Source organism: Streptomyces marincola (assembly GCF_020410765.1).
GTDB classification, from domain to species: Bacteria; Actinomycetota; Actinomycetes; order Streptomycetales; family Streptomycetaceae; genus Streptomyces; species Streptomyces marincola.
This window is the reverse complement of record NZ_CP084541.1, coordinates 5,625,344-5,852,616: the sequence shown is the minus strand read 5'-3', so window position 1 is coordinate 5,852,616 and position 227,273 is coordinate 5,625,344. Positions and strand designations below refer to the sequence as shown.

The following is a 227,273-nucleotide window of genomic DNA, read 5'->3' as shown; positions in this document are numbered from 1 at the left end:
GGAAGCCCCGCGACGACGGGGTGGGCGGCCCGTTCCGGGACGATGTCCACGGTGTGCCGCACGAACTCGGGCGGGTGCATCACGAACTGGCCGCCGGTGAGCCACTGGTAGGCGGGGTCGGCGCGGAACGCGTCGCATATCCCGCCGTGCCAGCCGGCCAGCCCGGTGCCCGCGGCGACGGCCGCGCCCAGTGACGCGGACTGCTCGCGGGTGATCTCGCCCATGGTCCAGCACTGCACGACCAGGTCGGTGGCGGCCATGGCCACGGCGTCGAGATAGGCGTCGAGGGTGTCGGAGACGGTGACGCGGAAGCCCTGCTCGCGCAGGAAGGGCAGGAAGAGGTCGGTGGCCTGGACGGGAACGTGGCCTTCCCATCCGCCGCGGACGACGAGGGCCCTGCGGGCCGGTGCGGAACTCAAGGGCGGTGCCTTTCGGCCGGTGGCACGAACACCCCTTCATACGTGCACACGTGTGCGCTGGTCAACGGGCACGGCCCGCGGCCCTCACCGGCCGGCCCGAGCCTCCCCCGCCGGCCGGACCGACGGCGCGGCCGGTCCGGCCGACGGGCCTTCGGTGCGCGGGTGGGCCGGGTCAGCCCCGGTGGGCGGACGCGGGCACGGCTCCCGCGCGGGCCGAGGCGGCGGAACCGCCGGTGCGGCCCGGTAGGGCGAGGCCGCCGAAGTCGGCCTCCACGGCGGCGCGTTCGCGGGCGTCGGGGTAGGGGTTGGTGCAGGCGACGCCCGCCGTCGAGCCGGACATCAGGCTGCTGCACGGGCCCGGCTTCAGGTCGGGGAGGCCGAGGATGTGCCCGAGTTCGTGCGCGGCGATGCGGGTGGTGTCGTAGCCCTGGTGGACGGCCTGCCGCCCCATCCACACCGTGCCGCGGCCCAGGCTCGTGGTGAGCGCGCGCGGCCAGCCGTCGTCCGCGATGACGCGGACGTGGGCCGTGCGGCCGGGAGCCACCGGTTCGAGGCGGACGTTCGACACGCTGTCGTTCCAGACCTCTGCGCCCGCGTGGACCGCGGCGACGAACTCGCCGGCGCGCGAGGTGTCGTAGGTGACGACGACCGCGGCGGGGCGGACGGGCGCGGCGGACGCCTGGGCCGCCGTGACGGCGGGCACCAGGACGGCCATCAGCAGGGCCACGAGGGCGCGTACGGCGATGCGGGGTGTCACAGTCGACCTCCTGCGGGAAAACGGGTTTTTATCATGCCCATGTCATTTCGCTCCGGGAAGAGGGCCTGCCCGGGGCCTGCCCTCCCGAACGGCCCTCCGGGACGGCCCCCTCAGAGGAACGCGTGCCCCGCGCCCCGGTAGGTGAGCGCCCCGCCCACCAGGTCCTCGCCCTCGACGAGGTGGAAGACGTTGACGTGCTCGGCGAGTTCGCCCGCCTTGGCGTGCCTGAACCACACCAGGTCCCCGACCCGCAGGCCCGCCGCGGCCCGGCCGAGCAGCGGCGTCTGCACCTCCCCCGCGCCCTCGGTCGCGCGGAGGGACAGGCCCCGGGGGAACGCGGGCCTCGGCAGCCGGTCCCGCCCCGGCGGCCCCGAGGCGACCCAGCCGCCGCCGAGCACGGTGGCCACGCGGGGTGCCGGGCGCCGCACCACGGGCAGCGCGAAGTACACCGCAGGCCGCGGCCTGAAGGCGCGGTAGGCGTCGAACAGCGCCGGCCCGTACAGGCCGGACCCTGCGGCGATCTCGGTCACGGCCGGCTCCGACGCGGTGCGCTCCACGCTCCCGGTGCCGCCGCCGTTGACGAATTCGAGGTCGGCCACGGAGCGGACCGCGGCCACGACCGCGGCACGGCGTTCGGCCAGTTCCGCCGCGGACCGGCGCTGCATCGCCCGTACCGCGAGGCCGCGCAGGGGCGCGCCGGGCGGCGCGTCCCCGACGCCCGCGATCTGCGACTCGTAGGCCATCAGGCCGACCAGCCGGAACCCGGGCCGCGCGGCGACCGCCCGCGCCAGGGCCAGCGCCCCGGCCGGGTCGCGCACCGGCGAACGGCGGGCCCCCAGGTGCACCCGCCCGCCGAACAGCCGCAGCGACACGTCGAGTTCGACGCACAGCCGCAGCGGGCGCGCCGCCGCGGGGCGCGCGGTGGAAGCCAGGAACTCCAGGTGCTCGACGGAGTCGACCATGAGCGTCACGCGCCGCGCGAGCAGGTCGTCGCCCGCCAGGCGGCGCAGGGCCGCCGTGTCGGCCGTCGGGTAGGCCACGACCACGTCGCTCCCGCCGGCCCCGGCGCCCGGCGCCTGCCCGGCAGCGCGGTCGCCGGCCAGCCACAGCGCCTCGGGGAGCGTGTAGGCGAGCACACCGCGGAATCCCGGCAGCCCGCGGGCCAGGCTCAGCAGATCGGCGCAGCGCAGCGACTTGCTCGCGACCCTGACCGGCTTGCCGAGGGCCCGGCGGGCCAGGTCCGCGGCGTTCGCGCGGAACGCCGCCAGGTCGACCACGGCGAAGGGCGGTTCGAGCCCGGCCGCAGCCCGCGCCAGACGCCGTTGGGCCGCCCCGTCGCGCGCCGCGCCCGGCGCTCTCGGCGTTTCCATGGCACAGCACGGTAATTGACGCCCGTACCGACTGGTAAGACACTGCGCACCATGACGGCAGCCGCGTGGCGGAACTGGTCGCAGACCCGGCGTGCGCACCCCGTGCGCGTCGAACGGCCTGGCAGTGTCGATGAGTTGTCCGATGTGGTGCGCCGCGCCGTGCGCGAGGGGCTGCGGGTCAAGGCGGTCGGCAGCGGCCACTCGTTCACCGGGGCGGCGGCGACGGACGGTGTGCTGGTGCGGATGGACGCGCTGGACCGGCCTGTGCGCGTGGACCGGCCCCGCGGACTGGTGACGGTCGAGGCCGGCATGCCGCTCCACCTGCTGAACCGGGTCCTGGCCGCGCACGGCCTGGCCCTGACGAATCTCGGCGACATCGACCGCCAGACCGTATCGGGCGCCATCTCCACCGGCACGCACGGCACCGGCGCCCGTTCCGGCAGCCTGGCCGCACAGGTCGAGGCGCTCGAACTCGTCCTCGCCGACGGGACATCGGTGCGCTGCTCGGCGGCGGAGCGGCCCCAGCTGTTCGAGGCGGCCCGCATCGGCCTCGGCGCCCTCGGCGTCATCAGCCGGGTCACGCTCGCCTGCGAGCCGGCGTTCGCGCTGCACGCGTTCGAGGCCCCGATGCGGCTGCGCGACGTGCTGGCCCGGCTCGACGAACTGATCACGCGCAACGACCACTTCGAGTTCTACTGGTTCCCGCACACCGACCGGGTCCTGACCAAGCGCAACAACCGGCTGCCGCCCGGCGTCCCGCCCCGGCCGCTGCGCAGGGGCAGGGCCTGGCTGGAGGACGAGTTCCTCTCCAACACGCTCTTCGCGGGCGTCAACCGCGTCGGCACCGCCGTGCCGTGCGCCATTCCCCGGCTGAACGCCGTCTCCTCGCGCGCGCTGTCCGCCCGGCGCTACAGCGACGCGTCCCACCGGGTCTTCACCTCGCCGCGCCGCGTCGTCTTCCGCGAACTCGAATACGCGGTGCCGAGAGGCGGGATCGCGGACGTGCTGACGGCCGTCGACCGCTGGATCGAGGGCTCGGGGGAACGCGTCGCGTTCCCCGTCGAGGTGCGCTTCACCCCGGCCGACGACCTGTGGCTGTCCACGGCCCACGGCCGGGACACCGCCTACATCGCCGTGCACCAGTACCTGCGCCGCCCGTTCGCACGCTACTTCCGCGCGGTCGCGGGCATCGCGGACGCGGCCGGCGGCCGGCCGCACTGGGGAAAGCTGCACTGGCTCACGGCCCGGGACCTGGGTCCTCGCTACCCGCGCTTCGCGGACTTCCTGCGGGTGCGGGCGGCGCTCGACCCGGAGGGCACGTTCGCCAACGCCTACCTCGACCGGGTGCTCGGCAGGCCGTGACCCGCCGCGGGCCCCGGCCGCGCGCGGGCCAACCGCCGCGGGGGGCGGGCCGGTTGCCGCCGCCCGGGTCCGCGCGTTCCCCGTGGCGGTGAAAGGCTTGTCCGACCGGTGCGGAACGCCGGGCGCGCGCCGCCCGGCCCGCGCGCACCGCGCGTTCGACGATCCACCCCACGCCCGACCCATGCGATGAGAGGAAGCCGTGACCCACAGCACGACCGCCGACTGGTGGCGGGACCCGGTTGTCTACCAGATCTACGTCCCCAGCTTCGCCGACTCCGACGGCGACGGCATCGGCGACCTGCGGGGCATCACCGACCGCCTCGACCACCTGGCGGACCTGGGGGTCGACGCCGTGTGGCTCACCCCGTTCTACCCCTCGCCCTGGGCCGACGCGGGCTACGACGTCTCCGACCACCGCGCGGTCGACCCGCGGCACGGGACGCTGCGCGACGCCGAGGCGCTGCTGGAGCGCGCCCACGCCCTCGGCCTCAAGGTCATCGTCGACATCGTGCCCAACCACTGCTCCGACCAACACCCGTGGTTCGTCGAGGCGCTGGCCGCGGGGCCGGGCTCCGAGGCCCGCTCCCGCTTCGTGTTCCGCGACGGGCGCGGGCCCGACGGGGGTCTGCCGCCGGCCGACTGGCAGTCGAAGTTCGGCGGCAGCGCCTGGACCCGCGTGCCCGACGGGCAGTGGTACATGCACATCTTCGCCGCGGAGCAGCCCGACCTGAACTGGGAGCACCCCGATGTCATCGCCGACTTCGAGAAGACCCTGCGCTTCTGGCTCGACCTGGGCGTCGACGGTTTCCGCGTCGATGTCGCGCACGGGCTGCGCAAGGACCTCACGCCGCCGCTGCGCGACACCCACGGCCGCGACTCGGCGCCGCTGAACGCGCCGCCCGAGGGCGAGGACCACCCGTTCTGGGACCGCACCGAGGTGCACGAGGTCTACCGCGCGTGGCGCAAGGTACTCGACGCCTACGAACCGCCCCGGATCGCGGTCGCCGAGGCGGGCGTCAGCGCGCGGCGGCTGCCGCTGTACACGCGCCCGGACGAGCTGCACCAGGCGTTCAACTTCTTCTACCTGCGCTGCCCGTGGGACGGGCCCGCGTTCCGCGAGGTGATCGACAGCTCCCTGGCAGCCGCCCGTTCCGTCGGCGCGCTGCCCACGTGGGTGCTGTCCAACCACGACGTGGTCAGGCACGTCAGCCGGTACGCGCTGCCGCCCGGTACCGACCTCCCGGCCTGGCTGGCCGCCGACGGCCGCGATCCCGAGCCCGACGAGGCGACCGGGGAACGCAGGGCCAGGGCCGCGGCCCTGCTGACGCTCGCGCTGCCGGGGACCGCGTACCTCTACCAGGGCGAGGAACTGGGCCTGCCGGAAGTGCCCGACCTGCCGCGGGAGGTGCTGCGCGACCCGATGTGGGAACGGACCGGCCGCGCGGTCAAGGGCCGGGACGGGTGCCGCGTCCCGATCCCGTGGTCGCGCTCGGGCCCCTCGCTCGGTTTCGGGCCCGGCGCGGCGAGCTGGCTCCCCCAGCCGGCGGGCTGGGGGGAGCGGTCCGTCGAGGCGCAGCGCGGGCGGCCCGACTCGTTCCTCGAACTGTACCGAGCGGCGCTGACACTGCGGCGCCGGCAGCGCGGCGCCGAGGCGTTCGCCTGGCTGCCGGCGCGCGCGGGCGAACTGGCGTTCCGGCGCGGCGGCCTGGTCTGCCGGGTGAACTTCGCGCCGGAGCCGCTGCCCCTGCCCGCAGGGGAGCGCGTGCTGCTCGCCAGCGGGCCGACGGCCGGCGGGGCCGTCCCGCGGGACACGGCGGTCTGGCTGGCGCCGGCCCCGGGGGACGGCGCCTGAGCGCCGGCTGCCGGGCCCGCGTCCCGGTGGGCGGGCCGCGGCCCGCCCACCGGGGCGTCAGGGCCGCGCCGCGAGCCGCAGCCGCAGGGCCACCGGGCTGAGGACGGCCCGCACCACGGGCCGCACGGGCGGGCCCGGCAGCGGTTCGAACGTCCAGCGGGAAACGATCGCCGCGAGCGCGATCACGGCGTGCGTGACCGCGAACCGGTCCGCGATGCACTTGCGGGCGCCGCCGCCGAACGGGATGAACGCGTCGCGCCCCGGCGTGCTCTCGCGCCACCGGTCGGGGTCGAAGCGCTCGGGGCGCTCGAACAGTTCCGGCCTGCGGTGGATGAGGTACGGGCTCCAGGCCACGGTGGTGCCCGCCGCGAGCGGGACGCCGCCGAGCACGGTCTCCCGGGTGACCAGGCGCGTGCTCAGCCAGCCGGGCGGGTACAGGCGCAGCGTCTCGTTCACCACGCGTGCCGCCAGCCCGAGCCCGGGCACGTGCGCGGCGGCGACGGGGCCGCCGGCCAGTACCTCGTCGGCCTCGGCCCGCAGGCGCCGCGCCACCTCGGGGTGCTGCTGGAGCAGGTGCAGGGCCCAGGACAGCGTGTTGGCGGTGGTGTCGGTGCCCGCGGACAGGAACGTGACGACCTGCTGGGCCAGCTCCCAGTCGGAGAGGACACGGCCGTCCGCCGCGCTCTCCGGGTCCTGGGCGTCGAGCAGGGAGGACAGCAGGTCGCCGCGATCACCGCCCTCCGCCCTGCGGTCGGCGATGATCGTCCTGACCTCGGACCGCAGCCGGGCGCGGGCCTGTGCGTAGCGGCGGTTGCCCGGGGTCGGCAGCCGCGTGAGCGCGGCCGGGGTGACCATGCGGCGGAAGACGGCGGCGGTGAGCAGCTGGAAGTCGGCGACGATCCGCTCCGCCGTCCCCGGCGGCAGGCGCGTGGAGAACATCGTCTCCACCGCCACCCGCAGCACCAGGCCCGTCAGCTCGTTGACGACGCCGATCTCCTGCCCGTCCCGCCAGGACGCGGTCGCCCCGTTCCACAGGGCGGCCATCGCGTCCGCGTAGCCGGGCATGCGGTCCCGGTGGAACGCGGGCTGGCACAGCCGCCGCTGCCTGCGGTGGGCGGCGTGCGGGCACGTGCCGAGTCCGTCGCCCGCGATCTCGCGCGCCCGGTGGATGACAGGACCGCCCTTGTCGAACGTGCGGTCGTTCACCAGGACCTGGCGGGTGAGCTCCGGGTCGCACACCAGGACCACGCCGAGCGGGCCGAACCGCATCCTGACGAGGTCGCCCTGAGCGGGCAGGGAGGCGACGAACCCCAGCGGGTCCCGCAGCAGCCGCAGGGAGTGCCCGAGGACCGGCACCGCCCCGCCGGCCTGGGGAATGGCCGCGGCAACACTCATCCGTGTCCTCCCTGCGCCCCGGTCACCGGGGCACGTTCCGGCACGCCCCGTTCCGTCACCGACACCATGTCCGCCGGGCGCGCCCGCCACGCGCGGCGCCCCGGCGAGCGTGAAGCACGGGCGGGGAGTGCGTGCGGCAAAAAGCGCCGCACCCAGGTACCGGGCGTAGGCCCGAACACGTCCGCGGCCACGGTTCACCGCCGTGCCGGAGGCTACGCGGGCGCGGCGCGGGCAGGAGCGCGCCGTGAACTCTCCGGACCCGCCCGACGGCGGCACCCCGCTGAAGAAGGCGCTGACCACTCCCCTGCTCTACCTGTTCATCCTCGGCGACGTGCTGGGCGCCGGGGTGTACGTGCTGGTCGGGCAGGTGGCGGCGGAATCCGGCGGCGCGGTGTGGGTGCCCATGCTGACCGCTCTGGCCCTCGCGCTGCTGACGGCCGCCTCCTACGCGGAACTCGCCACGAAGTACCCTGCGGCGGGCGGCGCCGCCCACTACACCACGCGCGCGTTCGGGCCGTTCCTCGGCTTCTTCACGGGCTTCTGCACGCTGTGCGCGGGGCTGGTCGCCGTCGCCGGGCTCGCCCGCGCGTTCGGCGGCGACTACCTGGCCGCGTTCGTCACCCTGCCGACCGCGGGCGTGGCGGTGGTGTTCCTCTGCTCCCTCGCGCTGCTGAACCTGCGGGGCATCACCGAGTCGGTGCGGGCCAACGCCGCGGCCACGCTCGTGGAGACCGGCGGCCTGCTGCTGATCGTGGGCCTCGGTGCCTGGATCGCGCTGCGCGGCGACGGCCACTACGACGGGCTGACCCGGCTGGGCACGGGGGAAGGCGGCGCCGCGGCGGCCGTGCTGGGCGGGGCCGTTGTCGCCTACTACTCGTTCGTGGGCTTCGAGGCATCGGCCAACCTGGCCGAGGAGACCATCGACCCGCGCCGCTCCTACCCGCGCGCGCTGTTCGCCGCCCTGTGCTCCGCGGGCCTCGTCTACGTGCTGGTCGGACTCGCCGCGGGCATCGCCGTGCCGACCGAACGGCTGGCCGACTCCAGCGGCCCGCTCCTCGAAGTCGTCGACACGGCCGGGGGCGTGCCGCACCGGCTGTTCAGCGCCATCGCCCTGGTCGCCGTGGCCAACGGCGCGCTGCTCACCGGCATCATGGCCTCCCGGCTCGCGTACGGCATGGCGAGGGACGGGCTGCTGCCCGCGTTCCTCACCCGCGTGCTGCCGCGCCGCCGCACGCCCTGGGCGGCCATCGCCGTGACCGCGGCGCTCTCCGCACTGCTCGCGCTCACCGGCGACGTCACCACCCTCAGCTCCACCCTGGTCCTGCTGCTGCTCGTCGTCTTCACCGGCGTCAACTGCGCCGTGCTCGCGCTGCGGCACGAGGCGGTGCCGGGGGACCACTTCCGGGTGCCGCGCGCGGTGCCGGTCCTCGGCGTCCTGTCCTGCGCGGTCCTGGCCACGCAGGTGGATCCCGACGTCTGGCTGCGGGGTCTCGTGGTGATCGGCGCGGGCGCACTGCTCGGCGCCCTGCACGCGCGCCGGCGCCGCCCGGCGCGGGGCGGCCGTTCCCGGGCGCTGCCGGGCGAGGGGCCGAAGGCCCCCGGAGGCGCCGGGGAGTGACGGATCGTCCGCGCCCCGCATGGCCCGCGCCCGCAGGGGTACCCGGAGGCGGCAAGGAAGGAACGGATGGTGAACGAGAGATGGCGAAGACCGATCAGGAGTCGGTGCGCAGCCTCAGTGAGGAGTCGACCGGGGCACTGATCTCCCGGACCTCCCAGCAGTTCTCCCGGCTGATGCGCGAGGAGATGCGGCTCGCGCAGGCGGAACTGGCCGAGAAGGGCAGGGGCTACCGCAAGGGAGGCGGCCTGTACGCCGGGGCGGGGCTGGTCGCCGTCGTGGCCTTCCAGGCGCTGGTGGCCACGGTGATCGCCGCGCTGGCGCTCGCGCTCCCGGTGTGGGCCGCCGCGTTGATCGTGACCTGCGTGCTCGCGGCGGGTGCCGCGCTGCTCGCGGCCATGGCCCGCAGGGAGTTCCGCCGGTCCGCGCCGCCGCGCCCCGAGGCGGCGATCGACAGTGTGAAGGCCGACATGGCCGAGATCAGGGAAAGGGCACACTCATGACGAGCAACACCAAGGTCACCGACGAGCTGCGCGCCCAGGTGGACGGCACCAGGGAGCAGTTGGGCAGGACCGTGGCCGCGCTGGCCTCCAAGGCCAATATGAAGGCCAACGTGGCGTCGGGCGTGAAGGACCGCGTCGCCGGCGGGGCCACCGCCCTGAAGGGCCAGGCCACCGCGTTGAAGGGGCAGGCCACGGCGCTGACGGGGCAGGTGCGGGGCAAGGCCGCCGCACCCGCCAGGCACCAGGCGGGCCGCGCCACGCACGTGGTGCGCTCCTCGCCCGTGCCCGTCGCGGCGGTCTCGGTCCTCGTGGCGACGGCCGCCTTCATCCTGCTGCGCCGCCGCAACCGGAAGGAGCGGTGACCCCGGTGAACCCGGTGAAGGCCGCCTACCGTCCGGTCGGGCTGCTCACCGGCACGGTGAGCGGGCTGGTCGCGGGAGCCGCGTTCCGGCGCTCGTGGAAGAGCCTGCGGCACGACGAGCACACCTGGAGCGCCACCGACCGCGAGCGCTCGTGGCGGGAGATCTGGCTGGCCGCGGCGGCGCAGGGCGCGGTGTACGCGGTGGTGAAGGCCACCGTGGACCGCGCGGGCGCCAGGGCGGTGCACCGGGTGACCGGCACCTGGCCCGGCTGACCCGGGCCGTGGGCGGTGGCGCGCCGCCCCGCCCGCGGCCCGCACCGCCGGCTGCCGGAAGAAACCGGCTGACGGCCCGGACGACGCGCTGTAGGATCTTCCGCCGTAACGCTTGTCCGACCGCATGGCGGGATCGAGAACTATGGCCACCGCAGTCGGCACGGCTGTCCGGGCGCGCGTCGCCGTCGCGGCCCTCTTCTTCGTCAACGGCTTCCTGTTCGCCAACGTCGTACCGCGCTATCCCGACATCAAGGCGGACCTGGACCTCTCCAACACCGCGCTCGGCACCGCCATCGCCGCCATGCCGCTCGGCGCCCTCTGCGTGGGCCTGCTGGCCAGCCCGCTGATCAAACGCTTCGGGTCGGCCCGCTCCGCCGTGGCCACGATGGCACTCGCCGGCGTCAACCTCGTGTTCATCGGCGTCTCCCCCGGCTTCGTGCTGCTGTGCGTGGCGCTGTTCCTGGCCGGCGGCCTCGACGCGATCACCGACGTGTCCATGAACGCGCACGGCATGCGCGTGCAGCGCCTGTACGGGCGGTCGATCCTGAACGCGTTCCACGGGCTGTGGAGCGTGGGCGCGGTGCTCGGCGGCTTCTGCGGCGCGGGCGCGGCGCAGGCGGAGATCGACCTGGCCTGGCACCTGGCCGCGGTGGGCGCCGTGACGGTGGCCGCCGCGCTGGTCACCCTGCGGTTCCTGCTGCCGGGCGCGGAGGACGCGGAACGCGAGCCGCGTGAGCAGGAGCCGGAGGGCGCGGACGCCGGCGGCAGGCGCGCGCTCGGGGCGCACGTGGTGCGGCTGCTCGCCGTGCTCGGCCTGCTCGCCGCCGCGGCGGCCGTGGTCGAGGACTCCGGCGCCTCGTGGGGCTCGGTCTACCTGCGCGACGAGCTGATGACCAACGCGTTCGTCGGCGGCCTCGCGTTCGCCTCGCTCCAGGGCATGCAGACCGTCGGGCGGCTGCTCGGCGACCGGGTCGTGCACCGGATCGGCGACCGCGCCACGGCCCGGCTCGGCGGGGTGCTGGTCCTGATCGGCATGGGCACCGCGCTGCTGTGGCCCTCGGTCCCGAGCACGGTCGTCGGCTTCGGTCTCGCGGGCCTCGGCATCGCGACCCTCATCCCGGCCGCGTTCCACGCCGCCGACGAGATCCCGGGGCTGTGGCCCGGCGCCGGGATCACCGTGACCGCGTTCCTGCTGCGCATCGGCTTCCTGCTCTCGCCGCCCCTGGTCGGGGTGATCGCCGACGCCGAGTCGATCCGGGCCGGCCTGCTCGTGGTACCGCTCGCGGGCCTGGTCATCCTGCTGACCTCGGGCATCCTGGAGGGCCGCCGCCCACCCGCCGCGCCCGGCGGCACCACGACCGGCGCGGGCGCGGACTGACGCGCGCCCCACGCGCGCGCCCGCGCCCCGGCGGCGCCCGTGTGGGGCGCGCGCCGGGGCGCGGGTGGTGGTTGCCGGGCGGGTCAGTCGTTCGCGCGCCGCTCGATCGCCGCCGGGCGCGTCTGCGCCTCGCGGACCCGGTCGACGTCCAGCTTGGTGGTGCGGTCGAAGCGGTAGATGCCGTTCTGCTCCTGGAACACGTCGGTCAGCTGCGTGTAGCAGTAGCCGAACATGCCGGGGTCGTCCAGCAGCACGCCGGTCAGCCCCGCGAAGCGCTGGTGGAACTCCTCCTCGTCGCGCGGCCGGTCGCCGTAGCCCCACGACTCCTGCCGGTCGTCGCCGCGCGCCTCGGCGGCCGTCTCCGGGTGCCACCAGATGCCGCCGAACTCGCTGATGAAGTACGGCTGCCCGCGGTACGGCAGCGACCAGGTGTGGCCGTCGCGGTGGGCGTTGACGTACGGCTCGTCGCGGTCGAGCCCCGCCACCTGCTTGGCGAACGCCGCCGGGTCCTGTTCGTAGCTGTGCGCGTCGTAGACGTCCGTCTCGGCCACCCGGTGCGCGTAGCCGGAGGCGTCGACCACCGGCCGTGTGGTGTCCATGGCCTTGGTGGCCAGGTACATCGCGCGGGTCACCGCGTCGAGCTGGGTGATCCGGTCGTGCAGCCGCTGGTACGTCTCGTTCAGCGGGCACCAGCCGACGATCGACGGGTGCGAGTAGTCGCGTTCGACCGCTTCGAGCCACTGGCCCACATAGGAGGCGTCCGGCTGCTGGTTGTCGCCCGAGGTGCCGCCGACCTCGCAGCCCCAGTCCCCGAACTCGCCCCACACCAGGTAGCCGAGCCGGTCCGCGTGGTACAGGAACCGCTCCTCGAACACCTTCTGGTGCAGCCGCGCCCCGTTGAACCCGGCGGCCATCGCCAGTTCGATGTCCCGGACCAGCGCCTCGTCGCTCGGCGCCGTCATCAGGCCGTCCGGGTACCAGCCCTGATCGAGAACGAGCCGCTGGAAGACCGCCTCACCGTTCAGCGTGATCGCCTTGCCGCGGATTCCGACCGCCCGCAGCCCCGCGTAGCTGTCGGCCGCGTCGGCCACCGAGCCGTCGGCGTCGAGCAGTTCGAGGCGCAGGCCGTACAGGTGCGGGTCCTCGGGCGACCACGTGCGCACCCGGTCCCGCGGCACCGGCAGGTGGAGGCGCGGCGCGAGGTCGAGGTCGGCGCGCGCCTCGGCGCGCGCCACCTCGCCGCCCGCGTCGCTCAGCACCGCGCGCACCCGGTACCCGGGGCGGTTGCCCGACAGCGGAAGCTCCAGGTGGAACGCGGAGCCGGCCAGGTCGGGCGTGATCCTGGGCCGCCGCAGGTGGACCTCGGGCACGGGTTCGAGCCACACGGTCTGCCAGATCCCGGTGGTCCTCGTGTAGTTGCAGTCGTGGTTGGCGTACCGGACCGCCTGCTTGCCGCGCGCCTGCGGTCCCGACTTGGGGTCGCGGGCCCGGACGGTGACGGTGATCTCCCCGCCCGGCTCCGCGACGCCGCCGAGGTCGGCGGTGAACGGGGTGAAGCCGCCGCGGTGGCGGGCCACCTCGGTGCCGTTCACCCACACGGTGGTGTCGTAGTCGACGGCCTGGAAGTGCAGGAGCAGGCGACGGCCCGCCCACTCCGCGGGCGGCGTCAGCGTCCTCCGGTACCAGACGGCTTCGAGGAAGTCGGTCTCACCGATGCCGGACAGCTCCGACTCCGGGCAGAACGGAACGGTGATCTCTCCCGTGAGGTCGCGTTCGAGCAGACCGCGTTCAAGACCGCTGTCACCGCGATCGAACTCGAACTGCCAGGTGCCGTTGAGGTTGAGCCAGTCGCCGCGGACGAACTGCGGCCTCGGGTACTCGGGGCGCGGTACGGCGGAGGGGGTGGGCACAAGGACTCCTGTGGGACGTCGAACGGCCGGTGCGGGGGCCCGCACCGCGGGGTGCCTGCGGCGCGCTGCGGTCAGGTGCCGCCGAGGCCCGTGGTGGCCACGGACTTCACGATGCGCCGCTGGAAGAAGAGGAAGACGACGATCAGCGGGGCGGCGGCGAGCATGGCCGCGGCCATCGACTGCGCGTACTGGATGCCGTAGGCGTCCTTCACGGTGGCCAGGCCCACGGGCAGCGTCATGAGGTCGGGGTCGTTGGTGATGATGAACGGCCACAGGAAGTTGTTCCACGCGCCGATGAAGACGAAGACCGAGACGGCGGAGACGATCGGCCGGGACAGCGGCAGCACGATGGACCAGAACACCCGCAGGTCGGAGGCGCCGTCGATGCGCGCGGCCTCCTCAAGCTCGCGCGGTATCGCGTCGAAGAACCGCTTGAGGATGAACACCATCATGGGTGCGACGACTTGCGGCAGGATGATCGACCAGTAGGTGTCCACCAGGTTGAACGTCAGCATCTGCTGGAACAGCGGCACGATCAGCAGCTGCGGCGGCACCATGATCGACGCCACCGTGACGGCGAGCAGCGTCCGCCGCCCGCGGAACGTGCCGCGCGAGAAGCCGTAGGCGGCCAGGGTGGACACCACGATGGTGAGCAGCGTGACCAGGCCGGCGATCAGGACGCTGTTGAACGCCCACGTCGGCAGCGTGCCCCGTTCGAAGACCTGCCGGTAGGCGTCGAGCGTCAGCACGCCCTTGATCGGGTTGAGCCCCGGGCTCGCGACGTCCTCCTCCCGCTGGAAGGAGGTGGCCACCGCCCAGACGAACGGCAGCAGCCACAGCAGCGCGAAGATCCCCAGGGCGGTGCCCGCGAGGACCCGGGGCAGCCGGCCGTGGCCGAGCAGCATCGGCGAACCGGCGGACTCCTGCGGGCGCCTGCCGCGGCGCGGTCCTGCCGGGCGCGGCGGACGGGGGCGTGCGGTCGTTGCGGCGGACACGGTCAGCCCTCCTTGCGCGGCATGAACCGCAGCTGGGCGATCGAGACGATGATGATGATCGCGAAGAACAGGTAGGAGATGGCCGAGGCGTAACCCAGCCGGTAGCCGGTGAAGCCGACGTCGTAGATGTATTCGAGGATGGGCCGGGTCGAGCCGTTCGGGCCGCCCTTGGTCAGGATGTAGATCTGGTCGAAGACCTTCAGGGAGGCCAGGACCTGGAGCATCACGACCAGCACGGTGGTGCGGCGCAGTTGGGGCAGCGTGATCGACCACAGCCGGCGCCACGCGCCGGCGCCGTCGAGGGCGGCGGCCTCGTAGAGGGTGTCGGGCAGCGACTGGAGCGCGGCCAGGTAGAGCAGGAAGTTGAAGCCGATCGTCCACCAGACGGTCAGCGCGGCGATCGACCACATGGCGAACGCCTCGTCCGACAGCCAGCCCACCGGGCCCAGGCCGACCGCGTCGAGTGCCTGGTTGAGCATCCCGAGGTCAGGCTGGTACAGCCACTGGAAGATCATGGTGACGACGGTGACCGGAAGCAGGTAGGGCGCGAAGAACGCCAGCCGCCACACCCACTGCCCGGCCAGCCCGGTGTGCACGAGCAGCGCCATGGCGAGGGACAGCAGGACCAGGGGCACGACCGATATCGCGGTGAAGAAGACGGTGTTGCCCAGCGAGCTCCACACGTCCGGGTCGCCGAACGCCTCGGCGTAGTTGTCGAAGCCGACGAACTCCGTGCCCTTCAGGGTCAGCGACTCGTCGGTGAAGCTCATCCACAGGCCGTGCAGGACGGGCCAGACCATGAAGAGGACGAAGACCGCCGCGAAGGGCAGGACGAACAGCAGTCCTGTGCGGCGCCTGCGGGCCGGGGCGGGCGGCCCGGTCGGCGAGGTGCCTGCCGGGCGGGCGCCGGGCTCGCCGCTCACGGGGACTTTCGAAGTCGTGGTGCTCACGTTGCGGGCTCCTTGTCGTCCGTCGCGGTCCCCGTCACGCGACCGGGTTGGGCTGGTCGAGCAGCGCCGCGCTCTCGCGCACCATCTGCTGGGCGGCCGACTCGGCCGACGCGTTGCCGAGCAGCGCCGACTGCATCGCCTGGGACATGCGGACCTGGAAGTTGGAGCCGGAGCCGGTGAGCCAGGAGGGCGGGTCGAGGACGGCGGTCTCGCCGGCCTCCGCGTAGGAGGACTGCGGATCGAGCGCGGCGTACTCGGGGTCGGCGATCACCGGCTGGTAGGCCGGGATGTGCCCGGCGCTGGCCCACGTGAAGCTGCGCTTGAGCATGTCCGCCACGTAGCGGTGGGCCTCGCGGCGGCGTTCCGGGTCGGCGTTCTCCTGGCGGGGCAGCACGTAGCTGTGCGAGTCGGCGTGCACCGCCGGCTGCCCGAACACGTTCGGGTAGGGCGCCGCGCCCAGCGGGCGGCCGTTGGCCCGCAGCGTCGGCAGCTCCCACTCCCCCACCATGATCGAGGCGCCGCGCCCGCCGGTGAACGCGGCCGTCGCGCCGTCGTAGTCGAGGTTGTTCGGATTGGTCGCGCCGTCGAACAACTGCTGCATGAATGCGATCACACGGGCCGCCGCCTCGATGTCCACCTCGGGCTCGCCGCCGTCGGGCAGCCCGAAGGTGCTGCCGGTCTGCGCGTAGAGGGCGTTGAACATCCGCCAGTTCTGCGAGGGGTCGTTGACGTGCCCGAACAGCACCCCGGTGCTGCCGTGCGCGGCGGCGAGCTGTGCGCTCGCCTCCAGCATCGCCTCGGGCGAGCCCATCTCGACGAGTTGGCCGTCGGAGTCGAGCAGCCCGGCTTGGTCGGCGAGGTCGAGGTCGTAGAAGAAGATGAACGGGTGGGTGTCGAGCGGGACCGCGTACACCTCGCCCTCGTACTGCGCCCGCTGCCAGATCGCGGACGGGAAGTCCGCCTCGCGCACGCCGAACTCGGCGAGCAGGCCGAGGTCGAACGGCTCGACGAGGCCGCCGGGCGCGTATCCGGCGAGCCGGGACAGGTGGAGCACGGCGACCTCGGGCGCCCGGCCGCCGGCCGCGGCCATGGCGAGTTTCGTGTAGTACGCCGGGCCCCACTCCAGGATGGTGCGGTCGATGCGGAAGCCGTCGGCGCCCCGTTCCGCCTCCGCGATCATCTCGTCCATGAGCAGCCCGTCACCGCCGGAGAAGAGGTCCCAGACCCGCAGGGCACGGGGATCGTCCGAGGCTGCGGGCGAGGCACACGCGGAGAGCACCCCTGGGGCCAGGACGGCGCCGGTGCCGGCGAGGCCGAAGCGCAGGAACCCGCGCCTGCCCAGCCGTCGCCGGCCCCCGTGCCCCGAGTGGTCGAAACTCATATCGCACCCTCTCCAACCCCAACGCTGCGGTTTTCGGCCACTTTTTACATCGATGTACATCGCCTGTAAAGACTTTGCGCCTCATCTCTTCCCGTGCTATGAGCACAACCATTCGCGATGGGCGCGAGGAGTCGGCCGCGGGGCCGCGTACGATCATGTGCCGGCTCAGGGAGGTGGGTGGGTGGCCAGGCCCAGGATCAAGGACGTGGCACTGCGTGCGGGTGTGTCGGAGAAGACGGTTTCCAACGTCATCAACGACTACGAGCACGTCTCCGAGCGGACCAGGAAGGCCGTGCGCGAGGCCATCGCGGAACTCGGCTACCGCGTCAACCTCGCGGGCCGGCACCTGCGCAGGGGACGCACCGGCATCATCGCGCTCGTCCTCCCCGAGCTGGACTTCCCCTACTTCGCCGACCTGGCCAACGGGATCATCACCGAGGCCGAGCGGAACGGGCTGACCGTCCTGCTGCACCAGACCCGGGCCGACCGGCAGCACGAGCTGTCCGCGCTGCACGGCTTCGACCACGACTTCGCCGACGGCGTCATCCTCAGCCCGCTCGCGCTGACCACGGAGGACCTGCGCGACCGCAGGCGCACCCTGCCCGCCGTGCTGCTCGGCGAGGCCATCGAGCCCGGCTGGGCCGACCACGTCGCCATCGACAACGTCCGCGCCGCCAGGGACGCCACCGAACACCTGCTCTCCATCGGGCGCCGCCGCATCCTGGTCGTCGGCGGCAGCGACGCGCCGCCGCCCGGCACCGCCGAAGCCAGAACGCTCGGCTACCGCCAGGCACTTGACGCCGCGGGCCTGCCCTACGACCCGACGGCCGTGATGCCCGTGGCGCAGTTCCGCATGCCGCACGGCGCCGCCGCGGTGGCCAGGGCGCTGGACACGGGGCCGCGGCCCGACGCGGTGCTGTGCCTCAACGACCAGATGGCGCTCGGCGCCATCAGGACCCTGCACGAACGCGGGCTCAGGGTGCCGCGGGACGTGGCCGTCGTCGGCTTCGACGACGTGGAGGGCGGGCGGTTCAGCGTGCCCACGCTGACCACGGTCTCCCCCGACAAGAAGGCGGTGGCGCGCGTCGCCGTGGAACTGCTGCTGCTGCGCATCGCGGAGGCGGCCGGCGGCTCGGGCGACGCCGACCTCCCGCCGGAGGAGCGCGTGGTGCCGCACCGGCTCGCGATCCGCGAGAGCACGGCGGGCCCGGCCGCCGCGCCCGGCGGGTGAACGGCCGGGGAACGGCGCGACCGCCTTCGCGTTCCGGACCGGGACGCAGTGGGTCCACCTGCCGGAGAAGTACGGCAACTGAAGAGGTGTCCGCAACCGGCTCCGGATGTGGTCCCTGGACGCACAGGGGAGCGAGTCTTCACAAGGGGGCCGCGGACGGCGAACCGGCGGACCTCGCCATCGGACGCTCCCGCGGCGGACTGACGACGAGGATCCACTTGGCGGCCGACGGCAACTGCCGGCCTTCGGCCTCCCACCTCACCCCGGGACGAGCCCGTGACGCCCCCGGCTTCGACCGCGAGGCCCACAAGCAACGCGACACCGTCCAACGGTACGTCGACCGCATCGAACACTGGCGCGGCCGCATGCCATGCTCCCCAAGCGACGCCCCGCCCCCGCCGCATGGAACGGAGTCACCTTCATCCCCAGCCCCTCACCCGCAAACGCCTCCCGCTACCAGAGGCCCGGGCCAGCCGGCAACGTCTCGGCTCCCCGGTCCCCTCGGGGAGCCGAGGCACTTCCCTGCCCGCGCCACGTGGGACACGGTCCTGGTGACCGCAGACATGCCGCAACCGGTCAGGCGGCTCCTTCCCGCCCTGCGCGGCCAAGCGGCACGCGACCTGCGCGTCCCGCGCGGGACGCGCAGGTCGCGTGCGTGAACCACCTCGCACCGCATGGTCCGGCGAGGCACACGAAGCGATCACGGGCGACCAGCAACTCGGCCGGCCCGACTGAGCACGAGGCCGATCGGCACGAGCGCGAGGTAGAGCGGCCACAGCGCGGTCCGCTCAAGCATGCCGCCACCGAGGGGTTCCTCGACGCGCAGGAGGAAGGCGACCGTCCCGGCGGTGGATACGGCCGCGGCAACGACGCACGTCCGGGACGAGGAACGCGACACATCGCGGAGCACCGATGCCAGGAACAGCAGAAGCGCGGGAAAGGTGAGGAGCTGAGGCGCCGCCACCAACGCGTGCAGGGCGAGATTGACGTCAAGCGGCACGAGCCCGGTGCCGATCAGAGACAGCCCGGACACCGCCGCCATTCCGGTCGCCCAGGTCCGGGAACGGCCTGCGGGGAACCATCGGTGCAGCAGCACCGCGCCGGCGGCCAACGTGACGCCGGAAAGGATCGTCACGGCGTTGAGTAGCCAGCTCAGCGGCGAACAGACCGGTACGGGCCCCCAGGGGTAGGAGACGCTGGTGCAGGTCGCGGCCCCGGCGTCGCTGATGGTGTTGTGCAGCAGGCTGTAGGGGGCTCGCACCTGGCTGACGGTCACCAGTTCGACCAGGAGGTAAATGGGCTGTAGAAGCCAGAGCGTCGCGCCAACCCTGGCACGCCGTAACCGGCTCCCGAACTCGGCCGCCGAATTCACGTTGCTGCCGCTCCTGAACGGCGGCCGGCGGCCAGGTGTGGTCGTTTGAATTCCATACGCGCATGCCATCAACTCCCCATCCGCGTGTAAACCGTCAGACGATCTACACCAAAGGATGTACAGCGCGGCAGCGAGCCGAGTTCGAGCAGCCGGTCACCCTGGAGGAGTCCGACTTCACCGCTTCCTCGAAACTGCCCGCCGCCCGAAACCGTGACCTGGGAGCCTTGCGCTGGCCACAGGTCGGCGCGTCGGTCATCCTCTTCGGCCCCGTCGGGTCGGCAGGACTCACATCGCCCAGCCCTCGGCCACCGCGCCGTCAGCCAGGGCGCCCACGTCCGCTTCGCCCAGGCACTTGTGTTGGGATCATCGTGCGGACCAGATGAAGATGCTCGCGGTGTGGAGTCCGGCGAGGTAGATGGTTGCGGTTTTGTCGTAGCGGGTGGCGAGGCCGCGCCAGTGTTTGTCGCGGTTGACGCACCGTTCGACGGTGTTGCGTTGCTTGTGGATCTCGCGGTCAAGGGCGGGTGGTCTGCCGCCGTGGCTGCCGCGCCGTCTGCGGTGGGCAGCCGGGTCGGCCGGGACGGGGATCACGGCCCGGATACCGTGTCTGCGCAGGTGGTGGCGGATGGCGAGGGAGGAGTGGGCCTTGTCGGCCAGGACCGTCTCGGGTCCGAGGCGGGGCCTTCCTGTGATTCGGGGGCGCGGATGGCGGCCATCACCGGTTCGAAGCCGCGTCGGGGTGAAGGACGTTCCTCACCCGAGGCGGTGCGACGCCGCGGCGGCGCGGGTGAGGGCCGCCGAACGTGTCGAAGAAGTCCGCCGGGCGGCGCGGGGAACGGCCCTTTCCCGGCCCCGCGCGGCCGCGCGGGCGGAGGCCGGGCGGAGGGCGGGACCCGGCTGCCGCCCACCTCGTCCGAGGTCGGCAGGAACGCGTGCCGGGCTTCCGAGCATGCCGTCTGACCTGGCCTTTCGCCCCGTGCCCGCCTACGATCGCGACACGTCGAAAGGGGGCCGGATGGACCGGACCGTACGCACCGTCGAGGACGTGTTCGCGCTGTTGGACGACCTGTTCGCATCGGGGCCCGGGACCGACCGCCCGGCGACCGGCGACGGCACGGACTTCTGGGACCACTTCTACTCCGACCGGTCCCGGCGGGTCCCGTTCTTCGTGGCGAAGCCGGACGAGAACCTGGCCGCCTACCTCGAACAGGGCCTGATCACTCCGGGGCGTGCGCTCGACCTGGGCTGCGGACCGGGCCGCAATGCCCTGCACCTCGCCGCGCGGGGCTTCGAGGTGGACGCGGTCGACCTCTCCCCCGTCGCCATCAGGTGGGCCGAGGAACGGGCGCACGAGGCCGGGGCCGGCATCCGCTTCCTCCGCGGTGACGCCTTCGCCCTCTCCGCCACCGAGTTGAGCGGCCCCTACGACCTGGTCGTCGACTCGGGCTGCTTCCACCACCTGCCGCCGCACCGCCGCGTCGGCTACCTCGCTCTCCTCGACCGCGTTCTGGCCCCCGGCGGCCATCTCGCGCTCACCTGCTTCGCCGCCGGCCCCGGGGGCATGGGGTCGGAACTCTCCGACGCGGACCTCTACCGCGAGCGCGCGTTGCGGGGCGGCCTCGCCTACACGGCCGCGTCGCTGCGGTGGGTCTTCTCCGACCTGGTGGAGATCGAACTGCGCCGCATGCGGGAGGAGCCGGACGATTCGGCGTTCTTCGGCCGCGCGTTCCTGTGGACCGCGTTGTTCCGCCGGCAGCCGGCGGCGGCACCCGGCGCCGCGCGGGCCGCCGCCGGGTACGCTCGTGCCGCCCGCGGGGCGCGGGGCCGGCCACGGACGGCGTCCCCCGGAAGCAGCCGCACTGGGAAGGGGCAGCCATGACCGGCCACATCACCGTGATGACCACGACCGACAGCAAGGAGGCCGCGGAGGCGCTGGCCGCGTCGGCCGTCGAGGCGCGGGCCGCGGCGTGCGCGCAGATCGACGGCCCGGTCACCAGCGTCTACCGCTGGGATGGCGAGGTCAGGACCGAGCAGGAGTGGCGCGTCCTCTACAAGACGCCGGCCGCCGCGTTCACCCGGCTCGCCGCGCACATCAGCAGCGTGCACACCTACGACACCCCCGAGATCATCGCCACCGAGATCTCGCACGGCAGCGCCGCCTACCTGGCCTGGCTGACGGAGGAGACCGGGCAGGGCTGACCCGGCGCGGGACCGCCGGCGTCGCCACGGCGGTGGGGCGACGGCGGCGGACGGCGCGGCGTCAGGTGAGCTGCGGGCTCTGGAGGCGGGTGTAGGCGCCTTCGCGCCGGAGCAGTTCGTCGTGCGAGCCGATCTCCTGGATCTGCCCGTCCTGCATGACCACGATGCGGTCGGCGTTGCGGATGGTGGACAGGCGGTGTGCGACGACGAACGTCGTGCGCCCGTGCACCAGCCGGTTCAGCGCCTGCTGCACCAGCGCCTCGGAGCGGGTGTCGAGGGCCGAGGTGGCCTCGTCGAGGATCAGGATGCGAGGGTCGCGGATCAGGGCCCTGGCGATCGCGAGCCGCTGCCGCTGCCCGCCAGAGAGCCGGGCGCCGTTGTCGCCGACGAGCGTGTCGAGCCCCTGCGGCAGGCGTTCGACGAACTCCAGCGCGTTGGCGTCCACGAGCGCCTGGCGCACGGTCTCCTCGTCCGCGCCCTCCATCCCGTAGGCCACGTTCTGCCGCACGGTGCCCTCGAACAGGATCGACTCCTGCGGCACCACGGACACGAAGTGCCGGTAGGTGCGCAGGTCGAGTTCGGTCATGTCGCGGCCGTCGAGCAGGATGCGGCCCGAGGTGGGGCGGATGAAGCCGATGACGAGGTTGAGCACGGTCGACTTGCCCGCACCCGAAGCGCCCACGAGCGCGACCGTCTCGCCCGGCCGGACGGACAGCGTGAAGTCCCGCACCGCGGGCGCCTCCGCGTCCTCGTAGGCGTAGCCGACCTGCCGGAAGTCCACGGCGCCGCGCACCTGCTCGACCTGGTCCTTGCCCTCGTTGTGTTCGAGTTCGGGGGCCTGGAGCACCTCGCCGATGGAGCGGACGGATTCGAGTCCCTTGGTGATGACGGGGGTCAGGCCCATCAGGGTCGTCGTGGAGTTGGTGAGCGTGGTGAGGAACGCGCTGAGCATGACGACGTCGCCGGCGGTGATCGGCCACACCTCGTAGTACGCGATCAGCGCCGCAGCGGTGAGGAAGGCGATGCCGAGCGCGTTCAGGAAGACCCAGGCGAGGGAGGCGAAGCGGCCGTTGAGCAGGTCGAGGCGCCGGCCCGAGTCGAGAACGCGCCGCAGCGTGCCGTCCATCCGGCGCAGCGCGTCGCGTTCGAGGCCGTGGGCGCGGGTGATGGAGATGAGGCGGGTCATCTCGCTGACGCGGGAGGAGAGGTGCTCGACCTCCTGGCGGAAGTGCTCGTTGTGCGTGCGCAACCGGCTGCGCAGCCGGAAGATCAGGATCGAGGCGACGGGCACCACGAGCAGGAAGACGGGCAGGAACTCGGGCGTCCGCACCCCGATGATGATCAGGCCGCCGGCCAGCACCGTGACGGCGCCCAGGCCGGTTTCCGAGGTCTGCTGCACCATCTGCTCGACGGTCTCCACGTCGCGCACGACCTTGGTCTGGAGGACGCCGGCGCTGACGCGCGAGTGGTAGCCGATGGAGAGTTGCTGCATGCGCGTGCACAGCGCGGAACGCATCGTCGTCCCCGTGCGGCGGACGCTGCCGTGCATGAGGCGGACCCACAGCAGGTGCAGCGGCGTGTTGGCGGCCAGGATGACCGCGATGAGCCCGGCGCTCATCCACAGCTGGCTGAGCGGCAGATGCAGCACCACCGTGTCCACGATGGCGGCGGTGACCAGCGGCAGCAGCCAGACCGGGCTGTGCTTGACCGTGAAGACGAGACAGGCTGCGGCCAGCCGCCAGCGGTGCGGGCGGAAGAGGTAGGCGAGAGTGCGGACGGGATGTTCGCCTCGGTATCGGTGGTCCAGTGGACCTTCCGGCGATGCCACGGCAGAAACCTTTCTCGTGAAGCAACGGGCACGGTTTGGGCGTGTCCGGCACGTCCGACGACCACCGGCCCCTGCTGCTTCTCCCCCGGGAGGCAGTCGCTCAAAGGTGCGAGTTCGTCCCAGTCTGCACGGGCCGCGCGGCGGGCGGCGCACGGGGGACAGAAGGGTCGGAACGGGCGCGCGCTGTTCGCCCGCGCGACGGGCGATGGCGCCTCGCGGGCCTTGTGCGCCGTCGGATTTCGGCCACTTTCTCTGCCGGCCAACTGCCGGGTGACCAGGCGGACAAGGGATCGGTACGCCGTCGGCGGAGGAGGTTCGCGCCATCGCGGGAGCGGTGAATTCGGCTGGTTCCGGGGCAACGAAAACGAAAGCTATTTGCCGCCGCACACAAATTCGAGTGGGGCACGTACGCTCCCGGTGTGCGAGAGAACTCTGAGTACACACGGGGTCACACACCCCCACGTCATCCGGCGGGCGGCGAACGCCGTACGCGCCACCGGCACAGGAGACCCGCCGCGGCCGTCGCCATCGCCCTGGCCATGGCCGGGGGCCCGCTGCTGGCCGCACCGGCCGCCGCCGACCCGCCCGGCGCTCCGGCGCCCGGCGCCGACGGGCAGGACCTGGCGCGGGGCGCGGCCCACGAGATCACCCTCATCACCGGTGACCGGGTCACGCTCGACGCCTCAGGCGCCGTACTCGGCGTCGAGCGGGGTCAGGGCCGCGAGGACATACCGGTCGAGGTGACCGGGACGAGCGAGGGCACGTTCGTCGTCCCCGCGGACGCGCGCCCGCTGATCGCCCAAGGGCTCGTCGACCTCCGGCTGTTCGACGTCGCGGAGCTGAGCCGGCCGGAGTACGCCCGCCTGGCCGGGGACGGCATCCCCGTGATCGCCTCCTACGAGGGCGAACGGCCCGCCCGGCTGTTCGCGGACGACGGCGTGCGGGTGCGCGCCGAGTTGGAGAGCATCGGCGCCGAGGCGCTGACGGTCTCCCCCGAGGGCGCGGCCGGGTGGTGGGCGTCGCTGACCGGACCGCGCACCCTGTCCGCCGGGGCCACATCCCTTTCGCTCGACAGCGTCAGGACCGCGTCGCTCGACCGCAGCGTGCCGCAGATCGGGGCACCGGCCGCGTGGGACGCGGGATTCGACGGCGCCGGCGTGACCATCGCGATCCTGGACAGCGGAATCGACACGACGCACCCCGACCTGGACGAGGGGAAGGTCGTCGCCGCGGCCAACTTCAGCGACGACGAGGGCACCGAGGACCGCTACGGCCACGGCACGCACGTCGCGTCGATCGCGGCCGGCGCGCGCGGCGCGTACACCGGGGTGGCCCCGGGCGTCTCCCTGCTCAACGGCAAGGTGCTCGACGACTTCGGCGGCGGCATGGACTCCCAGATCATCGCCGGCATGGAGTGGGCCGTCGAGCAGGGCGCCGACATCGTCAACATGAGCCTGGGCAGCAGCGACACGCCGGGCGTCGATCCGCTGGAGGAGGCGATCGACCGGCTGTCGGCGGAGACCGACGTCCTGTTCGTCCTCTCCGCGGGCAACCTGGGCCCCGAGCCCGGCACCCTCGGCTCGCCCGGCACGGCGGACGCGGCGCTGACGGTGGGCTCGGTGGACAAGGACGACGCCCTGGCCGGAAACTCCTCGATCGGCCCGCGCGTGGACGACGCGGCGCTGAAGCCCGACCTGACGGCGCCCGGTGTGGACATCGCCGCGGCGGCGGCCGAGGGCAGCTGGCTCGCGGACGGCAGGGAGCCGGTCGGCGAGGGCTACATGCACCTGTCGGGCACCTCGATGGCCGCGCCGCACGTCGCGGGTGCTGCCGCGCTGCTCGCGCAGCAGCACCCGGACTGGAGCGGGGAGCGCCTGAAGGCCGCGCTCGTGGCCTCGGCCGGTCCCGTCGCGGGGTACAGCGCGTACCAGCAGGGCGCGGGGCGCACGGACGTGGCCGCGGCGATCGAGCAGACGGTCGTGGCCGAGCCGGTGTCCCTCAGCTTCGGCGCGCAGGAGTGGCCGCACGCGGACAACGAGCCGGTCACGCGGGAGCTGACGTACCGCAACCTCGGCACCGAGGACGTCACGCTGGACCTCTCGCTGACCGCGGTGGGTCCCGACGGCGGCCCCGCCCCCGAGGGCACCTTCCGGCTCGGCGCCGACGCGGTCACCGTGCCCGCCGGCGGCACCGCCACCGTCGACGCGACGGCCGACACGGCCTTCGGCACCGACACGCCCACGGGCGCCTACAGCATGTTCGTGACGGCCTCGGGCGACGGGCACACGGTGGGCACCGCCGGCGCGATCGAGCTGAACGGCGAGTCCCACGCCCTGACCATCGAGGCCGTCGAGGTGGACGGCTCGGCCCCGGCGCACTGGTCCGGGACGCTGATCGACCGCACCACCGGCGCGTCGACCTACCTCTCCGTCGAGGGCGGCTCGCACGTCATGCGGCTGCCCGACGGCGGCGACTACCTGCTGCTGTCCTCCATGCAGGGCGAGGGCTGGTCCGCCCGGCACACCGTCGTCCTGCCCACCCTGGACGAGGACACCACCGTGACGGTCGACGCCCGGGAGGCCGAGGAGGTCGAGCTGTCGGTGGCCGACGAGAACGCCGAGCCGTTCTACGCCATGAACAACATCGCGCTGCCGGCCCTCAACGCCAACAGCGGTTGGGAGGCGTTGGACGGCACCGTGCTCCTCACCCAGCACCTGGGGCCCGCGCTGCCGGAGGGCGAACTGGTCGCCACCCACCAGACGTCCTGGGCGGCCGGCGACACCGAGTACCACACGATGGTCGAGCGGACGGGCACCTACTTCACGGGCCACGAGCAGCGGTTCACGCGCGATGAGCTGGCCGAGGTGCGGCTGACCCTGGGCGCGCCCACCGAGGACACCACGGGATGGCTCCAGGTCGCGGGCGGCCGACGCGGCGGGACGGGACCGGAACGCGACCTGCCGGCCGACGTCACGCTGTATGTGACCGGCGGGACCTGGTCGTACACCCTGAACTTCGCCGGCCCGGGCGAGCAGGGCTCGTTCACCGCATCCGGGCAGGAGTTCACCGCGGGCGACACCTACCGCGACAGCATGGGGGTCGGGGTGTTCGCCCCGATGCCGCCGGGCGAGGGCGCTCTGGCACGGGTGGACAACCGGATCGACGCCTTCCTGACGACCGTGTCGGACGGTTCCGCGCACTACGGCCACATCTCCGGCGGCCACGGCACGACCACCTTGTCCTACGAGGGAGAGGTGATCCACACCCAGGACGACTTCCTCCGGGGCTGGGGCAGCTTCGAGGTGCCTTCGGCCGAGGGCCGCTACGAGCTGACCACGACGGCCCTGCGCCCCGACGCCGGGGTGAGCACGGAGATATCGGCGACGTTCGGGTTCACCTCGGCCCCCGACCCCGACGGCGCGGTGCGCTCGATACCGGTCTCGCTCGTGCGCTTCTCCCCGGAGCTGGCGTCCGACAGCACGGCGCCGGCCGGTGAGGAGATACGCGTTCCGGTGACCGTGGAGGGCACGGCGGCCGAGGACGGCCCCGCGTCCCTGACGGTCCGGGTCTCCGACGACGGCGGCGCGACCTGGCAGGAGGCGCCGGTCACCGATGGCGCGATATCGGTGGCGAATCCGGCGGCCGGCGGTTCGGTGTCGTTCCACGCCGAGCTGACCGACCGGGAGGGCAACACCACGGAGCAGACGATCATCGACGCGTACCGGACCGCCTGACAGCCGGGTCGTGGCGGGCCGTCGGCCTCACCGGCGGTCCGCCGCGGCGGGCGGGTCGGCCCGGCCCCACCCTGGCGGGGCCGGGGCGGGGCTCCCGGCCCGGCCGGGGGTACCCGCCCGCCGTTCGTCGAGGGGCGACTCGGGGCGCCTCTCGGCGAACGCGGGAAGGCCGGGGTCAGAAGCGCAGGGACCAGGAGTTGAGCGTTCCCTCGTCGGCCCTCATCGTGTCGTCGATGCGCAACGTCCACGTCCCACTCGCCCCCACCTCCGACGCGTCCACCGTGTACTCCCGCGGCTCATCCTCCGCTTCCAACTCGAAAGCCGTCCCATCAGGAGCAACCAACTCCATCTCCAAATCCCCCACAAACGAATGATCCAAATCCACCCGCACACCCAACGACACCGGACCATTCCCCTCCACACCCGACACCGCGATCGTCGACTCCGCCGACTCCATGTCCTCGATCGACACCGGCGCCGTACTGCCGAACTCCTGCCCGGTGGACTCACCGCCGCCCGAGGCGTTCTGCCCGCCCACCTGCCCCGGTCCGAAACGCAGCGACCAGGAGTTCAGCGTGCCTTCGTCCGCCCGCGCCGTGTCGTCGATGCGCAACGTCCACGTCCCACTCGCCCCCACCTCCGACGCGTCCACCGTGTACTCCCGCGGCTCATCCTCCGCTTCCAACTCGAAAGCCGTCCCATCAGGAGCAACCAACTCCATCTCCAAATCCCCCACAAACGAATGATCCAAATCCACCCACACACCCAACGACACCGGACCATTCCCCTCCACACCCGACACCGCGATCGTCGACTCCGCCGACTCCATGTCCTCGATCGACACCGGCGCCGTACTGCCGAACTCCCCGCCGCCCGACGAGACCGTGCCTCCCTGCGGGGCGTCCTCCTCGTCGTCGGTGACGAGCACGACCACGAGCGCGGCCGTGATCACCCCGAGGAAGAGGGCCACGCTCCACCCGAGCCACGACCGCTCCGGCCTGCGGGACGCGGCGGGCCACGGGGCGACGCCGGCCCCCGGCTGGGCGACCTGCGGCACGGGCGTGGGCGCCGCCGGGGTGGCGACGGCCGGGGGCGGCGCCCCGAACACCGGCGGCAGGGCCGTCGCCGTGGGCAGAGCTGCGAGCGGTCCCCGCGACGCCTCCGTGACGACGGCGGTCGGAGCCGCCGTTCCCGCCGGGGAGTCGAGCAGGGCGAGCGCCTCGGCGATCGTCGGGCGGTCCCCCGGCGCCTTGGCCAGCAGCCGTGTGATGAGGGGCGTGAGCGTTCCCGCGCGCACGGCCCGCGGCGGCTCCTCGTAGGCCACCGCGTGCAGCGACGCGGGCGTGGAGTCCCGGCCGAAGGGCGAGGCGCCCTCGACGGCCTCGTGCAGCGTCACCCCGAGCGAGAACAGGTCGCTCGGCGCCTGGCCCTTCTCGCCGTGGACGCGTTCCGGCGCCATGTAGGGCACCGAGCCGACGACGCTGCCCGTGACGGTGAGCGAGACGTCGTCCTCGTGGGTCGCGATCCCGAAGTCGGTGAGCAGGATGTCGCCGCTGTCGGCGAGCATGACGTTGGCCGGCTTGATGTCGCGGTGCACGATGCCCGCCCGGTGCGCCGCGTCGAGCGCCTTCAGCATGGCCCTGGCCACCTCGGTGGCCTCGCGCACGGACAGCGGGCCGGAGGCCCTGAGGCGTTCGCTCAGCGACCGGCCCACGACGAACTGCATGACGATCCACGGAATGTCGTCCTCGACGACGACGTCGTGCACGCTCACGATGTGCGGATGGTCGCGCAGTCTCGCGGCGTTGAGGACCTCCCGCTCGGCGCGCCTGAGCCGTTCCTCGCGCTCGGTGGGAGACGCGGACAGCGGCAACGACAGCCCCTTGACCGCGACATTCGTCCGGAGCCGCCGGTCGTGCGCCTTCCAGACCCTGCCGAACCCGCCGCTGCCGATCAACTCGGACAGCTCGTACCGCCCGCCGACGAGTCGTCCCGGCCCTACGGTGCGGTCCATGCTCAACACCCCCGTGTGGTTGAACGATGACCAGGTGAACAGCGTAGGACACGGCGCGAGTCCGGGTCACCACGACGGCACGAGCCGTGACCCGCACATGCCCGTTCCGCGCCCGTCACGACTGTGTATCCGAACAGCACCCCAACTGGTCCGCTCCCCAGCCGGTCCATAAGGTCGGGGCCATGGCACGTGAGGGCATCCAGGACGACGACACCACCAGCTACTCCCTGCCGGCGCCGGCGAGGCCGCCCGCGCCGGGCGGTGCGTCGGCCTCTCCCGCCGAAGGACGGCTGCTCGGCGGCCGGTACCGGTTGACGCGGCGGCTCGGCCACGGCGGCATGGGCACGGTCTGGCGGGCGCACGACGAGCTGATGGACCGGGAGATCGCGGTCAAGGAGCCCCGCATCCCCGACACCGTGCCAGAACGCCAGCGCGCGACGCTGCACGAGCGCATGCAGCGGGAGGCGCGCGCCGCGGCACGCATCACGCACGCCTCGGTGATCACGTTCCACGATGTCGTCGTCGAGGACGGCCGGCCCTGGCTGGTGATGGAGCTGGTGCACGGGGAATCCCTCGCCGACGTGCTCGAAACCGGCACGCTCGACGTGCGCGAGGTCGCCAGGATCGGGCTCGCCGTGCTCGACGGCCTGGTCGCGGCGCACGAGGCGGGCGTGACGCACCGGGACGTGAAGCCCGCCAACGTCCTGCTCAGCAAGGACGGCCGGGTGGTGCTGACGGACTTCGGCATCGCCCGGGTCGAGGGCGAGCAGGGCCTGACCGACACCGGTTCGCTGATCGGCTCGCCCGAGTTCATGGCTCCCGAGCAGGCGCTCGGCCAGCGGCCGGGGCCGCACTCGGACCTGTGGGCGCTCGGAGTGCTCATGTACGTGGCGGTCGAGGGGGTGTCGCCGTTCCGCCGGAACACCGCGGCCGCCACCTTCCAGGCCGTGATGTCCGCCGAGCCGCAACGGCCCGTGCGGGGCGCGGGACCGCTGGGCGACCTGATCCTGCGCCTGCTGGACAAGGCGCCCGCGGCCCGCCCGGACGCCGCCGAGGTCCGCCGCGCGCTCCGCGCGGTGGCCGACCCGCCGCCGCTGCCGCCCACGCACGTCGTCACCGCGCCGCCGGACGGACCCGCAAACCGGCGGAAGCCGCTCGCGCTCGTCGCCGCGGGGCTCTGCCTGGCGCTGGTGGCCACGCTCCTCGTCGTGCTGTGGCCCTCGGGCGGCGACGAGGAGGAGATCCTCTGGGAGGAGCGGGCGGAGGACCGGTTCCACATGGCGGTCTCCGTGCCCGAGGGGTACACCCGCACCGTCGACGAGGACGACGAGGACCATCTCGTCTTCACGTCGCCCGACGGCATCTACACCATCGACATCTGGCTGCGGCGCGAGGAGACGCGCGGCGCGTTGCAGGCGGCCGGCGCGCAGCTCGGCGAATATCAGGAGGACAGCAGGTACGACGAGGTCGAAGGCGACCACGCGGAGGCGGAGTTCCAGGGCGGCGAGGCCGCGGAGATGGTGGTCACGACCCACGCGTCCGACTACGACGGGCCGTTGCCGGCCCAGCGGCGCATGGCGCTCTTCTACGGCATCGAGGAGGAGAGCATGATGTGGCGGGTCCAGCTCCTCATGCCGGGCGAGGAGGGCAACGCGATGCGGTACGGCGAGGAGCTGTACGAGGAGCTGATCGACCGGCTTGAGATCACCGGGCCCTGAGGGCCCGTTCCAGGACGGCGGCGGGGGCCGGGTGGCACGCGTGCGCACGTGCCGCCCGGCCCCCGCGGTGCGCGGGGCGCGTCGGGGCGGTGCCCGCCCCGGTCAGCCCTCGGCGCCGAGCCCGGCCCACTCGCGCAGCTCGCCGGTGGCCAGCTCGCGGTCGTCCGGGGCGAGCGCGCCGATGGAGGTCTGCACGTGGTTGGCGTCCGGCGCGGTCAGCACGTAGGCGTCCCTGTCGCCCGGGCCGACCGTGAACGGCTTGGCGCCCCAGGGGTCGTTCTCACCGTTGACGAAGAGCAGGTGCGAGCCCTTCGCGCGCACCCAGCGGTCGATCGAGATGATCTCGCGGTTGTCGAACTCGGGCAGCTCGATGTGGTCGGGCACGAACGCCGCCGAGTACAGCTGCTCCGGGTACCGCACCAGGTCGTCGATGTGGTCGATGGAGTAGACCGGGTTCCCCAGCTGCGTCGCGGCCTGGTAGTAGTACGGGGCCGAGGCGCTCAGCTCCTGGTCGCTGCCGAAGCCGGTGGTCGCGGCCAGGTAGTCGTAGATCTCCTGCGTGGACGCGGTGGTCTCGGGGATGTCGGCGCAGTCGGCCGTCGTCGCGGTCTGCCAGAAGGCCCAGCGCAGCATGGCGGGACCGGACTCGAACGACGCGTCGGCGCTGCCGACCGTCTCGAACGTCGCCCCGTTCTCCTCGGCCCACGCGGTGTGCAGGCCGACCATCTCGTCGCGGCGCAGCAGGGCCTCGCGTTCCAGGTCTTCGAGCGCGGCGCGGCACTCTGGGGTGCCGACGGTGTTCAGGAAGTCGTCGTAGGCCCTGGTGTCGTCGCGGTTGGTGTTGCTCGGCGCGACGTAGGCGACGGCGCCCGCGGTGTCCTGCGGGTAGTAGTAGCGGTAGTAGGTCGCCATCATGCCGCCCTTGCTGCGGCCGGAGGCGATCCACTCCTCGGCGTAGATGTCGTCGAGGGCCTCGTGCACGCGGTGCTGGTCGCTGGCGGCCTGCCAGATGTCCAGCGTGCTCCAGTCGTCCTCGGAGGGCACGGACTCCATGAAGAAGCGGTGCTCCATGCCGACCTCGTTGCCGTCGAGCAGGCGGGTCGGCTCGCTGTAGGCGGGCTGCGTGTTGATCCAGTAGCCGCCGGTCCAGAAGACGGTCGGCCGCTCCTCGTCCGTGTGCAGCAGGGAGACGCGCTGCTGGAACGTCTCCCCGCCGGGGTCGCGGTGGTCCACGGGCTGGGTGAACTCCAGCAGGAAGAAGCGGTCGCCGTTCTCCGCGGGCTTCTCCTCGATCAGGCTGATGCCCGGGACGGCCAGCACGCGGTCCCGGATGTCGGCCGCGTCGGGGCCCGTGTCGGCCAGGGCGGGGCCGCCGACGAACGCGGACGCCCCGGCGATCGCGACGGCGGTGGCGAGACATCTCTTGCGGTGGCGCATGTGGTCCTCCCGATGTGCATTGGTGAACGGCGCAGAACCTACCAACTGGTCGTGGTGGGCGAGTTGAACGCGCGGGACGCGTGGTTCGACTGCTGCTTCTCCCCGGTCGAACGGCCATATGGCCGCGTACGCGACGGTGCTGACGGGCCGTCGGGCGGCGGCGGGCGCGCCGGCGGAAGCGGTGCCGCGAGCGAAGAGGCACCCGCCGGGTGCCGCGCCGCGTGCCGTTCGCGTGCCGAGGGCGTTCCGGCACCGGCGCGCCGGACGGCCGGCGTGCCATGCTTGCGCCGTGGTGAGCGATCCGATGGGCTCCGAAGGCGCGGGGCGCAACCCGGAGTTGCGGCGGGTGGCGATGCGCAGGCAGGTGGCGGAGGCGGGGTTCGTCCGGGTGGACGCGCTGGCCCGGCGCTACGGCGTGAGCATCATGACGGTGCACCGGGACCTGGACGAGTTGGAGCGGCGCGGGTTCCTGCACAAGGTGCGCGGCGGCGCGACGAGCGCGCCGACCACCAGGTTCCACGGCGACCTTGAGCACCGGATGCGGGCGCAGGTGGCGGCCAAGGAGGCCATGGCCCGCGAAGTGCTCGGCAGCGAGGTCCGGCCGGGCCAGGTCGTCGCCCTGGACGACAGCACGACCTCGCTCGTGCTGGCGCGGCTGCTGCCGCGGCGGGCGCCGCTGACGGTCGTCACCCACTTCCTGCCGGTGGTGCGGGCCCTCGCGGCGCAGCCCGGCATCGAACTCGTGGGGCTCGGCGGCCGTTACGACGCGTCGTACGACTCCTTCCTCGGCCGGGAGACCGCGCGGGCCGCCGCGGCGCTGCGCCCCGACGTGCTGTTCCTGTCGACGACCGCCGTCGCGGACGGCGTGTGCTACCTCCAGTCCCCGAGCACGGCGGTGACGCGGCGGGCGCTGCTCGGTTCCGCCGCGCGCAGCGTCGCGATGATCGACCACACGAAGTTCGACCGGCGCGCGCCGCACCGGCTGTGCGCCCTCGCCGATCTGGGCCGCGTCGTCGTCGACGGCGGAACGGCACCGGCCACGCTGCGCGATCTGCGGGCACGGGGCGCCAGGCTCGATGTCGTCGACGTCCCCTGACGCGGGCCCGTCATGTGAAGTTCACACGAGCCCTCCACAAGTGACCTGCGCCACAGCGGGTGTTCACCTGCCGTTTCGCCGCCGCGGCCGTTCCCCGTCACCAAGATCGATGTGAAAAGTTGCTAAGTCCCGGCGCTGTGCGTGTAATACGCCTCACTTCGGACTCGGCAGGGGAAGAGGTGCGGCAGGTGGCGGTGAACGGACCGGTCGCGGTGTGCGTGGACGCGGGCACGACCGTGATCAAAGCCGTGGTCTTCGACGAGGAGGGGCGCGAACTCGCCGTCGCCCGGCGCGAGACCGCGGTCGCCCATCCGCGACCGGACCGCGCGGAGCAGGACATGGCCGCCGTGTGGCGCGCGGTCGCCGCCGCCGCGGCCGAGGCCGTGCGGCGGGTGCCGGAGCCGGTGCGGCTGATCGCCGTCACGGCGCAGGGCGACGGCGCCTGGCTCGTGGACCGCGCCCACCGGCCCGTGCGCCGCGCGGTGCTGTGGAACGACGCCCGCGCGGCCGGTGTCGTGCGCCGCTGGCGCGCCGACGGGGTGCTTGAGCGCGCGTTCCGCGTCAACGCCTCGCTCACCAACGCCGGGCTGCCGAACGCGATCCTGCGGGTGCTCGCCGAGGAGGAACCGGACGCGCTGGACGCCGCGCACGCCGTGCTGACCTGCGGCAGCTGGCTGTTCCTGCGGCTGACGGGGCGTCTTGGCATCGACGCCTCGGAGGCGTCGGCGCCGTGGCTCGACCTCCGCACCGGCGCCTACGGCGAGTCGCTGCTCGCCGAGTACGGGCTGACGGAGCACCGCCGGCTGCTGCCGCCGCTGCTCTCGGGTGACGGCCTGGTCGCCGAGCTGACCTCGGAAGCCGCCGGTGAGCTGGGGGTCGCGGCCGGTACCCCGGTGGTGCTCGCGCCCTACGACATCGTGGCGACCGCGCTCGGCACCGGCGCGACGGCCGCGGGCCACGCCACCTGCGTCCTGGGCACCACGCTGTGCACCGAAATCCTCGTCGACCGGGCAGAGCTGGGGGGCGAGCCCTCGGGGCTCACCCTGGACTTCGGCGTGCCGGGGCTGCTGATGCGCGCCTTCCCCACGCTCGCCGGCACCGGCGTGCTGGACTGGACGGTCGCGCTGCTCGGCCTGCGCGACCACGACGAGCTGTCGGACCTGGCCGCCGGGGTGCCGCCGGGCGCGGACGGGCTGCGGCTCCTGCCCTACCTCTCGCCCGCGGGTGAACGGGCGCCGTTCCTCGACCCGTCGGCCAGCGGGCTGGTGGCCGGCCTCCGGTTCCCGCACGGCCGCGCCCACCTCGCCCGCGCGGTGCTCGAAGGGCTGGCCCACGTCATACGGGACTGCCTGGACGCGGCCCCCGGCCGGCCCACCGAACTGCGGCTGTGCGGCGGGGGCACGGCGAGCGCCCTGTGGTGCCGCCTCATCGCCGACATCACGGGCGTGCCCACGGCCACCGCGCGGGACACGGAGGTCGGCGCGAAGGGCGCCCTGCTGTTCGCGCTGACCGCGCTCGGCGCCCACAGGGACCTGCCGGCCGCGGCCGGGGCGCTGGTCGGGCCGGGCCGACGCTTCGAGCCCGACCAGGACCTGCGCGCCCTGTACGAGCGGGAGCACGCGGAGTTCCTCGCCACCAGGCGGCTGGCCGCGGCCCGTTGGGGCGAGGGGCCCGGCGATGAGTGAGCCGGTGTGGGCCGGGGTCGACCTCGGCACGCAGAGCGTGCGCGCCCTGGCGGTCGACGACGAGGGCCGCACCGTCGCGGCGGCCACGCGCCCGCTGCACAGCCGGCGTTCCGGGCCCCGGCACGAACAGGACCCGTCGCACTGGTGGGAGCGGTCCGCCGACGCGCTGGCCGACCTGTCGGCCGCGCTGCGGGGCCGCCCGGTCGGCGCGCTCGCCGTGTGCGCCACCTCGGGCACGGTCGTGCTGACCGGCCGGGACGGCGGCCACCGCACGCCGGGGCTGATGTACGACGACACGCGCGCCGGGCCGCTGGCCGCCGAGGCGCAGGAGGCCGGCGTCGCGCTGTGGAGCCGTCTCGGCTACCGCATGCAGCCCGCGTGGGCGCTGCCGAAAGTGCTGTGGTGGCGCGAGCGCGGCCTGCTCGGCGCGGGCGTGCGGCTGGCCCACCAGCCGGACGTGGTCACTTCCGCCCTCGTCGGCCACCCGGTGCCGAGCGACGCGAGCCACGCGCTGAAGACGGGCTACGACCTGGTCGCCGAACGCTGGCCCGCCGACGTCCTGGCGCGGCTGCGCGTCGATCCCGCGCTGCTGCCCGAGGTGGTGCGCCCCGGGTCGGTGCTCGGGGGCGTCTCCCGGGCCGCCGCGGCCAGGACCGGGCTGCCGCGCGGCACGCCCGTGCTGGCCGGCATGACCGACGGGTGCGCGGCGCAACTGGCCGCGGGCGCGGTCCGCGTGGGCGAGTGGAACGCGGTGCTGGGCACCACCCTGACCCTCAAGGGCGTCAGCGCCACGCTCCCCCGCGACCCGACCGGCGCGGTCTACTCGCACCGCGCGCCGCACGACGGCCTCTGGCTGCCCGGCGGCGCGTCGAGCACCGGCGCGGGCGCCGTGCGCGCCTTGTTCCCCGACGCCGACCTCGACGCGCTGACCGGCGCCGCCGCGCGGGTGGACCGCGTGCCGCCCTGCTATCCGCTGGTCGGCGAGGGCGAGCGGTTCCCGTTCGTCGCGCCGCGGGCGCGCGGGTTCCTCGGCAACGGGCCGCTGGCCGCGTCGGGGGACCGGGCGGCGGACTTCGCGGCCGTGTGCACGGGCGTCGCGCACATCGAACGGCTCGCGTTCCACGTGCTCGCGCGGGCCGGCGCCGATGTCGGCGGGCCGGTCACGTTCACCGGGGGCGCGACCCGCAACGCGTGGTGGAACCAGCTGCGCTGCGACATGCTCGGGGTGCCGGTGCGCCTGCCCGCCAATCCGGAGCCGGCCCTGGGCATGGCCGTGCTCGCGGCCGGCTCGCTCGGCCCCGGGACCGATCTGCCGGCCGCCGCCGGGCGCCTGGTGCGGGTGCGGCGCACGCTGGCGCCCGACGCCGCGCGGACGGCCCGGCTCATGCCCGCCTACCACGCGTTCGTGCGCCGGCTCGCGGACGCGGGCTGGCTCGACCCCCGGTTCGCCACGGGCCCCGGGTGAGGCGCGGGCCCGCGCCCCGGGCCCGCAGAGGAACGGACGCCACCGCCGAGATCCGGACGCCGCGAGGAAGGACCCCCACCGTGTCGGAACCGATCCACGTGCTCCTGGCCGGGGACCGTTTCGTGCTCAACCGCCTGCTCGCCGAGGCGTTGGAGGCGGAGGGCGGCCCGGCCGCCTGGCAGCCGCGCGAACTCGAACTGCCGTGGCCGCACGTGCCGTTCGGGCGCGTCGCCGAGGTGGACGAGGCATCGGGCACCGAGGAGCAGCTGATCGAGGCCCTGCGCGGGGCGAGGGTCTGCCTGACCCAGATGGCGCCGCTGACCGAACGGGTGCTCGCCGCCTGTCCCGACCTGGAGCTGTTCGCGGTCTCCCGCGGCGGCCCGGTGAACGCGAACCTGGCCGCCGCCGCCCGGCGGGGCGTCACCGTGACGTTCGCGCCAGGCCGCAACGCGGCGTCCACCGCCGAGCACGCGCTCGGCCTGATGCTCGCCGCGATGCGCCGCATCCCGCAGGCGCACGCCGGTCTGCTCGCGGGCCGCTGGGAGAGCGAACGGTACGCCTGGGACGCGACCGGCCTGGAGGTCGAGGGCGCCACGGTCGGGCTGGTCGGCGCGGGCGCGATCGGCCGCCGCGTGGCGGCGGCGCTGCTGGCCCTGGGCGCCGAGGTCCTGGTGGCCGACCCGTACGCCGACCCGGCGGCCCTGCCGGCCGGGGTGCGCACGGTCCCACTGGCCGAACTGCTCGCCGCCGCCACGGTGGTGTCGCTGCACGCGCGGCTCACGCCGGAGACCGCGGGACTCGTCGGCGCCGCCGAGATCGCCGCGATGCGGCCGGGCTCCGTGCTGGTCAACTGCGCCAGGGGCGGCCTGCTCGACTACGCGGCGCTCGCCGCCGCGCTGCGCTCCGGGCACCTGTTCGCCGCGGGCCTCGACGTCTACGACGTGGAGCCGCTGCCGCCGGAACACCCGCTGCGCGGCGCCCCGAACGTGGTCCTCACCCCCCACCTCGCCGGTGCCAGCCGGGCCGTCGCGCGGCGCGCGGCCCGCATGGTCGCGGCCGAGGCCGGCCGCTGGCTGCGCGGCGAGCCGCCGCTGCACCCCGCCGGGCCCGGGGCGGCGGTCCTGTGACCGGGCGGCTGCTGCTGGTGCGGCACGCGGAGACCGAGTGGCACCGCGACAACCGCTACGCCGGCGCGCGCAGCGACCCCGGCCTCACCGCCCGCGGACTGCGCCAGGTCGAGGCGCTGGCCCGCGGCGCGCGGGCCGAGGGCGTGACGGCCGTGGCGAGTTCGCCGCTGCGGCGCGCGGTGCGCACCGCGACGCCCGCGGCGCGGGCCGTCGGCGCTCCGCTCCGCCTGGTCCCCGACCTGCGCGAGGTCGACTTCGGAGCGCTCGAAGGCCGCACCCGCGACGAGGCGGACCCCGCGCTCGTGCGCCGTTTCCTGGCCGACCCGGTGGCCCACCCGTTCCCCGGCGCCGAGCCGCCGCCCGCCGCCGCGGCGCGCACCGCCGCGGCCCTGCGCGGCCTCGGCGCCCTGCACCCGGCCGGCACCGTGCTCGTCGTCGGGCACAGCACGGCGCTGCGGCTGGCGCTGTGCGCGCTGCTCGGGCTGCCCCTGGCCGGCTACCGGCGGCTGTTCCCCCGGCTCGACAACGTCGCGGTCACCGAAATCGGGCTGCCCGCCGACCCGGCAGGACCCGCCTCCCTGCTCTCGCTGAACCGTCCCTTCCCGCCGTCGTGAAAGGAAGTTCCGTGCGACGCCCCTTCGACTCCTCAGCCTCCGCAGCCGCCGCGCTGCTCACGCTCCTCGCGCTGACCGCCGCGACCGCCTGCGCCGCCGAGGAGGGCGGCGGCGGCACGGGCGACGCCGAGAACGCCAAGGTCGCGTTCCTGATGCCCGACATCGCCTCGACGCGCTACGAGCTGTACGACAGCCCGCTGTTCGAGGAGCGGATGGCGGAGCTGTGCCCCGGCTGCGAGGTGATCTACAACAACGCGGGCGCCGACGCCTCAAGGCAGCAGGAGCAGGCGAACTCGGCGCTCGCGCAGGGCGTCTCGGTCATCGTCATCGACCCCGTCGACTCCACGGCGGCGGCCTCCATCGTCAACACCGCGCGCGCCCAGGGCGTTCCGGTCATCGCCTACGACAGGCCCGTGCTCCAGACGCCGCCCGACCACTACATCTCCTTCGACAACGAGGCGATCGGCGAGAGCATCGGCCGCTCCCTCGTGGAGCACCTGGACGCGACGGGCGCCGAGGGCGGGCTGCTCCAGGTGAACGGCTCGCCCACGGACGCGGCGGCGGGACTGATCAAGCAGGGCATCCACAACGCCATCGACGACAGCGGCTACGAGCTGCTCGCCGAGTACGACACGCCCGACTGGCAGCCGTCCGAGGCGCAGTCCTGGGTCGGCGGGCAGATCAGCCGCTTCGGCGGCGGCATCGCCGGCGTGGTCGCCGCCAACGACGGCACCGGCGGCGGCGCCATCGCGGCGTTCAAGGCGGCGGGGGTGCCGGTGCCCCCGGTCACGGGCAACGACTTCGAGGTGGCCGCCGCCCAGCGCATCGTCGCGGGCGAGCAGTACAACACCATCTCGAAGCCGATCGGTATCGTCGCGGAGGCGGCGGCCGAGGCGGCCCACCAGTTCGTCATCGGGGAGGAACCCGAGGCGGAGACCGAGGTGTTCGACACCCCGGCGCAGCTGTTCGAGCCCACGGTGGTGACCCTCGACAACCTGCCCGACGTCCTCGCGGAATCCGGGCAGGTCGAGGTCGCGGACGTGTGCACCCCCCCGTACGCGACGGCCTGCGCCGAAGCCGGCCTGACCTGAACGGGAAGGAGCCGACCGTGTCAGCAGAGCCGACCGGCGCCGCGCCGGAGCCCATCCTGTCGCTGCGCGGCATCCACAAGAGCTTCGGCGCGGTCGCCGCGCTCACCGACGTCGCGCTCGACGTCTTCCCGCGCGAGGTGGTCGCCGTCGTCGGGGACAACGGCGCGGGCAAGTCGACCCTGGTGAAGATCCTGTCCGGCGTGCACCGCGCGGACCGGGGCTCCCTCGTCTTCGCCGGGCGGCCGGCCTCGATCGGCGGCCCGGCCGACGCGCGGGCCCTCGGCATCGCCACCGTCTTCCAGGACCTGGCGCTGTGCGAGAACCTCGACGTCGTCGCGAACCTCTTCCTCGGCCGCGAGGTGCGCCGCGCGCGGCTCGACGAGGTCGCCATGGAGGTGCGGGCGTGGGAGCTGCTGCGGCAGCTGTCCGCGAAGATCCCGTCCGTGCGGGTGCCGGTGGCGTCGTTGTCCGGCGGGCAGCGGCAGACCGTGGCCATCGCGCGCTCGCTGCTCGGCGACCCGTCCGTCGTCATCCTCGACGAGCCGACCGCCGCGCTCGGCGTCGCGCAGACCGCCGAAGTGCTCGACCTGGTCGAACGGCTCAGGGAACGCGGCCTCGGCGTGATCATGATCAGCCACAACATGGCGGAGGTGCGGGCCGTGGCCGACCGGGTGGCCGTGCTGCGCCTGGGCCGCAACAACGGGGTGTTCGACGCCCGCGAGGCGTCCGCCCAGGACATCATCGCGGCCGTCGTCGGCGCGGACGCGCTGCCGCGGCGGGCGCACCGGAGGGAGGACCGCGGCGATGAGTGACCGCACGACCGGCGCGACCGGGGCGCCCGCGACACCGGCGGGACCGCCGATGGACCTGGCCGACGAACGGCTGCGCCGGGGCGGCGGCGCGCGGGCGCTGCCCGCCGCCCTGCTCGACCGCGTCCGCTCCGGTGACCTGGGCGTGCTGCCGATCGTCGTCGGCCTGGCCGTGATCTGGACGATCTTCCAGATCGCGAATCCGGTGTTCCTCTCCAGCGCCAACCTGGTGAACCTGCTGATGGAGAGCGCCTCGGTCGGCGTCATCGCGCTCGGCGTCGTCTGCGTGCTGCTGGTCGGGCAGATCGACCTGTCGGTCGGCTCGGTCAGCGGCCTGTCGGCGGCGCTCACCGCGATCCTCTTCGTCGACGCCGGCCGGCCGATGGTGGTGGCCATGGCGGCGGCGCTCTGCGCCGGGGCGGCGATCGGCTGGCTCTACGCCCAGATGGTCACCCGCCTCGGCGTGCCCAGCTTCGTGGCCACGCTTGCCGGACTGCTCAGCTTCCTCGGGGTGCAGCTGTGGCTGCTCGGCGACACCGGCGCGATCAACCTGCCGTACGACTCCGGCCTGGTGCGCTTCGCGCAACTCGCCTTCGTCCCCGCCTGGTTGTCCTACGTGCTCGTGGCGGTCGCGGCCGGCTGGCTGCTGCTCGCCGGCCGGGCGCGGGCCAGGGCGCGGCGGGCGGCCGGGCTCTCGGCCCGCTCCACCGGGCTGCTCGCGGCGCGCAGCGCCGCCGTGCTCGCCGGGCTCGGGTTCGCGGTCTGGTACCTCAACCAGGGGCGCGGCGTCGGCTGGATGTTCGTGTGCTTCGTGGGCCTGGTGCTCGCGCTGCACTACGCGCTCACGCGCACCGGCTGGGGCCGTTCCGTCTTCGCCGTCGGCGGCAACGCGGAGGCGGCGCGGCGCGCGGGCATCAACGTGCGGCGCACCTACACGTCCGTGTTCGTGCTGTGCTCCACGCTCGCCGCGCTCGGCGGGATGCTCGCCGCCTCCCGGCTGGCCGCGGCCAACCAGGCGAGCGGCGCGGGCGACGTCAACCTCAACGCCATCGCCGCGGCCGTGATCGGCGGCACCAGTCTGTTCGGCGGGCGGGGCAGCGCGTTCTCCGCGCTGCTCGGCATCCTGGTCATCCAGTCGGTCTCCAGCGGCCTCACGCTGCTCGACCTGGACTCCTCGTTCCGGTTCATCATCACCGGCCTCGTCCTCGCGCTGGCCGTCGCCCTCGACTCCGCGGCCCGCCGCTCCCGCGCGTCGCACGGCCGCGCCTGAGCCGCCCCGCGGCCCGGCCCGCCTCTCCGCTCCGGCCGGGCCGCGGGGCACCGCGCCACCGGGCGGCTCACTCGTCCTGGTGGGCCAGGGTGGTGCCGGGCAGCTCGTACTCCTCGCGCAGACCGCACATGCCGAAACCGCCGCGCCGCGAGGGTCCGGCGTCGAACGCGCGGGACTCCGCGAGGTACGCCGGGTCGCCCGCTTCGAGCGCGTCCAGCTGGGCGCCGGTGCGCTGCGCGGCGGCGAGCGCGCCTGCCCGCCACAACTCCCGCCACCGCGGCACCCGGTGCCGCACCAGGCGGGCCGCGGCCCGCTGGAACGCCAGGTACGGGCCGTTGTCCCCGGCCAGGAGCGCCTCGCGCAACGGCAGGTAGCCCTCGACCGCCAGGTCGCGCCGCCGCCGGGCCGCCGCCTCGGCCTCGGGCCCGCTCCGCGCGGGCAGCGCGGCCCGCGCCGCGTAGCGCTCGGGGTCGGCGAGCACGTCGGGCGGGAAGGTGAAGACGGCGTCCCCCGCCTCGGGCAGCCCGCTGTTCTGCATCAGCACCGTGACGCGCAGGTCGCCGCCCTGCACCATGCGGTGCACGGTGCCGGGCGCGAACCAGGCCACGGACCCCGCCCGCAGCGGGATGTCCCGGTAGCCGTCGGGGCTCAGGGTCTGGACGGCGCCCTCCCCGCCGGTGACGACGTACGCCTCCGTGCACACCAGGTGCAGGTGCGGGCTGCCGCCGCAGACCCCGTCCGCCGCCTCCCACGGGTAGGCGTCCAGGTGGGAGAGGCCCACCGCCCCTGGCAGCGGGTGCGGCAGGCTCACCACGGCAGCCCCGCGAGGTGCGCGGCCACCCGCTCGCGGTCCCAGGCGCCGTCGGCCACCAGCACGCGGTAGCGGTAGGCGAACGACTCGCCGGGCGCGAGCGCGAACTCCTCGAAGAACGCCCACGAGAACGCGACGGTCGGGATCGGCTCCGAGCGCACGAACCAGTGCGACTCGTGCACGGCCGAGGACGCGTCGAGGTTCTCCGGCGCGTGCGCGAACACGAGCGTGGAGCGCTCGTCCACGTCGTCGTGCTCGGCCGTGAACGCCAGCCACGGGCCCTGGGTCCCCATCAGCCGCTCCGCGCCCTCCTCCGCGCCGGGTCCGAAGACCGCGCCGCCGGTGAAGTCGCGCGGCCCGCGCCACTGGAGGCCGGTGTAGCCGGCCATCTCGCGGCCCGCCGTGGTCGGGCTGCCGAAGTGCAGCGGCTCGTCGCGGATGTTGGTGAGCCGGATCGACCAGTCGAGCGCCCAGGCCCCGGCCGCGGCGTCGACCGCGTGCACGGCGAGGCCGCGGCGTTCGCGCGCCCACTCGGCGCCGCCGTTCTCGACCCAGGTCAGGTCCTCGGCCAGCTCGAACCGCTCGCCGCTCGCCTCGACGGCGGGGAACCCGTCGTGCCGCATCGACCCGACGCGCTCCGGCAGCCGCCGGTACCCCTCGCCGTGCACATAGCAGTTGCCGCCCCAGAAGTTCTGCCCCGACAGGTGGCTCGCGGTCATCTGGAGGCCCTTGTGCCACCGGTGGTCGTTCGGCCGGTAGCCGCTCACCAGTCGGCCGCCGAGCGTGCGCAGCGGATGGACGTAGGGCTTGCGCGACTCGAACGGGTCGGGGTCGGGCCGGTACACGTAGCTCAGCAGCTCGACGCCGCCGGCCCGTACGGCGAACCGCTCGCCGTGCGTGTGGGTCACCTCGATGGTCATCGCTTCGGGCTCCAGTCCGGGTGGTCGCCGTGCATGGCCTGGTGGTACGGGTCGCCGGGCGCGATCTCACCGGCGAGCACGGGGCGGCCGGTGAACGCCGACTTGTACAGCGCCGCCGCGAACTCGACGGTGCGGCGCGCCTCCGCGCCGCTGCCCGGCGGCGGTGCGCCCCTCTCGTGCGCGTCGAGCAGCGCGCCGAGCTGCGCCGCGTGCGAGCTCGGCACGTCCTCGGGCGGGGTGCGCCAGGCGGCGACGCGTTCGGCCGCGACGTGCGGGGCCGGGGTGTAGGTCCAGTCGTCGTTGCCGTACCCGTAGAGGTGGGTCAGCTCGACGGTCGCGTCGGCGCAGTCGATGCGGATGCGGCTGACCTCGTCGGGCGAGAGCACGCTGTTGACGACCGTGGCGAGCGCGCCGCTCGCGAAGCGCACCAGCGCGGTCGACACGTCCTCGCTCTCCACGTCGTGCACGAGCCGCGCGGCCATGGCCCGCACCTCGACCCAGTCGCCGAGCAGGTGCAGCAGCAGGTCGAACTGGTGGATGCCGTGGCCCATCGTGGGCCCGCCGCCCTCGGTGGCCCAACGCCCGCGCCACGGCACGGCGTAGTAGGCGCGGTCGCGGTGCCAGGTGGTCTGGCAGTGCGCCACCAGCGGGCGGCCCAGCTCGCCCGACTCCAGCAGCCGGCGCGCGTGCCTGGCGCCCGAGCCGTAGCGGTGCTGGAAGACCACGGAGGCGAACGCGCCGGTCTCCGCCTCGGCCGCGGCGATCTCGTCGTACTCCGCCGGGGACAGGCACAGGGGCTTCTCGCACAGCACCCACGCCCCGGCGCGCAGGGCGGCCACCGTCTGCTCGCGGTGCAGCGCGGGCGGGGTGCCGATGAGCACCAGGTCGGGGCGGGCCTCGGCGAGCATGGCGTCGAGGCCGAGGTAGCCGGGGACGTCCGCGCCGCCGGCCGAGGCGGCCCGGCGGAAGGCGTCGAGCCGCTCCTGGTCGACGTCGACGGCGGCGACCAGCTCGACCCGGTCGGCGTGGGCCCGGAGCGCGGGCAGGTGGCAGCCGGTGACGATGCCGCCGGTGCCGACCACCGCGGCGCGCAGCCGGCCGGGGCGGGAAGGGGGTTCGGGCATGCGGGCAACTCCTCGCGCGATGCAGTAAGCGCAGAAAGCGCTTTCACCAGGACTTTAGGCGCCGAGTGAACGATCACACAAGACCTTTGCACCAGTTCGCGGCCCTGTCCCGGCGTCGGGCGGGCCGCCTCGCGCGGGCGGTGGCGGGCGAACGGCGTTCCCGGGCGGCGGGCGGCGGGGGTCAGCCGGCGCGGCCGGGGGCCGGGCCGGTGGAGCCGCGGAGCACCAGGCGGTGCAGCGCCGTCGCGTCGAGCGCCTCGGGCGCGGGCCCGGAGTCCCCCGCGAGGACGCGCAGCAGGCGGCGCACGGCCTCCCGCCCCTGGCGCTCCCGGTCGACCCGGACCGTGGAGAGCGGGGGGTCGAGGTAGCGTCCCATCTCCTCGTCGTCCCAGCCGAAGACGCTGACCTCTCCGGGCACGTCCACGCCGACGCTCTGGAGGCCGCGGACCACGCCGAAGGCCACCCGGTCGTTGGCCGCGAAGACCGCCGTGGCGCCCGATCCGGCGATGACTCCGACCGCTCCCTCGAACCCCGACCGCACGCTCCAGTCCCCCTCGACGACGGCGCGCGAGGTGAGGCCGAGCCGCGCCACGGTCGCCTCGTAGACCGCGCGCCGGTTGCGCGCCGACGGCCACGAGGGCGGGCCCGCGACGTGCGCGAACTCCCGGTGCCCCAGGCCCGCGAGATGTTCGACGATGTCGGCCGCCGCGGTGGCGTCGGCCAGCAGGCCGCGCGAGCGCATGTTGTCGTCGTACTGCCCGTCGATCACGACCGGCACGCGGGGCGTCGTCGTGCGCGCGAACGCGGCCAGGTTCTCGGCGAGGGGCGTGAACGACAGGATGCCGTCGACGTGCTCCGGCTGGAGCAGCGTCCCGATGCGGGCGGCGCGTTCCGCGGCGTCTCCCGCGAGCCCGACGATGTCGAGCAGGTAGCCGGCCTCGTGCGCCGCCGCCGCCGCGCCGCTGAGCACTCCGGCGGGAACGAAGTTGGTGGCGTCGGGGAGGATGACGGCGATCCGGTTGGAGCGGCGGGTGCGCATGGACCTGGCCGCGAGGTTGGGACGGTAGCCCAGTTCGTCGACGGCGCGCGAGACCTTGCGGGCCGTCTCCGGCCGCATGGCGGGGTCGTTGCGCAGGAAGCGCGAGACCGTCTGGTGGGAGACCCCGGCCAGGCGTGCCACGTGGTGGATGGTCGCCGGTCTCCCCGGGTGGTCGGGCGGCGCCGTGCCCTGCTCCGGCATGTGCGGTGTCCTCATCTCCCGTGTCCCGCGGGCCCGCCGCCCGCCGGTGACCGGCCGGATCGCCGGCGCGCCCGGACCCGGCGGGCCGCGCGGTCGTGCCCCACCAGTGTGCCCCGCACGGGCGGCGACCGGCGTCAGGCGGCGGGAACGGGGGGCTGGACGGGGACGTGGACCCGGATGGTCTTGCCCGCGCCGGGATCGATCCGCACGGTCACCGCGTTCCCCAACTGGTGCACCAGGCGCCAGCCGAACCCGCCGGCCCGCGAGGGCGCGTACTCGCGGATCACCGGCCGGCGCGCGCTGGCGTCCGACACCAGGACCGCCACGCCGCCCGGACCCGCCTCAAGGCGGAAGGCGGTGACCCCGTCGGCGTGCCTGACGGCGTTCGTCACGAGTTCGGAGACCACGAGCAGCACGGCGTCGAGATCCACGGAACCCGCCGCGTACGGAAGGCTGGGCAGGTAGCAACGGGTCAGGTCGCGGGCGCGTTCGCTCGTCTGCGGGAAGCTCCGCCACTCCACCGCGCGGTGCCACTGCTCGGGCGCGGGCCGCTCGCGCGGCTGCTCCGCCTCCCGGTCCCGCGGCCGCTCGGCCTCCACGGTCATCGCTGCCCCCATCACCTCTCCTGTGCTGCCTTGAGGCCCCGCCCCCACCGCCCGTCTCCCCGGTCCCGGTCGCGGCGGAACGGCGCGCCTCAGCCCGTGGCGAGCATTCCCTTGCGCAGCCGGGCCAGGGTGCGGGCCAGCAGCCGGGACACGTGCATCTGGGACACGCCGAGCCGTTCCCCGATCTGGGTCTGGGTCAGCTCCTCGACGAACCTCATGTGGATGATGCGCCGGTCGCGCTCGTCGAGCCCGGCGATCAGGGGGGCCAGGGCGTGGAAGTCCTCGACGAGTTCCATCGCCGGGTCATCCTTGCCGATGAAGTCGGCGAGCGCCGTCTCGCCCTCCTCGTCGCTGCTGATGGCGGCGTCGAGCGAGGACGAGTGGTAGCCGTTGGACGCCACCCGGGCCTCGATGACCTCGTCCTCGGTGAGGTTCATCAAAGCGGCCAGCTCCGCGACCTTCGGGGCGCGCCCGAGCCGGGTGCTCAGCTCCTCGGTGGCGCGGGCCAGTTCGAGCCTGGCCTCCTGGAGGCGGCGCGGCACGCGCACGGCCCAGGTCGTGTCGCGGAAGAAGCGCTTGATCTCACCCACGATGTACGGCACGGCGAAGGTGGTGAACTCCACCTCGCGCGTCAGCTCGAAGCGGTCGATCGCCTTGATGAGGCCGATCATGCCGACCTGGACGATGTCCTCCATGTCGTCGCCGCGGCTGCGGAACCGCCCGGCCGCGTACCGCACGAGCGACATGTTCATCTCGATGAGCGTGTTGCGGACGTCCTGGTACTCCTGGGTGCCCTCCTCCAGCTCCGCGAGGCGGTCGAAGTACAGCTTGGAGAGGCCGCGCGCGTCGCGCGGCGTCACCTTCCGTGGGTCGGCGATCTCGGGCAGCCGCGCGTCGGTGCTGGGCTCCGCCGGCCTTACGGACGTCGTCATCACCGTCGTCATCGTCCCTCCCACAGGTAGTGCGTCGAGCCGTTCCCCGGCTGTCGTTGAACGGCGCTTACCCCGGCCCAGGCGGGGCATGCACATCTTTTTCGATCTCCTTTCGCTTCCGTGCGCCCCCGTTTCGCCGCACCGGTGCGGCGAAACGGGGGGCCGTGCCGGTCAGTCGCGCGTGGCGATGCGGACGTGATCGCTCTCCCCGTCGGAGAGGAACGACGCCAACGCCCGTCCCTCCTCGGTCACTTCGGCGCGCTCGGGCCGGGTCAGAGCCCGCAGCGGCGTGACGGTGACGGTCCCGGCCGCCGCGCGCCAGGTCGCGGCGACCCGGCCGTCGACCAGGACGACGCGTTCCCCCGCGACCGAGAGGCTGCGGTGGGCGTCGTCGATGATCCGTCCGCGGTCGTGGTAGCCGAGGACCGCGTTGTCGAACGCCGGCAGGAACCGCACCGGCGCGGGGGTGTCCGGGTCGGGGCGCGGCGCGTCGGGAAGGTCGAGCAGTTCCCTGCCGCGTTCGTCGCGGAAGCCGACCAGTTCGTCGCGCAGCGCGGCCACCGCGGCCGGGAGCCCGGCGAGGCCGCACCACGCGCGCAGGTCGGCGGAGGCGGCGGGGCCGTACGCGGCCAGGTAGCGCCGTGCCATCGCCCGGCCCACGGGGTCGGTGGCGTCCTGGGGCAGCGGGTCGATCTCGCGCCCCAGCCACGTGGAGAGCAGCACGTTGCGCACGCCGGCCTTCGTGCGCCACAGTCCGCGCGGCGGCAGCTGCACCACCGGGAGCAGGGCGGCGACGAGGATCTCCCCCAGGGGGCGCGGTCCCGGTTCGGGCCAGCGCGGGGCGAGCGCGCGGGCCAGTTCGGCCATCGAGCGCGGCTCGCCGTCGGCCAGCACCTCCCGGCCGGCGGCGGCGAGTTCACCGAGGTCGACGCCGGCGAGTTCGCGGCGGTAGGTCGCGAGGGTCCGCTGCCGCAGCATGGCGTCGTGGCGGGCGCGCCAGGCCAGGGCGTCGGCGGCGGTCACGAGGTGGACGGTGCGGCGCATGAGGTGCACCCGCACCACCTCCCGCCGCACGAGCAGGTCGGACAGCTCCGCCGGGTCGAACGCGCGCAGCCGCGACCACAGGCCGGTGAACGGCTCCTGCGGCTCCTGCGCCTGGAGGCCGCCGAGGTGGGCGACGGCGTCGGCGGCGGGGAGGGCGGCGCGTTGCAGGAGCAGTTGGCGGGCGAGCGTCGCGCGGTTGAGCGCGCGGGTGCCGAGAACGGTCGTCCGGCTCATGCCGCGCCACGCTCCCCGGCCGGTCGTGGTTCCCTGGCGGCCGAGCGGCGCCTGGCGGCCGGGGCGCGGGTGGGCCTCGGGTCGCGCGTCGTCATGGTGGTGCCGTTCCCTTCGCTGGATGCGTGTCGGCCCGAAGCGGACCGGCGGGGCCGGGCCGTTCCCTGCCGGTCCTGCTGGTTCCCGTACCGGTCCCGCGCTCCACTTTCCCAGGTGTAGAGGACAGGAGGTGACCGCTTCCCGGGGGGATACTGGCGGCATGCAGAAGACGTCCGCACGGCTGCTCTCGCTGCTGTCCCTGCTCCAGGCGCGCCGGGACTGGCCCGGGGCGCTCCTGGCGGAACGGCTCGGCGTCAGTCCGCGCACCGTGCGCCGCGATGTCGACCGCCTGCGTGAACTCGGCTACCCCGTCGTGGCCTTCAAGGGCCCGGACGGCGGGTACCGGCTGGACGCGGGCTCGGAGCTGCCGCCCCTGCTGTTCGACGACGAGCAGGCCGTCGCCCTGGCCGTGGCGCTCCAGGTCGCCACCACCGCGGGGGCCGGGATCGAGGAGGCCGCGGCGCGCGCGCTGACCACCGTCCGGCAGGTCATGCCCGCGCGGTTGCGCCACCGGATCGACACCGTGCGGGTCACCGCCGTGGAACGGCCCGGGGCGCGGGCGGCCCCGCGGGCGGACAGCGATGTGCTGCTGGCCATCGGCGCGGCCGTCCACGCCCGCGAGGTGCTGCGCTTCGACTACTCCCCCGCCCCCGAGGCCGGGTCGCAGGCCGGGGAGCAGGCCGCGCCGCGCCGCGTCCAGCCGCACCACCTCGTCACGTGGGGCGGGCGCTGGTATCTCGTGGCCTGGGACCTCGACCGCGAGGACTGGCGGACCTTCCGCGCCGACCGGATCGGTCCGCGCACTCCCACCGGGCCGCGCTTCACCCCGCGCGAGGTGCCGGGCGGCGACGTGTCCTCGTTCGTGGCCCGCCGGTTCCTCGGGGCGGACGGCGCCGGGGACTGGCCCTGCCGCGGCGAGGTGATCCTCGACCTGCCCGCGGCCGACGTGGCCCCGTACGCCCACGGCGGGGTCGTCGAGGCGCTGGGCACGGACCGGTGCCGGCTCGTCCTCGGGTCGTGGTCGTGGGCGGGCCTGGCCGCGACCATCGGACGGTTCGACGCCGGCATCGAGGTCGTCGGCCCGGCGGAACTGCGGGACGCCTTCGCGCTGCTGGCGCGCCGTTTCGCCGACGCGGCGGGCCGGGGGCCCGGCGCCCGCCCCCCGGCCCAGGAGCCGTGAGGCGGGCGCGCGCCCCTGCCGGGCGCCGTTCCCGCGCCGTCAGGCGCGGGGCACGCGCGCGGTCGCAAGGCGGGCGTGCGGCGGAGTACCGGCCGCGGCCCCCGGCGGGCGCGCCATGTGGATGTCGACCGCGTCCTCGGCCTCCACGGCGAATCCGTGGCGCTCGTAGAGCCGGCGGGCCGCGCTGCCCCGCAGGACGATCAGCCCCACGGCCGCGCCCTGCGCGTCCGTTCGCTCAAGTACCGTCCGCAGCACGGCGGTTCCCAGTCCCCGGCCCTGGCAGTGCGGGGCCAGGTAGAAGTGCTCAAGCCACTGCCTGCCGTCGGCGGGCCGCACCGTGACGCATCCCGCGAGCGCGCCGCCGGCCATGATGACCGAGGTGTACCGCGAGGAGAAGGAGTCCCGCAGCCGCTGCCGCACCCGGTGCTCGTCGTAGCGCCCGAGGCGCTCCAGGTCCGCACGCATGACCGTGGCCCGCAGCTCCGCGATGACCTCGATGTCGGCCGCCACCGCGGACCGCAGCGACCAGTCCGCCGCGTGCGCCGGCGCGGGCCGTTCAGGCCCTGCCGCGCCCGGTCGCGTTCCGCCGCCCGTCACCCCGGTGTCCATGGCGGGAGTATCCCAGTCCGTCCGGCCCCGGCGGGCGCCCGGGTGGTGCGGGACGGACCGCCCGGCCGGGTCGCGGCGGGCGGCGACCTCTTGCACCTCGCACCCATCCGCGATAATTAGTATTTAATACTCCCCTGTCCGGGAGGCACCCTCCGCCTCCCCCGCTCAGACCGACCGCACCGAAGCCTGGAGTCCCGCCGTGCAGATCACCCGTGTCGAGACCTTCGCCGTGCCGCCCCGCTGGCTGCTGTGCCGCGTGGAGACCGACGAGGGCGTGGTGGGCTGGGGCGAGCCGGTGGTGGAGGGCCGGGCCGCCACCGTGCGCACGGCCGTCCACGAGCTGTCCGAACTCCTCGTGGGCCGCGACCCGTTGCGCATCGAGGACCACTGGCAGGTCATGACGAAGGGCTCGTTCTACCGGGGCGGCCCCGTCCTGTCCAGCGCCGTCGCCGGTCTCGACCAGGCGCTGTGGGACATCGCGGGGAAGACACTGGGCGTGCCGGTCCACGTCCTGCTCGGCGGGCCGGTCCGCGACCGCGTGCGCGCCTACAGCTGGATCGGGGGCGACGAGCCGGGCGAGATCGCGGACGCCGTCGCCGCGCAGGTCGAGGCCGGGTTCACGGCGGTGAAGATGAACGCCAGCGGGCGCATGAACCGCATGGGCACCGTCTCCGATCTGTCCCACGTCGTCCACAGGGCGGAGGCCGCCCGCGACGTGCTGGGCCCCGACCGCGACTTCGCGGTCGACTTCCACGGCAGGTTCACCCGCGCGAACGCGCGGCGGCTGCTCCCGCTGCTCGCGCCCACCGCGCCGCTGTTCGTCGAGGAGCCGGTGCTGCCCGAGTACACGCACCTGCTCGGCGACGTCGTCGCCGCGGCGCCGGTCCCGGTGGCCACCGGGGAGCGGCTGTACAGCAGGACGGACGTGCTGCCCGCGCTGCGCTCGGGCATCGCGGTGGTGCAGCCCGACCTGTCGCACGCCGGCGGCATCTCGGAGGTGCGGCGCATCGCGTCCCTGGCCGAGACCTTCGACGTGCTGGTGGCGCCGCACTGCCCGCTCGGCCCGGTGTCCCTGGCCGCCAGCCTCCAGATCGCCTTCTCGACGCCCAACTTCCTCATCCAGGAGCAGAGCATCGGCATCCACTACAACAGCGGTGCCGAAGTCCTCGACTACGTCGTGGACCGCGAGGTGTTCCGCTTCCACGAGGGGCACTTCCTGCGGCCCACCGGCCCTGGGCTCGGCATCGAGGTGGACGAACGGGCCGTGCGCCGGGCCGACGGCAAGACCCCGGACTGGCGGGGCCCGGTGTGGCGGCACGACGACGGCTCGTTCGCCGAGTGGTGACGTGCCGCCGCGGCCGGCCCGCGCGTCAGCGGGCCGACCCGCCGGTCAGCAGTTCGTTGCACTCGCGCTGGAGCGCGACGTCCTGCCACATGGGGTGGTGCGGCGCCGCGTTGGAGCACACGACGGTGCCGAGCACCCCCACGCGCACGCCCTCCGCGACGGCGCGGCGGCAGAAGGACGCGCCCACCGGGCCCTCCTCGAACGTGCCCTCAAGCGGCGTGTAGCCGATCCAGCCCTCGCCGAACACCAGCGGCACCCCGGCCGCCGCCGCCCAGTCGGCCGCCGCGTCGATCCACAGCGACAGCCGCTGCTCCATCGCCAGGCGGTGCGTCGCGTAGCGGTCGTACAGCCAGGCGTCCCACGCCACCGGGTCGCACCAGTCGTGCACGTACATCTCGCGGCGCCCGACGATCGTGGCCGTCAGGCGCCAGGCGTCCTCGGCCGGCGGCGCCCACGCGTCGATGTCCGGGGCCCCCGGCCGCAGCAGCGCGCGCCGCGCGGCCTCCTGCGGGAACGGGCGCTCCTGGTCGCGCAGCGCGAAGGTGTCGAGCAGTTCGTCCAGCACGCCGTAGATGTAGGGGTGGAACACCGCGACGTCCACGTCGCGGAGCACACCGCGCAGCGAACCGACGGGCACCTCGGCGTAGTTGACGGTCACGGGCCGGTCCGGGTGCCGCTCCCTGAACCGCGCGACGCCGCGCGCCAGACGCGGCTGGAGCGCGAGGACGGTGTCCCCGGTCAGGCCGTCGGTGAGGCGGCCCGCCTGCACCTCGTTGTGGAGTTCGGTGAACGCGATCCTGTCGTCCAGCCCGTCGTGCGCGGCAAGGAAGTCGATCAGGTCGGCCAGCGCGTCGGCCAGGGCCTCGGGCCTGCGCTCGGGCTCGACCGCCATGAGCGCGTCGAACCAGGCGCGTTCTGTGGCGAAGGAAGGGCTCTGCTGGTACTCCCAGCTGGAGAGGATGACGAAGAAGTCGTGGCGCCGCGCGGCCTCGAACAGCGCCAGCAGGTGGGCCCTGCCGTCGATCTCCGTCGCGGCCCGCACGTCGTACCAGCGCACGCGGCGGCCGTACCCGCCGCCCAGCGGGCCAAGGCGCACCCGGGTGGTGTCGAGGCCCGAGCCGAACAGCAGGAACGGCATGGCGCACACGCGGATGGTGTTGTAACCGCGGTCGGCCGCCTCGGCGAAGGCGCGGTCGAGGTCTTCGAACGGCTCGCCGGGACCGGTGCGCGTGTACCAGGTGAAGTCCCACAGGGTGATGGCCAGTGTGCCGGGCAGGTGGGCGGGCAGCGGAACGGGCATGGCGGGGGCGCCTTTCTCTCTCACGATGGTCTTCTGCGGCGGTCGCGCCGGGGCGCGGCACGCGGCGGCCCGCGGGGGCCGCGCCCTCAGGCGGCGGGCCGTTCGGCCCGCGCCAGAAGCGGCAGCCGGCGCACGGGAACGAGCGCGGCCGCGTGCACCTCGGCGGTGGTCGTCGCGGCGTCGAGACCGGCGCGGACGGACGCGTCCACGTACACGCGGCTGCCCTCGGGCCGGGGCAGCACCCGGATCTCCACGCCGTGCGCCACGGCCTCGGCGGCGAACCGCCGCAGGCCGATCTCCCACTCGGGCCCGTACCAGAACTGGTCGGCGACGAGCCGGCCGCCGATATAGGCGCGGGCGACGTCACCGGTCCAGCGCAGCCGCAGCAGCACCTCGCCGTCCCCCGTCAGCGCCTCGGCCGGCACGGTCACGTGGTGCACGGCCGCGTGCGCGAACGCCTCGTCCTCGGGCGCCGAGGCGCGCCGCGCGGGCCCGCCGGTGCGGGCGGGGGGCGGCGGCCCGGCCGCGCGGACGCGGGCCAGTGCCGGAGCGGGCGGCGCGCCCGGCGCGGCCAGCTGCCACCGGGTGAACGCCCCGTCGGGCTCCGGAGCGCCGAGCCCTTCGCCCGCGAGCGCGGCGGGCGCGGGCAGCAGCGCCACGGGGACGCGTTCCTCCTCGGTGTGGACGCGCAGCTCGTCGTCCTCCGCCACCACGAGCGCGGGGCACAGCACGAGCCGTTCCGCGCCTGCCAGCCGCACCCGGTGCAGCTCCCGCGCCTGTCCCGCGGCCAGCACCAGGACGCGCGCCCGGCCTTCCGGGCCGGTGACGGTGAGCACCGCGCCGGTGCCCGGCGCGGTGACGGTCACCACGGTGCCGCCGTCCGCCGCCGGTTCGGCGCGGCCGGTGCCGGGCGGCAGGGGGGCGACGCGGGCGCCCGCGGGGAAGGCGAACTCGGGGGTGACCCCGTCCACCGCCGTGAACACCGCGGTGGGAACGCCTGCCACCGGCAGCCGGGTGACCGGCTGCGCGCTGGCCCAGTCGAGACGCAGTCCTGGCCCGATGGCGTGGCCGACCGGCCAGACGAAGTGCGCCCCGGACGGCACCGTGACCGGCCGGCTGGGGAACGTGACCGCGCGGCCGGGGAGTTCGACGCGGAACGTCACGCCGTGCTGGTCGGGCAGCGGCTCGTGCGGCTGGTGGTTGTTGACGAAGACGAACGCCCGCTCGCCGTCCGACCTGACGGACCAGCGCAGCGTGTGCCGGTCGTCCAGGCCCTCGGGCTCGCGCTCGGGCAGCCACAGCGGCATGTCCGCGAGGTCGGCGCCCGCGTCCTGGATCAGCAGGTGCTGGGCGCGCAGCGCGTGGTACGAGGGGCGGGCCTGGCCGAACTCGCCCAGCGGCGCCTGGAAGTCGTACGTGACGCGCGGCAGGTCGTTCGGGTAACCGGTGGCCTGCGACTCCTGGTTGGGCAGATCGAGTTCCTGCCGCTGCGAGCAGCCGTGGTACAGGTAGTAGCCCTGCCAGACGGAGCCGCTGCCCAGCTTGGCGAGGGCGAGCGCGGTGACGTCCTGCGCGGGGATCAGGGGCCTGCGGTGGTAGGCGATGGCCATGCCGCCGCCCAGTTCGCACGTGGCGTAGGGGTTCCTCGCGTCGTCGGGTCCCGGCCCCGAGGGGGCCGTGTGGCGCAGGTCGGCGCCGATGGCGTGGTCGTCGCGGATGGGCGTGAAGAAGTAGTGGCGACGCATGCCGCGCGCCCACCCGTCGTGCGCGTCCTCCCAGAACGCCTCGGGGTAGCCGCCGTACAGCGGCAGCAGGACATCGCGCGGGATGTCGGCCGCGCCCCACGCGGTCGCGGTCCACAGCGGCGCCGTCAGGCCCGCCTCCTCGGCCGTGCGGCGCAGGGTCGCGAGGTGTTCCGGCTGGTCGTACAGCTCGTTCTCGATCTGGACGGCGACCAGGGGGCCGCCCTCGGCGTGGGAGAGTCCGCGCAGTTCGCGCGCGATGCGCGCGAAGTAGGGGCGCACGAGGGCGAGATAGGCCGGGTCGTCGGTCCTGGGCGCGCAGGGCACGTCGCCGAGCCAGTCGGGGAAGCCGCCGTTGCGGCACTCGCCGTGGGCCCACGGCCCGATGCGGGCGACGGCCGCGAGGCCCAGTTCCCCGCACAGCTCCACGAAGTGCCGGATGTCGAGCCCGCCGTCGAAGCGGTGGACGCCGCGGTGCTCCTCGTGGTGGTTCCAGAACAGGTAGGTGGCGACCGTGTCGACGCCGCCCGCGCGGATCTTGAGCAGTTCCTCGCGCCAGGCGTCCCTCGGGTACCGGCTGAAGTGGAACTCGCCCATCACCGGCAGCCAGGGCCGACCGTTCCTGACGATCCGGCGGCTGTCCACCGTGAGGGACGGCGCGGCGCCGTCGGGGGTGCCCATGGCCAGGTGTCCGGCCAGGGGCGGTGGAGTGGCGCGGACGCGCGTGGACAGCATGCGGGGCTCCGGCGGTTCTGCGGTGGTGAGGCCCGTTCATCGTCGGCCCGGCCCCGACGCGTGTCAAGATGTATTCATAAATAATACACCCGGTAGGCTGTGAGCGTTCTTCACGCGCGAGCATTCGGAGGAGCGGCGTCATGGCGTCCTACTCGGCCAGGGGCGTGCACGGCCAAGTCGTGCACGAGCTCGGGGGCCGCATCGTCCGGGGCGTGCTCGCCGAGGGCGACACCCTGGACATCAGGGCCCTGGGTGCGGAACTCGACGTGAGCCTCACCGTGATGCGCGAGTCCCTGAAGGTACTGGCCGGCAAGGGGCTGATCGACGCCCGGCAGAAGCGCGGCACCTTCGTGCGGGCCAGGACGGCGTGGAACCTGCTCGACCCCGACCTGATCCGCTGGCGCACCGAGGGCGGCGACGCCGACCGCCTGCTCGACGACCTGGCCGACGTGCGGGCGATCATCGAGCCGGCCGCAGCGCGCCGGGCGGCGGAACGCCGCACGGACGAGGACCTGGACGCGCTCTCCGCGGCCCTCACCGCCATGGCCGAGGCCCGGGGCGACGTGGCCGCGACGGCGGAGGCCGACGCGCTGTTCCACCGCCGGCTGCTGGCGGCCACCGGCAACGAACTCCTCACGCGGCTCGAACTGCTCCTCGAACCCGGCCTGCGGGAACGCGACCGGCTCGTGCACGGACGGCTCGGCCCCGACGACCCCGTGCCCAGCCACCGCGCCGTTCTCGACGCCGTCCGCGACCGGGACGCGGCGCGGGCCGAGCGCGCCATGCTCGACCTGCTCGCCAAGGCCGCCGACGACGCCGACCGCGCGACCGGCTGACGACCGCGCGACGGCGGCGGTGGTCACGCGGGCTCGCGCGGCGGACCGGCGCTCGTGGCCTGCTCCGCGCAGCACGACCTGATCTCCCGCAGGAGCGCCGGGTGGTCCTCGCCGTAGGCGGTCACGGCCGCGAACACCGCGTCGATCGCGGCCCTGAGCGGGTCGCCCGCGGCGGCGGCGAGCAGCGCGGGGAGTGCCATGTGCGGCTGGGAGATCCGCGCGTCCGGCTCGTACGCCGCCATGTACATCACCGGGCCGTCCTGCCGCCGCGCCCGGGCATCCGGGGGCGCGGACGGCCGCTCGCCCCCGGGGCGCACGGCGCGCGGCGCCGGCTGGGGGCGCTCCGCCAGGTCGTACGGGCTGGGCGCGGACGGCCGCACGCCCCCGGGGCCCACGACACGCGGCGCCGCCTTGGGGCGCGACGCCAGGTCGAGCCCGGCCACCCACGCGGCGGCGGGACCCACGATGCCCGGCCCCGCCTGGGGGCGCGGCGCCGGGTCGTACGGGCCGGGCGCGGGCGGCCGGAAGGGGGGCCGTTCCGGCGGGACCGCCGGGCCTACGGTCCGCTCGGGAACGCGGGGGTCCGACGCCAGGGTGCGCCACAGGCGGTCCTCGTCGTCGAAGGGCGGCGGCAGCGGGCGCCCTCCGGCCAGGGCGGCGAGCCCCTCCGCGACCCAGTCGAGCTCCGCGAGACCGGCCGCCTCGCAGGCGCGGCGCGCGCCCAGCAGGGCCACCGCACGCTGCGCCTCGGGGCCGGCGGCGCCGATGGCGTGCACGAGACCCGGGTCGAACGGCAGCAGGCCGCGCACATTGCCGCCGACCCCGCGCAGGGCCGGGCTCGGCAGCTGTCCGCCCCACTCCCACCGTTCGCGGGCGAGCCGGTACTCCTCCTCGGCCCGCTCGCGGGCGAGGCGCGCCCGGCGTTCGGCCTCGGCGCGTTCCGCCGGGGTGGGCGGGGGCGGCTGCCGGCGGGCGAACGCGTGCCGGTAGCCGGCCTCCGCCGAGGTCTGTTTGAGCACGCGGTCGGGCGCGGGCGGCGCGGGCCAGAACTGGAGGAGGTAGTGGTCGAGCAGCGGCTCGCCGGCCGGCCGGGTGTCCCGCTCGCGGGCCGGGTCCATGCCGGTGGCGCAGTAGCGCACCCGGTAGTCCCGCTCCTCAAGCCCCAGGTCCCAGACGGCTTCGCCGGCCCACTGGACGAGGGCGGTCAGGGCCGAAGCGGGCCGGAAGGAGACTTCCACGACGTCCTCCCAGGCCGCGTCCAGCGGCGGGGCCTGGTCGTGCACTTCGACGGTGAAGCCGACCCCGCCCGTGTGCAGCCCGGTGACCAGCCACAGCGTGCCAGGAGAGGCCGCCCCGCACAGCCCTCCGCGCTGCCCGCCGAACGCCTCGTCCAAGCCGGGGATGCCCTCGTCCGTGCTCTCCACGTAGATCTGGTGGTAGTGCACGTGCACCTCGCCCGCGACCGGCCTGCGCACCATGGGTCCCGCCCCCTTCTCACGGAAACGCTTCTACTCGAAAACGCGTCGTCGTCCCGGACCCTATGGCGCGGCACCGACAGCCGAGGGGGCGCGCGGAAAGGCGTGGTGGGCGCGGGGGCGGGTACGCGAGGGGGCACCGCCCGGGCGCGCACGCCCGGCGGCGGCACGGCGCCCGGCGGGCAGGCGCGAGCGCTTCGAGCTGAGGAGGCTCGTGTGGTGGGCTGGCAGTTGTCCGGTACGTACGGGACGGCATCGGGCGTGGTGCGCTGGGACCGGTTCGGCAATCCGGAGGGCGAGCCGCTCGTCCTGCTGCACGGCACGCCGTTCTCTTCCCTGGTCTGGCGGGATGTCGGCCGGGCGCTGGCCGCGCACCACCAGGTGTACGTGTGGGACATGCCCGGCTACGGGTGCTCCGAGCGGGCCGAGGGGCAGGACCTCTCGCTGGCCGCCATGGGCCGGGTCTTCGCCGGGCTGCTCGGCCACTGGAACCTGACCGACCCCCTCGTCGTCGCCCACGACTCGGGCGGGGCCGTCGCCCTGGGCGCCCACCTGCTGCACGGCGCCGGCTACCGCAGGCTCGCGCTGGTCGACGCCGTCTCCCTGCCGCCGTGGGGCAGCCCGTTCTCCCGGTTGGTCGGCGAACACGCGCACGTCTTCGAGCAGTTGCCGCTCCCGGTGCACGCCGCGCTGGTGCGCGAGTACGTGGACTCCGCCAGCGGCCCTGGGCTCGCGCCCGCCGTCCTTGACGCGCTGACCGCTCCCTGGCTCGGGGAGGAGGGGCGTGCGGCGTTCTACCGCCAGCTCGTCCAGCGCCTGGACGACCGGCGGTACACGGACGTCATGCAGGACAGGTACGGGACGATCGACCTGCCGGTCCTGGTGTGCTGGGGCGAGCAGGACACCTGGGTGCCGCCGGCCCGGGGCAGGGAACTGGCCTCCCGCATCCCCGGCGCCCGGCTGCGCCTCCTGCCGGGCGCCGGGCACCTGGCCCCGGTGGACGCCGCGGCAGAACTCGCCACCGCCCTGTTCGCGTTCCTGCACGACGTGCACGGCCCGCACCCGCCGAACGACCTCACCTGACCTGGCCCTGGCCCTGGCCCTGGCCACGGGCCGGGCCGGCTCCGGCGCCGCCGCCGACCGGGACGGCGGGCGACCCGCAGGCGACGGCCCGGCGAACTCTTGTGACGCACCCGCCCCTTGGGGCCGCGAACGGCATTAGCATCGGCGTTCGTGATCTCCGCAGCTCCCAGCCGCCGCGCCGTGGTCACGGCCGCCGCCGCGACCGCCGCCGTCCTGCCCGTCGCCGCCGCGAGCCGGGCCGGGGCCGATACGGGCCCCGCGTTCCACCACGGGGTCGCCTCGGGCGACCCGCTGCCCGACGGCGTGCTGCTGTGGACGCGGGTCACGCCCGTGCCCGGCGCCGTGCCCGGCTCGGGCGCGGGCCCCGCCGTCACCGTGGAGTGGGAGGTCGCGGGCGACGCGGCGTTCTCGGCCGTCGTCGCGCGCGGCACGGTCGAGGCCACCGCCGCCACCGACCACACCGTGAAGGCGGACGTGCGCGGCCTGGCACCCGACACCGCCTACCACTACCGCTTCACCGCGGGCGGTGTCCGCTCCCCCGCGGGCCGGACCCGCACCGCGCCGGGCGCCGACAGCGACCCGGCGAACGTGCGCCTCGGCGTGGTGTCCTGCGCGAACTACGAGGCCGGGCACTTCGCCGCCTACCGGCACCTGGCCGCGCGCGCCGACCTGCACGCCGTCCTGCACCTGGGCGACTACCTCTACGAGTACGGCACCGGCGAGTACCCGGCCGAGCCGGCGCGGCGCCACGAGCCCGCCCACGAGATCGTGACACTCGCCGACTACCGCGTCCGGCACGCCCATTACCGCACCGACCCCGACCTGCGGGCGCTGCACGCCGCGCACCCGCTGATCGCCGTGTGGGACGACCACGAGACGGCCAACGACGCGTGGCGCGAGGGCGCCGAGAACCACACGGAGGGCGCGGAGGGCGCGTGGCGGGACCGCCGGGCGGCGGCCGTTCAGGCGTACTTCGAGTGGATGCCGGTCCGCGCCTCCACCGAGGGCACCACGTACCGGCGGCTGACGTTCGGGCGCCTGGCCGACCTGCACCTGCTGGACCTGCGCACCTTCCGCGACCAGCAGGTCTCAGGCGGCGCCGGGGTCGACTCCCCCGACCGCACCATCACCGGGCGCGCGCAGCTCGACTGGCTGACGTCCGGCCTCTCCGCCTCCGCCGCCCGCTGGCACCTGATCGGGAACCCCGTGATGATCTCGCCGGTGGCGTTCGGCTCGGTGCCGGCGTTCCTGCTGGGCCCGATCGCCGAGTGCCTCGGCGTCCCGGCCGGCGGCCTGGCCATCAACACCGACCAGTGGGACGGCTACACCCACGACCGCGAACGCCTGCTGCGGCACCTGCGCGACGCGGGCATATCCAACACCGTGTTCCTCACCGGCGACATCCACATGCACTGGGCGAACGACGTACCGCTCAACGCCGCCACCTACCCCCTCTCCCCCGCCGTGGCCACGGAGTTCGTGGTCACCTCCGTCACCTCGGACAACCTCGACGACATCCTCGGCGTGGCACCCGGCAGCCTCTCGCTGCTCGCCTCGGCGGCCGTGCGCGCCGCCAACCGGCACGTGCGCTGGGTCGACATGGACCACCACGGCTACGCCGTGCTCGACGTCACCGAGGAACGCGCCCAGATGGACTACTTCGTCCTCTCCGACCGCGCCGACCCCGACGCGACCAGCGCGCTCACCCGCTCCTACCGCACGCTCGACGGCCGGCAGCGCGTCACCCGCGCCGACGCGCCGGTCGCCTGAGGCCCCGCGCGCCGCGCGCCCCGTTCCGCCGCGCACCCCGTTCCGCCGGGAAACGGGGTGCGCCGGGCCCGCCCCGGCCCGCAGACTGGCCGGCATGGACCAGACGCGGGAGATCGTCAGGCTCGTCGACGAGGTGCTCGGCGGCGCCGCCATCGGCACCTACCTGCACGGCTCGGCCGTGCTCGGCGGCCTGCGTCCCGCGAGCGATCTCGACCTCCTCGTCGTCTCCCGGCGCCCCATGGACGACGGCGAACGGGCCGCGCTCCTCGCGGGGCTGCTCGAACGTTCCGGGTTCCCGCCGTCGGCCCGCCCGGTGGAGCTGACGGTCGTGGTCCGGTCGGAGGTCCGCCCCTGGCGCTTCCCGCCCACCGGCGACTTCCTGTTCGGCGAGTGGCTGCGCGAGGAGTTCGCCGCGTCCGGGCCGCCGCGCCCCGAGCCGATGCCGGACCTCGCCCTGCTGATCGCCCAGGTCCTGGCCGGCGACCGCGCGCTCGCGGGACCGCCGCCGGCCCGGGTGCTCGACCCCGTGCCGCACGAGGACCTGGTGCGGGCGAGCGTGGCGGGCGTTCCCGAGCTGGTGGCCGAGGTGGCGGACGACACCCGCAACGTCCTGCTGACGCTCGCCCGCGTCTGGACCACGGTGGCCACCGGCGCGATCCGGCCGAAGGACGACGCGGCCGACTGGGCACTGGCCCGCCTGCCCGCCGAGCACCGGCCCGTTCTCGCGCACGCCAGGGACCTGTACCGCACCCGGGCCTACGCGGACGAGACCTGGCCCGAGGGGCTGCGGGAGCGCGTCGGCGCGCACGTGGACCACGTGCTCAGCGAGATCGGCCGTCTCGCGGACCCTGCTCGGTGACCGGCGCGGCGGCCCGCCGCCCCGCGCGACCGCCGGCGGCCTCGGCCGCCAGCCCGTCGAGCAGCGCGGGCAGGGCGCGGCCGATCGGCTCGCGCACCACGTCGGCCGCCAGGTCGTCGTACGGCGTCGGCTCGGCGTTGACGACGATCAGGCGGGCGCCGTGGTCCGCGGCGAGCCCGGCAAGCCCTGCGGCCGGATGCACCTGGAGGCTGGTGCCCACCGCGATGAACACGTCGCAGGCCCGCGCGACGGCCGTCGCCTCGGCCAGCACCGCCGGGTCGAGGGCCTGGCCGAACATCACGGTGGCCGTTTTGAGGATGCCGCCGCACTCCCGGCACGGCGGGTCGGGCTCGCCCGCGGCCACGCGTGCGAGGACGGCCTCGGTCGGGGACGTGGCGGCGCACGCGGTGCACACCACCGACCGGGCGCTGCCGTGCAGTTCGAGCACCTTGCGGGCGGGCATCCCGGCCGCCTGGTGCAGCCCGTCGACGTTCTGGGTGAGCACGCGCACCGGAACGCCGGACCGCTCCAGGCGGGCCACCGCCTCGTGCGCCGCGTTGGGCCGGGCCAGGAACACCGGGCTCTCGGCGCGCATCAACCAGGAACGGCGCCTGATCTCCGGGTCGTTCATGTAGAAGTCGTAGGTCACCAGCTTCTCGGCCTCCGGGTCGCGCCGCCACAGGCCGCGCGGGCCCCGGTAGTCCGGAATGCCGGAGTCCGTGGAGATCCCGGCGCCGCTGAGAAGGGCGACCAGGGGGCGCCGGGGGGCCTCGTCACTGCTCATACGAAAAGCGTATGCTCCGCCGCATGTTCACCACCCGGCCCACGCTCCAGGGCACCTTCGGCATGGTGTCGAGCACGCACTGGCTCGCGTCCCAGTCCGCCATGTCGGTGCTCGAACGCGGCGGGAACGCGTTCGACGCCGCCGTGACCGCGGGGTTCGTGCTGCACGTCGTGGAGCCGCACCTGAACGGGCCGGCCGGCGACGTGCCGATCATCCTCGCCCCCGCGGGCGGCGAGGTGCGCGTGCTGTGCGGGCAGGGCCCGGCGCCCATGGGCGCGACGGCCGCGCACTACACCGGCCTCGGGCTCGACCTCGTGCCGGGCACGGGACCGCTCGCCGCCGTCGTGCCGGGCGCGTTCGACGCCTGGCTGACGCTGCTGCGCGACCACGGCACGCTGGACCTGGCGGACGTGCTCGACCACGCGATCGGCTACGCGGAACGCGGCCACCCCGCCGTGGAGAACGTGGGGCGCACCGTGGAGGCGGTCCGCGACCTGTTCACCGAGGAGTGGACCAGCTCGGCCGAGGTCTACCTGCCGGGCGGCCGGGCGCCCGCGCCCGGCGCGCTGCTGCGCAACCCGTGGCTCGCGGCGACCTGGCGCCGGCTGCTCGCGGAGGCGGGCGCGGCCGGCGGCGACCGGGAGGCCCGCATCGAGGCCGCGCGGCGCGTGTGGCGGGAGGGCTTCATCGCCGAGTCCATAGCGGCGCACGCGGCGCGGCCCGCGATGGACTCATCGGGGCGCCGCCACGCCGGGGTCCTGACCGGTGACGACCTCGCGGGCTGGTCCGCGGGCTACGAGGCGCCGGTCACCTACGACTGGCGCGGCTGGACGGTGTGCAAGGCGGGCCCGTGGAGCCAGGGCCCCGTGCTGCTCCAGCAACTCGCCCTGCTCGACGACGGGATCGACGCCTCGGCCCTGGGCACGCCCGAGTACGTCCACGCCCTCGTCGAAGGGGGCAAGCTTGCCATGGCCGACCGGGAGGCGTGGTACGGGGACGCGGCCCCCGTTCCGCTGCCCGACCTGCTGTCCCCCGCCTACAACGCCGAGCGGCGCGCGCTCATCGGCCCCACCGCGTCCACCGCGTTCCGCCCGGGCGCGCCGGGCGGGCGCACGCCGGAACTGGCCCGCCGGGCGCGCGCCGCGTTCGACGCGCCGCCGGGTGCCGGGCCGGCGGCGGCCGGGGCGGGCGAACCGACCGTCGCGCACAACGGCGAGACCCGCGGCGACACGTGCCACGTGGACGTCGCGGACCGCTGGGGCAACATGGTGAGCGCGACCCCGAGCGGCGGCTGGCTCCAGTCCAGCCCGGTCGTGCCCGGCCTGGGCTTCCCGCTCGGCACGCGGCTCCAGATGACGTGGCTCGACCCCGGCCTGCCCTCGTCCCTCACGCCGGGACGCCGCCCGCGCACGACGCTCAGCCCGTCGCTCGCGCTGCGCGGCGGCGAACCGGTGCTCGCGTTCGGCACGCCGGGCGGCGACCAGCAGGACCAGTGGCAGCTGCACTTCTTCCTGGCGGCGGCGCTGCGGCCCGCCGTGCGCGGCGGGCCCGACCTCCAGGGCGCGATCGACGCGCCGAACTGGCACCAGGAGTCCTTCCCCGGTTCCTTCTACCCGCGCGAGGCCGCCCCGGGACTGGTGACCGTGGAGTCAAGGATCGGCGAGGCGGCGGTCGCGGAGCTGCGGCGGCGGGGCCACCGCGTGAACGTGGCGGGGCCGTGGTCGGAGGGGCGGCTGTGCGCGGTGGCGCGCGATCCGGAGACGGGCGTGCTGTCGGCGGCGGCCAATCCGAGGGGTATGCAAGGTTACGCCGTGGGCCGGTGATGCGGCCGCCGCGCGCCGGGCGCGCACGGCGCACGGGGACGCGCGGCCCGCACGCCGTGGGACGGATACGAAAACTGGCTGTGACCGCGCCGAAACACGACTGGTAACACGCCTTGGATTCAGTACGCCCATGGCGGACGTGCCTTCGGCTCACCAGGACATGGCGGCCCGGCTCGCGGCGTTGGCGGCCGAGTTGCGCGCGCTCACCGACGCTCTCGCTCCGGACACGGGCTGGTACGCGGCCTTCGCCCGGCGCGAGGGCGGCCACATCGGGGACTGGCTGGCCGGGAGGGACCTCCCGCCCTGGGACATCCTCGCCGACCTGCTCCAGGACCTGGCCGGCGGGCAGGGCGCGGCCGTCGCGGAACGCGCCGGTCTGCGCCTGCGGGCCGCGTACCGCGCGGCGGTGCGCGCGCAGGACGCGCTGCCTGGCAGCCGGGCGGCCCTGACAGGACGGCTCGCGGAGCTCGACCGCGCGGAACGTGAACTCGCGGATAGGGAACGGCAGTTGTCGCTCGCGCTCGACGCGGCGCGGCGGGCCGGGCGGACGGCGGAGGCCGAACGGCTCGCGGGCGCGCGCCTGTGGGCGCGGGACGACCGGCAGCGGGTGCGGTCGAGGCGCGCGGAGGCGCGCTCCCGGCTGCACGTGCTCCCCGGCGCGGAGCAGCCGCCCGGCCCCGCGCGCCGCCCCGGCGACTCGGGGGGCGGAAGCCGCGGCAGCGGCGGGACGGACGAGCCCGGGCGCGAGGGGGGCGGCGGTCGGGCGGCGGGCGGCCCCCCGGCGCCGCGGGCCGGCGGGGCCCGGGCGGCGGGCCGGCCGTGGCCGGCCGGCGGCGGCGGGGACGGCGGCGCGCGGACCGCCGGAGGCGGCGGGACGCGGGGCCGGACGCGGGCCGACGGCGGGAAGCGGCCGGGCCGCCCGCGCGGCGCGCGGTTCGCCGGGCTCGACGAGCCGGCCGCCGCGCCCGCGCCGCCGCCGCCCGCCGAGGACGCGGTGCGGCAGGCGCCGGTCCCCGCGCCGGGCGGCTCGCGGTTCGCCGGCGCCGTCCACGAGGCCCCCGAGGCGGAGGGCGCGGCGCGGCCGACGGAGGAGGAGACCGCGGCTGCCCTCGGCATCGCGGAACGGCTGCGCCTGCTGCGCGCGGACGGACGCGGCGGGGCGGCGCACGTTCTGCTGAGCGAGGCGGCCGGCGGCCCTGCGGCACGACTGCCGGTGCTCCTGGCCGAGTTGGAGCGGACCGGCATGCACCCGGATGTGACCACCCTGCTGTGGGAGGCCGCGGCGCTGCCGCCCGCGCCGCTCGCGGCGGCGGCGCGGGCGCTCGCCGCCGCCGGCCGCGAGGAGGACTGCGGGCAGTTGCTGCGGCAGGCCGCGGCGCGCCCCGCCGCCGAGGCGGGCGTCATCGCGGGCGAACTGGCCGCGGCAGGACGGGCGAACGAGGCGGTCACCCTGCTGACGTCGCTGGTCAGGTCGCGGCCCGCGGCCGAGGCGGCGCGGGCCGCCGCCCCGGCGCCGCGCGCGGTGGTACCGCTGCTGCTCGACGCGGCGCTCAGGGTGTCATCGGCGCACCACTGGGCGGTCACGAGCGAACTGCGCCGCGCGGGTCTCGCCCGGCTCCCGGAGTGAGGCCATCGGGCAACGCGCCTGCGGCGTCCGGGAGTTCCGCCGACGGCCGCGCCGCACCGTTCCCGCGCCCCGACCGGCACCACCGACCCGGCGGACCCGCAGGACCCGCAGGACCCGCAGGAACTGGGCAACGGACAGGCCGGGGCCCGGAAGGTCGCGGAACCGGCGATGAGTTCGCGCCACCCGGCGAGTCCTACCGGCGTTGTCGACTGCAAAGGAGCACACCCATGCCTCAGCTGCTGCGGGTGCAGAACTTCAATGTCACGCGGGACGGAGTCGCCGCCGGTGCGGACCAGAGCTTCGCGCGGCCGTTCGGCCTCGACGGGGCCGAGAAGCTGTTCGCCTGGGCCGGCGCCACGGCGAGCTGGCCCAACCGCACCGACCCCGGCGGGAGTCGGGGCCTGGACGACTACTTCACGCGGGACTTCGCGCACGGCATCGGCGCCGAGATCATGGGCCGCAACAAGTTCGGCCCGCAGCGCGGCCCCTGGCGCGACCACGAGTGGCGCGGCTGGTGGGGTGAGGAACCCCCGTTCCGCACGCCGGTGTTCGTCATGACCCACCACGGCCGGCCCTCGTTCACGCTCTCCGACACCACGTTCCACTTCGTCGGCGGCGACCCGGCCGCAGTCCTCAAGCAGGCCAGGGAGGCGGCGCGGGGCAAGGACGTGCGGCTCGGGGGCGGGGTCACCACCATCAGGGAGTTCCTCGACGCCGACCTCGTCGACACCCTGCACGTGGTCGTCTCGCCGGTGGAGCTCGGGCCCGGCCTTCGGCTGTGGCAGTCCCCCGACGAGTTGCTCGACCGGTTCCACCGCGAGGTCGTGCCCAGCCCGAGCGGGGTGACGCACCACCTGTTCTGGCGCAAGTGACCCGGCGGCCCCGCCGGTTGGACGGACCGGGTCCGTCCTGGGGGTGTGGGCGGACCCTCCCGGTCGCGCCCCGGGTCAGGCCGGGACCGCGCTCTCCGCACGCAGGACGCCCTCAAGCGTGAGCAGGTGGCGCTTGCGGTCCAGGCCGCCGGCGTACCCGGTGAGGGCGCCACTCGCGCCGATGACGCGGTGGCAGGGGCGGATGACGGACAGCGGGTTGGCGCCGACGGCGCCGCCGACCGCGCGCACGGCACGGGGGGACAGGCCGGCCCGGGCCGCGAGTTCGCCGTAGGTGAGGGTCGAGCCGTAGGCGATGCCGTCCAGGGCCGCCCACACCCGCTGCCGGAACGGCGTTCCCGCCGGGGCCAGTTCGGCCTCGAAGACGGTCAGCTCTCCGGCGAAGTACGCGTCGAACTCCTCGGCCGCTGCGGCGAACGCGGCGTCGTCGCGGCGCCAGTCGGGGCCGACGCGGGCGCCGCCCTTCTGCCCCGGGACGGTCACCGAGGCCAGGGTGCCGGGGCGCGGGCCGGCGATCAGCAACTCGCCCAGCGGACTGGGGTGAACCGTGTACAGCATCAGGCGTTCTCCTCGTTCTCGGGGGCAGTCGCGTTCCACAGGTGGTGCAGCGCGTAGCTGCGCCAGGGCCGCCACGCGTCGGCCGCGGCGGCGTCCGCGCCGAGCAGGCGCAGGCCGTGCCGGACGCCGGCGTCGCCCGGCAGGAAGACGTCCGGGTCGCCCAGCGCCCGCATGCGGATGTAGCCGGCCGTCCAGGGGCCGATGCCGCGCAGCGCGAGCAGCGAACGCTCGGCCTCCGCCCGGTCCGCGCCCGGATCGAGGACGACCGTCCCGTCGGCCAGGGCGGCGCACAGGGTGCGGAGGGCGGTCCGCCGGGACTCGGGCATGCCCAGCTCGGCCAGCGGGGCCCCGGCCAGCGCGTCCGCCTCGGGGAAGACGTGGGTCAGCCCGCCGTCGGGCGCGGGCAGCGGCTTGCCGTAGGCCGCGACGAGCGTCCCGGCCAGGGCCCGCGCCGCGCCGACCGTGACCTGCTGGCCGAGGACGGCGCGCACGGCCAGTTCCTCGGGATCGGCCACGCCGGGCGAGCGCAGGCCGGGGCGCGCGGCCACCAGCGGGCCGAGCAGCGGATCGGCGCCCAGCCGCTCGGCGACCGCCCACGGATCGGCGTCCAGGTCGAACAGCCGCCGCACCCGCTGCACGGCGGCCGTCAGGTCCCGCTGGTCGGACAGGCGCAGCCGGCACTCCAGCCAGTGCGCGCCCGGCCTGCCCGGCGCCTCGTCGACCTCCACGACGCCCGTGCCGTGCGGCAGCGCCAGCGAACGCCGGTAGGTCCGGCGGCCGGGCACGCCGGACATCTCCTCGACGCCGGTGACCGCGCGGCGTTCGAGGAAGCCGAAGACGTGGGCCGCGTCGTACTCCCCCCGGTGGGCCAGCCGCAGCGGGATACCGGCGACCGGTCCGCCGGTCGCCGCCGGGCCCCGGCGGACGGCGGCGCGCAGCTCGCCCGGGGTGTTCGCGTACACGGTGCGCACGGTGTCGTTGAACTGCCGGACGCTGGAGAAGCCGGCCGCGAACGCGACCTCGGTGACCGGCAGGCCTGTCGTCTGGAGCAGGACGCGCGCGGTGTGCGCGCGCTGGGCGCGGGCCAGGGCCACCGGTCCCGCGCCCAGCTCCTCGGTGAGCTGGCGCTGCACCTGGCGGGCGCTGTAGCCCAGGCGGCGGGCGAGTCCCGCGACGCCCTCGCGGTCCACGACGCCGTCGGCGATCAGGCGCATCGCGCGGGCGACCGCGTCGGCCCGCGCGTTCCACTCGGCGGAACCCGGCACCGTGTCGGGGCGGCACCGGCGGCAGGCGCGGAACCCCGCCGCCTGGGCCGCGGCGGCCGAGGGGTGGAAACGGACGTTCTGCCGCTTCGGCGTGGTCGCGGGGCAGCTCGGCCGGCAGTAGATGCCGGTGGTCAGGACGGCTGTGAAGAACACCCCGTCGAAGCGCTCGTCACGGCTGCGCACCGCCTCGTACCTGCTGTCATCGTCCATCACGCCCCCCAGTGTGCCGGGGGGCGAGCCCGGCCACTGGCGGAAATCGGACACGGCGGTGGGGACCGAGCGGGCCCGCCCCCCGAAGGGCGCGCCGCGGCGTTCGTGCTTCGATGGAGAGGTGAGGAACAGGTGAGGAAGACGTGATCGAAGAACAGCTGGCCCGGCAGGTCGAGGAGGCCGTGCGTTCGGCCGCCGCCGCCGAGATCATGCCGCGCTGGCGGAAGCTGGCGGAGCACGAGGTGTCCGTGAAGGCCGGGCCGCACGACCTGGTGACCGACGCCGACCGGAACGCGGAGCGGATGCTGGCGGCCGAGCTGTGCGCGCTGCTGCCCGGTTCCGTTCTGGTGGGCGAGGAGAGCGTGCACGCGGACCCGGCCGGCTACGCGCTGCTGGCGGGGGACGCGCCGGTGTGGGTGGTCGACCCCGTCGACGGCACGCGCCAGTTCGTCCGGGGGGAGACCGGGTTCTGCACGCTGGTCGCGCTGGCGCACCGGGGCGAGGTGCTCGCCTCCTGGACGTTCGCGCCCGCGCTCGACCTGCTGGCGTTCGCCCGGCGCGGTGCCGGCGCGTGGCTCAACGGCCGGCGGCTCGCGGCCGGTTCACCCGAGCCCGGCCGGCCGCTCGACGTGGCCCACTCCCACCCCGACTACACCTCGGCGCGCCAGAAGCAGTCCCTGACCGGGCTGCGCGTGCCGGGCGTGGCGCCGCGGCCGTGCGGCGCGGCGGGCCTGGAGTACCTGGGGATCGCCCGTGGTGACGTGGACGCGCTCGCGTTCACGTGGGAACTCGCGTGGGACCACGCCGCCGGGATGCTCCTGGTGGCGGAGGCGGGCGGGGCGGTCGCCACGCTGACGGGCGAACCGTTTCGCCTCGCGGGAGGCAACGCCCTGCCGTTCACGGCGGCACGCGACGCGGCCACGGCGGAGCGCGTGCGCGCGCTGCTCGCCGGCGCCTGACCCGGCCGCGCGGCGCCGGGGCGGGGCGCTCGCGCGGCGCGTTCGGACGCCCGGCGATGACTCGCGCGTAATTTCTCCGTGGACACAGGGATGAAACGCTTGCCCTCGCGCTCCGTCCTGCTCGGCACCGCCACCGCGTCAACGGTGAGCAATCGGCCACTCGCCACGCGTGCCCGCCGCGCCATGTCGCCCGCCCCGGCCGAACGCCCGTGGTACCGGCCCTGCCTGACGGGCAGCCGCGCGGTCGCCGCGGAACCTTCGGCCCCGACTACGGCCGCACGTGGACGGTCGGCAGTCACGACTTCTACGGATGGCCGCCCGGCGTCCCGGCGGACGGGGTCATCGGCCTGCTCGGGCCACTGGTGGAACGGCCGGGCGAGGCGCGTTCCGGCGTTGTACCGTGTGAGCTCACCGGCCTTCGATCTGATCGGCCGGGTCCGCGACCGGCTCGCGCGAGGGTGAGGACAGTCGTTGACACACTCCCGGGCGACTGCCGTGCACAGCGGCAGGCGCTGGCTGATCCTGGCCACGGTCGCGGCCTGCTTCCTGCCCGTGACCGCCGACGCCACCATCCTCAACGTCGCCGTCCCCTCGCTCACCGACACCCTCGACGCCTCGGCCCGCGACGTGCTGTGGATCGCCGACGTCTACCCCCTGGTCATGGTGGGCCTCGTCCTGGTCACCGGCCCGCTCGGTGACCGGATCGGCCACCGCCGCCTGCTCCTGATCGGCCTGGCCGTCTTCGGCTCGGCCTCGGGCCTGTCGGCACTCGCGCAGAGCCCGGAGGCGCTGATCGCCGGCCGCGCCGCGCTCGCGGTGGGCGCCTCGGCGATCATCCCCTCGACCCTCGCGGTCATCCGGCAGGTGTTCACCGACCCGAAGGAACTCGGCATCGCGATCGGCGTGTGGAGCGCCGTCGCGGCCGGTGGCGCGGCCGTCGGCCCCGTGGTGGGCGGCCTGCTGCTCGAACACTACTGGTGGGGCTCGGTGTTCGTGGTGAACGTGCCGGTGGTCGCGGTCCTGCTGGCCGCCGTCGCCGTGCTGATGCCCCGGCACACCGCGCGCACCAGGACGCCGTGGGAACCGCTCTCGCCGCTGCTCGCCGTCGTGGGCGTGGTCGGCGTGGTCTACGGCGTCAAGGCGTTCACCCACGACGGCTTCGCGCTGAACGCCGTGCTGCCCACCGCGGTGGGGCTGTGCGCCGTCGCGCTGTTCGTCCGGCGGCAACTGCGTCTGACGCACCCGATGCTCGACCTCGCGCCGTTCGGCCAACCCCGGTTCCGCACCGGCGTGATGGCCGCGACGCTGCCCGTCCTGGTGCTGGTGGGCTTCGAGTTGCAACTGGCGCAGCACCTCCAGTTCGCGCTGGACATGTCCCCGCGCGAGGCGGGGCTGTTCCTGCTGCCGCTTCCGGTGGCCGCGTTCGCGGCCGGGCCCGCGGCCGGGTTCCTGTCGGCCAGGCACGGCCTGGCCACCATCATCCCCGCGGGGCTCGGCCTGGCCGCGCTCGGCTACGTCGGCATCGCCGTCACGGCCGGCGACGGGGAGCCGTCGTTCGCGATGGCCTGCTGCCTGGTCGCGGTGGGCGCGGGGCACGGCGCGGTGCAGACGGTGGCCTCCGAGGCCATCATGACCGGCGCCCCGGCCGACCAGGCGGGGGGTGCGGCGGCCGTCGAATCCGTGTCCTACGAGGTGGGCGCGGGGTTCGGCATCGCGCTGATCGGCAGCCTGACCGTGCTGCTCTACGGCCGCGCGTTCGACGTTCCGGGGCAGGACGTGCCGGAGGACGCGACGGATTCCATCGGCGAGGCGATGTCGGCCGCCGACGACCTCGCAGGCGCGGCGGGCGACGCCGTGGCCGAGGCGGCGCGGCAGGCGTTCACCGACGCCTACCAGGTGGCGGCCGTGGTGTGTGCCGTGGTGGTGGCGGTGGTCGCCGTCACCGTCGCCGTGGCCTGGCGGCGCGCCCCCGCGCCGGCCGCCCCGGCCGACGTGCGGGCGGACGACCCGGCTCGCCGGTGAGGGGCCGTCACCCGGCGCCCGGCCGGGTGGCGGCGCGGTCGCGGCCGGGCGCGCGGCGTATCCTCGGGGGCCTGGTCGCCGGTGAGGGGAGTTGACGTGCCGTCGTTGCGCGACGTGGTCGTGGTGGGTGCCGGGCCGAACGGGCTGACCGCGGCCGTGGAACTGGCCCGCCGCGGCATGTCCGTCGAACTGTTCGAGGCCAAGGACACGGTGGGCGGTGGCGCGCGGACCGAGGAGCTGACGCTGCCGGGCTTCCACCACGATCCGTGCGCGGCGGCGCACCCGACCGGCATCGGCTCCCCCGCGTTCCGCGCGATGCCGCTGGAACGCTACGGCCTCGAATGGCTGCACGCCGAGCTGCCGCTCGCGCACCCCTTCCTCGACGGAACGGCCGCGGTGCTGGCCCGTTCGGTCGGCGAGTCGGCCGCGTCGTTCGGTCCGCGCGACGCCGGAACGTACCGGCGGCTCATGGCGCCCTACCTGGGCAAGTGGGAGACGCTGGCGGCCGACTTCCTCAAGGTGCCGTGGGACGGGCTGCCGAAGGACCCGGTGACGCTGGCGCGCTTCGGGCTGGTCGGCCTTCCGCCGGCGTCGCTGCTGACGCGCAGGTTCCGCGACGACCGGGCCCGCGCGCTGATCTCGGGACTGGCCGCGCACGTCATGGCCCCCCTGTCCACGCCGGCCACGGGCGCCATCGCGCTGGTGTTCGCGCTCGCCGCGCACGAGGTGGGCTGGCCGCTGGCACGCGGCGGCTCGCAGCGCATCGCGGACGCGCTCGCGGCGTACCTGCGCGACCTCGGCGGCGCGATCCACACGGGCGTCGAGGTGAAGCGGCTCGACGAACTCCCGCCCGCCCGGGCCTACGTCTTCGACACCTCGCCGACGGCGCTGGCGCGCATCGCGGGGCTCGGCAGGGCCTACGAGGGCTTCCGGTACGGCGCGGGCGCGTTCAAGATCGACTACGCGCTCGACGGCCCCGTGCCGTGGACGGCGCCCGAGGCGCGGCGCGCCGGTTCGGTGCACCTGGGGTCGAGCAGCGCGGAGATCGGCACGGCGCTGCGCGCGGCCTCCGTCGAGGGGCGGGCCCCCGAGACGCCGTTCCTCGTCACGACGCAGCCGACGCTGGTCGACCCGGGCCGCGCGCCGGAGGGCAAGCACGTGTACTGGGCGTACGGGCACGTGCCGAACGGCTTCGACGGCGACCTCACCGACGCGGTGGAGCGGCAGATCGAGCGGTTCGCGCCCGGGTTCCGCGACCTGGTGCTCGCGCGCGCCGTCGCCGGCCCGCCGGAACTGGCGCGGCGCAACGCGAACTACGTGGGCGGCGACATCGGCTGCGGCGCGTTCACCGGACTCCAGACGCTGCTGCGCCCGCGCCCGGCGTACAACCCGTACGGCACCGCCCACCCGGCGGTGTTCCTGTGCTCGTCGGCGGCGTGGCCGGGGCCCGGTGTGCACGGCATGTCGGGGCACAACGCGGCCAAGGCGGTATGGCGGCGGCTGCGCGCGAACCGTTGAACCGTTGAACCGTTGAACCGTTGAAATGCAGTCGGTCACCGCCGGTGTGAACGTCCCGGTGCGAGCGGTCCGGTGCGAGCGAATCCGTGCGACCCGCCCGGTGCGTGACCGGCCCGGTGTGATCGATCCGGCGGGCGGCAGCCATGGTCGCGGGCCCGCCCGGCGGATAAGGTCGCTGCGAGCCGAGTGATCACAAAAGGGCGGAACATGACGGACACCGGGCGCGTGCTCATCGCTGCTGACAAGTTCAAGGGCTCGTTGACGGCCGTCGAGGTCGCCGAGCACGTGGCGGCGGGCATCCGTGCCGCCCGCCCGGAGGCGCGCGTGGCCGCGCTGCCGGTCGCCGACGGCGGGGACGGCACGGTGGACGCGGCGGTGGCCGGCGGCTTCTCGCCGGTCGAGACCGAGGTGACGGGGCCGCTCGGACCGCCGGTGCTCGCGTCGTTCGCGCTGCGCGGCGAGGTGGCGGTCCTGGAGATGGCGCAGGCGTCGGGGCTGCGGCTGCTGCCGCCCCACACGTTCGCGCCGATGACCGCGACCACGTACGGCACCGGCGAGTTGATCCTGGCGGCGCTCGACGCCGGGGCGCGCACGGTGGTGCTCGGGGTCGGGGGCTCCGCGACGACCGACGGCGGGGCCGGGATGCTGACCGCGCTGGGCGCCCGGTTCCTCGACCCGGACGGCGATCCGGTGGCGCCCGGCGGCGGGCCGCTGCGCGAGGTGGCGACGGCCGATCTGTCGGGGCTCGACCCGCGGCTGAAGGACACCGAGTTCGTGCTGGCGGGCGACGTGGACAACCCGCTGACGGGACCGCTGGGCGCCGCCGCCGTCTACGGGCCGCAGAAGGGCGCCGACCCGGTGGAGGTCGAGGCGCTCGACGCGGCGCTCGCCCACTTCGTGCGCGTGCTCGGGAACGCCCTGGGCCCGCGCGCCGCGCAGTGCGCCGAGGCGCCGGGCGCGGGCGCGGCGGGCGGCATCGGGTTCGGCGCGCTGCTCGCCCTCGACGCGGTGTTCCGGCCGGGGATCGAGGTGCTGCTCGACGTGCTCGGGTTCGCCTCGGCCCTTGAGGGCACCGGCCTGGTCGTGACCGGCGAGGGCTCGCTCGACGAGCAGACCCTGCACGGCAAGGCGCCGGCCGGCGTGGCCGCCGCCGCGCGGGCGGCGGGAGCGCGCACGGTCGCGGTGTGCGGGCGGCTGGCCATCGACGACGCGGCGCTGCGCGGCGCGGGCATCGAGAAGGCCTACCCGCTGACGGCGGTCGAGCCGGATGTGACGGCGTGCATCGAGAACGCGGGCGTTCTGCTGGAGCGGGTGGCCAGGCAGCTGGCCGAGGAGCAGCTGTGACGGAGCGGCAGGGCCGGCGCCCCGACCGGCGCCCGCACCCGTGTTCGGCCGGTCGAGGCGGAGGGCGGACGCAGGCGCTCCCGAACGGCGACGTCGGACCGGGCGGCAGCGCTGACGGCCACGGCCGCCAGGCTCGGGGCGCGGTCGCCCGGCGTTCGTGCGGACAGCGCGCGGGCCTCCTCGATCGCCTCGGCCGACGGGCCGATCGCGTCGACGTCGAGCGCCCTGCCGCGCGGTCGCGGCAGGTGGCGCAGGAGCGGCCGGTGGTAGTGGTCGTCGTGGTCGAACGGCATGGCCGGGCTCCCTCACCGGGGCGGCCCGCGTCCGGCCGCGCGCTCAGAACTCGCTGGTGGAGAGCACGTAGACTCGCGGACGCTCCTCGCGCGTCAGATCGACCGCGACGGCCACCTCCGGCTCGTCGGGCGACTGCTTGACGACCGTGCCCGCGAACTCCCGCGACGGGTCGTCGAAACGCCAGCCGATCACGTCCGCGGCCTCCTGGCCGATGGGCACGCTGCCCGCCCGAAGACCGGACATGTCGGTGCCGAGTTCTTCGAGGAACGCGGCCAGTTGGCGCGGCGAGCAGCGGAACTCGACGTACAGCCTGCTGCGCTCCCACGCGTTGGTCTCGTAGTGCCCGACGTACGCCGAGCCGCCGGGGATGGGCACGTCGTAGATCCTGCGCTGCACCTTGCTCGGCCACTCGAAGACCAGCGCGCGGCCCGACGCGGCGCGGGCCTTGTCCTCGCCGCTGCTGCGGCTCTGGTGCGCGGACAGCACGAGGTAGCCGGCCGGGATGGCGATCAGCAGCACGACGACGATCGCGACGAGCCAGCGGTGCTTCGGGCGGTGCGGCGGGCGGTGGGGCGCGGCCGGCGATGGGGTCGTGAGCGTCATGGTCCGGCCTCCCGGCTCCGCGGCGGCAGGCGGAGTTCGAACGTGGTGCGGTGGGCGCGCTCCGCGCGGCGCCGGTTGGCCCGGCGGAAGCGGCGCGCGACCAGGCGGGCGAGGTCGGCGGCGCCGACCATGCCGGCGTCGGTGCCGAGCCGCGCCCGGACGATCTCGGCCTCCGGGCGGTAGCCCCGGCCGGTCAGGTGCCGCCGGAACGCCTCCCTGGCCGGGCCGATCAGCAGCTCGTCGGCCTCGCTGACGCCGCCGCCGATGACGAAGCGGGCCGGGTCGAGGGCGGCGGCCAGGTTGGCGATCCCGATGCCGAGCCAGCGGCCCATGTCCTCAAGCAGCTCCACGCACATCGCGTCGCCCGACCTGGCCAGTTCGGTGATCAGCGGCCCGGTGATGTCGCGGGTCCTGCCGCCGACGCGGTCCAGGAGGTGGTGGGCGACGGGCGAGTCGGCCACGGCCAGCTCCCTGGCCTCGCGGACGAGCGCGTTGCCCGAGCTGTACTGCTCCCAGCAGCCGCGGTTGCCGCAGGGGCAGCGGTGGCCGCCCGGCACGACCTGCATGTGGCCGAACTCGCCGGCCACACCGTAGGCGCCGCGCTTGACCCGGCCGCCCTCCAGTATCGCGCCGCCGATCCCGGTACCGAGCGTGATCATGACGAGGTGGTCGGCGCCCCGGCCGGCCCCGAAGCGCCACTCGCCCCAGGCCGCGGTGTTGGCGTCGTTGTCCACCATGATCGGCACGACGAGGCGGGCGGCGAGCGCGTCGCGCAGCGGTTCGTTGCGCCAGGCCAGGTGCGGGGCGAACAGCACGCGGGACCGGTCGGCGTCCACCCAGCCGGCGGCGCCGATGCCGACGGCGTGCACGTCGTGCCGGTCGGAGAGGTCGAGCACGAGTTCCGCGATGGTGTCCTCGACGACCTTGGGGCTCTTGGACTTGTCGGGGGTCTCGGTGCGCACGCGCTCAAGCACCGTGCCGTCGGCGTCCACGACGCCCGCCATCACCTTGGTGCCGCCGATGTCGATGCCGACGGTGGGCACCCGGGGAGCGGACAGGTGGGAGCGGCGCTCGCGCGTGGCGATGGCGCGCAACACCGTCGCCCGCGCCGTCTGGCGGTGCGCCCGGTCACGGTTGGTACTCATCGGCTCCGATTGTGCCCTACCCTCCGGGTCCGTGAGCGGGCGGGAGACCGCCGGGCGATCTCTCGCCCGCGTCCGGGCCGACCAGGCAGGCCGGGGACGCCCGGCAGGCGAGGCGGGCCAGGCAGGCCGGGAGCCGCGCGGCGAGGAGCACACCGGGTGCGCGGCCACGACGACCGCGGGGGCCGTGCGGCGCCGCGATGATCCGTGCCCGGCGGGCCGTTCGGCGGGAACGGGCGCCGGGGCCGTGTGCAGGCGGCCCCGGCGCCGCGGTGGGGGGACGCGGTCGGTGGTCAGCAGGCGTAGTCGATGAGGTCGAACGACGCGTAGTGGTCGGAGGTGTAGTAGTCCTCCTCGTGGGAGTCGCCCGTGACGATGCGCCGGGCGCCCCTGTGGTCGAGGCCCGGGGTCTCGACGGTGTACTCGTGGTAGTAGCCGGTGGGCCGGTCAGGGAGCAGGCCCTCGCGGTTGTGGAACGTGCCGCCGTCCTGGGGGTGGGGGAACGGGCCGCCCTGCTCGATCAGTTCGAGCGTGTCGTACGCCTGGGCGGGCAGGTCGCTGTGGCAGATGTCGCCGTAGGCGAGGGGCGCCACAGCGGTCGAGGAGGTGGGGGTGGGGCTCGGGTCCGTGAACGCGGGGGACGCGGCGGCCGTGGTCGGACCGCCGATGAGGAGGCCGGCCAGCAGTGCGCCGAGGGCGCCGGTGCGGAGGGTCCCGCGGGCGCTCCTGGAAAGGTGGTTCATGCCCATGCCAACAGCATGACGCGCGTAGCGTCGGGTGCGTCAACCGTGCCGACCGGTTGTTTTCCGGGCGTTCACGCCCTCCGCCCGCCGCTCACACCATCCCCCCGGCACGCGCGCTCGGCGTGCGCGGCTGCCCGAGCCCGCGCACGCCGAGCGGGCGTGCTCGCCCGCCCCGCGCGGATCAGCCGGTCAGCCGCCGGTGCCGCTCGGCCAGGTGCCTGGCGCCCTCGGGGGTGAGCGAGCCGAACAGCCGCAGGCGCCCGAGGCCGCCGTCCGGGTAGACGTCGAGCCGGGCGTGCGTGGCGGGCGGGGCCGGCTCGGGCAGGACGAAGCGGTGCACCGTGTCGGGGCGCAGCGCGGTGCGCGGCAGCACCTCGTGCCAGCCCTCGCCGCCGTTCCCGTGCCCGGCCGCGCCGGTCTCCGTGCCGTCCGGGCCGGCCGTTTCCCCGGGGCTTGCGTCCGCGCCGGGCCCCGCACCGCCGACCGGGAGGACCGAGAGGGAGGCCCAGCCGGGGGCGTTGCCCTTGTAGCTCCCCGTGTCGATCTCCACGGCCCTGATCACGGCCGGGCCCGCGAGGCGGTAGCGCAGCCAGTCGTGCCCGTCGTCGCGGCGCCGCCTGGTCTCCCAGCCCTCCGCCATGCTGCGCGGCCGGCCGGGGTGGATCGTGTGGCCTGGCGGCGAGTAGAAGCGGTCGCTCGCGTCCTCGACCGCGCCGCCGTTCTCCAGCGCCAGCAGGTCGAACGTGCCGAGCGCGGCGAGCCAGGCCGGGTCGGGCACGGGGTCGCCGTGCGCGCGCAGCCGCGCGACCCCGCCGTCGGGGTACTGGAGGAGCCGCAGGTGCGTGAACCGGCGCGGCACGGACACCGGGAAGGCGTTGGCCGCGTGCCCGCCGACCTCGGTGACGGGCACCAGTTCGGTCCAGGCGGCATCGTCCTCGGGGGTCGCGGTGCCGTGCACGGCGATCGCGCGCGGGTGGTTGCCCCGGAAGTGGGCGGTGTCGACGACGACGCCGCGGATCACGCCGGGCACGCCGAGGCGGATCACGGCCCAGTCGTGCTCGTGGCCGGCCGGGTGCGGCCGGTCCGCCGAGGGGCCGCGCCTGCGGCGGGTCTCCCAGCCGTCCATGATCTTGCCCTTGTGCCCGAACGCGGCCGGGTCGAACACCGGCCGGCCCGGGAGCAGCAGGTTCTCCCGCTCCGCGAAGAACTCGTCGCTCGCCGCCAGGACCGAGCCGCCGAGCCGCCGGTCGGCCAGGTCGGGCAGGTGGAGGAACGGCACGGCCCCCGGCTCTGGGGCACGGTAGTCGGCGTACGGGTCGCCGCCGTGGTAGGGCGGCGCGGCGCCGGTGAAGTGGGTGGTCATGGCGTTCCCCTTCCGGTGTCCCGCCGCGCGGCCGGTGCCGCGGGCGCGCCCCCCGCGCCCCCTCGGTTCCCTGGGTTCCCTGTGTCCCCCGCATCCTCGCGAGCCCCACCGGCCCCACCGGCCTCGCCTGCCCCACCGCGGTCCGCGATCCGCGCCTGCGGCACGTCGGTCGCGGTGCCGGGCCGGACGACGAGGCGGCCCGCGCGCTCGGTGACGTTCCCGTGCTCCGCGATCAGCAGGCCGCGCAGCCAGGTGGCGCGCACCACGCCGCGCAGGGTGCGGCCGGCGTAGGCGGTGACGGGGTTGCGGTGGTGCAGGGCGGCCGGGTCGACGGTGAACTCGGCCTCCGGGTCGAGCACGGCGATGTCGGCGTCCCGGCCGGGGGCGATGGCGCCCTTGCCCGGCAGGCCGGCGAGCCGGGCGGGCCCTGCGGCCGTCCAGCGGGCCACGTCGGCCAGGTCGTGGCCGCGGGCGCGGGCCGCCGTCCACAGCACGGGGAGGCCGAGCTGGAGGGAGGAGATGCCGCCCCAGGCGGCCTGGAAGTCGGGCACCTTGAGGTCCGCGGTGCAGGGCGAGTGGTCGGAGACCACGGCGTCCAGGGTGCCGGCGGCCAGCGCGCGCCACAGCGCGTCCTGGTTGGCGGCCTCCCTGATCGGCGGGCAGCACTTGAACTCCGTTGCCCCGTCCGGCACTTCCTCGGCGGTCAGGGTGAGGAAGTGCGGGCAGGTCTCGGCCGTGACCCGCACGCCCTCGGCCCTGGCCCCGGCGATGAGCGGCAGGGCGGCGGCCGAGGAGAGGTGCAGGATGTGCACGCGGGTCCCGAGGCGGCGGGCCAGGGCGAGCAGCAGGGCGATGGCCTCGGTCTCCGCGGCGTCGGGACGGGAGGCCAGGAAGTCGGCGTACCTGTCGCTGCCCGCGGGCGGCGCCGCCTCGGCCAGCCGGCCCGGGTCCTCGGCGTGCACGATGAGCAGCGCGCCCAGGCGCGCGGTCTCGGCCATGGCGGCTTCGAGCCCTGCCGGGGTCAGTTCGGGGAACTCCTCGACCCCCGAGGGCGACAGGAAGCACTTGAAGCCGAAGACCCCGGCCTCGTGCAGCCCGCGCAGGTCGGCGGTGTTGCCGGGCACCGCGCCGCCCCAGAAGCCGACGTCGGTGTGGACGGTGTCCCGCGCGACCGCGCGTTTGACCGCCAGGTGGGCGGCGGTGGTGGTGGGCGGGACGCTGTTGAGCGGCATGTCGACCAGGGTGGTGACGCCGCCGGCGGCGGCGGCGCGGGTGGCGGTGGCGAAGCCCTCCCACTCCGTGCGCCCCGGGTCGTTGACGTGCACGTGGGTGTCGACGAGTCCGGGCAGCAGCGCCGCGTCTCCGTAGTCGACCAGGCGGGCGCCGGCGGGCGGCGGTGAGCCGTGCGGCAGCACGGCGGCGATCCGCTCGCCCGAGACGGCGATGTCGGCGGGGCGCTGTCCCTGGGGCGTGATCACGCGGGTCGAGCGCAGGACGAGGGTGGTGGTGGTCAACGGGCCATCCCTCCGGCCGGGTGCCTCCCCCCGCACACCGCGGCCTTCAACGTTTCGTTGAAATGGTCGGGTTCGATCCTCGGGCGACGGGCGCGGGACGTCAAGGGGCGGCCCGGTAGGCTGCCTTCTGACCGCCCGAAAGGAACGCGACGTGCCACCGTCCGACGTGCGCAAGACCGCAGCCAACGGCGGCGGGGTCCAGTCGTTGGAGCGCGCCTTCGCCCTGCTTGAGCACATGGCCGACGCGGGAGGCGAGACGGGGCTGAGCGAGCTCGCGGCCAGCAGCGGACTGCCGTTGCCGACGATCCACCGGCTGATGCGGACCCTGGTCGCCTGCGGGTACGTGCGCCAGCAGGCCAACCGCCGCTACGCGCTCGGGCCCCGCCTGATCCGGCTCGGGGAGAGCGCGGCGCGACCGCTGGCCACGTGGGCGAGGCCGCACCTGGCCCGCCTGGTCGAGGCCACGGGCGAGACCGCGAACATGGCCCTGCTCGACGGCGACGACGTGGTGTACGTGGCGCAGGTGCCGTCGCGGCACTCGATGCGCATGTTCACCGAGGTCGGCCGGCGGGTGCTGCCGCACTCGACCGCCGTGGGCAAGGCGCTGCTCGCCGGCCTGCCGGACGCGGAGGTGCGCGCGCTGCTGCGCCGCACCGGGATGCCGGCGGCGACGGAACGCACCATCACCACGCCCGAGGCGTTCCTCGACGCGCTGCGGAGCGTGCGGGAGAACGGGTTCGCGCTGGACGACAACGAGCAGGAGATAGGCGTCCGGTGCATCGCCGTCGCGATGCCGGACGCGCCGACGGCGGCGGCCATCTCGGTGTCGGGGCCGGCCGGGCGGGTCACCGACGAGGCGACGGAGAAGATGGCGCCGCTGCTGCGCGAAGTCGCCGCCGACCTCTCGCTCGCGCTGGCGGGGAACGCCGGGGAGGACGCATAAGCGCCCCGGCGGGCCGCCCCGTCGCCGGGCTGCTGCTCGCCGCGGGCGGCGGCCGTCGCCTGGGCGGGCGGCCGAAGGCGCTGCTGACGCTCCGGGGCCGGCTGTTCGTCGACGCGGCGGCCGAGGCGCTGCGCGCCGCGGGCTGCGCGCCGGTGCACGTCGTGCTCGGCGCCGGCGCGGCCGAGGTGCGGGCCAGGGCGCGTCTGACGGGCTGCGAGGTAGTGGAGAACGCCGACTGGGAGTCGGGCATGGGCTCGTCGCTGCGGGCCGGGCTCGCCGCGCTGCCCGGCACCGCGGGCGCGGCCCTGGTAGCCCTGGTGGACCAGCCGCGCGTCGGGGCGGCGGCGATGCGCAGGGTCGCGGCGGCGTTCACGGGGCCGGACGTGCTGGCCGCGGCGGCCTACGGCGGGGAGCGGGGGCACCCGGTGCTGATCGGTTCCGCGCACTTCGGCGGCGTTCGGGCCGCGGCGCGGGGTGACGCGGGCGCACGCGGGTACCTGCGGGGGCGGGAGGTCACGCTGGTCGAGTGCGGGGACGTCGGGGCGCCTGATGATGTCGACGAGCCGGGCGATCTCATTGATCTTCCATCATGAGGAAACTAATATCCGTTTCCAACCTCGTTGAAGGAGTGACGCCCATGTCAGCCGTCACCGTCTCCGCCCCCGCCACCCTGCCCCGGCAGGAGGAGATCCTCACCGGCGAAGCACTCGACTTCCTGGCCGAGCTGCACCGGCGGTTCACCCCGCGCCGGGACGCGCTGCTGCTCGACCGGGCGCGGCGCCGCCGTGAGATCGCCACGTCGCACACGCTCGACTTCCTGCCCGGGACGGCCGGCATCCGCGAGGGCGACTGGCAGGTGGCCCCGGCACCGCCCGCGCTCCAGGACCGCCGGGTGGAGATCACCGGCCCGACCGACCGCAAGATGACGGTCAACGCCCTGAACTCCGGCGCCCGGGTCTGGCTCGCCGACTTCGAGGACGCCACCTCCCCGACCTGGGCCAACGTCATCGGCGGCCAGCTGAACCTGCGCGACGCCTTCCGCCGCGCCATCGACTTCACCGACGAGCGCGGCAAGCGGTACGCGCTGAAGCCCGACACCGAACTGGCGACCGTGGTGACCCGCCCGCGCGGCTGGCACCTGGACGAGCGGCACCTGAGCGTCGAGGGCCGCAGCATCCCCGGCGCCCTGGTGGACTTCGGCCTGTACTTCTTCCACAACGCGCAGCGGCTGATCGAGCTGGGCAAGGGCCCGTACTTCTACCTGCCCAAGCTGGAGTCGCACCAGGAGGCCCGGCTGTGGAACGACGTGTTCGTCTTCGCCCAGGACGCCCTCGGCGTCCCGCAGGGCACCGTGCGCGCCACGGTGCTGATCGAGACGATCACGGCCGCGTTCGAGATGGAGGAGATCCTCTACGAGCTGCGCGACCACGCCTCGGGGCTCAACGCGGGCCGCTGGGACTACCTGTTCTCCATCGTCAAGAACTTCCGCGACGCGGGCAGCGCGTTCGTCCTGCCCGACCGGAACGCGGTGACGATGACGGCGCCGTTCATGCGCGCCTACACCGAACTGCTCGTCCGCACCTGCCACCGGCGCGGCGCCCACGCCATCGGCGGGATGGCGGCGTTCATCCCGTCCAAGGACGCCGACGTGAACGCCCTGGCCTTCCAGCGCGTGCGGGCCGACAAGGACCGGGAGGCGGGCGACGGGTTCGACGGCTCGTGGGTGGCGCACCCGGGGCTCGTGCCGGTGGCCATGGAGTCCTTCGACGCCGTGCTCGGCGACCGGCCGCACCAGAAGGACCGGCTGCGCGAGGACGTGAAGGTCACCGCGGACGACCTGCTGGCGATCGACTCGCTCGACGCGCGGCCGACGTGCGAGGGGCTGCGGAACGCCGTGCAGGTCGGCACCCGCTACCTCCAGTCCTGGCTGGCGGGCCGGGGCGCGGTCGCGGTGTTCAACCTCATGGAGGACGTGGCGACCGCCGAGATCTCCCGCTCGCAGATCTGGCAGTGGATCAACGCCGGGGTGGTGCTCGCCGACACCGGCGAGGCGGCGACGCGCGAGAACGTCCGCAAGGTCGCCGCCGACCAACTGCTCGCGATCCGCGACGAGGTGGGCGAGGACGCGTTCGTCTCGGGCGGCTGGCAGCGGGCGTTCGACCTGCTGATGCGGCTGTCGCTCGAAGAGGAGTACGTCGACTTCCTCACCCTGCCCGCGTACGACCTGCTCGACTGAGCCTCCGCCCCCCTGCCGCCTCCGCCCCCCTGCCGCCGCCGGGGCCCGGCGGCGGCAGGGGGGCGCGGCGGGCCGCGTTAGGATGCCCGCATGGGTATCGCTGTCACGAAGTAACTCCAGGTGTGCCGCCCCACGGCCGCAGCCGCCCCGGCCCCCGCCGGCGCGGCCTGTTCGCCGTGCCGGCACGGAAGCGTCCTCACGACCCCGCGGTCGTGGCATTCCGCTACCTGGAGACCCCACTTCGTGAACACCCTTCCCCGGGCGCGAGCCGGCTCACCCGCCGACCGCCGGATGCCGGCCCTCGCGTTCCTCTCCCTCCTCCAGTTCCTCATCGCGCTCGACGTCACCGTCGTCAACGTGGCGCTGCCGTCCATCGGCGCGCAGTTCGACGCCCCGACGGCCTCCCTGTCCTGGGTCGTCACCGGCTACACCCTGGTCGGCGGCGGACTGCTGCTGCTCGGCGGCCGGATCACCGACCTCCTCGGCCGACGCAGGATGTTCCTGCTCGGCGCCGCCGTGTTCGCGCTCGCCTCGCTCACCGCCGGGCTCGCGCCCAACCTGCCGACGCTCGTCGCCGCCCGCTTCGCCCAGGGGGCCGGTGAGGCGCTGGCGTCGCCCGCGGCGATGTCGCTGATCGCGCTCCTCTTCCCCGGGCCCGCGGAACGCGCCAAGGCGCTCGGCATCTGGGGCGCCATCTCCTCCGGCGGGCTCGTGGCCGGGGTGCTGCTGTCCGGCGTCATCACCGAACTGCTGCACTGGCGCTGGATCTTCGGCATCAACGTCCCGCTCGTCGCCCTGGTGCTCCTGGCCACCCCGCGCCTGCTGCCCGCCGACGGGCGGCGCGAGCGGGCCGGGCGCCTCGACCTGCCGGGCGCGGCGCTGCTGACGGCGGGCCCGCTCGCCCTCGTCTACGGGGTGGTGGAGTCCTCGCCCGCCGTCGTGGTGGCGGGCGTGCTCCTGCTCGCCGCCTTCGTGGCCGTTGAGGCGCGCACGCGGAACCCGCTCGTTCCGCTCGCGTTCTTCCGCCACCGCGTCCGCGCCGTGGCCAACGCCGTGACGGTGCTGCTGAGCGCGGCGCTCTCCACCTCGTTCTTCCTCCTCACGCTGTACATGCAGGACATGCTCGGGATGGGTCCGCTCCAGGCGGGGCTCGCGTTCCTGCCGTTCTGCGCGGCCCTGTTCCTCGCCATCTCGCAGGTGTCGCGGCTCATCGGCGCCCTCGGCCCGAAGTACACCGCGCTGGTGGGCCTGGCGTGCACCGCCGCCGGCCTCGCCTGGCTGGCGCGCCTGCCGGACGAGGGCACGTACGTCGTCGACGTGCTGCCGGGCATGGCGGGCATCGCGGCCGGCATGGGCATCGGCCTGATCGCCCTCCAGAACGCCGCGCTGCACGGCGTCACCGAGGACGACGCGGGAACGGCGGCGGGCGTCCAGCGCTCGGTCGACCAGCTGGGCGGCGCCCTGGGACTCGCGGTGCTGGTGGGCGTGGCCGCCGGCGCCGGCGGCGTCGACGGCTTCCGCACCGCCTTCCTCTCCGCGCTGGTCGGCGTGGGGGTGGCGGCGGCGGGCCTGCTGCTCGCGGCGCCGGGCAGAACCGAGCACACCGAGGTCAAAGCCTGAGGCCGCGGCGCCCTGGCGCGTCCCGGCCGGGACGCGCCAGGGCGCGCGCCGGGGAACGGCCGCGCCGGAAAAACCCGTTCGCCCCGGCGGGCGGAGGTGCTAGCGTGGACGGCGCAGGGACAACCAGGTCGACTGCGTGAGCGAACGGGGAGGTGAGTCGATGACTGCCGTCAAGGCCGCTGCCATGCGCAGGGCCCGCCGGACCATCCTCACGTCCCGGGCTCCGGTCTGACCCGATCCTCATCCCCGCGAGCCCGCACAGCTCACGGGGTGGAGTGCCGCGATCACCGGGGCCCTCGTTCAAAGGTTCCCACGTTGTCTCCGTCTTCCTCTTCATCTCCCTCTTCCCGAACCCCGTCGTACTCCCTCGCGGACTACGGCTGGGACGAGGCGCGCGAGCGCGCCTTCGCACCCCACCGCGCCGCCGGGCTGCTCCCGGCCCGGATCGTGCGGGCGGAACGCGGCCTGTGCGAGGCCGTCACCGACACCGGCGCCGTCCGGGCGGCGGTCCCCGGCGGCGCCGCCGACCGGGCCGACCCGCGGGCGGCGCCCTGCACGGGCGACTGGGTCGCCCTGCGCCCGGCCGGCGCGGAGCCGATGCCGACGCTGCACGCGGTGCTGGAACGGCGCACCGCCCTGGTGCGCTCCAGCGCCTCCCGTTCCTCGCACGGCCAGGTCCTGGCCGCGAACGTCGACACCGTCGCGGTCACCGTGTCGCTGGCCGCGCCGCTCAAGCACGCGCGCACGGAACGCATGCTCGCGCTCGCGTGGGAGAGCGGCGCGCGGCCGGTCGTGGTGCTCACCAAGGCCGACGCGTGCGACGACCCCGAACGGGCCGCGGCCGAGGTGGCCGAGGTGGCGCCCGGCGCGGACGTGCTGGTCACCAGCGCCGTGACCGGGCAGGGCGTGGACACGCTCACCTCCGCGCTGACCGGCACGGTCGTGCTGCTCGGCCCTTCGGGGGCGGGCAAGTCCACGCTCGGCAACCAGCTGCTGGGCGAGGAGCTGCTGGCGACCGGCGCCGTTCGCGAGACGGACGGCAGGGGCCGGCACACCACCGCGTGGCGGGAACTGCTCCCGCTGCCCGGCGGCGGCGTCCTGCTGGACGCGCCGGGCCTGCGCGCGATCGGTCTGCACGACGCCGCGGACGGCCTTGAGCGGACCTTCGCCGACGTCGAACGCCTCGCGGAGCACTGCCGGTTCGCCGACTGCGCGCACAGCAGCGAACCGGGCTGCGCGGTCCTGGCCGCCGTCGAATCGGGCGAGCTGCCCGGGCGCCGCCTGGACAGCTACCGCAAGCTGCTGCGGGAGAACGCCCACGCGGCCTCGCGCACCGACGCGCGGCTGCGGTCGAGCCGCGAGGCCGCGAACAAGAGGATCACGCGGCAGCTGCGCGCCACCTACCGGTTCCGGGAGCGCCAGTGATACGCCGGGACAGCACGCCCGCGCACGGCGGGCACCGCCTCCGCCCCCACGGCCCCACCTCCCCCTCCACCCCCACCATCGAGAACGGAAGCACCGTGACCACCTGGACCACCCGTCCCGAGACCCCCGAGGACGCCGCCGCCATCAGGGACGTCCTGCTCGCCGCGTTCCCCACGCCGCAGGAGGCGGGCATCGTCGACGCGCTGCGTGCCGATCCCGAGGCGTGGATCGACGGTCTCTCGCTGGTCGCCACCGCGCCGGACGGCGCGGTGGTGGGGCAGGCGCTGCTCACCCGCTGCCACGTCGACGGCGGGCCCGCCCTCGCGCTCGCGCCCTGCGCGGTGCTCCCCGCCGTCCAGCGCTCCGGCGCCGGCTCCGCGGCCGTCCGCGCCGCCCTCGACGCGGCCGGGGCCAGGGGCGAGAACCTGGTGCTCGTCCTCGGACACCCCGCGTACTACCCGAGGTTCGGCTTCACCCCGGCCTCCGGCTTCGGCATCCGGGCGCCCTTCGAGGTACCGGACGAGGCCATGATGGCCCTGGCCCTCGACGAGAGCCGCCCGGTGCCCGCCGGCACCATCCGGTACCCGGCGGCGTTCGGCGTCTGAGCACCCCGGCGGTGTCCCGGGGGCCTCGGTCCCCGGGGCGCCGCCCCGGCTCAGCGCAGCGGCAGCGTCATCACGTCGTACAACGGCGCGTCGGGGAACGGCACTTGCTCGCCGGTGCGCGCGTACCCCCAGCTCTCGTACAGCGCCCGCAGGCGCGGCCGTTCCCGGCGCACCAGCAGTTGGGCGACCCGTTCCTCCCGGCGGCGCGTCAACGCGTCGTGCATCACGCGGGAGATCCCGCGACCGCGCCAGGGGGCGCGGAGCATGTTCTCGCAGAGCTTGAACGTGGTGCCGTCCCCGTCGGCGAAACCGTAGGTGAAGCCCGCGACATCGGTCCCGGTCGCGGCCACGACGCAGGCCCAGCCGGGAGCCGAGGTGTGCGCCGCGAGCCGTTCCTCGAACCGTTCCAGCGAGAAGAACGGGTCGCGGGCGATGTCGTCCGCATACACCTCGGAGTACACCTCGACGATGGTGCCGCGCACCTGCGGCAGCTGCTCACGGGTGTAGTGGGTCGTCGTCACCTCGGCCGGGGTCACCCCGCCCGCACCGCCTCGTAGCGTGCGGAGAAGTCCTCGGCGCCCCGCACGCCCCGGTCGAGCAGGTCGGTGCGGAGCTGCCGCAACCGGTCCTCCACGCGCGGACTGCGGACGCCGGGCAGCACGTCGAGGGCTTGGTGCCCCACCGCGAGCGCCTCCTCGAACTCCCCCGCACCGGCGAGGCAACGCGCCAGGCGGACGTGGGCGGAGAACGTGTTGCGCCGCAGGGGGGTTTCCCGGATGACCGCGAGGGAGTGCCTGGCCGCCTTCACCGCGGCCGGGTACTGGCCGAGATCCGCCTGGCAGAGCGCGGTGGCGGCAGAGACCTCTCCGGCGTTGAAGAAGCTCAGCCAGTGCGCGGAATCCTCCTGCACACCCTGGTCGTAGGCCCGTTCGGCGCGCAGCAGGGACCGGGCGCACGGCCCGCGGTCGCCCTGCGCGGCGTGCCCGTCGGCCACCCGGGTATGGAGCAGGGCGGACAGCTTCCCCTCCCGCCTGCCCCGCGTCGCGTCCAGCGCGACGCGGGCGATGGCGATTCCCTCGTTGCCGTGCCCCAACGCGGTCGCCTGGTCGGACATCGACGACCAGATCCGCGTCTGGAGATTTCTGTCGTCCGCCAGGAGTGCGTAGCGCAGCGCGGCGTCCCACCAGCCCCGCGCCTGCCGCTGCCGCCCGGCGTCATAGCTGAGCCATCCCGCGGAACTGGCCACCTCGCCGAGGGCCTGGTACAGACCGGTCCGCGTTCGGTCCCCGAAGGTGCAGGAACGCACCGCCGACTCGATGTGCTCCACATAGCGAGCGGCGACATCGGCGAGGTCCGCGCCGCCATGGCGGTCGTCCAGCTGTTGCAGCCGGACGGCCACCGCGCGGACCCGCCCCACGTCCGTCATGCCCAGCCTCCCGGCATCGGGGAGGGAGGGAAGCGTGAGAAGGCCACCGGTCAGCCCAACGACGAAGTGACGACGAAGCACGGGCGGTTCCTGACGTCGGCTCGGCCCCTGAGCGGGGACCTGCTCTGAATCTCGCCCCCCGTCGGCCTGCCGAAACCCCAGATCGAGAGCCGACCGTCCGAACAGCGCCTCCAGGGCCCGCCGACTGTGCTCCCGAGGCCAGGCCACCTCACCGGACAGCCAGCGGCGGACCACACGCGCGGACGTACTGCCGGGCTTGCCGAGGAGTCGTTCGACCTCGTCGTTGACTTTCTCCGCCAGGCCCTCATGCGTGTAGCCAGCCTCCGCCATCACGTGGTGGAGTGTGCGATTGGGCTGAGTACGTGCCATCGGCTCCCTCTGCTCTGTCGCGAGCAGAGTATCGACGGTGATGCGCCGATCACCCGGTGTCACGGGAAATGTCCTGCTGCTGTGAAGTAGCCCGGCGGGCCACTGTCCTTTCGAGCGCGCCGACGGGACCGGCACCTTGGCAGCGTCTTGTTCAACCGCCAGGGAGGCTCTGCGATGGCTCCTGAACTGCCGCCGGTGGTGGGGTCGTTGGTCGACTGCCCGCACTGCCCTTACATGTACGTCGAGGGTGACCATCACGTCTGTCCGCCCGGGAGCGGGCCCGACCCGCTGGCCGGGGTGGACGTCGAGCGCGACCTGTCGCCCCGGCAGCGCGCCGGTGACGCCTGTGTCCTGTGCCGATGCGGGCTGCGGCGCCGCCCGGCCCGCCTGCTGGCCACCGTGCGCGGCTACCGGCTGCTGGCCTGCGCCCCGGCGTGCGAGGAGCGGTCGTGAAGGGCGTCCTGGTGTCCGTGGAGATCGACGCGACCACGGTGGCCGTCGGGGATCAGGTCATGATCGGGGGCCAGGGTTTCACCGTCCACGACATGGCCGCCGCCGGCTCGGGGCGCAAACGTCTCCTCTTCACCACCGGCGAGACGTTCACGATGCAGCGCACCACCGTGCTGTGGGCCGCCCGGCGCGTCGACCCCCGGGTGGGGAGCAGACGCCGCTGACCGGCCCGTTCGGCGGGTGCGGTCAGGCCGTCACCGTCACCGGGTGCCTGACCACCGCCGCGAACAGGTAGCCCTGCTCGTTGAACTCGGTGCGCTCCGGCTGGGTGGTGCCCTCCTCGTCCGTGGCGCGGGCCAGCAGTTCGGCCGGGCCCGCCGCGCGGGGCGTCCAGTCGGCGGACCAGCGCACCCACGAGTCGCGGCGCGGCCGGTCGTGGAGGCGGGCGGGCCGCCAGCGCGCGCCGCCGTCCGTGCTGACCTCCACTCGGCTCACCCGGCCGGCCCCCGACCAGGAACGCCCGGTCAGCCGGTGGGTGCGGCCGGCCGCGAACACCGCGCCCCGGTCGAGTTCGAACGCGCTCTTGACGGTCTGCCGGGTCAGCGGCGCGCTGCCCCCGTCGGGATGGGCGGGTCCGAACAGGCGGTAGAGGTCGGTGTTCCACGGCGAGTACAGCGGCTCGGCCGAGACCTCGATGTCGCCGACCCACTTGATCGACGCGATGCCGACCCAGGACGGCACGAGGACCCGCACCGGGTGGCCGTGGTCGGGCGGCAGCGGCTCGCCGTTCATCTCGTGCACCAGCAGCACGTCATCGAGTGCCTTCGCGAGCGGCAGCGGGCGGCGCACGCGCCCCAGGTTCACGCCGCCCGAGGAGAACTCGGCGTCGAGGCCGCGCGGTTGGACGTCGACCGCGCCACGCGCCAGGCCCGCCCGCCGCAGCACCTCGGCCAGCCGGACGCCGCGCCAGCGGGCCACGCCGATGGCGCCGAGCGTCCAGGCGGTGCCGGAGACCGTTTGGCCCTGCTGGGTGGTGAAGTTGCTGCGGCCGTTGCCCGCGCACTCCACGAACGCCTCGTGTTCCGTGGCCGGCATGCGGCGCAGGTCGTCGAGCCCGAACGTGCGCGGGCCGCCGCGCAGTCCGCTGCCCCAGACCGTCAGCCGCCAGGTCGCGGCGTCGATGGCCGGGGTGGCCGTGTGGTTGCGGACGAAGAACAGGTCGTTCGGGGTGAGCCTGCCGGTGCCGCGCAGCGCGGGGAAACGGGTCTCCGCGTTGGTGCCGCGCACCGTGAACCTGTCCTCGGGCAGCGCCTTGACGATGCCGCTCGCGGCCGTGGGGGCGGCGGCGCGCGCCGTGGGCGCGCCGAGCCCGGTGAGCGCGGTGAGGGCGCCCGCGCCGGCGAGCAGCCGGAGCAGGTCGCGCCGGTCAATGCCGTCGGCGCGGGCGGTGCCCGCGAGCCACTGGCGCAGCCGGCGGCGGTCGTAGGCTGTCTCGTCCATGGTCATGGGCCGATCCTGCAACCGCGGGCGGGGGCAACTCCATTGCGGCACATTGCGAGCGCGTGAAATTCCCGGCGCGCGCCCGCGCGCGGTCCTCAGGGCCGGGGCGCGCCCGTTCAGCCGGCGGCGGCGTCGGCCAGTCTGCGGGCCTGGGTACGCGCGGCGCGGGCCACGGTGTCCTCGTCGACGGTCAGCAGGCGGTCGTCCTCGACCACGGGGACGCCGTTCACCAGCGAGAGGGTGACGGGGGCCGGGGGGCCGAGGACGAGGGCGGCGACCGGGTCGGCGATGGTCGAGTGGCCGAGGCCGTCGATCCGCCACAGCACCAGGTCGGCGAGCCTGCCGGGCGCCAGGGAGCCGATCTCGCCGTCGCGGCCGAGGACTTCGGCGCCGCCGCGGGTGCCCAGGCGCAGGGCCTGGCGGGCGGTGAGGGCGCGTTCGCGGTGCGGGCCGAGGCGGGCCACGAGCAGGGCGTTGCGCAGTTCCGTGCGCAGTTCGCCCGCCTCGTTGGACGCGGTGCCGTCGACGCCGAGCCCGACCGGGACGCCCGCCGCGAGCAGGTCGGGGACGCGGGCGATGCCCGCGGCCAGCCTGGCGTTGGAGGAGGGGCAGTGGGCGACGCCGGTGCGGGTGCGGGCGAACGCCGCCACGTCCTCGTCGTCCATGTGGACGCAGTGGGCCATCCACACGTCCTCGCCCAGCCAGCCGACGGACTCGAAGTACGCGGTCGGCCCCATGCCGAACCGCCGGCGGCAGAAGTCCGCCTCCTCCACGGTCTCCGAGCCGTGGGTGTGCAGCCGGACGCCGAGGCGCCTGGCGAGCGCGGCCGACTCCCGCATGAGTTCCGTGGTGACGGAGAACGGCGAGCAGGGGGCGACGGCGACGCGCAGCATCGAGCCGGGCGCCGGGTCGTGGTGCTCGCGCACCGCCTGCTCCGTGGCGCGCAGCGCCTCCTCGGTCGACTCCACGGCGAAGTCGGGGGGCAGTCCGCCGTCGGACTCGCCGAGGTCCATGGAGCCGCGGGTCGCGGTGAACCGCAGGCCCGTCTCGCGGGCCGCCCTGATCTCGGCGCCGAACAGGTCGCCGGCCCCGCGCGGGAACACGTAGTGGTGGTCGGCCGCGGTGGTGACGCCGCCGCGGGCCATCATGGCCAGCGAGGCCTGGGCCGCGGCGTGGACCATCGGCTCGTCGATCCTGGCCCACACGGGGTAGAGGGCGGTCAGCCAGTCGAACAGGTTGGCGTCCTGGGCGAGTCCCCTGGTCAGCCACTGGTAGAAGTGGTGGTGGGTGTTGACCAGCCCTGGCGTGGCCAGGTGCCCCGTGCCGTCGACGCGGCGGGTGACACCGGGCAGGTCCGCGGGCGCGGGGCCGGGGCCCACCGCCTCGATGTGCTGGTCCGCGATGACCACATGACCGGTGGCATACTCCGTTTCGTCCGCATCAACGGTCGCAATGGCGCAGTTTTCGATCACGATTCGCTGCGGGGCTGTCACGAAGTGACCTCCAATTTTACGGGGCGGTCAGGTCGACGGGAATGAGGGACGGCGCGCCATCGCGCAGCACGGTCGCCTCGATCAGTCCGTACGGGCGGTCGGCGGCGATGTAGACGGCCCCGTCGGGACCCGCGTTGCTCATGCCGAATGGTTCGAGATCAACGAGGAAATGGTGCTTATTCGGCAAGGACAACCGGATCTCGTCGATTTGTGGCACATTCTCGATCACCGCGGTACCCATGGCGAAAAGCGTCTGCTGGAGCGACCGCGAGTACGTGCCCGCGAAGGCGCCGAGCAGCCGGTCGCGCACGTTTCCGTGGGCCGCGTCCCAGTCCTCCGGCGCGGCGGCGTACCGCCACACCGCGGTGACGTCCGTGGCCAGGAGCCGGTCGTCGGCCTCGGGCAGCGTGGTGAACCGGTCCCTGACGAAGCCGCGGAACTCCGAGTCCGTGGTGTTCATGACGGTCAGCCCGGTCAGCCCGCCGAGCGTCCGCACGCCCGTGTCGTCGCACGTGACCTGCGCCGTCCGCGTCCCGCCGCCGGCGCGCACGAAGGAGTGCGCCCCCTCCCCCGGCGTCGGCACCCGGTCCCAGGCGTACTCCGCGATCCGCACCCGGGCGCGGTGGATGGCCGGCTGGGTGCCCACGAAGTGCCGCGCGAGGAGTTCGCCGAACGCCTCGGGCGAGGCGATGCCGTGCTCACGCGCGAACGCGTACACCGTGTTCTTCATCGTGTCGGTCGGCAGCACGGCCGCGTTGGACCCCGCGAGGTGCACCTCGGCGAGGTCGCCCGAGAGCGCCACCGACACGTTCAGGTCGCGCACATGGTGCACCTGGCCCTCGCGCGTGACGCGGACGACGCGGGTCTCCGCCTTGCCGTACTGGTTCTGGCCGAGTGTGGGCGGCACGGCGATCAGCTCCCTCGGTAGACGGAATAGCCGAACGGGCTCAGCAGCAGCGGCACGTGGAAGTGCTCGCCCGGGACCACCGCGAACGCGGTGCTGACCTCGGGGAAGAAGGCCGGTTCCGCGTCGTCCCCGGCCGCGCGGGCGCCGGTGCCGAACGTGAGGCGCGCGAACGACGCGCCGCCCGGCAGCGGCGGCAGCCCCGCGCAGCGGCCGTCGGCGTCGGTGCGCCCCACGGCGTGCTCGGTCCAGCCGTCCCCGTGCCCGGCGGCCACCGCCAGGGCCACCGCCACCCCGGCCGCGGGCCGCCCGGCGGCCGTGTCGAGCACATGCGTGGAAACGGTCGCGGTGGACTCGGCCAGCCGGGTCAGCCGCACCCGGTTGATCTTGCCGAGCTCGGCCCGCGCCACCTCGCGTTCGCGCTCGGGGGTGTTGCCGAGTCTGGCCCGCAGCGCGTCCCGCATCCGCTCCGCGGGCAGCCCGGTGGCGCAGATCAGGAAGACGTGGCCGAAGCGTTCCCGGTAGACGCGGTTCAGCTCGCGCATCTCCGCCTTGAGCGCGTCGGGCGCCCCGGCCATGCCCTTCTGCTCGCGCGCGGAGACGGCGTCCGCCGCCTCCGGGCGGCCGATCGGCGGATGGCCGCCCAGGGCCTCGGCGAGCCCCGCGTCCGTCAGGCCGGCCGCGGCCCGGTCGCTCGCGGCCAGCAGCGCCTCCGCGTCGGGATACGGCCGTGCGGCGATGAGGGCGGCGGCCCACTCGGGGGCGGCGCACGCGCGGCGCAGGGCCGCCCGCACGGCGCGCTCGTCGGCGCCGTTGATCCAGTCGAGGCCGGGCGTGGGGCTCAGCGTCATGTCCGACAGCTAAGCCGCAGCCCGCCACGACGTCAACAGTTTGTTGAACGGTTGAGGTAGTTGTAGACCGTGAAGCGGCTGACCCCCAGGGCCGCCGCCACCGTCTCCACGCCGTGCCGCATCGCGAACGCGCCCCGGGCCTCAAGGCGGCGCACGATCTGCTGCTTCGTCGCCCGGTCCAGGTCGGCCAGGGGGCGGCCGTGCGTTCTGGCCAGCTCGGCGAGCACGTGTTCGAGGGACGCGGAGAGCAACGGCAGCCGCACCGCGACCGCGGGTGCGCCCGCCCACGCCAGCAGGACGTCGTCGTCGCGCTCCTGGCCCGGCTCGATCATCTCCCCGCCGATGGCCGCGACGAGCGGCGCGAGGGCGGCTATGAACGCCTCGCGAGATCCGGCCCCGCCCTCGCTCACGCGCCTCCTCCTCCCGAGTCGTCACCGCCGGCCCCGGGAAGCGCGTTCACCTGGAGGGATATCCGGGTGGCGCCCGAGGCGAGGGCGCGGCGCAGCAGTCCGCCCACGACCTCGACCACCTCGTCGGCGCCGCCCTCCACGGTGGTGCCGAAGGGCCCGACGTCCACCGAGTCGAGCGGCGCGGACAGCACCAGCTCCCGCGCCGCCTCCGCGTGCGCGGGCGGCCGGTCGAGGTCGAACGGCTCGGTGGTGAACTCAAGTCTCAGTCGCACGGGCTCAACCTAACCTCCGCACGGTCCGCCCTCCGCCCGCCCGTCAGCGCCCCGTCAGGCGGCTCCTCGCGGTCGTATGGTGCGGAACGCCGAACAGCTCGACGGCCTGGCGCAACTGGTGCACCCCGGCCGCGAGCGCGCTGACCGAGCCGGCCGCGGCGGCGATCAGCAGCATCGACTGGCCGAGCGCCGCGGTGTCCGGCACTCCGGCGGCCAGCAGTCCGTCCAGCACCGCCAGCTCGCGCTCGGCGATCTCACGGTCCGCGAGTGTCGCGGGGTAGGCCCGCAGGTCCCTGCGGAGCCGCTCCGCCGCGGAGCGCAAGGTGAGCATGCGGGGGTCCATCCCGCTGAGCGGAACGCTGCGCGTCCCGCGGGCGGTTTCAGCTTCTCCTGCCGCCACGTGGCCCTCCCCTGCCGTCTGCATCGACATCGGCCATGTCCGCCGGTGCACGCCCCATGCGTGCGGGGGCGGCCAATCGGACCGAACAAGGAAAGTAAATATCACTGTCCGCGCAGTACGCCACACAGAGGGCGAGATCAGCTGTCACTTTCCGAAGAACGAATCCGGTGAAGGCGGCAGAACAATGGAATCCGGCCGCCCGGCGCGCGTTCGGGCGCGCGACAGGGGAGACTGGGGGGAATCTCGTCGATAAGTTCCTTGTCTGGAGCGCCAGATGACGAAAAGTGTGCCGGTGCGCTGTCCTTCCTGCCGACGGGAGCACCGCTATCTTCCGCCCCGGTATCCGTGCGCCTGCGGGGCCGCGGTCACCCTCTCGGTGCCCCGTGAGAGTTCACCCGTATCGGTGCGTCACCGAACGTGGGCCGCGTCGTGGACGGAGCTGACGTGCCACGCGTGCGGACGGGTCGGGCACTGGCCGCAGGCCGAGTTCGACTGCTCGTGCGGGGTGACCGTCCGGCTGGCCGCCGGCTCGGCGGAGACGGACCCGGCACGGGTGGCGGCCGGGGAACGCGGTCCGTTCCGGCCGCTGACGATCAGGACCGCGCACGACGCGGTGGCCTGCGCGGCGCAGTTCCTGCGCTGGCTCGGCTTCACCGACGTGCGCACGGCGGCGCCGCGCCCGCGCGCGGGCGTCGACCTGCGCGGGCCCGCCGTCGTCGGCCTGGTCAACGCGGCCACGGAGCCGACCGGGGCCGAGGACGTGGAGACCCTGTGGCTGCACTCGCTGGTCGAGCCCACCACGGCGGTCGCGTTCTCGCTGGCCGGGTTCGACCGGGGCGCCCGGGCCAAGGCGGACGCGTTGCGGCTGCCGCTGTTCGTGCTCGACCTCACGGGCACGCCGCAGCCGGTGAACGACGCGGCGGACGCGTTGGTGCGCCGGGGCACGCGGGAGGCGTGAACTGCGCGCCGCGCGCCGGTAGTCGGGCGCGCGGCCGGGCTCCCACGCGCCCCGGCTCACGAGCCGGTCGCGGGGTGAATGGGCAGGGACCCGCCGGTCAGCGGCACGCCCGAGCCGCCGCGGCGCACGGCGACGATCTCGGCGGCGATGGCCAGCGCCGTCTCCTCCGGAGTGCGCGCGCCCAGGTCGAGGCCGATCGGCGAGCGCAGCCTGCCCAGTTCGGCCTCGGTGAGCCCGGCTTCGCGCAGCCGCCGCATCCGGTCGGCGTGGGTGCGGCGCGACCCCATGGCCCCGACGTAGGCCACCGGGAGCCGCAGCGCGCGGGTGAGCAGCGGCACGTCGAACTTGGCGTCGTGGGTGAGGACGCACACCGCGGCGCGGGCGTCCAGGCGCTGGGTGTCCAGGTAGCGGTGGGGCCAGTCGACGACCACCTCGTCCGCCTCGGGGAACCGCTCGCGCGTCGCGAAGACCGCCCGCGCGTCGCAGACCGTGACCCGGTGGCCGAGGAACGCGCCCGCGCGGGCCAGCGCGGCGGCGAAGTCGACCGCGCCGAACACCAGCAGCCGCGGCGGCGGCACGCTGCACTCGACGAGCAGCGTGACCGGCGGGCCGCCCTCGGTCGCGAGGTCGACGGTGCCGGTGCGCCCGGCCCGCAGCAGGGCCGCGGCCCGCGCGGCGGCGGCGCGGTCGAGCGCGGCGCCCTCGGGGGCGCCGAGCGTGCCGGTGCCGCTGCCGTCCGGCGCCACCAGCAGGGCGCCGCGCGGCGGCCCTTCCCGGCCCGCCACCACGCGGACCAGGGCGGCGGCCCTGCCCCCGGCCGCCGCCGCGCAGGCGGCGGCGAGCACGGGGCGTTCCGGCGCGGCGGCCGGGACCGGGGTGACGAGCACGTCGACGCTGCCGCCGCAGGTCAGCCCGACCGCGAACGCGTCGTCGTCGCTGTAGCCGAAACGCTGGGTGCGCGGGGTGCCGGTGGCCAGGGCCTCGCGGCACAGCTCGTAGACGGCCCCCTCCACGCAGCCGCCCGAGACGCTGCCCACGGCCCTGCCCTCGGCGTCCACCGCGAGGGCCGCGCCCGGCGGGCGCGGCGCGCTCCCCCGCACGCCGGTCACGGTGGCCACGGCGAAGGCGCGCCCGTCGCGGCACCAGGCGCCCAGTTCCGTCGCGATGTCGAGCACGGCAGGCCCCCCGTCAGCCGGCGAGTCCCGCGGTCCGCTCCCCCGGCGCGGCCGGTTCCGCGCCCGGCTCCCGGCCGGGGAGGTCCCGTTCCGCGTCCGCGACGGTCAGGTGCTCCGGCCTGACCGGGACCCGGCGCAGGGCGCGTCCGGTGGCCTGCCTGATGGCGGCGACGACGGCCGGGGTCGCCGAGAGCGTGGGGGCCTCGCCCACACCGCGCAGGCCGTAGGGGGCGTGCGGATCGGCGAGTTCGAGGACGTCGACCGGCATGCGCGGGGTGTCCAGCACGGTGGGGATCAGGTAGTCGGTGAACGACGGGTTGCGGACGCGGCCGTCCTCGCCGACCACGATCTCCTCAAGCACCGCGAGGCCGAGCCCCTGCACCGAGCCGCCGTGGATCTGGCCTTCGACGGCCTGGGGGTTGACGGCCTTTCCGACGTCCTGGGCCGCCGCCAGTTCCACGACCTTCACCAGGCCGAGCGCGGTGTCCACCTCGACGACCGCGCGGTGCGCGCAGAAGGAGTACTGCACGTGGCCGAAGCCCTGTCCCGTGGCCCGGTCGAACGGCTGGGTCGGCCGGTGCCTGAACTCCAACTCCCTTTCGACGACTTCCCCGCCCAGCACGTCGGTGAGCGCGGCCAGCGCCTCGCCGTCGCGGCCGACGACCTCGCCGTCCGCGAGCGCGTGGGCCCGGTCGTCGAGCACGCCGTTCGCCCGGCCGAGGCGCAGCACTTCGGCGCGGACCGCCTCGCACGCGTTCTTGACGGCCCCTCCGGTCATGTAGGTCTGCCGGGAGGCCGATGTGGAGCCGGCCGAGCCGACGCGCGTGTCGGCGGGCAGCAGCACGACGCGGTCCACGCCGAGTTCCGTTCGGGCGATCTGGGCGTGCACGGTGACCCCGCCCTGGCCCACCTCGGCCATGGCCGTGTGCACGGTGGCCACCGGCTCGCCGCCGCTGACCTCAAGGCGGACCCTGGCCGTCGAGTAGTCGTCGAACCCCTCGGAGAAGCCGACGTTCTTGATGCCCACGGCGTAGCCCACGCCCCGGACCACGTCCTCGCCGTGCGTGGTGTTGGACAGGCCGCCCGGCAGTTCGCGCACGTCGGGCCCCGCGGCCGTCTCCCACACGCGGCGCGGCGGCAGCGGCCGTCGCTTCACCAGGCGCAGGAGTTCGGCCACGGGCGCGGGGGCGTCGACGACCTGGCCTGTCGGCATGACCGAGCCCTGGCTCATGGCGTTGCGGCGCCGCAGCTCCACCGGGTCCATGCCGAGCGCGGCGGCGAGTTTGTCCATCTGCGCCTCGTAGGCGAAGCACGCCTGGACCGCGCCGAAGCCGCGCATGGCGCCGCAGGGCGGGTTGTTGGTGTAGAGGGCGAGGGCCTCGATGTCGACGTTCTCCACCTCGTAGGGGCCCGCGCCCAGGGAGGCCGCGTTGCCGACGACGGCCGGGGATGAGGAGGCGTAGGCGCCGCCGTCGAGGACGATGCGGGCCTTGACGTGCGTCAGCCTGCCGTCCCTGGTCGCGCCGTGCTCGTAGGTCAGCCGGGCGGGGTGCCGGTGGACGTGGCCGAAGAACGACTCGTACCGGTTGTAGACCATCTTGACGGGGCGTCCGGTGCGCAGCGCGAGCAGGCAGGCGTGGGCCTGCATCGACAGGTCCTCGCGGGCTCCGAACGCGCCGCCGACCCCGGCCAGGGTGAGCCGCACGCGCTCCGGCGGCAGCCCGAGGACCGGCGCGAGCTGCCGGTGGTCGACGTGCAGCCACTGGGTGGCGATGTGCAGGTCGACACCGCCGTCCTCGGCGGGCACGGCGAGGCCCGACTCGGGCCCGAGGAACGCCTGGTCCTGCATGCCGACCTCGTAGGTGCCGGTGACGACGACGTCGGCCGCGGCGGCGGCGCGGGCCGCGTCGCCCCTGACGACGGGCTGGCGGTGCACGACGTTGGGGTGCGGCACGTGGGGGGCGTGGTGGTCGGTGCGGTCCGGATGCAGAACGGGCGCGCCCGGCGCGGTGGCCCCGGCCTCGTCGAGGACGGCCGGCCGTTCCTCGTAGGCGACGCGGATGCGCCCGGCGGCGCGGCGCGCGGTCTCGGGGTGGTCGGCGGCCACGAGGGCGACGGGCTCCCCCTCGTACCTGACGACGTCGCGGGCCAGCACCGGCTGGTCGGTGAACTCCAGCCCGTAGTGGGTGGCGGCGGGCAGGTCCTCGTGGGTGAGGACGGCGTGCACGCCCGGCACCGCGAGGGCCGCCGACACGTCGATACCGGTGATCGCGGCGTGCGGGTGGGGGCTGCGCAGCGTGTGCCCCCACAGCATGTCCTCGTGCCACAGGTCGGACGAGTAGGCGAACTCGCCGGTGACCTTCAGCACCGCGTCGGGCCGCCGCGCGCTGGCGCCGACGCCGTCGCGCGCGGCGGTGTCCCGGCCGGGCGCGGGCGGGGCCGGAGTGAGTCCTGTGCTCATCGGCCCGCCTCCCGGTCCGTTCCGCCGGCCGGGTCCGCCTCGGGGCCCGCGGCGCCTGCCGGGGCCGCCGCCGCGATCCGCTCCGCGGCCAGGCGGACCGCGTCGAGGATCTTCTCGTAGCCGGTGCAGCGGCACAGGTTGCCCGACAGCGCCTCCCTGATGTCGGCGTCCGCCGGGCGCGGGAGGCGGGTGAGCAGGTCGTCGGTGGCCATCAGGAGCCCCGGGGTGCAGAAGCCGCACTGCACGGCTCCCGCGTCCACGAACGCCTGCTGCACCGGCGCCAGGCGGGCGCCGTCGGCCGCGAGCCCCTCGACGGTCCGCACCTCGCCGCCCTCCGCCGAGGCGGCGGCGACCAGGCAGGCGCACACCAGGTCGCCGTCGAGGCGGACGGTGCAGGAGCCGCACTCGCCCTGCTCGCAGGCGTTCTTGGCGCCGGGCAGGCCGAGGCGTTCGCGCAGGACGTACAGCAGGCTCTCGCCCGGCCACACGTCGTCGGCCGTGCGGGGGCGGCCGTTGACGGTCAGGTTCACGCGCACGGGGCGCCTCCTTCTCGTCCGTTCCCGCGGGCGCCGCGGGCGGTGTGGGCGGTCCAGGTCCAGTCGAGCGTGCGGCGGGCCAGCACCGCGACGGCGTGCCTGCGGTACGCGGCGGTGCCGCGCACGTCGTCGAGCGGCGCGCAGGCCGCGGCGGCCAGTTCGCCGAAGCGGCGGGCGGCCGAGGGCGGCACCGGGCGCCCGTTGTCCCAGTGGCCGCCCTCGGCGAGCACACCGGTGAGGAACTCCTCGGCGGCGCGGGCCCGCACCGGCGTGGGCGCGGCGGAGCCGATCCCGGTGCGCACGCCGCGGGTGTGCGGGTGCAGGGCGAGGGCGAACGCGCACACGGCGATGACCATCGCGTTGCGCGGCCCGACCTTGGCGAACTCCTGCGGCCCCCGGGCGGCGTCCACGTGCACCGCGCGGATCAGCTCGTCGGCGGCGAGCGCGTTGCGCTTGGGGCCGGTGTAGAACTCCTCGACGGGGATCAGCCGGGTCCCGCGCACCGAGGCGACCTCGACGCGGGCCCCCGCGGCGAGCAGCGCCGGGTGGGCGTCGCCGGCCGGCGACGCCGTGCCGAGGTTGCCTCCGACGCTGCCCCGGTTGCGGATCTGCGGCGAGCCGACGGTGTGGGCGGCGCGCGCCAGGCCGGGCAGGTGGGCGCGCAGCGGGCCGACGAAGTCGCGGAACGGAACGCTCGCGCCCAGCCGCACGCCGTCCGCGCTCGTCTCCCACGCGTACAGCTCACGGATGCGGCCGAGGTCGAGGACGCGGTCGGGGCGGCGCCGGCCGAAGTTCAGGTCGACCATGAGGTCGGTGCCCCCGGCCAGGGGCACGGCGTCGGGGTGCGCCGCCTTCGCGGCCAGCGCGTCCGCCCAGCCCGCCGGGCGTAGGAAGTCCATCAGGGTTGCACTCCTGGAGTAGACGGGAGCGGAGGCCGTGCGCGGGTCTCCCTCCAGTACAGCGCCGGGCGGGGCCGCGCCGGGAGTCACCGAAGCACCGAAAGTACGAATGCCCGGCCCGGCCGCTCTTGTAGATTCATACGAGGAACGGGGTCCGGCAACCCGCGGGACCCGGAACGGTCACGCGCGCGACACCGGTGGGAGGAGCATGCGACTGCGGGAGCTGCGGGACACGGAGGCGCTGGGCCTTCGGCTGCTCAGCGGGGACGCGTCGGGGCTCGACCGCCGGGTGCGGGGCGTGATGACGACCGACCTGCGCGACCCCAGCCGGTACCTGCGCGGCGGCGAGCTGGTCCTGACGGGCCTCGCCTGGTGGCGTGGCCCCCGGGACTCCGAGCCGTTCGTGCGGGTCCTGGCCGCGGCCGGGGTGGCAGGACTGGCCGCGGGCGAGGCCGAGTTCGGCCGCGTTCCCGACGACCTGGCGGCGGCCTGCGCGCTGCACGGGCTGCCGCTGTTCGCGGTGGCCGAGGAGGTCGGCTTCGCCGAGATCACCGAGCACGTGGTGCGGCGGGTCTCGGGCGAACGGGCCGGTGACCTGGCCGCCGTCGTGGACCGGCACCGGCGGCTGATGTCCGCGGGCCCGGGCGACGGCGGGCCGCGGGCCGTTCTCGACCTGCTGGACAGCGACCTGGACCTGCGGGCCTGGGTGCTGTCCGCCACCGGGCGGCCGGTGGCCGCCGGGCGCCTCGGGCCGCTGCCGCAACAGCTCGGCGGGCGGCTCGCGGCGCGGGGGCTCGCCGCCGGGGCGGCCGGCCGCCCCGGGCCCTGGCGCGTGGTGCTCGACGGCGTGCCCCACACGCTGTTCCCCCTGGGCGGCGAGGGCGGCGACGCGCGCACCCTGCTCACCGAGTGGCTGCTCGTGGTGCGCGCCGACGCGCGGGACTGGCCGCCGCAGCGGCTCGACCTGCTCCGGGGCGTCGCCCGCCTGATCGCCGCCGAGCGCGACCGCGGGGACGCCGCGCGCTCGGTGCCGCGCCGGCTGGCGGGGGAAGTGCTCGCGCTGCTCGGCTCGGGGGCACCGCCCGCGGAGATCGGCGCGCGGCTGCGGGTGCTGGCGCCGCTGCTCGCGCCGGGTGCCGCCGGGCCGGGGTGGCAGGTGGTCACGGCGCGCGTGGAGTGGCGGGACGCGGAGCACGACACCGGCCCCGAGGCCCGCGCCGTGCTTGAGGACCTGCTCGCTCCGTTCGCGCGCCCCGCCGTCGCGCACGGGAACGGCGAGGCCGTGGCCCTGGTCCCGCTGGGCGCGGACGACGCGGAACCCGCGGGGGCCGAGGCCCTGCTCGGACCCGCCCGCGAGGCGCTGGAGAGCGTGCTGCGGCCCGGCCGCGGGCGGCTGACGCTCGGCGTGAGCGCCGCCGCGCCCTCGGCGGAGGGACTGCGCGGCGCCGTCGAGGCCGCGCGGCACGCCCGCAGGGTCGCCGCGGCGCGGCCGGGACCGGTGTCGGGCGCGGACCACGACGAGACGGCCTCCCACGTGCTGCTGCTGCCGTTCGTGCCGGACGAGGTGCGGGCCGCCCTGTCCACCGGGCTGCTCCAGCCGCTGCGCGACTACGACCGGCGGCACCGGGCGGGTCTGCTGGCCACGCTTGAGGCGTTCCTCGCGGCCGACGGCTCGTGGGCGCGCTGCGCGGCCGGGCTGCACATCCACGTCAACACGCTGCGGTACCGCGTCGGGCGCATCGAGCGGCTGACGGGCCGTGACCTGACCCGCCTTGAGGACAAGGTGGACTTCTTCCTCGCGCTGCGGATGGACCTCACACGAAGCTGAGTTCGTCCAGCGGGGAGCGGGCCGGCGCGCGCAGCCGGGCGAAGAACAGGGTGAGCGCGGCGCCCGCCGCCGCCCAGGCCGCCAGGACCAGCAGCGGCCCGAGCACCTCCTGACCGCCGAAGTAGGCGATGGACCTGGCGGTCCACGTCCCGGCGCCCGGTATGAGCGCGGGCCCGATCGCCTGCCAGAACGGCGGCAGCAACGGGTACGGGTAGGCGCCGCCCGCCGCCGGGTTGCCCAGGACGACCACCACCAGAAGGGCGATCCCGACGCCGACGATGCCGAACAGCGCCTGAAGCGCCAGCGTGAACGCGCCCGTCGCGAAGACCACGAGCGCCCCGAGCGCCGCGAGTGCGACCGTGCGCCCTGGCAACGCGTCGAGCACCGGTCCCGCGATCAACGCGCCGCCGAGGCCCGCGGCCACCGCGTAGCCGGCGAGTACGGCCAGCCGGCGCGCCGCGCGCCTGACCGTGGCCGGGCGCGCGCCGGCGCTCAGCGCGAGCGCGGCCGCGCACAGGTAGCCGCCCACGCACCAGCCGATGACCAGGTAGAACGAGGAGAGCCCGCGGCTGTCGCCGTCCGCGACGGGTGCCACGTCCCGCACCTCGACCTCGCGCCCCGCGGCGCGCTCGGCCGCCGTGACCTCCTCCGCGACCGCCTGGGACAGGGCCGTTCCGCCGCCCGAGGCCACGTACAGCGTGCCGGGCGTGCCCGCGTCGCCCGCCACGAGCGCGGCGTCGAGGTCGCGCCGTTCGACGCGGGCCCGCGCGTCGTCCGCGTCCTCCGCGCCGTGCCCGGCGTCCAGCGGCCGGCCCGGCAGGCCGTTCAGCTGCCGCACGATGCCCTCGCGCGCCTCGTCCGGGGCGACGACGGCCACGGGCACCCGGTCGGGCTCCGGGTCGTGCAGCGCCCCGAGGTAGGAGGAGATGAAGGCCAGGTGCAGCAGCAGCACGCCGAGGACCAGCAGCGCGGCGCGCGGGGTCACCGCGCCGCGCGCCTCGCCGCGGCTGTCGCCGTTGCCGTATCCGGATATCCGGTCCATACCTGGATCGTCGGCACCGGGCCGCGGGCCCGCACCCGCGCACGGGCCGTTCGGCTGACGCGCGGGGACTTGTGAATTGGTTCACGCAGCCCTCTTGGCAGCCCGTGCCCGCCGTGCTGAGATGCATGCATCTCGTAACGATCAACGGCTCGACGACGCGCTGGGGAGGGCGATGTGACGGGAACCGCCGTACCACATCCGGTTCGGACCGCCGACGGGCAGACGCCCGGGAACGGGGGCCCGGGGGAAGGTACGGGTGCCCGGGAGGCGGGCACCGCGGTGTGGCGGCTTCGGTCGCGCGGCTGCTGGGACGACGCGGCGGCGCTCCTGGACGCGGCGGCGCGCGGCGAACCGGGGGCCGCGCTGCTGCGTGCCGAACTGCTCATCGAGCAGTGCATGTTCACCTCGGAGGGGTGGAGCCGCGCCGAGGAGGCCCTGCGCGCGGCCGAGTCGCTGGCGCTGGACGACGAGCAGCGCGGGGCCGCCGCCTGCGAGCGCGGCTACCTCGCCTACACGGCCACGGTGCTCCGGGTGCGGGACCGGGCGGACGAGGCGCGGGCCGCGCTCGGCAGGGCCGCGGCGCTGATCGCCCCCGACTCCCCCGGCCGGCCGCTGCTGGACTTCAGGCGCGGCCTGATGGCCCAGCACGTCGGCGGCAACCCGCAGGCGGCCGAGGCCGCCTACCGGCGGGCGCACAACGCGGCGCTCGCCCGCGGCGACGCGCTGCTCGCCTCCTCGACGTGGCGGCACCTGGCGGCCCTGGCGCTCGACGGCGGCGAGGTGGCCGAGGCCAGGCAGGGCTTCGCCGAGTCGCTGCGGCTGCGCGAGGAGGCCGGGTTCCTCGTGGGGGTGGCCCCGGCCCTGGTGGCGCTCGCGGACGCCGTGCCCGAGGCGGAGGCCGCCGGACTCATGGCCGAGGCGCGCCGCCTGTACCGACTGGTCGGCGGCGTGCCCCGCTGGCTCTCCGAGCGCCTGGCCGAGGACGCCTGACACCACGGCACCCGGGTGCCCCGGCGCCCGCGGGGCGGGCCGGCCGCCCGTGCGGCGCGCGGGCGCTCACCTGCCGTAGGGCGGCCTGGTCAGGTGCTCGCGTGCCAGCCGTTCCGCGCCGCCGAGGTCGCCGCTGCGCAACGCGTCCAGCAGGGCCGTGTGCTCCAGGGCGTCGGCGAGGAGTTCCGCGGTGCCCGGCGGCGTGCCGTCGGGCACCGGGCACTGCGTCTTGCGGTGCAGGTCCTCCGCGACGGACACCAGGTGCCGGTTCCCCGTGAGCCGCAGCACCTCGCGGTGGAAGACGCGGTCGGCCTCCGCGTACGCGGCGCGGTCCCCGACCGTCGCGGCCCGCACGGTGGCCTCCGCCAGCGGGCGCAGGGCCTCCCAGCGCTCCGGCGGCAGGCTGCGGGCCAGACGCAGCACCGCGGGCACTTCGAGGGCGGCCCGCACCTCCGCGAGCTCGGCCATGTCCTCGGGGCTGCGGCCCGCGATGCGGAAGCCGCGGTTGGGCAGGACCTCCACGACGCCCTCGCCGGCGAGCCGCTGCATCGCCTCGCGCACCGGCGTGGCGGACACGCCGTAGCGTTCGGCGAGCGCGGGCGCCGAGTAGGTCTCGCCCGGGGCGAGTTCGCCCGCGGCCAGCGCGTCGCGGAGCGCGGCGAGCACCTGGGCGCGCAGCGAGTGCCTTTCGGGCAGCGAACGCGGCCTGACGGGCAGTGGGGGACGCGCGGGCCCGGCAGCGGTGCGAACGGCGGCCTCGTCACCCGGTATGGGCGACTCCGTTCCGGTGGGCTCCATTCGTCCGCTCCGCCCCCTCCTGACCCCGAATCAACACGGTTCCTGCACCTTAGGCCGAGCCGGCGGCACAGCAAACCCCCGGGACCTCCCCGGTTCCGCCGCACCGCGCACCGCCGCGCGCTTCCCCCGATGTGACGGTACGTCATCCGCCGCCCCGCGCCCGCATCTGTGAAATTTATATTGCGCAGTTTCAGTTTCACATCTACGGTACGGCCATGCCCCCCGAGCACGAGTACGCGCGCGTCACCGATCTGTCCCGGCTGAAGGCGTTCACCAACCCGCTGCGCATGCAGCTGTACCGGCTGCTGTACGCGGCGGGTTCCGCGACGGCGTCCCACCTCGCGGACAAGGTCGACCAGGCGCCGTCCCTGGTCAGCTACCACCTGCGGAAACTGGCCGAGCACGGCTTCGTGGCCGAGGCGAGCGGCCGGAGCGCCGACGGCAGGGAACGCTGGTGGCAGGTGGCCACGGAGGAGGGCTGGGGCTTCCGGGACTCGGACTTCTCCGGCACCCCCGAGGGCGCCGCCGTCGTCGGCGCGGTGACCCGGGGCATCCTCGACGGCCGCGTCGCCCAGTACCGCGCCTACCTCGACCAGGCGCACGCCTGGGGCAAGGAGTGGACCGACGCCTCGTTCAGCTCCGAATGGATGCTCGACCTCACCCCGACCGAACTCGCCGAGCTGAGCGATGAGCTCCGCGAGCTGTCCCGGCGCTGGCGCGAGCGCGGCAGGGCCGCGAGGGCGGCCGGCGACACCGAGCAGCGCGAGAACGTGGCCGTGCACCTGTACGGCTTCCCGTTCCGCCCCTGACCCGGCTTCGGCCCCCGGACCCACCACCGACCGCTGGAGCCACCCATGCCCACGGAGAGAACAGCCTTACCTCTCCCCGCCCAACGGCCGGCCCACCGCGACGGGAACGTGCTGCGCTGGCTGGCCGCGTACACCGTCTCGCACATCGGCAACAGCGTGTGGTTCGTCGCCCTCGGCTGGTCGGCCCAGCGGGTCGCGAGCCCCGCCGAGGTCGGCCTCGTCATGGCCGCCGGGGCGCTGCCGCGCGCGCTGCTGATGCTGCCGGGCGGCGTGCTGGCCGACCGGTACGACCCGCGCCGCCTGCTCCTGGGCAGCGACGCGCTGCGCTGCGCCCTCGTCCTCGCCGCGGCGGCGGCCGTCACCTGGACGACCCCGGCCCTGTGGCTGCTGGTCGCGGTGGCCCTCGTGTTCGGCGCGCTCGACGCGTTCTTCGTGCCCGCGGTCGGCGCCGTGCCGGCCCGCATCACCGGCCCCGACCAGCTCGCCCGCGTCGCGGGACTGCGCGCGCTGTCGATGCGCCTGAGCCAGATCGCGGGCCCGCCGGCCGGCGGCCTGGCCATGGGGCTCGGCGGCGCGGGCGCCGCGTTCGCGACGGCGGGCGCGCTCTTCGCGCTCTCCCTGCCGCTCCTCGCGAGCCTGCGCGTCCGCCCCCTCCCGGCGCCCGAGGGCCAGCGGCCGGCGCGCCGCACCGTGCGCGGCGACCTGCTCGACGGCCTGCGCTACACCCGCCGCCACCCCCTCATCGGCCCGCTCGTCGCCGCGGGAGCCGTCGCGGAACTCGGACTCACCAACACCTTCAACGTCGGCATGGTGCTCCTCAACGCCGAGCGCGGATGGGGCCCTTCCGGCTACGGCTGGATCATCGGCTGCTTCGGCGCGGGGGCGGCGAGCGGTGCCGCGCTGCTCGCCGTCGCCGGCCGGCTGCCCCGCGCCGGCCTGACGCTGCCCTGGACGCTGCTCGCGATGTGCGCGGGCGCGGCCACGGTCGCGCTGGTGCCCGACCTGTGGACCGCCGCGGCCGTGGCAGCCGTCTCCGGGCTGTGCGCGGGCGTCTTCGGCGGCCTCAGCAACGCGCTGATCCAGACCGCGGCGGACCCGGCGCACCTCGGCCGGGTCACCTCCGTCCTCATGCTCATGATGGTGGGCCTCGGCCCGCTCGGCTATCCGGTGGCGGGCGCCGCCATCGGCGCGTGGGGCGCCGCCCCGGTGTTCGTCGGCTGCGGCCTGTTCTCCGGGATCGGCGTGCTCGTCCTGCTGGCCTCGGCCGAGGTGCGGCGCGCCGAACTGCCGCGCGCGACCGCCCGTCCGGCCGCGCCGCCCGTCGCCCGCGTGCCCGCGGACTGAGCCCCCGCGCGCACAGGGCGGGCGCGCCGCCGGGGCGGCCACCCCGTCCGCACCCCGCGCGGCGCGGCCGGACGGCACCCCGCACCACGATCGGGTAAGGTAAGCCTTACCTGCACGTGATCTTGAAATCCGGTGGCTCCATGACCCTGTCCGCCCTCGCCGGCACCAGCCCGCTCGCCCCCGCGTTCGCCCGCGTCGGCGAGGTGCTGCCCACGCTGCGGATCACCGAGGAGGCGCCCCGCGAGGGGGACGGCTGGGTGTCGGGCGGGCAGCTGGCGGCCGGCGGCGCGGCCCTCGACGCGTTCCTCGACCGGGAGGACCGGCGCATCCGCGCGGACTACGGGCGGAACGCGAGGCCCGACGTGGTCGCGAGCTTCGCCCTGCACCGCTACGCCTGGCCCGCCGCCGCGCTGTTCACCCTGCCCTGGTTCCTGCTGCGCCGCGTTCCGTGGCTGCCCCCGGGCGAGGTGTCCTTCCAGCGCGACGAGGGCCGGCTGACGGCGCGGCCGACCGCGTTCAGCTGCCTGCCCGACGACCCGGCGGCGGGCCTGGCGCAGGCGCGGGTGGTACCGGACGAGGAGGCCCTGCGGGCCGCCGTGCGGCAGGCCGCGGCCGAGCACCTCGGCCCCGTGCTCTCCGCGTTCGGCCCGCGCATGCGGCGCGGGCCCCGGGCGCTGTGGGGCGCGGCGGCCGACGAACTGGTCGAGTCGCTGTGGTATTTGGGGACTCTGCTCGGCGAGGAGGAACGGGCCGTGGCCGAGGCGGGTGCGCTGCTGCCCGGCTCCGCCCCGCCGTTCGCGCGCGGCGCCGCCTTCCGCGATCTCGCGGGACCGGCCGGCGAGCCGCTGCTGACGAGGGACCGGGCCAGCTGCTGCATGTTCTACACGCTGCGCCCGCGCGACACATGCGTCACCTGCCCGCGCACGTGCGACACCGAACGAGTGACGCGACTGACCGCAGGCCGATAACAGATTCGACGACCGGCCGCCAAGTCTCACCGGATTACCACTCGTTGGTGTAGTTCGGTCCGAATTCGACGCCCCTGACGCTCCGGTAGCATCAGGATGCTCCGCAGAGGGCCGCCACCACACCACCACACCACCACACGCGCCCGCGGTTTCGGTACTTCCCGGCACACCCACACAGGGGGCACCCCAATGGCATTGACGGATATAGAGCTGAGCTGGGTGCTGCCTGCCGCCGTGCTGCTCGCCGGGGTCGTCGTCGCGGCGGCCCTGCTCACCCGGGGCCGCAAGGGCGCGCAGGACAGCGCGGAGCCAGACTCGTGGGAGCGCCTTGAGGCGACGCGCCGCCGCCGCGAACGGGCCTACGCGTCGGCCTCCTACACGCTGCTGTTCTGCTGCGCCGGTGTGGCCGCGGCGCTGTCGTTCCAGGGCCTGGTCGGCTTCGGCCGGGAGAACCTGAACCTGTCGGGCGGCTGGGAGTACCTGGTGCCCTTCGGCCTCGACGGCGCGGCGATGTTCTGCGCGGTGATCGCGGTGCGCGAGGCCAGCCACGGCGACTCCTCGATGGGTTCGCGGCTGCTGGTGTGGCTGTTCGCGGGGGCGGCGGCCTGGTTCAACTGGGTGCACGCGCCGCGCGGGGCCGGGCACGCGGGCGCGCCGCACTTCTTCGCCGGCATGTCGCTGTCGGCCGCCATCCTCTTCGACCGCGCGCTGAAGCAGACCCGCAGGTCGGCCCTGCGCGAGCAGGGCCTGGTGCCGCGACCGCTGCCGCAGATCCGCTTCGTGCGGTGGATGCGCGCCCCGCGCGAGACGTACGCGGCCTGGTCGTTGATGCTCCTGGAGAACGTGCGCACGCTGGACGAGGCGGTCGAGGAGGTCCGCGAGGAGCGCCGCGCGAAGGAGGAGAAGCGCGCGAGCCAGCGCGAGCAGCGCAAGCTGGAGCGGGCCAGGATCAAGGCACTCGGCCGGCAGCGGCGGATGCTCCCGGCCGCCTCGGCGGCGCAGGACACCCAGGTGGAGGTCGCGGTCAAGCAGGAGCCCGCCGCCCTTGAGGCCGCGGGGCAGCGGCGCGCCCTGCACTCGTCCACCGACCTGAAGGAAGCCGCGGACGCCACGTCGATGTCCCAGGCCAGCCCGAGGCTCGACTCGCTTGAGGAGAAACTGGCCCGCATAGAGCGCCAGTTCGGCTGAGGCCCGCGCGGTCCCGCGCCGCGGATCCCCGGATCGCGCGGCCCCGCGCGGTCCGGGGCGCGAGCCCCGTGCCCCCGAGTCAGTCCGAGGCGAGCCGGGCCGGGAAGCCGCCGGTGGCGACGGGCCCCCAGCGCGTCGGCGTGACGCGGATCAGCGACTTGCCCTGGCGCAGCATCGCCGCCCGGTACTCGTCCCAGTCGGGGTGCTCACCGGCGATGTTCCGGTAGTACTCGACGAGCGGTTCGACCGAGTCGGGCACGTCGAGCACTTCCGCCGTGCCGTCGATCTGCACCCAGGGCCCGTCCCACTCGTCGGACAGCACGACCAGGCTGACCTCCGGGTCGCGCTTGGCGTTGCGCGTCTTGGCGCGCTCGGGGTAGGTGGAGACGACCACGCGCCCCGAGTCGTCGACGCCGCAGGTCAGCGGCGATGCCTGGGGAGCGCCGTCGGCGCGGCGGGTGAGCAGGATCGCCCGGTGCCTCGGGCGGACGAAGTCGAGCAGCTGGGCGCGGGTGACGCTGGTGTTCGTCGCGATCGTTGGGCTCATGGCCATGCACCCTACGCCCGCCCGGTGACGCGTGCGGGCCGGGCCCGGGGTGCCCCCCGGCCCGGCCCGCGATGGCCGCGATGGCCGCGAGGCGGTCCGGCCCCGCGGTGGCGCGGCGCGGTCAGATGTTGACGCCGTAGTCGGTGGCGATCCCGGCGAGGCCGGAGGCGTAGCCCTGGCCGACCGCGCGGAACTTCCAGTCGCCGCCGTGCCGGTACAGCTCTCCGAAGATCATCGCGGTCTCCGTCGCGGCGTCCTCGCTGAGGTCGTAGCGCGCCAGCTCGGCGCCGCCGTCCTGGTTGACGACACGGATGAACGCGTTGCTGACCTGGCCGAAGTTCTGACCCCGGTTGTTCGCGTCGTGGATCGACACGGGGAACACGATGGTCTGGATCTCGGGCGGCACGGCCGCGAGGTCGACCTTGATGACCTCGTCGTCGCCCTCGCCCTCACCGGTGAGGTTGTCGCCGGTGTGCTCGACCGAGCCGTCGGGGCTCGTGAGGTTGTTGTAGAAGACGAAGTGCTGGTCGGAGGCGACCTTGCCGCCGCTCGTGCAGAGCAGGGCACTGGCATCGAGGTCGTAGTCCGCACCGGTCGTGCTCCGCACGTCCCAGCCCAGGCCCACCAGAACCGCGGTGAGGCCGGGAGCCTCCTTGGTGAGTGAGACGTTCCCGCCCTTCGACAGACTCACGCCCATGATCTCCTCCTCCTGTGGTGCGTCGTAAATCTACAACACTGTAGAAGACAGCCGGCCGGGGTCATGCGGCCGGTGCCGGGCCGACCAGCGTGGTCAGCACGTCCTCCATGGTGACGAAGCCGAGCACCGTCCCCTTGCCGCCGGTGACGGCCGCGAGGTGGGTGCCGTCGGCGCGCATCGCGGTCAGCGTGTCGTCGAGCGGGGTGTCGATCTCGACGCGCGTGACCGCGTGCAGGGCGGAGCGCGGGAACGGCTTGGCGCGCTCGGTGACCCCGAGGGCGTCCTTGATGTGCAGGTAGCCGAGCACCGCGTCCCCCGGGCCGATGACGGGCAGCCGCGAGTAGCCGGCGGCGGTCGCGACCCGTTCCAGCTGGGCCGGGGTGATCCTGTGGTCCACGGTGGTCATCTTGCCCAGCGGGACGAGGATTTCGCCCACCGGGCGGGTGCCGAGTTCGAGCGCGTCGCGCAGCCGCTCGCCGTCCGCCGGGTCGAGCAGTCCGGCCTGGCTTGAGTCCGCGACCAGGCGGGCCAGCTGGTCGTCGGTGAAGACGGCCACCACCTCGTCCTTCGGCTCGACCTTCAGCAGCCGCAGCAGGGTGTTGGCGAAGGCGTTGATGCCGAAGATGACCGGCCGCAGCGCGCGGGTCACCGCGACGAGCGGCGGGCCGAGCAGCAGGGCGGTGGGGGCGGGGGCGGCGAGCGCGATGTTCTTGGGCACCATCTCGCCGATGAGCATGTGCAGGTAGGTCGCGAGCGACAGGGCGATGAGGAACGCGATGGGGTGCACCAGGCCGTGCGGCACGTTCAGCGCCTCGAACCCGGGTTCCAGCAGGTGCGCGATGGCGGGTTCCGCGACGGCGCCGAGGACCAGCGAGGACACCGTGATGCCCAGCTGGGCGGTGGCCATCAGCGTGGAGAGGTGTTCGAGACCCCACAGGGTGACGCGGGCCCGCTTGTCGCCGGCCTGCGCCCGCGGCTCGATCTGGCTGCGGCGCACGGAGATCATCGCGAACTCGGCGCCGACGAAGAAGGCGTTCGTCAGCAGGGTGAAGGCCCCTATGACGAGTTGGAGCGTGGTCACCTGGCCTCCTCCCGCACGGGCGCGGGCGCGGTGATCGCCACGCGGTCGGCGCGGTGGTGGTCGATGTCCAGCACGGTCAGCTCCCAGCCGCCGAGCCGCACGGTGTCGCCGCGGGCCGGAATGCGCGCGAGCTGGGTGGCCAGCAGGCCGGCCAGGGTCTCGTAGGGCCCGTCGGGGGCGTCGAGGCCGATGGCGGCGAGCTGGTCGAGGCGCACGCCGCCGTCCGCCTCCCAGCCCGCGCGGCCGTCGTCGGTGGGCGGCGCGGGGATCAGGTCGGGGAGCTCCAGCGGGTCGTGCTCGTCGCGGACCTCGCCGACGACCTCCTCGACGATGTCCTCGACCGTGGCGACGCCCGCGGTGCCGCCGTACTCGTCGATGATGACGGCCATCGTCCTGGTCGCGCGCAGCCGTTCGAGCAGCCGGTCGACGGGGAGGCTGTCGGGCACGAGCAGGGGCGGGGAGAGCAGTTCGGTCACGGGGGTGGTCAGCCGGTCGGCCGGGTCGAGGACCAGCACGTCGCGGATGTGGACGGTGCCGATGACCTCGTCGAGCGTCTCGCGGTAGACGGGGAAGCGCGAGAGTCCCGTGGCGTGCGTGAGGTTGGCCGCGTCGGCCGCGGTCGCGTGCGCTTCGAGCGCGAGCACGTCGACCCGCGGCGTCATCACGTTCTCCGCGGTCAGGTCGCCCAGGTGCAGGGTGCGCACGAACAGCTCGGCCGAGTCGGCCTCAAGGGCGCCCTCGGCCGCCGAGTGCCGGGCCAGCGCCACCAGTTCCTCGGGGGAACGGGCCGAGGCCAGCTCCTCGGTCGGCTCAAGGCCGAAGCCGCGCACCATCCGGTTCGCCGTGTTGTTCAGGTGCCCGATCAGCGGGCCGAAGACGGCCGTGAATCCGCGCTGCGGTCCCGCCACGACCTTCGCCACGGCCAGCGGCCGGGAGATCGCCCAGTTCTTGGGGACGAGTTCGCCGATCACCATGAGCACGACGGTGGAGATCACCACGCCGAGAACGGTGGCGACCGCGGGGGCGGCTCCGCCGAGGCCCACGTCCCGCAGCGGGCCGCGCAGCAGGCTCGCCAGCGAGGGCTCGGCGAGCATGCCGATGACCAGGGAGGTCACCGTGATGCCCAGCTGGGCGCCGGAAAGCTGAAGGGTGAGCCGCCGCACGGCGCGCAGCGCCCCGTCGGCGCCGCGTTCACCTGACTCGGCGGCGCGCTCAAGCTCGCCGCGCTCGACGGTTGTCAGGGAGAACTCGGCGGCGACGAAGATCGCGCAGGCGAACATGAGGGACAGGGCAAGCAGGAGCAGCAGCAGCTCGGTCACCGTGCCACCCCCCCGCCCTGACTCTCGTGTGTGCGTTGGGGAACGGCACGGCTCGTACTGGGAGGTTCACCCATGGTGGGTTCGCTGCTCCTTCGACTGACGGAAGCTTCGACAACGGGGGGCGGTGCGCCCGGACTCCAGCGTAAAGGGCGCATCAAGCCTTTACACCGGAACACCCTATGCTTCTACACGCCTGTAGAAAATGGCGTTCCGCCCCGAGAACATCTGGAGAGCCGATGGCCCTGTGGGACCGTGTCAAGGAATCCGCCCAGTCGATGCAAACGCAGCTGATGGCGAAGAAGAACGACCTCAAGAGCGGCGCCTTCCGCGACGCGAGCATGGCGATGTGCGCCCTGGTCGCGGCGGCGGACGGGCAGATCGAGCCGGCCGAGCGGCAGCGCGTCGCACAACTGATCGCGGGTAACGACGTGCTGCGCGAGTTCCCCGCCGACGACCTTCAGCGCCGGTTCGGCGCGAACCTGGACAAGCTGACCGCCGACTTCGAGTTCGGCAAGGTCGGGGTGCTCCAGGAAATCGCGAAGGCCAAGAAGAAGCCGGCCGAGGCGCGCGCCGTCATCCAGATCGGGATCGTGATCGGCGGCGCGGACGGCGACTTCGACGCCGTCGAGCGCGGCGTGGTCCGCGAGGCGTGCTTCGCGCTCGGCCTGCCGCCCGAGGAGTTCGACCTCTGAGCGCGCCCGCGCGCCCGGGCCCGCGGGCGCACGGCCGCGCGCGGGCCCGGGCCCGCGCGGGTCACAGCGGGGTCGCCGTCTTCAGCAGCAGGACGAGCGTGACGGTGGCGTTCGCGGAGAACAGCGCGGAGGCCGTCGTGCCCGCCGCCGCCGTCCAGGCGGCCAGGCCGATCGCGGTGAACGCGGGCGGCCACGGGCGCGGCGCCGGCGGCGGGTCGAGCAGCGCGGCGACGCGCCGCGGCACCGGGCCGGGGGCCGCGGCGCCGGCCAGCGTCGCGGCCGGCGCGCCGCGCGAGACGAGCGCGGCGTGCGCGATGGCGCGCGCCACCGACCTGCGGTCGCCCACCTCGCGCGCCGCCTCCTCGTCCGCCCACCGCTCCGCGACGTAGGACACGGCGGTGGCCAGCGGCCGGAGGAAGGGGTTGGCGCGCGCGGCGAGCTGCGCCACCAGCAGGTACCGGTGGTGCCGGCCGGCGAGGTGGGCACGCTCGTGCGCGAACAGCGCCCTGCGCTCCGCGGGTGCCATCCGGTCGAGCAGCCCGCGCGAGACCACGATCCGCCCCCGGGCGCCGGGCAGCGCCCACGCGTAGGGCTCCGGATCGGGGAGCACGGCGACGGGTCCCGCGGGCAGGCCGGCCAGGGCGCGCCCGGCGTCGCGGCGGACGCGGACGTGGCGCAGCAGGGTCCGGCCGCAGGCCAGGACGACGAGCACGAGCGCGGGGATGGCGGCGCGGCCCGCGACCTCCTCGAACGGGACGGCCTCGCGCACCTCGGGGTCCGACCAGCCGTCGGGCAGCGGGTTGCCTGGCAGCTGGGCGGTGCCGACGACCATGACCAGGGCCAGGCACAGCGTGCTGCACACGGCGAGCACCCCGGCGACCGTCGTCAGCAGCCGGGTGGCGACCCGGGGGTGGAGGCGCTGCTCGGCGAGCCGCGCGACCGGCCAGGCGGTCAGCGGCAGCACCAGCGGAAGGAAGACGAAGAGCCCCATGGCCGCTCAGTCCTCCGACTCCCCGGCGCCGGCGCCGTCATCGTCGTCGTCGGATGCCCCGTGCGGCTCCCCCAGCTCGGCGAGCAGCCCGCGCAGCACCTGCTCGTCGTCGGCGGAGAGAGCGGTGACGAAGCTGGCGAGCACGGCCTTCCGGTCGGATTCGCCGTCCAGCACGCGGCGCATGCGCAGGGCAGCGAGACCGGCCTCGTCGGCCGCCGGGGTCCACGCGAAGGAACGGCCCGCCTTCTCGCGCCGGGCCGCGCCCTTGGCCAGCAGCCGGGTCAGGGTGGTGACGACGGTGGTGTAGGCCAGGTCGCCGCCGATGCGCTCCCGCACCCAGGCCGCGCTCACCGGGCCGGGCGCGGACCCGAGCGCGGCGAGCACCTGTGCCTCAAGCTCGCCCTGCCCGCGCCGCCGGACGCGCCCGTGCCGGTCCTTCACCACGCCCCCTCACGCCCCCTCGACGTTTCTCGGACGAACCCGCGGCACCGTGCGCGACGGTGTCGCGGGAACTGGTCGTCCGCGTGGGCGGCGGTACTCGTCCTGACGGTTGCGCCCCGGTGGCGTTCATCCTGATGGCCGCCCGCCATCGGCGTTCCATGGTAGTGCCCGCCGACCGGGGCCCGCCTCCGCGGGCGGAGGCGGGCGACGCGCGGCGGCCTCCGCCCCGGGCGGGGCGGAGGCCGTCCGGCCGCTCAGGCGGCCACGGCCGCCGGCGCGTCGGCCGGCGTCAGGGCCAGGTCGAGCACCTGCCGCACGTCGCTCACCGGGTGCACCTGGAGCTTCGCCAGGATCTCGCGCGGCACGTCGTCGAGGTCGGGCTCGTTCCGCTTGGGGATGACGACCGTGGTGAGGCCGGCCCGGTGCGCGGCGAGCAGCTTCTGCTTGACGCCGCCGATGGGCAGGACCCGGCCGGTCAGGGACACCTCGCCGGTCATCGCCACGTCGGGCCGCACCTGCCGGCCGCTGAGCAGCGAGGCCAGGGCGGTGATCATCGTGATGCCGGCGCTCGGCCCGTCCTTGGGCACCGCGCCCGCGGGAACGTGCAGGTGGATGCCGCGCTCCTTCAGGTCACCGACCGGCAGTTCCAGTTCGGCGCCGCGCGAGCGCAGGTAGGACAGCGCGATCCGCCCCGACTCCTTCATCACGTCGCCGAGCTGCCCGGTGAGGGTCAGGCCCGCGCCGCCGGTCTCCGGGTCGGCCAGCGACGCCTCGACGAAGAGGACGTCGCCGCCCGTGCCGGTCACGGCGAGCCCGGTGGCCACGCCCGGCACGGCGGTGCGCCGTTCGCCCGGCTCCTGGGCCGCCTCCGGCGTGTGGTGCGGGCGGCCGACGAGGTCGCGCAGCCCGGCGACGGTGACGGTGTGGGGCAGCGCCAGCTCGCCCAGCTCCGCGCGGGCCGCGACCTTGCGCAGCAGCCGGGACAGCACGCGTTCCAGACCGCGGACACCGGCCTCCCTGGTGTACTCGCCGGCCAGCTTGCGCAGCACGGCCTCCTCGACGACGACCTCGCCGGCGCCGAGACCGGTGCGTTCGATCTGCCGCGGCAGCAGGTGGTCGCGCGCGATGGTGACCTTCTCGTCCTCGGTGTAGCCGTCGAGGCGCACCAGGTCCATCCGGTCGAGCAGCGGCTGCGGGATGGCGTCGAGCACGTTGGCGGTGGCCAGGAACACCACGTCGGACAGGTCGAGCTCGACCTCCAGGTAGTGGTCGCGGAAGGTGTGGTTCTGCGCCGGGTCGAGCACTTCGAGGAGCGCGGCCGAGGGGTCGCCCCGGTAGTCGCTGCCGACCTTGTCGATCTCGTCGAGGAGGATCACCGGGTTCATCGAGCCGGCCTCCTTGATCGCCCGGACGATGCGCCCCGGCAGCGCGCCGACGTAGGTGCGCCGGTGGCCGCGGATCTCCGCCTCGTCGCGGACACCGCCGAGCGCGACGCGCACGAACGTGCGGCCCATGGCGCGGGCGACGCTCTCGCCGAGGCTCGTCTTGCCGACGCCGGGCGGGCCGACGAGGCCGAGCACGGCGCCGCCGCGGCGTCCGCCGATGACGCCGAGGCCGCGGTCGGCGCGGCGCTTGCGGACGGCGAGGTATTCGGTGATGCGCTCCTTGACGTCGTCGAGGCCGGCGTGGTCGGCGTCGAGCACGGCCTTGGCCCCCGCGATGTCGTAGGCGTCCTCGGTGCGGGTGGTCCAGGGCAGTTCGAGCACGGTGTCGAGCCAGGTGCGGATCCAGCTGCCCTCCGGGCTCGCGTCCGAGGCGCGCTCCAGCTTGTCGACCTCCTTGAACGCGGCCTCGCGGACGGCGTCGGGCAGGTCGGCGGCCTCGACGCGGGCCCGGTAGTCGTCGCCCTCGTCGGCCGCGTCGCCGTTCAGCTCGGCCAGTTCCTTGCGGACGGCGTCGAGCTGGCGGCGCAGCAGGAACTCGCGCTGCTGCTTGTCGACGCCCTCCTGGACGTCCTTGGCGATCGACTCCGCGACGTCCTCCTCCGCGAGGTGTTCGCCGAGGAGGGAGACGGCGAGCCGCAGGCGTTCCACCGGGTCGGTGGTGCGCAGCAGGGTGACGCGCTGGTCGGTGCCCAGGAACGGCAGGTAGCCGGCGTTGTCGGCGAGGAGCCCGATGTCCTCGATCTGCTGGACGCGGTCCACGACCTGCCAGGCGCCGCGCTTGCGGAGCCAGGTGGTGCTCAGCGCCTTGTACTCCTTGACCAGCTCGGCGACGGCGCCGGGCAGCGGGCTCGGCGCGGCCTCCTCGACCGGCGTGCCCTCGACCCACAGCGCGGCGCCGGGGCCCGTGGTGCCGGAGCCGATGCGGACGCGGCGCAGGCCGCGGACCAGCGCGCCCGGGTCGCCGTCGGCGAGGCGGCCGACCTGTTCGACGCGGCCGAGCACACCGATGTCGGTGTAGCGGCCGTCGACGCGCGGCACGAGCAGCAGCTGCGGCTTCTCGCCGCCGGGCGCGGCGACCTGCGCGGCCTCGACGGCGGCGCGCACCTCGGCGTCCGACAGCTCCAGCGGCACCACCATGCCCGGCAGCACCACCTCGTCGTCGAGCGGCAGCACCGGCAGGGTGAGTACGGTGAACGACGAAGTCATGATGTCTCCCTCGGCAAGCAACTTGAGCTATGTCTGCTCAATGCTTGGCGGGGTGCCGATGTTCCTCGCGGGCGGCCTGTTCGCTGTGAGCGATACCCCGGCCGTTGCCGGGCAGCGGCGCGGGCCCGCACCCACGGGCGACAACGCTCCAGGGCCCCGCCCGCATCCCGCCGGGCACACGTGCGGCTGATCGTTACGCGGCCGGGCCCGGCTGACACGGCCGGCGGGGAATCACCTCGCCACCGGGGGACGGGACCCCGCCGGGGCGGCGCGGCGCGGCCCCGGCACCGCCCCGTCCGTTCCGCTTCCGCGCCCGCGGGGGCGGTGCTACGTTCAGCATGGGAGCGCTCCCGTCCGTCGGCCGACGTCGCGAGGAGCTACATGAACGCCCGTTCGACCTCAGGCGCGGGAGCTGCCCGCCCCGCGCGCCACCCCGTCCGCCACCGCGCGCTCGTCGCCGTCGCCGGCGCGTGCGCCGTCGCGGCCGGCCTGCTCGCCACCGGTCCCGCGAACGCCGCGCCGCCCACCGCCGCCGCGCGCGGAGGCAACCCGTACGAGGGGGCGAGTGTCTACGTCGACCCCGAGTGGTCCGCGAACGCGGCCTCGGTCCCCGGCGGCGCCGCCGTCGCCGACCAGCCGACGGCGGTCTGGCTCGACTCCCGCGCCGCCGTCCACGGGTCCGGGGCCGGCGCCGACCGCACCATGGGACTCGCGGACCACCTCGACGCCGCGCTCGCCCAGGACGCCGACCTGGTGCAACTGGTCCTCAACAACCTGCCGGGCCGCTCCTGCGCCCGCGAGGCCGGGCAGGGCGAGCTGACCCCCGGCGCCCTGGAGCGCTACCGGCGCGAGTACGTGGACCCCATCGTGGACATCATCGGCGACCCGGCCTACGCCGGGCTGCGGATCGTCGCCGTCATCGAGCCCGACTCCCTGCCCAACCTCGTCCTGCACACCGGCAACCGCTACGGGGCCACCTGGATGTGCGAACAGGTCCTGGAGTCGGGTTCCTACGTGCGGGGCATCGGCTACGCCCTCGCGCAACTGGGCGAACTGCCCCACGTCTACACCTACCTCGACGCCGGCCACCACGCCCGGATCGGCTGGGACGAGGACTTCATGGCGGTCACCCGGCTGATGTGGGAGGCGGCGAGCACGGAGGGCGCCAGGCCCGCCGACGTCCACGGCTTCGCCGTCAACGTCGCGAACTACAGCGTGCTGCGCGAGGAGTACTTCACCGTCGACGACGTGGTCCACGACCGCCCGGCCCTGCAATCCCGCTGGGTGGACTGGAACCCCTACGTCGACGAGCTGCCGTTCGCCGAGGCCGTGCGCGAGCGGTTCGTCCGGCTCGGCTTCGACTGGGACATCGGCATCCTGGTCGACACCTCGCGCAACGGATGGGGCGGTCCCGACCGCCCGGCCGGCCCGCCGGACCCCGACCACCCGTGGCAGAACATCGACGACTACGTGGACAGCAACCGCCTCGACCGGCGCATCCACACCGCGCATTGGTGCAATCAAACGGGCGCGGGCCTCGGCGAGCGCCCGGTCGCGAGCCCCGCGCCCGGCATCGACGCCTACGCGTGGATCAAGCCGCCCGGCGAGTCGGACGGTTCGGCCGTGAACCTGCCGGGCGCCGGAGGACGGCAGCCGGACGCGATGTGCGACACCCACGACTGGTATCTGCGGCCGACCGGCGCGCTGCCCGGCGGCGGCCTGGCAGGCGACTGGTTCCCCGAGCACTTCGAGCAGCTGCTGGCCAACGCCCACCCGCCCCTGTGACCGCGGCCCCGGCGGGCGCGCGAGGACCCGCCCGCCGGGCCTCCTACGTGTCGCGGCGGATCTCGTACAGGAAGTCGCGGGTCTCGGCCGGCGGGTGGGCCTCCACGACCAGACGGTTCATCATGTGCCGGTACTGCTCGATCTCGGACGGCTTGTCGGGGTAGACGCCGCCGGTGAGCTGCTCCAGGTAGACGACGTCGGGCAGCTCGCCGCCCGGCGGGCGCAGCACGGTCACGGGCCCGGCTATCGCGGCGTGCCCGCCCGCCGCGAACGGCACCACCTGCACGGTGACGTGCGGCAGTGTCGACATCTCGATGAGGTGGTCGAGCTGGCGGCGCATCAGCGCCGCGTCGCCCATCGAACGGCGCAGCGCCGCCTCGTCGAGCACGACCCACAGGTGCGGCGGGCGGGCGCGGTGCAGGACGCGCTGACGGGCCATGCGCAGTTCGATGCGGCGGTCGATCCGCTCCTCGGTGTCCTCGGGCCCGAGCAGTACGACGGCGCGCGCGTAGTCCTCGGTCTGGAGCAGCCCGGGCACGAACTGGAGTTCGTAGGCGCGGATCAGCACCGCCGATTGTTCGAGACCGAGGTAGACGTTCAGCCAGGAGGGCACCACGTCGTAGTAGACGTGCCACCAGCCCGGCGTGTTCGACTGGCGGGCCAGCGCGAGCAGCGTCTCGGCCTCCGCCTCGTCGGTGACGCCGTACAGGGCGAGCAGGTCGGCCACGTCCCTGGCCTTGAACCCGGTCCTGCCCATCTCCAGCCGGCTGATCTTCGAGTGCGAGGCCCTGATCCGGGCGCCGGCGTCGGCGCCGGTGATGCCGCGCGCCTCGCGAAGCTGACGCAGACGCGCCCCGAGCACCATGCGCGGCACGGTGGGCCCCGTCTGCTGGTAGTCAACGGTACGAGCGGCACTGCGCTCACCGACGGACTCCTCGTGCTTCATCACGCCCATGCCCGCTCCCATCGCAGAGGCCGCGAACGCCCAACTGTACTAAGGTTCCCCGCTCGATCGGATAGGGCGGTCACAGGCATTTGCCCGCGGTGGCGGGCGCGCACCCCCCGCGCCCCGCATCCCTCCCGTACGGGCTCGCAGCGCCTCAGCGTAGCGGCCCGCCGCCGCGCGGCTCCGCCGAGGTGGTGACGGGCGGGCGGCCCGGGCCTACGGTTGCGGCATGACGCCACGCACTCACTCGGTGACCAACCAGGTCCCGCCCCTGGTGGGCTACGACGTGTTCGGGCAGGACGCCGCGCTCTCCGAGGCGTTCGCCCGGCACGTGTCCGCGGGCACCGCCGACGAGGCGACCGCGGAACTGCGCGCGCTCGGCGAGGCGGCCGGCTCCGCCGAGGCGGCCGAGCTCGGGGCGCGGGCGAACGCGTACCCGCCGGTGCTGCGCACCCACGACCGCTACGGCCACCGCGTCGACGAGGTCGACTTCCCCCCGGCGTGGCACCAACTGCTGGAGCGGGCCGTCGCGGCCGGGCTCACCGACGCGTGGTCGCGCCCTGACGGGCACCTGCGGCGCGCCGCGGGCTTCCTGGTGTGGACGCAGGTGGAGGCGGGGCACGGCTGCCCCCTGTCCATGACGCACGCCGCCGTGCCCGCGCTGCGCGCCGAACCAGAACTCGCCCGCGTCTGGGAGCCGTTGCTCACCTCGCGGACCTACGATCCCGGACTCCGCCCCGCGGCCGGCAAGGCGGGCGCGCTGGCCGGGATGGGCATGACGGAGAAGCAGGGCGGCTCCGACGTGCGGACCAACACCACGCGCGCCGAACCGCTCGCGGAGGCCGGCGTCTACGCGCTCACCGGGCACAAGTGGTTCTGCTCCGCGCCGATGTCGGACGCGTTCCTCGTGCTCGCGCAGGCCCCCGGGGGCCTGACCTGCTTCCTGCTGCCCCGGGTGCTGCCGGACGGCACGCGCAACGCGTTCCGCCTCCAGCGGCTCAAGGACAAGCTGGGCAACCGCTCCAACGCCTCGGCCGAGGTCGAGTTCGACGGCACCACCCTGGCCCGGCGCGTGGGCGAGGAGGGCCGGGGCGTGGCGACGATCATCGAGATGGTCGCCGCCACGCGCCTGGACTGCGCGGCCGGCTCCGCGGCCCTCATGCGGCAGGCGGTGGCGCAGGCGGTGCACCACGCCGCCCACCGGGAGGCGTTCGGCGGCCGGCTCGTCGACAAACCGCTGATGCGCAACGTTCTGGCCGACCTCGCGATCGAGTCGGAGGCGGCGACCGCGCTCACGATGCGCCTCGCGGCGGCCTGCGACGCCGCGGCGGCGGGCAGCGCGCAGGAACGGCACCTGCTGCGGATCGCGGTCCCGGCGGCCAAGTACTGGATCACCAAGCGCTGCACACCGCTGGTCGTCGAAGCCCTCGAATGCCTGGGCGGCAACGGCTACGTGGAGGAGTCCGGCATGCCGCGCCTGCTGCGCGAGTCGCCGCTGAACTCCATCTGGGAGGGCTCGGGCAACGTGCAGGCCCTCGACGTGCTGCGGGCGCTGCGCCGGGACCCCGGCGCCCTGAACGCGTTCCTCACCGAGATCGGCCGGGCGGCCGGCGCGGACCACCGGCTCGACGCCGCGACGAAGGCGCTGCTGACGGAGATGTCCGACCTGGAGGGCATCGAGGGCCGGGCCCGGCGCCTGGCCGAACGGATCGCGCTCGTGCTCCAGGGCTCCCTGCTGGTGCGGTACGCGCCGCCCGAGGTGGCGGACGCCTTCTGCGCCTCGCGGCTGGGCGGCGAGTGGGGTGCGGCGTTCGGGACCCTGCCCGACTCCGGGGCGCTGACCGCCGTGGTCGAGCGCGCCCGGCCGTTGAACGGAACGTGAGCACGGCAGGTTTGGTCCGGGACCGCCAGGTAACACGGAGTCATGACAACCCGCGGGAGAACCTCTCTACGAATGGGGGCGTCATGATGACAACCATCATTGTTATGGCTGTTGTCGTCGTCGCCGTGGTCGTGCTGCTCGTGGCACTGCCCACGGTCGGCCCCGGCAACGGCAGCCTTCAACGCCGCTTCGGCCCCGAGTACGAACGGACGGTCGCCCGGCACGACGGCGACACGAAGGCGGCGAAGAAGGAGCTCGCCGAGCGGGTGCGGCAGCACGGCCGGCTGCGGGTGCGCCCGTTGACCGCCGGCGAGCGTGAGACCTACGAGGGCAAGTGGGCCCGGGTACAGGAACGCTTCGTGGACGCGCCGGGGACGGCGCTGGCCGAGGCCGACCACCTGCTGACGCAGCTCGTGCACGACCGCGGCTACCCATCGGACGCGTACGACGACCAGGTGGCGGCGCTGTCCGTGCACCACCCCCGGCACGTCGAGGCGTACCGGCAGCTGCACGGCATGGCGGGGCACGCCGCGACGGGCGGCACGGGCACGGGCACGGAGGAGATGCGGGAGGCGCTGCTGCGCGGCCGGGACCTGTTCCGCGAACTGCTCACGGCGGGGCCGCAGGACGCGGCCGAACACCGGGCGGGCCCGCGGCTGTTCCGGATGCGCCACAGCACTCCGCAGCGGCACGCGGCGACGAAGGGTGGTGCGTGATGGATCTGCACAGGGCCGAGACGGACGCGTACAACACGGCGCCGGGCACCGGCGCCGGGGCCGACCTGGGCATCGAGGTACCGGCGAACGCGTCGGCCCCGCTGATCCCCCAGGGCGAGATCGACCGCCTCGGCGCGGGACTGCACCGGGCGCTGGCCGGATTCGTCGACGACCCGGAACGGGCCCTGACGGACGCGGACTTCCTGCTTGAGGAGACCGTTGCCCAGCTCACCGAGGCCCTGAGCGCCCGCCGCAAGGACCTGCGCGGCGGCTGGCAGGAGCACGGCGCGGACACGGAACGGCAGCGGGTACTGCTCCTCGACTACCGCGACCTGGTGGAACGCCTCCTCGGCGTCTGAGACCTTCGTCCCCCCACACGGCGGCCCCCGGGGTTCCACCCCGGGGGCCGCCCCGTGCCGCACCGCCCCGCCTCACCCCCGCGTCCGGCGGCGCAGCCGCGGATCGACGAGACGGGCCGCCCAGAGCACCGTGCGGGCGTGCAGGGTGAACGTCTCCCCGGTGGTGAAGAGCAGACGCTTGCGTCCGGGCCCCAACGCGGTCATGTCCCCGACGGTGAAGCACTGGCCGCCGATCATCAGTTGGTCACCACGCCGGACGGTGCGCGCGTCGACCTCGACCGCGATCTGCACGCCGACCGGCTGGTTCATCGCGGCACCGCCGACGGTTCCGCATCCGAAGAGGCACCGACCGGTAACGGCACGGCTGTCGGGCGGGTCATGGGCGGCACGCGGCATGACGTCATTGCTTCTCGACCTCCTGGCCCAGGTGTTCGCGGATGGCACGGTCGAGTCGCTCGACCTGGACGTGCAGTTCGTCGAGCGTGGGGCTGTCGCCTCGCGGCGTCGATGAGGGGATCACGGCGTCGGGGCTTGGGGCGTCCTGCTCTGCGGGGCTCGTCATGGTGGTCCACCTCCGGTCCTTCGAACGGCTCTTTGTGTACGTACAGCCAACGCGGCCTGCGATCCCGGGGGCACTGTCGGAAGGGTGGCGAAGGGTGTTGCTCGGAATACCCTGCGTGGCAGAAGGGCGCGATCATGAAGACGCCGAACGACCGGCTGGCCCACTGGCTTGAGCGGTCCGGCCTGAGCCGCGGTGAACTGGCCCGGCGGGTGCAGTCGAACGCCGTCGCCCGGGGGGAGCCGCACATCGCGCCCGACGCGACGCGGGTGCGCTGCTGGCTCGGTGGGGAAAGCCCGCGCGACCCGGTGCCCGACGTCCTGGCGGACGTGTTCTCCGAGCATTTCGGCTTCCGGGTGACGACCTATGACCTCGGCCTGGGCGATCGGGGCGGCGCTCGGGCCGCACTGGTGTACAACGCCTCGTACGCGGCTACCGTGGAAGCTGTCGCCGATCTGGGGAGAGCGGACGTGGACCGACGGAAGTTCCTGACAGCGGCGCCGTTCACGGCCGTGGCCGCCGTGGGTCCGTCGCGGGACTGGCTGGTGAACACCCTTGATCAGTCCCCGGTTGCCGGGCCGCGCGTGCGCCTGGAGGACGTCTCCGCCGTGCGGAACATGTTCACGACGTTCCAGCGCATGGACATCTTCCAGGGTGGCGGGTCCGGCCGCCTGGTGCTGGCCGAGTACATGACGCAGCACGTCTATCCGCTGCTGCGCCGGACGCATACCGAAGACGTGCGGCGTGCCTTGTGCGAGGCCGCGGCCGAGCAGACCTACCTGCTGGGCTGGATGGCCTACGACAACGGCGAACACGGGACGGCGCAGCGCTACTTGATCCAGTCGCTGCGGCTGGCCGAGGAGTCGAGGAACGCGGCGCTCGGCGCGCACGTGCTGGCCGGGATGGCGGATCAGGCGACGTTGCAAGGCGATCCTGCCGAGGGGCGGCGGCTCGCGCAGGCAGGGCGGCAGGGCCTGGCCCGGGGCACGTCCCCGGCCTGCCTGGCGGACCTGTGGTGCCTGGAGGCGCGGGCGCTCGCGCTGTTGGGCGACCGGGCGGGGGCCGCGCACGCCGTGGCCGAGTCGGAACGGGCACAGGAGCGGGTGCGGTTGGAGGAGGAGCCGGACTGGGCGGCGTTCATCGACGTGGCCTACCTGCACGGTGAGCACGCGAACACGTTCAGGGACCTCGGCGACGCCGACGCCGCCCAGGAGCACGCCCGGCGGTCCATCGGCCACGCGCGGCAGCAGAAGCGCGCCCGGCGCGGGTCCATGTCGCAGGCGGCCCTTGCCGTCGCCCACCTGCAACGGCGCGATCTGGAGGCCGCGCACGGCGCCGGACTGCGCGCCGTGTCACTCGCCGGTCAGGTGAAGTCCTCGCGCTCCGTGGAGGCGGTGCAGGATCTCCAGCGGCGCATGCGCCCGTTCGGACGGCATCGGCTCGTGGCCGATTTCAACGAACGTGCCGCCCAGCTCGTTTCCGCCGCCTAGTGCCGCGTCAGTCAGGAGCAGACGGGTCCCGGCATGGGCGGCCCGGCCGCTCGGGCCGACCGGCCGAAGGCCGCAGCGCGCACGAGGGCGGCCGGGGTCGCCCTCGCGCCGGTAGGCGCGCGCTCTTGAGCCAGTGAAGAAACTTCGGACCAGGATGCCCGGGCGGTTGGCGGCGTGCATCCGGCGAGGCCCGGCGCGGCGCCCGTCAGCAGGGAGGCGCGGGGGATGCGTGGCCGGGCCAGCGGGCACAGGCAGGGTCGGTCCGGTGTCGCCCCGCAGGAAACTCCGGGTGGGGTAGGGACGTTCGAGCGACAGAACAGCCGGGAGAAGACAACCGTTGGCGCAACATCTGCTCACCACGCCGCACGGTGTGCGCGTCGCCGCCGACCGGGCGGAGTATCGCGAACGGCCCTGCCGTTCCCATGTGGACGCCCACACGCCGGGCCGCGCGGTCCCGGAGCAGCGCTCCCACGTTCGGGTGACCATAGCCAGTGTCTCCCATGGCTGCCTGCCCCTCTCCCCACGGCCGGGCGGCTCCCGCACACTTTCGGACGATTTCGATGATCGAAGACGGCCAAGGACTGACAAGGAGATTCGATGAGCGACGAGCCGGGGCGCCTTTTCCGCGACGCGTGGATTGCCGGCGTCACGAAGCACTTCCCGGGCGAGCCCAAGCCGGGCTACATCGCCCCGTGGACCGAGACCCCGGCGTGGGAGAGGGCAGCCGCCGCAGCAGTCTGCGACCAGGTGCGGCAGTTCATCGAACGCAGCGGCGGGCAGACCGTGCGGCTCACGCGTGAGCAGAAGGGTCGGTTCGTCGCCATCTGCTGGATCGCCCAGATCTACCGGCGTTTCGAATCCCCGAAGGCGAGTTACGTCGCGGACTGGGAAGACCTTCCGGCGTGGCAGCGTGAAACGGACGCGGACATCTTCGAGGCGATCGAACGGCACTTCCTCGGGTAGTCCCCCAGCCCGGTCCTTTTACCGCGCGGGCCGCGGAGCCAGCGCACGGACGGGGCGCAGTGACAGCCTCAGGGGCGCTGAGCACGTCCGATCAGGGTTCCGATGTGGCCGGGTTCGGGGGCCGCCAGGACGCGGACGTGAGCGTTGATGAGCCCCGCGTCCGACAGGAATCCCTCCCACACTTCCGGCGGGTAGCTGTAGCGGTAGGTGAACATGGCCGGTCCGGCGAACCCTCCCTTGTACATTCCTTGCGGGCCGTAGGCGCCGGGAATGGCCGGTGGTTGCGAGAACACGAACACACCGCCTGGACTCAGCCGTTCGGCAACCAGCGGGAAGAGCCGCGCGGGATCGGCGAACCATGCCGCCCCGAACATGGAATAGATGGCGTCATAGGTCGTGGGGTCGTTCTCCAGGTGCGCGATGACCTCGGCACAGATGAACTCGACGCCGAGTGGCCCCCACCTTTCGGTGGTTTGCTGGACCATGACGGGGGAAAGGTCGATGCCCGTTGCCTTGACGCCTCGCTGCGCGAGATGGGCCAGCGCACGACCGGTACCGCAGCCGATTTCCAGCACGCTGTTCGGCTCGCCCAGGAGTTCGGTTCCCGGCCCGTGGTCGCCGTACTGCGTCCACCGGAAGCGGGCCTCAGCGCTCGTCACGGTCTTCCTGGTACTTTCCGCGTAGGTGTCCCACAGTTCGCGCTCGTGGTCGTAGTTGTGCTCTGCGGGCACGGCATTACCTCTCGCGTGGGGCGTGCTCCCGCCCGGACGCACTGGACGGGGCCACGCACTCTAACGGGTGTCGCGAGAGTGTCGAGGATCAATGCGTGGACGCCACCGATATCGACGACCTCCCACAGCGATGTGGATCTCCGCACGCCCCAAGGCCGTGATCGCGCGAGGCGGGGCGTTCGCCTGCCCTCTGCCGGGGCGGCCGGAGGTCGCGCGGGACGGGTCACCGCGAAGTGACCGAGTGTGAGCGCATCGCCACACGTTTCACATATTGGGACAGCATCGTCCACATAGTGGTTATTGGTGGACGCAGGAGACACCGCGTGCCACTCTGCGGTCATGTCACGAGCTGGAATCGCCTTGGTAAGTCGGCCTCACGTCGACCACGGCCGTACGTCCAGCGCCATCTGTCCGGCCTGCTGAGAGCCGCAGCGCCAGCCGGCTCACCACCCCTCCCAGCCGCGGTAGTTACCCCGACCCGACCGTTCAGCTCTGCCCTGTATGCCCGCAATGTCGCGAGTGCCCAGCCGGCGGAGCCGCCCTGCTGCCCGCAGAAGGATCGCGTGCCATGCCCGAGCCCGCCAGCAAGCCCGTCGCCCCGTCCCGCCGCAAGGCCGGCCGCCACCGCGGCGAAGGCCAGTGGGCGGCCGGCCACTTCACTCCGCTCAACCCCAACGAGCAGTTCAAAAAAGACGACGACGGTCTCAATGTGCGGACACGCATTGAGACGGTCTACTCCAAGCGAGGGTTCCAGTCGATCGACCCGCAGGATCTGCGGGGCCGCATGCGCTGGTGGGGCCTGTACACGCAGCGCAAGCCCGGCATCGACGGCGGCAAGACCGCGATCCTCGCGCCCGAGGAACTGGACGACGAGTACTTCATGCTGCGGGTCCGCATCGACGGCGGACGCCTCACGACGCAGCAGTTGCGCGTCATCGGCGAGATCTCCCAGGAGTTCGCGCGCGGCACGGCCGACGTGACCGACCGGCAGAACGTGCAGTACCACTGGATCCGCATCGAGGACGTGCCCGAGATCTGGCGGCGGCTCGAAGCCGTCGGCCTGTCGACCACCGAGGCGTGCGGCGACACACCGCGCGTCGTCGTGGGCTCGCCCGTGGCCGGTATCGCCGCCGACGAGATCATCGACGGCACCCCCGCCATCGAGGAGATCCACCGCCGGGTCATCGGCAACAAGGCGTACTCCAACCTGCCGCGCAAGTTCAAGACCGCCGTCTCGGGCTCGCCGCTGCTCGACGTGGCGCACGAGATCAACGACGTGGCGTTCGTCGGCGTGCGCCACCCCGAACTCGGCCCCGGGTTCGACGTGTGGGTCGGCGGCGGCCTGTCGACCAACCCCAAGATCGGCGTCCGACTCGGCGCCTGGGTGCCGGCCGATGAGGTGGCCGACGTGCACGAGGGCATCGTCGGCCTGTTCCGCGACTACGGCTACCGCAGGCTGCGCACGCGCGCCCGCATCAAGTTCCTGGTCGCCGACTGGGGGCCGGAGAAGTTCCGCCAGGTGCTTGAGGACGAGTACCTGCTGCGCCGCATGGCCGACGGCCCCGCGCCCGAGGCCCCCGTGCACCACTGGCGCGACCACGTCGGCGTGCACCGCCAGCGCGACGGCCGGTACTACGTGGGCTTCGCGCCGCGCGTGGGGCGGGTCGACGGGACCACGCTGACCAAGATCGCCGATCTCGCCGAGGCGCACGGCTCGCAGCGGGTGCACACCACCGTGCAGCAGAAGATGATCATTCTGGACGTGCCGGAGGACCGGGTCACCGCGCTCACCGAGGGCCTGGCCGCGCTCGACCTCGCCGTCGAGCCCTCCGCGTTCCGGCGCGGCACGATGGCCTGCACCGGCATCGAGTTCTGCAAGCTCGCCATCGTGGAGACCAAGGGCCGCGGCTCCTGGCTCATCGACGAACTGGAGCGCCGCCTCCCCGGGTTCGACGAGCCGGTCACCATCAACATCAACGGCTGCCCCAACTCCTGCGCCCGCATCCAGGTGGCCGACATCGGCCTCAAGGGGCAGCTGGTCACCGACGACGCGGGCAACCAGGTCGAGGGCTACCAGGTGCACCTCGGCGGCTCCCTCGGCCTCGAACCCGGCTTCGGCCGCAAGGTCCGCGGCCTGAAGGTCACCGCGGCGGGGCTCGCCGACTACGTCGAACGCGTCCTGCGCGCCTACCAGGAGCAGCGCGAGCCCGGGGAGCGCTTCGCCCAGTGGGCGGCCCGCGCCGACGCGGAGTCGCTGTCGTGAGCGAGCGGGCCGCCCCGTTCTACTGCCCGTACTGCGGGGACGAGGACCTGCGCCCCGCCGAGCACGGCCACGGCAGCTGGGAATGCGCCGCGTGCAACCGGGCCTTCCGGCTGTCCTTCCTCGGCCTGCTCGCCCGAGGGGCCGCCGCGCCCCGCCCGGGCGGGCCGGTCGCGGAGCCGGACGGCCGGGGCGGCGGCCCCGGCGGCGCGCCCGCCGCCCCGACGAGCCGAGGAAGGGAAGGCACACGATGAACGCCACTACCACCGAGCGCCCCAGCGCCGAGGACCTGCGCGTTCTCGCGGAGAGCGCGGGACGCGAACTCGACGGCGCGCCCGCGCTCGACATCCTGCGCTGGGCCGCGGAAACGTTCGGCCCCCGGCTGTGCGTCACGTCCTCGATGGCCGACGCCGTCGTGGCGCACCTGGCCTCGCGCGCCCTGCCGGGGATCGACGTGCTGTTCCTCGACACCGGCTACCACTTCCCCGAGACGATCGGCACCCGGGACGCGGTCGCGGCCTTCGTCGACGCCAACGTCATCACCCTCACGCCCCGGCAGACCGTCGCGGAGCAGGACGCCGAGCACGGGCCCGCGCTGTACGCGCGCGACCCGGACCTGTGCTGCGCGCTGCGCAAGGTGCGGGTGCTGGAAGCCGGCCTCGCGCCCTACGACGCGTGGGCCACGGGACTGCGCAGGGACGAGGCGCCCTCCCGCGCCGACACGCCGGTCGTGGGCTGGGACGCCAAGCGCGAAAAGGTGAAGATTGCCCCGATAGCTCACTGGACGCAGGCGGATGTGGAAGCCTATGTCGCGGAGCACGGCGTGCTCACCAACCCGCTTCTCCAGGACGGTTATACGTCCATAGGCTGCGCGCCCTGCACGCGCCGCACCGCCGAGGGCGAGGACGCGCGGGCCGGCCGCTGGGCCGGGACGTTCAAGACCGAGTGCGGGCTGCACGGCTGAGGCCGGGATGACACCGACGACGAGGAACCACGAGATGAACGCGACAGGGCAGGGCGCCACCATCTGGCTCACCGGCCTGCCCAGCGCCGGCAAAACGACGATCGCCCGGGCGCTGGCCACCCGGCTCACCGGCGAGGGCCACCGGGTCGAGGTGCTCGACGGGGACGAGATCCGCGAGTTCCTGTCCGCGGGGCTCGGCTTCTCCCGCGCGGACCGGCACACCAACGTGCAGCGCATCGGCTTCGTCGCCCAACTGCTCGCCGCGCACGGCGTGAAGGCGCTCGTGCCGGTGATCGCCCCCTACGCCGACAGCCGCGAGGCGGTGCGCAAACGCCACCAGGCCGCGGGCACCGCCTACGTCGAGGTGCACGTCGCCACCCCCGTCGAGATCTGCTCGGAACGGGACGTGAAGGGCCTGTACGCCAAACAGGCCGCGGGCGAACTCAGCGGTCTCACCGGCGTGGACGACCCGTACGAGATCCCGGCCGACCCCGACCTGCGGATCGCCGCCCACGAGCAGACCGTCGAGGACTCCGCCACCGCGCTGCACGCGCTGCTGCGCGACCGGGGGCTGCTGTGAGGCGCGGCGGGACGGCCCGCCGCGCGGGCGGACGCGGACGGCGGGGGACGCAAGCAGCGAGCGAGAGGACGAGCGCATGACTGTGACGGCCAGGCGGCCCGGCACCGCGGCCGGAAGCCCCTACGCCCTGCCCCACCTGGACGTGCTGGAATCCGAGGCGGTGCACATCTTCCGCGAGGTCGCGGGCGAGTTCGAGCGGCCGGTGATCCTGTTCTCCGGCGGCAAGGACTCCATCGTGATGCTGCACCTGGCGCTGAAGGCGTTCGCGCCCGCGCCGCTGCCGTTCGCGCTGCTGCACGTGGACACGGGCCACAACTTCCCCGAGGTCATCGCCTACCGGGACCGCGTCGTCGCGCGGCACGGGCTGCGCCTGCACGTCGCGTCCGTCCAGGAGTTCATCGACGACGGCCGGCTGCGCGAGCGGCCCGACGGCACCCGCAACCCGCTCCAGACGGTGCCGCTGCTGCACGCCATCGACACGGGCCGCTTCGACGCGGTGTTCGGCGGCGGGCGGCGCGACGAGGAGAAGGCGAGAGCCAAGGAGCGGGTGTTCTCGCTGCGCGACGAGTTCGGCGGCTGGGACCCGCGCCGCCAGCGGCCGGAGTTGTGGGACCTGTACAACGGGCGGCACGCGCCGGGCGAGCACGTCCGCGTCTTCCCGCTGTCCAACTGGACCGAGCTGGACGTGTGGCAGTACATCGCGCGGGAGAAGATCGAGATCCCGGAGATCTACTACGCGCACGAACGCGAGGTGTTCCGCCGCGACGGCATGTGGCTGACGGCGGGCGAGTGGGGCGGCCCACGCGAGGACGAGCCGCAGGAGCGGCGCCTGGTGCGCTACCGCACGGTCGGCGACATGTCGTGCACCGGGGCGGTGGACTCGGACGCCGCAACGATCGAGCAGATCATCGCCGAGATCGCGGCCTCGCGGCTGACCGAGCGGGGCGCGACCAGGGCCGACGACAAGCTGTCCGAGGCCGCCATGGAGGACCGCAAGCGCGAGGGGTACTTCTGATGAGCGCGGACACGGCAGGCGTCGAGGCGCTGTACACCACGGCGCTGCTGCGCTTCGCGACGGCGGGGTCCGTGGACGACGGCAAGTCCACCCTCGTCGGGCGGCTGCTGCACGACTCCAAGTCGGTGCTCAGCGACCAGCTGGAAGCGGTGGAGCTCGCCTCGCGCAGCAGGGGCCAGGAGGCCGTCGACCTGGCGCTGCTCACCGACGGCCTGCGGGCCGAGCGCGAGCAGGGCATCACGATCGACGTGGCCTACCGCTACTTCACCACCGCGCGCCGCCGGTTCATCCTCGCCGACACCCCGGGGCACGTGCAGTACACGCGGAACATGGTGACCGGCGCGTCCACCGCGGAGCTGGCGATCATCCTGGTCGACGCGCGCAACGGCGTGGTCGAGCAGACCCGCAGGCACGCCGCCGTCGCCGCGCTGCTCCGGGTGCCGCACGTCGTGCTCGCCGTCAACAAGATGGATCTCGTCGACTACGCGGAACCAGTGTTCGCCGACATCGCCGAGGCGTTCACGGCCTACGCGTCCTCGCTCGGCATCCCCGAGGTGACCGCCATCCCCATCTCCGCGCTGGCCGGGGACAACGTGGTGACGCCCTCGGCCCGCATGGACTGGTACGGCGGGCCGACCGTTCTCGAACACCTGGAGACGGTGCCGGTCGGCCACGATCCGGCCGGCGACCCGGCCAGGTTTCCCGTGCAGTACGTGATCCGGCCGCAGACGCCGGAGCACCCGGACTTCCGCGGCTACGCGGGCCGCATCGCCTCCGGCGTGCTGCGCGTGGGCCAGCGCGTCGTGGCGCAGCCCTCGGGCCGCGCCAGCACCGTGCGGCGGATCGACGCGCTCGGGCAGTCCGTCGACACCGCCTGGGCGCCCCAGTCGGTGACCCTGGAGCTCGACGACGACCTGGACATCTCCCGCGGCGACCTGATCGTCCCCGCGGACGGCGCGGCGCACCCGGTGCGGGACGTGGCGGCGACGGTGTGCCACCTGCACGACCGCCCGTTGCGGCCCGGCGCGCGCGTGCTGCTCAAGCACGCCACCCGCACGGTGCGCGCGATCGTGCGGGAGATCCCGTCCCGGCTGACGCTGGCCGACCTGTCCCAGCACCCGGAGCCGGGCGAGCTGGTGGCGAACGACATCGGCCGCGTGCTGCTGCGCACGTCCGAGCCCCTGGCGATGGACGCGTACGCCGCGTCGCGCGCCACCGGCTCGTTCCTGCTGATCGACCCGGCCGACGGCTCGACGCTGACCGCGGGCATGGCGGGCGACGCCTTCGCCGGCGCAGCGGCGGCCGTGACCGGCGCGCCCGACTCCGACGACGGGTGGGACTTCTGACGATGGCGAGGAACGCGTTCGCCACGTTCGCCAAGGAAGGCGGGCGTGTGGGCAGCGGCGCCCTGGGCAGCGGCGAGGGCGGCATGGGGCGATGTGCGGGCTGACCTGACGCCCGTGCCCGCGCCCCGGCGCGCCCTCCCGACCCCCGCCGCCGCACCATCCGTCCCGGAAGGACCTCCGTCGTCATGACCTCTGTCCGCGCCCTGCCCGCCAGACGCGCCCGCCGCCTGCTGTCGGCCGCCCTGTCCCTGCCCCTGCTCGTCGGCGGCCTGGCCGCCTGCGGCTACGGCTCCGAGGCCGACGACGACGCGTCCGCGCCCTCCGGCGAGAACAGCGCGGGCCCCGCCCTGTCCGCGGACCGCGTGAACATCGGCTACTTCGCCAACATCACCCACGCCACCGCCGTGGTCGGCCTCCAGGACGACGGGTTGATCCGGCGGGAGCTGGGCGGCACCGAGGTGAACACGCAGGTGTTCAACGCCGGCCCCTCGGCCATCGAGGCGCTGAACTCGGGCGACCTCGACCTCACGTTCATCGGCCCCAACCCCGCCATCAACGGCTGGGCCCAGTCCGGCGGCGAGAGCCTGCGCATCGTGTCGGGCGCCGCGTCCGGCGGTGCCTCGCTCGTGGTCGACTCCGAGGCGATCGGGAGCACCGAGGACCTGGCGGGCGCCCGGATCGCCACCCCCCAGCTCGGCAACACCCAGGACGTCGCCCTGCTGAACTACCTGGCCGACGAGGGCTTCGAGGTCAACCCCCAGGACGGGACCGGGGACGTCGAGGTGTTCCGCATCCCCAACGCCGAGATCCCCGCGGCCTTCGAGGGCGGCGACATCGACGGCGCGTGGGTGCCCGAGCCGACCGCCGCCAACCTCGTCAGCCGCGGCGGTGAAACGCTGCTCGACGAGGGCGAGTTGTGGGAGAACGGCCAGTACGTGGTCACGCACGTGATCGCCTCGCAGGACTTCCTGGCCGAGCACGAGGACGTCGTCGAGGCCGTCGTGCGCGGCGTGGTCCGCACCAACGCGTGGATCAACGACAACCCCGATGAGGCCAAGGAGCGGTTCAACGCGGAGCTGGCCGCGCTGCCCGGCGGCAGCGAGCTGCCCGCCGAGGTGCTCGACCCGGCGTTCGAGAACGTGGAGTTCCTCAACGACCCGCTGGCCCCCACCCTCCAGGCCGGCGCGCGGAACGCGATCGACGCCGGACTGCTGGAGGAGACCGACCTGACGGGCATCTACGACCTGTCCGTCCTCAACCGCGTACTGGCCGAGGAAGGGCTGCCCGAGATCACCGACGACGCCGGCCTCGGCGTCGAGTGACAGCGTCCGCCCGACCCCACCCCTGGAGGTGACCCCGATGGCCCTCGCCCTCGACAAGCCCGGCAGCGACGGCAGCACCGACGCCGGGTACGCGGTGCGGTTCGACCACGTGTCCAAGTCGTTCGGCCGCCCCGGCAGGCAGCAGCTCGTGCTCGACGACATCAGTCTCGACGTCGCGCCCGGTGAGTTCGTCACCCTCATCGGGGCCTCTGGCTGCGGCAAGTCCACGCTGCTGAACCTCACGGCCGGTCTCGACGCGCCGTCCGCCGGGACCATCGCGGTCCCCGGCGGGCGCCCGGCCCTGATGTTCCAGGAGCACGCCCTGTTCCCGTGGCTGACCGCGGGACGCAACATCGAACTGGCCCTGCGGCTGCGGGGCGTTCCCAAGGCCGAGCGCAGGCCGGAGGCCGAGCGGCTGCTCGCGCTCGTCCGGCTCCAGGGCTCCTACGGCAAGCGCGTGCACGAGCTGTCCGGCGGCATGCGGCAGCGCGTCGCGCTGGCCCGCGCGCTCGCGCAGGACAGCCAACTGCTGCTGATGGACGAGCCGTTCGCCGCGCTCGACGCCATCACGCGGGACGTGCTGCACGAGGAGCTGACCCGCATCTGGAACGAGACCGGCGTCTCGGTCCTGTTCGTCACGCACAACGTCAGGGAGGCGGTGCGGCTGGCCCAGCGCGTCATCCTGCTGTCCTCGCGGCCCGGGCGCATCGTGCACGAGTGGCGCGTGGACATCGACCAGCCGCGGCGCATCGAGGACGCCGAGGTCTCCGCACTCTCCGTGCAGATCACCGAACGACTCCGGGAGGAGATTCGCCGCCATGGCCAGCAGTGAGGCACAGCGGGCGGGCACCGGCGCCGCCACCGGGGAGGCGGGCGATCTCGCGGGGCTCGAAGCCGGCCTCGACGCCCTGGAGACCCCCGCGTCGGGCGAGCAGCGCGTGCCGGTCGGCCGCATCGTGCTCACGAAGGTGCTGCCGCCGATCGTGGCCGTCGCCCTGGTGATCGCCGTCTGGCAGCTCGTCCACCTCTCGGACCTCCAGCCGGACTACCTGCTGCCGAGCCCGCTCGACGTCGGGGACGAGTTCGCCGAGATGTGGCGGCAGGGCACGCTGTTCGACTACATCTGGACCAGCGTCTCGCGCGGCATCCTCGGCTTCATGATCGCCGTCGCGGTCGGCACGCCGCTGGGCCTGATCGTGGCCCGCGTCAAGCTCGTGCGGGCGGCGATCGGCCCGGTGCTGACCGGGCTCCAGTCGCTGCCGTCGATCGCGTGGGTGCCGGCGGCCATCATCTGGTTCGGCCTGACCAACGGCACCATCTACGCCGTCGTGCTGCTCGGCGCGGTGCCGTCGATCGCCAACGGCATCGTCTCGGGCGTCGACCAGATCCCGCCCCTGTACCTGCGGGCCGGGCGCATGCTCGGCGCGCGCGGGCTGACCGCTGTCCGGCATGTGCTGCTGCCGGCCGCGCTGCCCGGCTACCTGGCGGGCCTGAAGCAGGGCTGGGCGTTCTCCTGGCGCTCGCTGATGGCGGCCGAGCTGATCGTCCAGTCGCCCAGCCTCGGCACCGGCCTCGGCCAGCTGATGGAGGGCTTCAGGACCATGCAGAACATGTCGGGCGTGCTCGCCACCATCATCCTGATCCTGGTGGTCGGGGTGGCAATCGACCTCCTCTTCTTCTCCCCGCTCGAACGGCGGGTGCTGCGCGGTCGCGGGCTGCTCGCCCGCGGCTGACGGCCGCGCCCTCCCCTCCCCCTGTGTGTGAATCCCTCATGTCCCCACCACCGCAAGCCCGCCCGGTGCTGCTCGTCGTCGCCCACGGCAGCCGCGACCCGCGGCACGCGGCAACCGTCGCCGCGCTGACCGCCCGCGTGCGCGCCCTCGCGCCCGGCGTGCGGGTGGAAACGTGCTTCCTGGAGTTCTCCGTACCGCGCGTGGGACAGGTGCTCGCGCGGCTCCACGCGGAGGGCACGCGCGACGTGGTCGCCGTTCCCCTGCTGCTGTCGCGGGCCTTCCACGCCAGGACCGACATCCCCGCCGTCCTCGCGGAACAGGCCGCCCGCCTGCCAGGACTCACGATCCGGCAGGCCGATGTGCCGGGGCCCGACCCGCTGCTGCTCGGCGCGCTGGAACGGCGCCTCGCCGAGGCCGCGCCCGGCCGCTCCCCCGAGCGGTGGCGCGCCACGGGCGTGGTGCTCGCCGCGGCCGGCTCGACCGACGCCGGCGCCCTGGCGGCGGTCGGCGGCCTCGCCGACCGCTGGCGCCTGGCGTCGGGGCGGCCGGCCGTGCGGCCGGCGTTCGCGTCCGCCGCCGCCCCCACGACGGCGGATGCCGTCCGCGCGCTGCGCGCGGACGGCATCCGTGACGTGGCGGTCGCGCCGTTCGTCATCGCCCCGGGGCGGCTGCCCGACCGCGTCCTGGCCGGCGCCCGCGAGGCGGGCGCCGACCTGGTGGCCCCGGTGCTCGGCGACGCGCCCGAGCTCGCCGGACTGCTGCTGCGCCGCTGGGCGGCGGCGGCCGGCGCGCCCAGGGCGGGGGCGCTGGCGGGCTGATCAGCCCGCGGGGGGCACGTACTTGTAGCCCACCCGGCGGACCGTCACGATCCGCTCGCGGTAGGCGGCGCCCAGCTTGCGGCGCAGGCGCGCCACGTGCACGTCGACCGTGCGCTGATCGCCGACCGGGCCGTACCCCCAGATGGTCTCCACCAACTGCTCGCGCGTCCAGACCCGTTGCGGGTGGCCCACCAGGTGGGCCAGCAGCTCGAATTCGAGGTAGGTCAGGCGCAGCGGTCGGCCGTCGACCGTCACGGTCCGCTCCTCCTGGTCCACGGCGATGCCGTGGTCGGCGGGCGCCGGGCCCCGCGCCGGTTCCGGCGCGGGCGCGGGCCCCGCGGGTGCCGCGCGGGGAACGGCGGCGAGCAGCTCCGTCAGCTGCGCCGGCTGGGTGCCGGCCGGCGCCAGCACGAGATAGCCCACGAGCGGAACGGTGCGGTCGGTGTGATCCGTCCCCTGCGGGAGGAGCGTCACGGTCACGTCGGACAGGTCGGGGAGGTCGGGAAGGGCGTTGAGGTGCCGCATCGGATCGTCCTTCCTGCTCAGGCGGGTCGGACCGCGGCGGGGGCGTGCTGCCTGGTGCCGTCGCCCTCGACGGCACGATGTCGCTCTCCGCCGGTGCGGATGCGGGAACCTGCGGTGCTCATACGGGTGCTGCCTTTCGGTGCCTGGACCGGTAACTGCGGGAGTGGGCAGCCGGATCCGCCCCGCGCGCGGCGCGGCGCGCCCGTCGGCCCGTGCCGGGCACGGGCGGTCCGCCCGGACGCGGCGGGAGAAGACGGGCGTGGACGCGCGGGTCCGCGGACACCGTCGTGGCGCGACAGGGGAACGCGGGGATCAGGGGCGCGGGAGAGCGGAGCGGAGGAGCCGGCTGGTGCGGTCAGCGGACGGCGGCACAGATGGCGCTGGCCTGCCGTCGGAGGTCGACGTGCAGGCGCGCTACGAGAAAGTCAGCCTGGCTCACGGTATGTGAGCATGCCAGCAGTCGTGTTGGCGGTCAAGGCGTAGGGAGTCCCGCCTTGACCACACGCATGCCGCGCTGTCACTCTGGCCCCGTGCCGACCAGCAAGCGCCTGTTCTCCCGGTGCCACGTGGACCTGCTCCGCGTGGCCAGCGCGCTGTGTCGCCCCGGTCGTCCCTGACGGCCGCGCTCGCCCGGTGTCTGCCGCGGGCGCGGCGTTCCTCCGGCTCGTTCCTGTGATCCGACGGCGCTTCCACGCCGTCGCGTCGGTGCTCCCGCGCCGCCTCCAGGACCGCCGGCCCCGCCGTTCCCTCCCGCCACGACGCCCCTCGCGAGGTTCCCCATGTCCGCGCCCGCGCCCGCCGCCGTTCCCGCCACCACCGGCCTCCCCGCTCCCCTCGGCCCCCAGCTGCTCGCCCGTACCGTCCGCCGCTTCGCCGCCCGCCCCCAGGAGTGGCGCCCGCGGGTCGCCTTCACCTCACCCGACCGCTTCTACCTGCGCCTGGCCAGGACGGCGGCGTACGAGGTGTGGCTGCTGACCTGGCTGCCGGGGCAGGGCACCGAGATCCACGACCACGGCGGTTCCGCCGGCGCGTTCGGCGTCGTCGAGGGAGCGCTGAGGGAGCAGACCTTCCCCGCCGCCGGGCCGCGCGAGACCGGTCTTGCCGCGGGGGACGTGCGCGCCTTCGGGACGCGGTACGTCCACCGCGTGGTGAACGCGGGCGGCGCGCCGGCCGTCAGCATCCACGCCTACGCGCCCGCCCTCACGACGCAGACCTACTACCGGCGGGACGGGGACGGGCGGCTCGCGGTCCTGCGGACCGACGCCGTGACCGGCTGACGCCCCCCGCCCCGGCCCGCCCGCGCGGCGGAACGACGCGCGACAGACGACGTAGACGAAGACGACGAAGGAGCCAGGCCGTGCCCCCGACGCCCCGAACCCCCCAGGCGCCCCAGCGTTACCCGACGATCGACGGGCACCTGGCCGCGGTGCGCCGCACCCTCGACCGGCTCGGCCCCCGCGAGGCGCTGGCCGCGGTGCGCGAGGGCGCCGTTCTGGTGGACACCAGGCCGCAGTTCCAGCGCGAGGCGTCGGGCACGGTCCCCGGCGCGCTGATCATCGAGCGCAACCACCTGGAGTGGCGCTGCGACCCGGCGAGCGGCGCCTCGGTGCCCGAGGCCGGGCACCGGAACGTGCGCTGGATCGTGTTCTGCGACGCGGGATACGCCTCCTCGCTCGCCGCGGCCTCCCTGCGCGCGATCGGACTGCCGCGCGCGACGGACCTGGTCGGCGGGTTCCAGGCGTGGCGGCGCGCCGGCCTCCCGGTCACGCCGCCCCGGGCGGGCGCGGGGCGGCCGTCGTCAGCCCAGGCCGAGCACCCGGGCCTCGACGGCCGGGTCGAGACCGACCGCTGAGCGGCCCGGCTTGAGGGTGACGCCGCCGGGCGCCGACAGCCACCGCCAGGTGTCCTCGACGGTCTCCCCGACCGGGCGGCAGCGCAGGCCGGCGGCCAGGGCCTTGGACACGTCGGAGGCGTGCAGCCCCGCGTGCTCCGGGCCCGGCGGCAGCCACACCGGCAGCTGCGTCCACGGGGCGATCCCGGCCGCGAGCACCGTGTCCGGGTCCGTCCAGCGCAGTTCCGCGCCGGAACCGGTCACCCGCACGCAGGCGCCGAGGAGTTCCCCCATCGTGGTGTGTCCTGGCGGGCTCACCACGTCGAACGGGCCCGACAGGCCGCGCGCCGCCGCGTCGAGCGTCCAGGCCGCGAGGTCGCGGGCGTCCACGTACTGGAGCGGCAGGTCGCGCGGGCCGGGCGCGAGCACCGGGCCGCCGCGGGCGATCCTGGTCAGCCACCACGGCAGCCTGCCGACGTTCTCCTGCGGGCCCAGGACGAGGCCGCAGCGGACGAGGAGGGCGCGCTCCGCGCCGAACGCCGCCCGCGCGGCCAGCTCCCCGCCCCGCTTGTCGCTCCGGTAGTCGGTCGCCTCCGCGTCGGGCGAGCCGTCCACCAGCGGAGCGTCCTCGGCGGCGCCCGCGGCCGGCGGGAAGGTGTAGACGGAGCGGCTGGAGATGTAGGAGAAGTGGCCGGCCCGGCCCGCGAGCAGGTCGGCCGCCGCCCGCACGGCGGACGGCGCGCCGCTCCAGGTGTCGACGACGTGGTCCCACTCCCCCGCGGCGAGCGCCGCCAGGCCGCCGGCCGAGGTCCGTTCGCCCCGCAGCGCGGTGACGCCGGGCGGCGGCGCGGCACGCCCCCGGTTGAAGACGGTCACGTCCCAGCCGCGCGCCACGGCCTCCCCGGCCATGACGCGTCCCACGAAGCCGGTACCGCCCAGGATCAGCAGTTTCCTTGTGCTCATGCCGCGATGCTGCCGCCGCGGCGGCCCGTCGCGGAAGACCGCCCTGCTGTCGGCAGATTCGCCGCGGGCGCACCCGCGGCGGGCCGCCGGTCCTGTCAGGACACCGGCCGGGAGTTCTCCCAGGCGAACTCGAACTCCTCCCGGTACGTCTCGTACAGGCTCAGCTCCCCGTCGCCCGCCGCGTCCTCGCGCTGCACTATGTCCCGCCCGGCGCGGCGCAGCACGAGCGCGGGCGTCTCCATGCCGCGGCTGCGCCTGAGGTACGACTGCACGACCGCGACCCCGTCGGGCCCGTCCGCGTCCACGAAGTAGGCGGAGAACCTCGGTGTGTCGTCGAAGACGTGGATCTCGAACGCCTGCGGGTCGTGCACCCGGCCGCGCACGCGGCGCATGTGGAGGATGTTCGTCTCGACCGAACGTCCCAGTTCGCCGCGCTTGAGCCCCAGCTCGCGCTCGCGGCGGCGCATCGCCCCGCTGGCCGGGTTGAGGAACAGCAGCCGGATGCGGCAGCCCGCCTCGGCCAGGCGCACCAGGCGCCGCCCCGGGTAGTTCTGCACGAGCAGCCCGAGCCCTATGCCCACGGCGTCCAGGCGCCGCGCGCCGCCGAACAGCTCTTCGGCGGGCAACTGCCGCTGGAGCCTGACCCGGTCCGGGTGCACCCCGGCCACGTCGGTGAACCGGTCGCCGACCAGGTGCTCCACCGCGTCGGCCGGCAGCCGCCCCGCCGAGGGCGGCGCCCCCGAGTCGAGCAGCCGCAGCAGCCGGGCGCAGCCGCGTTCCGCCTGTTCGAGCACGGCGCGGCTCAGGCCGCGGTTGCGGTTGACGGCGCTGCGCGCCACCTCAAGCTCGTCGAGCGTCAGCTCGACCTCGCGTCGGTTGTCCAAATACGGCGCGAAGCAGGGCCAGTGCTGCACCATGAGTTCACGCAGTTGCGGAAGGGTGAGGAAGGCGAGCACCGTGTCGTCGGCTGGATCGAGCAGATGCCCCTTGCGGCGGCTGACCTCCCTGAGGGCGGCGGCCCGCTGCACCCACTCCTGCCCGGTCGGCCCCGCGGCGGCGACCTCCCACTCCGCGCCGTGCACCGGCTCGTACACCGGGCGCAGCACCGCGGCCACCACCGACCGCAGCCGCTGCTCCACGAGGTTCAGCCACACGTACGCGCGTCCCGCCCGCTCCACGCGGGTGCGCACCTCCGACCAGTCCTGGGCGCTCCACTCCAGGTCGGCCCCGATCTCCACGGGTCGTGGCACCGGCACCGCCCCGGGTTCTGGCTCGGCGGTCCCACCCCCGTTTCCCGAGGGCAGCTCCAGCCCCGAAGAGCTCACCGCCTGCACCGCCTTCCGCCCCGCTGATGGATCAAGGAAGCCTACTGCGGCGGGCGCCGCGCGTGCAGCACAGTCGGGAATCAACTGCGCTTGTCCCAACGGCCGTCGGGGCAGAGGGTTTCCATGACGCCAGCGCGCCACACGCCCACGTCTACCTACCGGCTCCAACTCCAGCCGGACTTCCCGTTCGCGGCGGCGGCCGAGATCGTGCCCTATGTGGCCGATCTGGGCGTCTCGCACCTGCATCTCTCGCCCGTGCTCGAAGCCGTTCCCGGCTCGGGGCACGGCTACGACGTGACCGACCACACGCGCGTGCGCGCGGAGCTCGGCGGCGAGGAGGGGCTGCGGCGGCTGGCGGCGGCGGCCCGGGCCGCGGGGCTCGGCGTGGTGCTCGACATCGTGCCCAACCACATGGCGGTGCCGGCCCGCGCCGAGTTGAACGCGCCCCTGTGGGAGGTGCTGCGGGAGGGGCCGGCGGCCGAACGGGCCACCTGGTTCGACATCGACTGGGCGGCCGGTGGCGGGCGGGTGCTGCTGCCCGTGCTCGGCGGGCCGCTCGGCGAGGAGCTTGACCGGCTCTCGGTGGAGAACGGCGTGCTGCGGTACGCCGACCGCACGTTCCCGCTGCGGCCCGGCACCGAGCACCTGCCGCTCCCGGAACTGCTCGACGCGCAGCACTACCGGCTCGCGTGGTGGCGCCTGGGCCGCACGGAGCTGAACTACCGCAGGTTCTTCGCGATCTCGGAGCTGATCGGGCTGCGCGTCGAGGAGCCCGCCGTGTTCGAGGCCACGCACGCGACGGTGCTGCGGCTCGTGGAGGAGGGGGTGGTGGACGGGCTGCGCGTCGATCACCCGGACGGGTTGGCCGACCCCGGCGGCTACCTGGCGCGCCTGCACCGGCGCAGCGGCGGCGCGTGGATCGTCGCGGAGAAGATCCTCGGGCCCGGCGAGCAGCTTCCGGCGGGCTGGCCGATCGCGGGCACCACCGGGTACGACGCGCTGCGGCACATCGACGCGGTGTTCACGGACCCGGAGGGCTGTGAGGAACTGACCGAGAACTACCGGGCGTTCACCGGGGCGCCGCCCGACCTCGGCGGGGAGTGGACGCCGACGGTGCGCCGGGCCTCGTACAAGATGATCAGCCACGAGCTGGCGGCGGAGCGCGAACGGCTGACGCGGACGGCCGCGGCGGTGTGCGCGCGGGTGCCCGAGTTGCGCCTGCGCGACCACGCGCCGTGGACGCTGCGGTCGGCGCTGACCGAACTGCTGGTGCGGCTGCCTGTGTACCGCCCGTACGTGACGGCGGACGGGCCGCCGTCCCCCGTGGACGAGGCGATGCTGGTGACCGCGGCGGACGGGGCGCGGCGGATGTTCCAGGTCCCGGCCGAGGCGGCGGCGGTGGACACGGTGCGGGAGCTGGCCCTGGGCCGGTTCGGCGACGGCGAGGGGCTGACGGACTTCCGGGTGCGGTTCGCGCAGGTGGCCTCGGCGCTGCGGGCCAAGGCCGTGGAGGACACCGCGTGCTACCGGTTCACGCCGCTGCTCTCGGCGGCGGAGGTGGGCGGCGACCCGGGGCAGCCGTCGTTGCCGCCCGAGACGTTCCACGCGTTCTGCGCCCGGCTGCAACGGGACTGGCCGCTGACCGGGACGGTGCTCTCCACGCACGACACCAAGCGCAGCGGCGACGTGCGGGCCACCCTGAGCGCCCTGAGCGAACACCCGCGCGGGTGGTCGGAGCTGGTCACGCGGCTGACCGAGGAGACGGCGGCGGCGGGCGTGCGGGCCCCCGACCCGCACGTGGCCTGGTCGACCTGGCAGACCGCGTTCGCGCTCGGCTTCCCCGACCGGGAACGGCTGCTCGCGGCGATGATGAAGGCGGTCAGGGAACGCGGCCTGCACACGACGTGGACCGAGCAGGACGCGGCCTACGAGGCGGCGGTCGAACGTTTCGTGCTGGCCGGGCCGTGCGGGCCGCCCCTGTATCCGCTGACCGAGTTCGCCAGGGAACTCGCGCCGCAGATCCGGGCGAACATCCTGGGCGCCACCCTGCTGCACCTGACGATGCCGGGGGTGCCCGACGTCTACCGGGGCAGCGAACGCCACTACCTCGCCCTCGTCGACCCGGACAACCGCCGCCTTCCCCAACTGCCGATCCCGCAACTCGCCGCGCTGGACGACGCGTTGAACGCCGGCTACGACCTGGCCACAGAAAAGCTGCGGCTCACGGCCACGGCGCTGCGGCTGCGCCGCGCCCACCCGGAGTGGTTCGGCGAGTCGGCCGGCTACGAGCCGCTCGCGGCCCAGGGGCCGGCGGCGGGGCACTGCCTGGCGTTCGCGCGCTCAGGACGGGTCGTCACGGCGGTCACGCGGCTGTCGCGGCGTCTTGCGCACGCGGGCGGCTGGGAGGAGACCGGGCTGCCGCTGCCGCCCGGCACGTGGCGCGACCGCCTCGGCGGGCAGGAGCTGACGGGCACGGTGCGCCTCGCGCGGCTGCTGGCCGACAGCCCGGTGGCGCTGCTGGTGCGCGAGGACTGACGCGGCGGGCGGCGCCGACGCGGGCGGGCGCGCCGCGGGCGGCGCGTGCCGCACACTGGCCCGAGGCCGCCGACGGCGGGGGCCACACGTGCGGAGGGGGTCCCGTGCCGGAGGAACGGCGGAAGGCCGTCGTGGAGAAAGCGCTGTGCTACGTCGTGCGCGAGGGGAGACTGCTGGTCTTCCGCCACGTCGACCACAGCTGGGAGGAGGTCGGCCTCCAGGTGCCCGGCGGCAGCGTCAGGACGGGCGAGGCGCCGGAGGCGGCGGCCCTGCGCGAGGCGCGCGAGGAGACGGGCCTGAGCGCCCTCGGGGTCGTGCGCAAGCTGGGGGTGACCGAGTACGACGTGAGCCCGTACCGGTTCGAGATCCAGCGCCGCCACGTCTTCCACCTGGAACCGGCCGGGCCGACCCCGGAACGGTGGCTGAGCCAGGAGGACCACGACGGGCAGCGGGAGCCCCACCGGTTCGAGTGTTTCTGGATTCCGCTGACGGCCGCCCACGTGCTCCAGTCCGGGCAGGGCGCCCTGCTCGGGCGGCTGTACGACTGAACGCGCGCCCCCGTGGCCACGCGGAGCGGCCCGGCCGCTCCGCGCGGTCGGCGCGCACCGGGACCCGGCGGCTCGGCCCGCCGCCGCCAGGCGCGTGGGCGGGCCGCGCGCTCCGGCGCGTACGCGGTGTTCCGCGCCCCTCGCAGGGTAGGCGGGCAGCGTGACCAGGACCGTTGGGGTGGAAGAAGAGCTGCTGCTCGTCGACGCGGTGACCGCGGAGCCGCGCGCCGTGGCGGGGGCCGTGCTGGCCGGGGAGCCGGAGGACGTGGTGGTGGCGGAGCTGCAACAGCAGCAGCTTGAGACCAACACCAGGCCCTGCTCCTCCCTGGACGAGCTGGCCGCCGAGATCGTCCGCTGGCGCCGCCACGCCGCGGCGCTGGCCCGCGAGGAGGGGGCGCGCGTCGCCGCGCTCGCCACCTCTCCGCTGCCGGTCGCTCCCGAACTGACGCCCAAGGGCCGCTACCTGCGGATGGCGCGCGCGTTCGGGCTCACCACGCAGGAACAGCTCACCTGCGGCTGCCACGTGCACGTCGGCGTCGACTCGGACGAGGAGGGCGTGGCCGTCCTCGACCGGATCCGGCCCTGGCTGGCCCCGCTGCTGGCCCTCACCGCCAACTCCCCTCTGTGGCAGGGCCAGGACACCGGCTACGCCGGCTACCGCCACCAGATATGGGGGCGGTGGCCGACGACGGGCCCGCAGGAGGTCTTCGGCTCGGCCGCGCGCTACCACGCCACGGTCGACTCGCTGCTCGCCACCGGGACGCTGCTCGACATCGGCATGGTGTACTTCGACGCCCGGCTCTCCGCCGCCCACCCCACGGTCGAGGTGCGCATCGCGGACGTGTGCCAGGACGCCGAGGACGCGGTGCTCCTGGCGGCACTGGTGCGCGGCCTGGTCGAGACCGCGGCGCGCGAGTGGGCCGACGGCCGCCCGCCGCCCGAGGGCAGCGCCGCGCAGTTGCGGCTGGCCGCCTGGCGGGCCAGCCGTTCCGGGCTGCGCGACGCCCTGGTCCACCCCCTCACGCACCGGCCCGCCGCGGCGCGCGAGGTCATCGAGGCGCTGGTGGCGCACGTGGCCCCCGCGGTGAAGGACATCGGCGACCTCGCCCTGGTCCGCGCGGGCGTGGACCGCGTCCTGACCCGGGGCAACGGGGCGTCGCGGCAGTTGCGGACCCTCGCCTCCGCCGGGCCGGCCGGCGTGATCCGCGAGGCGGTGGCGCGGACCACCGCCTGAGACGGGCGCACGCGGACCGGGTGAGGGCCGGGCCGCACCCGGTCCCGGCGCCGGAACGGGTCCGCGCGCCGCCCCGGGGCGCGGTCCGCGCCCCGGAGTTCCGCCCGCTCGCGCTCTGAACTACCGCCGCGTCCGCACACTTTCCGCGCGAAGCCTTTACACCGGAGGCGGCCACCGCTACGTTCACGGCACTTGGGAGCGCTCCCATCACGGTTCGCCCTCATTCCCGAGGGCCACTGGCTCAGCACGCCGGAAGGGACGCAACGCGATGAGAGAACGAGCCACCCCCCGCACGCGCCGGAGGAGACCGGCCCTGCTGGTCCTCCTCGCGGCGCTGCCCGCGCTGTGCATGGTGATGTTCACCGGCGGCAGCGCGGCGGCGCACGGCGCGCCGATGGACCCCGGCAGCCGCACCTACCTGTGCTGGAAGTACAGCGTCACCGAGAGCGGCGCGATGGACCCCGCGAACCCGGCCTGCCGGGCAGCGCTCCAGGAAGGCGGCGCGAACGCCTTCTACAACTGGTTCGCCGTGCTCCAGTCCAACGGCGGCGGCAGGACCGAGGGCTACATCCCCGACGGCCAGCTGTGCAGCGGCGCGGCCACCGTCTACGACTTCTCCGGCTTCGACCTGCCGCGTACGGACTGGCCCTACACGCACGTGACGGCCGGTGACACCTACGAGTTCACCTACAACCCGTGGGCCCACCACCCCGGCACGTTCCACACCTATGTGACGGAGGACGGCTGGGACCCGACCCAGCCGCTGACCTGGGACGACATCGAGGACGAGCCCTTCCACTCCGAGACCGACCCGCCCTACCGCGGCTCGGTCGGCAACGCCGAGTCCGAGTACTACTGGGACGTCGAACTCCCCTCGGACAAGACCGGCCGCCACATCATCTACACCGTCTGGGAGCGCTCCGACAGCCAGGAGACGTTCTACGGCTGCTCCGACGTGGTGTTCGACGGGGGCAACGGCGAGGTGACCGTCCCGGGTGACGACGGCGGCGAGCCCGGACCCGGCCCGGGTCCCGACCCCGGCCCCGACCCGGAGGACGGCTTCTGCGCGGCGAGCCTGGGCACCGTGAGCAGCTGGAACGGCGGCTTCCAGGCGGAGGTGCGGGTCACCAACAACAGCGACGCGCCGATCACCAACTGGACCGCGTCGTGGAGCCAGCCGGCGGGCAACGCGATCCAGAGCGTCTGGAACGGCGCCTGGGAAGCCCATGGCAACCACATCATGGTGCGAAACGCGGCGTGGAACGGTTCGCTGGCACCGGGCGCGTCCACGACGTTCGGCTACACGTCCAACGGCGCGCCGCCTCCGGCGAGCACGGCGATCAGCTGCGGCGTCTCCTGACGACAGCCGCGGCCCGAGGCTCCGGCCGGCACCCGGCCGGCCGGAGCCCGGCGCGCGAGGCCGTTCCGGACGCCCGCCGGCCGAGCGGGCGCCGGCGCGAACGATGGCGCACGACCCTTTACAGGCGCGCACGCCCGGCGCTACGGTCCGGATTGGGAGCGCTCCCACCTTGGCACCCCTCTGGTTACCCCCACCTCATCACGGCGAAAGGGACGCAACGCGATGAGTGACCGAGTGAAGACCAACAGGCGCCTGCGCAGGGCCGGGCTGCTGACCGCACTGGCGAGCCTGCCCGCGATGGCCACGGTGATGTTCACCGGCGGCAGCGCGGCGGCGCACGGCGCGCCGATGGACCCCGGCAGCCGCACCTACCTGTGCTGGAAGTACAGCCTCGACAGCACCGGCGCGGTCAACCCGACGAACCCCGCCTGCCAGGCCGCGCTCGACAAGGGCGGCGCGAACGCCTTCTACAACTGGTTCTCCGTCCTCCAGTCCAACGGCGGCGGCAGGACCGAGGGCTTCATCCCCGACGGCCAGCTGTGCAGCGGCGCGGCCACCGTGAACGACTTCTCCGGCTTCGACCTGCCGCACGCCGACTGGCCCTACACGAGCGTGACGGCCGGTGACACCTACGAGTTCACCTACAACCCGTGGGCCCACCACCCCGGGACCTTCCACCAGTACGTCACGGAGGACGGCTGGGACCCGACCCAGCCGCTGACCTGGGACGACATCGAGGACGAGCCCTTCCACTCCGAGACCGACCCGCCCTACCGCGGCTCGGTCGGCAACGCCGAGTCCGAGTACTACTGGGAGTCCCAGCTGCCCTTGGACAAGTCCGGCCGCCACATCATCTACACCGTCTGGGAGCGCTCCGACAGCGAGGAGACGTTCTACAGCTGCGCCGATGTCGACTTCAACGGCGGCAACGGCGAGGTCACCGTCCCGGGCGTCACGGACGCCGAGGCCGAGCGGTCGGAGGAGGCCGCCGCGGCGTTCGAGGAGCGGAACGCACCGCAGGTGAGCGGCGCGCTCGGCACCCAGCACGAGCACGGCGCCCACGCCGGGCACGGCTCCGACGGCGAGCTCTCGCCCGTCGTCGCCGCCGTGGTGCGGGCCGCCGGCGGTCTGCTGCCCGGCTGATCCGCCGGCCGCCGCACACCGCTGACTCCGGTCTGCCGCCCCACCTCCCAGCCCCCGCTCGGGCGGCAGACCGGCTCACCCCCACGCGCCCGCGCCGCCCGGCGCGGGCACGCGAGCGCGTCGCCGCCGCGACCGGCGCGCCGGGACCGGCCGTTCAGACGCCTCGCCGGTCGCCGCCGTGGGCCGCCAGCCGGAACGCGACGGCACCGAACCTGACCAGGTCCCCCGGCCCGACCGGCGCGCTGCCCGCGACGCGCCGCCCGTTGACCCAGGTGCCGTTGGCGGAGCCGAGGTCGGTCAGCACCCACTGCCGCCCCGAGCAGGCGAGCACGGCGTGGCGGCGGGAGACGCTGCCGTCGTTCAGCCGCAGTCCTGAGCCCGGCATCCGGCCGATGCCCAGCGGGGCGCGCCCGGACGCGGGCAGCACCAGTTCGGGCAGCCGGCCGGCCTGCCACGCGAGTTTGAGCCGGCCGGGGAACGTGACGAGCCGGGTCACCGAGGCGGTGAGCCGGCCGCCGCGCACGGGGGCGGGGGCGGGGGCCGTCACCGGCCGGTCGGGCAGGTCGCGGAGCACCGCGGTGAGGTCGGCCGGCAGCCGCGCGGCCAGCACGAGTTCGACGCGCCGCGAGAACGTGTCCTGGGAGACCCGCCCCTCGACGACTCCCTCGCGGAGCACGTCGAGCGCGTGCTCCCGGTCCTGATCCGATATGCGCGAAGGACAGGAACTGTGATCGACCGGGATCATGGCGGAATTGTCCGCGAGTCCGCCGCCCGCTGTCCAGAAGTCAGTTCCTCTACGTCCAGGCACAAGTCCCTGTACGGGCGCCGGACGGTGATCTAGGGTGGGGGCCACGCCCATGAGCAGGGAAGGAGGCGTCGCCATGGTTTCCGTCAGGACACGTGTTGTCACCAGTGCGCGCTTCCGCCGCCCCTCCGCCGGGCGTTTCCCGGGCTGACCGGAGGCGTCGCACGCCTCCGGAAGGACTGTCATGACCGCTTCGCTGGTCATTCGCTCGCTCGCCGGCCTCACCGCCGACGAGGCGTCTGCACTCTTCACCTCCCTGCCCGACCCCGGCCTCGTGGGCCGGCCGCTGCTCGGGCCGCCGCACGGCACGTTCGCGACGGTGGCGGCCGGCGGCCCGTACCGGCCCGAGTGGACGTGGGTCGCTTCGCGCGGGCCCGAGGTCGTGGCGCGGGCCGCGTTCTGGGGCGGGCCCGAGGACACCGCGCCGCTGGCCCTCGACTGGTTCGACTTCACGGACCCGGCCGCGGGCACGGAACTGCTGCGCCGGGTGCCGCTGCGCGCCGACTTCGAACTGATCCTGCCGCCCGCCTGGCGGGAGGCCCCGGCGGTGCGCGCGGCGGCCGACGCCAGGATCGCGGCGGCCGGTGCGGCCGGCTACCGGCCCCTGGTGGAACGGTTCCGCTACCTGTGGACGCCCGCGTGCGGGCTGCCGGAACGCCCGGAGCGTCTTGTGTTCCGGCCCGAGCCGGACGACGAGGTGATCCTCGACGTGCTGCGCCGGGTGCACAGCAGGACGCTCGACGCGCACGCGCTGCGCGCGATCGAACGCGGCGGGGCGGACCTCGCGGCCCGCGAGGAACTCGACTTCTTCCGCTGGTGCCCGTCGCCGCGCGCGTGGTGGCGCCTGGCGTGGACGCCGGACGGCGAACTCGCCGGCATCGCCGTCCCGGCCCGCAACCAGACGACGCCGGTGATCGGCTTCATCGGCGTGGTGCCCGAGGCCAGGGGCCACGGCTACGGCCACGACCTGCTGGTGGAGTGCACGCACCTCCTCGCGGCCGAGGGGGCCGGGGAGATCGCCGCCGCCACGGACCTGGGGAACGCGCCGATGGCCGCGGCGTTCGCCCGGGCGGGCTATCCGGTGACGCAGATCCGGGTGTGCATGTCCGCGCCGTGAGCACACGCCGGGGCGGCGGTCTGGGATTCCGCCGCCCCGGCACGGAGCATGGTGCCCATGCTTTTCGAGGTATGGGCGCCACGGGCGCAACGCGTCACGCTCCAGCTGTCGGGACGGCCGGTCGAGATGGCCAGGGACCCCGGTGAGGACCGCCGGGGCTGGTGGCGTGCCGAGGCGCCGGCCGAGCCCGGCGACCGGTACGGCTACGCGCTCGACGACGGCGAGGTGCTGCCCGACCCGCGCGCCCGGCGCCTGCCGGACGGGCCCGAGCGGCCGGGGGCGGTGACCGATCCCGAGCGGTTCGGGTGGCGCCGGCCGTGGCCAGGGCGCGGCCTCGACGGCGCGGTGCTGTACGAGCTGCACGTGGGCACGTTCACGCACGAGGGCACGTTCGACGCGGCGGCCGGGCGGCTCGGCCACCTGGCCGCGCTCGGCGTCACTCACGTGGAGCTGATGCCGGTGTCGCCGTTCCCCGGACGGCACGGCTGGGGCTACGACGGCGTCGCGCCGTGGGCGGTGCACGAGCCGTACGGCGGGCCCGAGGGGCTGGCGCGCTTCGTCGACGCCGCGCACGAGCACGGCCTCGGCGTGGTCCTCGACGTGGTGCACAACCACCTGGGCCCTTCGGGGAACCGGCTGCCCGAGTTCGGCCCCTACTTCACCGACCGGCACCACACGCCGTGGGGCGCGGCGGTCAATCTGGACGCGCCGGGTTCCGACGAGGTCAGGGCGTACTTCATCGGCAGCGCCCTGGCCTTCCTGCGGGACTACCGCCTCGACGGGCTGCGCCTGGACGCCGTGCACGAGCTGGCCGACGACCGGGCCGAGCACATGCTGGCCGAGTTGTCGCGCGCGGTGGACTCGCTGGCCGAGGACACGGGCCGGCCGCTGTTCCTGATCGCCGAGTCCGACCGGAACGATCCGCGCACCACGGCCCCGCGCGCGGCCAACGGCCTCGGCCTGCACGGCCAGTGGAACGACGACTTCCACCACGCGCTGCACGCCGCGCTCACCGGCGAGGCGCAGGGCTACTACGCGGACTTCGCGCGGGCCCCGCTGGCGGCGCTGGCGGCCACGGTCACGCGGGGCTTCTTCCACGACGGCGGGTACTCGGCGTTCCGGGGCCGCCGGCACGGCCGCCCGCTCGACCCGGGAACGACGCCGGCGCACCGCCTGGTGGGCTACGCGCAGACGCACGACCAGATCGGGAACCGGGCGCTCGGCGACCGGCTGACCACGCTGGCCGGCCGGGAGAGAACGGCGCTGGCCGCCGCGCTCGTGCTGTGCGGCCCGTTCACGCCGATGCTGTTCATGGGCGAGGAGTGGGGGGCCGAGGAGCCGTGGCAGTACTTCACCGACCACCAGGACCCGGCGCTCGCCGAGGCGGTGCGGTCGGGCCGGCGCAGGGAGTTCGCCGCGCACGGCTGGGCGGCCGACGACATCCCCGACCCGCAGGACCCGGCGACGCGGGACCGCTCGTGCCTGCGGTGGCCGGAGGACCCGGAGCGGGCGTGGTACGGCGCCCGGCCGGAACGGCCCGAGGAGGCGGAGCGGCTGGAGTGGCACCGGCGGCTGATCGCGATCCGCCGCGAGCACCTGCCGCCCGGGCTGCGCCTGGCCGAGGTGCGGGCGGCGTTCGACGAGGCGGCCGGCTGGCTCGTGGTGCACAGCGGCCCGTTGGCGGTCGCGCTCAACTTCTCCGCCGAGGCGGCCGTGACGGCGGGACTCGGGCCCGGGGCCTTCGAGTTGCTGGCCGCGACGCACCGGTGCGCGCCGCCGGGTCCTGGCGGCCGGCTCGGGCTGCCGCCCGAGTCGGCCGCGGTCCTGGTGCGCGGCGACTGGGCGCGCGAGCCCGGGGACGGGGTCCCCGGCTCGGGCTGACCGGCGGCCGGGGGGACGGGCCCGGCGCGGCCAGCGGCGCGCCGGGCCGGTGTCGTGAGAACGCCGCGCGCATATGCGCTTGCGGTCATATGCTTGTGCGGTGATACTCGGGGCATGGACGGCTTCGCGGTACTCGCGGACGGCACCCGCCGACGCATCCTCGACCTGCTGCGGCAGGAGCCGCGGGACGTGGGCACCATCGTCGCCTCGCTCGGTCTGAGCCAGCCGAACGCCTCCAAGCACCTGCGTGTGCTGCGCGACGCGGGTCTCGTGGAGGTGACGGCCGAGGGGCCGCGCCGCGTCTACCGGCTGACCGACGCCCCGCTGCACGAGGTCGAGGAGTGGCTGCGGCCCTATCGCGAACGCTGGACCCGCGGCTTCGACGCGCTGGACCGGCGCCTCGCCGGGCACCGCGCGCGCCGGTCGTCCGGCGGTCCTGGCGACCGTCCGCGTGCCACCGGCACGACCGCCGGCACGGACACGGACACCGACGCGACTCCCGGCACCGGCACCGACGCGCCCCCAGGACCCGACCCGCCGCCGACCGCGCCGGACGGCGGAACGCCGCGGCACCAGGCGCCCCCGAGCACCCCGAGGAAGGCACCATGACGCATTCGCTCCCCCAGCAGCCCGCCCAGGGCGCGCTCGGCCGCGCGGCCGACGGCCGCTGGTCCCTCTCGCTCGACCGCGAGTTCGCCCACCCCGTCGCGGACGTGTGGGCGGCGCTCACCGAGGCGCGGCAGGTGCCCCGGTGGGCGCCGTTCATCCCGAGCCGCGACCTCGACGCGCCGGGACCCGTCGACCTGCCGGAACGCCCCGGCGAGGCGCCGGCCCGCGGCGAGGTCCGCGTCGTCGAGCCGCCGCGCCTGCTCGTGCTCGACTGGGACGAGGACGAGCTGCGCTTCGAGCTGACCCCGACCGGACGCGGCACGCTGCTGCGGTTCGTCCACACGTTCGCCGACCGGCCGCAGGCGGCGAGTTACGCGGCGGGCTGGCACCTGTGCCTGGCCGCCCTCACCGGGCTGCTCGACGGGCTCGACCTGCCGCGCGTCGTCGGCGCCGAGGCGCGCGAGCACGGCTGGGAGCCGCTGCACGCCGAGTACACCGGGCTGTTCGGCGAGGGCTGAGCCCTCACGCGCGGCGGCGCCCCCGGCCCGGCCGTGCGCCGGGCCGGGTCAGGAGCTCCGGCCGGGTCAGGAGCCCTGGCCGGACGGGGTGAGGCGGACGGCGATGGAGTTGATGCAGTACCGCAGGTCCGTCGGGGTGTCGTACCCCTCGCCCGCGAACACGTGCCCGAGGTGCGAACCGCAGGTGGCGCACAGGACCTCCGTCCTGGGGCGCCCCGGCAGCGAGTGGTCCGGCCGGGTCTCGACGGCGTCGGTGTCCGCCGGGTCGAAGAACGACGGCCACCCGCAGTGCGACTCGAACTTCTCGTCGGAGCGGAACAGCTCGGCACCGCAGGCCCGGCAGGAGTACACACCCGCGGTCTTGGTGTCCGTGTACTCACCGGTGAACGCGGGCTCCGTGCCCGCCTGCCGCAGGACGCGGTACTCCTCGTCGCTGAGCTGCTCGCGCCACTGCTCGTCCGACTTCTCGACCTTGTAGCCCATGTCCTGGTTCCTTTCGTGCGCCGTCACCCGGAGAGCCGGGCGAGGATCTGCGGCCCGAGTTCCGTGACGTCACCCGCGCCCATGGTGAGAACGATGTCGCCCGGCCCCGCGATTCCCGCGACCGCGTCGGGAACGGTGCTTTTGTCCGCCACCGACCTGACGTCGGCGCCGTGCGCGCGGGCGGCGTCGACGATCAGCTCGCTGGTCACCCCGGGGATCGGGTCCTCGCGCGCCGGGTAGATGCCGAGGACCAGGCAGGCGTCGGCGAGCGCGAGGGCCCGGCCCATCTCCTCGGCGAGCTCCTTGGTGCGGCTGAACAGGTGCGGCTGGAAGGCCACGAGGACCCGGCCGCCTTCCGTCCCCTCGCGGATCGCCTCAAGGTCGGCGGCCATCTCGGTGGGGTGGTGGGCGTAGGAGTCGACGACCTGGACCCCGGCGGCTTCCCCCATGAGCTGGAGCCGGCGGCGCACGCCGGTGTAGGAGCCGAGCGCGTGCGCCAGCTCCTCCGCCGGCACGCCGGCGGCCACGCCCGCCGCGAGCGCGGCGACGGCGTTGTGCGCGTAGTGCCGGCCCGGCACCGCGACCCGGAACGCCAGCTCCCGGGCCGGAACGCCCTCACCGCCGATGGCCACGGTGACCTCGCTGGTCAGGCGGTCGGGGACGACACGCACCACCCGGAAGGCGGCCTCAGGGGCCTCGCCGTAGGTCACGATCCGCAGCCCCTGGCGGCCGGCGAGGCGCGCGGTCAGCTCGCGCGCGCCCGCCTGGTCCGCGTTGATCACCAGCGTGCCCCCGGCGCGCACGCGGCTGACGAAGACCTCGAACGACTCGTAGATCTCCTCCATCGAGGCGTAGTTGGCGTGGTGGTCGAGTTCGACGTTGAGGATCACCGCGACCTCGGGGCGGTAGCGGTGGAAGCTGCGGTCGCTCTCGTCCGCCTCGGCCACGAACAGGTCGCCGGTGCCCGCCTCCGCGTTCGACCCGGGAACGTCCAGGTCGCCGCCGATGGCGTAGCTCGGGGACAGACCGAGCCGGGTGAGGGCGACGGCGAGCATGGAGGTCGTCGTGGTCTTGCCGTGCGTGCCCGCCACCGCGATCGTGCGCAGGCCCGTCATCAGCGCCGCCAGCGCCTCGGAACGGTGCACCGCGGGGACGCCGCGCCTGGTGGCCTCGGCCAGCTCGGGGTTGTCCGCGCGGATGGCGCTCGACACCACGACGCTGCTGGCGTCTTCGGCCAGGTGCGCGGCGGCGTGGCCGACGTGCACCTCGACCCCGAGGGCGCGCAGGGCGGCGGCCGTCTCCGAGTCCTTCGCGTCGCTGCCCGCGACCCTGGCTCCGCGCCGGGCCAGGATCTTGGCGATCCCCGACATGCCGGCTCCCCCGATGCCGATGAAGTGGGGCCGGTCCATCGCGGGCGGAATCGCCGGTGTCATCGTGCAGTCTCCCTGGTCGAGGCGTGGGCTCCCCGATTGTCGCACCCGGTGCCGCGCGCGCGGGGCCCGGCCGGGCGGCGCGGGCCGGGTCATTCGCCGTGCGCGAAGAGCTTGAGCACCGGCACCCCGACCTTGTGCCTGGCCCGCGACGCCCAGTCGCGGTGGAACAGCTCTTCCACGAAGTGCGGCGCCGTCAGCACGACGACCTCGTCCGCACCCGTTTCCTCGACCACGGAGGAGAGCAGGTCGAGCGGGTGGTCCTCGACCACCTGGCCGACCGCGTCCGCGCCCGCCTCGCGCAGGGCGCGCAGCGAGTGGTCGAGCGCGCGCCTGGCCGGCTGGACGGCGTCACCGCCCTCCGGTTCCTCCCCCTCGCGCGCCGCGTCCCCCAACTCACCGAGGGCGACGTCGTCCAGCGCGCGCAGCAGCCGGTCCCGGTCCCCGCGCGGCTGCATCAGGACCACGAACGACTGGTGCTCCGCCCCGTGCAGGGTCGTGACCAGCTCGACGTCCGTGGGCACCAGGGGCTGCTCGATCATGAGAACGGTCGTGATCATCGGATAGCGCCCTTCGTCGGGCCGGGTCCCGCTGCCCCGGCAGAAACCATCCTTCCCCGCGGGCGCACGGAACGTTGCGCCTTTCAGTCTGCCCACACCAGGATAAGCGGAACGTGTCATTCCGCAGGTTGTCGCACCTGCCGGTACCGGCTCAGCAGAAAGCCGGAGTCCTCCAGCAGGTCGGTCAGCTCGAACTCCCACGGGGTACCCGACTCGGGGCCGCTCATCACCCGGGGCGCGGTGCCCACGGTGACCCGCGGCGCGGTGGTCAGGCACAGCTCGTCGACGACGCCGGCCGCCGCCAGCTGCCCGAGCAGCCGGGGCCCGCCCTCCGTGAGCAGCCGCGTGTACCCGAGCGCGGCCAGCTCCGGCTTCAGGCGCGCGGGGTCGACGCCGGCCCCCTCGCCCGCCGTGACCACGCGCACTCCCGCCTCGGCCGCGGCGGAGAGACCAGGGTGGGGGGCGTTGGCCCCGGTGAGCACCAGGGTCGGCACCACGGGCTCGGTGAACAGGGGCAGGGAGAAGTCCAGGTGCAGGCTCGCGCTGACCACGGCGATGGCCGGGACGGTGGTCTGGCCGGCCGCGCGCCGGCGCTCGATGAACTCCTCACGCCGGCGCGCGGGCCGGTAGCGTTCCTCGCGGACGGTCTCCGCGCCGACGATCACCACGTCGGCCAGCGCCCGCAGCACCCCGAACACGCGCATGTCCGCGGGCCCCGACAGCGGCCGGGAACGGCCGCCGTGGTGCGCTGCCCCGTCCGCCGAGGCGACCATGTTCGCGCGCAGCCAACTGCCCTCGGCCGGGTAGGCGTACGCGTCGGCGAGTTCGAGGAGATCCCACTCGCGGTCGGTGCCGTACTGGCGGTCGGCGCCGGCGGCCGGAGTCGTCCCGGCGGCCTGCGGGGGGAACAGACGTCGCATGGGGCGCAGTGTGGCACACGAGCCGCCGGCGGACCCGGGCCGGTCGCGGCCGCCCCGGCCGGGCCGCGGCCCGCCGCGTAGACTGGGAGACCGTGTCGACCAGCAGCGACCCGCCGTACGGCGGGCAGGAAGGCGGGCGGGGACCGGCCCCGGCGGCCCTCGCGGCCCGCGACCCGAGGGTGCCGGCCGAACGCCTGGTGACCGACCTGGCGCCGCCGCCGCGCTTCCGGGGCGCGCGGTTCGACACCTACGTGCCCGACCCGGCGCAGCCCTCGCAGCGGCTGGCGGTGAAGGCGCTTGAGGAGTTCGCCGCGGGACTCGGCGGGGCCGACTCCCCCGGCGCGCGCCGGACCATCTGGCCCCGGCGCGCACGCCGGCGCCCGTTGCCGGAGCCGCGCGGTGTGTATCTCGACGGCGGTTTCGGCGTCGGGAAGACCCACCTGCTCGCCTCGCTGTGGCACGCGGCGCCCGCGCCCGCGGCGGCCAAGGCGTTCACCACGTTCGGAGAGCTGACGGCCCTGGTGGGCGCCCTCGGCTTCCAGCCGGCCGTACGCGCCCTGTCCGGCCACCGGCTGCTGTGCGTGGACGAGTTCGAGCTCGACGACCCGGGCGACACCGTTCTGGTCTCCTCGCTGCTCGACCGCCTGGTCACCGAGGGCGTGGCGCTGGCCGCGACGTCCAACACCCTGCCGGGGCGGCTGGGCGAGGGACGGTTCGCCGCGGCCGACTTCCTGCGCGAGATCCAGGGCCTCGCCGCCCACTTCCGCACGCTGCGCGTGGACGGCGAGGACTACCGGCACCGCGGTCTGCCCCGCGCCCCCCGGCCGCCGGAGGCGGCCGAGGTGGCCCGGGCCGCGCACGCGCTCCCCGGCGCCTCGCTCGACGACTTCCCCACGCTGCTCGCCCACCTCGCGCGCGTCCACCCCAGCCGCTACGGCGCGCTGTGCGACGGCGTCTCGACGGTCTGCCTGACGGGCGTGCGGCCCGTGCCCGACCAGACGGCCGCGCTCCGCCTGGTCACCCTGGCCGACCGGCTCTACGACCGGGAGATCCCGGTGTACGCCTCGGGGGTGCCGCTCGACGAGCTGTTCGGCGCACAGATGCTGAACGGCGGCTACCGCAAGAAGTACTTCCGGGCCGTCTCCCGGCTGACGGCCCTGGCCCGCGAGGCCGCGGCCCGCGCCGAAGGGCCCGGCGGCCGGGCGCCCTGAGCCGCGCCGCCGCCGGCCCGGGTGGCGCGGCGGCCCGGGGGCGACCATCATCGGGGGGATGGACACGCCGCACAGCACAGAACCGTCCATCCGCGACCTGCTGCGCCTGCCGCCCGGCGGCCCGGCCGACCTGGCGGCGCATCCGACGGACGCCACACCCGGGTTCGAGGGCACCAAGCGGGAAGCGCTCGCGGAAGGCGCCGACACCGGACGCGAACTCGCCCGGCTCCAGGAGCGGTTGTACGCGGCGAGCACCGCGGGCGACCGGCGGCGGTTGCTGCTCGTGCTCCAGGGCATGGACACCTCGGGCAAGGGCGGCACCGTCAAGCACGTCGTCCGGTACTTCAACCCGGCCGGCTGCCGCATCCGCGCGTTCAAGGCGCCCACCGAGGAGGAACGCCGCCACCACTTCCTGTGGCGCGTGGCCAACGCCCTGCCGCAGGCCGGGGAGATCGGCATCTTCGACCGCTCGCACTACGAGGACGTACTGATCGCCCGGGTGCACGGGCTGGTGCCGCCACCGGTGTGGACGCGCCGCTACGACGAGATCAACGCGTGGGAGCGGATGCTGGCCGACGACGGCGTCACGTTCGTCAAGGTGTTCCTGCACCTCGGGTTCGACGAGCAGCGGCAGCGGCTCCTCGCCCGCCTCGACCGGCCGCGCAAGCACTGGAAGTTCAGCCCCGACGACATCTCCGAGCGCGCGCTGTGGCCCGGCTACCAGGAGGCGTACGCCGACGCGCTCGCCCGCTGCGGCACACAGGCCGCGCCCTGGTACCTCGTGCCCGCCGACCGCAAGTGGTACCGGAACTGGGCCGTGGGCCGGCTGCTGCTGGAACATCTGCGGGAGCTCGATCCGCAGTACCCGGCGGGCACGTTCGACGCCGAACGGACCCGCGCCCAACTGTTCGCCGAGTAGCGGACGTTCCCTTCTGCCACCGTTCTCGGGTCCCGAGGAAATTCTTCGCGCGGGGACTCAACATCCCGCGCCCCTCCTTCGTCATGTCTCTGCCGGGACGGGTCGAGGAGGACGATGCACCAGAAAGAGTTCGCGGACTGGTACGCGGCGCTGTGGCCGCGGGTGTTCCGCACCGTCGCCGTCGGCATCGGCGACCGCGACCTCGCCGAGGAAGCCGTCGCCGAGGCATTCGCCCGCGCGCTCGCCACCTGGCCCGCAGCGGCGCGCACGGACAACCCGGCGGCATGGCTCTACCGCGTCGCGGTGAACGAGGTGCGTTCGCGCTGGCGCAGAGGACGACTGGAGCGCCGGGTCCTGCAACGGCTCGCCGCCCGGCAGAGCGAGCGGACCGAGGCCCCCCCGACACCCGACGACGCGCTGTGGAACGCCGTCGCCGACCTGCCGCCCCGCATGCGCCGCATGGTCGCGCTGCGCTACGTCCTCGACCTCCCCGAGGCGGAGATCGCGTCCACGCTGCACGTCACGCGCGGCACGGTGGCGGCCACCCTCAGCAAGGCAAGGAAGACCCTCGCCGCCGTTCTGTCGTCCACGCACTCCGCTGCCCAGGCAGCCACCCGGGAGGGGTCATGACCCAGCCGCAACCCCCGGCGGAGGACCACGGTCTGAGCGGCGCGCTCAACGCCGTGCCCGCGCCGCCACCGCCACCGCTCGACGGCGTCGTGCGGCGCGCCCGAACGCTGCGCCGCCGCAGGCGCGCGGCCGTCACGGCCACCGTGGCGGGCACGGCCGCGGCGGCCGTCGCCGCCGTGGCGCTGGTCCTCCCGGCCGTGAGCGACGACAGGGCGCACAACCCGCCCGCCGCGCCCGCGGAGGACGGCGCGGAGTTCATCGACATCCCCCGTGCGGCGGTCATGGAGGTGGCGGCCCAGGAGGCCCTGGTCGAGACCCTTCGCGCCAACGGCATCGCCGCCGCCTACCTCGACGACCGCTGCGGGCCCCTGACCGCCCCCCTCGCACCCGACGCCGTCGAGGACGCCATCGACGCCGAACAGCCGGGCGAGTCGGGCGAGTTCCGGCTCTACCCCGACCGCGTACCGGAAGGCCACGTCCTGCTCGTCGCCCTCGACCGGGCCGAACACCCCGTCGGATTCGTCCCGCCCGAGGGCATCGGCGGCGGCGTGTCCGTCACCGGCCTCCGCCTCGCCGCAGGCGAACCACTGCCCACCTGCGTGCCGTCCCCCCTGCCCTGGTGACGGACGGCTCCGGATGGCCCCGCTGCCCCCGGGCAGCGGGGCCGTCCGGGGCGGCGCCGCTGCCCCACTCCACTCGTGAGGAGAAGCATGCCAAGACGCAGGCACAAACGCCTCGCCACGGTCTCGCTCGCCACCATGGCCACCCTCGCCACGTTCGCCGGTTCCGGGCCCGCCGGGGCCGCGCCGACCGCGGGAACACCGCCCACACAGACGCCGTCCACCCCGCAGCGGGCCGGTGAACCGGTGACGGTGACCCTGGTGACCGGGGACCGGGTCACGGTGACGCCGAGTTCGAACGGCGCCCCCTCGGTGAACGTCGAGCCCGCCCCCGACCGCGAGCCAGGCGTCGTCTTCGACGTCCGGGTCACCGGCGAGGACATCAGGGTCGTTCCGTCCGACGCCGGGCCGCTGCTCGCCGAAGGACGCCTGGACGAAGCCCTGTTCGACATCGACCGGTTGATCGAGGACGGGCTCGGCGACGCGCACACCACCACGACCCCGCTGATCGTCACCCAGCGCGGCACGGCGGCCACCCGGGCGGCGGACCTCGACGGCGCGGAGGCGGTCCGCGAGCTGCCGTCCATCGGCGGCGTGGCACTCGCCGCCGACAAGGCGGAGCCAGGACGCTTCTGGTCCGAGATCACGGGCGGCACCGGCCGCGACGCGGAGGGCGCCACCACGCTCGCCGCGAACGCGGGCACCATCTGGCTCGACGCACCGGTGCGGGCCGCGCTCGACCGCAGCGTGCCGCAGATCGGCGGCGACGCGGCGCGCGAGGCGGGCCTGACCGGCGAGGGCGTGACGGTCGCGGTCCTCGACACCGGCATCGACACCACGCACCCGGACCTCGACGACGCGGTGACAGGGGAGCGCGACTTCTCCGGCAGTTCGAGCGGCACGGCGGACGTCGCGGGCCACGGCACGCACGTCGCCTCGATCCTGGCCGGTTCCGGCGAGGCCTCCGACGGCACCCACGCGGGTGTCGCGCCGGACGCGGACCTGCTCAACGGCAAGGTGCTCGGCGACGACGGCTCCGGCTTCACCTCGCAGGTCATCGAGGGCATGGAGTGGGCCACGGAGCAGGGCGCGGACATCGTCAACATGAGCCTCGGCGGCGGTCTGAGTTCCGACGGCACCGACCCCATGTCGACGGCCGTCGACCGGCTGACCGAGGAGACCGGGACGCTCTTCGTCGTGTCGGCGGGCAACGCGCGGCTGATCGAGGCGCCGGCCGCGGCTGCCCATGCCCTCGCTGTCGGCAGCGTCGACCGGCAGGACCGGGTCAGTGAATCGAGCGGGCGGGGCCCGACACTCGACGGCCGCCTCAAGCCGGACCTCACCGCGCCGGGCGAGGGCATCACAGCCGCCAGGGCGGAGGGCACGGGCGAGGCCGCCGATGGCCCTTACACCGCTCTCAGCGGCACCTCCGTGGCCTCGCCGCACGTGGCGGGCGCCGCCGCGTTGCTCCAGCAGCGGCATCCCGACTGGCGGGCCGACCGGCTGAAGGGCTCGCTGATGAACAGCGCGCTCCGCACCCCGGGAGAGGCCCCTTACGCCCAGGGCGCGGGACGTGTCGACCTGACGCGCGCCCTGGAGCAACGCGTCGGTGCGCAACCGGTCTCCCTCACCACGCTCGTCCCCTGGCCCGGGGGCTCAGCGGAAGAAATCGTCACCTACCGCAACGACACGGACGAGCCCATCACCCTCACCCTGTCGGTCACGAACAGCGACGGCACTCCGGACTCCGGAGAGCATGTGTGGTTCGAGACGCCGGAGGTGACCGTACCGGCGGGTGGCACCACGGACGTGTCGCTGCGCATGAACGGCGCGCATCTGGACGACCAGGGGTGGGCCGGGTGGCTGACCGCGACGTCCGGGGACGGCGACGTGGTCATCGGCACGCCCATCACCATGCAGAGCGAAAGGCCGGGCCATGACGTCACCTTCGACGTCGTGGACCGGGACGGGCGGCCCGTCACCGACTTCGCCCGCCTGCGCCCCGCTCCCGTGCTCTACAGCCTGGAACGGCCGAACGACGTAGTGGACATGCAACTCGTCGGCGGCACGTGGACGGCCCATGTTCTCGCGGGTTCCTACCAGATGCTGACCGGCGTCGTGACTCCCGGCGCCGACGGCGCCCCCGACAGCCTCACGTACATCGTGAGTCCGGAGCTGACCGTTGACGGCAACCAGGAATTCACAGCGGACGCCCGAGAGGGCACACCGGTGAACGCCACGGTCGAGAGCCCGACCGCGACCCGGGCCGGCAGCCACCTCGGCCACTACACGGAGCACGGCCAGATGGGCTTGCTGATGCACGACGGCAGCGCCGCCCCGGACCTGTACGCGGTGCCCGTCACGGCCGAGGAGTACCCGCTCGCCTTCTTCTACCTCCAGTCCTTCGACGAACCAGCGGACGGCGACCCCGGCCGCCCGGCCGGCTACGACCTCGCGTTCTCCGAGCAGGGCCGCATCCCGGCCGATCTGACCTACGAGGTCGCCGACGAAGACCTCGCCACGGTCGAGTCCCGGGTGCACCATGGCGGTGACGCCGAGCTTGAGGGCATCTGGGGCCGCTCGGCGCACCTCGTGCCGGAAACGGAGGCGAATCCACCGGTTTCGTTCCCGGAGGTGTCCACGGGGCCCGCGCCCAGCAGCACGACCCGCTTGCTGTCCGCGAGGCTGGCCGACGGCTCCCCCGTCGGGTGGCGGTCCTCTTCGCTGCTCCGCCTGCCCGACGACGAGCCCGGTTCCGCGTCGGCGGGCGAGACCATGCTGACGTCCGAGCACTACACGGCCGGTGAACACCACGTCATCGCCTGGCGCAAGGCGGCCATCGGCCCCGCGGTCTTCTTCGCGGCCCATGGCACCGGCCAACTGATTCTCAACCTCGACGGCACGGTCGGCTCGCAGCCCGGCACCAACACCATAGGCGTCGGCGACGAGGACGGCTTGACCGAACGCATCACGCTGCGCCGCGACGGCCAGGAGGTCGGGTCCTGGGACGGCGACTTCGTGGACCCCGGGGTGCCGAACGAGCGCGCGGACTACGAACTGGAGCTGACCGCCTCGTCGGGCAGCACCCTGGCCCCCCTCGCTACGGAGGTCTCGGCCCGCTGGTCGTTCAGCTCCGCCGGCCCCGCCGAAGGCGAGCCCGGACGCCACCTGCCGCTGCCGACGCTGCGCATCGACGGCGACTTCGACCTGGCGAACCGGGCGCCCGCCGGGGAGCCGTTCGCCCTCGACCTCGTCGTCGACGGCTGGCAGGGCATCGAGCCCGCCCCGGTGGAGAGCATCACCCTGGAGGCGTCCTTCGACGACGGCGACACCTGGCGGCCGCTCCGGGTGACCGCGGAAGGCGACGGCCACACGGCCGGCGTCGCGCACCCGCCGGGGGCCGAGTTCGTGTCCCTGCGGGCGGCGGTGACCACCGAGGACGGCACCTCGCTCGAACAGACGGTGATCCGCTCCTACGCCCTCGCCCCGCGCTGACCGACCGGTCGCGCGGACGCGTCGAACCGTGCCGCCCCGGCTCCCGCCGGGGCGGCACGTCCGCGCGTCAGGCCAGCTGGGCGACCAGCTCGGCGACCGGCTTGCGGCGGCCGGTGAAGAACGGGACCTCCTCGCGCACGTGGCGCCTGGCCTCCGAGCCCCGCAGGTGCCGCATCAGGTCGACGATCCGGTGCAGCTCGTCGGCCTCGAACGCCAGGATCCACTCGTAGTCGCCGAGCGAGAAGGACGCGACGGTGTTCGCCCGCACGTCCGGGTAACCACGGGCCATCTTGCCGTGGTCGGCGAGCATGCGGCGGCGGTCCTCGTCCGGCAGCAGATACCACTCGTAGGAGCGAACGAACGGGTAGACGCTCACGTAGTCGCGCGGGGTCTCGTCGGCGAGGAACGCCGGGATGTGCGACTTGTTGAACTCCGCCGGGCGGTGCAGTGCCATGTTGGACCACACCGGCGCGAGGGCGCGGCCGAGCCGCGTGCGGCGGAAGAGGTTGTACGCCTCCTGGAGCGCGTCCGCGGTGCTCGCGTGCCACCAGATCATGACGTCCGCGTCCGCGCGCAGCCCCGACACGTCGTAGGTGCCGCGCACCGTGACGTCCTTGGCGGCCAGCTGCTCGAAGAGCTCGGTCACCTCGTCCGCGAACCCCGCCCGGTCCTCCGGCAGGACGTCCCGCAGCCGGAACACCGACCACAGCGTGTAGCGGATGGTGTCGTTCAGCTCCTTGGCGCGCTTGCCCACGGACTTCTCGGCTTCGTCAGTCATGCCGTCATTCTCCCGCGTCCTCGCGCGGGGCGGCGGGCAGGGTCCGCAGCAGCTCGGCCGCGGCCAGGTCCGCGCCCGCGATGCACGCCGGGATGCCCACGCCGTCGTACGCGGCGCCGCACAGGGCGAGTCCCGGCAGCCCGCCGAGGAAGCGGCGGACGCGCCCGACGCGGGCGTGGTGCCCGACGGTGTACTGCGGCAGCGCCCGGGTCCAGCGGGTGACGTCCGAGCCGACCGGCCGGCCCGTCAGCCCGGCCGCCTCGGCGAGATCGTCGAGCGCGGCCCGCACCAGGTCGGCGTCGTCCCAGGCCAGCGGCCCCTCCTCGCCGAACCGGCCGATGGAGGCCCGCAGCAGGAACACGCCGGGGTCGGCCGCCGCGGCCCAGTCCCACTTGCCGCTGGTGAACGTGGCCGCCTTGATGACGCGGCCGTCCACGGCCGGCACCAGGAAGCCGCTGCCGCGCGGCAGCGTGGCCAGGTCGGCGCGGCGGAAGGCCAGGGTGACGATGGCCATCGACGCGTACTCGATCGCGCCGAGTTCGCCCGCGGCGGCCGGTGCCTCGGCGGCCAGCAGGCGGCCCGCGTCGCCGGCCGGCACCGCGAGCACCACGCCGTCGGCCACCAGCGACCTGCCGTCGTTCAGCGCCGCCGCCCAGCCGCGGCCGGTGCGGCGCAGCCCGGTCACGGCCACGCCGGCCTCCAGCGTCGCGCCCTTGGCGCGGCAGTCCTCGGCGACGGCCTCCGCGAGCGTGGCCACGCCGCCCTCGACGCCGGTGAACACCGGCTCGCCCGGCGCCCGGTCCTTGGACTGCCGCTGAACGGCGCGCACGGCGGCCAGCAGCGAGTCGTGCTCGCGCGCGGCCTCGTACAGCCTGGGCACGGCGGAGCGCAGCGAAATGCGGTAGGCGTCGCCCGCGTAGACGCCGCCGAGCAGCGGCTCGACCAGGCGGTCGACGACCTCTCGCCCCATGCGTTCCGCGACGACCTCCCCGACGGCGACGTCCTCGCCGACGGCCAGGGGCGGCAGTTCGGTGTCGCGCGCGATCTGCGCGAGCCCGGTGTCCGAGAGGACGCCGGTGAGGGCGGCGGCCGTCGCGGGCACGCCCATGACCTGGTCCTGCGGCATCGGCCGCAGGGCTCCTCTGGTCCAGATGGCGGCGCCGGTCAGGGCGGGCGGGCGCAGGGCCTCACCGAGCCCGACGGCCCTGGCCAGCTCGATGGCCTCGGGGCGGCGGGCGAGAATCGACTCGGCCCCCAGGTCCACGCGGAGGCCGGCGACGAGGCCGGAGCGCAGCTTGCCGCCGAAGCGGTCGGAACCTTCGAGCACGGTCACACGGAGCCCGGCCGCCAGCAGCCGGTGAGCGGCGGCCAGGCCCGAGATACCGCCGCCGACGACGATCACATGCATGAGTCCACTCTTCCAGACCCGGGGGCGCGCCCCGCGCGTGGCCTGTCGGGCCAGGACGCGCGGGCGGGGAGGAGCCGGTGGCGCGGGAGGACGTCCGCCGCGCCACCGAAGGGCGTTCAGACCCCGGACGCGGTCCGCTCGTGGACGAACGCGGTCAGGCGGGTGAGCGCATCGGGGTCGGTGTCGGGCAGGACGCCGTGGCCCAGGTTGAAGATGTGTCCCGGCAGCCCGGCGGCGGCGTCGAGCACGCGCGCGGCCTGCGCCCGCACGGCCTCCTCGGGGGCGAAGAGGACGGCCGGGTCGAGGTTGCCCTGGAGCGCCTTGCCTGGCCCGACCCGGCGCGCCGCCTCGTCGAGCGGCACGCGCCAGTCGACGCCGACGACGTCGGCGCCCGCCTCGCCGAGGAGCCCGAGCAGTTCGCCCGTGCCGACGCCGAAGTGGATGCGCGGCACGCCGTACCCGGCGACGGCCTCGAACACCCGGGCCGAGGCCGGCATGACCGCGCGCCGGTAGTCGGCCGGGGACAGCGCGCCCACCCACGAGTCGAACAGCTGCACCGCGGCGGCGCCCGCCTCGATCTGCACGGACAGGAACGCCGAGGTGATGCCGGCGAGCCGGTCGAGCAGGTCGGCCCACAGCCCGGGGTCCCCGTACATGAGGGCCTTGGTGTGCTCGTGGTTGCGGGAGGGCCCGCCCTCGACGAGGTAGCTGGCGAGGGTGAACGGGGCGCCCGCGAAGCCGATCAGCGGGGTGTCGCCGAGTTCCGCGGTGGCCAGGCCGATGGCCTCGGTCACGTAGGCCACGTCGTCCGGTTCGAGCGGGCGCAGCCGGTCGAGGTCGGCGCGGCTGCGGATGGGCCGGTCGACGACCGGGCCGACGCCTGGCTTGATGTCCAGGTCGACCCCGATGGCCTTGAGCGGCACGACGATGTCGCTGAAGTAGATGGCGGCGTCCACGCCGTGCCTGCGCACCGGCTGGAGGGTGATCTCCGCGACCAGCTCAGGACGCATGCAGGATTCGAGCATGGGAATGCCCTCGCGCACCTTGCGGTACTCGGGGAGCGAACGCCCGGCCTGGCGCATGTACCACACCGGCGTGTGCGGCACCGGCTCGCGGCGGCAGGCACGCAGGAAGGGGGAGTCGGTCACTGTCACACGCAGCAGTCTCGCACGCCGCGACCCGCGCCCCGGACGGGCGGGTGCGCCCCCGGCGCCCGGCCCGCCCGGCGCGGCGCGGCCCGTACGGGCGCGGGTCGGCGGGGCCCGGCCGCGGGCCGGCTTCCGCCCCGGGGCCGCGCCGGGCGGCGCGGCCCCGCGAGAACCCGAACGACAGGGCTCAGGTCCTGTCGCTCGGATCTTCGTGGATACGGCCGCTCCCTCGGGCCCCCCCTCGGGGGCCTGGGAGGTGCCCCCAGGATGCGGTGCATCGCAAGGCGGAGATCGCAGCTCGTACGGATGGGGGCGCCTCCCAGCCGTCAGGCTGGGGGACGTACTCGCGCGATGCGACAACGCAGCGACGGGGGCCCCTCCCGGCCGTCAGGCTGGGGGAGCCGTAGCCGGCAGCGTGGCCCCGCGAAGATCCGAACGACAGGGCCTAGGGTTACCGGCCATGGCGGCGGCGCGCACGGATCAGATGGAGGAGTCCGCAGACATGACTGACCGCGGGGAGGAAGCCCCTCCGGCGTTCCGGCAGGCGGTCGCCGCGCTGGCCGCCGCCCGGCCGCGCGCGGAGGTCTCCTTCGCGCCGCTGCCGGCGCCGCGGCGGCTGGCGCCGTTCGCGCACGCGCTGGGTGCCGCGGTCGCGGCGGACGGCGCCGGGGACGAGGAGGAGGCGGCCGACGGCCGTTTCGTGCTGCTGCACGACCCGGCGGGGGACGAGGGCTGGCGCGGGGAGTTCCGCGTGGTGACGCTGGTCCGCGCCGGCCTTGAGCCGGAGCTGGCCGCCGATCCGCTGCTGCCCGAGGTGGCGTGGTCGTGGCTGACGGAGGCGCTCCAGGGCCGCGGCCTCGCCCACCGGGCGGCGAGCGGCACGGTGACCAGGGCGGGGTCGAGTTTCTTCGGCGGCCTCTCCGACCGCCCGGCGCATGCCGAGTTGGAGTTGCGCGCGTCGTGGACCCCGGTGGACGCGCGGGACGCCGGCGCCCATCTGCTGGCCTGGTGCGACCTGCTCGCGCAGTGCGCCGGGCTGCCCCCTGAGACGGCGGGCCCCGCCGTGCGGACGCTGCCGCGGCGCCGCGGCCCCCGGCCGGCGTAACGGCGGTCGCCCGGCGCCGGCCGGGATGACGAATCACCGGTTCGTGATCATTCCCTAAAGGCCGTGCGGCTTCGTGCCGAAGGAGTCAGTGACCCTTCCATACCGGATCGCCCCGACTTCTCCCGAGGAGTCTGATCCGTCCCTTCCTCCATCCCACCCCGGGAGGCCCGGTGTCTGTTCTTCTTGAGCACCCCACAAGCCTCGTCGCCTACCGCCCCAACAAGCCCACCGCCATGGTCGTCGTGGCCGACCCCCGGGTCCGTTCGACCGTGACCCGCCACCTGTGGGCCCTCGGTGTGCGGGATGTGATCGAGGCGTCGTCGATCGCCGAGGCGCGGCCACGCGTCGCCAATCCGCGCGACATCTGCGTGGCCGATGTCCACCTCCCCGACGGTTCGGGGCTGACCCTGCTGTCCGAGACCAGGGCCGCGGGCTGGCCCAACGGGCTGGCCCTGTCGGCGGCCGACGACATCGGCGCGGTGCGCAACGCGCTGGCCGGCGGCGTCAAGGGCTACGTCGTGACCGGCACGCGCAACAACCTCGGCCCGCCCACCCGGCACGGGGCCGCGCACATCGGCGCCGCGGCCAGGATGCACCGGCGCCAGCCGGGGGGCCCCGCCCACCAGGGCGGCTTCCGCGAGCTGTCGGGCCGCGAGGTCGAGGTCCTGCGGCTGGTGGCGGAGGGCCAGTCGAACAAGGCCATCGGCGTGTCGATGGGGCTCTCCGCCCTCACGGTGAAGAGCCACCTGGCGCGCATCGCCCGCAAGCTGGGCACGGGCGACCGGGCCGGCATGGTCGCCGTCGCGCTGCGGACCGGCATCATCCACTGAACGCCTCCGGCCTCCGGCCGGCACCCCGGCGTCCCCCGGTTCCGCGGGGCGCCGGGGTTTTCGCGCTCTGGGTGAGCCGGGGGTCACCCCTGGTCACATGAATGAGCCGAACAGTTACCCTTGACAGGTGACCGACGCCCAGCAGACCGCCGCAGCAGATACCGGACTCGCCCCCTCCGAGCCGTCGGGCCCTGCGCCGGTCCCCCTGCTGGCGCCGCGCGAGGGCGTTCCGCCGGTCATCGCGGACGAGGCGGGTCTCGCCGGGGTGGTCGCCGCGTTCGCGGCGGGCAGCGGCCCGGTGGCCGTGGACGCCGAGCGCGCGTCGGGCTACCGCTACGGGCAGCGCGCCTACCTGGTGCAACTGCGCCGGGCCGGCGCGGGCACGGCGCTGATCGACCCCGTGGCCTGCCCCGACCTCGGCCCGCTCGGCCGGGCGCTCGCGGACGCCGAGTGGGTGCTGCACGCGGCGACGCAGGACCTGCCGTGCCTGCGGGACATAGGCATGGTGCCGAGCCGGCTGTTCGACACCGAGCTGGCCGGGCGGCTGGCCGGGTTCGCCCGGGTCGGCCTCGGCGTGATGGTGGAGACGGTGCTCGGCTACTCGCTGGAGAAGGGGCACTCGGCCGTCGACTGGTCGACCCGGCCGCTGCCCGAGCCGTGGCTGCGGTACGCGGCCCTCGACGTGGAGCTGCTGGTCGACCTCAGGGACGCGCTTGAGGAGGACCTGGCCCGGCAGGGCAAGCTGGAGTGGGCACTTGAGGAGTTCGCGGCGATCGCCGCCGCTCCGCCCCCGCAGCCGCGCAAGGACCCCTGGCGCCGCACCTCCGGGGTGCACAAGGTCAGGCGCCGCCGGCAGCTCGCGATCGTGCGGGAGCTGTGGACGGCGCGGGACCAGGTGGCCCAGCGCAGGGACCTGTCCCCGGGGAAGGTGCTGAGCGACGCGGCGATCATCGCCGCGGCCCAGGCGGCGCCCGCGGACGTCAGGGCGCTCGCCGGGCTCCAGGGGTTCGGCCACCGGATGGGCCGCAAGCAGCTGACGCACTGGCAGGCGGCCGTCGACCGGGCCAGGGCCCTGCCGGAGGACGAGCTGCCCCAGCCGGGGCAGCCGGGTTCCGGTCCCCCGCCGCCGCGGGCCTGGCAGGAGAAGGACCCCGTCGCGGCGGCCCGCCTGAGCGCGGCGCGGGCCGCGGTGACGGCGCACGCGGAGGAGCTGAGGCTGCCGCAGGAGAACCTGCTGGCGCCCGACGTGGTCCGCAGGCTGTGCTGGGAGCCGCCCGCCGACGGCGGGCCGGAATCGGTCGCGGAGGCCCTGCGCGCCCTGGGCGCGCGCGAGTGGCAGATCGCCGAGACCACGCAGCCGCTGGCGCGGGCGCTGACCGCCCGCGCCTGACTCCCGGGGCGCCGTTCTCCCTGGGCTCCCCCGGGCCTGCCGCCCGCGAATCGCCGGGCGGGGATCACCACGGGGAACGGGCCGCGCCTTGCCACTCGGTTACCGGTGGGTAGCATGGGTGGGGCCTCATTGTTCTCGGCGTGGAGGAGAAGCCATCGTGCCGCGTACCGTCAGGGACGTCGTTTTCGTCGACGGCGTCCGCACCCCGTTCGGCAAAGCCGGACCGAAGGGCATCTATCACGAGACCCGCGCCGACGACCTGGTCATCAAGTGCATCCGTGAGCTGCTGCGCCGCAATCCGCAACTGCCGCCCGAGCGCGTGGACGACGTGGCCGTGGCCGCGACCACGCAGATCGGCGACCAGGGCCTGACCATCGGGCGCACCGCCGCCATCCTGGCCGGGCTGCCCACGAGCGTGCCCGGCTACGCGATCGACCGCATGTGCGCGGGGGCGCTGACCGCCGTGACGTCGACGGCGGGCGCGGTCGCCTTCGGCGCGGCGGACATCGCCATCGCGGGCGGCGTGGAGCACATGGGCCGGCACCCGATGGGCGAGGCGGTCGACCCGAACCCGCGCTTCGTCGCCGAGCGCCTGGTGGACGAGTCGGCGCTGTTCATGGGCATGACCGCGGAGAACCTGCACGACCGCTTCCCGCACCTGACCAAGGCGCGCGCGGACGAGTACGCCGTGCGCAGCCAGGAGAAGGCCGCGAAGGCGTACGCGGACGGCAGGATCCAGCCGGACCTGGTGCCCATCGCCGTGCGGCGCGGCGACGCGGACGCCGGCGAGACGGGCTGGGGGCTGGCCACGGAGGACGAGCCGATGCGCCCGGGCACCACGCTTGAGGGCCTGGCCTCGCTGAAGACGCCGTTCCGGCCGCACGGCCGGATCACCGCGGGCAACTCGGCGGGGCTGAACGACGGCGCCACTGCGTCCGTGATCGCCGCCGAGGACGTGGCGCGCGAGCTGGACCTGCCGGTGAAGATGCGCCTGGTGTCCTTCGCCTTCGCGGGTGTGGAGCCCGAGGTGATGGGCTTCGGTCCCGTGCCCGCCACGGAGAAGGCGCTGGCGAAGGCCGGTCTCGGCATCGGGGACATCGGCCTGTTCGAGATCAACGAGGCGTTCGCGGTGCAGGTGCTCGCGTTCCTCGACCACTACGGCATCGCCGACGACGACCCGCGCGTGAACCAGTACGGCGGCGCGATCGCGTTCGGCCACCCGCTGGCCTCGTCGGGCGTCCGGCTGATGACGCAGCTGGCACGGCAGTTCGAGGACCAGCCGCAGGTCCGTTACGGCCTGACGACGATGTGCGTCGGCTTCGGCATGGGCGCGTCCGTCATCTGGGAGAACCCGCACTGGGAGGGCAAGTGAGCGAGGCGCAGGGAACCGCAGAGGTGCTGAGGGCCGCGGCCGAGCTGTTTCCGGACGAGGTGGTGACCGAGGCCAGGGTGCGCCACCTCGACCTGCCGCTCGGCGGGGGGCGGTTCGCGCTGATCACGCTGGACAACGGGTTCGACCACACCAAGCCGACGACGTTCGGGCCCCGTTCGCTGGCCAACCTGAACGAGGCGCTCGACCGGGTCGAGGCGGAGGCCGCCGCGGGCGAGATCGTCGGGGTCGGGCTGACGGGCAAGCCGTTCGTGTTCGCCGTGGGCGCCGACCTCAAGGGCGTCAAGCTGCTGCGGCGGCACGAGGAGGCCATGGCGATCGGCGTCGGCGGGCACGACGTGTTCCGGCGGCTGGCCGGGCTGCCGGTGCCGTCGTTCGCCTACTACAACGGCGCCGCGCTCGGCGGCGGCGTCGAGGCGGGCCTGCACTGCACGTACCGGACGGTGTCCACCGGGGTCACGGCGTTCGCGCTGCCCGAGGTCTTCCTCGGCCTGGTGCCGGGCTGGGGCGGCTGCACGCTGCTGCCCAACCTCATCGGCGCGGACCGCGCGGTCGGCGTCATCGTCGAGAACGCGCTGAACCAGAACCGCATGATGAGCGGCCCGAAGGTCTACGAACTCGGCATCGCGGACGCCCTTTTCGAGGCGGCGGACTTCCTTGAGCAGTCGCTCGTGTGGACGTCGGCCGTGCTGCGCGGCGAGATCGAGGTGGCCAGGCAGGACCCGGACCGCGGCGAGGCGTGGGACCGCGCGGTCGCGCGGGGGCGCGAGATCGCGGACGAGAAGGTGCACGGTGCGGCGCCCGCCGCCTACCGCGCGCTGGACATCATCGAGCAGGCGAAGAGCGGCGACCTGCGGGCCGGCTTCGCCGCCGAGGACGTGGCGCTCGCGGACCTCATCATGGGCGAGGAGCTGCGCGCCGGGCTGTACGCCTTCGACCTGGTGCAGCGGCGGGCCAAGCGGCCGGCGGGCGCGCCCGACAAGTCCCTGGCGCGACCGGTCACGAAGGTGGGCGTCGTCGGGGCCGGGCTGATGGCCTCCCAGCTCGCGCTGCTGTTCGCGCGGCGGCTCGAAGTGCCCGTCGTGCTCACCGACATCGACCAGGAGCGGATCGACAAGGGCGTGGGCTGGGTCCACGAGCAGGTCGACTTCCTGCTGCTGAAGGGCAGGATCGGCCAGGACAAGGCCAACCGGCTGAAGGCCGCGGTGACCGGCTCGCTCGACAAGCGGGCGGCGTTCGCGGACGCGGACTTCGTCATCGAGGCGGTGTTCGAGGAGCCGGGGCTCAAGCGGCAGGTCTTCGCCGAGCTCGAATCGGTGGTCCCCGAGCACGCGATCCTGGCCACCAACACCTCCTCCCTCTCGGTGACCGCGATGGCGGCCGAACTGGCGCACCCGGAACGCGTGGTGGGCTTCCACTTCTTCAACCCGGTGGCGGTCCTGCCGCTGCTTGAGATCGTGCGCGCGGAGCGGACCGACGACGCCTCGCTCGCGACGGCGTTCGCCGTGGCCAAGAAGCTGAAGAAGTCGGCGGTGCTGGTCAAGGACGCGCCGGCGTTCGTCGTGAACCGCATCCTCACCCGCTTCATGGGCGAGGTCCTGTCGGCCATCGACGAGGGCACGCCGGTGGAGGTCGCCGACCGGGCGCTGGCGCCGCTCGGGCTGCCGATGACGCCGATCGTGCTGCTCGACCTGGTGGGCCCGGCCGTGGCGCACCACGTGGCGGGCACGCTCAGCGCGGCGTTCCCCGAACGGTTCCGCGTCTCGCCGAACCTGGGCCGGGTCGTCGAGGCCGGCAAGCGCACGCTGTACGTGCACGACTCGGGCAAGCCGGAACTCGACCCCGAGGTCGCGGCGCTGTTCGAGGTCGGTGACACGGTGCTGAGCGAGGAGCAGGTGCGCGCCCGGGCCCTGGACGCCATCGCGCAGGAGGTCGGTCTCATGCTGGAGGAGGGCGTGGTGGCCGAGGCGCAGGACATCGACCTGTGCCTGCTGACCGGCGCGGGCTGGCCGTTCCACCTGGGCGGCATCACGCCGTACTTGGACCGCGCGGGCGTCTCGCAGCGCGTGCTGGGGCGGCGGCTGCTGCCCGCCGGCGTGGCGAGCGTTCCCGAGTGACATCCGGCTCCGCCGGCGTGGCGGCACCCGGCCCGTGCGATGCGGGCCGGGTGCCGCTGCTGGTCGTGGACGGCGCCAACGTGGTCGGTTCCGTGCCGGACGGCTGGTGGCGCGACCGGCGGGGCGCGGCGTCGCGCCTGCGGGACCGGCTGGCGCGCCGTCCCGGGCCGGCCGAGGTGGTGCTGGTGGTGGAGGGCGCGGCGCGCGGCGTCGCGTCCGTCCCCGGGGTGCGGGTGGAGGCCGCGGCGGGCAGCGGTGACGACCGGATCGTGGCGCTGGTGGCGGAGCGGGCGCCGGGCCGGCCGTGCGTGGTGGTGACGGCCGACCGCGGGCTGCGCGCGCGGGTGGTGGCCGCGGGCGCCGAGGTTCGGGGGCCGCGGGCCCTGCTCGACGAACTCGACGAACTCGACGGAGTCGCGGGGCCCGAAGGACCCGGTGGGACCGGTGGGCGCGGCGGGTGAGGGAGGGGCCCGGCCCGCGCCCTGATTTTTTTCTCGCGAATTCCCCCGAGGGCGATGAGTTCCGCCCGCGGTCGTGGTCTTCCTGTATGACGGCACATCAGGGGCCGGGCGTTCGAAGGGCGCGGAAGCGCGGGACGCGGCGAGCACGACGACCACGAGAGAGCAGAGACCGACATGTCGACCAAGATCTTCGTCAACCTGCCCGTGAAGGACCTGGCCCGCTCCAGGGACTTCTTCACCGCCCTCGGGTACTCCTTCAACCCGGACTTCTCCGACGAGAACGCCGCCTGCCTGGTCATCAGCGAGAACATCCTGGCCATGCTGCTGGTCGAGCCGTTCTTCAAGACGTTCACGGAGAAGCGGATCGTCGACGCCCACGCGGAGAGCGAGGTGATCCTCGCGCTGAGCGCCGACAGCCGCGAGCAGGTGGACGAGCTGGTGGACCGGGCGCTGGCCGCCGGCGGCAGCCCGACCGGCGAGACGCAGGACCACGGCTTCATGTACGGCCGGGCGTTCCTCGACCCGGACGGCCACCACTGGGAGCTGACGTGGATGGACATGGCGGCGGCGCAGGAGCAGGGCTGACGCCCTGCCCGGCGCCGCGCCGCGCGGTTCCCCGCTCAGCCCGTCGCGGAGTCGAGGTCGGACATGTCGAGGACGAAGCGGTAGCGGACGTCGTTGCGGCGGAGCCGGTCGAGGGCCTCGTTGACCCGCGCCGAGGGGAGCACCTCGATGTCGGCGGTGATGCCGTGCCGGGCGCAGAAGTCGAGCATGGCGGAGGTCGCCAGCCGCCCGCCGCTGCCCGCGGAGCTGAGCTTCTTGCGCCCCGTGAGCAGGTCCAGGGTCTCCACGGTCACGGGCCCGAGGTGCCCGAGGTGGCTGAGCGTCCCGTCCATCGCGACCAGGCGCAGGTAGGGGCCGAGGTCGTGCGGAGCGGAGATGGTGTCGATGACGATGTCGAACCGGTCCCGCACGCCGGCCATCTGCTCCGGGTCGCCCGAGACGACGAAGCCGTGGGCGCCGAGGCGGCGGGCGTCGCCGGCCTTGTCCGCCGAGCGGCTGATGACGGAGGTCTCGGCGCCGAGCGCCACGGCCATCTTGACCGCGAGATGGCCGAGGCCGCCGAGTCCGGCCACGGCCACGCGGGACGCGGGCCCCGCGCCGAGGGCGTGCAGCGGCTCCCAGACGGTGACGCCGGCGCACAGCAGCGGAGCGGTGGCGGCGGGGTCGAGTCCCTCGGGGACGGGGTAGGCGAAGCGGTCGCGGACGACGTACTCGCGTGAGAAGCCCCCCAGCGTGGTCGTTCCGTCGTGCCGGTCGGTGCCGCCGTAGGTCAGGGTCGGGAAGGCGCGGCAGAAGTTCTCCTGCCCGGCCAGGCACATTTCGCACGCGCCGCACGCGTCGACGATGTTGCCCACCGCGACCCGGTCGCCGGCGGCGAAACGGGTGACCGCGGAGCCGGTGGCGGTCACCACGCCCGTGAACTCGTGGCCCGGCACCAGGCCCCGGCCTCCCGCAGTGACGGCGTGCAGGTCGGAGTGGCAGACACCGCAGTGGTCCACCCGGACCGCGAGGTCGTCCGGGCGCAAGTCCCGCCGTTCCAGCGGGGTACGCCGCAGGGTCGACGACGACTCCTCCAGCTGCCAGCCAACCGTGGTCCTCATGGCGCCTCCTCAAAGACAGACTGTTCGGTCTATACGCTAGCCACCTTCCCCCGCCACGGCAAACCAACTGTTCTGTCCGGTAGCCTGGGGGCATGGCCGAGCAGCCCCTGACCGCGCGCGGCGCCGCGACGTACCAGCGCATCCTCGATGTCGCCACCCAGGAGTTCGCCGCGTACGGGATCGCCGGCGCGCGCGTCGAGCGGATCGTGGCCGCGGCGCGCACGAACAAGGCGCAGCTCTATGCCTACTTCGGCAGCAAGGAGGGGCTGTTCGACGCCATCTTCTTCGGCTCGCTCGACCGCATCGTGAACGTCGTCCCCATCGACGCCGCCGACCTCGCGGAGTGGGCCGTGCGCCTCTACGACGAGTACCTGCGCCGCCCCGACCTGATCCGGCTCGCCACCTGGGCGCGCCTGGAGCGACGCCATGAGGGCCACCTGGTGGACGACGCGGACCGCCGCGACGACGGGAAACTGCGCGCGATCGTCGAGGCGCAGGCCGCCGGCTCCGTGCGCCAGGGGGATCCGTTCGACCTCATGGCCATGGTGATCGCCATGTCGATGGCGTGGTCGCCGGTCAGCAATGTCTACGCGGCGACGGCGCAGGAGCCGCCGGAGCTGCACGACCGGCGCCGGGCCCTGCTCCGCGAGAGCGTCCGCCGCGCCGTGGCGCCCTGACCCCGCGGGCCCCGGACGCGAACGCGGCCGGGCGCCCCCGCGGGGGCGCCCGGCCGCGCGCGGCGGGCCTGTGGCCGGCCGTCAGTCGGTGGAGAGCCGGGAGGGGGCGGCGGCCTCGTCGTACCTGCCGTCGAGCCGCGACACCAGGCCGGTGACCTGGCGCGCGATGTCGGGGGCGGTCAGGCCCACCTCGGCGAGCACCTGGTCCCGGCTGCCGTGCCCGAGGAAGCGCGGCGGGATGCCGAAGTCCCGCAGCGGGATGTCGACCTCGGCGTCGCGCAGGGCCTGGGCGATGGCCGAGCCGACGCCGCCGGCGCGGCTGTTGTCCTCGACCGTGACGACCACGCGGTGGCGGATGGCGAGGCCGGGCAGCTCCGGGTCGACCGGCTTGACCCAGCGGGGGTCGACCACGGTCGTGGTGATGCCCTGGCGGCCGAGCAGCTCCGCCGCCTCAAGGCAGACGGGGGCGAGGGCGCCGATGGACACCAGCAGCACGTCGGGGCGGTCGGCATCCGCCCGGCGGAGCACGTCCATGCCGCCCACGGTGCCGACGGCGGGCACGGGCGCGCCGACCTTGCCGCGCGAGTAGCGCACGACGGTCGGCGCGTCCTCCACCTCGACGGCCTCGCGCAGCTGCGCGCGCAGCTGGTCGGCGTCGCGCGGGGCTGCCAGGCGCAGGCCGGGGACGCACTGGAGGATGGACATGTCCCACATGCCGTGGTGGGACGCCCCGTCAGGACCGGTCACTCCGGCGCGGTCCAGAACGAACGTCACGCCGCAGCGGTGCAGCGCCACGTCCATCAGCAGCTGGTCGAACGCCCGGTTGAGGAACGTCGCGTAGACCGCGAACACCGGGTGCAGGCCCCCGGTGGCGAGCCCGGCGGCGGAGACGGCTCCGTGCTGCTCGGCGATCCCGACGTCGTAGACGCGGTCGGGGAACGCCTCGGCGAAGCCGTGCAGGCCGACGGGGCGGAGCATGGCGGCGGTGATGGCGACGATGTCCTCGCGCTCGTGACCGAGCTTCAGGATCTCCTCGCCGAAGACGGAGGTCCAGTCGGCGCCCGAGGCGGAGACGGGCAGGCCCGTGTCGGGGTGGATGACGCCGACGGAGTGGAACTGGTCGGCCTCGTCCTCGCGGGCCGGCCGGTAGCCCCGGCCCTTCTCGGTGAGGCAGTGCACGATGACGGGGCCGCCGAAGCGCTTGGCGCGCTGGAGCGCGGACTCCAGGGCCTGGATGTCGTGGCCGTCGATCGGGCCGACGTACTTCAGGCCCAGGTCCTCGAACATGCCCTGGGGCGCGATGACGTCCTTCAGGCCCTTCTTGGCGCCGTGCAGGGTGCCGTAGAGGGGGCGGCCGACGACGGGCGTGCGGTTGAGCATCTGCTTGCCGCGGGCCAGGAACCGCTCGTACCCGTCGGTGGTGCGCAGGGTCGCGAGGTGGCTGGCGAGGCCGCCGATGGTGGGCGAGTAGGAGCGTTCGTTGTCGTTGACGACGATGACCAGCGGGCGGTCCTTCGCCGCGGCGATGTTGTTCAGCGCCTCCCAGGCCATGCCGCCGGTCAGCGCGCCGTCGCCGGTCACGGCGACGACGTGCTGGTCCCTGCCGCGCAACTGGTTCGCCTTGGCCAGCCCATCGGCCCAGCCGAGAACGGTCGAAGCATGACTGTTCTCGATCACATCGTGCTCGGATTCAGCGCGTGACGGATAGCCGGAAAGGCCGTCTTTCGCCCGGAGCGCGGAGAAATCCTTTCGCCCGGTGATCAGCTTGTGCACGTAGCTCTGATGGCCCGTGTCCCACAGGATGCTGTCCGCGGGTGAGTCGAACACGCGGTGCAGGGCGATCGTCAGTTCGACCACGCCGAGGTTCGGGCCGAGGTGGCCGCCTGTCCTGGCGACCGCGTCGATGAGGAACGAGCGGATCTCCCCCGCCAGCTCGGTCAGTTGCTCAGGGGCGAGCCGGTCTAGATCGCGCGGTCCCGAGATGCGGGTCAGCAACGGCACCGTTCCTCCTTGCGGTCGGGGTGCGGTCGGAAGCTTCGACGGAGGGCCGTCCGACGAGTCTAATGTTCCGCCCGGGACCCCCATGGTCTCAGGATGCGAGATACGTCACCAACGGGCCACGGCCCGGGCCGCCTGACGCAGCCCGGGCCGCTTACCGACCGGTCACGTTCGTCCTGCGGTCCGTTGAGTCCGCCGGGAGATCGAGTCCAGAACGACTGCGATCAGGAGTACGGCTCCGGTGATCATGTACTGGATCTCGCTCGACATGTTCATGAGGTTGAGTCCGGTGGTGATGGACTGGATCACCAGCGTGCCGAGCAGGGCCGACCACACCCAGCCGCGTCCGCCGAAGAGGCTGGTGCCGCCGATGACGGCCGCGGCGATGACGTTCATCAGCAGGTTGCCTGACCCCAGGTTCTTCGCGGCGCCGCCGGACTGGGCCGCGATGAACAGGCCGCCGAACGCGGCCAGGGTGCCGGCGATGGTGAACACGGTCAGCCGCACCCGTTCGACGTTGATGCCGGCCCGGCGCGCGGCCTCCGCGTTGCCGCCGACCGCGAAGATCTGCCGGCCGTAGGTCGTGCGGCGCACGACGAAGTCGACGAGCAGCAGCACCCCGAGGAAGATGACCAGGGCCAGCGGCAGGCCCCGGTGCTGGTTGAGGGTGTAGGCGGTCAGGAACGCGGCGGCGGCGACCAGCCCGCCGCGCAGCAGGATCTCGCCCGTGGGCCGGGTGGGCAGGGCCGCGGCCTGGCGGCGGCGCTCCTGGCGCCACAGCGCGAGCAGGTACCCGCCGGTGATCAGGGCCGCGAGCGAGTAGGCCGCGGCGATGTCGCTGAAGTAGAAGTCGCGGAAGTCGCGGACCAGGCTGTCCCGCGGGGTGTTGATGGTGCCCTCGTCGCCCATGACCCAGATCTGCACGCCGCTCCAGCCGAGGAAGCCGGCCAGGGTGACGACGAAGGCGGGTACGCCGATCTTGGCGAAGAAGAACCCGTGGATGGTCCCGACGACCGCGCCCGCCACCAGGGCGAGCAGGATCGCGAGCAGGTCGTCGATCCCGTGCGTGACCGAGAGCACGGCCCAGAGCGCGGCGGACAGGCCCGCCATGGAGCCGATGGACAGGTCGATCTCGCCGAGCAGCAGCACGAGCACGATGCCGACGGCCATGATGCCGGGGCCCGCGATGTAGATGGCGATGTTGCTCAGGTTGCGCGGGGTGAGGAAGCTGCCGGTCTGGGCCTCGAAGATGACGGCGATGAGGATGACGCCGATGACGACCGGTATCGAGCCGAGTTCGCCGCCGCGTATCCGCCGCGTCAGGTCCTCCCAGTAGCCGGCCAGCCCCTTCTCCCTGACCAGGAGGCGCGGGTCGGGCGCGACGGCGGCGGCCGGCGCGGCGGGCGCCTCCGAGGGCGCCTGGTCCTGCTGGCGGGGCACGTCGCTCACGGTGCCTCCTCCGTCCTTTCCTGGCGGTCGGCGCCGGCGGCCCCGCCGGCGCTGCCCGCGCCGCCGTCCGCCGCCGGCGCGGCGCCCGTTTCCGTGTCCGTGGTGGGGGCCGTGGGAGCCGACCTGCGCTGCCTGCGGACCACGGCGTTGTCGGCCGCACCGGTGATGGCGGAGATGATCCGCTCCCCCGAGGTGGTGGCCGCGGGGAACACGCCGTTGTTCCGGCCCAGGCGCAGCACGACGACGTCGTCGGCGACGGCCAGCACGTCCGCCATGTTGTGGCTGATGAGGATGACCGCGAGGCCGCGGTCGCGCAGCCGTTCGACCAGGTCGAGCACCTGGGCGGTCTGCTCGACGCCGAGGGCGGCCGTGGGCTCGTCGAGGATGACCACCTCGGGGTCGCCGACCAGGGCGCGGGCGATGGCGACGACCTGCCGCTGGCCGCCGGAGAGCGAGGCGACGGGGATGCGCACGCTGGGGATGCGGATGGAGAGCGTGTCGAGCAGTTCCCTGGCCCGCTGCTCCATGGCGACCTGGTCGAGGATGTGGCGGCGGCGCACCTCGCGGCCGAGGAAGAGGTTGGCGACGACGTCGAGGTTGTCGCACAGGGCGAGGTCCTGGTAGACGGTCGCGATGCCGAGTTCCTGGGCATCGTGCGGACGGGTGATGCGGACGGGTTCGCCCTTCCAGGTGATGGTGCCGGCGTCGATGGGGTGCACCCCGGCGATCGTCTTCACGAGGGTGGACTTCCCGGCGCCGTTGTCACCCACCAGGGCGGTGACTTCGCCGGGGCGGATCTCCAGGTCGACCTCGGTGAGCGCCTGGACGGCGCCGAACCGCTTGGAGACGCCGCGCAGGGCGAGGACGGGTGCGGCGGTCAACTGAACCTCCTTGCAGGGGATGTCCCGGTCCGGCCGCGCCACCCGGTGGCGGGGCGGCGCGGCCGGACCGGGCCCGGGCCGCTGCCGGCGGGCCGGCCGCGGCGCCGGGCGTGGTGGCGCGCGGCGGTGCCGGGCGCGGGGGCCCGGCCGGACGGCCCGGCGTCAGCCGAGGCCGGCCTCCTCGCAGGCCTGGGCGTAGTCGCCGGCGCAGATGTCCTCGATGGTGTAGAACTCGTCCGCGATGACGGTGTCCTCGATGTCGTCGACCGTGACGGCCACGGGTTCGAGCAGCGCGCTCGGCACGCCCTGGTCCGTGGGGCTGTCGACGCTGTCCGGGGTCAGGTCGGCGAAGTCCTCGCCGTTCAGGAGGCGCACGGCGATCTCGGCCGCGGTCTCCGCCTCGACCCGCAGGCCCTTGTAGATGGTGAAGGTCTGCTCGCCGGTGACCAGGCGCTGGAGACCGGCGAGTTCGGCGTCCTGGCCGCCGACCGGGATGCCGGTGACGCCCGCGGAGCTGAGCGCGGTGATGACGCCGGCGGCCATGCCGTCGTTCGCGACGTAGACGGCGTCGATGGCGTCCTCGCCCAGGGAGTCGAGCGCCGCGGTCATCTCCTCGTTGGCGAGGGCGGCCTCCCAGCCGGGCACGTCCTGCTCGAAGACGATGTCCACCGTGTCGTGGAGGACGGAGTGGGCGCCCGCCTTGAACAGCGCGGCGTTCGGGTCCGTGGGCGAGCCGTTGATCATGACGACGCCCGCGCCCTCGGCCTCGGGGCCGAGCGCTTCGAGCAGCGCCTCGCCCTGGAGCTGGCCGACGCGCTCGTTGTCGTAGGAGACGTAGGCGCTGATCGGCCCCTCGGCGAGCCGGTCGTAGGCCACCACGGGCACGCCCTCGGCCTCGGCGTCCTCCACCCAGCTCGACGTCGCGGAGGCGTCCACCGGGTCGAGGATGATGACGTCGACGCCCTGGGTGAGCATGGCGTCGAACTGCTGCTTCTGGAGGTTGGTGTCCTCGCTGGCGTTGCTGTATTCGACCTCGCAGTCGGGGCACAGCTCGGCTATTTTCGCCTCGATATACGGGCGGTCGAAGGACTCGTAACGAGTGGTGGCGTCCTCCGGCAGGAGCAGGCCGATGGTGCCGCCGGACTCGCTGCCGCCCTCGTCCTCCCCGTCGTCACCGCCGCCCGCTTCGCCACAGGCGGCCAGGGCAACCGTCAGGGCGATGGACGTGGCTGCCGCGGCGAGAACTCGCTGTTTTTGACGCATGGTTGGCTTCGCCTTCCGGTTGGGCCGCAGGGGCGGCCTTGGGTCGGCTGTGAGCTAACTCCGCCTCGTTCTTGCCGTCAATACATAAAGCCGCGGTCAATCAAACCGATACCTTCTCTTACGACTGAAACGAAGGTTTGACGCGTCTTTAGGGCGGGTAGAAAGCGCCACCCCAGATGCACGGAAGCGGCGCATTTTCTTCTTATGTGTTGGATTTACTTGTTGACTCTTCGCAGCCGCGTGAGGCCGGGGCGCCCACGGGCCCGAGCAGCATCCCGTCGCCCATCTCCCGCAGCACCAGGGCAAGCGCTCCCAGCACCTCGGCCCGGCCGCCGAGCGCACCCGGCACCAGGGACAACTGCCGGGCGGCGCTGGGGATCGCGTAGCGCCCCACCGAGTCGCGGATCGGCCCGAGCGCGAGTTCCCCGGCCTCCGCGAGGTCGCCGCCGAGGACGACCCGGCTCGGGTTGAGCAGGTTGCACAGTTGCGCGACGCCGGTCCCGATGTGGCGGCCGATGTCCGCGATCACCCGCCGGCACCCCGGGTCGCCCTCGCGCGCCAGCTGCACGACCCGGTGCATCGTGAGGTCGGGACCGTGGCTCGTGTGCAGCAGCGGCAGCACGTGCCGGGCGGCGGTGAACGTTTCGAGACAGCCCCGGTTCCCGCAGCGGCAGACCGCCCCCGACTCGTCCACCGTGATGTGCCCGATCTCGCCCGCCGTGCCGCCGGGCCCGCGGTAGATGCGCCCGTTGATCACCAGGCCCGCGCCGACGCCGCTCGCCACCTTGATGTACGCCAGGTCGCCCGCGCCGCGCCCGCTCCCCCAGACGAACTCGCCCAGCGCGCCCAGGTTCGCGTCGTTGTCCACGTGCACCCGCACCCCGGTCCTCGCGGCCAGTTCCTCACGGGGGTTGGTGCCGCGCCAGCCCGGCAGGATCGCGGTCGAGCCGAGCGCGCCGGTCGCCACGTCGATGGGGCCCGGCACGCCGAGCCCTATCCCTATGACCTTGCCGCGCTCCACACCCGCGGCGCCGAGCAGCCGGGCGACGAGCTTCTCGGCCCGGCCGAAGCCCTGTTCCGCGGAGGAGTCCACGTCGAACGGCTCGGCCTCCTCCGCGAGCACCTGGTGCGCCAGGTTCCCGACGGCCACGCGCAGGTGCGAGTGCCCGAAGTCGACGCCGACGACGATGCCCGCGTCGCTCGACAGCGAGACGCTGCGCGCCCGCCGGCCACTCGCCGACGTCGTGCGCACCTCGACGGTGCCCAGGTCCTTCAGTTCCCGAACGATGTTGGACACCGTCGCCGCGGACAGTCCCGTGGTCCTGGCGATCTCCGCCTGGGTCAGCGAGCCCGCGGCCCGGACGGCGCGCACGACACGTTCCAGGTTGGCACGGTGCAGCGAGGACTGCGACCCCGGAGTCTCCACGGCTCACTCCACTTCCCGTCTCGGGCGGGTCCCGCGGTGGGCCCGCAGGCCGCCCCGACAGCGGTAGGCAGGAGACGGCGCCGGGCCCACTATATGAACTCAAGGGCCGAGGGGGGAGAACAGCGGGGAAACCGCTTGCGTTCCGGTCGTGACCGGGTATGCCTCTCTAACGCACCGCCCCGGCGGTGAGGCCGGTCTGCACCTGCCGCTGGAAGGTGACGTAGACGACGAGCACCGGCAGCATCGCCATCGTCACCCCCGCGTACAGCGCCCCCCAGTCGCCCTCGTACCCCTGCTGCACCATCAGCGCCGCCAGCCCCTGGGGCAGCACCGCGTCGTCCGGGTCCCCGACGTTGAGCACCCGGGGCAGCACGAACTGGTTCCACTGGCCGAGGAAGTTGAAGATCCCGATGCTGATGAGCCCGGGCCGCGCCATCGGCATCATGATCTGGAAGAACGTCCGGGTGTGGGAGGCGCCGTCCAGGGTGGCGGCCTCCTGCACCCCGGTGGGCAGCGTCCGGAAGAACGACACCAGGAAGAACGTCGTGAACGGCAGGGAGTAGGCGATGTAGACGATGATCAGCCCCTGCCTGGTGTTCAGCAGCCCGAAATTGTTGAGCACGAAGAACAGCGGCACCAGGGCGAGGAACACCGGGAACATCATGCCGCCGACGAACAGCAGATGGATGACGCGGTTGCCGCGGAAGGAGAACCGGGCCAGCACGTAGGCGGCCATGGAGCCGAGCAGCATCGTCCCGGTCAGCGAACCCGCCAGGATGATCAGCGAGTTCAGCGTGTAGCGGCCGATGTCGGCGTTGGTCCAGGCGTTGGTGAAGTTCTCCCAGGCCAGATTCGTCGGCAGGCCGAAGGGGTCCGCGACCAGGTCCGCGTGCGGGCGGAGGCTGGAGATCGCGACCCAGATCAGCGGCCCGGCCGCCATCACGACCCACACCACGAGGAAGGAGTGGGCGAAGACGTTGAGCACGCCGCCGCTGCGCCGGCCCGCCTCGGTGTGCTGCTGCTCGCTCATGCGAAGTTCTCCCCAGGTGAGGCGGTCAGTACTCGATCCGCTCCCGGCGCCCCACGAACATCATCAGCACCGAGAAGACGAGGGTGACGAGGAAGAGGGCCACGCCGATGGCGGTGGCGTAGCCGGCCTGGCCGTCCCGGAACGCCTTCTCGAAGAGATAGCTGGGGACGACGTCCATGCCGTGTTCCGGCACCATGACGTTGACGAGCGCGAAGGCGTCCAGCGCCTGGATGCCCATGTAGATCCAGCCGGTCCTGACGGTGTCCCAGGTCAGGGGGAGGGTGATGCGGAAGAACGTCACGCTCCGGTTCGCGCCGTCGAGCAGGGACGCCTCGTAGATCTCGCCGGGGATGGCGCTCATCGCCGCCGAGAACAGCACCACGTAGAAGCCGACGAACGACCAGCACAGCACGAACAGCACGCACCACAGGGCCAGGTCGCCGCCGAGCCAGTCCTCCCGCTGCCAGGAGTCGAGGCCGACCGCGCCGAGCCCTTCGTTGAGGACGCCGCTGCGCGGGCTCAGGGCGCGGGCGAAGATCACCGCGATGATCGCGAGCGAGAGCACCTGCGGGAAGAAGTAGACGACCTTGTAGAGGCGGGAGCCGAACACTCCCGACACCGCCTCGTTGCGCCGCCGCCTGCCGCCGGCGTTCAGCATGAAGGCGAAGAAGAGGCCGAGGCCGAGGGTGATGACCGGCGCCAGGACGAGCAGCACCAGGCTGTTGCCCATCGCGTCCCAGAACGCGTCGTCGTTCCACAGGCGTTCGTAGTTCTCGAACCCGGTGAAGTTGTACGCGCTGCTGAACCCCGACCAGTCCGTCATCGAGTAGAAGAACGCCTGGAGGAACGGCGAGACGACGAACAGCAGGTAGACCAGCAGCGGCAGGAAGAGGAACCAGGAGATGAACCGGTAGGTGTCCAGCTTCCGGTAGCGCCGGTCGTACCGCACCCGCCGCGGAGTGAACCGGGGCGGCAGGAAGAACGCCGCCGCGAGGTGCAGTCGGGTGCAGGGGGGCGGCGGGCTCTCCGCCTCCCGGGGTGTGCGGACTTCCATGCCGGCCCTCCCCCGTCAGACGTGCTGGAACTTCTGGATGGAGTCGTCCCGCGCCGCCGCGTCGGCGGCCTGCTGGCAGCGGGTGATGGCCTCGTCGGGCTCCATCTCGCCGGCCATCATGGCGGCGACGGCGCCGCCGATCTCCTCGTTGTTCAACTGCCGGTACCAGTCGGGCATCCGCGGGATGACGAGGTTGTCGCCGGCCGCGGCGAGGATCTCCTGCGCACTGGTCAGGCCCGGCGGCAGGGTCAGCCCGTCGGCGGCGCCGCGCACGCAGGTGAGCGAGGAGACCAGCTGGGTGAAGTTCCGCGCGGACTCCGAACCCAGCATGATGCGCAGGAATTCGAGCCCGCCCGGCACGTTCGCGGCGTCCGCGGGGACGAAGAACGGCTCACCGGCCGACGCCCAGATCGTCTCGAACGGCATGGCGTCCGAGGAGTCGAGGCCCGTGGGCGGCCCCACCGCCATGTCGAAGTCCTCGGGCGTGTTCTGCGCCGTCTCGTTCTCCACCCAGGAGCCGTTGGGGATGAACAGGGCCCGGTACTGGTTCCACTCCCCCTGCGACTCCTCGTGGGTGAGGCCCGGGCTGCCCTGGAGCACGTAACCGCGCGCCACCAGCTCGTAGTACGCCTCGAACGCGGACCTCACGGCGTCGTGCCGCCAGGCGTTGGGCTCCAGGTTGTCGATGGCCCGCAGCACGTCGGGGCCGCCGATCTTGGCGATGAACGGGTACAGCGTGAAGTTGAAGTAGTAGGGGTAGACGCCGGGGTACGTCCAGCCGGCGATGCCCTCCTGCTTGGCCTTCTCGCACACGGCGATCATCTCGTCCCACGTGCGCGGGTACTCGACCTCAAGGCGCTCAAGCGCGGTGCGCGAGTACCACTGGCCGTAGACGTTGAACGTGTAGTTGAGCCGGTACATCGCCTCGCTGCCGAACTGGCCCATCTCCACGGTGCCGGGCAGCAGCGTGTCCCTGACGCTCACCGAGGGGTCGTCGAGCGACGGCGCGTCCAGCAGCTCCGTCAGGTCGTGCACCTGGTTGTTGCGGATCAGCGCCGCGATGTCCATGGCGTCCGCGCCGCCGTTGTTGACGACGTCGGGCGGGTCGCCCTGCACCATGCGGGGCTGGAGCCTGGTCTGGATCTCCGTGGTCTTGACGTGCTCGACCGGACCGTAGCTGCCCTGGTAGATCTCCTCCGCGTCCAGCGCGTACTGGTCGCCGAAACCGCCGTCGAAGATGACGACTTCGAGCTCCGCGTCGGGGTTGACGCCGAACGGGTTGGAGTCGGTGGCCTCCTCCCGTTCGACGGTGTCGTTGTCGCCGCCGCCGCTGGCGCACGAGGCGAGCGCGCCGACGGCCGGGAGGGTGAGGAACCCCGCTGCCGCCGAACGCCTGATCAGGGCACGGCGGTTGAGGTACGGACCGGAAGTCATGTTCGAGTCCTCGCCTTCACGAAGGGACACCGGCGGAGGGTGGCCGCCAGATCCCGACAGGTATAGTCCACTCGACGCGGACGCGGAAGATCGCGGGCGTGATCGCCAACAGGCTTTTCCGAGTTGAGATCTCCATGACACACGGCGGGGCCGCCCTCCGCGAGGTGCGGAGGGCGGCCCCGGTGGCGCGTGCGGTCCCGACCCGGCCGGCGGTGGCCGGGCGGGTCAGGGCGCGGGTCAGGCCGCGAGCAGCGAACGCAGCACGTACTGCATGATGCCGCCGTTGCGGTAGTAGTCGGCCTCCCCCGGCGTGTCGATGCGGACCGTGGCGTCGAACTCGACGCCGGTGTCCGTGGCCACCTTGACGGTGGCCGGCGTCTCACCGTCGTTGAGGGCGGTGATGCCGGTGATGGAGTAGGTCTCCTCGCCGGTCAGGCCCAGCGTGGCGGCCGTGGTGCCCTCGGGGAACTGGAGCGGCAGCACGCCCATGCCGATCAGGTTCGAGCGGTGGATGCGCTCGTAGGACTCGGCGACGACGGCGCGCACGCCGAGCAGCGCGGTGCCCTTGGCCGCCCAGTCGCGGGACGACCCCGAGCCGTACTCCTTGCCCGCGAGGACGACCAGCGGGGTGCCGGCGGCCTCGTAGTTCTGGGCGGCGTCGTAGATGAAGGACACCGGCGCGCCGTCCTGGGTGAAGTCCCGGGTGTAGCCGCCCTCGGTGCCCGGGGCGATCTGGTTGCGCAGCCTGATGTTGGCGAACGTGCCCCTGATCATGACCTCGTGGTTGCCGCGGCGGGACCCGTAGGAGTTGAAGTCCCGGCGCTCGACGCCGTGTTCGGTGAGGTACTTGCCCGCGGGGGTGTCGGCCTTGATCGCGCCGGCCGGCGAGATGTGGTCGGTGGTGACCGAGTCGCCGAGCTTGGCGAGCACCCGGGCGCCGGAGATGTCGGTCACGGGCGCGGGCTCGGTCGTCATGCCCTCGAAGTACGGGGGCTTGCGCACGTAGGTGGACTCCGGGTCCCACTCGAAGGTGTCGCCGGTGGGGATGGAGAGCGCGTTCCACTGGGCGTCGCCCGCGAACACGTCGGAGTAGCTCTGCCCGAACATCTCCTGCCCGATGGCGGAGGCGACGACCTCCTCGATCTCCTGCTCGGTCGGCCAGATGTCCCGCAGGTAGACCGGCTTGCCGTCCTGGTCGGCGCCGAGCGGCTCGCTGGTGATGTCGACCTTCATCGAGCCGGCGATGGCGTAGGCCACGACCAGGGGCGGGGACGCCAGGTAGTTCATCTTGACGTCCGGGTTGATGCGGCCCTCGAAGTTGCGGTTGCCCGAGAGGACCGAGACCACGGCCAGGTCGTGCTCGTTGACCGCCTCGGAGATCTCCTCGGGCAGCGGGCCGGAGTTGCCGATGCAGGTGGTGCAGCCGTAGCCGACCAGGTTGAACCCGAGCTTGTCCAGGTACGGCGTGAGGCCCGCGCGGTCGTAGTAGTCCATGACGACCTTGGAGCCCGGGGCCAGGGTGGTCTTGACCCACGGCTTGCGGGACAGGCCGCGCTCCACCGCCTTCTTGGCCAGCAGGGCGGCGCCGACCATGACGGAGGGGTTGGAGGTGTTGGTGCAGGAGGTGATGGCCGCGACGGTGACCGCGCCGTGGTCCAGCTCGAACGTGGTGCCGTCGGCCGCGGTGACGGTGACCGGCTTGCTCGGCACGCCGTTGCTGACGGCGGGCGAGTCGGAGGCCGGGAACGACTCCTTGCCCGCCTCGTCCCCGTCGACGTCCGGCACGTAGGCGCGCACGTCCTCGGTGAACTTCGACTTGGCGTCGGTGAGCGCGATGCGGTCCTGGGGCCGCTTGGGGCCGGCGATGGAGGGCACCACGGAGCCGAGGTCGAGCTCCAGGTACTCGGAGAACTCGGGCTCGGCGGCCGGGTCGTGCCACAGGCCCTGTTCCTTGGTGTACGCCTCGACCAGCGCGAGCTGCTGCGCGTCGCGCCCGGTGAGCCGCAGGTAGTTGACGGTCTCGGCGTCGATCGGGAAGATCGCCGCCGTCGAGCCGAACTCCGGCGACATGTTGCCGATGGTGGCGCGGTTGGCCAGCGGCACCGCGGACACGCCCTCGCCGTAGAACTCGACGAACTTGCCGACCACGCCGTGCTTGCGCAGCATCTCGGTGATGGTGAGCACCAGGTCGGTCGCGGTGGTGCCGGTGGGCAGCTCACCGGTCAGCTTGAAGCCGACGACCCGCGGGATCAGCATCGAGACGGGCTGGCCGAGCATCGCGGCCTCGGCCTCGATGCCGCCGACGCCCCAGCCGAGCACGCCCAGGCCGTTGACCATCGTGGTGTGCGAGTCGGTGCCGACGAGCGTGTCGGGGTACGCCTGACCGCCGCGGACCATGACGGTGCGGGCCAGGTGCTCGATGTTGACCTGGTGCACGATGCCGGTGCCCGGGGGGACGACCTTGAACTCGTCGAACGCGGTCTGGCCCCAGCGCAGGAACTGGTAGCGCTCGCGGTTCCTGCCGTATTCGAGCTCGACGTTCTGCTGGAACGCGTTCGGGGTGCCGAACTTGTCGGCGATCACGGAGTGGTCGATGACCAGTTCGGCCGGGGCGAGCGGGTTGATCCGCGAGGCGTCGCCGCCCAGCTCGCGGACGGCCTCGCGCATGGTGGCGAGGTCGACGACGCACGGCACGCCCGTGAAGTCCTGCATGATCACGCGGGCCGGCGTGAACTGGATCTCCTGGCTCGGCTGGGCGCCGGCGTCCCACCCGGCGAGGGCCCGGATGTGGGCGGCGGTGATGTTGGCCCCGTCCTCGGTACGGAGCAGGTTCTCCAGCAGCACCTTCAGGCTGTACGGGAGGCGGGCCGACCCCTCCACCTTGTCCAGCCGGAAGATCTCGTACGACTCGTCGCCCACCCGCAGCGTGCTGCGGGCGTCGAAGCTGTTCGCCGACACGACTGTCTCCTTCAACACATGATTTCGCGCGTACTACGCATCCTGCCGTCCGCTCCGAGCCGGGGCTCGCTGAGGTGACCCTAAGTAGGCCCTCGGGCGGAGGCGGCGGCGGCGCCGTCCTGTCACCAGATATCTCGATGTCGAGATAACTCTAACGCATGCCCGCCCGCGGCTCACGCGCCAGGCCGCCGACCCGCCCGGACAACGCCGCGCGACGCCCGCCGGACGCCGAGCGCCCGCGAGGCCCGTCCGGCCGCCCGGAAGGCGGCGGGAACCGGTACGCGCACACGGCGGACCCGGCGCCGAGCGGCGGCCATGCGGGTGAAGGGCGGCGGCCGGAGCGGGGCCGGCCGAACCGGCGCGACAGCGAAGGGAACCGGCGGCCGGCGGCGGCAAACCGTCACCCCCGGAAACTAGTTGACACTTCAACCACAGCCGCCTAGGTTTGATGATGCGTCAACCAAATGGTGGGGTCGCCGGCCGGTCAGCCGCCTCCGGCTCACCGCGGGCACCGGAATCCCGGTGCGCCGCCGAGGCCCCGTGGACGCGAGGCTCCCAGAAGGGAATCCCATGAGCACTGGAAAGAAAGCCGGACTCGACGCGCTGCTGACGCCCGAGGAGAGCGTCCTCGTGCTGATCGACCACCAGCCGTTCCAGTTCGCCAACCTGAACAGCCACGAGCCGACGATGGTCGCCAACAACGTCATCGGACTCGCCAAGGCCGCCAAGGTGTTCGACGTTCCGACCATCCTGACGACCGTTCTGGAGGAGCGCGGCGGCCTTCTCCTCCAGGGGCTCCAGGACGTGTTCCCCGAGCAGAAGCCGATCAACAGGACCTTCGTCAACACCTGGCAGGACCAGCGCGTCGTGGACGCCGTCAAGGCGACCGGACGCAAGAAGCTGATCATCGCCGGCCTCTGGACGGAGGTCTGCGTGGCGATGCCGGCCATCCAGGCGGCGGGCGAGGGCTTCGATGTCGTCGTCGTCACCGACGCCTCGGGCGGCGCCTCGGACGAGGCGCACGACATGGCCGTGCGGCGCATGGTCCAGGCGGGCGTGGTTCCGATCACCTGGCTGGCCGTGATGAGCGAGTGGCAGCGCGACTGGGCCCGCGAGCAGACCGTTCCGGGGATCACCGAGATCCTGCTGGAGCACGGCGGCGCCACCGGTGTCGCGTTCGCCTGGGAGACGCAGCTCCTCGCGGCGGGGCGCGGAGACGGCGGCGCCTGACCCGACGCGGCGCCGGGCGCCTTCAGCCCCGGGGGCCCGGCGCCGTGCGGCGGGGAGGAGCGGCGCCGACCGGTCAGTCGGGCCGCGTCTCCATGTGCGCGAGGACGCGGTCGCAGATCCGGGCGAACGCGTCGAGGTCCTCCCGGGTGAGGGCGTCGATGAACAGCCGGCGGACGTCCTCGACGTGCAGGGGCGCGGCGTCCTCGATCGCCTCGCGACCGGCCGGGGTGACGACGACGAACGCCCCGCGTCCGTCGTCGGGGCACTCCTCCCTGGCCACGAGACCGCGCTTGCGCATCCGCGTGACCTGGTGCGACATGCGGCTCTTCTCCCACTCCACGCGCTTGACCAGGTCCATGAAACGCATCCGCCCGCCCTCGGCCGCCGTGAGGTTGACCAGCACCTGGTAGTCGGCGGCGGACATGCCCGAGTCGGCCTGGATGCGGCGGGAGAGCCGCCCGATGAGCGTCTCCTGCATGCGGATGAAACTGTCCCAGGCGGCCTTCTGCTCCGGGGCCAGCCAGCGAGGCGTCGCGTTCACGCAGGGAGTGTAACGAAACCGTTGACATCTCACCTATCCCGCCGACGCGGCCGATTCCGCTCGGTACCCGGGCACTCCGGTCACCGCCGCCGCCCACCGCGCCGACGGGAAGCCCATGAGGTCCGCCGGGATCGGGCGCCGCCGTGTCCCCGCCCGGCGGGCCGCGCGCCGGACGGGGCCCGCCTCACGCGGAGGAAGCGCTCCCCGCCCCCCGGCTCCCAGCGGGTCCCGGCTCATCGACGAGGGCGACCATGGCGGTCGCGGCACGCGCCCACAGCTCCGGGTCCGGCTCTTGCGCGCCGACGGCGGCCTGGTGGGCGAGACCGTGGAGGATGGCCGCCTCGGCGCCCGCCAGGGTGGCCGCCTCGTCGGACGTGAGGCGGCGGCGGTCGGCCGGGTGCACCCGGCGGCCGGTGAGCAGTTCGGCCAGGTGGTGTCGCGTACGGCCGAGGCGCTGGAGGAGTTCGCCGCCGCGTGCGTCGTCCTGGAGGGCGAGTGCCAGTGCCTCGGCCTCCAGACGCAGGGCCCGCCTGCCCGCGAGCGAGCCGACGATCCCGCAGTAGGCCCGGGCGAACGCGGCCACGACCTCTGCCGCGGTGAGGTCCTGATCGTCCTCAAGCGCGCGCGCCGCAGCGGCGACGCGGTGGAGCGCGCTGTCGAGGACCGCGAGCAGCAGGCCCTGCTTCGCCCCGAAGATGGAGTAGATCGCGCCGGTGGTCAGGCCGGCCTCCTCCGCGATCCTCTCGATGCCCACGGCTTGATAGCCGTGCCGGGTGAAGAGCTGCTCAGCGGCCCGGGTCAGCGCTTCCGCGTTCCGCCGCCGGCTCTCGGCCCGCCTTCCCGGCATGCCGCCCCTCCCCTCGACGCCCTCGCGCCGCCGACCCGTTCCGTAGTGCCACTATGAGTGTAGCGACGCTACGGATTACTCGGCGCGCGCCGCGTACGCCGTTCGCGCCGACGACGCGCCGCCGGCTTCCGGCGCCGCCCGGACACGCGCGCCACTTCGCACTCCCGAGGAGAACCATGGACACCGCACAGGCGCAGGAGTTCCTGCGGACGCACCACCACGCCGTCCTGAGCACCTTCAGGAAGGACGGCCGGCCCCAGCTCTCCCCCGTCGTCCTCGCACTCGACGCCGCCGGCCGGGTGGTGCTGAGCACCACCGAGACGCGCGCCAAGTGCCGCAACCTCCGGCGCGATCCGCGCGTCTCGGCCTGCGTGTTCACCCGCCCCTTCTTCGGCCCGTGGACGCAGGTCGAGGGAACGGCCGAGATCCTGCCGCCGGGCGACGGGTTCGACGCCGCGGCACTCGCGAGCCTGCACGGCGCGCTGGGCGAGGAGTACGGCGACTGGGAGTCCTTCCGCGCCGGCATCCACGCGGACGGCCGTGTCGCGATCCGGTTCGGCATCGAGCGCGCCTCGGGCCCGGCCTGAGCGGCCCGGTCGCTCTCCGCGCCACCGGTTCCCCCGGCGCCCCGCGGCAGCCCGACTTGCCCACCGGGAAAGCCGAAGGTGACTTTCCCAGCGGGAAAGTAACGCGGGGTTCGCGCGGCCGTGCGCCGCGCGGCTCGCGCGCACCGTTTCGTCGGGAGGGTCAGGGCCGTGAGCGCACCGGTGGACGCCGAACAGGCGTGGAGGGACCTGCAACGCATCCGGGTACCGCAGGAGCGGGTGTACGACGAGTTCGAACGGCACGGCACCGGCGGCCGGCGCACCACGTACGCCACCGCCGCGATCATGTGGCTGTTCCTCGTCGGCATGGGCCTTGACCTGCCCCTGTGGGGGGTCTGGCTGGGCTGCGCCGTGTACACCGGGCTGCTGGCCGCGCTGGCCGTGAGGCACCACCGCGCGAGCCGGCTCCTGCTGCACCACTCCCGTCGCACCGGGCGGATGTTCGCCACGTTCGCCGCGGGCGGCGTCCTGGTCGCGGGGACGGTCCTGCTGTCCGGCCGCCTGGCCGAGCCGCTCGCCCCCCTGCCGGCCGGCGTGTTGCAGGCCACGGTCACGGCGGGCGTGTTCGTGCTGTTCGCCGGCCCGGCCGAGCGCTGGTCCGCCGCCTCGGTGCGCGGTCGGGGCGCGGCGGCCGTTCGAGGGAGGGCGGTGTGACGAGCACGCCCGCCGGCTTCGACGAACTGATCCATCCCGCCACCCGGCTCTCGGTGGTCGCCCTGCTCGCCGCCACGGAGTGGGCGGAATTCGCGTTCGTCCGCGACAGCCTCTCGCTCAGCGACTCCGCGCTCTCCAAGCAGCTGGCCACCCTGGAGCAGGCCGGCTACCTGGCCGTCCACAAGGAAGGCGGGGGCCGCAAGCGGCGCACGAAGGTGCGGCTGACGGACCACGGCCGCGCCGCCTTCGAGGGGCACGTGGCCGCGCTCCGGGCGATCGTCGAGACCGCCGGCCCCCCGGCGGCACCAGGACCGGCCGCGGCCGCGGACGGCGCCCCCGCCGCGGCGGCGACCGGAACGGCGCGGGCGGGGCGGCACCGCACGGAGGCGGGCCGATGACGGCACCCGCGCCCCCCGCGCCGTCCGCCGCACGCGCGGAACCCGTCATCCGGGCCCGCGGCGTGACCATGGCCTACGGCGGGACCACCGTTCTGCACGGCCTCGATCTGGACGTCCACCGCGGCGAGGTCTTCGCGCTGCTCGGACCGAACGGCGCCGGCAAGACCACCACCGTCGAGATCCTGGAGGGCTTCAGGCGGCGCTCCGGCGGCGAGGTCAGCGTTCTGGACACCGACCCGGAGCGGGGCGGCGACGCCTGGCGCGGCCGGATCGGTCTGGTGCTCCAGTCCTGGCGCGACCACGGCCGCTGGCGGGTCGCCGAGCTGCTGAAGCACTTCGCGACCTACTACCCCGACCCGCGCGACCCGGCCGGACTGCTGGCCCTGGTGGGCCTCACCGGGCAGGGCGACCAGCAGGTGGGCCGGCTCTCCGGCGGCCAGCGCCGGCGGCTCGACGTCGCGCTCGGCATCGTCGGCCGCCCCGAGCTGCTGTTCCTCGACGAGCCGACCACCGGCTTCGACCCGCGGGCGCGGCACGAGTTCCACGTCCTGGTCGAACGGCTGGCCCGCGAGGAGGGCGTCACCGTCCTGCTCACCACCCACGACCTGATGGAGGCCGAACGGCTCGCGGACCGGATCGCGATGCTCGTCGGCGGCCGGGTCCGGGCCTGCGGCACCCCGGCGGAACTGGCCCGGCGCGCCGCCGCACAGGCCGAGGTCCGCTGGACGGCCGAGGACGGAACGTTCCGCAGCGCGCGCACGGACGACCCCTCGGGCCTCGTCTGGGACCTGCACCGCGCCGCGCGTGGCCCGATCCCGGGTCTTGAGGTCCGCCGCCCGACGCTTGAGGACACCTACCTGCGCATGGTGCACCGGCAGGACGGCGGCGCGGACGGATTCACGGCCGCGAGCGTGCCGACGGCAGGAGGGACGCGGACGTGACGGACCACAGCCGCACCGCGGGCAGCGGACGTGCGGCGGACATGAACGGAGCGCACGGCGGGCCGCGGCCGGCCGCCCGACCGCACTGGCGGGCCGGGTTCCTCCGCGGCGGCATCGAGCTGCGGCACCTCCTGCGCAACCCGAGGGAGCTGTCCGGCCATCTGACCAACGTGGTCGTCGCGCTGCTGATCGCCTCCCTCGTCGACGGCGACGTGTCCGGCACCCCCGCCCCGATGGCCCACCTGGTGCTCGCGGGCTTCGCCGCCTATCTGCTGTTCCAGATCGGGCTGATCAGCCTCCCGCAGACGCTCGTGACCGAACGGGAGGAGGGCGCCCTGCTGCGGCTGCGCGCCACACCCGGCGGCATCCCGGCCTATCTCGTCGCCAAGTGCCTGCTCGTGGTGGTCACGGCGGTCTGCACCGTGGCCCTGCTCATCGCGGCGACGGCGCTGCTGGCCGACGGCCCACTGCCGCGCGGCCCCGAGGGCTGGCTGACCCTGCTGTGGGTCACCGCGCTCGGGCTGCTCGCCGTCGTGCCGCTGGGCGCGGCCATCGGCGCCGTGCTGCCGAACCCGCGCGAGGCGCTGGCGCTGATCATGCTGCCCGTCATGGCGCTGCTGTTCACCTCGGGCGCGGTGTTCCCGATCACCTCGCTGCCGGGTCCGCTCCAGCAGGTGGCCGCCCTCTTCCCGCTCAAGTGGATGGCGCAGGGCCTGCGTTCCGCGCTGCTGCCGGACGCGGCGCGGACCGCGGAGGCGGCCGGCGCCTGGGAGCTGCCCATGGTCGCCCTGGTCCTGACCGCGTGGGCCGTCCTCGGGTTCCTCCTCGCCGTCCCGCTCCTGCGCCGCGCCGCGCGCCGCGAGTCGGGCTCGCGCCTGACCGCGCGTCAGCTCAGGGCGGCGCGCGGCGGCGCGGCGGCCGGGTAGGCGCGGGCCGCGGCGGCCCGCGGACGCGGGCGCGCCGGGCGATGCCGGTGCTCAGGGCACCAGCAGCCACCGCCCGCGCTGCCCGCCCCCGGCGACCTTGTCGTACGCCGTCGCGGCGTCGGACAGGGCCACCCGGCCTGCGACCCGCGGCTCCAGGACTCCCGCGGCGGCGAGGGCGAGGAGTTCCGCGAGCCGCGCGCCGTCCGGCTCGACGCTCACGATGGCGACCTCGACGCCCCGCTCAGGAGCGGCGGGCGACGAGGACGTGACCCCGACGAACGCCCCGCCGTCGCGGACCGCGCCGAGCGCCGCCGCGTGCAGCACCGCGCCGTCGACGACGGCGTCGAAGGACGGCCCCGGCAGCTCCGTGACGAGCGCGCGCGCCCCGGCCCGCAGCACGAACGCGCGGTCGTCCGCGCGCGCCAGCGCGGTGACCTTCCAGCCGGCGTGCGCGGCCAGCGCCACGGCGTACCCGCCCACGGCGCCGGCGGCGCCGGTGACCAGCAGGGTCCGCCCGTCGGCCGGGCCGAGCCGGTGCACCATCTGGGCCGCGGTCGAGGCGTTGAGCGGAACGGACGCCGCGTCGACCTCGTCGAGGCCGCCGGGCAGGAGCGCGGTGGCGGCGGCCGGCACGACCGTCTCCTCGGCGTGCGCCCGGACCGGGGCGGTGACGTCGCGGTGGACGGCGGCGACCGGATCGCCGACCGAGAAACCGGTGACCTCGGCACCGACCCCGGTGACGACGCCGGTCAGCGACCAGCCGAGGCCCACGGTGCCCGTGAGTCCGAAGATCGTCCGGGCCGGTCCGCCGGCGAAGAGGGTGTCGACGGGGTCGACCGACGCCGCGGTGACGCGGACCCGCAGGTCACCCGGGCCCAGCGGGGGCAGCGCCGCCTCCCGGAGGGTGGGCGCGGGCGTCTCGGCGGTGGAGACGAGGGCGAGCGGCATGGGAGAACTCCTTGCGATCGGTGGACTGCTCCACCTTCCGCCCGTTACTCTCCTTTGGGAAGTAGGCACTTTGAAGTGGTGCAGGCACCCGGAGGTAAGCCATGGACCTGACCGGCACCGACGCGCCGGCGGCCCGGTTCGACGCGTTCACCGCCTCCTGCCCCAGCCGGCAGCTGCTCGACACGATCGGCAACAAGTGGGCGAGCCTGGTCATCGTGGCGCTCGGCCTCGGCGGCCGGATGCGCTACTCGGAACTCGCCGCGCGGATCGCCGGGGTGAGCCAGAAGATGCTCACCCAGACCCTGCGGAACCTCGAACGCGACGGCCTCCTGACCCGCACGGTGACCCCGGCGGTCCCCGTCCGCGTCGACTACGAGCTGACCCCGCTCGGCCGGTCCCTGATGGTGACGATGCACCACCTCAAGGAGTGGGCCGAGACGCACATGCCCGAGGTGCGTCAAGCGCGCGAGGAGTACGACCAGCGCGACATGTGAACGCGCGCCCGGCGCGTCCGCCCGGCGCGCGACACGCCCTCGCGCGGGCGTGTCGTCACCCGAATGGCAGCCCTCGGCTCGGCTCATCTCATATGTGAGATAAGCTCGATAACATGATCGACGACTACCTCGCCCGGATCGGTCAGCTCATTCGGGACGCACGGCAACATCGCGGCTGGACGCAGGTCCAGCTGGCGGAAGCACTCGGGACCAGCCAGAGCGCGGTCAATCGCATCGAGCGAGGCAATCAGAACATCAGCCTTGAGATGATCGCGCGCATCGGCGAAGCCCTCGACAGCGAGATCGTCTCGCTCGGCTACGCCGGCCCGATGCACCTGCGCGTGGTCGGCGGGCGGCGCCTGCACGGCAGCATCGACGTGAAGACGAGCAAGAACGCCTGCGTCGCGCTGCTGTGCGCCACCCTGCTCAACTCGGGGCGCACCGTGCTGCGCCGCGTCGCCAGGATCGAGGAGGTCTTCCGCATCCTGGAGGTGCTGGGCTCCATCGGCGTCCGCAGCCGGTGGATCAACGACGGCGCGGACCTGGAGATCGTCCCGCCGGCCCAGCTCGACCTCGACGCCATCGACCAGGAGGCGGCGCGCCGCACCAGGAGCATCATCATGTTCCTCGGTCCGCTGCTGCACCGCATGGACCGCTTCCGCATCCCCTACGCGGGCGGCTGCGACCTGGGCACGCGGACCGTCGAGCCGCACATGACGGCGCTGCGGCGCTTCGGCCTTGAGGTGACCGCGACCGAGGGCACCTACCACGCCACGGTCAACCGGCAGATCAAACCGGAACGCGCCATCGTGCTGACCGAGCGCGGGGACACGGTCACCGAGAACGCGCTGCTCGCCGCCGCCCGGCACGACGGCGTGACCGTCATCAGGAACGCCTCGTCCAACTACATGGTCCAGGACCTGTGCTTCTTCCTCGAACAGCTCGGTGTGCGGATCGAGGGCGTGGGCACCACCACGCTCACCGTGCACGGCGTCGCGGAGATCGACCGGGACGTGGACTACTCGCCCTCGGAGGACCCGGTCGAGGCCATGAGCCTGATCGCCGCCGCGGTCGTGACCGAGTCCGAGCTGACGATCCGCCGGGTGCCGGTCGAGTTCCTGGAGATCGAGCTCGCGGTCCTCGAAGGCATGGGCCTCGACCACGATCTGGGCCCCGAGTACCCGGCGGACAACGGACGCACCCGGCTGGCCGACCTGACGGTGCGCCCCTCCAAGCTTGAGGCACCGATCGACAAGATCCACCCGATGCCGTTCCCGGGTCTGAACATCGACAACGCGCCGTTCTTCGCGGCCATCGCCGCCTCGGCGCACGGCTCGACCCTCATCCACGACTGGGTCTACGACAACCGCGCGATCTACCTGACCGACCTCAACCGCCTCGGCGGCCGGCTCCAGTTGCTCGACCCGCACCGGGTGCTCGTCGAGGGCCCCACGCGGTGGCGGGCGGCCGAGATGATGTGCCCGCCCGCGCTGCGGCCCGCCGTCGTCGTGCTGCTGGCGATGATGGCCGCGGAGGGCACGTCCGTGCTGCGCAACGTGTACGTGATCAACCGCGGCTACGAGGACCTGGCCGAACGGCTGAACTCGGTGGGCGCGCAGATCGAGACGTTCCGCGACATCTGAGGCGCGCACGCCCCCGGGCATTCGCCCACGTGACCAGGGGCGTATGCGGGGATCGCGCGGGGAAGAACCGGTAACACCCGGCAACGGAGAGGAGTTCTGTCATGGACCAGGCGCTGGACAACAGGCTGGACAAACGACTGGACAACAGGGACACCCGGCGGACCCTCGTGCTCTTCGGCGCCACGTTCGTGCTCGCGGTGCTGGCCTCGCCGCTGTTCGTGCTCTACGAGCTGCTGCTCGGAGCGTTCGGGCTGGTGGCAACCGGCCTGCTCGCGCGCGGGCGGGAGGGCACCAAGGCGAGGACGGCCACGGTCGTGTTCGCCGGCATCCTGGCGGGCAGTCTGCCGTACCTGATCGCCGCGCCGTTCCTGTCCTGACGGCGCCGCGGTCACCAGGGCAGGTCGCGGACCTGCTCGACGCACAGCACGAGGAAGAGGACACCCGAGCCCAGGAGCATGGCGTTGCTCAGCGGGCCGTTGCGCCACTCGCGCGGCACGCGGTCGGTGTTCAGCAGCCACAGCAGGGTCAGCGCGAGGAACGGCATGAAGAAGGCGCCGAGCACACCGTAGGCGAGGACGAGCCCGATCGGCTGGTCGAGCCACAGCAGCCCCATCGGCGGGAACGTGAGCCACAGCAGGTAGGCGCGGAACGGCCACGACCGCTCGCGGTCCTCCTCGGGCACGGCGGACGCCGGCCGCACATGGCTGACGAAGTCGGTGAACAGGAGGCTGACGCCGTGCCAGACGCCGATCACCGAACTGAACGAGGCGGCGAAGAAACCGATCAGGAACAGGTTCGCGGTGAGGGTGCCGAATCGTTCCTCCAGGACGGTCCCGACGTCCAGCAGGCCGCGGTCTCCCTGGCTGAGGGCGACGTCCGCGGCGTTCAGCAGCTCGGCTCCGATCACGAGCATCGCGACGACGAACAGCCCGGTGGTCGCGTAGGCCACGCGGTTGTCCAGCCGCATCACGGACATCCACGCGGGCCCCCGCCACCCCTTGGCCGTCACCCAGTAGCCGTAGGCGGCCAGGGTGATGGTCCCGCCGACGCCGCCGATCAGGCCGAGCGTGTAGAGCACGGACCCGTCGGGCAGTGTCGGCACCAGGCCGGCGGCGAGCGCCCCGGAGTCGGGGCCGACCCGGATCGCGATGCCGACGACGATCACGAACATGAGGCCGACGAAGACCGTCATCAGCTTCTCGACCACGGCGTAGCGGTTGAACCAGACGCACACCAGCCCGAGCAGCCCCGCCGCGATGCCCCACGTGCGCAGTGACGGGCCGTCGGGGAAGAGGGCCACCAGCGGCAGGGCGCTCGCGGACATCGCGGTGGCCCCGTAGACGAAGCCCCAGATCATGATGTAGACGCCGAAGTACACCACCGTCCACGGGCCGAGGCCGCGCCAGCCCTCGAAGATCGTCCGGCCGGTGGCGAGGTGCCACCGGCCGGTGGCCTCGGCCAGCGAGATCTTGATGAGGCAGCCGAGCACCGCCGCCCACACCAGGGTGTATCCGTACCGTTCGCCCGCGACGGCCGTGGCCACCAGGTCGCCCGCGCCCACGCCCGTCGCGGCGACCACGAGTCCCGGACCTATCAACCGCCAGCGGCCCCGCGGGGGCGCGCCGTTCTCCTGTGTCGTCTTCGTCACGACGGGGATCATGCCCAGCGCGCGATGTTTGATGGGTGCACGCCACACCCGGGCTCGGCCGGTGGCCCGCCCCGCGGTCGCGGGTCGCATGATGGAGCCATGAGCTTCCATGTCGACTCCGAAACGGGGCGGCTGCGCCGGGTGATCCTGCACCGGCCCGGCCTCGAACTGAAACGGCTGACGCCGACGAACAAGGACGAACTGCTCTTCGACGACGTGCTGTGGGTGCGGCGGGCGCAGCAGGAGCACGACGTGTTCGCCGGGCTGCTGCGGTCCCGCGGGGTCGAGGTGCGGCTGTTCGGCGACCTGCTGGCCGAGAGCCTGGACCTGCCCGCGGCCCGCACGCTGGTGCTCGACCGCGTCTTCGACGAACGCGAGTTCGGCCCGCTGGCGACCGACCGGCTCAGGGAGGTGTTCGAGCGGCTGCCCGCGCCCGAACTCGCCGAGGCGCTGATCGGCGGGGTGACCAAGCGCGAGTTCCTGGAACGGCACGAGGAGCCGGCGTCGATGCGGTTCCACGTGATGGACCCGGACGACTTCCTGCTCAACCCGCTGCCCAACCATCTCTTCGCCCGGGACACCTCGGCCTGGGTCTACGACGGGGTCGCGATCAACGCGATGCGGTGGCCCGCGCGGCACCGCGAGAGCGTGCACTTCGAGGCGGTGTACGGGTACCACCCGATGTTCACCGGCCCGCGCGCCGGCACGTTCCACACGTGGTCGGAGGGGCAGGGCGCGCACCCCTCGACCATCGAGGGCGGCGACGTGCTGGTCATCGGCAACGGCGCGGTGCTCGTGGGCATGAGCGAGAGGACCACGCCGCAGGCGGTCGAGCTGCTGGCGCGCCGCCTGTTCGCGGCGGGCTCCGCGCGCGTGATCGTCGCGCTCGACCTGCCCAAGCGGCGGGCGTTCATGCACTTGGACACGGTGCTGACGATGGTCGACGGGGAGACGTTCACCCAGTACGCGGGCCTCGGCATGCTGCGCTCCTACACGATCGAGCCCGGCTCGGGCACCCAGGAGCTGAAGGTGACCGACCACCCGCCCGAGCACATGCACCGGGCCATCGCCGCGGCGTTGGGCCTGGGCCGGATCAGGGTGCTCACCCCCGTGCAGGACGTGCGCTCGGCCGAGCGGGAGCAGTGGGACGACGGGTGCAACGTGCTCGCGGTCGAGCCCGGCGTGGTGGTGGCGTACGAGCGGACCGTCACGGCGAACACGCACCTGCGCGAGCACGGTGTCGAGGTGCTGGAGATCCCGGGCAGCGAGCTGGGGCGCGGCAGGGGCGGGCCGCGCTGCATGAGCTGCCCCGTGGAGCGGGACGCGGTGGGCTGACCCTCCTGACACAGCCCTGCATAGCCATGTAGAATTCCGCATACAATTCCATCTCCCCATGCGGAAACGATGGACCCGACCTCCCGCGCGACATACGGAGCCCCCATGGCGACAGATCTTTCGGGCCGCCACCTTCTCAAGGAGCTGGACCTCACCCCCGCGGAGTTCCGCTCGCTGGTCGACCTGGCCGCCGACCTGAAGGCGGCCAAGCGGTCCGGCACCGAGACCAGGACCCTGAGCGGCAAGCACATAGCGCTGGTCTTCGAGAAGTCCTCGACGCGCACCCGCTGCGCGTTCGAGGTGGCCGCCGCGGACCAGGGCGCCGCCACCACGGTCCTCGACCCCGCCGGCTCCCACATCGGGCACAAGGAGTCGGTGCGGGACACCGCCCGCGTGCTCGGCCGGATGTTCGACGCGATCCAGTTCCGGGGCAGCGCGCAGCGCACGGTCGAGGAGCTGGCCGCCCACGCGGGCGTTCCGGTGTACAACGGGCTGACGGACGAGTGGCACCCCACGCAGATGCTCGCCGACGTGCTCACGATGACCGAGCACTGCGCCAAGCCGCTGGCCAGGACGGCGTTCGCCTACCTCGGCGACGCCCGCAGCAACATGGGCAACTCCTACCTGGTCACCGGCGCCCTGCTGGGCATGGACGTGCGGATCGTGGCGCCGTCGGCCCTGTGGCCCGACGCCGCGGTGCGGGCCGAGGCCGAGCGGCTGGCCCAGGAGACCGGGGCGCGGCTCACGCTCACCGAGGACGTGGCCGAGGGAGTGCACGGCGCGGACTTCGTCGCCACGGACGTGTGGGTCTCCCTCGGCGAGCCGAAGGAGGTGTGGGACGAACGCATCGCGCTGCTGCGCCCGTACGCGGTGACCGCCGAGGTGCTGCGGGCCACGGGGAACGACGAGGTGAGATTCCTGCACTGCCTGCCCGCGTTCCACGACCTCGGCACCGAGGTCGGCCGCGAGATCCACGCGCGGCACGGCCTCGACTCGCTCGAAGTCACCGACGAGGTCTTCGAGTCGCCGCGGTCCGTGGTCTTCGACCAGGCGGAGAACCGGCTGCACACCATCAAGGCGCTGCTGGTCGCGACGCTGGCCTGATCGTCACCCGGAGTTCACACCGGGGTCCTAGAGTCGGCGCGTCCCGTCCGCCCGTTCTCATGGAGCCCCCGTGCACCAGCGCGTTCCGCTCGCTCTCATCGCCCGGGAGTGGACACGCATCGGCGTGGTCGGCTTCGGCGGTCCCCCGGTGCACATCGCGCTGCTGCGGGAGCTGTGCGTGGAACGCCGCGGCTGGATCCGGGCGAAGGACTTCGAGGACGGCATCGCGGCGGCCAACCTGGCACCCGGCCCCGCCTCCACCCAGCTGGCCATCCTCACCGCGTGGTGGCTCAGGGGCACGTGGGGCGCGGTGGTCGGGGGCCTGTGCTTCATCCTGCCCGGCCTGGTGCTGATCCTGGCGCTCGCGGCGCTGTTCCTCGCGGGCGACCCGCCGCTGTGGGTCGGCGGCGCGGCGGCCGGGGCGGGCGCGGCCGTGGCCGCGGTGGCCGTGCAGGCCGGCGCGCGCATGGCGCCGGGGAGCTTCCGGCACGCCGCGGGGCGGGGGGCCAGGGCGCGCTGGGCCTGCTACCTGGCGGCGGGGGCCGTCGCCGGCGTGCTGCTCGGTCCCTGGCTTGTGGTGGTGCTGGCCGCCGCCGGGCTCGTGGAGGTCGCCGTGCGCCGCCGGGCGGCCGGGCGGCGCACGGCCCCCGCGGGCCGGACGCCCGGCGCCGGGGCGGAGCCGGCCCCGGCGGCGGAGCCGGGCGGCGCGCGGGCGCGGGGCGCGCGCCTGCGGCTGTGGCTGCTGCTCGCGGCCGTCCCGCTCAGCGCGGCGGCGGCCGGCCTCTCCGCGCTGACCTGGGTGGCCTACAAGGTGGGCGCCCTGTCCTACGGCGGCGGCTTCGTCATCATCCCGCTGATGCAGGCGGACGCGGTCGACGGGTACGGCTGGATGGACGACGGGGAGTTCCTGAACGCCGTCGCGCTCGGGCAGATCACGCCGGGCCCGGTGGTGCAGACCGTCGCCGTGGTCGGCTGGGCGGCGGGCGGACTCGCGGGCGGGCTGCTGGCGGCGGCCGTGGCGTTCGGCCCCTCGTTCCTGCTGGTGGTCCTCGGCGGCGGGCACCTGGACCGGCTGCGCCGGAGCCCGGTGGCGCAGGGGTTCTTCGACGGCGCCGGCCCCGCGGTGATCGGCGCGATCTGCGGCTCGGCGATCCCGCTCGCCCTCGCCCTCGGCCACGCCTGGCAGTTCGGCGTCCTGGCCCTCGCCGGCCTGCTGCTCGCGCTCGGCCGCGGCCTCGTGGCGACGCTCCTGCTGTCCGGCGCGCTCGGCGTCGCGGCGGCACTCGCCGGCTGGCCGGTCGGCTGAGCGGAGGCCGGGCGCCGAGCACGACCCGGGAACCCGCGGCTGAACGCCAGGAATGACCACAACCCCCACACCAAACGCCAGTTCACGTAAAGGACGCCCGTTCTTCGCACAGTTGATCTACATTGTGCGCAAGGGGTGGTGTCATGGCCCTGGCCGGCGGGCGCAGCGCCCGCCGGGCGGTGCCATGTCCCTGCGGGTGCCGCGGACTTGGGGGCCGCGGCGCGAAGGGGGGCTCGACGCCGCCGGGGGGCCGTGCGCAGCCGATGGCACGGCCGGCACCGCTCCTCGCGCACACCTCGCGGGTGCACCGCACGCCTCCCCGGAGCCGTCTGCCCGCGAGCCGATCGAACGAAGGAATGTCATCCGTGGCTAAGTCCGCACGACAGAGCGCCGCTGTGCTGCTGTCCCTGTCCGCCCTGCTGGCCGCCTCGGCGATCGGCGCGACGAGCGCGTCCGCCGCACCCGCGAACGCCGACGACGCGCAGGCCCCGGCCGGCTGGGAGCGCGTCGACACCGAGCTGATGAACGAACTGCTCGTCGAGGACGGGGTGGCCCCGCTCAGCGCCTCCTCCGACACGGTCGAGGAGCTGCCCTGGGCCATCGAGTCCATGAACACGGGGCTGTTCGTCGCGGCCGAGCTGAACTACGCCGAGCCGAACACCGGCCTGCTGCGCGCCCGTTCCGACTGGTTCAACGGCGGCTGGGAGCAGTACGCGATCACCTTCGACGAGGTCACCGAGACCATCACCCTCACCAACAAGGCCAACGGCCTGAACGTGGCGACCGAGCGGAACTACACGGGTGCCTCCAACGGCCTGCTGCGCGCCCGCTCCGAGGGCGTCGGCAGCTGGGAGCGCTACGTTCTCTACTACCACGAGGTGAACGACACGTTCGCCTTCCAGTCCGTGGTGAACGGCCTGTTCGTGGCGACCGAGCGGAACTACACCGGCCAGCTCCAGAACGCGCTGCGCGCCCGTTCCGACTGGATCAACGGCTCCTGGGAGCAGTTCTACCTGTGGTGACCCGCCGCTGGTGACACGCCTCCGCTGCCCGGGCCGGCTTCCGGCCCGGGCAGCGGGCCGACAGGTCGGGAAGCGGGATCAGCGGTCCGTGGGGCCGCCGCCTGGCTCGAACGTCACGGACTCGGGCGCGACCACCACGACGCCCGCCGCGCGCAGCGTCGCCTCCGTCTCGCGCGCCATGCCCGCCCGGTGGCTGGCGTGCGCCCCGCGCACGAGCACCACGCGGTGCCCGCGGTCGAGCGCGGCGAGCGCGGTGGCGCGCACGCCCCCCTCGCTCTCCGCCCCCGCGACGATGACCTCGGCGCCCACCGGGATCAGCCCGGCGAGGCCGCTGCCCGCGAAGGCGTGGGGTCCTTCCCACTCCACGACGGGCTCGTCGGCCGGCCCGCGGTGGAGCGTTCCCCGGCTGGATTCCTCCGGGCCGCCGGGCGGTCCGGCGGCTCCAGGACCGTCCGCCGGGCGCGCGTGGATCACGAGGGCGCCGGCCGAGCGGGCCCGGGCGAGCAGGCCCTCGATCACGGCGGAGACCTTCGCCGCGTCCGGCACGGCGCCGGGCGCGAGGAGATTCTTCGATAAGTCGATGAGAAGCAGCACAGGTGCCATCGGCGCAGCGTAGCAACCCGGACCTCGCGGCAACTTCCCTGGTGGGTTAATGCGTTGAGGCTTATGGACGTGTCCTGATAGGACCGGCCGAGAACCGTGAGCCCGACCCGATGGGAGCTTGTGCCTTGCTGACCGGACAACGTGTGCGGCTGCGTGCCATGGAACCGGCCGACGCCGAGTCACTGTGGCGCTGGAACAGCGACCCGGACGTGATCCGCTGGCTCGACACCGAGCATCCCGAGTCGCTGGCCCACACCCTGCACCGGGCGGCCGAGCGCGAGCGGAACTCCTACGAGCAGATCCTGCTGATGATCGAGACGCTCGCCGAGGGCCGGCTCATCGGCGTCGTCTGCCTGCGCGACGCCCGCCCGGAGCACGGGCGGGCCGAACTCGACGTCTACCTCGGCGAGAAGGAGTTCTGGGGGCGGGGGCACGGCACCGACGCCGTGCGCGTGATCTGCCGGTACGGATTCGACCAGATGCGGCTGCACTCGGTCGCCCTGTGGGTGGCGGCCGGCAACACGCGCGCGATCCGCGCGTTCGAGAAGGTCGGCTTCGTCCAGGACGGCAGACACCGGGAGGCGTTCCGCAGGGACGGCGCGTGGCACGACCTGGTCCTCATGAGCCTGCTCGAACACGAGATACGCCCGGCCGGCCGGTGAGGCCCGCCGGCGCCCCCGGGAACGCCTCCCGTCCGGCTCACTCCCCCGCGTCCTGCCCGGGCGTGAAGGCGGCGGCGTGCTCCGCGACCCACGCGGCGAACGTGCGCGGCGGGCGGCCCGTGACCCGTTCCACCGTGGGCCGCACGGTGTACCCGGCCGGCGGCGGGTCCGTCCGCATCGCGAGGAAGAACGCGATGTCGCTCTCCGCGTAGCCCTCCTGCCGCCACCGGGCGACGATCTCCTCCCGGCTCAGCTCGACGTAGGCGACCTCGCGTCCCAGCACGCCGGCGATCGTGCGGACCTTGCCGGGCGCCGTCAGCGCCTCGGGCCCGGTGAGCCAGTACTCCTGCCCGCCGTGGCCCTCCGCCGTGAGGGCCGCGGCGGCGACGGCCGCGATGTCGGCCTCGTGGACCATCGCGCTGCGCGCCTCGGGGAACGCCTCGCGCACGACGCCCTCCTCGCGCACCGAACCGGCCCACTCCAGCGCGTTCGCCATGAACTCCACGGGGGCCAGCCGGGTCAGCGCGAACGCGCCCCCGGTCTCGGCCGCGGCCATGAGGGCGTCCTCGAAGTCCGTGCGCCCCGGGTCGCCCTTCAGGAGCGTGACGCGCCGCGCCCCGCCGCGCGCCGCGAGATCCGCCAGCTCACGGCCGCGCGCCAGCGGTGACCAGTCCGCGCCGTCGAACCCGATGAAGTGCACCGCCGTGACGTCCGAGAAGGCCGCGGACAGGCCGCCGGGATCGGTCAGGTCGCCCGCGACGACCTCGACCCCCTCGGGCAGCGCGGCCCGCTCCGGACTCCTGCTGAGGGCGCGGACCCGGTGCCCCGCCGCGTGCAGCCCCTCGACGAGGTGGCGGCCGACGGTGCCGGTGGCCCCGGTCACGAGAATGGTCATGGAACGTCCTTCTGTGCCTGCGCCCGGAACGTCCCGGGCGTCGTTCCAGCAAGGTAGGAACGGTGGCGGACAGATGCTGTCCGCCACCGCCGTGCAGACTGGCCGGGTGACCGACACCTCCGCCCGGCTGCTGCGCCTGCTCGGGCTGCTCCAGACCCGCCGGGAGTGGCCGGCCCCGGCGCTGGCCGAGCGGCTCGGCGTCAGCACCAGGACGATCCGCCGCGACATCGACCGGCTGCGCCGCCTGGACTACCCGATCGAGGCCGGCCTCGGGCCGGCCGGCGGGTACCGGCTGGGCGCGGGGGCCGCGCTGCCCCCGCTGCCGCTGGACGAGGACGAGGCCGTCGCCGTGGCCGTCGGCCTGCGGACCGCCGCGGGCAGCGGCGTCGAGGGAATCGGCGAGACGGCGGTGAGCGCCCTGGTGAAACTGCGCCGGCTGATGCCGGACCGGCTGCGCCGCCGCATGGACACGCTGCACGTCCGGGCGGTGAGCGCGCAGGGCCCGCCCACGGTCCCCGCCCGGCAGCTGACCGCGGTGGCCACCGCATGCCGGGACCGCGAGCGGCTGCGCTTCGACTACGAGGACCACCACGGCCGCACCGGCGTCCGCACCGCGGAACCGCACGAGCTGGTCGCCTGGGGCGGGCGCTGGTACCTGGTGGCCTGGGACGTGGACCGGGAGGGGTGGCGGACGTTCCGGGTCGACCGGCTCCGCTGCCGGGTGCCGACCGGGCCGCGGTTCACCCCGCGCCCGCTGCCGGAAGGGGACGCGGTCCGCTTCGTCACCGGCAGTGTCGCGCGGCTGTGGCCGCACCGGGCGACCGTGCGGCTGCACGTGCCCGCCGACGCGGAGGCGGCGCGCGCGGCAGCGCCCTACGGGCGGCTCGAACCGGTGGACGACAGCTCCTGCCTGCTGCGTTTCACCGCCGACAGCAGGCACGGCCTGGTGTTCCTGCTGGGCGCGCTCGACGTCGACTTCGACCTCGTGGACCCGCCGGAGCTGGCCGGGCCGCTGCGGCAAGCCGCCGGCCGGTTGCTGCGCGCCGCCGATGCCGCGGGCCCCGCGGCCCGAGGCGCGCCCGGCCAGGGAACGGGCGGTCCCGGGCCCGGGGAGCCCGGCGGGGCCCGGTGAGCGCCCCGGGTCAGGGAGCGGGGACCAGGGGCCGCCAGTACTGCCTCCGCTCGCGGTCGCGCACGACGATCCCCAACTTCTGCACCTCGGCGCGCAGGTCGGCGGCGTCCCGGTCCTGCTTCTTCCGCAGCGCCTTGTCGCGCGCCGCGAGCACGGCGTTCACCCCGGCCGGCAGGTCGGGGGTGTCGGGGACCCAGCGGCGGTACAGCTCGGCGTGCGGGTCGCTCTCCCCCGCCCACGGGTAGCCGTGCGCGCGGAAGCCGCGCGCGAGCCGCGCCGCGCCGCCCTCGTAGTCCTCGCGCAGCAGCTCCCGCGAGTCCTGGGCGAGGATCACCAGCTGCCTGCCGTCCGTGAACACCGCGGCCACGCACGGGCGTTCCAGGTAACGGGTCCTGCCGTCCTTGTCCAGGCGCACCTCGTCCCCTGCCAGGGTCACCCGCAGGCACGAGGCGAGGGCGAACACCGCGAAGGCCGCCCCGAGCAGCAGGCCGACGGCACCGAGGACCACGAAGGACCACGACCGGTCGAAGGAGGCGATCAGCTCAAGCGGGCCCCCGAACGGCGCCCAGGGCCGGTCGGCCGCCCACGCCGCCGCGAACGGCGCCGCCGCGCCCGCGAGCGCGCCGAGCGCGGGCGCCCCCGCGACGAGCAGCCACCGGTCGCGCGCGGGCAGTCCGAGCACCGTCGCGTCCCCGCCCACCGCCGCGCCGCCCTCGTGCCCCGGGTCCCCAGTTCTCCTCATGCCCGCGACGTTAGGGGACCCGCGGGCGGCCCGGCTGTCGTCCAAGGTCTCCTTTTCCCGCCGACAGCAGTCGACTTTGGTTGTAGGGTCTGCGCGTGTCTCTTCCCCTTCTCTCCCATGACACGGCGGGCGAGGGCCCCGTTCTCCTCCTGCTGCACTCCTCCGTGTGCGACCGGCGGATGTGGGACCCGCAGTGGCGGATGTTCCTCGACGCCGGCCACCGCGTGGTGCGCTGCGACTTCCGCGGCCACGGGGACACGCCCGCCGCGCGGGGCCCGTACCGCGACGCGACGGACGTGGGCGACGTGCTCGACGCGCTGGGGATCGCGGAGGCCGCCGTCGTCGCCTCGTCGGCGGGCGGGGCGGTGGCTCTCGAACTCGCCGCGCGCCGCCCGGAGCGCGTGACCTCGCTCGTGCTGCTGAACACGGCCTCGCCCGCGCACCGGCCCTCGGCCGCGCTCCGCGACTTCGACGCGCGGGAGGCCGCCCTGCTCGACAGCGGGGACGTGGCCGGCGCCGTCGAGCTGAACGTGGCGACCTGGCTGGGACCCGAGGCCGACGCCAACACCCGGGCGATGGTGCGGCTGATGCAGCGGCGCGCGTTCGAGGCGCACCTGGCGTTGGAGACCGCGGAGGACGGCGGCCCGGCCTCCGCCGGGGAGGGCGCGGCGGAGGCCGGGGCGCCCGCGTTCCGGCTCCGGGACGTGCGGGCCCGCACGCTCGCCGTCTCCGGCGCCCACGACCTGCCCGACTTCCGCGAGATCGCCGCCGGGCTGCCCGCCCTCCTGCCCGCGGCGCGGCACGTCGAGCTGCCCTGGGCCGGGCACCTGCCCAGCCTTGAGCGCCCGGCGGAGACCGCCCTGCTCGTCCTCGACTTCGTCCGGGACCGGCGGGGCACGGGCGTCCCCGGCCGCTGATCCGCCGCGCCGGGCCGGGCCGGCGCGGCGGACAGCGGCGGGTCAGCGCAGCGGGGGCCTTCCGCGGTGGCTGACGCGGACGAACGGCTCCCCCACGGCCGGCTCGGTCAGCGCGCCGTAGGCGCGGGGGCGGCGGAAGGCGTCGCCCCACGTCTCGCGCCTGCGGTAGTCGCGCAGGGCGGCGAGGTCGAACACGGCGGGGAAGACGCCCGCGGCCTCCCCCGCCTCCACCACGAGCATGTCCCGCGCCCCCTCAGGCCCGAAGGCCATGCCGTCGAAGGCGACGGAGTGGCCCCAGCCGGGACCCGCGTAGTTGGCCATGGCCACCGCGAGCATGTTCTCGTACGCGCGCGCCTTGAACTGGTCGATCCTGTTGCGCTCCAGGTCGCAGGCGTTGGGTGTGAGGACGAGTTCCGCGCCGGCGAGCATCAGCGCGCGGGCGCTCTCGGGGAACTCGCGGTCGTAGCAGATCATGGCCCCGACGCGGACGTCCCCAGCCGCCGTGTCCAGGGTGCACGTACCGAACGACGTGCCCGGCGTGAGCGCGGCCTCCGGCACCGCGAACGCGCAGGTGTGCACCTTGGCGTGGGTGAGCACCAGCCGGCCGTGCCGGTCGATCAGGGAGACCGAGTTGCGCGGCGGCCCTTCCCACTCCTCCAGGTAGGTCAGCGCGATGGCCATGTCGAGTTCCGCGGCGAGCGACGCGAAGTGCGCGACGAACGGCGAGTCGGCCGCGACGGGTTCGCCGCGCCAGACCGCGCGGTGGTCGGGCACCCCGACCGGGGCGGCGCCCGCCCACAGGTCGGGGTGGCGGTAGACGTTGGCCGAGGCGTCCCCGAAGGGGACGGCGGCGGTGTAGCCGTTGCTCCACATCTCGGGGAACAGGGCGATGTCCGCGCCGAGTGCCTTCGCCCGGCGGCAGGCGGCCTCGCCCGCCGCGCGGTTGGCGTCGAGGTCGTGCCCCGCGCGTTCGAGCTGGAGCAGGGCGACGGTCAGGGTATGCGTTAGGTGCGTGGTGTGCATGGGAAAGCTCCTTCGTGGGCTGCCGGATCACGGTCACGAAGGAACGGCGGTGGCCCCCTGGCGCGGGGTCGGCGTCAACGCATGGCAGTCACGGTAGCAACTCCCGCCGGAGGCGGGCGAGGTGGACCGCGCCCGGCCCGTACGCGGGGAGGCGGGGCACCGGGACGCGGTCCTCCGGAAGCAGGTCGGGGACCTCTGCCCTGCACAGCGGGGGTACCGCCGCCTGCTCCCACCTGCGAGTCTGCCGGATATTCCCGCGAACTCCAGCCTGCGACGGATAATTTCGGTCGCGATGCGTGTCGGCTCAGCTACCAAACGATGAACACCGCAGCTCAGTCGGAGGGCTCAGTCACCAGGTGGCGCGGGCGCCGCCGCGGCACGTACCGGGCGAACCGGTACAGCCGCAACACGGCCGAATTCACGACCCCGCACGGGTCGCGGATACGCCGCCTCAGCGACTCGCGGCCGGGCCGAGCACCTCGGCGAGCTCCGCCACCGCGGCGGGCCCCACCCGGCAGCAGCCGCCGATCAGCCGCGCCCCCGCCGCCCGCCAGGCCGCGGCCGAGGCCGCGGGGCCGACCGCGCGGCCGTGCCACCGGCCGCGCGCGGCGTCCCACGTCTCACCGCTGCCCGGGTAGGCGACCGCGGGGCGCCCGGTCACCGCGACCGCGCGGGCGATGGCCGCCGGCACCTCGTCGGGGGCGCAGCAGTTGACGCCCACGGCGACCACCTGCTCGTTCCCCGCGGCCACCGCGAACGCCTCGTCGAGCGGCTGCCCCGCCCGGGTCCGGCCGCCGGCCACCGTGTACGACAGCCACACCGGCACCCCGCAGCCGCGGGCCGCGGTGAGCATCGCCGCCGCCTCCACGGCGTCCGGCACCGTTTCGAGGGCCAGCACGTCGGGGCCCGCCGCGGCCAGCGCCTCGATGCGCGGCCGGTGGAAGCGCACCAGCTCCGCGGTGCTCAGCCCGTACCGGCCCCGGTACTCGCTGCCGTCCGCGAGCACCGCCCCGTAGGGTCCGACCGACGCGGCGACCCACGGCGCCCCCGCCGCCCTGGCCAGCCGCACGCTGTCGCCCAGCAGCCGGGCCGCCGCCGCGCGGCCCACGCCGTGGCGCGCGAACCCCTCGAACGACGCCTGGTAGCTGGCCGTCGTCAGCACCTGCGCCCCGGCCCGCGCGTACGCCCGGTGCGCGCGCAGCAGTTCGTCCGGCTCCCGCAGCAGGACGCGCGCGGTCCACAGCGGGTCGTCCACGTCGCAGCCCTGGTCCTGGAGGCGGTTGGAGAGCCCGCCGTCCAGCACCAGGGTCCGTCCGTCGAGCGCGGGCAGGGTCACGGCAGTTGCGGCGCGACCTGTTCCGCGATCAGCTCAAGGTGCGCGAGGTCGTCCAGGTCCAGGATCTGGAAGTAGATCCTGGAGGAGCCGGCCTCCGCGTAGCGGCCGATCTTGTCGACGACCTCGGCCGGCGAGCCCGCGAGACCGTTGGCCCGCAGCTCGTCCACCTCCCGGCCGATGGCCGCGGCCCGCCGGGCCACCTCGGCGTCGTCCCGGCCGACGCAGGCGACCAGCGCGTTGGAGTACACCAGCTCGTCGGGCTTGCGGCCGGCCGCGTCGGCCGCCTCCCGCACCCGCCCGAACTGCGCGGCGCTGTCCTCGACCGAGACGAACGGCACGTTGAACTCGTCCGCGTACCTGGCCGCGAGGCGCGGCGTGCGCTCCTTGCCCATGCCCCCGATCAGCACGGGGACCCGCTCCTGCACGGGCTTGGGCAGGGCCGGGGAGTCCACGAGCCGGTAGTGGTCCCCTTCGTAGGAGAACCGCTCGCCCACCGGGGTCCCCCACAGCCCCGTCACGATGGCCAGCTGCTCCTCAAGGCGCGGGAACTTCTCGCGCGGGAACGGGATGCCGTACGCGGTGTGCTCCGCCTCGAACCAGCCCGCGCCGATGCCCAGTTCCACCCGGCCGCCGGACATCGCGTCGACCTGCGCCACCTGGATGGCCAGCACGCCGGGCAGCCGGAACGTGGCGGCCGTCATCAGCGTGCCGAGCCGGATGCGGGAGGTCTCCCTGGCCAGGCCCGCGAGCGTCAGCCAGGCGTCGGTCGGCCCGGGCAGCCCGGTGCCGCCCATCGTCAGGTAGTGGTCGGAGCGGAAGAAGGCGTCGAAGCCCAGGTCCTCCGTGGCCTTGGCGACGGACAGCAGGGTGTCGTAGCTCGCGCCCTGCTGCGGTTCGGTGAAGATGCGCAGATCCATGCGGCCATTCTGCGTGCTCGCGCCCCGGGCCGGGCGGGCGGGCCCGCCCCGGCGCGCCGCGCCGCCGGGCCCGTCCGTCAGATCACGGAGTGCTTCTCGTCCATGCGCACCCGCAGGTGGCTGTTCTCCCGGTGGTTGAGGTCCTCAAGGACCGCGCGCGCCTGCATCTCCTCCAGGTGCGCGGCCGTCTCCCGGCCCAGGCCGCGCAGCGCCGCGGCCAGCCAGGTGCGCTGCTGCGCGACCACGAACGGGTCGAACGGCTGCTCCGCCGCGTGTCCGAGCGCCCGGTTCACCCAGCGCGCCGCCTCCTCGAACTCGCCGACCTCCAGGTGGTACTCGGCGAGCACGCCCGCGGCGATGGTCCGCTCGTACGGCAGCGGCGCCGTCTCGTAGTTGCCGAGCAGCAGCCGGTGCGCCGTGGCGTGGTTGCCGAGGAACAGGTGGCAGCGGCCGAGATTGTTGATCAGCTGCGGCCTGAACTCGTCGATGCCCGCCGCGCGCACCTCCGCGAGCGTGCGCTCCGCCAGCTCGACGGCCTCCGCGATGCGGCCGGCCGACCCCAGGCACGGCACCAGGTTCAGCGTCGCGGCCAGCGCCTCGGTCCGTTCGCCCACGGAACGGAACAGGGCGATGCTGCGCCGCAGCAGGTCGGCGCCCTCGATCCCGCGGCCCTGCTGTCCCGCGGCCTTGCCCAGTTGCCCGTACGCCGCCGCCTCGGCGAACCGGTCGCCCGTGCGCCGGCCCACCTCAAGGGCGATCTCGCACAGCCGCCGCTGCCCCCGCCAGGACAGCCGCATGCCGAAGTAGCTCTCCAGGGCCCGGAGCGCTTCGAGCGCGAACGCCGACAGCGGCCGGCCGCCCAGCTCCGCGCCCGTGTCGTGCTCAGGGCCCGCCAGCTGGTGGGCGAGCGAGAGCACGTCGTCGAGCACCTCGTCCGCCCACGGCAGCGACTCGTCGACCGACGTGAACAGCCGGCCTTGCGGGTACCGGTCGGCACCCGCCTGGTACCGCCTGCGGTAGTGCTCGGCGAGCGCGAGCGGGCCGTTCACGCGGTGCAGCGAGCCCAGGTACCAGTTCGCGAGCCCGGCCAGCCGCGCCGTGACCCCCGGCCGCGGCAGCCGCGCGGCCTGCCACGCCGCCGCGGCCCGCACGAGGTCGTGCAGCGCGTACACGCCGGGCCGCGGGCTGCCCGCGATCTGCGCGTCGGCCAGCCGTTCCAGCGCGCGCCGGGCCTCGCCGGGCGAGCAGCCGACCAGCGCGGCGACGGAACCGGGGCTGAACGAACGCACCGCGGCGGCGCCGAGCAGCGGGAAGACCGCGGCGGCCCGCCGGTCCTCGGGCTCGCGCGAGGCCGCCAGGTGGTCGATGCCGACCACCAGGCTCGCGCGCAGGTCCAGGTCGTCCGCCGTCAGCTCGTCCATGCGGCGGCGCTCGTCGCCGAGCGCCGCGATGAACTCCGCGACCCGCCAGCACGGCCGGGCCGCCATGCGCGCCGCCACGATCCGCAGCGCGAGCGGCAGCCGGCCGCACAGCTCGGCCAGCTCGGCCCACTCCGCGCGCCGGCCGCGCTCCTCGCCCCCGCCCGCCGCCGACCGCAGGAACGTCACGGCCTCGTCGGTGGCCAGCGGCCTCAGGTGCAGGTGGTGGCCGCGGCCAAGACCGGTGAGCGCCTTCCTGCTGGTCACCAGGGCCGCGGCGCCCGGCTCCGCCGGCAGCAGCGGCGCCACCTGCGCCACGTCGAGCGCGTTGTCGAGCAGCACCAGTACGCGGCGCCCGTACAGCTGCTCGCGGTAGAACGCGACCGCGGACGCCGGGTCCTGCGGCACCTCCTTGCCCGGGGTGCCGAGCGAGGCGAGCAGCACCCGGCGGGCCTCGGCCACGTCGAGCGGCGCGTTCCTCGGGTCGGCGCCGCGCAGGTCGACGTACAGCATGCCGTCGGGGTAGCGGTCCTCGACCTCGCGCGCGGCCCGCACGGCGAGTGTCGACTTGCCGACTCCGCCGGGGCCGTCGATGAGGCAGACCGCCGGGGCGCCGAGCGCGCCGGTCAACCAGCCGCGCAGCCGGGCGAGTTCCACGCCGCGGGCGACGAACGCGGCGTCACCCGGCGGGAACGCCGCCCGGTGCGCCGGTCGGCCGGACTCGGCCGATGGCGCGCCGAACTCCCGCGCGAAGGCCCGCCGTTCGGCGTCGCGCCCGGAGCGGCTCAGCGCGTCGAGCGCCTGCCTGCGCAGCCGGCCGCGCCCGGGGTGCGCGCGGGCGGCGGCCAGCAGCTCGTCGGCCGCCTCGCCGTGCCGGCCCAGCGCGATCAGCAGGTCGAACCGGTCCTCCGCGGCGCACAGCCGCAGATCCTCGATGGCGCGCAGCTCCCGGCTGCGCAGCGGCCCCTCCGGCAGGTCGCACAGCGGCGCGCCGCGCCACTGCGCGAGCGCCGCGTCCAACTCGTCGACGGCCCGCCCCGGCGCGGCGGCGGACAGCAGGTGCGCCCGCCGCAGCGCGTCGCGGGCGCGCCCCAGATCGGTCTCCTCCGGCCCGACGGCGAGCAGGAACGCGTCCGGCAGCAGGAGCAGCCGTCCGGGAGGCAGCGCCCGGCGCAGCCGCCGCACGTAGTCGCGGAGCGTGGCCTCGGCGCGAGACGGGCGGCGCGCGCCCCACAGCCGTTCGGCGAGGTCCGCCACGGGCACCTCCTGCCCGGCGCGCAGCGCGAGGGCGGCGAGGACCGCGCGCAGCCGGGGGGCGGTGACGGGCAGCGGGGTGCCGTCGTCCGCGGCCACCTCAAGCGGGCCGAGCAGCCGGATGTCCAAGGGAAACCCCCACCGCCGATGCGTGGGGCACCACTGTACTGGGCGAACGGCCGGGATTTGAGGGTCGGGAGACGGGCGGTGCACTCCACCGCGGGACCCCGGCACGGCCGCCTTCGGTCTCCCCGAACATGGCACGCTCCTCGGCCGGGCCCGGCCCGACGGCCGGCCTCGCCGCCTCGAACGCCGTTCCGCCCCGCACACGGTGCTCGGTATCTCGTCGATCGGGAGACAGCGCGCTTCGTTCACTTCAGGTGGTGCAGGATCTCCGCATCGCTGTCCATCAGCTCGGCCAGGACATCGTCGACCTTCGGCTCGGCCCGAGCCTGGGCGTCACGGATGGCCTCGATGGCGAGTTCCTGCTTGCCGCGGCCCTCCCGGCGAGCACGCCCGGTGGGCTTCGCGTCGAGGTCGTCGGGGAGTCGGGGTGTCATCGCCATGCGCCGATGATGCCGGACTGGCATCCGGCGGCGCGGCGACGCCCACCCCGCGCGACGGGACGACACGGGTCCGAACGACGTCCTTCGCGGCCCGGCGGGGCCGGAGCCGCGCGGGCGGCTTCCGCACTCGGTCACAGGTCCGGACGGATCTTGCGGCCGACGTGCGCGACGCGGATCCGGTTCTCCTCACCGATCAGGCGGAAGTGGATGCGGCCGGCTCCCGGCGTGAAGCGGGCATGGAGATGAAACGTGCGCCACTCCCCGTCCACGTCCTCGAAGCGGCACACGCGTTTGCGGGTCTCGCCCTCCGGGGTCACTCTGCTCTGCCATTCCGGCTCGGGAGCGACGGCGGCGTCCCAGTCGGCCGCCGCGGCGTCGAGCCGTTCGAGACACCGCCGGACGGGCACGACCCAGCGCGGGTCCAGGTCGCTCAGCTGGGCTTCGGTGCGGGGCAGGAACTGAAGGTGCGGGTACAGGTCCTCCCTGTGCTCCCAGACCTGGCGCCCCGTGGCCGCCCGGGACAGGGCCGCATCCCTGATCCAGGAACGATGCGTCTCGACGTGCGACACCGCGGACACGTGGCGCACCTTGACGACACCGTGCTCGTACTCCAGTGATCCGTCGTCGAGTTCGACGAGTTCACGCCGATCGAGCGTGATCGAGGAGGTGGACCACGACGGCGCCACCGGCAGGCTGACCGCCACACCGTCCATGAAGTGCGCCGCGCCCATCCCCACGACGGCCGTGTCCTCGTGCCGGTATTCGAGGTGGTCGTCGGCGTCGGGTGTCGGATAGACGCTGCGGACCGGAGCCCTGTTGCGCAGCGCCAGGAGCCGCTGCCAGCGCACATGGTTCTTCGGACTGCCGCCGATCCACTTGCCGATCGGATAGCCATCGGCGACGTCCAGACTCTTCAGCTCGACCTCGCTGACCAGGGACGTACCCGACCGATCCTCATCGGCGACCGCGCGCACGACATCCACGAAATCGGCCATGGCCGCATCGGCTCGGGCCTTGCCGCACGTCGTGCCCCACGACTTCTCGTTCAAGAACAGCAGCGGCACGCGCTTCCCCTTCGTTGTCGACGGCCCCGCATCAGTCGAGCAGTTGATCGAGCGAGTTCTCCCACTCGTCGAAGAAGCCTTCGGGCCACTGGGCGAGCATGCCGTCCTTGTCGACACGTGGGCTTATGGCGTCGGCGCCCGAACCGTCGCCCCTGAAGAAGTGGATGACGGTGTCGTCCGGCCGCAGGACACCGCGCTTGACCGCGAGACGTACGCCGTTCAGCACGTGGTCGCTGTGGGTCTCGACGACCAGCTGAGCCCCGCAGACGGCGCCCGCGGCGATCAGGGCCGCCATCCGGCTCTGGCCCTTGGGATGGAGGTGGGCCTCGGGATTCTCCAGGAGGATCAGACTGCCGGGGACGGCGGTGAGGCAGGCGACGACGATCGGCAGGGCGTACGTGAGCCCGAAACCGACATGGGTGGGGCGGCGACGGCGCGAGGCGTTGATTCCCGCGGTGCCGCCGAACCCGTAGGAGAGGCGGACGGAGTCGGTGCCCTCGATCGGGGCTGCCTGGAGGTTCACCCCGGGGCACAGCTCCTGCATCCAGGCGACGGTCTGGTCGCGGAGCTGGGGCGACGAGGCCCGCGGATGACGCAGCGGCCCGTCGGGGACCTCCCGCTCCCCGTAGTGGCGCAGGTAGTTGACGGTGTGCTCGCCCCGGACGCCGAGGAACTCCCGGTCGATGGCCACCTGCCGGGACCGCGGGTAGGTGACGGCCGGCGTGATGCGGTCGGCGTGGAGGTACTGGAAGGGCAGGGCGAGGAAATCCGGGAGCGCGCGCGGCACGCGCGTCTCCATCAGGTCCTCGTCCGGCTCCTGCGGGTCGTAGAGGCCGACGAAACGGAAGGCCCGACCGGCTTCGACCACGAGGCCGACCACGGGGGTGTCCGCGTCCACCAGGTCGTCCGCAGGGCCGAAGTCGTCGTGCAGGACGTCCCTGGCACTGCCCAGTTCCACCAGGTCGCCGTTCAGCAGCAGCCCTCCCGCGGAGCCGGCCGACCTGGTGTTCTCGAACGACTGACGGAGCAGGGCGAGCGCGTGGAGCACGCTGCTCTTGCCGGACGAGTTCAGACCGGTGAGGAGGGTCAGGGGCCCCAGGGGAAGCTCAAGCCGGCGGAATGCTTTGAAGTTGACGAGGGTGAGCCGGTCGATCACTGCTGGGTTGCTCCAGGTGCGAGGAGGTGCCGGAACAGCTGCCGCACGGATGCGAACCTCTTCCTCACCTTCTTGGGATCGCCCGTGGCCACGGAGATGGACCGTTCGAAGTCGGGATCCTCCATGAGTTCCGCGAACGCGCTCAGGGTAGCGGACCGCTCCAACCTGCCGCACTGCTCCTCGCCCAGCTCCGTCAGGCTCACCGCGATGGCTTCGAACAGAGCTTTGTTGATAGGAGACTTGCGCTGCTGACCAGTGCGGTATTTACGGAAGGCGTGCACGCCGAAGACCTTCTCGGCCGCTGTCATGGCCGCGGTGAACTCCTGTCTGAGAACGGCCTCCTCGGCGGCGTCGAGGCGGTTGACGCGGTGCATCGCCTCCGCCAGCAACCCGTCGAAGTCCCCGCTGCGGTACCCCTCCGGAGGGAGGAGCCGGAAGGCGAGGAAGCGCAGCACCATTTCCCGATCGGCCATCCGGTCCCCGACCACGCTGTGGCCGGTCGCGTCGCGGAACTCGTCGGACGCGGCGAGTTCCGCCAGGACGGTCCTGGCACGGCCGGGGATCAGCGCGTGCCGGATCTCCTGCCGGGTCAGGGGCTCACCGCCGGTGTTGATACGGGCGAAGATGTTGAACATGACCGGTTCCGGGGTGCCGCGCCGGATGACGTGGACGACCACCTCCGTCTCCCGCAACCGGATCTGCAACTTGCCCGACAGGTCCGCGAGCCCTTTCCCCGCGAAGTGGAGAAGGTACTCAAGGCCGGTCAGTCTCAGCGGTGACGCGCCGACCAGTTCCGCGTCGAAGAAGCGGGCGATGGAGGTCAGGCGCTGGATGCCGTCCACAATGACCCAGGTGCCGTCCTTCTGCTCGGCCGCGTAGAAGGACGGAATGGGAATGCGCAGGAGCAGCGACTCGATCAGGCGACTCTGCTTCTCGTCCGTCCAGATACCGGCCCGGCGCTGGAAGTCGGGCGCCAGGTCGATCATGTCGTTGCGGAGCCGGGAGAGCAGCAGGTCGACGGTCGAGGTCCGGGTCTCGATGTCGATCTGCTCCGGATCGAACGGGGAGGTGATCCGCTCGACGCCCTCCTCCGTGTCCTCGCGCTCGACATCGGTGGGCCGGCCGTCGGAAGCGGTCTCCAGAGCGAACAGCTCGTCCGCGCCCTCGAAGTTCTTCGTCGCGCCTGTCTCCTGGTAGCGCTCGTACAACGACCTGCGGTCCCGCGCGCGCCCCTGGCTGCTGTCCTCCAGCGCCGCCACATCCTCTCGCCGCCCTGAGAGCCCTTACGCCGGGTCGCCCGCTCGTCCCGGTCCGCTTCCACCCTACCGGCGGTGATCCGCGGTGACGGCTGAGCGACCGGCGCAGCGCCGACCCGGATTCCGACCCGGCGCGGGGCGCGGCACGGCTCAGGCCCGCGCACCCTTCGCGGCCGGCTCCAGGATCGCCACGCACTCCAGGTGGTGCGTCATCGGGAAGAGGTCGAAGGCCCGCAGGAAACGCGGCACGTACCCGGCGGCGCGGAAGTGGGCCAGGTCGCGCGCCAGCGCGGCCGGGTCGCAGGCCACGTACGCGATGCGCCGGGCGCCGAGACCGGCGACGCGGCGCACGACCTCCCCGCCCGCGCCGGCGCGCGGCGGGTCGAGCACGACCAGGTCGGCGCTCGCGATGCCGGTACGGGGCAGCACCTTGGCCACCGGCCCGTGTTCGACGCGCACCCGCGGGAAGTCCGCGAGGTTGTGCCTGGCGTCCTCGACGGCCCGCTTGGACGCCTCGATACCGAGCACCGCGCCGCGCTCCCCCACCCGGTCGGCGAGCGCCCCGGCGAAGAGGCCGGCCCCGCAGTACAGGTCGATGGCCATCTCGCCCTTGCGCGGGGTGAGGCCGCGCATCACCGCGTCCACCAGCACGCCGGCCGCCTCCCGGTGGCCCTGCCAGAACCCGCCGCCGCCGACCCGCCAGGTGCGGCCGTCGGCGCGTTCCCGCACGAAGGCGCGGCCGTGCACCCGGTGCAGCGGCGGCTCCCCGCCGCGCGAACGGGAGGGCTCCGCGCGCATCACGGACACCGGCCGGTCCAGCTCGACGAGGGGCAGCCGGGCGCCCGGGCGCGGGGTGAGCACGACGAGCCGGTCGTTCGAACCGGTGGCCGCGGCCACCTCGACGGACTCGATGCCGGGCCAGGCGCGCCGTTCGACGCCCAGTTCCTCGACGCCCTCGGCGGCGATCAGGCAGCGGTCGACGGGCTCGACCTCGTGCGAGCGGTGCCTGCGCAGCCCCGGCCTGCCCTGCTCGTCGACCGCGAACTGCACGCGGGTGCGCCAGGCGGGCACCTCGCCGGCCGGCACCTTGTCCCCCGGCGCCGGCTCGACGGTGCCGTCCCAGCCCGCCTCCTCGGCCGTGAGCCCGGCGAGCGAACGCAGGTGCTCGGCGAGCACCTCGCCCTTCAGCCGGCGCTGCGCGCCCGGCTTGACGTGCTGCCAGTCGCAGCCGCCGCACCGGCCGGGCCCGGAGAACGGGCAGGGCGCGGGAACGCGGTCCTTGGCGGGGGTCAGCACGCGCACGGCGTCCGCGCGCAGGTAGCGCGAGTCCTCGCGCCCCTCGGTGACGCGCACCACGACGCGTTCCCCCGGCAGCGTGTGGCGGACGAACAGCACCCGGCCCTCGGCGGTGCGGGCCACGCAGTGGCCGCCGTGCGCCACCGGCCCGACCTCGACCTCGTACTCCTGCCCGACCAGGGATGCCGCCTTGGGCGAGGGTTCTGCGGTGGGCATGAGGGGGTGCTCCGAACGTCGGCGACAGCGGCGTTCCAGTCTACGGTCGGCGCGGGTGGTGCCCGGTGCCGCGCCTGACCACGCCGGGAGCGTGCAGCGGATGGTGCCGTCCGATGCGGGCCAGGGCCGCCCCCGACGAGCGCAGCCGCCAGGGCACGGTGGTCACGGTGACGCCCGGCGTGTGCAGGAGCCTGGCCCGCAGCCGCAGCGCGCTCCGGTTGTGCAGCAGCCTCTCGTACCAGTGGCCCACCACGTACTCGGGGATGACGACGCTCACCACGTCGTCGGGGTGGGCGCGCCGCAGGTCCTCGACGTAGGCGACGAACGGATGGGTGATCTCGCGGTAGGGGGCGTCGAGAACGTGGAGCGGCACGTCGACGTGCCGGCGCCGCCACTCCTCGGCCAGCCGCCCGGCGTCCTCCGGGTCGACGGCGATGGTCACGGCGGCCAGGCTCCGGGCCCGCAGCAGCCTGGCGTAGGCGAGCGCGCGGTAGGTGGGCTTGTGCAGCTGGGACACCAGGACGACGGCGTGCACCTGGGAGGGGCGGATGCCGAGGCGTTCCGCGGGGGCGTCGGGCTCCAGTTCGTCAGCGACCTGGTCGTAGCGGCGTCTGATGGCGCTCATCACCAGGTGGAAGAGGGCCATGCCGACGAGGGAGACCCACGCCCCGTGCCCGAGCTTGGTCACCAGCACGACGGCCAGGACCAGGGCGCACAGCCCGGCGCCGAACCCGTTCAGGGCGCGGGCGCGCCGCATGCGGCCCCGGGCCGCGGGGTCGCGTTCGTCGGCGAGGAGCAGGTTCCAGTGCCTGACCATGCCGCTCTGGCTGAAGGTGAACGAGACGAAGACGCCGACGATGTACAGCTGGATGAGCTGGTTGACGTCGGCCCTGAAGGCGATGACCAGGACGGCGGCGAGCAGGGTCAGGAACACGATGCCGTTGCTGTAGGCCAGGCGGTCGCCGCGGGTGTGCAGCTGGCGGGGCAGGTAGCGGTCCTGCGCGAGGGTCGAGCCGAGGACGGGGAAGCCGTTGTAGGCGGTGTTGGCCGCGAGGAAGAGGACGAGCGCGGTGGCCGCCGCCAGGCACAGGAACGGCACGGAGCCGGCGCCGAACACGGCGGCGCCCACCTGGGCGATGACCGGGTCCTGGTGGTATCCGGCCCCCGCGGGCCGCCCGTCGATCAGCAGGTCGTGCGCCGGGTCGTGCGCCATCCGGACGCCGCTGTGCAGGGCGAGCGCCATCACGCCTGTGAACATGGTGACGGCCAGCGCACCCATGATCGTGAGCGTGGTCGCGGCGTTGCGCCCTCTCGGTTCGCGGAACGCGGGCACCCCGTTGCTGATCGCCTCCACGCCGGTGAGGGCCGCGCAGCCGGAGGAGAAGGCGCGCAGCAGCAGGAAGCCCATGGCCAGCGCGGAGAGCCCGGTCTGCTCCGCCGCGATCTCGTAGTCGGCGGTGGGCGCGCGCAAGGTGTCGCCGAACCCGGCCGCCCTGACGGCTCCGCAGAGGATCATGGCCAGCACGCACACGACGAACGCGTAGGTCGGCACGGCGAACAGCCGGCCGGACTCGCGGGTGCCGCGGAGGTTGAGCAGCGTCAGCACGGCGATGACGGCAAGCGCGCTCGGCACCGGGTACGCGCGGACCGCGCCGACGGCCGACCCGAGGTTGTCGACGCCCGCGGAGACCGAGACCGCGACGGTGAGCACGTAGTCGACCAGCAGGGCGCTGCCCACGGTCAGCCCGGCGCGGCGGCCGAAGGTGCGCGAGACCACGGCGTAGGCGCCCCCGCCGTTGGGGTAGGCGCGCACCGTCTGCCGGTAGGAGGCGACGACGGTGACCATCAGGACGGCGACCGCCGCGGTGATCCAGGCGCTGCCCGCGTAGGCCGCCGCGCCCGCGACGGACAGGACGAGCAGGATCTCGCCCGGCGCGTACGCGACGGACGACAGCGGGTCGGAGGCGAAGACCGGCAGGGCGAGGCGCTTGGGGAGCAGGGTGCGGCCCACGGAGTCACTGCGCAGGGCCCGGCCCAGGAGCACCCGCTTGGTGCGTGCCATGCGCTCACGGTACGTGACCGAAGGCGCCGGAACGGACAGCCGACGCCGCGCCCGGTAGCGTGGTGCGCACTGAAGGAGACCTATGCACATCGTCATCATGGGCTGCGGCCGGGTCGGCGCGACCCTGGCGCAGAACCTGGAGGAACGCGGTCATTCCGTCGCCGTCATCGACCGGGACCCGACGGCCTTCCGGCGCCTCGGCTCCCGGTTCGGCGGACGGCGCGTGACCGGCCTCGGCTTCGACCAGGACACGCTGCGCGAGGCCGGGCTCGCCGACGCGGGCGCCTTCGCCGCGGTCAGCAGCGGGGACAACTCCAACATCATCGCCGCCCGGGTGGCGCGCGAGGTGTTCGGCGTGGAGAACGTCACGGCCCGCATCTACGACCCGCGCCGCGCCGAGGTGTACGAGCGGTTCGGCATCCCGACCGTGGCCACCGTCCGCTGGACCGCGGACCAGATGCTGCGCCGGCTGCTGCCGGCCGGTGCCGAGCCGCTGTGGCGCGATCCGAGCGGTGGCGTGCAGTTGTCCGAGGTGCACGTCGCGGCCTCCTGGCTCGGCCACGGGGTCCGCGCCTTCCAGGAACGGACCGGCGTGCGGGTGGCGTTCCTCACGCGCATGGGCGAGCCGATGCTGCCGACCGCGCAGACGGTGTTGCAGGAGGGGGACCTGGTGCACGTGATGATGTACAGCGACCAGGTCGCCGACGTGGAGGCGGCTTGCCTCCTCGGCCCGGAGGAGTCGTGAAGGGGCACGAGGGAGACACGGCATGAGAGTGGTGATCGCGGGCGCGGGCGCGGTGGGCCGTTCGGTCGCGGCCGAGCTGCTGGAGAACGGGCACGAGGTGCTGCTGATCGACAAATCGCCCCAGGCGGTCTCCGTCGAACGCGTGCCCGAGGCCGAGTGGCTGCTCGCGGACGCCTGCGAGATCGCGGCGCTCGACGAGGCGGCCCTGGAACGCTGCCAGGTGGTCATCGCCGCCAGCGGCGACGACAAGGTCAACCTGGTGGTGTCGCTCCTCGCCAAGACGGAGTACGGCGTGCCGCGCGTGGTCGCCCGTGTCAACCACCCGAAGAACGAGTGGCTGTTCAACGACGCGTGGGGCGTCGACGTCGCGGTGTCGACGCCGCGCCTGATGTCGGCCCTGGTGGAGGAGGCCGTGAGCATCGGCGACCTGGTGCGCCTGATGCGGTTCAGCCAGGGCGAGGCGAACCTGGTGGAGCTGACGCTGCCCGAGGGGGCCGCCCTGGTCGGCACCCGCGTGGGCGAGGTGGCGTGGCCCCAGGACACGGCGCTGGTCACCATCATCCGCGGCGCCCGCGTGCTCATCCCCGATCCGGACGACGCGCTGGCGGCCGGCGACGAGTTGCTGTTCGTCGCCGCGGCGGCGAGCGAGGGGCAGCTGGAGGACCTGCTGTCCCCCCGGGAACGCGCGTAGCCGCACGGCGCGCGCCCGGCCCCGCGCGGGCGCGGAAACCGGTGGCCGGTGGCGGGCCGGGTCGGCTACGTTCCCCTCGTGGCCACTCTGTCCGACGACGCGCTGATAGCCGCGGCCGAGGCCGTGCTGAACCCCCACCGCGTGGGCGACCGGCTGTTCGGCGACGTGGGGGCCGCCGTGCTCAGCGCGGCGGGCAACCTGTACACCGGCGTGTGCATCGACACGGGCTCGGGCACCGGATTCTGCGCCGAGCCCGCGGCCATCGCCGCCATGGTCACCGCCCGCGAGTACCGGATCGCGAAGGTCGTCGCCGTGTGGCGCAACGACGAGGGGCGCCTGCACGTGCTCCCGCCGTGCGGCCGGTGCCGCGAGTTCATGCGGCAGATCGACGCGGACAACCTCGGCACCGGGGTCGTGCTCGGCCGCGGCAGGACGACGCCGCTGCGCGAGCTGCTGCCCGCCCACGCGTGGCCCGACCCGCTCGACTGACCTTCCGTCCCCGCGGCCCCGCGGGCCCTACGCGGGCGGACCCGCGCCTGGCCCCGCGGCCTCGGGGGCGGGCGCGGCCGGGGCCGCAGTGCTCTCCGCCCCCTGGGCCCGCGCCTCCCTCTCCTGCTTCTCCCGCTTCTCCCGCTTCTCCCGTTCCTCGCGCTCCTCCCACTCGGCGATGACATCGATGGGCGCCGGCGCCTTCACCAGGATGATCCAGGTCAGGTAGACGGCCAGCAGGAACGGCGGGATGCCGAGGGCCACGCGCAGCCAGCCGAGCTGGGTGGCGTCCCCCCAGAAGTAGATGGGGAAGGTGATCGCGGACTTGGCCAGCAGGATGCCGCCCCACACGTAGCTGGCCTTGGTGTAGGCGACCTTCCGCCCGGGGTTGCGGGTGCGCCAGGACAGGTTCTCCCGGAAGACCGGCCCGAGGACGAGGCCGAGCAGCG

General features: G+C 74.4%; 205 protein-coding genes and 3 pseudogenes (2 of these 208 running past the window's edge). 109 read left to right on the top strand and 99 right to left on the bottom strand.

Annotation, left to right across the window (positions count from 1 at the left end; genetic code table 11):
• The 3 genes from LC193_RS25830 to LC193_RS25820 all read right to left on the bottom strand — a co-directional run.
• Positions 1 to 419, bottom strand: the 5' portion of a protein-coding gene (locus LC193_RS25830) for a ThuA domain-containing protein (RefSeq protein ID WP_226077779.1). The gene continues 256 nt to the left of window position 1, outside the view; the window shows 419 of its 675 coding nt (coding positions 1–419); its start codon is at positions 417 to 419; its stop codon lies beyond the left edge, outside the window.
• A gap of 172 nt (positions 420 to 591) precedes the next feature.
• Positions 592 to 1,134, bottom strand: a complete 543-nt coding sequence (locus LC193_RS25825) for a snapalysin family zinc-dependent metalloprotease (protein ID WP_226078883.1) — start codon at positions 1,132 to 1,134, stop codon at positions 592 to 594.
• Positions 1,135 to 1,286: 152 nt separating this feature from the next.
• Positions 1,287 to 2,546 carry an alanine racemase gene (locus LC193_RS25820; protein ID WP_226077778.1) on the bottom strand — a complete coding sequence of 420 codons (1,260 nt, stop codon included), beginning with the start codon at positions 2,544 to 2,546 and terminating at the stop codon, positions 1,287 to 1,289.
• 51 nt (positions 2,547 to 2,597) lie between these two features.
• On the opposite strand from LC193_RS25820, the gene LC193_RS25815 reads away from it, so the two are divergent.
• Together LC193_RS25815 and LC193_RS25810 are read left to right on the top strand one after the other, a co-directional pair.
• Positions 2,598 to 3,908, top strand: a complete 1,311-nt coding sequence (locus tag LC193_RS25815) for a D-arabinono-1,4-lactone oxidase (protein ID WP_226077777.1) — start codon at positions 2,598 to 2,600, stop codon at positions 3,906 to 3,908.
• 199 nt (positions 3,909 to 4,107) lie between these two features.
• Positions 4,108 to 5,760: a glycoside hydrolase family 13 protein gene (locus LC193_RS25810; RefSeq protein WP_226077776.1), complete on the top strand. Its 1,653-nt coding sequence runs from the start codon at positions 4,108 to 4,110 to the stop codon at positions 5,758 to 5,760.
• 57 nt (positions 5,761 to 5,817) lie between these two features.
• On the opposite strand, the gene LC193_RS25805 is transcribed toward LC193_RS25810, so the two are convergent.
• Positions 5,818 to 7,155, bottom strand: coding sequence for a cytochrome P450 (locus LC193_RS25805; protein ID WP_226077775.1), 1,338 nt, complete (start codon positions 7,153 to 7,155; stop codon positions 5,818 to 5,820).
• Between the two features lie 244 nt (positions 7,156 to 7,399).
• Here LC193_RS25805 and LC193_RS25800 point away from each other — a divergent pair, with 244 nt between their 5' ends.
• From LC193_RS25800 to LC193_RS25780, 5 genes are all read left to right on the top strand, one after another.
• Positions 7,400 to 8,773: an APC family permease gene (locus LC193_RS25800; RefSeq protein WP_226077774.1), complete on the top strand. Its 1,374-nt coding sequence runs from the start codon at positions 7,400 to 7,402 to the stop codon at positions 8,771 to 8,773.
• A gap of 80 nt (positions 8,774 to 8,853) precedes the next feature.
• The gene (locus LC193_RS25795) at positions 8,854 to 9,273 is read left to right on the top strand and encodes a phage holin family protein (RefSeq protein WP_226077773.1); all 420 of its coding nucleotides are present in this window, start codon (positions 8,854 to 8,856) and stop codon (positions 9,271 to 9,273) included.
• Positions 9,270 to 9,635 carry a DUF3618 domain-containing protein gene (locus LC193_RS25790; protein ID WP_226077772.1) on the top strand — a complete coding sequence of 122 codons (366 nt, stop codon included), beginning with the start codon at positions 9,270 to 9,272 and terminating at the stop codon, positions 9,633 to 9,635. The genes LC193_RS25795 and LC193_RS25790 overlap by 4 nt, the downstream gene beginning before the upstream one ends.
• Positions 9,636 to 9,640: 5 nt before the next feature.
• Positions 9,641 to 9,907 carry a DUF4235 domain-containing protein gene (locus tag LC193_RS25785; RefSeq protein WP_226077771.1) on the top strand — a complete coding sequence of 89 codons (267 nt, stop codon included), beginning with the start codon at positions 9,641 to 9,643 and terminating at the stop codon, positions 9,905 to 9,907.
• Positions 9,908 to 10,049: 142 nt separating this feature from the next.
• The gene (locus tag LC193_RS25780; RefSeq protein ID WP_226077770.1) at positions 10,050 to 11,285 is read left to right on the top strand and encodes an MFS transporter; all 1,236 of its coding nucleotides are present in this window, start codon (positions 10,050 to 10,052) and stop codon (positions 11,283 to 11,285) included.
• An 83-nt stretch (positions 11,286 to 11,368) separates the two neighbouring features.
• Here LC193_RS25780 and LC193_RS25775 read toward each other — a convergent pair whose 3' ends face one another.
• From LC193_RS25775 to LC193_RS25760, 4 genes are all read right to left on the bottom strand, one after another.
• Entirely contained in the window at positions 11,369 to 13,195 is a 1,827-nt protein-coding gene (locus LC193_RS25775) for a glycoside hydrolase family 2 protein (RefSeq protein ID WP_226077769.1), read from the bottom strand.
• 71 nt (positions 13,196 to 13,266) lie between these two features.
• A complete protein-coding gene (locus LC193_RS25770) occupies positions 13,267 to 14,190 on the bottom strand; it encodes a carbohydrate ABC transporter permease (RefSeq protein WP_404819487.1) in 924 nt (307 codons plus the stop codon).
• Positions 14,191 to 14,192: 2 nt separating this feature from the next.
• Positions 14,193 to 15,140 carry a carbohydrate ABC transporter permease gene (locus LC193_RS25765; RefSeq protein WP_404819486.1) on the bottom strand — a complete coding sequence of 316 codons (948 nt, stop codon included), beginning with the start codon at positions 15,138 to 15,140 and terminating at the stop codon, positions 14,193 to 14,195.
• A 34-nt stretch (positions 15,141 to 15,174) separates the two neighbouring features.
• On the bottom strand, positions 15,175 to 16,521 hold the full coding sequence (locus LC193_RS25760) for an extracellular solute-binding protein (RefSeq protein ID WP_226077768.1): 1,347 nt from the start codon (positions 16,519 to 16,521) through the stop codon (positions 15,175 to 15,177).
• 181 nt (positions 16,522 to 16,702) lie between these two features.
• Between LC193_RS25760 and LC193_RS25755 the strand changes: the two genes are divergently transcribed.
• Together LC193_RS25755 and LC193_RS25750 are read left to right on the top strand one after the other, a co-directional pair.
• On the top strand, positions 16,703 to 17,752 hold the full coding sequence (locus tag LC193_RS25755; RefSeq protein WP_226077767.1) for a LacI family DNA-binding transcriptional regulator: 1,050 nt from the start codon (positions 16,703 to 16,705) through the stop codon (positions 17,750 to 17,752).
• A gap of 179 nt (positions 17,753 to 17,931) precedes the next feature.
• Positions 17,932 to 18,045: pseudogene (locus LC193_RS25750) on the top strand (IS5/IS1182 family transposase); the annotation flags it as partial.
• Positions 18,046 to 18,452: 407 nt separating this feature from the next.
• Here LC193_RS25750 and LC193_RS25745 read toward each other — a convergent pair.
• Positions 18,453 to 19,028, bottom strand: a complete 576-nt coding sequence (locus LC193_RS25745) for a DUF998 domain-containing protein (RefSeq protein ID WP_404819485.1) — start codon at positions 19,026 to 19,028, stop codon at positions 18,453 to 18,455.
• Between the two features lie 459 nt (positions 19,029 to 19,487).
• Positions 19,488 to 19,855: pseudogene (locus tag LC193_RS25740) on the bottom strand (transposase); the annotation flags it as partial.
• A gap of 284 nt (positions 19,856 to 20,139) precedes the next feature.
• Between LC193_RS25740 and LC193_RS25735 the strand changes: the two are divergent.
• Both LC193_RS25735 and cutA read left to right on the top strand, forming a co-directional pair.
• Positions 20,140 to 21,003, top strand: coding sequence for a class I SAM-dependent methyltransferase (locus LC193_RS25735; RefSeq protein WP_226077765.1), 864 nt, complete (start codon positions 20,140 to 20,142; stop codon positions 21,001 to 21,003).
• Positions 21,000 to 21,323: a divalent-cation tolerance protein CutA gene (gene cutA / locus LC193_RS25730; RefSeq protein ID WP_226077764.1), complete on the top strand. Its 324-nt coding sequence runs from the start codon at positions 21,000 to 21,002 to the stop codon at positions 21,321 to 21,323. Before LC193_RS25735 ends, cutA begins: the two co-directional genes overlap by 4 nt.
• Before the next feature lie 61 nt (positions 21,324 to 21,384).
• Here cutA and LC193_RS25725 read toward each other — a convergent pair whose 3' ends face one another.
• A complete protein-coding gene (locus LC193_RS25725) occupies positions 21,385 to 23,151 on the bottom strand; it encodes an ABC transporter ATP-binding protein (protein WP_226077763.1) in 1,767 nt (588 codons plus the stop codon).
• Positions 23,152 to 23,570: 419 nt separating this feature from the next.
• Here LC193_RS25725 and LC193_RS29030 point away from each other — a divergent pair, with 419 nt between their 5' ends.
• Positions 23,571 to 26,885, top strand: a complete 3,315-nt coding sequence (locus tag LC193_RS29030) for a S8 family peptidase (protein WP_264086282.1) — start codon at positions 23,571 to 23,573, stop codon at positions 26,883 to 26,885.
• Between the two features lie 175 nt (positions 26,886 to 27,060).
• Here LC193_RS29030 and LC193_RS25715 read toward each other — a convergent pair whose 3' ends face one another.
• A complete protein-coding gene (locus LC193_RS25715; RefSeq protein ID WP_226077762.1) occupies positions 27,061 to 28,899 on the bottom strand; it encodes a protein kinase domain-containing protein in 1,839 nt (612 codons plus the stop codon).
• Positions 28,900 to 29,081: 182 nt separating this feature from the next.
• Here LC193_RS25715 and LC193_RS25710 point away from each other — a divergent pair, with 182 nt between their 5' ends.
• Positions 29,082 to 30,617: a serine/threonine-protein kinase gene (locus LC193_RS25710; protein WP_226077761.1), complete on the top strand. Its 1,536-nt coding sequence runs from the start codon at positions 29,082 to 29,084 to the stop codon at positions 30,615 to 30,617.
• Positions 30,618 to 30,719: 102 nt separating this feature from the next.
• Here the strand turns inward: LC193_RS25710 and LC193_RS25705 are convergent, their stop codons facing one another.
• Complete coding sequence (locus LC193_RS25705) at positions 30,720 to 32,054, bottom strand: S28 family serine protease (protein WP_226077760.1); 1,335 nt, start codon at positions 32,052 to 32,054, stop codon at positions 30,720 to 30,722.
• 289 nt (positions 32,055 to 32,343) lie between these two features.
• Between LC193_RS25705 and LC193_RS25700 the strand changes: the two genes are divergently transcribed.
• From LC193_RS25700 to LC193_RS25665, 8 genes are all read left to right on the top strand, one after another.
• Positions 32,344 to 33,150 (top strand): DeoR/GlpR family DNA-binding transcription regulator, encoded by an 807-nt coding sequence (locus LC193_RS25700; protein WP_226077759.1) that lies wholly within the window; start codon positions 32,344 to 32,346, stop codon positions 33,148 to 33,150.
• Positions 33,151 to 33,338: 188 nt separating this feature from the next.
• Complete coding sequence (locus LC193_RS25695) at positions 33,339 to 34,835, top strand: FGGY-family carbohydrate kinase (protein ID WP_226077758.1); 1,497 nt, start codon at positions 33,339 to 33,341, stop codon at positions 34,833 to 34,835.
• Positions 34,828 to 36,300 carry an FGGY-family carbohydrate kinase gene (locus LC193_RS25690; protein WP_226077757.1) on the top strand — a complete coding sequence of 491 codons (1,473 nt, stop codon included), beginning with the start codon at positions 34,828 to 34,830 and terminating at the stop codon, positions 36,298 to 36,300. Before LC193_RS25695 ends, LC193_RS25690 begins: the two co-directional genes overlap by 8 nt.
• An 80-nt stretch (positions 36,301 to 36,380) precedes the next feature.
• The gene (locus LC193_RS25685; protein WP_226077756.1) at positions 36,381 to 37,427 is read left to right on the top strand and encodes an NAD(P)-dependent oxidoreductase; all 1,047 of its coding nucleotides are present in this window, start codon (positions 36,381 to 36,383) and stop codon (positions 37,425 to 37,427) included.
• Complete coding sequence (locus LC193_RS25680) at positions 37,424 to 38,041, top strand: histidine phosphatase family protein (protein WP_226077755.1); 618 nt, start codon at positions 37,424 to 37,426, stop codon at positions 38,039 to 38,041. The genes LC193_RS25685 and LC193_RS25680 overlap by 4 nt, the downstream gene beginning before the upstream one ends.
• An 11-nt stretch (positions 38,042 to 38,052) precedes the next feature.
• A complete protein-coding gene (locus tag LC193_RS25675; RefSeq protein ID WP_404819484.1) occupies positions 38,053 to 39,132 on the top strand; it encodes a substrate-binding domain-containing protein in 1,080 nt (359 codons plus the stop codon).
• 17 nt (positions 39,133 to 39,149) lie between these two features.
• The gene (locus tag LC193_RS25670) at positions 39,150 to 39,944 is read left to right on the top strand and encodes an ATP-binding cassette domain-containing protein (protein WP_226077754.1); all 795 of its coding nucleotides are present in this window, start codon (positions 39,150 to 39,152) and stop codon (positions 39,942 to 39,944) included.
• 49 nt (positions 39,945 to 39,993) lie between these two features.
• Positions 39,994 to 41,211: an ABC transporter permease subunit gene (locus tag LC193_RS25665; protein WP_318842209.1), complete on the top strand. Its 1,218-nt coding sequence runs from the start codon at positions 39,994 to 39,996 to the stop codon at positions 41,209 to 41,211.
• Between the two features lie 67 nt (positions 41,212 to 41,278).
• On the opposite strand, the gene LC193_RS25660 is transcribed toward LC193_RS25665, so the two are convergent.
• The 7 genes from LC193_RS25660 to LC193_RS25630 form a co-directional block, all read right to left on the bottom strand.
• A complete protein-coding gene (locus LC193_RS25660) occupies positions 41,279 to 42,025 on the bottom strand; it encodes a cupin domain-containing protein (protein WP_226077752.1) in 747 nt (248 codons plus the stop codon).
• Entirely contained in the window at positions 42,019 to 42,942 is a 924-nt protein-coding gene (locus tag LC193_RS25655; protein ID WP_226077751.1) for a DUF6807 domain-containing protein, read from the bottom strand. The genes LC193_RS25660 and LC193_RS25655 overlap by 7 nt, the downstream gene beginning before the upstream one ends.
• A complete protein-coding gene (locus LC193_RS25650) occupies positions 42,939 to 44,066 on the bottom strand; it encodes a Gfo/Idh/MocA family protein (protein ID WP_226077750.1) in 1,128 nt (375 codons plus the stop codon). Before LC193_RS25650 ends, LC193_RS25655 begins: the two co-directional genes overlap by 4 nt.
• A 181-nt stretch (positions 44,067 to 44,247) precedes the next feature.
• Entirely contained in the window at positions 44,248 to 45,321 is a 1,074-nt protein-coding gene (locus LC193_RS25645) for a LacI family DNA-binding transcriptional regulator (RefSeq protein ID WP_226077749.1), read from the bottom strand.
• Between the two features lie 119 nt (positions 45,322 to 45,440).
• A complete protein-coding gene (locus LC193_RS25640) occupies positions 45,441 to 45,923 on the bottom strand; it encodes an ATP-binding protein (RefSeq protein ID WP_226077748.1) in 483 nt (160 codons plus the stop codon).
• 77 nt (positions 45,924 to 46,000) lie between these two features.
• Positions 46,001 to 46,855 carry an RNA polymerase sigma factor SigF gene (locus LC193_RS25635; protein ID WP_226077747.1) on the bottom strand — a complete coding sequence of 285 codons (855 nt, stop codon included), beginning with the start codon at positions 46,853 to 46,855 and terminating at the stop codon, positions 46,001 to 46,003.
• A gap of 159 nt (positions 46,856 to 47,014) precedes the next feature.
• Complete coding sequence (locus tag LC193_RS25630; RefSeq protein ID WP_226077746.1) at positions 47,015 to 48,121, bottom strand: winged helix DNA-binding domain-containing protein; 1,107 nt, start codon at positions 48,119 to 48,121, stop codon at positions 47,015 to 47,017.
• Between the two features lie 256 nt (positions 48,122 to 48,377).
• Between LC193_RS25630 and LC193_RS25625 the strand changes: the two genes are divergently transcribed.
• Positions 48,378 to 49,397 (top strand): helix-turn-helix transcriptional regulator, encoded by a 1,020-nt coding sequence (locus LC193_RS25625; RefSeq protein ID WP_226077745.1) that lies wholly within the window; start codon positions 48,378 to 48,380, stop codon positions 49,395 to 49,397.
• 39 nt (positions 49,398 to 49,436) lie between these two features.
• On the opposite strand, the gene LC193_RS25620 is transcribed toward LC193_RS25625, so the two are convergent.
• Positions 49,437 to 50,006, bottom strand: a complete 570-nt coding sequence (locus tag LC193_RS25620; RefSeq protein ID WP_226077744.1) for a GNAT family N-acetyltransferase — start codon at positions 50,004 to 50,006, stop codon at positions 49,437 to 49,439.
• A 199-nt stretch (positions 50,007 to 50,205) separates the two neighbouring features.
• On the opposite strand from LC193_RS25620, the gene dgoD reads away from it, so the two are divergent.
• Entirely contained in the window at positions 50,206 to 51,351 is a 1,146-nt protein-coding gene (dgoD, locus tag LC193_RS25615; protein WP_226077743.1) for a galactonate dehydratase, read from the top strand.
• A gap of 25 nt (positions 51,352 to 51,376) precedes the next feature.
• Here dgoD and LC193_RS25610 read toward each other — a convergent pair whose 3' ends face one another.
• Positions 51,377 to 52,651, bottom strand: a complete 1,275-nt coding sequence (locus tag LC193_RS25610; protein ID WP_226078879.1) for a cellulase-like family protein — start codon at positions 52,649 to 52,651, stop codon at positions 51,377 to 51,379.
• 86 nt (positions 52,652 to 52,737) lie between these two features.
• Positions 52,738 to 55,128, bottom strand: a complete 2,391-nt coding sequence (locus LC193_RS25605) for a beta-galactosidase (RefSeq protein WP_226077742.1) — start codon at positions 55,126 to 55,128, stop codon at positions 52,738 to 52,740.
• 140 nt (positions 55,129 to 55,268) lie between these two features.
• Between LC193_RS25605 and LC193_RS25600 the strand changes: the two genes are divergently transcribed.
• Positions 55,269 to 55,964, top strand: a complete 696-nt coding sequence (locus tag LC193_RS25600; RefSeq protein WP_226077741.1) for a FadR/GntR family transcriptional regulator — start codon at positions 55,269 to 55,271, stop codon at positions 55,962 to 55,964.
• Positions 55,965 to 55,987: 23 nt separating this feature from the next.
• Here LC193_RS25600 and LC193_RS25595 read toward each other — a convergent pair whose 3' ends face one another.
• A complete protein-coding gene (locus LC193_RS25595) occupies positions 55,988 to 57,442 on the bottom strand; it encodes a hypothetical protein (protein ID WP_226077740.1) in 1,455 nt (484 codons plus the stop codon).
• Positions 57,443 to 57,655: 213 nt separating this feature from the next.
• Between LC193_RS25595 and LC193_RS25590 the strand changes: the two genes are divergently transcribed.
• The 3 genes from LC193_RS25590 (at position 57,656) to LC193_RS25580 (ending at position 61,151) form a co-directional block, all read left to right on the top strand.
• Entirely contained in the window at positions 57,656 to 58,522 is an 867-nt protein-coding gene (locus LC193_RS25590) for an alpha/beta fold hydrolase (protein ID WP_226077739.1), read from the top strand.
• Positions 58,523 to 58,672: 150 nt separating this feature from the next.
• On the top strand, positions 58,673 to 60,292 hold the full coding sequence (locus LC193_RS25585) for an alkaline phosphatase D family protein (RefSeq protein WP_226077738.1): 1,620 nt from the start codon (positions 58,673 to 58,675) through the stop codon (positions 60,290 to 60,292).
• A gap of 94 nt (positions 60,293 to 60,386) precedes the next feature.
• Positions 60,387 to 61,151, top strand: a complete 765-nt coding sequence (locus tag LC193_RS25580) for an aminoglycoside adenylyltransferase family protein (RefSeq protein WP_226077737.1) — start codon at positions 60,387 to 60,389, stop codon at positions 61,149 to 61,151.
• On the opposite strand, the gene LC193_RS25575 is transcribed toward LC193_RS25580, so the two are convergent.
• On the bottom strand, positions 61,114 to 61,935 hold the full coding sequence (locus LC193_RS25575) for an SIR2 family NAD-dependent protein deacylase (RefSeq protein WP_226077736.1): 822 nt from the start codon (positions 61,933 to 61,935) through the stop codon (positions 61,114 to 61,116). The two genes, LC193_RS25580 and LC193_RS25575, sit on opposite strands and share 38 nt — an antisense overlap.
• A 23-nt stretch (positions 61,936 to 61,958) precedes the next feature.
• Between LC193_RS25575 and LC193_RS25570 the strand changes: the two genes are divergently transcribed.
• The 3 genes from LC193_RS25570 to LC193_RS25560 all read left to right on the top strand — a co-directional run bounded on the left by LC193_RS25570 (position 61,959) and on the right by LC193_RS25560 (position 66,257).
• Positions 61,959 to 63,758 (top strand): gamma-glutamyltransferase family protein, encoded by a 1,800-nt coding sequence (locus LC193_RS25570; protein ID WP_226077735.1) that lies wholly within the window; start codon positions 61,959 to 61,961, stop codon positions 63,756 to 63,758.
• A gap of 130 nt (positions 63,759 to 63,888) precedes the next feature.
• Positions 63,889 to 65,385 carry a hypothetical protein gene (locus LC193_RS25565; RefSeq protein ID WP_226077734.1) on the top strand — a complete coding sequence of 499 codons (1,497 nt, stop codon included), beginning with the start codon at positions 63,889 to 63,891 and terminating at the stop codon, positions 65,383 to 65,385.
• Between the two features lie 227 nt (positions 65,386 to 65,612).
• Positions 65,613 to 66,257 (top strand): dihydrofolate reductase family protein, encoded by a 645-nt coding sequence (locus LC193_RS25560; protein WP_226077733.1) that lies wholly within the window; start codon positions 65,613 to 65,615, stop codon positions 66,255 to 66,257.
• A gap of 75 nt (positions 66,258 to 66,332) precedes the next feature.
• Here the strand turns inward: LC193_RS25560 and LC193_RS25555 are convergent, their stop codons facing one another.
• Together LC193_RS25555 and LC193_RS25550 are read right to left on the bottom strand one after the other, a co-directional pair.
• Complete coding sequence (locus LC193_RS25555) at positions 66,333 to 66,833, bottom strand: methylated-DNA--[protein]-cysteine S-methyltransferase (RefSeq protein ID WP_226077732.1); 501 nt, start codon at positions 66,831 to 66,833, stop codon at positions 66,333 to 66,335.
• Entirely contained in the window at positions 66,833 to 68,308 is a 1,476-nt protein-coding gene (locus LC193_RS25550) for an AlkA N-terminal domain-containing protein (RefSeq protein WP_226078878.1), read from the bottom strand. Before LC193_RS25550 ends, LC193_RS25555 begins: the two co-directional genes overlap by 1 nt.
• 143 nt (positions 68,309 to 68,451) lie before the next feature.
• Here LC193_RS25550 and LC193_RS25545 point away from each other — a divergent pair, with 143 nt between their 5' ends.
• The 4 genes from LC193_RS25545 to LC193_RS25530 all read left to right on the top strand — a co-directional run bounded on the left by LC193_RS25545 (position 68,452) and on the right by LC193_RS25530 (position 74,151).
• The gene (locus LC193_RS25545) at positions 68,452 to 69,267 is read left to right on the top strand and encodes an inositol monophosphatase family protein (protein ID WP_226077731.1); all 816 of its coding nucleotides are present in this window, start codon (positions 68,452 to 68,454) and stop codon (positions 69,265 to 69,267) included.
• 495 nt (positions 69,268 to 69,762) lie between these two features.
• Complete coding sequence (locus LC193_RS25540; RefSeq protein WP_226077730.1) at positions 69,763 to 71,289, top strand: MFS transporter; 1,527 nt, start codon at positions 69,763 to 69,765, stop codon at positions 71,287 to 71,289.
• A gap of 96 nt (positions 71,290 to 71,385) precedes the next feature.
• The gene (locus tag LC193_RS25535; RefSeq protein WP_226077729.1) at positions 71,386 to 72,807 is read left to right on the top strand and encodes a phytoene desaturase family protein; all 1,422 of its coding nucleotides are present in this window, start codon (positions 71,386 to 71,388) and stop codon (positions 72,805 to 72,807) included.
• 207 nt (positions 72,808 to 73,014) lie between these two features.
• A complete protein-coding gene (locus LC193_RS25530; protein WP_226077728.1) occupies positions 73,015 to 74,151 on the top strand; it encodes a glycerate kinase in 1,137 nt (378 codons plus the stop codon).
• Here the strand turns inward: LC193_RS25530 and LC193_RS25525 are convergent.
• The 6 genes from LC193_RS25525 to allB form a co-directional block, all read right to left on the bottom strand.
• Positions 74,049 to 74,444, bottom strand: coding sequence for a hypothetical protein (locus LC193_RS25525; RefSeq protein WP_226077727.1), 396 nt, complete (start codon positions 74,442 to 74,444; stop codon positions 74,049 to 74,051). The two genes, LC193_RS25530 and LC193_RS25525, sit on opposite strands and share 103 nt — an antisense overlap.
• Before the next feature lie 43 nt (positions 74,445 to 74,487).
• A complete protein-coding gene (locus tag LC193_RS25520; RefSeq protein ID WP_226077726.1) occupies positions 74,488 to 75,048 on the bottom strand; it encodes a hypothetical protein in 561 nt (186 codons plus the stop codon).
• Positions 75,045 to 76,193: an ROK family glucokinase gene (locus LC193_RS25515; protein WP_226077725.1), complete on the bottom strand. Its 1,149-nt coding sequence runs from the start codon at positions 76,191 to 76,193 to the stop codon at positions 75,045 to 75,047. The genes LC193_RS25520 and LC193_RS25515 overlap by 4 nt, the downstream gene beginning before the upstream one ends.
• A gap of 290 nt (positions 76,194 to 76,483) precedes the next feature.
• Positions 76,484 to 76,939 carry a ribonuclease domain-containing protein gene (locus LC193_RS25510; RefSeq protein ID WP_226077724.1) on the bottom strand — a complete coding sequence of 152 codons (456 nt, stop codon included), beginning with the start codon at positions 76,937 to 76,939 and terminating at the stop codon, positions 76,484 to 76,486.
• A gap of 175 nt (positions 76,940 to 77,114) precedes the next feature.
• Positions 77,115 to 78,296 (bottom strand): allantoicase, encoded by a 1,182-nt coding sequence (gene alc / locus LC193_RS25505; protein WP_226077723.1) that lies wholly within the window; start codon positions 78,294 to 78,296, stop codon positions 77,115 to 77,117.
• Positions 78,293 to 79,810: an allantoinase AllB gene (gene allB, locus LC193_RS25500; protein ID WP_226077722.1), complete on the bottom strand. Its 1,518-nt coding sequence runs from the start codon at positions 79,808 to 79,810 to the stop codon at positions 78,293 to 78,295. Before allB ends, alc begins: the two co-directional genes overlap by 4 nt.
• Positions 79,811 to 79,961: 151 nt before the next feature.
• Here allB and LC193_RS25495 point away from each other — a divergent pair, with 151 nt between their 5' ends.
• The 6 genes from LC193_RS25495 to LC193_RS25470 all read left to right on the top strand — a co-directional run bounded on the left by LC193_RS25495 (position 79,962) and on the right by LC193_RS25470 (position 86,639).
• The gene (locus tag LC193_RS25495; RefSeq protein ID WP_226077721.1) at positions 79,962 to 80,753 is read left to right on the top strand and encodes an IclR family transcriptional regulator; all 792 of its coding nucleotides are present in this window, start codon (positions 79,962 to 79,964) and stop codon (positions 80,751 to 80,753) included.
• Positions 80,750 to 81,346 (top strand): nucleotidyltransferase family protein, encoded by a 597-nt coding sequence (locus LC193_RS25490; RefSeq protein ID WP_226078877.1) that lies wholly within the window; start codon positions 80,750 to 80,752, stop codon positions 81,344 to 81,346. The genes LC193_RS25495 and LC193_RS25490 overlap by 4 nt, the downstream gene beginning before the upstream one ends.
• A 44-nt stretch (positions 81,347 to 81,390) precedes the next feature.
• On the top strand, positions 81,391 to 82,989 hold the full coding sequence (gene aceB / locus LC193_RS25485) for a malate synthase A (RefSeq protein ID WP_226077720.1): 1,599 nt from the start codon (positions 81,391 to 81,393) through the stop codon (positions 82,987 to 82,989).
• A 243-nt stretch (positions 82,990 to 83,232) separates the two neighbouring features.
• Positions 83,233 to 84,609, top strand: coding sequence for an MFS transporter (locus LC193_RS25480; protein ID WP_226077719.1), 1,377 nt, complete (start codon positions 83,233 to 83,235; stop codon positions 84,607 to 84,609).
• Positions 84,610 to 84,924: 315 nt separating this feature from the next.
• Complete coding sequence (gene rsgA, locus LC193_RS25475) at positions 84,925 to 86,034, top strand: ribosome small subunit-dependent GTPase A (protein ID WP_226077718.1); 1,110 nt, start codon at positions 84,925 to 84,927, stop codon at positions 86,032 to 86,034.
• Between the two features lie 95 nt (positions 86,035 to 86,129).
• Positions 86,130 to 86,639: a GNAT family N-acetyltransferase gene (locus LC193_RS25470; RefSeq protein ID WP_226077717.1), complete on the top strand. Its 510-nt coding sequence runs from the start codon at positions 86,130 to 86,132 to the stop codon at positions 86,637 to 86,639.
• Between the two features lie 50 nt (positions 86,640 to 86,689).
• Here LC193_RS25470 and LC193_RS25465 read toward each other — a convergent pair whose 3' ends face one another.
• Complete coding sequence (locus LC193_RS25465) at positions 86,690 to 87,160, bottom strand: GNAT family N-acetyltransferase (protein WP_226077716.1); 471 nt, start codon at positions 87,158 to 87,160, stop codon at positions 86,690 to 86,692.
• An 11-nt stretch (positions 87,161 to 87,171) separates the two neighbouring features.
• Complete coding sequence (locus LC193_RS25460) at positions 87,172 to 88,065, bottom strand: tetratricopeptide repeat protein (RefSeq protein ID WP_226077715.1); 894 nt, start codon at positions 88,063 to 88,065, stop codon at positions 87,172 to 87,174.
• 564 nt (positions 88,066 to 88,629) lie between these two features.
• Here LC193_RS25460 and LC193_RS25455 point away from each other — a divergent pair.
• On the top strand, positions 88,630 to 88,908 hold the full coding sequence (locus tag LC193_RS25455; RefSeq protein ID WP_226077714.1) for a hypothetical protein: 279 nt from the start codon (positions 88,630 to 88,632) through the stop codon (positions 88,906 to 88,908).
• On the top strand, positions 88,905 to 89,129 hold the full coding sequence (locus tag LC193_RS25450) for a hypothetical protein (protein ID WP_226077713.1): 225 nt from the start codon (positions 88,905 to 88,907) through the stop codon (positions 89,127 to 89,129). Before LC193_RS25455 ends, LC193_RS25450 begins: the two co-directional genes overlap by 4 nt.
• Positions 89,130 to 89,151: 22 nt before the next feature.
• Here LC193_RS25450 and LC193_RS25445 read toward each other — a convergent pair whose 3' ends face one another.
• The 7 genes from LC193_RS25445 to LC193_RS25415 all read right to left on the bottom strand — a co-directional run bounded on the left by LC193_RS25445 (position 89,152) and on the right by LC193_RS25415 (position 94,666).
• Positions 89,152 to 90,411: a sulfite oxidase gene (locus LC193_RS25445; RefSeq protein ID WP_226077712.1), complete on the bottom strand. Its 1,260-nt coding sequence runs from the start codon at positions 90,409 to 90,411 to the stop codon at positions 89,152 to 89,154.
• Between the two features lie 110 nt (positions 90,412 to 90,521).
• On the bottom strand, positions 90,522 to 91,898 hold the full coding sequence (locus LC193_RS25440) for an 8-oxoguanine deaminase (RefSeq protein ID WP_226077711.1): 1,377 nt from the start codon (positions 91,896 to 91,898) through the stop codon (positions 90,522 to 90,524).
• Between the two features lie 16 nt (positions 91,899 to 91,914).
• On the bottom strand, positions 91,915 to 92,805 hold the full coding sequence (pucL, locus tag LC193_RS25435) for a factor-independent urate hydroxylase (protein ID WP_226077710.1): 891 nt from the start codon (positions 92,803 to 92,805) through the stop codon (positions 91,915 to 91,917).
• Positions 92,806 to 92,810: 5 nt separating this feature from the next.
• Positions 92,811 to 93,653, bottom strand: coding sequence for a 2-oxo-4-hydroxy-4-carboxy-5-ureidoimidazoline decarboxylase (gene uraD / locus LC193_RS25430; protein WP_226077709.1), 843 nt, complete (start codon positions 93,651 to 93,653; stop codon positions 92,811 to 92,813).
• A 32-nt stretch (positions 93,654 to 93,685) separates the two neighbouring features.
• Positions 93,686 to 94,063, bottom strand: a complete 378-nt coding sequence (locus LC193_RS25425) for a helix-turn-helix domain-containing protein (RefSeq protein WP_226077708.1) — start codon at positions 94,061 to 94,063, stop codon at positions 93,686 to 93,688.
• The gene (locus tag LC193_RS25420; RefSeq protein ID WP_226077707.1) at positions 94,060 to 94,335 is read right to left on the bottom strand and encodes a thiamine-binding protein; all 276 of its coding nucleotides are present in this window, start codon (positions 94,333 to 94,335) and stop codon (positions 94,060 to 94,062) included. The genes LC193_RS25425 and LC193_RS25420 overlap by 4 nt, the downstream gene beginning before the upstream one ends.
• 43 nt (positions 94,336 to 94,378) lie before the next feature.
• A complete protein-coding gene (locus tag LC193_RS25415; RefSeq protein WP_255307951.1) occupies positions 94,379 to 94,666 on the bottom strand; it encodes a DUF5955 family protein in 288 nt (95 codons plus the stop codon).
• Positions 94,667 to 95,138: 472 nt separating this feature from the next.
• Here LC193_RS25415 and LC193_RS25410 point away from each other — a divergent pair, with 472 nt between their 5' ends.
• Positions 95,139 to 95,693: a hypothetical protein gene (locus LC193_RS25410; RefSeq protein ID WP_318842185.1), complete on the top strand. Its 555-nt coding sequence runs from the start codon at positions 95,139 to 95,141 to the stop codon at positions 95,691 to 95,693.
• A gap of 56 nt (positions 95,694 to 95,749) precedes the next feature.
• On the opposite strand, the gene LC193_RS25405 is transcribed toward LC193_RS25410, so the two are convergent.
• Genes LC193_RS25405 through LC193_RS25390 form a run of 4 tightly spaced genes read right to left on the bottom strand, consistent with a single transcriptional unit; the run spans position 95,750 to position 100,764 of the window.
• Positions 95,750 to 96,868, bottom strand: coding sequence for an XdhC family protein (locus LC193_RS25405; protein ID WP_226077705.1), 1,119 nt, complete (start codon positions 96,866 to 96,868; stop codon positions 95,750 to 95,752).
• 13 nt (positions 96,869 to 96,881) lie between these two features.
• On the bottom strand, positions 96,882 to 99,329 hold the full coding sequence (gene pucD, locus LC193_RS25400; RefSeq protein ID WP_226077704.1) for a xanthine dehydrogenase subunit D: 2,448 nt from the start codon (positions 99,327 to 99,329) through the stop codon (positions 96,882 to 96,884).
• Positions 99,326 to 99,865, bottom strand: coding sequence for a (2Fe-2S)-binding protein (locus LC193_RS25395; RefSeq protein ID WP_226077703.1), 540 nt, complete (start codon positions 99,863 to 99,865; stop codon positions 99,326 to 99,328). The genes pucD and LC193_RS25395 overlap by 4 nt, the downstream gene beginning before the upstream one ends.
• Complete coding sequence (locus LC193_RS25390; RefSeq protein WP_226077702.1) at positions 99,856 to 100,764, bottom strand: FAD binding domain-containing protein; 909 nt, start codon at positions 100,762 to 100,764, stop codon at positions 99,856 to 99,858. Before LC193_RS25390 ends, LC193_RS25395 begins: the two co-directional genes overlap by 10 nt.
• Positions 100,765 to 100,972: 208 nt before the next feature.
• On the opposite strand from LC193_RS25390, the gene LC193_RS25385 reads away from it, so the two are divergent.
• Entirely contained in the window at positions 100,973 to 102,592 is a 1,620-nt protein-coding gene (locus LC193_RS25385; protein WP_226077701.1) for a PucR family transcriptional regulator, read from the top strand.
• Here LC193_RS25385 and LC193_RS25380 read toward each other — a convergent pair.
• Positions 102,579 to 103,634: a YhgE/Pip domain-containing protein gene (locus LC193_RS25380; protein WP_226077700.1), complete on the bottom strand. Its 1,056-nt coding sequence runs from the start codon at positions 103,632 to 103,634 to the stop codon at positions 102,579 to 102,581. The genes LC193_RS25385 and LC193_RS25380 overlap by 14 nt on opposite strands.
• Before the next feature lie 279 nt (positions 103,635 to 103,913).
• On the opposite strand from LC193_RS25380, the gene LC193_RS25375 reads away from it, so the two are divergent.
• Positions 103,914 to 104,624 carry a hypothetical protein gene (locus LC193_RS25375; RefSeq protein ID WP_226077699.1) on the top strand — a complete coding sequence of 237 codons (711 nt, stop codon included), beginning with the start codon at positions 103,914 to 103,916 and terminating at the stop codon, positions 104,622 to 104,624.
• Between the two features lie 66 nt (positions 104,625 to 104,690).
• On the opposite strand, the gene LC193_RS25370 is transcribed toward LC193_RS25375, so the two are convergent.
• Positions 104,691 to 105,422 (bottom strand): GntR family transcriptional regulator, encoded by a 732-nt coding sequence (locus LC193_RS25370; RefSeq protein WP_226077698.1) that lies wholly within the window; start codon positions 105,420 to 105,422, stop codon positions 104,691 to 104,693.
• A 215-nt stretch (positions 105,423 to 105,637) separates the two neighbouring features.
• On the opposite strand from LC193_RS25370, the gene LC193_RS25365 reads away from it, so the two are divergent.
• The 4 genes from LC193_RS25365 (at position 105,638) to LC193_RS25350 (ending at position 109,731) form a co-directional block, all read left to right on the top strand.
• On the top strand, positions 105,638 to 106,231 hold the full coding sequence (locus tag LC193_RS25365) for an ArsR/SmtB family transcription factor (protein ID WP_226077697.1): 594 nt from the start codon (positions 105,638 to 105,640) through the stop codon (positions 106,229 to 106,231).
• 45 nt (positions 106,232 to 106,276) lie between these two features.
• On the top strand, positions 106,277 to 107,575 hold the full coding sequence (locus tag LC193_RS25360) for an MFS transporter (RefSeq protein ID WP_226077696.1): 1,299 nt from the start codon (positions 106,277 to 106,279) through the stop codon (positions 107,573 to 107,575).
• A gap of 140 nt (positions 107,576 to 107,715) precedes the next feature.
• A complete protein-coding gene (locus LC193_RS25355; protein WP_226077695.1) occupies positions 107,716 to 108,543 on the top strand; it encodes a (2Fe-2S)-binding protein in 828 nt (275 codons plus the stop codon).
• Positions 108,544 to 108,732: 189 nt separating this feature from the next.
• Entirely contained in the window at positions 108,733 to 109,731 is a 999-nt protein-coding gene (locus LC193_RS25350) for a DUF2637 domain-containing protein (RefSeq protein WP_226077694.1), read from the top strand.
• A 79-nt stretch (positions 109,732 to 109,810) separates the two neighbouring features.
• On the opposite strand, the gene LC193_RS25345 is transcribed toward LC193_RS25350, so the two are convergent.
• The 4 genes from LC193_RS25345 to LC193_RS25330 all read right to left on the bottom strand — a co-directional run bounded on the left by LC193_RS25345 (position 109,811) and on the right by LC193_RS25330 (position 113,375).
• Complete coding sequence (locus tag LC193_RS25345) at positions 109,811 to 110,278, bottom strand: PPOX class F420-dependent oxidoreductase (protein WP_086161968.1); 468 nt, start codon at positions 110,276 to 110,278, stop codon at positions 109,811 to 109,813.
• 121 nt (positions 110,279 to 110,399) lie between these two features.
• The gene (locus LC193_RS25340; RefSeq protein WP_226077693.1) at positions 110,400 to 110,975 is read right to left on the bottom strand and encodes a TerD family protein; all 576 of its coding nucleotides are present in this window, start codon (positions 110,973 to 110,975) and stop codon (positions 110,400 to 110,402) included.
• Positions 110,976 to 111,036: 61 nt separating this feature from the next.
• Positions 111,037 to 112,056, bottom strand: a complete 1,020-nt coding sequence (locus LC193_RS25335) for a hemolysin family protein (protein WP_086157515.1) — start codon at positions 112,054 to 112,056, stop codon at positions 111,037 to 111,039.
• Positions 112,053 to 113,375, bottom strand: a complete 1,323-nt coding sequence (locus LC193_RS25330; protein WP_226077692.1) for a hemolysin family protein — start codon at positions 113,373 to 113,375, stop codon at positions 112,053 to 112,055. Before LC193_RS25330 ends, LC193_RS25335 begins: the two co-directional genes overlap by 4 nt.
• Positions 113,376 to 113,611: 236 nt before the next feature.
• On the opposite strand from LC193_RS25330, the gene LC193_RS25325 reads away from it, so the two are divergent.
• Positions 113,612 to 114,067, top strand: a complete 456-nt coding sequence (locus tag LC193_RS25325) for a tellurite resistance TerB family protein (protein ID WP_226077691.1) — start codon at positions 113,612 to 113,614, stop codon at positions 114,065 to 114,067.
• A gap of 61 nt (positions 114,068 to 114,128) precedes the next feature.
• Here the strand turns inward: LC193_RS25325 and LC193_RS25320 are convergent, their stop codons facing one another.
• From LC193_RS25320 to lon, 3 genes are all read right to left on the bottom strand, one after another.
• Positions 114,129 to 115,058: a M56 family metallopeptidase gene (locus LC193_RS25320; protein ID WP_226077690.1), complete on the bottom strand. Its 930-nt coding sequence runs from the start codon at positions 115,056 to 115,058 to the stop codon at positions 114,129 to 114,131.
• A 6-nt stretch (positions 115,059 to 115,064) separates the two neighbouring features.
• On the bottom strand, positions 115,065 to 115,499 hold the full coding sequence (locus LC193_RS25315) for a BlaI/MecI/CopY family transcriptional regulator (RefSeq protein WP_226077689.1): 435 nt from the start codon (positions 115,497 to 115,499) through the stop codon (positions 115,065 to 115,067).
• Positions 115,500 to 115,753: 254 nt separating this feature from the next.
• Positions 115,754 to 118,150: an endopeptidase La gene (gene lon, locus LC193_RS25310; protein ID WP_226077688.1), complete on the bottom strand. Its 2,397-nt coding sequence runs from the start codon at positions 118,148 to 118,150 to the stop codon at positions 115,754 to 115,756.
• 381 nt (positions 118,151 to 118,531) lie between these two features.
• On the opposite strand from lon, the gene LC193_RS25305 reads away from it, so the two are divergent.
• Entirely contained in the window at positions 118,532 to 119,935 is a 1,404-nt protein-coding gene (locus tag LC193_RS25305) for a glycoside hydrolase family 6 protein (protein ID WP_226077687.1), read from the top strand.
• Between the two features lie 43 nt (positions 119,936 to 119,978).
• On the opposite strand, the gene LC193_RS25300 is transcribed toward LC193_RS25305, so the two are convergent.
• Positions 119,979 to 120,881, bottom strand: coding sequence for a helix-turn-helix domain-containing protein (locus tag LC193_RS25300; protein ID WP_226078876.1), 903 nt, complete (start codon positions 120,879 to 120,881; stop codon positions 119,979 to 119,981).
• 229 nt (positions 120,882 to 121,110) lie between these two features.
• Here LC193_RS25300 and LC193_RS25295 point away from each other — a divergent pair, with 229 nt between their 5' ends.
• From LC193_RS25295 to LC193_RS25285, 3 genes are all read left to right on the top strand, one after another.
• Positions 121,111 to 122,763, top strand: coding sequence for an acyl-CoA dehydrogenase family protein (locus tag LC193_RS25295; RefSeq protein ID WP_226077686.1), 1,653 nt, complete (start codon positions 121,111 to 121,113; stop codon positions 122,761 to 122,763).
• Positions 122,764 to 122,867: 104 nt separating this feature from the next.
• Complete coding sequence (locus LC193_RS25290; protein ID WP_226077685.1) at positions 122,868 to 123,479, top strand: hypothetical protein; 612 nt, start codon at positions 122,868 to 122,870, stop codon at positions 123,477 to 123,479.
• On the top strand, positions 123,479 to 123,838 hold the full coding sequence (locus tag LC193_RS25285) for a hypothetical protein (protein ID WP_226077684.1): 360 nt from the start codon (positions 123,479 to 123,481) through the stop codon (positions 123,836 to 123,838). Before LC193_RS25290 ends, LC193_RS25285 begins: the two co-directional genes overlap by 1 nt.
• Positions 123,839 to 123,910: 72 nt before the next feature.
• On the opposite strand, the gene LC193_RS25280 is transcribed toward LC193_RS25285, so the two are convergent.
• Together LC193_RS25280 and LC193_RS25275 are read right to left on the bottom strand one after the other, a co-directional pair.
• Entirely contained in the window at positions 123,911 to 124,147 is a 237-nt protein-coding gene (locus LC193_RS25280) for a hypothetical protein (RefSeq protein WP_226077683.1), read from the bottom strand.
• A gap of 91 nt (positions 124,148 to 124,238) precedes the next feature.
• Positions 124,239 to 124,400, bottom strand: coding sequence for a hypothetical protein (locus LC193_RS25275; RefSeq protein WP_226077682.1), 162 nt, complete (start codon positions 124,398 to 124,400; stop codon positions 124,239 to 124,241).
• Between the two features lie 134 nt (positions 124,401 to 124,534).
• Here LC193_RS25275 and LC193_RS25270 point away from each other — a divergent pair, with 134 nt between their 5' ends.
• Entirely contained in the window at positions 124,535 to 125,887 is a 1,353-nt protein-coding gene (locus tag LC193_RS25270; RefSeq protein WP_226077681.1) for a transcriptional regulator, read from the top strand.
• A 597-nt stretch (positions 125,888 to 126,484) separates the two neighbouring features.
• Positions 126,485 to 126,850 (top strand): hypothetical protein, encoded by a 366-nt coding sequence (locus LC193_RS25265; RefSeq protein ID WP_226077680.1) that lies wholly within the window; start codon positions 126,485 to 126,487, stop codon positions 126,848 to 126,850.
• 68 nt (positions 126,851 to 126,918) lie between these two features.
• Here the strand turns inward: LC193_RS25265 and LC193_RS25260 are convergent, their stop codons facing one another.
• Entirely contained in the window at positions 126,919 to 127,581 is a 663-nt protein-coding gene (locus LC193_RS25260; protein ID WP_226077679.1) for a class I SAM-dependent methyltransferase, read from the bottom strand.
• Positions 127,582 to 128,149: 568 nt separating this feature from the next.
• Between LC193_RS25260 and LC193_RS25255 the strand changes: the two genes are divergently transcribed.
• The 10 genes from LC193_RS25255 to LC193_RS25210 all read left to right on the top strand — a co-directional run bounded on the left by LC193_RS25255 (position 128,150) and on the right by LC193_RS25210 (position 137,619).
• Positions 128,150 to 129,844, top strand: coding sequence for a nitrite/sulfite reductase (locus LC193_RS25255; protein ID WP_226077678.1), 1,695 nt, complete (start codon positions 128,150 to 128,152; stop codon positions 129,842 to 129,844).
• On the top strand, positions 129,841 to 130,095 hold the full coding sequence (locus LC193_RS25250; RefSeq protein ID WP_226078926.1) for a hypothetical protein: 255 nt from the start codon (positions 129,841 to 129,843) through the stop codon (positions 130,093 to 130,095). Before LC193_RS25255 ends, LC193_RS25250 begins: the two co-directional genes overlap by 4 nt.
• Positions 130,092 to 130,805: a phosphoadenylyl-sulfate reductase gene (locus LC193_RS25245; protein ID WP_226077677.1), complete on the top strand. Its 714-nt coding sequence runs from the start codon at positions 130,092 to 130,094 to the stop codon at positions 130,803 to 130,805. The genes LC193_RS25250 and LC193_RS25245 overlap by 4 nt, the downstream gene beginning before the upstream one ends.
• 34 nt (positions 130,806 to 130,839) lie before the next feature.
• Positions 130,840 to 131,385 carry an adenylyl-sulfate kinase gene (cysC, locus tag LC193_RS25240; protein ID WP_226077676.1) on the top strand — a complete coding sequence of 182 codons (546 nt, stop codon included), beginning with the start codon at positions 130,840 to 130,842 and terminating at the stop codon, positions 131,383 to 131,385.
• Between the two features lie 76 nt (positions 131,386 to 131,461).
• Positions 131,462 to 132,400: a sulfate adenylyltransferase subunit CysD gene (gene cysD / locus LC193_RS25235; protein WP_086157528.1), complete on the top strand. Its 939-nt coding sequence runs from the start codon at positions 131,462 to 131,464 to the stop codon at positions 132,398 to 132,400.
• Positions 132,400 to 133,746, top strand: a complete 1,347-nt coding sequence (locus LC193_RS25230) for a sulfate adenylyltransferase subunit 1 (protein WP_226077675.1) — start codon at positions 132,400 to 132,402, stop codon at positions 133,744 to 133,746. Before cysD ends, LC193_RS25230 begins: the two co-directional genes overlap by 1 nt.
• A gap of 185 nt (positions 133,747 to 133,931) precedes the next feature.
• Positions 133,932 to 135,068 carry an ABC transporter substrate-binding protein gene (locus LC193_RS25225; RefSeq protein WP_226077674.1) on the top strand — a complete coding sequence of 379 codons (1,137 nt, stop codon included), beginning with the start codon at positions 133,932 to 133,934 and terminating at the stop codon, positions 135,066 to 135,068.
• A 37-nt stretch (positions 135,069 to 135,105) separates the two neighbouring features.
• Positions 135,106 to 135,900 carry an ABC transporter ATP-binding protein gene (locus LC193_RS25220; protein WP_226077673.1) on the top strand — a complete coding sequence of 265 codons (795 nt, stop codon included), beginning with the start codon at positions 135,106 to 135,108 and terminating at the stop codon, positions 135,898 to 135,900.
• Complete coding sequence (locus LC193_RS25215) at positions 135,887 to 136,801, top strand: ABC transporter permease (protein ID WP_226077672.1); 915 nt, start codon at positions 135,887 to 135,889, stop codon at positions 136,799 to 136,801. The genes LC193_RS25220 and LC193_RS25215 overlap by 14 nt, the downstream gene beginning before the upstream one ends.
• Positions 136,802 to 136,839: 38 nt before the next feature.
• Complete coding sequence (locus LC193_RS25210) at positions 136,840 to 137,619, top strand: sirohydrochlorin chelatase (protein WP_226077671.1); 780 nt, start codon at positions 136,840 to 136,842, stop codon at positions 137,617 to 137,619.
• Here LC193_RS25210 and LC193_RS25205 read toward each other — a convergent pair whose 3' ends face one another.
• Together LC193_RS25205 and LC193_RS29240 are read right to left on the bottom strand one after the other, a co-directional pair.
• Positions 137,620 to 138,144, bottom strand: coding sequence for a winged helix-turn-helix domain-containing protein (locus LC193_RS25205; RefSeq protein ID WP_226077670.1), 525 nt, complete (start codon positions 138,142 to 138,144; stop codon positions 137,620 to 137,622).
• Between the two features lie 355 nt (positions 138,145 to 138,499).
• Positions 138,500 to 138,583: a putative leader peptide gene (locus tag LC193_RS29240; protein WP_107485729.1), complete on the bottom strand. Its 84-nt coding sequence runs from the start codon at positions 138,581 to 138,583 to the stop codon at positions 138,500 to 138,502.
• A gap of 340 nt (positions 138,584 to 138,923) precedes the next feature.
• On the opposite strand from LC193_RS29240, the gene LC193_RS25200 reads away from it, so the two are divergent.
• Complete coding sequence (locus LC193_RS25200; protein WP_226077669.1) at positions 138,924 to 139,421, top strand: cysteine dioxygenase; 498 nt, start codon at positions 138,924 to 138,926, stop codon at positions 139,419 to 139,421.
• Between the two features lie 80 nt (positions 139,422 to 139,501).
• Positions 139,502 to 139,996, top strand: coding sequence for a rhodanese-like domain-containing protein (locus tag LC193_RS25195; RefSeq protein WP_404819482.1), 495 nt, complete (start codon positions 139,502 to 139,504; stop codon positions 139,994 to 139,996).
• Here the strand turns inward: LC193_RS25195 and LC193_RS25190 are convergent.
• Both LC193_RS25190 and LC193_RS25185 read right to left on the bottom strand, forming a co-directional pair.
• Positions 139,943 to 140,938: an NAD-dependent epimerase/dehydratase family protein gene (locus LC193_RS25190; RefSeq protein ID WP_226077668.1), complete on the bottom strand. Its 996-nt coding sequence runs from the start codon at positions 140,936 to 140,938 to the stop codon at positions 139,943 to 139,945. The genes LC193_RS25195 and LC193_RS25190 overlap by 54 nt on opposite strands.
• 95 nt (positions 140,939 to 141,033) lie before the next feature.
• Positions 141,034 to 142,263, bottom strand: a complete 1,230-nt coding sequence (locus LC193_RS25185; protein ID WP_086161975.1) for an SAV2148 family HEPN domain-containing protein — start codon at positions 142,261 to 142,263, stop codon at positions 141,034 to 141,036.
• A gap of 123 nt (positions 142,264 to 142,386) precedes the next feature.
• Between LC193_RS25185 and treY the strand changes: the two genes are divergently transcribed.
• From treY to LC193_RS25160, 5 genes are all read left to right on the top strand, one after another.
• Complete coding sequence (treY, locus tag LC193_RS25180; RefSeq protein ID WP_226077667.1) at positions 142,387 to 144,798, top strand: malto-oligosyltrehalose synthase; 2,412 nt, start codon at positions 142,387 to 142,389, stop codon at positions 144,796 to 144,798.
• Between the two features lie 104 nt (positions 144,799 to 144,902).
• Positions 144,903 to 145,346 carry an NUDIX hydrolase gene (locus LC193_RS25175; RefSeq protein ID WP_226077666.1) on the top strand — a complete coding sequence of 148 codons (444 nt, stop codon included), beginning with the start codon at positions 144,903 to 144,905 and terminating at the stop codon, positions 145,344 to 145,346.
• Between the two features lie 160 nt (positions 145,347 to 145,506).
• On the top strand, positions 145,507 to 146,580 hold the full coding sequence (locus LC193_RS25170) for a glutamate--cysteine ligase (protein WP_226077665.1): 1,074 nt from the start codon (positions 145,507 to 145,509) through the stop codon (positions 146,578 to 146,580).
• Between the two features lie 268 nt (positions 146,581 to 146,848).
• Positions 146,849 to 147,940 carry a lytic polysaccharide monooxygenase gene (locus tag LC193_RS25165; protein ID WP_226077664.1) on the top strand — a complete coding sequence of 364 codons (1,092 nt, stop codon included), beginning with the start codon at positions 146,849 to 146,851 and terminating at the stop codon, positions 147,938 to 147,940.
• Positions 147,941 to 148,162: 222 nt separating this feature from the next.
• The gene (locus tag LC193_RS25160; protein WP_226077663.1) at positions 148,163 to 149,083 is read left to right on the top strand and encodes a lytic polysaccharide monooxygenase auxiliary activity family 9 protein; all 921 of its coding nucleotides are present in this window, start codon (positions 148,163 to 148,165) and stop codon (positions 149,081 to 149,083) included.
• Between the two features lie 154 nt (positions 149,084 to 149,237).
• Here LC193_RS25160 and LC193_RS25155 read toward each other — a convergent pair whose 3' ends face one another.
• Positions 149,238 to 149,828, bottom strand: a complete 591-nt coding sequence (locus LC193_RS25155) for a DUF1707 and FHA domain-containing protein (protein ID WP_226077662.1) — start codon at positions 149,826 to 149,828, stop codon at positions 149,238 to 149,240.
• Between the two features lie 244 nt (positions 149,829 to 150,072).
• On the opposite strand from LC193_RS25155, the gene LC193_RS25150 reads away from it, so the two are divergent.
• The 4 genes from LC193_RS25150 to LC193_RS25135 all read left to right on the top strand — a co-directional run bounded on the left by LC193_RS25150 (position 150,073) and on the right by LC193_RS25135 (position 154,013).
• Entirely contained in the window at positions 150,073 to 151,005 is a 933-nt protein-coding gene (locus tag LC193_RS25150) for a GNAT family N-acetyltransferase (RefSeq protein WP_226077661.1), read from the top strand.
• A 57-nt stretch (positions 151,006 to 151,062) separates the two neighbouring features.
• Entirely contained in the window at positions 151,063 to 152,886 is a 1,824-nt protein-coding gene (gene treZ, locus LC193_RS25145) for a malto-oligosyltrehalose trehalohydrolase (RefSeq protein ID WP_226077660.1), read from the top strand.
• A gap of 114 nt (positions 152,887 to 153,000) precedes the next feature.
• Positions 153,001 to 153,495, top strand: a complete 495-nt coding sequence (locus LC193_RS29125) for an ArsR/SmtB family transcription factor (protein ID WP_318842184.1) — start codon at positions 153,001 to 153,003, stop codon at positions 153,493 to 153,495.
• Positions 153,492 to 154,013, top strand: a complete 522-nt coding sequence (locus LC193_RS25135) for an SRPBCC domain-containing protein (protein WP_226077659.1) — start codon at positions 153,492 to 153,494, stop codon at positions 154,011 to 154,013. Before LC193_RS29125 ends, LC193_RS25135 begins: the two co-directional genes overlap by 4 nt.
• Positions 154,014 to 154,079: 66 nt before the next feature.
• Here LC193_RS25135 and msrB read toward each other — a convergent pair whose 3' ends face one another.
• The 4 genes from msrB to LC193_RS25115 form a co-directional block, all read right to left on the bottom strand.
• On the bottom strand, positions 154,080 to 154,496 hold the full coding sequence (gene msrB / locus LC193_RS25130) for a peptide-methionine (R)-S-oxide reductase MsrB (protein WP_226077658.1): 417 nt from the start codon (positions 154,494 to 154,496) through the stop codon (positions 154,080 to 154,082).
• Between the two features lie 23 nt (positions 154,497 to 154,519).
• A complete protein-coding gene (gene murC, locus LC193_RS25125) occupies positions 154,520 to 155,929 on the bottom strand; it encodes a UDP-N-acetylmuramate--L-alanine ligase (RefSeq protein ID WP_226077657.1) in 1,410 nt (469 codons plus the stop codon).
• A gap of 89 nt (positions 155,930 to 156,018) precedes the next feature.
• Positions 156,019 to 156,486 carry an indole-3-glycerol phosphate synthase gene (locus LC193_RS25120; RefSeq protein WP_226077656.1) on the bottom strand — a complete coding sequence of 156 codons (468 nt, stop codon included), beginning with the start codon at positions 156,484 to 156,486 and terminating at the stop codon, positions 156,019 to 156,021.
• A gap of 116 nt (positions 156,487 to 156,602) precedes the next feature.
• Complete coding sequence (locus LC193_RS25115; RefSeq protein WP_226077655.1) at positions 156,603 to 157,406, bottom strand: pyrimidine reductase family protein; 804 nt, start codon at positions 157,404 to 157,406, stop codon at positions 156,603 to 156,605.
• Between the two features lie 92 nt (positions 157,407 to 157,498).
• Here LC193_RS25115 and zapE point away from each other — a divergent pair, with 92 nt between their 5' ends.
• The 5 genes from zapE (at position 157,499) to LC193_RS25090 (ending at position 164,281) form a co-directional block, all read left to right on the top strand.
• A complete protein-coding gene (gene zapE, locus LC193_RS25110) occupies positions 157,499 to 158,617 on the top strand; it encodes a cell division protein ZapE (RefSeq protein WP_226077654.1) in 1,119 nt (372 codons plus the stop codon).
• Positions 158,618 to 158,675: 58 nt separating this feature from the next.
• On the top strand, positions 158,676 to 159,536 hold the full coding sequence (locus tag LC193_RS25105; protein WP_226077653.1) for a PPK2 family polyphosphate kinase: 861 nt from the start codon (positions 158,676 to 158,678) through the stop codon (positions 159,534 to 159,536).
• Between the two features lie 114 nt (positions 159,537 to 159,650).
• On the top strand, positions 159,651 to 160,166 hold the full coding sequence (locus LC193_RS25100) for an RNA polymerase sigma factor (RefSeq protein WP_226077652.1): 516 nt from the start codon (positions 159,651 to 159,653) through the stop codon (positions 160,164 to 160,166).
• Positions 160,163 to 160,789: a hypothetical protein gene (locus LC193_RS25095; protein WP_226077651.1), complete on the top strand. Its 627-nt coding sequence runs from the start codon at positions 160,163 to 160,165 to the stop codon at positions 160,787 to 160,789. The genes LC193_RS25100 and LC193_RS25095 overlap by 4 nt, the downstream gene beginning before the upstream one ends.
• Before the next feature lie 87 nt (positions 160,790 to 160,876).
• Complete coding sequence (locus tag LC193_RS25090; RefSeq protein WP_226077650.1) at positions 160,877 to 164,281, top strand: S8 family serine peptidase; 3,405 nt, start codon at positions 160,877 to 160,879, stop codon at positions 164,279 to 164,281.
• 67 nt (positions 164,282 to 164,348) lie between these two features.
• Here the strand turns inward: LC193_RS25090 and hemQ are convergent, their stop codons facing one another.
• The 3 genes from hemQ to hemE all read right to left on the bottom strand — a co-directional run bounded on the left by hemQ (position 164,349) and on the right by hemE (position 167,630).
• Positions 164,349 to 165,059: a hydrogen peroxide-dependent heme synthase gene (hemQ, locus tag LC193_RS25085; protein WP_226077648.1), complete on the bottom strand. Its 711-nt coding sequence runs from the start codon at positions 165,057 to 165,059 to the stop codon at positions 164,349 to 164,351.
• 4 nt (positions 165,060 to 165,063) lie between these two features.
• A complete protein-coding gene (hemG, locus tag LC193_RS25080) occupies positions 165,064 to 166,467 on the bottom strand; it encodes a protoporphyrinogen oxidase (RefSeq protein ID WP_226077646.1) in 1,404 nt (467 codons plus the stop codon).
• Between the two features lie 116 nt (positions 166,468 to 166,583).
• On the bottom strand, positions 166,584 to 167,630 hold the full coding sequence (hemE, locus tag LC193_RS25075) for a uroporphyrinogen decarboxylase (protein ID WP_404819562.1): 1,047 nt from the start codon (positions 167,628 to 167,630) through the stop codon (positions 166,584 to 166,586).
• 487 nt (positions 167,631 to 168,117) lie between these two features.
• On the opposite strand from hemE, the gene LC193_RS25070 reads away from it, so the two are divergent.
• The 7 genes from LC193_RS25070 (at position 168,118) to LC193_RS25040 (ending at position 175,493) form a co-directional block, all read left to right on the top strand.
• Positions 168,118 to 168,720, top strand: coding sequence for a DUF3000 domain-containing protein (locus LC193_RS25070; protein WP_086157554.1), 603 nt, complete (start codon positions 168,118 to 168,120; stop codon positions 168,718 to 168,720).
• A 170-nt stretch (positions 168,721 to 168,890) separates the two neighbouring features.
• Entirely contained in the window at positions 168,891 to 169,550 is a 660-nt protein-coding gene (locus LC193_RS25065) for a response regulator transcription factor (protein ID WP_086157555.1), read from the top strand.
• 127 nt (positions 169,551 to 169,677) lie between these two features.
• Positions 169,678 to 170,940: an HRDC domain-containing protein gene (locus LC193_RS25060; RefSeq protein WP_226077643.1), complete on the top strand. Its 1,263-nt coding sequence runs from the start codon at positions 169,678 to 169,680 to the stop codon at positions 170,938 to 170,940.
• Between the two features lie 157 nt (positions 170,941 to 171,097).
• Positions 171,098 to 172,312 carry a thiolase family protein gene (locus tag LC193_RS25055; RefSeq protein ID WP_226077641.1) on the top strand — a complete coding sequence of 405 codons (1,215 nt, stop codon included), beginning with the start codon at positions 171,098 to 171,100 and terminating at the stop codon, positions 172,310 to 172,312.
• The gene (locus LC193_RS25050) at positions 172,309 to 174,447 is read left to right on the top strand and encodes a 3-hydroxyacyl-CoA dehydrogenase NAD-binding domain-containing protein (protein WP_226077639.1); all 2,139 of its coding nucleotides are present in this window, start codon (positions 172,309 to 172,311) and stop codon (positions 174,445 to 174,447) included. Before LC193_RS25055 ends, LC193_RS25050 begins: the two co-directional genes overlap by 4 nt.
• 17 nt (positions 174,448 to 174,464) lie before the next feature.
• Entirely contained in the window at positions 174,465 to 174,908 is a 444-nt protein-coding gene (locus LC193_RS25045; RefSeq protein ID WP_404819561.1) for a PIN domain-containing protein, read from the top strand.
• Positions 174,909 to 175,082: 174 nt separating this feature from the next.
• Positions 175,083 to 175,493 carry a VOC family protein gene (locus LC193_RS25040; RefSeq protein ID WP_226077637.1) on the top strand — a complete coding sequence of 137 codons (411 nt, stop codon included), beginning with the start codon at positions 175,083 to 175,085 and terminating at the stop codon, positions 175,491 to 175,493.
• A gap of 35 nt (positions 175,494 to 175,528) precedes the next feature.
• Here LC193_RS25040 and LC193_RS25035 read toward each other — a convergent pair whose 3' ends face one another.
• Positions 175,529 to 176,572, bottom strand: coding sequence for an NAD(P)-dependent alcohol dehydrogenase (locus tag LC193_RS25035; protein WP_226077634.1), 1,044 nt, complete (start codon positions 176,570 to 176,572; stop codon positions 175,529 to 175,531).
• A 92-nt stretch (positions 176,573 to 176,664) separates the two neighbouring features.
• On the opposite strand from LC193_RS25035, the gene LC193_RS25030 reads away from it, so the two are divergent.
• Positions 176,665 to 177,249: a TetR family transcriptional regulator gene (locus LC193_RS25030; RefSeq protein ID WP_226077632.1), complete on the top strand. Its 585-nt coding sequence runs from the start codon at positions 176,665 to 176,667 to the stop codon at positions 177,247 to 177,249.
• A gap of 81 nt (positions 177,250 to 177,330) precedes the next feature.
• On the opposite strand, the gene dxs is transcribed toward LC193_RS25030, so the two are convergent.
• The 9 genes and pseudogenes from dxs to acnA all read right to left on the bottom strand — a co-directional run bounded on the left by dxs (position 177,331) and on the right by acnA (position 190,742).
• On the bottom strand, positions 177,331 to 179,250 hold the full coding sequence (gene dxs, locus LC193_RS25025; protein WP_226077631.1) for a 1-deoxy-D-xylulose-5-phosphate synthase: 1,920 nt from the start codon (positions 179,248 to 179,250) through the stop codon (positions 177,331 to 177,333).
• Positions 179,251 to 179,412: 162 nt separating this feature from the next.
• Positions 179,413 to 180,696 carry a sugar ABC transporter permease gene (locus LC193_RS25020; RefSeq protein ID WP_404819481.1) on the bottom strand — a complete coding sequence of 428 codons (1,284 nt, stop codon included), beginning with the start codon at positions 180,694 to 180,696 and terminating at the stop codon, positions 179,413 to 179,415.
• Between the two features lie 107 nt (positions 180,697 to 180,803).
• Positions 180,804 to 181,577, bottom strand: a pseudogene (locus tag LC193_RS25015) (ATP-binding cassette domain-containing protein); the annotation flags it as partial.
• A 162-nt stretch (positions 181,578 to 181,739) separates the two neighbouring features.
• Complete coding sequence (locus LC193_RS25010; RefSeq protein WP_226077627.1) at positions 181,740 to 182,840, bottom strand: sugar ABC transporter substrate-binding protein; 1,101 nt, start codon at positions 182,838 to 182,840, stop codon at positions 181,740 to 181,742.
• Positions 182,841 to 183,042: 202 nt separating this feature from the next.
• Positions 183,043 to 184,266: an ROK family transcriptional regulator gene (locus tag LC193_RS25005; RefSeq protein WP_226077625.1), complete on the bottom strand. Its 1,224-nt coding sequence runs from the start codon at positions 184,264 to 184,266 to the stop codon at positions 183,043 to 183,045.
• A 166-nt stretch (positions 184,267 to 184,432) separates the two neighbouring features.
• The gene (locus tag LC193_RS25000) at positions 184,433 to 185,296 is read right to left on the bottom strand and encodes a carbohydrate ABC transporter permease (protein ID WP_226077623.1); all 864 of its coding nucleotides are present in this window, start codon (positions 185,294 to 185,296) and stop codon (positions 184,433 to 184,435) included.
• A gap of 25 nt (positions 185,297 to 185,321) precedes the next feature.
• On the bottom strand, positions 185,322 to 186,350 hold the full coding sequence (locus tag LC193_RS24995; RefSeq protein WP_226077621.1) for a carbohydrate ABC transporter permease: 1,029 nt from the start codon (positions 186,348 to 186,350) through the stop codon (positions 185,322 to 185,324).
• 15 nt (positions 186,351 to 186,365) lie between these two features.
• Positions 186,366 to 187,784, bottom strand: coding sequence for an N-acetylglucosamine/diacetylchitobiose ABC transporter substrate-binding protein (gene ngcE, locus LC193_RS24990; protein WP_226077619.1), 1,419 nt, complete (start codon positions 187,782 to 187,784; stop codon positions 186,366 to 186,368).
• Between the two features lie 237 nt (positions 187,785 to 188,021).
• Positions 188,022 to 190,742 (bottom strand): aconitate hydratase AcnA, encoded by a 2,721-nt coding sequence (gene acnA, locus LC193_RS24985; protein ID WP_226077617.1) that lies wholly within the window; start codon positions 190,740 to 190,742, stop codon positions 188,022 to 188,024.
• A gap of 570 nt (positions 190,743 to 191,312) precedes the next feature.
• On the opposite strand from acnA, the gene LC193_RS24980 reads away from it, so the two are divergent.
• The gene (locus LC193_RS24980; protein WP_226077615.1) at positions 191,313 to 191,972 is read left to right on the top strand and encodes a hydrolase; all 660 of its coding nucleotides are present in this window, start codon (positions 191,313 to 191,315) and stop codon (positions 191,970 to 191,972) included.
• Between the two features lie 73 nt (positions 191,973 to 192,045).
• On the opposite strand, the gene LC193_RS24975 is transcribed toward LC193_RS24980, so the two are convergent.
• Entirely contained in the window at positions 192,046 to 192,513 is a 468-nt protein-coding gene (locus LC193_RS24975) for a MarR family winged helix-turn-helix transcriptional regulator (RefSeq protein ID WP_226077613.1), read from the bottom strand.
• A 184-nt stretch (positions 192,514 to 192,697) separates the two neighbouring features.
• A complete protein-coding gene (locus tag LC193_RS24970; RefSeq protein ID WP_226077611.1) occupies positions 192,698 to 193,360 on the bottom strand; it encodes a TetR/AcrR family transcriptional regulator in 663 nt (220 codons plus the stop codon).
• 176 nt (positions 193,361 to 193,536) lie between these two features.
• Between LC193_RS24970 and LC193_RS24965 the strand changes: the two genes are divergently transcribed.
• The 5 genes from LC193_RS24965 to LC193_RS24945 all read left to right on the top strand — a co-directional run bounded on the left by LC193_RS24965 (position 193,537) and on the right by LC193_RS24945 (position 196,884).
• Entirely contained in the window at positions 193,537 to 193,947 is a 411-nt protein-coding gene (locus tag LC193_RS24965; protein WP_226077609.1) for a PPOX class F420-dependent oxidoreductase, read from the top strand.
• Positions 193,948 to 194,115: 168 nt separating this feature from the next.
• Entirely contained in the window at positions 194,116 to 194,619 is a 504-nt protein-coding gene (locus LC193_RS24960; RefSeq protein WP_226077607.1) for a hypothetical protein, read from the top strand.
• Positions 194,616 to 195,017 carry a transcriptional regulator gene (locus LC193_RS24955; protein ID WP_226077605.1) on the top strand — a complete coding sequence of 134 codons (402 nt, stop codon included), beginning with the start codon at positions 194,616 to 194,618 and terminating at the stop codon, positions 195,015 to 195,017. The genes LC193_RS24960 and LC193_RS24955 overlap by 4 nt, the downstream gene beginning before the upstream one ends.
• Positions 195,014 to 195,958, top strand: coding sequence for an ABC transporter ATP-binding protein (locus LC193_RS24950; protein ID WP_226077604.1), 945 nt, complete (start codon positions 195,014 to 195,016; stop codon positions 195,956 to 195,958). Before LC193_RS24955 ends, LC193_RS24950 begins: the two co-directional genes overlap by 4 nt.
• A 41-nt stretch (positions 195,959 to 195,999) precedes the next feature.
• Positions 196,000 to 196,884: an ABC transporter permease gene (locus LC193_RS24945; protein ID WP_226078872.1), complete on the top strand. Its 885-nt coding sequence runs from the start codon at positions 196,000 to 196,002 to the stop codon at positions 196,882 to 196,884.
• Positions 196,885 to 196,935: 51 nt separating this feature from the next.
• Here LC193_RS24945 and LC193_RS24940 read toward each other — a convergent pair whose 3' ends face one another.
• Entirely contained in the window at positions 196,936 to 197,832 is an 897-nt protein-coding gene (locus LC193_RS24940) for a zinc-binding dehydrogenase (protein WP_226077603.1), read from the bottom strand.
• A gap of 101 nt (positions 197,833 to 197,933) precedes the next feature.
• Between LC193_RS24940 and LC193_RS24935 the strand changes: the two genes are divergently transcribed.
• The 3 genes from LC193_RS24935 to LC193_RS24925 all read left to right on the top strand — a co-directional run bounded on the left by LC193_RS24935 (position 197,934) and on the right by LC193_RS24925 (position 200,346).
• A complete protein-coding gene (locus LC193_RS24935; RefSeq protein ID WP_226077602.1) occupies positions 197,934 to 198,326 on the top strand; it encodes a winged helix-turn-helix transcriptional regulator in 393 nt (130 codons plus the stop codon).
• Between the two features lie 113 nt (positions 198,327 to 198,439).
• Entirely contained in the window at positions 198,440 to 199,969 is a 1,530-nt protein-coding gene (locus tag LC193_RS24930) for a helix-turn-helix domain-containing protein (protein ID WP_086157576.1), read from the top strand.
• 101 nt (positions 199,970 to 200,070) lie between these two features.
• Complete coding sequence (locus LC193_RS24925; protein ID WP_226077601.1) at positions 200,071 to 200,346, top strand: hypothetical protein; 276 nt, start codon at positions 200,071 to 200,073, stop codon at positions 200,344 to 200,346.
• Positions 200,347 to 200,357: 11 nt separating this feature from the next.
• Here LC193_RS24925 and LC193_RS24920 read toward each other — a convergent pair whose 3' ends face one another.
• Positions 200,358 to 201,629, bottom strand: a complete 1,272-nt coding sequence (locus tag LC193_RS24920) for an Nramp family divalent metal transporter (protein WP_404819480.1) — start codon at positions 201,627 to 201,629, stop codon at positions 200,358 to 200,360.
• Between the two features lie 87 nt (positions 201,630 to 201,716).
• Here LC193_RS24920 and LC193_RS24915 point away from each other — a divergent pair, with 87 nt between their 5' ends.
• The 4 genes from LC193_RS24915 to LC193_RS24900 all read left to right on the top strand — a co-directional run bounded on the left by LC193_RS24915 (position 201,717) and on the right by LC193_RS24900 (position 206,384).
• On the top strand, positions 201,717 to 202,952 hold the full coding sequence (locus LC193_RS24915; protein WP_226077599.1) for an arginine deiminase: 1,236 nt from the start codon (positions 201,717 to 201,719) through the stop codon (positions 202,950 to 202,952).
• A gap of 105 nt (positions 202,953 to 203,057) precedes the next feature.
• Positions 203,058 to 204,056, top strand: a complete 999-nt coding sequence (gene argF / locus LC193_RS24910) for an ornithine carbamoyltransferase (protein ID WP_226077598.1) — start codon at positions 203,058 to 203,060, stop codon at positions 204,054 to 204,056.
• A 70-nt stretch (positions 204,057 to 204,126) separates the two neighbouring features.
• Positions 204,127 to 205,362: a chromate efflux transporter gene (chrA, locus tag LC193_RS24905; protein WP_226077597.1), complete on the top strand. Its 1,236-nt coding sequence runs from the start codon at positions 204,127 to 204,129 to the stop codon at positions 205,360 to 205,362.
• Positions 205,363 to 205,727: 365 nt separating this feature from the next.
• Positions 205,728 to 206,384 (top strand): fascin domain-containing protein, encoded by a 657-nt coding sequence (locus LC193_RS24900; protein WP_226077596.1) that lies wholly within the window; start codon positions 205,728 to 205,730, stop codon positions 206,382 to 206,384.
• A 78-nt stretch (positions 206,385 to 206,462) separates the two neighbouring features.
• Here LC193_RS24900 and LC193_RS24895 read toward each other — a convergent pair whose 3' ends face one another.
• Positions 206,463 to 206,987, bottom strand: coding sequence for a cysteine hydrolase family protein (locus tag LC193_RS24895; RefSeq protein WP_226077591.1), 525 nt, complete (start codon positions 206,985 to 206,987; stop codon positions 206,463 to 206,465).
• 125 nt (positions 206,988 to 207,112) lie between these two features.
• Between LC193_RS24895 and LC193_RS24890 the strand changes: the two genes are divergently transcribed.
• Positions 207,113 to 207,649, top strand: a complete 537-nt coding sequence (locus tag LC193_RS24890; protein ID WP_226077589.1) for a GNAT family N-acetyltransferase — start codon at positions 207,113 to 207,115, stop codon at positions 207,647 to 207,649.
• A gap of 37 nt (positions 207,650 to 207,686) precedes the next feature.
• Here LC193_RS24890 and LC193_RS24885 read toward each other — a convergent pair whose 3' ends face one another.
• Positions 207,687 to 208,544: an NmrA family NAD(P)-binding protein gene (locus LC193_RS24885; RefSeq protein ID WP_226077587.1), complete on the bottom strand. Its 858-nt coding sequence runs from the start codon at positions 208,542 to 208,544 to the stop codon at positions 207,687 to 207,689.
• A 106-nt stretch (positions 208,545 to 208,650) separates the two neighbouring features.
• Here LC193_RS24885 and LC193_RS24880 point away from each other — a divergent pair, with 106 nt between their 5' ends.
• Positions 208,651 to 209,676 carry a helix-turn-helix transcriptional regulator gene (locus tag LC193_RS24880; protein WP_226077584.1) on the top strand — a complete coding sequence of 342 codons (1,026 nt, stop codon included), beginning with the start codon at positions 208,651 to 208,653 and terminating at the stop codon, positions 209,674 to 209,676.
• A gap of 10 nt (positions 209,677 to 209,686) precedes the next feature.
• Here the strand turns inward: LC193_RS24880 and LC193_RS24875 are convergent, their stop codons facing one another.
• Positions 209,687 to 210,418, bottom strand: coding sequence for a YqeB family protein (locus tag LC193_RS24875; protein WP_226077582.1), 732 nt, complete (start codon positions 210,416 to 210,418; stop codon positions 209,687 to 209,689).
• A gap of 95 nt (positions 210,419 to 210,513) precedes the next feature.
• On the opposite strand from LC193_RS24875, the gene LC193_RS24870 reads away from it, so the two are divergent.
• The gene (locus LC193_RS24870) at positions 210,514 to 211,335 is read left to right on the top strand and encodes an alpha/beta fold hydrolase (RefSeq protein ID WP_226077580.1); all 822 of its coding nucleotides are present in this window, start codon (positions 210,514 to 210,516) and stop codon (positions 211,333 to 211,335) included.
• Positions 211,336 to 211,377: 42 nt separating this feature from the next.
• On the opposite strand, the gene LC193_RS24865 is transcribed toward LC193_RS24870, so the two are convergent.
• The 10 genes from LC193_RS24865 to LC193_RS24820 form a co-directional block, all read right to left on the bottom strand.
• Positions 211,378 to 212,358 carry a carbon-nitrogen hydrolase family protein gene (locus LC193_RS24865; protein ID WP_226077578.1) on the bottom strand — a complete coding sequence of 327 codons (981 nt, stop codon included), beginning with the start codon at positions 212,356 to 212,358 and terminating at the stop codon, positions 211,378 to 211,380.
• Between the two features lie 451 nt (positions 212,359 to 212,809).
• Positions 212,810 to 213,694: a homocysteine S-methyltransferase gene (gene mmuM, locus LC193_RS24860; protein WP_226077576.1), complete on the bottom strand. Its 885-nt coding sequence runs from the start codon at positions 213,692 to 213,694 to the stop codon at positions 212,810 to 212,812.
• A complete protein-coding gene (locus LC193_RS24855; RefSeq protein ID WP_226077574.1) occupies positions 213,691 to 214,611 on the bottom strand; it encodes an LLM class F420-dependent oxidoreductase in 921 nt (306 codons plus the stop codon). The genes mmuM and LC193_RS24855 overlap by 4 nt, the downstream gene beginning before the upstream one ends.
• A 77-nt stretch (positions 214,612 to 214,688) precedes the next feature.
• On the bottom strand, positions 214,689 to 217,412 hold the full coding sequence (locus LC193_RS24850) for an AfsR/SARP family transcriptional regulator (RefSeq protein WP_226077572.1): 2,724 nt from the start codon (positions 217,410 to 217,412) through the stop codon (positions 214,689 to 214,691).
• Between the two features lie 242 nt (positions 217,413 to 217,654).
• Positions 217,655 to 217,849, bottom strand: coding sequence for a hypothetical protein (locus tag LC193_RS24845; RefSeq protein ID WP_226077570.1), 195 nt, complete (start codon positions 217,847 to 217,849; stop codon positions 217,655 to 217,657).
• Between the two features lie 131 nt (positions 217,850 to 217,980).
• Positions 217,981 to 218,913 (bottom strand): hypothetical protein, encoded by a 933-nt coding sequence (locus tag LC193_RS24840; protein ID WP_226077568.1) that lies wholly within the window; start codon positions 218,911 to 218,913, stop codon positions 217,981 to 217,983.
• Positions 218,914 to 218,944: 31 nt separating this feature from the next.
• Entirely contained in the window at positions 218,945 to 220,069 is a 1,125-nt protein-coding gene (locus LC193_RS24835) for an AAA family ATPase (RefSeq protein WP_226077566.1), read from the bottom strand.
• Positions 220,066 to 221,328, bottom strand: coding sequence for a DUF262 domain-containing protein (locus LC193_RS24830; RefSeq protein ID WP_226077564.1), 1,263 nt, complete (start codon positions 221,326 to 221,328; stop codon positions 220,066 to 220,068). Before LC193_RS24830 ends, LC193_RS24835 begins: the two co-directional genes overlap by 4 nt.
• A 147-nt stretch (positions 221,329 to 221,475) precedes the next feature.
• Positions 221,476 to 222,837 carry a class I SAM-dependent RNA methyltransferase gene (locus LC193_RS24825; protein WP_226077562.1) on the bottom strand — a complete coding sequence of 454 codons (1,362 nt, stop codon included), beginning with the start codon at positions 222,835 to 222,837 and terminating at the stop codon, positions 221,476 to 221,478.
• A gap of 40 nt (positions 222,838 to 222,877) precedes the next feature.
• Complete coding sequence (locus tag LC193_RS24820) at positions 222,878 to 224,899, bottom strand: APC family permease (RefSeq protein ID WP_226077560.1); 2,022 nt, start codon at positions 224,897 to 224,899, stop codon at positions 222,878 to 222,880.
• A gap of 82 nt (positions 224,900 to 224,981) precedes the next feature.
• On the opposite strand from LC193_RS24820, the gene LC193_RS24815 reads away from it, so the two are divergent.
• The 3 genes from LC193_RS24815 to LC193_RS24805 all read left to right on the top strand — a co-directional run bounded on the left by LC193_RS24815 (position 224,982) and on the right by LC193_RS24805 (position 226,824).
• Positions 224,982 to 225,644 (top strand): potassium channel family protein, encoded by a 663-nt coding sequence (locus LC193_RS24815; protein ID WP_226077558.1) that lies wholly within the window; start codon positions 224,982 to 224,984, stop codon positions 225,642 to 225,644.
• 22 nt (positions 225,645 to 225,666) lie between these two features.
• Positions 225,667 to 226,335, top strand: coding sequence for a potassium channel family protein (locus LC193_RS24810; protein ID WP_226077556.1), 669 nt, complete (start codon positions 225,667 to 225,669; stop codon positions 226,333 to 226,335).
• A gap of 78 nt (positions 226,336 to 226,413) precedes the next feature.
• Positions 226,414 to 226,824 carry a cytidine deaminase family protein gene (locus LC193_RS24805; protein ID WP_226077555.1) on the top strand — a complete coding sequence of 137 codons (411 nt, stop codon included), beginning with the start codon at positions 226,414 to 226,416 and terminating at the stop codon, positions 226,822 to 226,824.
• A 27-nt stretch (positions 226,825 to 226,851) separates the two neighbouring features.
• Here the strand turns inward: LC193_RS24805 and LC193_RS24800 are convergent, their stop codons facing one another.
• Positions 226,852 to 227,273 carry the 3' portion of a DUF3159 domain-containing protein gene (locus LC193_RS24800; protein WP_404819560.1) on the bottom strand. The gene runs 286 nt beyond the window's last position, so the window shows 422 of its 708 coding nt (coding positions 287–708); its start codon lies beyond the right edge, outside the window; the stop codon is at positions 226,852 to 226,854.

Excerpts from the sequence above, each read along its gene's own strand:
- LC193_RS25360 (WP_226077696.1), top strand. The coding sequence starts at position 106,277 with ATGCCCACGGAGAGAACAGCCTTACCTCTCCCCGCCCAACGGCCGGCC.
- LC193_RS25595 (WP_226077740.1), bottom strand. The coding sequence starts at position 57,442 with ATGGTGCGCAGGCCGGTCGCGGGCGAGGTGCACGTGCACTACCACCAG.
- LC193_RS25610 (WP_226078879.1), bottom strand. The coding sequence starts at position 52,651 with ATGCCCGTTCCGCTGCCCGCCCACCTGCCCGGCACACTGGCCATCACC.
- LC193_RS25820 (WP_226077778.1), bottom strand. The coding sequence starts at position 2,546 with ATGGAAACGCCGAGAGCGCCGGGCGCGGCGCGCGACGGGGCGGCCCAA.
- LC193_RS25735 (WP_226077765.1), top strand. The coding sequence starts at position 20,140 with ATGGACCGGACCGTACGCACCGTCGAGGACGTGTTCGCGCTGTTGGAC.
- argF (WP_226077598.1), top strand. The coding sequence starts at position 203,058 with ATGGCGACAGATCTTTCGGGCCGCCACCTTCTCAAGGAGCTGGACCTC.
- LC193_RS24950 (WP_226077604.1), top strand. The coding sequence starts at position 195,014 with ATGACGGCACCCGCGCCCCCCGCGCCGTCCGCCGCACGCGCGGAACCC.
- LC193_RS25210 (WP_226077671.1), top strand. The coding sequence starts at position 136,840 with ATGTCCCCACCACCGCAAGCCCGCCCGGTGCTGCTCGTCGTCGCCCAC.
- LC193_RS25455 (WP_226077714.1), top strand. The coding sequence starts at position 88,630 with ATGGCTCCTGAACTGCCGCCGGTGGTGGGGTCGTTGGTCGACTGCCCG.
- LC193_RS29125 (WP_318842184.1), top strand. The coding sequence starts at position 153,001 with ATGGACGGCTTCGCGGTACTCGCGGACGGCACCCGCCGACGCATCCTC.
- LC193_RS25345 (WP_086161968.1), bottom strand. The coding sequence starts at position 110,278 with ATGAGCCCAACGATCGCGACGAACACCAGCGTCACCCGCGCCCAGCTG.
- LC193_RS25200 (WP_226077669.1), top strand. The coding sequence starts at position 138,924 with ATGTCCGCGCCCGCGCCCGCCGCCGTTCCCGCCACCACCGGCCTCCCC.
- ngcE (WP_226077619.1), bottom strand. The coding sequence starts at position 187,784 with ATGACTTCCGGTCCGTACCTCAACCGCCGTGCCCTGATCAGGCGTTCG.
- LC193_RS25340 (WP_226077693.1), bottom strand. The coding sequence starts at position 110,975 with ATGGGCGTGAGTCTGTCGAAGGGCGGGAACGTCTCACTCACCAAGGAG.
- lon (WP_226077688.1), bottom strand. The coding sequence starts at position 118,150 with ATGACTTCGTCGTTCACCGTACTCACCCTGCCGGTGCTGCCGCTCGAC.
- hemQ (WP_226077648.1), bottom strand. The coding sequence starts at position 165,059 with ATGACTGACGAAGCCGAGAAGTCCGTGGGCAAGCGCGCCAAGGAGCTG.
- LC193_RS25665 (WP_318842209.1), top strand. The coding sequence starts at position 39,994 with ATGGACCTGGCCGACGAACGGCTGCGCCGGGGCGGCGGCGCGCGGGCG.
- LC193_RS25600 (WP_226077741.1), top strand. The coding sequence starts at position 55,269 with ATGGCGTCCTACTCGGCCAGGGGCGTGCACGGCCAAGTCGTGCACGAG.
- LC193_RS25805 (WP_226077775.1), bottom strand. The coding sequence starts at position 7,155 with ATGAGTGTTGCCGCGGCCATTCCCCAGGCCGGCGGGGCGGTGCCGGTC.
- LC193_RS24995 (WP_226077621.1), bottom strand. The coding sequence starts at position 186,350 with ATGGAAGTCCGCACACCCCGGGAGGCGGAGAGCCCGCCGCCCCCCTGC.
- LC193_RS24895 (WP_226077591.1), bottom strand. The coding sequence starts at position 206,987 with ATGGCACCTGTGCTGCTTCTCATCGACTTATCGAAGAATCTCCTCGCG.
- LC193_RS24925 (WP_226077601.1), top strand. The coding sequence starts at position 200,071 with ATGGACCAGGCGCTGGACAACAGGCTGGACAAACGACTGGACAACAGG.
- LC193_RS25415 (WP_255307951.1), bottom strand. The coding sequence starts at position 94,666 with ATGCTCACCTTGCGCTCCGCGGCGGAGCGGCTCCGCAGGGACCTGCGG.
- LC193_RS25190 (WP_226077668.1), bottom strand. The coding sequence starts at position 140,938 with ATGAGCACAAGGAAACTGCTGATCCTGGGCGGTACCGGCTTCGTGGGA.
- LC193_RS25000 (WP_226077623.1), bottom strand. The coding sequence starts at position 185,296 with ATGAGCGAGCAGCAGCACACCGAGGCGGGCCGGCGCAGCGGCGGCGTG.
- LC193_RS25515 (WP_226077725.1), bottom strand. The coding sequence starts at position 76,193 with ATGAGTACCAACCGTGACCGGGCGCACCGCCAGACGGCGCGGGCGACG.
- treZ (WP_226077660.1), top strand. The coding sequence starts at position 151,063 with ATGCTTTTCGAGGTATGGGCGCCACGGGCGCAACGCGTCACGCTCCAG.
- LC193_RS25030 (WP_226077632.1), top strand. The coding sequence starts at position 176,665 with ATGGCCGAGCAGCCCCTGACCGCGCGCGGCGCCGCGACGTACCAGCGC.
- treY (WP_226077667.1), top strand. The coding sequence starts at position 142,387 with ATGACGCCAGCGCGCCACACGCCCACGTCTACCTACCGGCTCCAACTC.
- LC193_RS25715 (WP_226077762.1), bottom strand. The coding sequence starts at position 28,899 with ATGGACCGCACCGTAGGGCCGGGACGACTCGTCGGCGGGCGGTACGAG.
- LC193_RS25205 (WP_226077670.1), bottom strand. The coding sequence starts at position 138,144 with ATGCGGCACCTCAACGCCCTTCCCGACCTCCCCGACCTGTCCGACGTG.
- LC193_RS25100 (WP_226077652.1), top strand. The coding sequence starts at position 159,651 with ATGCACCAGAAAGAGTTCGCGGACTGGTACGCGGCGCTGTGGCCGCGG.
- LC193_RS24930 (WP_086157576.1), top strand. The coding sequence starts at position 198,440 with ATGATCGACGACTACCTCGCCCGGATCGGTCAGCTCATTCGGGACGCA.
- LC193_RS25115 (WP_226077655.1), bottom strand. The coding sequence starts at position 157,406 with ATGCGACGTCTGTTCCCCCCGCAGGCCGCCGGGACGACTCCGGCCGCC.
- hemG (WP_226077646.1), bottom strand. The coding sequence starts at position 166,467 with ATGCATGTGATCGTCGTCGGCGGCGGTATCTCGGGCCTGGCCGCCGCT.
- LC193_RS25095 (WP_226077651.1), top strand. The coding sequence starts at position 160,163 with ATGACCCAGCCGCAACCCCCGGCGGAGGACCACGGTCTGAGCGGCGCG.
- LC193_RS25525 (WP_226077727.1), bottom strand. The coding sequence starts at position 74,444 with ATGCCGTTCGACCACGACGACCACTACCACCGGCCGCTCCTGCGCCAC.
- LC193_RS24875 (WP_226077582.1), bottom strand. The coding sequence starts at position 210,418 with ATGAGGAGAACTGGGGACCCGGGGCACGAGGGCGGCGCGGCGGTGGGC.
- LC193_RS25090 (WP_226077650.1), top strand. The coding sequence starts at position 160,877 with ATGCCAAGACGCAGGCACAAACGCCTCGCCACGGTCTCGCTCGCCACC.
- alc (WP_226077723.1), bottom strand. The coding sequence starts at position 78,296 with ATGACCACCCACTTCACCGGCGCCGCGCCGCCCTACCACGGCGGCGAC.
- LC193_RS25510 (WP_226077724.1), bottom strand. The coding sequence starts at position 76,939 with ATGGGCATGAACCACCTTTCCAGGAGCGCCCGCGGGACCCTCCGCACC.
- LC193_RS25380 (WP_226077700.1), bottom strand. The coding sequence starts at position 103,634 with ATGGACCGGATATCCGGATACGGCAACGGCGACAGCCGCGGCGAGGCG.
- LC193_RS25555 (WP_226077732.1), bottom strand. The coding sequence starts at position 66,833 with ATGCTGTACACGGTTCACCCCAGTCCGCTGGGCGAGTTGCTGATCGCC.
- LC193_RS25710 (WP_226077761.1), top strand. The coding sequence starts at position 29,082 with ATGGCACGTGAGGGCATCCAGGACGACGACACCACCAGCTACTCCCTG.
- LC193_RS25570 (WP_226077735.1), top strand. The coding sequence starts at position 61,959 with ATGTTCACCACCCGGCCCACGCTCCAGGGCACCTTCGGCATGGTGTCG.
- LC193_RS25305 (WP_226077687.1), top strand. The coding sequence starts at position 118,532 with ATGAACGCCCGTTCGACCTCAGGCGCGGGAGCTGCCCGCCCCGCGCGC.
- LC193_RS25630 (WP_226077746.1), bottom strand. The coding sequence starts at position 48,121 with ATGAGCCGGACGACCGTTCTCGGCACCCGCGCGCTCAACCGCGCGACG.
- LC193_RS25285 (WP_226077684.1), top strand. The coding sequence starts at position 123,479 with ATGGATCTGCACAGGGCCGAGACGGACGCGTACAACACGGCGCCGGGC.
- LC193_RS24820 (WP_226077560.1), bottom strand. The coding sequence starts at position 224,899 with ATGGCACGCACCAAGCGGGTGCTCCTGGGCCGGGCCCTGCGCAGTGAC.
- LC193_RS24920 (WP_404819480.1), bottom strand. The coding sequence starts at position 201,629 with ATGATCCCCGTCGTGACGAAGACGACACAGGAGAACGGCGCGCCCCCG.
- LC193_RS25105 (WP_226077653.1), top strand. The coding sequence starts at position 158,676 with ATGGACACGCCGCACAGCACAGAACCGTCCATCCGCGACCTGCTGCGC.
- LC193_RS24825 (WP_226077562.1), bottom strand. The coding sequence starts at position 222,837 with ATGCCCACCGCAGAACCCTCGCCCAAGGCGGCATCCCTGGTCGGGCAG.
- LC193_RS25325 (WP_226077691.1), top strand. The coding sequence starts at position 113,612 with ATGGCCCTGTGGGACCGTGTCAAGGAATCCGCCCAGTCGATGCAAACG.
- LC193_RS25690 (WP_226077757.1), top strand. The coding sequence starts at position 34,828 with ATGAGTGAGCCGGTGTGGGCCGGGGTCGACCTCGGCACGCAGAGCGTG.
- LC193_RS25520 (WP_226077726.1), bottom strand. The coding sequence starts at position 75,048 with ATGACGCTCACGACCCCATCGCCGGCCGCGCCCCACCGCCCGCCGCAC.
- LC193_RS24965 (WP_226077609.1), top strand. The coding sequence starts at position 193,537 with ATGGACACCGCACAGGCGCAGGAGTTCCTGCGGACGCACCACCACGCC.
- cutA (WP_226077764.1), top strand. The coding sequence starts at position 21,000 with ATGACCGGCCACATCACCGTGATGACCACGACCGACAGCAAGGAGGCC.
- LC193_RS25280 (WP_226077683.1), bottom strand. The coding sequence starts at position 124,147 with ATGAACCAGCCGGTCGGCGTGCAGATCGCGGTCGAGGTCGACGCGCGC.
- LC193_RS24970 (WP_226077611.1), bottom strand. The coding sequence starts at position 193,360 with ATGCCGGGAAGGCGGGCCGAGAGCCGGCGGCGGAACGCGGAAGCGCTG.
- pucD (WP_226077704.1), bottom strand. The coding sequence starts at position 99,329 with ATGAGCACAGGACTCACTCCGGCCCCGCCCGCGCCCGGCCGGGACACC.
- LC193_RS25275 (WP_226077682.1), bottom strand. The coding sequence starts at position 124,400 with ATGACGAGCCCCGCAGAGCAGGACGCCCCAAGCCCCGACGCCGTGATC.
- LC193_RS25705 (WP_226077760.1), bottom strand. The coding sequence starts at position 32,054 with ATGCGCCACCGCAAGAGATGTCTCGCCACCGCCGTCGCGATCGCCGGG.
- LC193_RS24980 (WP_226077615.1), top strand. The coding sequence starts at position 191,313 with ATGAGCACTGGAAAGAAAGCCGGACTCGACGCGCTGCTGACGCCCGAG.
- LC193_RS25620 (WP_226077744.1), bottom strand. The coding sequence starts at position 50,006 with ATGGACACCGGGGTGACGGGCGGCGGAACGCGACCGGGCGCGGCAGGG.
- LC193_RS25120 (WP_226077656.1), bottom strand. The coding sequence starts at position 156,486 with ATGATCACGACCGTTCTCATGATCGAGCAGCCCCTGGTGCCCACGGAC.
- LC193_RS25355 (WP_226077695.1), top strand. The coding sequence starts at position 107,716 with ATGACCCTGTCCGCCCTCGCCGGCACCAGCCCGCTCGCCCCCGCGTTC.
- LC193_RS25365 (WP_226077697.1), top strand. The coding sequence starts at position 105,638 with ATGCCCCCCGAGCACGAGTACGCGCGCGTCACCGATCTGTCCCGGCTG.
- LC193_RS25165 (WP_226077664.1), top strand. The coding sequence starts at position 146,849 with ATGAGAGAACGAGCCACCCCCCGCACGCGCCGGAGGAGACCGGCCCTG.
- LC193_RS25825 (WP_226078883.1), bottom strand. The coding sequence starts at position 1,134 with ATGGCCGTCCTGGTGCCCGCCGTCACGGCGGCCCAGGCGTCCGCCGCG.
- LC193_RS25220 (WP_226077673.1), top strand. The coding sequence starts at position 135,106 with ATGGCCCTCGCCCTCGACAAGCCCGGCAGCGACGGCAGCACCGACGCC.
- LC193_RS25320 (WP_226077690.1), bottom strand. The coding sequence starts at position 115,058 with ATGGGGCTCTTCGTCTTCCTTCCGCTGGTGCTGCCGCTGACCGCCTGG.
- LC193_RS25215 (WP_226077672.1), top strand. The coding sequence starts at position 135,887 with ATGGCCAGCAGTGAGGCACAGCGGGCGGGCACCGGCGCCGCCACCGGG.
- LC193_RS25010 (WP_226077627.1), bottom strand. The coding sequence starts at position 182,840 with ATGCGTCAAAAACAGCGAGTTCTCGCCGCGGCAGCCACGTCCATCGCC.
- LC193_RS24845 (WP_226077570.1), bottom strand. The coding sequence starts at position 217,849 with ATGGCGATGACACCCCGACTCCCCGACGACCTCGACGCGAAGCCCACC.
- LC193_RS25265 (WP_226077680.1), top strand. The coding sequence starts at position 126,485 with ATGAGCGACGAGCCGGGGCGCCTTTTCCGCGACGCGTGGATTGCCGGC.
- LC193_RS25640 (WP_226077748.1), bottom strand. The coding sequence starts at position 45,923 with ATGGGGGCAGCGATGACCGTGGAGGCCGAGCGGCCGCGGGACCGGGAG.
- LC193_RS25790 (WP_226077772.1), top strand. The coding sequence starts at position 9,270 with ATGACGAGCAACACCAAGGTCACCGACGAGCTGCGCGCCCAGGTGGAC.
- LC193_RS25035 (WP_226077634.1), bottom strand. The coding sequence starts at position 176,572 with ATGAGGACCACGGTTGGCTGGCAGCTGGAGGAGTCGTCGTCGACCCTG.
- LC193_RS25295 (WP_226077686.1), top strand. The coding sequence starts at position 121,111 with ATGACGCCACGCACTCACTCGGTGACCAACCAGGTCCCGCCCCTGGTG.
- LC193_RS25565 (WP_226077734.1), top strand. The coding sequence starts at position 63,889 with ATGGCGGACGTGCCTTCGGCTCACCAGGACATGGCGGCCCGGCTCGCG.
- LC193_RS24865 (WP_226077578.1), bottom strand. The coding sequence starts at position 212,358 with ATGCACACCACGCACCTAACGCATACCCTGACCGTCGCCCTGCTCCAG.
- LC193_RS24915 (WP_226077599.1), top strand. The coding sequence starts at position 201,717 with ATGAGCTTCCATGTCGACTCCGAAACGGGGCGGCTGCGCCGGGTGATC.
- LC193_RS24885 (WP_226077587.1), bottom strand. The coding sequence starts at position 208,544 with ATGACCATTCTCGTGACCGGGGCCACCGGCACCGTCGGCCGCCACCTC.
- LC193_RS24815 (WP_226077558.1), top strand. The coding sequence starts at position 224,982 with ATGCACATCGTCATCATGGGCTGCGGCCGGGTCGGCGCGACCCTGGCG.
- LC193_RS25300 (WP_226078876.1), bottom strand. The coding sequence starts at position 120,881 with ATGAAGCACGAGGAGTCCGTCGGTGAGCGCAGTGCCGCTCGTACCGTT.
- LC193_RS24940 (WP_226077603.1), bottom strand. The coding sequence starts at position 197,832 with ATGCCGCTCGCCCTCGTCTCCACCGCCGAGACGCCCGCGCCCACCCTC.
- LC193_RS25390 (WP_226077702.1), bottom strand. The coding sequence starts at position 100,764 with ATGGACTTCCTACGCCCGGCGGGCTGGGCGGACGCGCTGGCCGCGAAG.
- LC193_RS25070 (WP_086157554.1), top strand. The coding sequence starts at position 168,118 with ATGACTGACCGCGGGGAGGAAGCCCCTCCGGCGTTCCGGCAGGCGGTC.
- LC193_RS25445 (WP_226077712.1), bottom strand. The coding sequence starts at position 90,411 with ATGACCATGGACGAGACAGCCTACGACCGCCGCCGGCTGCGCCAGTGG.
- LC193_RS25560 (WP_226077733.1), top strand. The coding sequence starts at position 65,613 with ATGCCTCAGCTGCTGCGGGTGCAGAACTTCAATGTCACGCGGGACGGA.
- LC193_RS25760 (WP_226077768.1), bottom strand. The coding sequence starts at position 16,521 with ATGAGTTTCGACCACTCGGGGCACGGGGGCCGGCGACGGCTGGGCAGG.
- LC193_RS25385 (WP_226077701.1), top strand. The coding sequence starts at position 100,973 with ATGCGACTGCGGGAGCTGCGGGACACGGAGGCGCTGGGCCTTCGGCTG.
- cysC (WP_226077676.1), top strand. The coding sequence starts at position 130,840 with ATGAACGCGACAGGGCAGGGCGCCACCATCTGGCTCACCGGCCTGCCC.
- LC193_RS25605 (WP_226077742.1), bottom strand. The coding sequence starts at position 55,128 with ATGCTGTCCACGCGCGTCCGCGCCACTCCACCGCCCCTGGCCGGACAC.
- LC193_RS25550 (WP_226078878.1), bottom strand. The coding sequence starts at position 68,308 with ATGGACGATGACAGCAGGTACGAGGCGGTGCGCAGCCGTGACGAGCGC.
- aceB (WP_226077720.1), top strand. The coding sequence starts at position 81,391 with ATGTCAGCCGTCACCGTCTCCGCCCCCGCCACCCTGCCCCGGCAGGAG.
- LC193_RS25530 (WP_226077728.1), top strand. The coding sequence starts at position 73,015 with ATGACGGACACCGGGCGCGTGCTCATCGCTGCTGACAAGTTCAAGGGC.
- LC193_RS25150 (WP_226077661.1), top strand. The coding sequence starts at position 150,073 with ATGACCGCTTCGCTGGTCATTCGCTCGCTCGCCGGCCTCACCGCCGAC.
- LC193_RS25270 (WP_226077681.1), top strand. The coding sequence starts at position 124,535 with ATGAAGACGCCGAACGACCGGCTGGCCCACTGGCTTGAGCGGTCCGGC.
- LC193_RS24810 (WP_226077556.1), top strand. The coding sequence starts at position 225,667 with ATGAGAGTGGTGATCGCGGGCGCGGGCGCGGTGGGCCGTTCGGTCGCG.
- uraD (WP_226077709.1), bottom strand. The coding sequence starts at position 93,653 with ATGACGCTGAGCCCCACGCCCGGCCTCGACTGGATCAACGGCGCCGAC.
- LC193_RS25370 (WP_226077698.1), bottom strand. The coding sequence starts at position 105,422 with ATGGAGCCCACCGGAACGGAGTCGCCCATACCGGGTGACGAGGCCGCC.
- LC193_RS25635 (WP_226077747.1), bottom strand. The coding sequence starts at position 46,855 with ATGACGACGGTGATGACGACGTCCGTAAGGCCGGCGGAGCCCAGCACC.
- LC193_RS25625 (WP_226077745.1), top strand. The coding sequence starts at position 48,378 with ATGCAGAAGACGTCCGCACGGCTGCTCTCGCTGCTGTCCCTGCTCCAG.
- LC193_RS25580 (WP_226077737.1), top strand. The coding sequence starts at position 60,387 with ATGGACCAGACGCGGGAGATCGTCAGGCTCGTCGACGAGGTGCTCGGC.
- LC193_RS25040 (WP_226077637.1), top strand. The coding sequence starts at position 175,083 with ATGTCGACCAAGATCTTCGTCAACCTGCCCGTGAAGGACCTGGCCCGC.
- LC193_RS25350 (WP_226077694.1), top strand. The coding sequence starts at position 108,733 with ATGGCATTGACGGATATAGAGCTGAGCTGGGTGCTGCCTGCCGCCGTG.
- LC193_RS25815 (WP_226077777.1), top strand. The coding sequence starts at position 2,598 with ATGACGGCAGCCGCGTGGCGGAACTGGTCGCAGACCCGGCGTGCGCAC.
- LC193_RS25650 (WP_226077750.1), bottom strand. The coding sequence starts at position 44,066 with ATGCCCGAACCCCCTTCCCGCCCCGGCCGGCTGCGCGCCGCGGTGGTC.
- LC193_RS25655 (WP_226077751.1), bottom strand. The coding sequence starts at position 42,942 with ATGACCATCGAGGTGACCCACACGCACGGCGAGCGGTTCGCCGTACGG.
- msrB (WP_226077658.1), bottom strand. The coding sequence starts at position 154,496 with ATGGGCTACAAGGTCGAGAAGTCGGACGAGCAGTGGCGCGAGCAGCTC.
- LC193_RS25575 (WP_226077736.1), bottom strand. The coding sequence starts at position 61,935 with ATGAGCAGTGACGAGGCCCCCCGGCGCCCCCTGGTCGCCCTTCTCAGC.
- LC193_RS25160 (WP_226077663.1), top strand. The coding sequence starts at position 148,163 with ATGAGTGACCGAGTGAAGACCAACAGGCGCCTGCGCAGGGCCGGGCTG.
- LC193_RS25290 (WP_226077685.1), top strand. The coding sequence starts at position 122,868 with ATGGCTGTTGTCGTCGTCGCCGTGGTCGTGCTGCTCGTGGCACTGCCC.
- LC193_RS24855 (WP_226077574.1), bottom strand. The coding sequence starts at position 214,611 with ATGGATCTGCGCATCTTCACCGAACCGCAGCAGGGCGCGAGCTACGAC.
- LC193_RS24935 (WP_226077602.1), top strand. The coding sequence starts at position 197,934 with ATGGACCTGACCGGCACCGACGCGCCGGCGGCCCGGTTCGACGCGTTC.
- LC193_RS25245 (WP_226077677.1), top strand. The coding sequence starts at position 130,092 with ATGAACGCCACTACCACCGAGCGCCCCAGCGCCGAGGACCTGCGCGTT.
- LC193_RS25230 (WP_226077675.1), top strand. The coding sequence starts at position 132,400 with ATGAGCGCGGACACGGCAGGCGTCGAGGCGCTGTACACCACGGCGCTG.
- LC193_RS25155 (WP_226077662.1), bottom strand. The coding sequence starts at position 149,828 with ATGATCCCGGTCGATCACAGTTCCTGTCCTTCGCGCATATCGGATCAG.
- LC193_RS25645 (WP_226077749.1), bottom strand. The coding sequence starts at position 45,321 with ATGAGGACACCGCACATGCCGGAGCAGGGCACGGCGCCGCCCGACCAC.
- cysD (WP_086157528.1), top strand. The coding sequence starts at position 131,462 with ATGACTGTGACGGCCAGGCGGCCCGGCACCGCGGCCGGAAGCCCCTAC.
- murC (WP_226077657.1), bottom strand. The coding sequence starts at position 155,929 with ATGACACCGGCGATTCCGCCCGCGATGGACCGGCCCCACTTCATCGGC.
- LC193_RS25225 (WP_226077674.1), top strand. The coding sequence starts at position 133,932 with ATGACCTCTGTCCGCGCCCTGCCCGCCAGACGCGCCCGCCGCCTGCTG.
- LC193_RS25135 (WP_226077659.1), top strand. The coding sequence starts at position 153,492 with ATGACGCATTCGCTCCCCCAGCAGCCCGCCCAGGGCGCGCTCGGCCGC.
- LC193_RS25795 (WP_226077773.1), top strand. The coding sequence starts at position 8,854 with ATGGCGAAGACCGATCAGGAGTCGGTGCGCAGCCTCAGTGAGGAGTCG.
- LC193_RS25255 (WP_226077678.1), top strand. The coding sequence starts at position 128,150 with ATGCCCGAGCCCGCCAGCAAGCCCGTCGCCCCGTCCCGCCGCAAGGCC.
- LC193_RS25780 (WP_226077770.1), top strand. The coding sequence starts at position 10,050 with ATGGCCACCGCAGTCGGCACGGCTGTCCGGGCGCGCGTCGCCGTCGCG.
- LC193_RS25460 (WP_226077715.1), bottom strand. The coding sequence starts at position 88,065 with ATGACGGACGTGGGGCGGGTCCGCGCGGTGGCCGTCCGGCTGCAACAG.
- LC193_RS24945 (WP_226078872.1), top strand. The coding sequence starts at position 196,000 with ATGAACGGAGCGCACGGCGGGCCGCGGCCGGCCGCCCGACCGCACTGG.